Origin of the sequence: Serratia sp. JSRIV004, from assembly GCF_019968705.1 — a bacterium.
In the GTDB taxonomy this organism is placed as follows: Bacteria; Pseudomonadota; Gammaproteobacteria; order Enterobacterales; family Enterobacteriaceae; genus Chania; species Chania fonticola_B.
Window position 1 is genome coordinate 2,358,906 of the sequence record NZ_CP074140.1, and the last position, 227,151, is coordinate 2,586,056.

Annotated in this window: 225 protein-coding genes, 5 tRNA genes, 2 pseudogenes and 1 riboswitch (1 of these 233 cut by a window edge); of the genes and pseudogenes, 145 read left to right on the top strand and 87 right to left on the bottom strand. The window is 54.3% G+C overall.

Going from position 1 to position 227,151, the window contains the following annotated elements; all coding sequences use genetic code 11:
• Positions 1–1,112: the 5' portion of a GGDEF domain-containing protein gene (locus KGP21_RS11215; protein ID WP_021804895.1), read on the bottom strand. 589 nt of this gene lie to the left of the window's left edge; the window shows 1,112 of its 1,701 coding nt (coding positions 1–1,112); it begins with the start codon at positions 1,110–1,112; its stop codon lies off the left edge, out of view.
• 344 nt (positions 1,113–1,456) lie between these two features.
• Between KGP21_RS11215 and pepN the strand changes: the two genes are divergently transcribed.
• A complete protein-coding gene (pepN, locus tag KGP21_RS11220; protein WP_179247838.1) occupies positions 1,457–4,072 on the top strand; it encodes an aminopeptidase N in 2,616 nt (871 codons plus the stop codon).
• Between the two features lie 31 nt (positions 4,073–4,103).
• Here the strand turns inward: pepN and ssuB are convergent, their stop codons facing one another.
• From ssuB to ssuE, 5 genes are read right to left on the bottom strand one after another with little or no spacing between them, the layout of a single operon-like run.
• On the bottom strand, positions 4,104–4,877 hold the full coding sequence (gene ssuB, locus KGP21_RS11225; RefSeq protein WP_223538182.1) for an aliphatic sulfonates ABC transporter ATP-binding protein: 774 nt from the start codon (positions 4,875–4,877) through the stop codon (positions 4,104–4,106).
• The gene (ssuC, locus tag KGP21_RS11230; RefSeq protein ID WP_046808141.1) at positions 4,877–5,668 is read right to left on the bottom strand and encodes an aliphatic sulfonate ABC transporter permease SsuC; all 792 of its coding nucleotides are present in this window, start codon (positions 5,666–5,668) and stop codon (positions 4,877–4,879) included. The genes ssuB and ssuC overlap by 1 nt, the downstream gene beginning before the upstream one ends.
• An 11-nt stretch (positions 5,669–5,679) precedes the next feature.
• Positions 5,680–6,828, bottom strand: a complete 1,149-nt coding sequence (gene ssuD / locus KGP21_RS11235) for an FMNH2-dependent alkanesulfonate monooxygenase (protein ID WP_179247839.1) — start codon at positions 6,826–6,828, stop codon at positions 5,680–5,682.
• A gap of 15 nt (positions 6,829–6,843) precedes the next feature.
• Complete coding sequence (locus tag KGP21_RS11240) at positions 6,844–7,809, bottom strand: sulfonate ABC transporter substrate-binding protein (RefSeq protein ID WP_115159653.1); 966 nt, start codon at positions 7,807–7,809, stop codon at positions 6,844–6,846.
• An 18-nt stretch (positions 7,810–7,827) separates the two neighbouring features.
• Positions 7,828–8,406: an NADPH-dependent FMN reductase gene (ssuE, locus tag KGP21_RS11245; RefSeq protein WP_223538184.1), complete on the bottom strand. Its 579-nt coding sequence runs from the start codon at positions 8,404–8,406 to the stop codon at positions 7,828–7,830.
• A gap of 476 nt (positions 8,407–8,882) precedes the next feature.
• Here ssuE and pyrD point away from each other — a divergent pair, with 476 nt between their 5' ends.
• Positions 8,883–9,893: a quinone-dependent dihydroorotate dehydrogenase gene (pyrD, locus tag KGP21_RS11250; RefSeq protein WP_218519518.1), complete on the top strand. Its 1,011-nt coding sequence runs from the start codon at positions 8,883–8,885 to the stop codon at positions 9,891–9,893.
• A gap of 156 nt (positions 9,894–10,049) precedes the next feature.
• Complete coding sequence (locus KGP21_RS11255) at positions 10,050–10,598, top strand: cell division protein ZapC (RefSeq protein ID WP_021804887.1); 549 nt, start codon at positions 10,050–10,052, stop codon at positions 10,596–10,598.
• 6 nt (positions 10,599–10,604) lie between these two features.
• Here KGP21_RS11255 and KGP21_RS11260 read toward each other — a convergent pair whose 3' ends face one another.
• A complete protein-coding gene (locus KGP21_RS11260) occupies positions 10,605–11,708 on the bottom strand; it encodes a YcbX family protein (RefSeq protein ID WP_223501257.1) in 1,104 nt (367 codons plus the stop codon).
• Between the two features lie 104 nt (positions 11,709–11,812).
• Between KGP21_RS11260 and rlmKL the strand changes: the two genes are divergently transcribed.
• From rlmKL to rmf, 6 genes are all read left to right on the top strand, one after another.
• Complete coding sequence (gene rlmKL / locus KGP21_RS11265) at positions 11,813–13,933, top strand: bifunctional 23S rRNA (guanine(2069)-N(7))-methyltransferase RlmK/23S rRNA (guanine(2445)-N(2))-methyltransferase RlmL (protein WP_024486046.1); 2,121 nt, start codon at positions 11,813–11,815, stop codon at positions 13,931–13,933.
• Between the two features lie 5 nt (positions 13,934–13,938).
• The gene (locus KGP21_RS11270; RefSeq protein ID WP_223538185.1) at positions 13,939–15,843 is read left to right on the top strand and encodes an ABC transporter ATP-binding protein; all 1,905 of its coding nucleotides are present in this window, start codon (positions 13,939–13,941) and stop codon (positions 15,841–15,843) included.
• 119 nt (positions 15,844–15,962) lie between these two features.
• The gene (gene pqiA / locus KGP21_RS11275; RefSeq protein ID WP_223501514.1) at positions 15,963–17,237 is read left to right on the top strand and encodes a membrane integrity-associated transporter subunit PqiA; all 1,275 of its coding nucleotides are present in this window, start codon (positions 15,963–15,965) and stop codon (positions 17,235–17,237) included.
• Positions 17,224–18,870, top strand: a complete 1,647-nt coding sequence (pqiB, locus tag KGP21_RS11280) for an intermembrane transport protein PqiB (protein ID WP_059200412.1) — start codon at positions 17,224–17,226, stop codon at positions 18,868–18,870. The genes pqiA and pqiB overlap by 14 nt, the downstream gene beginning before the upstream one ends.
• On the top strand, positions 18,867–19,424 hold the full coding sequence (gene pqiC / locus KGP21_RS11285; RefSeq protein ID WP_021804881.1) for a membrane integrity-associated transporter subunit PqiC: 558 nt from the start codon (positions 18,867–18,869) through the stop codon (positions 19,422–19,424). Before pqiB ends, pqiC begins: the two co-directional genes overlap by 4 nt.
• A 269-nt stretch (positions 19,425–19,693) precedes the next feature.
• Positions 19,694–19,861, top strand: a complete 168-nt coding sequence (gene rmf, locus KGP21_RS11290) for a ribosome modulation factor (RefSeq protein ID WP_071680718.1) — start codon at positions 19,694–19,696, stop codon at positions 19,859–19,861.
• A 70-nt stretch (positions 19,862–19,931) separates the two neighbouring features.
• Here rmf and fabF read toward each other — a convergent pair whose 3' ends face one another.
• From fabF to KGP21_RS11310, 4 genes are all read right to left on the bottom strand, one after another.
• Entirely contained in the window at positions 19,932–21,206 is a 1,275-nt protein-coding gene (gene fabF / locus KGP21_RS11295; protein WP_209522265.1) for a beta-ketoacyl-ACP synthase II, read from the bottom strand.
• Positions 21,203–21,727, bottom strand: a complete 525-nt coding sequence (locus KGP21_RS11300) for a helix-turn-helix domain-containing protein (RefSeq protein WP_223538188.1) — start codon at positions 21,725–21,727, stop codon at positions 21,203–21,205. Before KGP21_RS11300 ends, fabF begins: the two co-directional genes overlap by 4 nt.
• A gap of 117 nt (positions 21,728–21,844) precedes the next feature.
• Entirely contained in the window at positions 21,845–22,363 is a 519-nt protein-coding gene (gene fabA / locus KGP21_RS11305; RefSeq protein WP_059200416.1) for a bifunctional 3-hydroxydecanoyl-ACP dehydratase/trans-2-decenoyl-ACP isomerase, read from the bottom strand.
• A gap of 68 nt (positions 22,364–22,431) precedes the next feature.
• A complete protein-coding gene (locus KGP21_RS11310; RefSeq protein ID WP_172413961.1) occupies positions 22,432–24,180 on the bottom strand; it encodes a Lon protease family protein in 1,749 nt (582 codons plus the stop codon).
• Between the two features lie 208 nt (positions 24,181–24,388).
• Between KGP21_RS11310 and matP the strand changes: the two genes are divergently transcribed.
• Positions 24,389–24,847 carry a macrodomain Ter protein MatP gene (matP, locus tag KGP21_RS11315; RefSeq protein WP_037375184.1) on the top strand — a complete coding sequence of 153 codons (459 nt, stop codon included), beginning with the start codon at positions 24,389–24,391 and terminating at the stop codon, positions 24,845–24,847.
• A 65-nt stretch (positions 24,848–24,912) separates the two neighbouring features.
• On the opposite strand, the gene ompA is transcribed toward matP, so the two are convergent.
• Complete coding sequence (gene ompA / locus KGP21_RS11320; RefSeq protein ID WP_021182055.1) at positions 24,913–25,995, bottom strand: porin OmpA; 1,083 nt, start codon at positions 25,993–25,995, stop codon at positions 24,913–24,915.
• Between the two features lie 359 nt (positions 25,996–26,354).
• The gene (gene sulA / locus KGP21_RS11325) at positions 26,355–26,816 is read right to left on the bottom strand and encodes an SOS-induced cell division inhibitor SulA (protein ID WP_235050763.1); all 462 of its coding nucleotides are present in this window, start codon (positions 26,814–26,816) and stop codon (positions 26,355–26,357) included.
• A gap of 277 nt (positions 26,817–27,093) precedes the next feature.
• Between sulA and KGP21_RS11330 the strand changes: the two genes are divergently transcribed.
• Entirely contained in the window at positions 27,094–27,750 is a 657-nt protein-coding gene (locus tag KGP21_RS11330) for a TfoX/Sxy family DNA transformation protein (protein ID WP_223538191.1), read from the top strand.
• 4 nt (positions 27,751–27,754) lie between these two features.
• Here KGP21_RS11330 and yccS read toward each other — a convergent pair whose 3' ends face one another.
• The gene (gene yccS / locus KGP21_RS11335; protein ID WP_223538194.1) at positions 27,755–29,890 is read right to left on the bottom strand and encodes a YccS family putative transporter; all 2,136 of its coding nucleotides are present in this window, start codon (positions 29,888–29,890) and stop codon (positions 27,755–27,757) included.
• 34 nt (positions 29,891–29,924) lie between these two features.
• Positions 29,925–30,368, bottom strand: a complete 444-nt coding sequence (locus tag KGP21_RS11340) for a YccF domain-containing protein (protein ID WP_223538197.1) — start codon at positions 30,366–30,368, stop codon at positions 29,925–29,927.
• Positions 30,369–30,523: 155 nt separating this feature from the next.
• Here KGP21_RS11340 and helD point away from each other — a divergent pair, with 155 nt between their 5' ends.
• Positions 30,524–32,578, top strand: a complete 2,055-nt coding sequence (helD, locus tag KGP21_RS11345; RefSeq protein ID WP_223538200.1) for a DNA helicase IV — start codon at positions 30,524–30,526, stop codon at positions 32,576–32,578.
• 33 nt (positions 32,579–32,611) lie between these two features.
• On the opposite strand, the gene KGP21_RS11350 is transcribed toward helD, so the two are convergent.
• Positions 32,612–33,070: a methylglyoxal synthase gene (locus KGP21_RS11350; protein ID WP_021804871.1), complete on the bottom strand. Its 459-nt coding sequence runs from the start codon at positions 33,068–33,070 to the stop codon at positions 32,612–32,614.
• 127 nt (positions 33,071–33,197) lie between these two features.
• Positions 33,198–33,857, bottom strand: coding sequence for a DUF2057 family protein (locus tag KGP21_RS11355; protein WP_223538204.1), 660 nt, complete (start codon positions 33,855–33,857; stop codon positions 33,198–33,200).
• Between the two features lie 238 nt (positions 33,858–34,095).
• On the opposite strand from KGP21_RS11355, the gene KGP21_RS11360 reads away from it, so the two are divergent.
• On the top strand, positions 34,096–34,509 hold the full coding sequence (locus KGP21_RS11360) for a CoA-binding protein (RefSeq protein WP_021182047.1): 414 nt from the start codon (positions 34,096–34,098) through the stop codon (positions 34,507–34,509).
• A gap of 98 nt (positions 34,510–34,607) precedes the next feature.
• Here KGP21_RS11360 and hspQ read toward each other — a convergent pair whose 3' ends face one another.
• From hspQ to KGP21_RS11380, 4 genes are all read right to left on the bottom strand, one after another.
• Entirely contained in the window at positions 34,608–34,925 is a 318-nt protein-coding gene (gene hspQ, locus KGP21_RS11365) for a heat shock protein HspQ (RefSeq protein ID WP_021182046.1), read from the bottom strand.
• A 61-nt stretch (positions 34,926–34,986) separates the two neighbouring features.
• Positions 34,987–36,171, bottom strand: a complete 1,185-nt coding sequence (gene rlmI, locus KGP21_RS11370; protein ID WP_223538207.1) for a 23S rRNA (cytosine(1962)-C(5))-methyltransferase RlmI — start codon at positions 36,169–36,171, stop codon at positions 34,987–34,989.
• 67 nt (positions 36,172–36,238) lie between these two features.
• Positions 36,239–37,294, bottom strand: a complete 1,056-nt coding sequence (locus KGP21_RS11375; protein ID WP_223538211.1) for a tyrosine-type recombinase/integrase — start codon at positions 37,292–37,294, stop codon at positions 36,239–36,241.
• Entirely contained in the window at positions 37,236–37,487 is a 252-nt protein-coding gene (locus KGP21_RS11380; RefSeq protein ID WP_071680705.1) for an excisionase, read from the bottom strand. Before KGP21_RS11380 ends, KGP21_RS11375 begins: the two co-directional genes overlap by 59 nt.
• 105 nt (positions 37,488–37,592) lie before the next feature.
• Between KGP21_RS11380 and KGP21_RS11385 the strand changes: the two genes are divergently transcribed.
• Complete coding sequence (locus KGP21_RS11385; RefSeq protein ID WP_223538216.1) at positions 37,593–37,820, top strand: hypothetical protein; 228 nt, start codon at positions 37,593–37,595, stop codon at positions 37,818–37,820.
• A 497-nt stretch (positions 37,821–38,317) separates the two neighbouring features.
• On the opposite strand, the gene KGP21_RS11390 is transcribed toward KGP21_RS11385, so the two are convergent.
• The 19 genes from KGP21_RS11390 to KGP21_RS11480 form a co-directional block, all read right to left on the bottom strand.
• Positions 38,318–39,034 (bottom strand): hypothetical protein, encoded by a 717-nt coding sequence (locus tag KGP21_RS11390; protein WP_223538218.1) that lies wholly within the window; start codon positions 39,032–39,034, stop codon positions 38,318–38,320.
• 10 nt (positions 39,035–39,044) lie between these two features.
• Positions 39,045–39,290, bottom strand: coding sequence for a hypothetical protein (locus KGP21_RS11395; RefSeq protein ID WP_223538221.1), 246 nt, complete (start codon positions 39,288–39,290; stop codon positions 39,045–39,047).
• 1 nt (position 39,291) lies between these two features.
• The gene (locus tag KGP21_RS11400; protein WP_223538224.1) at positions 39,292–39,795 is read right to left on the bottom strand and encodes a hypothetical protein; all 504 of its coding nucleotides are present in this window, start codon (positions 39,793–39,795) and stop codon (positions 39,292–39,294) included.
• Positions 39,792–40,070 carry a hypothetical protein gene (locus KGP21_RS11405; protein ID WP_223538226.1) on the bottom strand — a complete coding sequence of 93 codons (279 nt, stop codon included), beginning with the start codon at positions 40,068–40,070 and terminating at the stop codon, positions 39,792–39,794. The genes KGP21_RS11400 and KGP21_RS11405 overlap by 4 nt, the downstream gene beginning before the upstream one ends.
• A complete protein-coding gene (locus KGP21_RS11410; protein WP_223537768.1) occupies positions 40,060–40,278 on the bottom strand; it encodes a hypothetical protein in 219 nt (72 codons plus the stop codon). The genes KGP21_RS11405 and KGP21_RS11410 overlap by 11 nt, the downstream gene beginning before the upstream one ends.
• Positions 40,275–40,427 (bottom strand): hypothetical protein, encoded by a 153-nt coding sequence (locus KGP21_RS11415; RefSeq protein WP_223537772.1) that lies wholly within the window; start codon positions 40,425–40,427, stop codon positions 40,275–40,277. Before KGP21_RS11415 ends, KGP21_RS11410 begins: the two co-directional genes overlap by 4 nt.
• Entirely contained in the window at positions 40,427–40,813 is a 387-nt protein-coding gene (locus KGP21_RS11420; protein WP_223537775.1) for a hypothetical protein, read from the bottom strand. Before KGP21_RS11420 ends, KGP21_RS11415 begins: the two co-directional genes overlap by 1 nt.
• Before the next feature lie 103 nt (positions 40,814–40,916).
• Positions 40,917–41,105, bottom strand: coding sequence for a hypothetical protein (locus KGP21_RS11425; RefSeq protein WP_223537777.1), 189 nt, complete (start codon positions 41,103–41,105; stop codon positions 40,917–40,919).
• Positions 41,105–41,812, bottom strand: coding sequence for a hypothetical protein (locus KGP21_RS11430; RefSeq protein WP_223537780.1), 708 nt, complete (start codon positions 41,810–41,812; stop codon positions 41,105–41,107). Before KGP21_RS11430 ends, KGP21_RS11425 begins: the two co-directional genes overlap by 1 nt.
• Positions 41,809–42,210: a hypothetical protein gene (locus KGP21_RS11435; RefSeq protein ID WP_223537782.1), complete on the bottom strand. Its 402-nt coding sequence runs from the start codon at positions 42,208–42,210 to the stop codon at positions 41,809–41,811. The genes KGP21_RS11430 and KGP21_RS11435 overlap by 4 nt, the downstream gene beginning before the upstream one ends.
• Complete coding sequence (locus KGP21_RS11440) at positions 42,207–42,380, bottom strand: hypothetical protein (protein ID WP_223537785.1); 174 nt, start codon at positions 42,378–42,380, stop codon at positions 42,207–42,209. The genes KGP21_RS11435 and KGP21_RS11440 overlap by 4 nt, the downstream gene beginning before the upstream one ends.
• Positions 42,380–43,063, bottom strand: a complete 684-nt coding sequence (locus tag KGP21_RS11445; RefSeq protein ID WP_223537789.1) for a lambda exonuclease family protein — start codon at positions 43,061–43,063, stop codon at positions 42,380–42,382. Before KGP21_RS11445 ends, KGP21_RS11440 begins: the two co-directional genes overlap by 1 nt.
• On the bottom strand, positions 43,060–43,992 hold the full coding sequence (locus KGP21_RS11450; protein ID WP_223537792.1) for a recombinase RecT: 933 nt from the start codon (positions 43,990–43,992) through the stop codon (positions 43,060–43,062). The genes KGP21_RS11445 and KGP21_RS11450 overlap by 4 nt, the downstream gene beginning before the upstream one ends.
• A complete protein-coding gene (gene gamL, locus KGP21_RS11455) occupies positions 43,992–44,282 on the bottom strand; it encodes a host nuclease inhibitor GamL (RefSeq protein WP_223537794.1) in 291 nt (96 codons plus the stop codon). Before gamL ends, KGP21_RS11450 begins: the two co-directional genes overlap by 1 nt.
• 103 nt (positions 44,283–44,385) lie before the next feature.
• A complete protein-coding gene (locus KGP21_RS29760) occupies positions 44,386–44,583 on the bottom strand; it encodes a protease FtsH-inhibitory lysogeny factor CIII (protein WP_371824846.1) in 198 nt (65 codons plus the stop codon).
• A 63-nt stretch (positions 44,584–44,646) separates the two neighbouring features.
• Positions 44,647–44,898: a hypothetical protein gene (locus KGP21_RS11465; protein WP_223537797.1), complete on the bottom strand. Its 252-nt coding sequence runs from the start codon at positions 44,896–44,898 to the stop codon at positions 44,647–44,649.
• 99 nt (positions 44,899–44,997) lie between these two features.
• Positions 44,998–45,177: a hypothetical protein gene (locus KGP21_RS11470; protein ID WP_223537800.1), complete on the bottom strand. Its 180-nt coding sequence runs from the start codon at positions 45,175–45,177 to the stop codon at positions 44,998–45,000.
• Positions 45,178–45,531: 354 nt separating this feature from the next.
• A complete protein-coding gene (locus KGP21_RS11475; protein ID WP_223538229.1) occupies positions 45,532–45,777 on the bottom strand; it encodes a hypothetical protein in 246 nt (81 codons plus the stop codon).
• A gap of 667 nt (positions 45,778–46,444) precedes the next feature.
• Positions 46,445–47,134: a helix-turn-helix domain-containing protein gene (locus KGP21_RS11480; RefSeq protein WP_223538232.1), complete on the bottom strand. Its 690-nt coding sequence runs from the start codon at positions 47,132–47,134 to the stop codon at positions 46,445–46,447.
• Between the two features lie 39 nt (positions 47,135–47,173).
• Between KGP21_RS11480 and KGP21_RS11485 the strand changes: the two genes are divergently transcribed.
• The 40 genes from KGP21_RS11485 to KGP21_RS11680 all read left to right on the top strand — a co-directional run bounded on the left by KGP21_RS11485 (position 47,174) and on the right by KGP21_RS11680 (position 73,052).
• Positions 47,174–47,404 (top strand): helix-turn-helix domain-containing protein, encoded by a 231-nt coding sequence (locus tag KGP21_RS11485; RefSeq protein WP_059201405.1) that lies wholly within the window; start codon positions 47,174–47,176, stop codon positions 47,402–47,404.
• A gap of 114 nt (positions 47,405–47,518) precedes the next feature.
• Entirely contained in the window at positions 47,519–47,815 is a 297-nt protein-coding gene (locus tag KGP21_RS11490; protein WP_223538235.1) for a CII family transcriptional regulator, read from the top strand.
• An 11-nt stretch (positions 47,816–47,826) separates the two neighbouring features.
• Positions 47,827–48,240 carry a hypothetical protein gene (locus KGP21_RS11495; protein ID WP_223537817.1) on the top strand — a complete coding sequence of 138 codons (414 nt, stop codon included), beginning with the start codon at positions 47,827–47,829 and terminating at the stop codon, positions 48,238–48,240.
• 59 nt (positions 48,241–48,299) lie between these two features.
• Positions 48,300–49,154, top strand: coding sequence for a replication protein (locus KGP21_RS11500; protein ID WP_223537819.1), 855 nt, complete (start codon positions 48,300–48,302; stop codon positions 49,152–49,154).
• Positions 49,151–49,849 carry a replication protein P gene (locus tag KGP21_RS11505; RefSeq protein WP_223537822.1) on the top strand — a complete coding sequence of 233 codons (699 nt, stop codon included), beginning with the start codon at positions 49,151–49,153 and terminating at the stop codon, positions 49,847–49,849. Before KGP21_RS11500 ends, KGP21_RS11505 begins: the two co-directional genes overlap by 4 nt.
• Complete coding sequence (locus KGP21_RS11510; RefSeq protein ID WP_223537825.1) at positions 49,843–50,226, top strand: hypothetical protein; 384 nt, start codon at positions 49,843–49,845, stop codon at positions 50,224–50,226. The genes KGP21_RS11505 and KGP21_RS11510 overlap by 7 nt, the downstream gene beginning before the upstream one ends.
• Positions 50,219–50,575 carry a hypothetical protein gene (locus KGP21_RS11515; RefSeq protein ID WP_223537828.1) on the top strand — a complete coding sequence of 119 codons (357 nt, stop codon included), beginning with the start codon at positions 50,219–50,221 and terminating at the stop codon, positions 50,573–50,575. Before KGP21_RS11510 ends, KGP21_RS11515 begins: the two co-directional genes overlap by 8 nt.
• 275 nt (positions 50,576–50,850) lie before the next feature.
• On the top strand, positions 50,851–51,099 hold the full coding sequence (locus KGP21_RS11520) for a DUF3850 domain-containing protein (protein ID WP_223537832.1): 249 nt from the start codon (positions 50,851–50,853) through the stop codon (positions 51,097–51,099).
• Positions 51,096–51,311, top strand: coding sequence for a hypothetical protein (locus KGP21_RS11525; protein ID WP_223537835.1), 216 nt, complete (start codon positions 51,096–51,098; stop codon positions 51,309–51,311). Before KGP21_RS11520 ends, KGP21_RS11525 begins: the two co-directional genes overlap by 4 nt.
• Positions 51,308–51,439 (top strand): hypothetical protein, encoded by a 132-nt coding sequence (locus tag KGP21_RS29625; RefSeq protein ID WP_256461408.1) that lies wholly within the window; start codon positions 51,308–51,310, stop codon positions 51,437–51,439. The genes KGP21_RS11525 and KGP21_RS29625 overlap by 4 nt, the downstream gene beginning before the upstream one ends.
• Complete coding sequence (locus KGP21_RS11530) at positions 51,436–51,771, top strand: hypothetical protein (RefSeq protein ID WP_223537838.1); 336 nt, start codon at positions 51,436–51,438, stop codon at positions 51,769–51,771. Before KGP21_RS29625 ends, KGP21_RS11530 begins: the two co-directional genes overlap by 4 nt.
• Positions 51,764–52,231 carry a recombination protein NinB gene (locus KGP21_RS11535; protein WP_223537841.1) on the top strand — a complete coding sequence of 156 codons (468 nt, stop codon included), beginning with the start codon at positions 51,764–51,766 and terminating at the stop codon, positions 52,229–52,231. Before KGP21_RS11530 ends, KGP21_RS11535 begins: the two co-directional genes overlap by 8 nt.
• Positions 52,231–52,578, top strand: coding sequence for a hypothetical protein (locus KGP21_RS11540; protein ID WP_223537843.1), 348 nt, complete (start codon positions 52,231–52,233; stop codon positions 52,576–52,578). Before KGP21_RS11535 ends, KGP21_RS11540 begins: the two co-directional genes overlap by 1 nt.
• A complete protein-coding gene (locus tag KGP21_RS11545) occupies positions 52,575–52,751 on the top strand; it encodes a NinE family protein (RefSeq protein WP_223537847.1) in 177 nt (58 codons plus the stop codon). Before KGP21_RS11540 ends, KGP21_RS11545 begins: the two co-directional genes overlap by 4 nt.
• A gap of 114 nt (positions 52,752–52,865) precedes the next feature.
• On the top strand, positions 52,866–53,546 hold the full coding sequence (locus KGP21_RS11550) for a metallophosphoesterase (RefSeq protein ID WP_223537850.1): 681 nt from the start codon (positions 52,866–52,868) through the stop codon (positions 53,544–53,546).
• Positions 53,539–54,117, top strand: coding sequence for a recombination protein NinG (locus KGP21_RS11555; protein ID WP_223537854.1), 579 nt, complete (start codon positions 53,539–53,541; stop codon positions 54,115–54,117). The genes KGP21_RS11550 and KGP21_RS11555 overlap by 8 nt, the downstream gene beginning before the upstream one ends.
• On the top strand, positions 54,117–54,311 hold the full coding sequence (locus tag KGP21_RS11560; RefSeq protein ID WP_223537857.1) for a hypothetical protein: 195 nt from the start codon (positions 54,117–54,119) through the stop codon (positions 54,309–54,311). Before KGP21_RS11555 ends, KGP21_RS11560 begins: the two co-directional genes overlap by 1 nt.
• On the top strand, positions 54,308–55,090 hold the full coding sequence (locus tag KGP21_RS11565; RefSeq protein WP_223537859.1) for an antitermination protein: 783 nt from the start codon (positions 54,308–54,310) through the stop codon (positions 55,088–55,090). The genes KGP21_RS11560 and KGP21_RS11565 overlap by 4 nt, the downstream gene beginning before the upstream one ends.
• Positions 55,091–55,351: 261 nt before the next feature.
• Positions 55,352–55,428, top strand: a tRNA-Asn gene (locus KGP21_RS11570).
• Between the two features lie 125 nt (positions 55,429–55,553).
• Positions 55,554–55,877, top strand: a complete 324-nt coding sequence (locus KGP21_RS11575; RefSeq protein WP_223537861.1) for a phage holin, lambda family — start codon at positions 55,554–55,556, stop codon at positions 55,875–55,877.
• Between the two features lie 2 nt (positions 55,878–55,879).
• Positions 55,880–56,200, top strand: coding sequence for a hypothetical protein (locus KGP21_RS11580; protein ID WP_223501042.1), 321 nt, complete (start codon positions 55,880–55,882; stop codon positions 56,198–56,200).
• A gap of 12 nt (positions 56,201–56,212) precedes the next feature.
• Positions 56,213–56,701 (top strand): glycoside hydrolase family 104 protein, encoded by a 489-nt coding sequence (locus tag KGP21_RS11585; protein ID WP_223537864.1) that lies wholly within the window; start codon positions 56,213–56,215, stop codon positions 56,699–56,701.
• A complete protein-coding gene (locus KGP21_RS29595; protein ID WP_245398484.1) occupies positions 56,698–57,153 on the top strand; it encodes a lysis protein in 456 nt (151 codons plus the stop codon). The genes KGP21_RS11585 and KGP21_RS29595 overlap by 4 nt, the downstream gene beginning before the upstream one ends.
• Before the next feature lie 78 nt (positions 57,154–57,231).
• Positions 57,232–57,450, top strand: coding sequence for a DUF2560 family protein (locus tag KGP21_RS11600; RefSeq protein ID WP_245398486.1), 219 nt, complete (start codon positions 57,232–57,234; stop codon positions 57,448–57,450).
• 20 nt (positions 57,451–57,470) lie between these two features.
• On the top strand, positions 57,471–57,752 hold the full coding sequence (locus KGP21_RS11605) for a DUF2829 domain-containing protein (protein WP_223537868.1): 282 nt from the start codon (positions 57,471–57,473) through the stop codon (positions 57,750–57,752).
• 133 nt (positions 57,753–57,885) lie between these two features.
• Positions 57,886–58,098: a DUF551 domain-containing protein gene (locus KGP21_RS11610; protein WP_223537869.1), complete on the top strand. Its 213-nt coding sequence runs from the start codon at positions 57,886–57,888 to the stop codon at positions 58,096–58,098.
• Between the two features lie 16 nt (positions 58,099–58,114).
• Positions 58,115–58,447, top strand: coding sequence for a hypothetical protein (locus KGP21_RS11615; RefSeq protein WP_223537871.1), 333 nt, complete (start codon positions 58,115–58,117; stop codon positions 58,445–58,447).
• A 55-nt stretch (positions 58,448–58,502) separates the two neighbouring features.
• On the top strand, positions 58,503–58,991 hold the full coding sequence (locus KGP21_RS11620) for a DNA-packaging protein (protein ID WP_223537872.1): 489 nt from the start codon (positions 58,503–58,505) through the stop codon (positions 58,989–58,991).
• A complete protein-coding gene (locus KGP21_RS11625) occupies positions 58,969–60,468 on the top strand; it encodes a terminase large subunit (protein ID WP_223537875.1) in 1,500 nt (499 codons plus the stop codon). Before KGP21_RS11620 ends, KGP21_RS11625 begins: the two co-directional genes overlap by 23 nt.
• Positions 60,468–62,633 (top strand): portal protein, encoded by a 2,166-nt coding sequence (locus KGP21_RS11630; RefSeq protein ID WP_223537878.1) that lies wholly within the window; start codon positions 60,468–60,470, stop codon positions 62,631–62,633. Before KGP21_RS11625 ends, KGP21_RS11630 begins: the two co-directional genes overlap by 1 nt.
• Before the next feature lie 13 nt (positions 62,634–62,646).
• Complete coding sequence (locus tag KGP21_RS11635; RefSeq protein WP_223537880.1) at positions 62,647–63,555, top strand: scaffolding protein; 909 nt, start codon at positions 62,647–62,649, stop codon at positions 63,553–63,555.
• Complete coding sequence (locus KGP21_RS11640) at positions 63,555–64,838, top strand: P22 phage major capsid protein family protein (RefSeq protein ID WP_223537883.1); 1,284 nt, start codon at positions 63,555–63,557, stop codon at positions 64,836–64,838. The genes KGP21_RS11635 and KGP21_RS11640 overlap by 1 nt, the downstream gene beginning before the upstream one ends.
• A gap of 39 nt (positions 64,839–64,877) precedes the next feature.
• Positions 64,878–65,198 carry a hypothetical protein gene (locus KGP21_RS11645; protein WP_223538238.1) on the top strand — a complete coding sequence of 107 codons (321 nt, stop codon included), beginning with the start codon at positions 64,878–64,880 and terminating at the stop codon, positions 65,196–65,198.
• On the top strand, positions 65,176–65,682 hold the full coding sequence (locus tag KGP21_RS11650; RefSeq protein WP_223537887.1) for a packaged DNA stabilization gp4 family protein: 507 nt from the start codon (positions 65,176–65,178) through the stop codon (positions 65,680–65,682). Before KGP21_RS11645 ends, KGP21_RS11650 begins: the two co-directional genes overlap by 23 nt.
• Positions 65,654–67,081, top strand: a complete 1,428-nt coding sequence (locus tag KGP21_RS11655; RefSeq protein WP_223537890.1) for a packaged DNA stabilization protein — start codon at positions 65,654–65,656, stop codon at positions 67,079–67,081. Before KGP21_RS11650 ends, KGP21_RS11655 begins: the two co-directional genes overlap by 29 nt.
• Positions 67,081–68,136: a tail needle knob protein gene (locus KGP21_RS11660; RefSeq protein ID WP_223538241.1), complete on the top strand. Its 1,056-nt coding sequence runs from the start codon at positions 67,081–67,083 to the stop codon at positions 68,134–68,136. The genes KGP21_RS11655 and KGP21_RS11660 overlap by 1 nt, the downstream gene beginning before the upstream one ends.
• 1 nt (position 68,137) lies before the next feature.
• On the top strand, positions 68,138–68,599 hold the full coding sequence (locus KGP21_RS11665) for a DUF2824 family protein (protein ID WP_223538243.1): 462 nt from the start codon (positions 68,138–68,140) through the stop codon (positions 68,597–68,599).
• A complete protein-coding gene (locus KGP21_RS11670; protein WP_223538246.1) occupies positions 68,593–69,246 on the top strand; it encodes a DNA transfer protein in 654 nt (217 codons plus the stop codon). Before KGP21_RS11665 ends, KGP21_RS11670 begins: the two co-directional genes overlap by 7 nt.
• A gap of 9 nt (positions 69,247–69,255) precedes the next feature.
• On the top strand, positions 69,256–70,716 hold the full coding sequence (locus tag KGP21_RS11675) for a phage DNA ejection protein (protein WP_223538250.1): 1,461 nt from the start codon (positions 69,256–69,258) through the stop codon (positions 70,714–70,716).
• On the top strand, positions 70,713–73,052 hold the full coding sequence (locus KGP21_RS11680) for a hypothetical protein (RefSeq protein WP_371824852.1): 2,340 nt from the start codon (positions 70,713–70,715) through the stop codon (positions 73,050–73,052). The genes KGP21_RS11675 and KGP21_RS11680 overlap by 4 nt, the downstream gene beginning before the upstream one ends.
• Positions 73,053–73,069: 17 nt before the next feature.
• On the opposite strand, the gene KGP21_RS11685 is transcribed toward KGP21_RS11680, so the two are convergent.
• The gene (locus KGP21_RS11685) at positions 73,070–73,564 is read right to left on the bottom strand and encodes a superinfection exclusion protein A (RefSeq protein WP_223538253.1); all 495 of its coding nucleotides are present in this window, start codon (positions 73,562–73,564) and stop codon (positions 73,070–73,072) included.
• A gap of 9 nt (positions 73,565–73,573) precedes the next feature.
• Positions 73,574–73,894, bottom strand: a complete 321-nt coding sequence (locus KGP21_RS11690; protein WP_223537906.1) for an Arc family DNA-binding protein — start codon at positions 73,892–73,894, stop codon at positions 73,574–73,576.
• Positions 73,895–74,010: 116 nt separating this feature from the next.
• On the opposite strand from KGP21_RS11690, the gene KGP21_RS11695 reads away from it, so the two are divergent.
• From KGP21_RS11695 to KGP21_RS11705, 3 genes are all read left to right on the top strand, one after another.
• Entirely contained in the window at positions 74,011–74,184 is a 174-nt protein-coding gene (locus KGP21_RS11695) for an Arc family DNA-binding protein (RefSeq protein ID WP_223537908.1), read from the top strand.
• Positions 74,174–74,884: a P22AR C-terminal domain-containing protein gene (locus KGP21_RS11700; protein ID WP_223537911.1), complete on the top strand. Its 711-nt coding sequence runs from the start codon at positions 74,174–74,176 to the stop codon at positions 74,882–74,884. Before KGP21_RS11695 ends, KGP21_RS11700 begins: the two co-directional genes overlap by 11 nt.
• Before the next feature lie 123 nt (positions 74,885–75,007).
• A complete protein-coding gene (locus tag KGP21_RS11705) occupies positions 75,008–75,667 on the top strand; it encodes a Rha family transcriptional regulator (protein ID WP_371824848.1) in 660 nt (219 codons plus the stop codon).
• Between the two features lie 44 nt (positions 75,668–75,711).
• On the opposite strand, the gene KGP21_RS11710 is transcribed toward KGP21_RS11705, so the two are convergent.
• The gene (locus KGP21_RS11710) at positions 75,712–75,963 is read right to left on the bottom strand and encodes an Arc family DNA-binding protein (protein WP_223537916.1); all 252 of its coding nucleotides are present in this window, start codon (positions 75,961–75,963) and stop codon (positions 75,712–75,714) included.
• Between the two features lie 144 nt (positions 75,964–76,107).
• On the opposite strand from KGP21_RS11710, the gene KGP21_RS11715 reads away from it, so the two are divergent.
• Positions 76,108–78,075: a phage tailspike protein gene (locus KGP21_RS11715; RefSeq protein WP_223538256.1), complete on the top strand. Its 1,968-nt coding sequence runs from the start codon at positions 76,108–76,110 to the stop codon at positions 78,073–78,075.
• A gap of 354 nt (positions 78,076–78,429) precedes the next feature.
• The gene (gene yccX, locus KGP21_RS11720; RefSeq protein WP_021181988.1) at positions 78,430–78,708 is read left to right on the top strand and encodes an acylphosphatase; all 279 of its coding nucleotides are present in this window, start codon (positions 78,430–78,432) and stop codon (positions 78,706–78,708) included.
• A 7-nt stretch (positions 78,709–78,715) separates the two neighbouring features.
• Here the strand turns inward: yccX and tusE are convergent, their stop codons facing one another.
• A complete protein-coding gene (tusE, locus tag KGP21_RS11725; protein ID WP_024485653.1) occupies positions 78,716–79,045 on the bottom strand; it encodes a sulfurtransferase TusE in 330 nt (109 codons plus the stop codon).
• A gap of 108 nt (positions 79,046–79,153) precedes the next feature.
• Positions 79,154–79,813 carry an FtsH protease modulator YccA gene (gene yccA, locus KGP21_RS11730; RefSeq protein WP_071680629.1) on the bottom strand — a complete coding sequence of 220 codons (660 nt, stop codon included), beginning with the start codon at positions 79,811–79,813 and terminating at the stop codon, positions 79,154–79,156.
• A 228-nt stretch (positions 79,814–80,041) separates the two neighbouring features.
• Here yccA and KGP21_RS11735 point away from each other — a divergent pair.
• From KGP21_RS11735 to KGP21_RS11780, 10 genes are all read left to right on the top strand, one after another.
• Positions 80,042–80,129 (top strand) — tRNA-Ser (locus KGP21_RS11735).
• A gap of 375 nt (positions 80,130–80,504) precedes the next feature.
• Positions 80,505–81,380 carry a polyphosphate kinase 2 gene (gene ppk2, locus KGP21_RS11740; RefSeq protein WP_209554654.1) on the top strand — a complete coding sequence of 292 codons (876 nt, stop codon included), beginning with the start codon at positions 80,505–80,507 and terminating at the stop codon, positions 81,378–81,380.
• A 549-nt stretch (positions 81,381–81,929) separates the two neighbouring features.
• Positions 81,930–83,174: an amino acid permease gene (locus tag KGP21_RS11745; protein WP_209522259.1), complete on the top strand. Its 1,245-nt coding sequence runs from the start codon at positions 81,930–81,932 to the stop codon at positions 83,172–83,174.
• Positions 83,171–83,449, top strand: a complete 279-nt coding sequence (locus tag KGP21_RS11750; RefSeq protein ID WP_223501268.1) for an ATP-dependent Clp protease proteolytic subunit — start codon at positions 83,171–83,173, stop codon at positions 83,447–83,449. Before KGP21_RS11745 ends, KGP21_RS11750 begins: the two co-directional genes overlap by 4 nt.
• Positions 83,450–83,611: 162 nt before the next feature.
• A complete protein-coding gene (locus KGP21_RS11755) occupies positions 83,612–84,574 on the top strand; it encodes an ABC transporter substrate-binding protein (RefSeq protein WP_223538260.1) in 963 nt (320 codons plus the stop codon).
• 80 nt (positions 84,575–84,654) lie between these two features.
• Positions 84,655–85,557 carry an ABC transporter permease gene (locus KGP21_RS11760; protein WP_021804858.1) on the top strand — a complete coding sequence of 301 codons (903 nt, stop codon included), beginning with the start codon at positions 84,655–84,657 and terminating at the stop codon, positions 85,555–85,557.
• Positions 85,554–86,348 (top strand): ABC transporter ATP-binding protein, encoded by a 795-nt coding sequence (locus tag KGP21_RS11765; RefSeq protein ID WP_021178434.1) that lies wholly within the window; start codon positions 85,554–85,556, stop codon positions 86,346–86,348. The genes KGP21_RS11760 and KGP21_RS11765 overlap by 4 nt, the downstream gene beginning before the upstream one ends.
• A gap of 162 nt (positions 86,349–86,510) precedes the next feature.
• Entirely contained in the window at positions 86,511–88,109 is a 1,599-nt protein-coding gene (locus KGP21_RS11770) for an ABC transporter substrate-binding protein (protein ID WP_223538263.1), read from the top strand.
• A gap of 523 nt (positions 88,110–88,632) precedes the next feature.
• Entirely contained in the window at positions 88,633–89,799 is a 1,167-nt protein-coding gene (locus KGP21_RS11775) for an MFS transporter (RefSeq protein WP_059200428.1), read from the top strand.
• Between the two features lie 68 nt (positions 89,800–89,867).
• On the top strand, positions 89,868–90,446 hold the full coding sequence (locus KGP21_RS11780; RefSeq protein WP_059200429.1) for an ATP-dependent Clp protease proteolytic subunit: 579 nt from the start codon (positions 89,868–89,870) through the stop codon (positions 90,444–90,446).
• A gap of 61 nt (positions 90,447–90,507) precedes the next feature.
• Here KGP21_RS11780 and KGP21_RS11785 read toward each other — a convergent pair whose 3' ends face one another.
• The 15 genes from KGP21_RS11785 to hydN form a co-directional block, all read right to left on the bottom strand.
• Entirely contained in the window at positions 90,508–91,737 is a 1,230-nt protein-coding gene (locus KGP21_RS11785; protein WP_223538266.1) for an O-antigen ligase, read from the bottom strand.
• A gap of 19 nt (positions 91,738–91,756) precedes the next feature.
• Complete coding sequence (rfaQ, locus tag KGP21_RS11790; protein ID WP_223499626.1) at positions 91,757–92,914, bottom strand: putative lipopolysaccharide heptosyltransferase III; 1,158 nt, start codon at positions 92,912–92,914, stop codon at positions 91,757–91,759.
• A 292-nt stretch (positions 92,915–93,206) separates the two neighbouring features.
• Positions 93,207–95,351 (bottom strand): formate dehydrogenase subunit alpha, encoded by a 2,145-nt coding sequence (gene fdhF / locus KGP21_RS11795; RefSeq protein ID WP_081050626.1) that lies wholly within the window; start codon positions 95,349–95,351, stop codon positions 93,207–93,209.
• Positions 95,352–95,523: 172 nt separating this feature from the next.
• Complete coding sequence (hycI, locus tag KGP21_RS11800) at positions 95,524–95,976, bottom strand: hydrogenase maturation peptidase HycI (protein ID WP_223538268.1); 453 nt, start codon at positions 95,974–95,976, stop codon at positions 95,524–95,526.
• The gene (locus tag KGP21_RS11805; RefSeq protein WP_021804853.1) at positions 95,973–96,389 is read right to left on the bottom strand and encodes a formate hydrogenlyase maturation HycH family protein; all 417 of its coding nucleotides are present in this window, start codon (positions 96,387–96,389) and stop codon (positions 95,973–95,975) included. Before KGP21_RS11805 ends, hycI begins: the two co-directional genes overlap by 4 nt.
• Entirely contained in the window at positions 96,379–97,164 is a 786-nt protein-coding gene (locus KGP21_RS11810; RefSeq protein ID WP_223501273.1) for an NADH-quinone oxidoreductase subunit B family protein, read from the bottom strand. The genes KGP21_RS11805 and KGP21_RS11810 overlap by 11 nt, the downstream gene beginning before the upstream one ends.
• Position 97,165: 1 nt before the next feature.
• Positions 97,166–97,711 carry a hydrogenase 4 subunit H gene (gene hyfH / locus KGP21_RS11815; protein WP_059200435.1) on the bottom strand — a complete coding sequence of 182 codons (546 nt, stop codon included), beginning with the start codon at positions 97,709–97,711 and terminating at the stop codon, positions 97,166–97,168.
• 10 nt (positions 97,712–97,721) lie between these two features.
• On the bottom strand, positions 97,722–99,512 hold the full coding sequence (locus KGP21_RS11820) for an NADH-quinone oxidoreductase subunit C (RefSeq protein ID WP_172413960.1): 1,791 nt from the start codon (positions 99,510–99,512) through the stop codon (positions 97,722–97,724).
• Positions 99,455–101,038 (bottom strand): hydrogenase 4 subunit F, encoded by a 1,584-nt coding sequence (locus KGP21_RS11825; RefSeq protein ID WP_223499627.1) that lies wholly within the window; start codon positions 101,036–101,038, stop codon positions 99,455–99,457. Before KGP21_RS11825 ends, KGP21_RS11820 begins: the two co-directional genes overlap by 58 nt.
• A gap of 4 nt (positions 101,039–101,042) precedes the next feature.
• A complete protein-coding gene (hyfE, locus tag KGP21_RS11830; RefSeq protein ID WP_024529686.1) occupies positions 101,043–101,693 on the bottom strand; it encodes a hydrogenase 4 membrane subunit in 651 nt (216 codons plus the stop codon).
• A gap of 11 nt (positions 101,694–101,704) precedes the next feature.
• Positions 101,705–103,162, bottom strand: coding sequence for a hydrogenase 4 subunit D (locus KGP21_RS11835; RefSeq protein WP_305801149.1), 1,458 nt, complete (start codon positions 103,160–103,162; stop codon positions 101,705–101,707).
• A gap of 17 nt (positions 103,163–103,179) precedes the next feature.
• Complete coding sequence (locus KGP21_RS11840; RefSeq protein ID WP_021804846.1) at positions 103,180–104,130, bottom strand: respiratory chain complex I subunit 1 family protein; 951 nt, start codon at positions 104,128–104,130, stop codon at positions 103,180–103,182.
• 12 nt (positions 104,131–104,142) lie between these two features.
• Entirely contained in the window at positions 104,143–106,158 is a 2,016-nt protein-coding gene (gene hyfB / locus KGP21_RS11845; protein ID WP_223538271.1) for a hydrogenase 4 subunit B, read from the bottom strand.
• A gap of 2 nt (positions 106,159–106,160) precedes the next feature.
• A complete protein-coding gene (locus KGP21_RS11850) occupies positions 106,161–106,781 on the bottom strand; it encodes a 4Fe-4S dicluster domain-containing protein (RefSeq protein WP_021804844.1) in 621 nt (206 codons plus the stop codon).
• A 31-nt stretch (positions 106,782–106,812) separates the two neighbouring features.
• Complete coding sequence (gene hydN, locus KGP21_RS11855) at positions 106,813–107,355, bottom strand: electron transport protein HydN (RefSeq protein ID WP_179253201.1); 543 nt, start codon at positions 107,353–107,355, stop codon at positions 106,813–106,815.
• A gap of 671 nt (positions 107,356–108,026) precedes the next feature.
• On the opposite strand from hydN, the gene hypA (KGP21_RS11860) reads away from it, so the two are divergent.
• The 3 genes from hypA (KGP21_RS11860) (at position 108,027) to flhA (ending at position 110,886) form a co-directional block, all read left to right on the top strand.
• Positions 108,027–108,371, top strand: coding sequence for a hydrogenase maturation nickel metallochaperone HypA (hypA, locus tag KGP21_RS11860; protein ID WP_021804842.1), 345 nt, complete (start codon positions 108,027–108,029; stop codon positions 108,369–108,371).
• A gap of 15 nt (positions 108,372–108,386) precedes the next feature.
• Positions 108,387–108,680, top strand: a complete 294-nt coding sequence (locus tag KGP21_RS11865; protein ID WP_059200441.1) for a HypC/HybG/HupF family hydrogenase formation chaperone — start codon at positions 108,387–108,389, stop codon at positions 108,678–108,680.
• 139 nt (positions 108,681–108,819) lie between these two features.
• Positions 108,820–110,886, top strand: coding sequence for a formate hydrogenlyase transcriptional activator FlhA (gene flhA / locus KGP21_RS11870; RefSeq protein ID WP_037374980.1), 2,067 nt, complete (start codon positions 108,820–108,822; stop codon positions 110,884–110,886).
• Positions 110,887–110,968: 82 nt separating this feature from the next.
• Here the strand turns inward: flhA and KGP21_RS11875 are convergent, their stop codons facing one another.
• Genes KGP21_RS11875 through KGP21_RS11895 form a run of 5 tightly spaced genes read right to left on the bottom strand, consistent with a single transcriptional unit; the run spans position 110,969 to position 117,144 of the window.
• Positions 110,969–111,961 carry a substrate-binding domain-containing protein gene (locus KGP21_RS11875; protein ID WP_370592698.1) on the bottom strand — a complete coding sequence of 331 codons (993 nt, stop codon included), beginning with the start codon at positions 111,959–111,961 and terminating at the stop codon, positions 110,969–110,971.
• A 50-nt stretch (positions 111,962–112,011) separates the two neighbouring features.
• Complete coding sequence (locus KGP21_RS11880) at positions 112,012–113,049, bottom strand: ABC transporter permease (RefSeq protein ID WP_021178412.1); 1,038 nt, start codon at positions 113,047–113,049, stop codon at positions 112,012–112,014.
• A 37-nt stretch (positions 113,050–113,086) separates the two neighbouring features.
• Complete coding sequence (locus KGP21_RS11885; RefSeq protein WP_223538274.1) at positions 113,087–114,592, bottom strand: sugar ABC transporter ATP-binding protein; 1,506 nt, start codon at positions 114,590–114,592, stop codon at positions 113,087–113,089.
• Positions 114,589–116,106: a xylulokinase gene (gene xylB, locus KGP21_RS11890; protein WP_218519506.1), complete on the bottom strand. Its 1,518-nt coding sequence runs from the start codon at positions 116,104–116,106 to the stop codon at positions 114,589–114,591. The genes KGP21_RS11885 and xylB overlap by 4 nt, the downstream gene beginning before the upstream one ends.
• A 3-nt stretch (positions 116,107–116,109) precedes the next feature.
• Positions 116,110–117,144 carry an NAD(P)-dependent alcohol dehydrogenase gene (locus KGP21_RS11895; protein ID WP_094982347.1) on the bottom strand — a complete coding sequence of 345 codons (1,035 nt, stop codon included), beginning with the start codon at positions 117,142–117,144 and terminating at the stop codon, positions 116,110–116,112.
• Between the two features lie 221 nt (positions 117,145–117,365).
• On the opposite strand from KGP21_RS11895, the gene KGP21_RS11900 reads away from it, so the two are divergent.
• Both KGP21_RS11900 and KGP21_RS11905 read left to right on the top strand, forming a co-directional pair.
• The gene (locus KGP21_RS11900) at positions 117,366–117,908 is read left to right on the top strand and encodes a D-lyxose/D-mannose family sugar isomerase (RefSeq protein ID WP_021178408.1); all 543 of its coding nucleotides are present in this window, start codon (positions 117,366–117,368) and stop codon (positions 117,906–117,908) included.
• A gap of 92 nt (positions 117,909–118,000) precedes the next feature.
• Positions 118,001–119,005, top strand: a complete 1,005-nt coding sequence (locus KGP21_RS11905; RefSeq protein WP_223499242.1) for a LacI family DNA-binding transcriptional regulator — start codon at positions 118,001–118,003, stop codon at positions 119,003–119,005.
• Positions 119,006–119,089: 84 nt separating this feature from the next.
• Here KGP21_RS11905 and KGP21_RS11910 read toward each other — a convergent pair whose 3' ends face one another.
• Positions 119,090–119,608: an Hcp family type VI secretion system effector gene (locus tag KGP21_RS11910; RefSeq protein WP_021178406.1), complete on the bottom strand. Its 519-nt coding sequence runs from the start codon at positions 119,606–119,608 to the stop codon at positions 119,090–119,092.
• 760 nt (positions 119,609–120,368) lie between these two features.
• Between KGP21_RS11910 and tssB the strand changes: the two genes are divergently transcribed.
• From tssB to KGP21_RS12015, 22 genes and pseudogenes are all read left to right on the top strand, one after another.
• Positions 120,369–120,866, top strand: coding sequence for a type VI secretion system contractile sheath small subunit (gene tssB / locus KGP21_RS11915; protein ID WP_021178405.1), 498 nt, complete (start codon positions 120,369–120,371; stop codon positions 120,864–120,866).
• A gap of 27 nt (positions 120,867–120,893) precedes the next feature.
• Positions 120,894–122,375 carry a type VI secretion system contractile sheath large subunit gene (gene tssC / locus KGP21_RS11920; protein ID WP_021804827.1) on the top strand — a complete coding sequence of 494 codons (1,482 nt, stop codon included), beginning with the start codon at positions 120,894–120,896 and terminating at the stop codon, positions 122,373–122,375.
• 6 nt (positions 122,376–122,381) lie between these two features.
• A complete protein-coding gene (gene tssE / locus KGP21_RS11925) occupies positions 122,382–122,822 on the top strand; it encodes a type VI secretion system baseplate subunit TssE (RefSeq protein ID WP_021178403.1) in 441 nt (146 codons plus the stop codon).
• Positions 122,822–124,636: a type VI secretion system baseplate subunit TssF gene (tssF, locus tag KGP21_RS11930; protein ID WP_021804825.1), complete on the top strand. Its 1,815-nt coding sequence runs from the start codon at positions 122,822–122,824 to the stop codon at positions 124,634–124,636. Before tssE ends, tssF begins: the two co-directional genes overlap by 1 nt.
• A complete protein-coding gene (tssG, locus tag KGP21_RS11935; protein ID WP_021804824.1) occupies positions 124,600–125,652 on the top strand; it encodes a type VI secretion system baseplate subunit TssG in 1,053 nt (350 codons plus the stop codon). The genes tssF and tssG overlap by 37 nt, the downstream gene beginning before the upstream one ends.
• 25 nt (positions 125,653–125,677) lie before the next feature.
• Positions 125,678–126,982, top strand: a complete 1,305-nt coding sequence (tagH, locus tag KGP21_RS11940) for a type VI secretion system-associated FHA domain protein TagH (protein WP_223538278.1) — start codon at positions 125,678–125,680, stop codon at positions 126,980–126,982.
• On the top strand, positions 126,979–127,485 hold the full coding sequence (gene tssJ / locus KGP21_RS11945) for a type VI secretion system lipoprotein TssJ (RefSeq protein ID WP_021178399.1): 507 nt from the start codon (positions 126,979–126,981) through the stop codon (positions 127,483–127,485). Before tagH ends, tssJ begins: the two co-directional genes overlap by 4 nt.
• Positions 127,486–127,487: 2 nt before the next feature.
• Positions 127,488–128,834: a type VI secretion system baseplate subunit TssK gene (gene tssK / locus KGP21_RS11950; protein WP_021804821.1), complete on the top strand. Its 1,347-nt coding sequence runs from the start codon at positions 127,488–127,490 to the stop codon at positions 128,832–128,834.
• Positions 128,834–129,601, top strand: a complete 768-nt coding sequence (icmH, locus tag KGP21_RS11955; RefSeq protein WP_021178397.1) for a type IVB secretion system protein IcmH/DotU — start codon at positions 128,834–128,836, stop codon at positions 129,599–129,601. Before tssK ends, icmH begins: the two co-directional genes overlap by 1 nt.
• 9 nt (positions 129,602–129,610) lie before the next feature.
• Positions 129,611–132,214, top strand: a complete 2,604-nt coding sequence (gene tssH / locus KGP21_RS11960; RefSeq protein WP_021178396.1) for a type VI secretion system ATPase TssH — start codon at positions 129,611–129,613, stop codon at positions 132,212–132,214.
• The gene (locus KGP21_RS11965; RefSeq protein WP_021178395.1) at positions 132,211–132,993 is read left to right on the top strand and encodes a helix-turn-helix domain-containing protein; all 783 of its coding nucleotides are present in this window, start codon (positions 132,211–132,213) and stop codon (positions 132,991–132,993) included. The genes tssH and KGP21_RS11965 overlap by 4 nt, the downstream gene beginning before the upstream one ends.
• Positions 132,994–132,995: 2 nt before the next feature.
• Positions 132,996–133,661, top strand: coding sequence for a type VI secretion system-associated protein VasI (gene vasI, locus KGP21_RS11970; protein ID WP_223538281.1), 666 nt, complete (start codon positions 132,996–132,998; stop codon positions 133,659–133,661).
• A gap of 5 nt (positions 133,662–133,666) precedes the next feature.
• A complete protein-coding gene (gene tssA, locus KGP21_RS11975) occupies positions 133,667–135,067 on the top strand; it encodes a type VI secretion system protein TssA (protein ID WP_179249860.1) in 1,401 nt (466 codons plus the stop codon).
• 31 nt (positions 135,068–135,098) lie between these two features.
• On the top strand, positions 135,099–138,632 hold the full coding sequence (tssM, locus tag KGP21_RS11980) for a type VI secretion system membrane subunit TssM (RefSeq protein WP_223538284.1): 3,534 nt from the start codon (positions 135,099–135,101) through the stop codon (positions 138,630–138,632).
• 60 nt (positions 138,633–138,692) lie between these two features.
• Complete coding sequence (locus KGP21_RS11985; protein ID WP_223538287.1) at positions 138,693–140,081, top strand: VasL domain-containing protein; 1,389 nt, start codon at positions 138,693–138,695, stop codon at positions 140,079–140,081.
• Positions 140,082–140,409: 328 nt separating this feature from the next.
• Complete coding sequence (tssI, locus tag KGP21_RS11990) at positions 140,410–142,413, top strand: type VI secretion system tip protein TssI/VgrG (RefSeq protein ID WP_371824864.1); 2,004 nt, start codon at positions 140,410–140,412, stop codon at positions 142,411–142,413.
• Between the two features lie 19 nt (positions 142,414–142,432).
• Complete coding sequence (locus tag KGP21_RS11995; protein ID WP_223538294.1) at positions 142,433–142,840, top strand: DUF1795 domain-containing protein; 408 nt, start codon at positions 142,433–142,435, stop codon at positions 142,838–142,840.
• Between the two features lie 15 nt (positions 142,841–142,855).
• Positions 142,856–147,481 (top strand): RHS repeat-associated core domain-containing protein, encoded by a 4,626-nt coding sequence (locus KGP21_RS12000; RefSeq protein ID WP_223538297.1) that lies wholly within the window; start codon positions 142,856–142,858, stop codon positions 147,479–147,481.
• A 3-nt stretch (positions 147,482–147,484) separates the two neighbouring features.
• Positions 147,485–147,883 (top strand): immunity 22 family protein, encoded by a 399-nt coding sequence (locus KGP21_RS12005; protein ID WP_071680592.1) that lies wholly within the window; start codon positions 147,485–147,487, stop codon positions 147,881–147,883.
• Positions 147,884–148,225: 342 nt separating this feature from the next.
• Positions 148,226–148,314: pseudogene (locus KGP21_RS29765) on the top strand (RHS repeat-associated core domain-containing protein); the annotation flags it as partial.
• 145 nt (positions 148,315–148,459) lie between these two features.
• A pseudogene (locus KGP21_RS29770) lies at positions 148,460–148,747 on the top strand (hypothetical protein).
• A 34-nt stretch (positions 148,748–148,781) separates the two neighbouring features.
• Positions 148,782–149,144: an SMI1/KNR4 family protein gene (locus KGP21_RS12015; RefSeq protein WP_223538302.1), complete on the top strand. Its 363-nt coding sequence runs from the start codon at positions 148,782–148,784 to the stop codon at positions 149,142–149,144.
• A 73-nt stretch (positions 149,145–149,217) separates the two neighbouring features.
• On the opposite strand, the gene KGP21_RS12020 is transcribed toward KGP21_RS12015, so the two are convergent.
• From KGP21_RS12020 to KGP21_RS12035, 4 genes are all read right to left on the bottom strand, one after another.
• Entirely contained in the window at positions 149,218–149,571 is a 354-nt protein-coding gene (locus KGP21_RS12020) for a SymE family type I addiction module toxin (protein ID WP_223538305.1), read from the bottom strand.
• Positions 149,568–149,792, bottom strand: coding sequence for a SymE family type I addiction module toxin (locus KGP21_RS12025; RefSeq protein ID WP_223538308.1), 225 nt, complete (start codon positions 149,790–149,792; stop codon positions 149,568–149,570). The genes KGP21_RS12020 and KGP21_RS12025 overlap by 4 nt, the downstream gene beginning before the upstream one ends.
• Before the next feature lie 76 nt (positions 149,793–149,868).
• Complete coding sequence (locus KGP21_RS12030) at positions 149,869–150,234, bottom strand: helix-turn-helix domain-containing protein (protein WP_218519494.1); 366 nt, start codon at positions 150,232–150,234, stop codon at positions 149,869–149,871.
• Between the two features lie 272 nt (positions 150,235–150,506).
• Positions 150,507–152,285: a sigma-54-dependent Fis family transcriptional regulator gene (locus tag KGP21_RS12035; protein WP_223538518.1), complete on the bottom strand. Its 1,779-nt coding sequence runs from the start codon at positions 152,283–152,285 to the stop codon at positions 150,507–150,509.
• Between the two features lie 452 nt (positions 152,286–152,737).
• Between KGP21_RS12035 and ygeW the strand changes: the two genes are divergently transcribed.
• The 5 genes from ygeW to arcC all read left to right on the top strand — a co-directional run bounded on the left by ygeW (position 152,738) and on the right by arcC (position 159,312).
• Positions 152,738–153,925 (top strand): knotted carbamoyltransferase YgeW, encoded by a 1,188-nt coding sequence (ygeW, locus tag KGP21_RS12040; protein ID WP_021804807.1) that lies wholly within the window; start codon positions 152,738–152,740, stop codon positions 153,923–153,925.
• A 73-nt stretch (positions 153,926–153,998) separates the two neighbouring features.
• Positions 153,999–155,192 (top strand): diaminopropionate ammonia-lyase, encoded by a 1,194-nt coding sequence (gene dpaL / locus KGP21_RS12045; RefSeq protein WP_223538311.1) that lies wholly within the window; start codon positions 153,999–154,001, stop codon positions 155,190–155,192.
• 68 nt (positions 155,193–155,260) lie between these two features.
• The gene (locus KGP21_RS12050) at positions 155,261–156,478 is read left to right on the top strand and encodes a YgeY family selenium metabolism-linked hydrolase (protein WP_223538314.1); all 1,218 of its coding nucleotides are present in this window, start codon (positions 155,261–155,263) and stop codon (positions 156,476–156,478) included.
• Between the two features lie 474 nt (positions 156,479–156,952).
• Positions 156,953–158,353, top strand: coding sequence for a dihydropyrimidinase (hydA, locus tag KGP21_RS12055; protein ID WP_223538316.1), 1,401 nt, complete (start codon positions 156,953–156,955; stop codon positions 158,351–158,353).
• 26 nt (positions 158,354–158,379) lie between these two features.
• Positions 158,380–159,312 (top strand): carbamate kinase, encoded by a 933-nt coding sequence (gene arcC, locus KGP21_RS12060; RefSeq protein WP_115158325.1) that lies wholly within the window; start codon positions 158,380–158,382, stop codon positions 159,310–159,312.
• Between the two features lie 60 nt (positions 159,313–159,372).
• On the opposite strand, the gene yqeB is transcribed toward arcC, so the two are convergent.
• Positions 159,373–160,962, bottom strand: a complete 1,590-nt coding sequence (gene yqeB, locus KGP21_RS12065) for a selenium-dependent molybdenum cofactor biosynthesis protein YqeB (protein ID WP_223538319.1) — start codon at positions 160,960–160,962, stop codon at positions 159,373–159,375.
• A gap of 28 nt (positions 160,963–160,990) precedes the next feature.
• Positions 160,991–161,767 (bottom strand): selenium cofactor biosynthesis protein YqeC, encoded by a 777-nt coding sequence (gene yqeC / locus KGP21_RS12070; RefSeq protein ID WP_223538321.1) that lies wholly within the window; start codon positions 161,765–161,767, stop codon positions 160,991–160,993.
• A gap of 468 nt (positions 161,768–162,235) precedes the next feature.
• Here yqeC and ygfK point away from each other — a divergent pair, with 468 nt between their 5' ends.
• The 8 genes from ygfK (at position 162,236) to KGP21_RS12110 (ending at position 176,017) form a co-directional block, all read left to right on the top strand.
• Positions 162,236–165,343 (top strand): putative selenate reductase subunit YgfK, encoded by a 3,108-nt coding sequence (gene ygfK / locus KGP21_RS12075; protein WP_209552238.1) that lies wholly within the window; start codon positions 162,236–162,238, stop codon positions 165,341–165,343.
• A gap of 2 nt (positions 165,344–165,345) precedes the next feature.
• Entirely contained in the window at positions 165,346–166,674 is a 1,329-nt protein-coding gene (gene ssnA / locus KGP21_RS12080) for a putative aminohydrolase SsnA (protein ID WP_209527637.1), read from the top strand.
• Positions 166,675–166,727: 53 nt separating this feature from the next.
• A complete protein-coding gene (ygfM, locus tag KGP21_RS12085; RefSeq protein WP_115158330.1) occupies positions 166,728–167,501 on the top strand; it encodes a molybdopterin-dependent oxidoreductase FAD-binding subunit in 774 nt (257 codons plus the stop codon).
• Positions 167,501–170,380: a molybdopterin-dependent oxidoreductase Mo/Fe-S-binding subunit gene (locus tag KGP21_RS12090; RefSeq protein ID WP_223538519.1), complete on the top strand. Its 2,880-nt coding sequence runs from the start codon at positions 167,501–167,503 to the stop codon at positions 170,378–170,380. The genes ygfM and KGP21_RS12090 overlap by 1 nt, the downstream gene beginning before the upstream one ends.
• Before the next feature lie 237 nt (positions 170,381–170,617).
• Entirely contained in the window at positions 170,618–172,033 is a 1,416-nt protein-coding gene (locus tag KGP21_RS12095) for a nucleobase:cation symporter-2 family protein (RefSeq protein WP_021804795.1), read from the top strand.
• An 83-nt stretch (positions 172,034–172,116) separates the two neighbouring features.
• Positions 172,117–173,433: a guanine deaminase gene (guaD, locus tag KGP21_RS12100; protein WP_223538324.1), complete on the top strand. Its 1,317-nt coding sequence runs from the start codon at positions 172,117–172,119 to the stop codon at positions 173,431–173,433.
• A 101-nt stretch (positions 173,434–173,534) separates the two neighbouring features.
• A complete protein-coding gene (locus KGP21_RS12105) occupies positions 173,535–174,899 on the top strand; it encodes an NCS2 family permease (RefSeq protein WP_223538327.1) in 1,365 nt (454 codons plus the stop codon).
• A gap of 176 nt (positions 174,900–175,075) precedes the next feature.
• Positions 175,076–176,017: an Rpn family recombination-promoting nuclease/putative transposase gene (locus KGP21_RS12110; RefSeq protein ID WP_371824853.1), complete on the top strand. Its 942-nt coding sequence runs from the start codon at positions 175,076–175,078 to the stop codon at positions 176,015–176,017.
• Between the two features lie 16 nt (positions 176,018–176,033).
• Here KGP21_RS12110 and xdhC read toward each other — a convergent pair whose 3' ends face one another.
• The 5 genes from xdhC to ynfF form a co-directional block, all read right to left on the bottom strand.
• Positions 176,034–176,510, bottom strand: coding sequence for a xanthine dehydrogenase iron sulfur-binding subunit XdhC (gene xdhC, locus KGP21_RS12115; RefSeq protein ID WP_223538333.1), 477 nt, complete (start codon positions 176,508–176,510; stop codon positions 176,034–176,036).
• Positions 176,504–177,385, bottom strand: a complete 882-nt coding sequence (gene xdhB / locus KGP21_RS12120) for a xanthine dehydrogenase FAD-binding subunit XdhB (protein WP_223538336.1) — start codon at positions 177,383–177,385, stop codon at positions 176,504–176,506. The genes xdhC and xdhB overlap by 7 nt, the downstream gene beginning before the upstream one ends.
• A gap of 12 nt (positions 177,386–177,397) precedes the next feature.
• On the bottom strand, positions 177,398–179,683 hold the full coding sequence (gene xdhA, locus KGP21_RS12125) for a xanthine dehydrogenase molybdenum-binding subunit XdhA (RefSeq protein ID WP_223538338.1): 2,286 nt from the start codon (positions 179,681–179,683) through the stop codon (positions 177,398–177,400).
• Positions 179,684–180,112: 429 nt separating this feature from the next.
• Complete coding sequence (locus KGP21_RS29630) at positions 180,113–180,238, bottom strand: hypothetical protein (RefSeq protein ID WP_256461419.1); 126 nt, start codon at positions 180,236–180,238, stop codon at positions 180,113–180,115.
• A 53-nt stretch (positions 180,239–180,291) separates the two neighbouring features.
• Positions 180,292–182,730, bottom strand: coding sequence for a selenate/tellurate reductase subunit YnfF (ynfF, locus tag KGP21_RS12130; protein ID WP_223501303.1), 2,439 nt, complete (start codon positions 182,728–182,730; stop codon positions 180,292–180,294).
• A 1,057-nt stretch (positions 182,731–183,787) separates the two neighbouring features.
• Between ynfF and hybO the strand changes: the two genes are divergently transcribed.
• From hybO to KGP21_RS12210, 16 genes are all read left to right on the top strand, one after another.
• Positions 183,788–184,921, top strand: a complete 1,134-nt coding sequence (gene hybO, locus KGP21_RS12135; protein ID WP_223501304.1) for a hydrogenase 2 small subunit — start codon at positions 183,788–183,790, stop codon at positions 184,919–184,921.
• A 3-nt stretch (positions 184,922–184,924) separates the two neighbouring features.
• Entirely contained in the window at positions 184,925–185,935 is a 1,011-nt protein-coding gene (gene hybA / locus KGP21_RS12140; protein WP_094982313.1) for a hydrogenase 2 operon protein HybA, read from the top strand.
• On the top strand, positions 185,922–187,121 hold the full coding sequence (gene hybB, locus KGP21_RS12145) for a Ni/Fe-hydrogenase cytochrome b subunit (protein ID WP_021804782.1): 1,200 nt from the start codon (positions 185,922–185,924) through the stop codon (positions 187,119–187,121). Before hybA ends, hybB begins: the two co-directional genes overlap by 14 nt.
• Positions 187,099–188,793, top strand: a complete 1,695-nt coding sequence (gene hybC, locus KGP21_RS12150) for a hydrogenase 2 large subunit (RefSeq protein WP_223538341.1) — start codon at positions 187,099–187,101, stop codon at positions 188,791–188,793. The genes hybB and hybC overlap by 23 nt, the downstream gene beginning before the upstream one ends.
• Positions 188,793–189,293 carry a HyaD/HybD family hydrogenase maturation endopeptidase gene (locus tag KGP21_RS12155; protein ID WP_024528474.1) on the top strand — a complete coding sequence of 167 codons (501 nt, stop codon included), beginning with the start codon at positions 188,793–188,795 and terminating at the stop codon, positions 189,291–189,293. Before hybC ends, KGP21_RS12155 begins: the two co-directional genes overlap by 1 nt.
• Positions 189,277–189,762, top strand: a complete 486-nt coding sequence (hybE, locus tag KGP21_RS12160; protein WP_223538345.1) for a hydrogenase-2 assembly chaperone — start codon at positions 189,277–189,279, stop codon at positions 189,760–189,762. The genes KGP21_RS12155 and hybE overlap by 17 nt, the downstream gene beginning before the upstream one ends.
• Positions 189,763–190,104: a hydrogenase maturation nickel metallochaperone HypA gene (gene hypA / locus KGP21_RS12165; protein ID WP_021804778.1), complete on the top strand. Its 342-nt coding sequence runs from the start codon at positions 189,763–189,765 to the stop codon at positions 190,102–190,104.
• A gap of 19 nt (positions 190,105–190,123) precedes the next feature.
• Positions 190,124–191,089, top strand: coding sequence for a hydrogenase nickel incorporation protein HypB (gene hypB / locus KGP21_RS12170; protein WP_223538348.1), 966 nt, complete (start codon positions 190,124–190,126; stop codon positions 191,087–191,089).
• Entirely contained in the window at positions 191,089–191,364 is a 276-nt protein-coding gene (gene hybG / locus KGP21_RS12175; protein WP_021804776.1) for a hydrogenase maturation factor HybG, read from the top strand. The genes hypB and hybG overlap by 1 nt, the downstream gene beginning before the upstream one ends.
• Positions 191,351–192,466 carry a hydrogenase formation protein HypD gene (hypD, locus tag KGP21_RS12180; protein WP_223538350.1) on the top strand — a complete coding sequence of 372 codons (1,116 nt, stop codon included), beginning with the start codon at positions 191,351–191,353 and terminating at the stop codon, positions 192,464–192,466. Before hybG ends, hypD begins: the two co-directional genes overlap by 14 nt.
• A 59-nt stretch (positions 192,467–192,525) precedes the next feature.
• On the top strand, positions 192,526–193,494 hold the full coding sequence (gene hypE, locus KGP21_RS12185) for a hydrogenase expression/formation protein HypE (RefSeq protein WP_305801882.1): 969 nt from the start codon (positions 192,526–192,528) through the stop codon (positions 193,492–193,494).
• A gap of 219 nt (positions 193,495–193,713) precedes the next feature.
• Positions 193,714–196,029, top strand: coding sequence for a carbamoyltransferase HypF (gene hypF / locus KGP21_RS12190; protein WP_223538354.1), 2,316 nt, complete (start codon positions 193,714–193,716; stop codon positions 196,027–196,029).
• Positions 196,030–196,108: 79 nt separating this feature from the next.
• Complete coding sequence (locus KGP21_RS12195) at positions 196,109–196,699, top strand: HupE/UreJ family protein (RefSeq protein WP_021178371.1); 591 nt, start codon at positions 196,109–196,111, stop codon at positions 196,697–196,699.
• A 207-nt stretch (positions 196,700–196,906) separates the two neighbouring features.
• On the top strand, positions 196,907–197,656 hold the full coding sequence (locus KGP21_RS12200; protein WP_059200486.1) for a hypothetical protein: 750 nt from the start codon (positions 196,907–196,909) through the stop codon (positions 197,654–197,656).
• Positions 197,657–197,679: 23 nt separating this feature from the next.
• Positions 197,680–198,939 (top strand): hypothetical protein, encoded by a 1,260-nt coding sequence (locus KGP21_RS12205; RefSeq protein ID WP_218519471.1) that lies wholly within the window; start codon positions 197,680–197,682, stop codon positions 198,937–198,939.
• Complete coding sequence (locus KGP21_RS12210; protein WP_209527609.1) at positions 198,939–200,267, top strand: hypothetical protein; 1,329 nt, start codon at positions 198,939–198,941, stop codon at positions 200,265–200,267. Before KGP21_RS12205 ends, KGP21_RS12210 begins: the two co-directional genes overlap by 1 nt.
• A 64-nt stretch (positions 200,268–200,331) precedes the next feature.
• Here the strand turns inward: KGP21_RS12210 and cobD are convergent, their stop codons facing one another.
• On the bottom strand, positions 200,332–201,405 hold the full coding sequence (gene cobD / locus KGP21_RS12215) for a threonine-phosphate decarboxylase CobD (protein ID WP_223538355.1): 1,074 nt from the start codon (positions 201,403–201,405) through the stop codon (positions 200,332–200,334).
• A 222-nt stretch (positions 201,406–201,627) separates the two neighbouring features.
• A riboswitch (cobalamin riboswitch) is annotated at positions 201,628–201,821 on the top strand.
• Positions 201,822–201,981: 160 nt separating this feature from the next.
• Here cobD and cbiB point away from each other — a divergent pair.
• From cbiB to cobT, 6 genes are read left to right on the top strand one after another with little or no spacing between them, the layout of a single operon-like run.
• Positions 201,982–202,938 (top strand): adenosylcobinamide-phosphate synthase CbiB, encoded by a 957-nt coding sequence (gene cbiB / locus KGP21_RS12220; RefSeq protein WP_059200489.1) that lies wholly within the window; start codon positions 201,982–201,984, stop codon positions 202,936–202,938.
• Between the two features lie 49 nt (positions 202,939–202,987).
• A complete protein-coding gene (locus KGP21_RS12225; RefSeq protein WP_223538520.1) occupies positions 202,988–204,529 on the top strand; it encodes a cobyric acid synthase in 1,542 nt (513 codons plus the stop codon).
• Positions 204,526–205,071 (top strand): bifunctional adenosylcobinamide kinase/adenosylcobinamide-phosphate guanylyltransferase, encoded by a 546-nt coding sequence (gene cobU / locus KGP21_RS12230; RefSeq protein WP_021804766.1) that lies wholly within the window; start codon positions 204,526–204,528, stop codon positions 205,069–205,071. The genes KGP21_RS12225 and cobU overlap by 4 nt, the downstream gene beginning before the upstream one ends.
• Entirely contained in the window at positions 205,068–205,814 is a 747-nt protein-coding gene (gene cobS, locus KGP21_RS12235; RefSeq protein ID WP_223538357.1) for an adenosylcobinamide-GDP ribazoletransferase, read from the top strand. Before cobU ends, cobS begins: the two co-directional genes overlap by 4 nt.
• A gap of 9 nt (positions 205,815–205,823) precedes the next feature.
• Positions 205,824–206,441 (top strand): adenosylcobalamin/alpha-ribazole phosphatase, encoded by a 618-nt coding sequence (locus tag KGP21_RS12240; protein WP_223538359.1) that lies wholly within the window; start codon positions 205,824–205,826, stop codon positions 206,439–206,441.
• A 3-nt stretch (positions 206,442–206,444) separates the two neighbouring features.
• Positions 206,445–207,503, top strand: coding sequence for a nicotinate-nucleotide--dimethylbenzimidazole phosphoribosyltransferase (gene cobT / locus KGP21_RS12245; RefSeq protein ID WP_223538361.1), 1,059 nt, complete (start codon positions 206,445–206,447; stop codon positions 207,501–207,503).
• Positions 207,504–207,604: 101 nt separating this feature from the next.
• Here the strand turns inward: cobT and KGP21_RS12250 are convergent, their stop codons facing one another.
• The 3 genes from KGP21_RS12250 to KGP21_RS12260 are packed head-to-tail and all read right to left on the bottom strand — an operon-like array spanning position 207,605 to position 210,039.
• Positions 207,605–208,894: a cytosine permease gene (locus KGP21_RS12250; protein WP_094982300.1), complete on the bottom strand. Its 1,290-nt coding sequence runs from the start codon at positions 208,892–208,894 to the stop codon at positions 207,605–207,607.
• A 19-nt stretch (positions 208,895–208,913) separates the two neighbouring features.
• The gene (locus tag KGP21_RS12255; RefSeq protein WP_059200494.1) at positions 208,914–209,603 is read right to left on the bottom strand and encodes a PAS and helix-turn-helix domain-containing protein; all 690 of its coding nucleotides are present in this window, start codon (positions 209,601–209,603) and stop codon (positions 208,914–208,916) included.
• Between the two features lie 25 nt (positions 209,604–209,628).
• Entirely contained in the window at positions 209,629–210,039 is a 411-nt protein-coding gene (locus tag KGP21_RS12260) for a GNAT family N-acetyltransferase (RefSeq protein WP_021804760.1), read from the bottom strand.
• 502 nt (positions 210,040–210,541) lie between these two features.
• Between KGP21_RS12260 and KGP21_RS12265 the strand changes: the two genes are divergently transcribed.
• Positions 210,542–210,775, top strand: coding sequence for a hypothetical protein (locus tag KGP21_RS12265; protein ID WP_024486733.1), 234 nt, complete (start codon positions 210,542–210,544; stop codon positions 210,773–210,775).
• A 114-nt stretch (positions 210,776–210,889) separates the two neighbouring features.
• On the opposite strand, the gene KGP21_RS12270 is transcribed toward KGP21_RS12265, so the two are convergent.
• Complete coding sequence (locus KGP21_RS12270) at positions 210,890–211,204, bottom strand: hypothetical protein (protein WP_081050627.1); 315 nt, start codon at positions 211,202–211,204, stop codon at positions 210,890–210,892.
• Between the two features lie 389 nt (positions 211,205–211,593).
• Between KGP21_RS12270 and KGP21_RS12275 the strand changes: the two genes are divergently transcribed.
• Both KGP21_RS12275 and KGP21_RS12280 read left to right on the top strand, forming a co-directional pair.
• Positions 211,594–211,767 carry a hypothetical protein gene (locus KGP21_RS12275; RefSeq protein WP_021804758.1) on the top strand — a complete coding sequence of 58 codons (174 nt, stop codon included), beginning with the start codon at positions 211,594–211,596 and terminating at the stop codon, positions 211,765–211,767.
• A 146-nt stretch (positions 211,768–211,913) separates the two neighbouring features.
• Positions 211,914–212,828 (top strand): DMT family transporter, encoded by a 915-nt coding sequence (locus tag KGP21_RS12280; protein ID WP_223538363.1) that lies wholly within the window; start codon positions 211,914–211,916, stop codon positions 212,826–212,828.
• A 66-nt stretch (positions 212,829–212,894) separates the two neighbouring features.
• On the opposite strand, the gene cycA is transcribed toward KGP21_RS12280, so the two are convergent.
• Positions 212,895–214,295 (bottom strand): D-serine/D-alanine/glycine transporter, encoded by a 1,401-nt coding sequence (gene cycA, locus KGP21_RS12285; protein WP_223538365.1) that lies wholly within the window; start codon positions 214,293–214,295, stop codon positions 212,895–212,897.
• Between the two features lie 630 nt (positions 214,296–214,925).
• On the opposite strand from cycA, the gene KGP21_RS12290 reads away from it, so the two are divergent.
• Positions 214,926–215,354 carry a universal stress protein gene (locus tag KGP21_RS12290; RefSeq protein WP_021804757.1) on the top strand — a complete coding sequence of 143 codons (429 nt, stop codon included), beginning with the start codon at positions 214,926–214,928 and terminating at the stop codon, positions 215,352–215,354.
• Between the two features lie 374 nt (positions 215,355–215,728).
• Here KGP21_RS12290 and KGP21_RS12295 read toward each other — a convergent pair whose 3' ends face one another.
• Positions 215,729–215,953, bottom strand: a complete 225-nt coding sequence (locus tag KGP21_RS12295) for a DUF2594 family protein (protein WP_021178352.1) — start codon at positions 215,951–215,953, stop codon at positions 215,729–215,731.
• A gap of 792 nt (positions 215,954–216,745) precedes the next feature.
• On the opposite strand from KGP21_RS12295, the gene uvrY reads away from it, so the two are divergent.
• The 8 genes from uvrY to KGP21_RS12335 all read left to right on the top strand — a co-directional run bounded on the left by uvrY (position 216,746) and on the right by KGP21_RS12335 (position 222,433).
• Positions 216,746–217,402: a UvrY/SirA/GacA family response regulator transcription factor gene (uvrY, locus tag KGP21_RS12300; protein WP_021178351.1), complete on the top strand. Its 657-nt coding sequence runs from the start codon at positions 216,746–216,748 to the stop codon at positions 217,400–217,402.
• Entirely contained in the window at positions 217,395–219,227 is a 1,833-nt protein-coding gene (gene uvrC / locus KGP21_RS12305; protein ID WP_071680541.1) for an excinuclease ABC subunit UvrC, read from the top strand. The genes uvrY and uvrC overlap by 8 nt, the downstream gene beginning before the upstream one ends.
• A 56-nt stretch (positions 219,228–219,283) precedes the next feature.
• Positions 219,284–219,832, top strand: coding sequence for a CDP-diacylglycerol--glycerol-3-phosphate 3-phosphatidyltransferase (pgsA, locus tag KGP21_RS12310; protein WP_021804755.1), 549 nt, complete (start codon positions 219,284–219,286; stop codon positions 219,830–219,832).
• A gap of 144 nt (positions 219,833–219,976) precedes the next feature.
• Positions 219,977–220,052 (top strand) — tRNA-Gly (locus KGP21_RS12315).
• A 55-nt stretch (positions 220,053–220,107) separates the two neighbouring features.
• Positions 220,108–220,181: transfer RNA gene (locus tag KGP21_RS12320), tRNA-Cys, on the top strand.
• 10 nt (positions 220,182–220,191) lie between these two features.
• Positions 220,192–220,277 (top strand) — tRNA-Leu (locus KGP21_RS12325).
• A 243-nt stretch (positions 220,278–220,520) separates the two neighbouring features.
• Entirely contained in the window at positions 220,521–221,849 is a 1,329-nt protein-coding gene (locus tag KGP21_RS12330; protein ID WP_223538366.1) for a PD-(D/E)XK nuclease family protein, read from the top strand.
• Positions 221,850–222,028: 179 nt separating this feature from the next.
• Positions 222,029–222,433, top strand: coding sequence for a hypothetical protein (locus KGP21_RS12335; protein ID WP_059200536.1), 405 nt, complete (start codon positions 222,029–222,031; stop codon positions 222,431–222,433).
• Between the two features lie 55 nt (positions 222,434–222,488).
• Here KGP21_RS12335 and KGP21_RS12340 read toward each other — a convergent pair whose 3' ends face one another.
• Positions 222,489–222,941: a hypothetical protein gene (locus KGP21_RS12340; RefSeq protein WP_094982295.1), complete on the bottom strand. Its 453-nt coding sequence runs from the start codon at positions 222,939–222,941 to the stop codon at positions 222,489–222,491.
• A gap of 266 nt (positions 222,942–223,207) precedes the next feature.
• On the opposite strand from KGP21_RS12340, the gene KGP21_RS12345 reads away from it, so the two are divergent.
• Complete coding sequence (locus KGP21_RS12345) at positions 223,208–223,627, top strand: hypothetical protein (protein WP_115158355.1); 420 nt, start codon at positions 223,208–223,210, stop codon at positions 223,625–223,627.
• A gap of 86 nt (positions 223,628–223,713) precedes the next feature.
• On the opposite strand, the gene KGP21_RS12350 is transcribed toward KGP21_RS12345, so the two are convergent.
• Positions 223,714–224,208: an Lrp/AsnC family transcriptional regulator gene (locus tag KGP21_RS12350; protein ID WP_024485698.1), complete on the bottom strand. Its 495-nt coding sequence runs from the start codon at positions 224,206–224,208 to the stop codon at positions 223,714–223,716.
• A gap of 139 nt (positions 224,209–224,347) precedes the next feature.
• On the opposite strand from KGP21_RS12350, the gene KGP21_RS12355 reads away from it, so the two are divergent.
• Entirely contained in the window at positions 224,348–225,304 is a 957-nt protein-coding gene (locus KGP21_RS12355; protein ID WP_223501319.1) for a DMT family transporter, read from the top strand.
• Between the two features lie 148 nt (positions 225,305–225,452).
• On the opposite strand, the gene proP is transcribed toward KGP21_RS12355, so the two are convergent.
• Positions 225,453–226,955 (bottom strand): glycine betaine/L-proline transporter ProP, encoded by a 1,503-nt coding sequence (gene proP, locus KGP21_RS12360; RefSeq protein WP_021178344.1) that lies wholly within the window; start codon positions 226,953–226,955, stop codon positions 225,453–225,455.
• Between the last annotated feature and the right edge of the window lie 196 nt (positions 226,956–227,151).

Genomic DNA, 227,151 nt, shown 5'->3' on the forward strand with positions numbered 1-227,151 from the left:
ATGGCGATCAGCTCTTTGCTGTAAAAAGCGTCGTTGTCATCAATATTCATATCGCCTTGTGACAGGCGCAGAATATTTTTATGCGTTTTGGTCAGCCAGCGGGTGATGTTGGAACAGAAGATCATGGAAGGCAGCAGGATGAACAGGGCAATCAGCCCACTCAGAGAAATCATGCCGTAGATGGCTGTCTGGCTATCATACATTTTGGCTTCGGAAGCGGCCATCTCCAGCTCAAAGCTACGCTCATAGAGCCTTTGGGAAAGTCTGTCCATCTCCTCGATATAGCTGGCGATCAGGTTGATGTCATAGACGGTATTATGGGTAATGGCTTGATATAACCCGTCTGAAATGTTGCTGATCCGATGACTGGAGATATTTCGGAGTATCTCATCCACCAGCTCAGCAATCTGCGGATCGTTATAGGCTAGCTTTAAGAACGCCAAACGAGTACCGAGCGGGGTGAACACCCCGGTCAACTGGATGGCCTTCAGATAAGCATTCTTGCGTTCCTGGCTGCTGAGATTGACGTCGATAATCTGATCGATCAGTTCGGTCAGCGACATATTCAGCCGGTTATTAAGGCGAACGGCCTCCAAAAATAGAAATGAGTCCGCATTGATCAGCCGAGTGTCGTAGGTATAACGGTAGAAGGCTTTGGTGGTCTGGACGATATAATAGGCGCTGTTGATATTGAACAGATTGCTGTTGGCAGTATCGACTTGCGTGACCTGACGCGAATCGTTATCCAGCAGCCTTTCCATCCAATCGAGCATGGAAAGTATGGCAATCTTTTGCCGAATGCCCAAGCGCAGAGCGAGGTCGGCGTCGACATTGGATTTAACAATCGCGATTTTTTCACGTGCCTGTTGATCGGCCTGTTGCCATTCAGCTTGGGTGACGGATTTATCCGCCAGACCTAATCGTTTTAACCGGTGTGCCAGCAGTGTAGCCTGAAAGGCCTCGGCCACCTCTTTGGTCCTGCTGATTTTGTACAGATTTTCCAAGCTTTGCTCATGGCTGGCACGGGCCTTTATCAGCCCATTGGCGATAAAAACCGCAAAGGACAGCATGATGGCAAAGGTGAAGAAATAGATCAGGTATTTTACTTTCATGCCAATCTGTTTCTCCTACTGGCTCTTGAATGATTATATCATTGCTACCGCTGGTTTTCCTCCGCAATTCGGTTGCCAACGGGGACGGAACTGCGCCTGCTTAAGCATAAAATGCTGAGTTTGACGTTAAGCGAAGCGCCAGGGTAGCTGGAGCATAGCAAACCACAGCGAATGTCTGCGTGAGTCGTGTGATTTCTTGGTGCGATTTGCTGCCATTTCTGGGTTTTTTTTATAGCTGTGATACAGTTTATTCACAATCGGGCCATTGAGGTACCGCGTCGTCCTGCACAGCGGTGCGCTTCGAGTCCGGGATCTGTAACTCACTGAGACGTCAAAGGGTTTTTATGACACAACAGCCACAGGCGAAGTATCGCCACGATTATCGCGCCCCAGATTATACCATCACCGATATCGACCTGGATTTTGAACTGGATGCAGACACCACGCGCGTTACCGCCGTCAGCCAGATCAAACGGCAGGGTGCCGCCGGTGCCCCATTAACGTTGAATGGCGAAGACCTGACTCTGGTGAGTATTCAAGTTGATGGACAGCCGTGGAGCGCCTATCGCCAGCAGGAAAACCAACTGGTGATTGAACAACTACCGGCTCAGTTTACCCTGACGATCGTCAACGACATCCATCCGGCGAAAAATAGCGCGTTGGAAGGGCTATACCTGTCTGGTGAAGCGCTGTGCACCCAATGCGAGGCCGAAGGCTTCCGCCATATCACCTTCTATCTGGATCGCCCAGACGTGCTGGCCCGTTTTACTACCCGCATCGTCGCCGATAAAGCACGTTATCCGTTCCTGCTGTCGAACGGCAACCGGGTGGCTGAAGGTGACCTGGCAGACGGCCGTCACTGGGTGCAATGGCAGGATCCGTTCCCGAAACCTAGCTATCTGTTTGCGCTGGTGGCGGGGGATTTCGACGTGTTGCGCGATAGCTTCACCACCCGTTCTGGTCGTAAGGTGGCCTTGGAGCTGTTTGTCGATCGTGGCAACCTGGATCGTGCCGATTGGGCCATGACCTCGCTGAAAAATTCGATGAAGTGGGATGAAACCCGTTTTGGCCTGGAATACGATCTGGATATCTACATGATCGTCGCCGTGGATTTCTTCAACATGGGGGCGATGGAGAACAAAGGGTTAAATATCTTTAACTCGAAGTATGTGTTGGCCAAGGCAGAAACCGCCACCGACAAGGATTACCTGAATATTGAAGCGGTGATCGGCCACGAATATTTCCATAACTGGACCGGCAACCGCGTGACCTGCCGCGACTGGTTCCAGCTTAGTCTGAAAGAAGGGCTGACCGTGTTCCGCGATCAGGAGTTCAGCTCCGACCTGGGTTCCCGTTCAGTCAACCGCATCGATAACGTGCGGGTTATGCGTGGGGCGCAGTTTGCCGAAGACGCCAGCCCGATGGCGCACGCGATCCGGCCGGATAAAGTGATCGAGATGAACAACTTCTACACCTTGACGGTGTATGAGAAAGGATCCGAAGTGATCCGCATGCTGCACACGCTGCTGGGGGAACAACAGTTCCAGGCGGGGATGCAGCTCTATTTCGAACGCCACGACGGCAGTGCGGCCACCTGCGATGATTTTGTGCAGGCAATGGAAGACGCTTCCAACGTCGATCTGTCGCTGTTCCGCCGCTGGTACAGCCAGTCTGGCACGCCGCTGCTGACGGTGCGTGATGACTATAGCGCCGAGGATCAGCAATACCGCTTGCACGTCAGCCAGAAAACCGCGCCGACGGCCGATCAGCCAGAAAAACTGCCGTTGCATATTCCGCTGGATATTGAGCTTTACGACAGCGAAGGCAACGTTATTGCCTTGCAGAAAGACGGCTCTCCGGTCAATAACGTGTTGAACGTCACCGCCGCCGAACAGACTTTTGTGTTTGATGGCGTCGCGCATAAGCCGGTTCCTTCGCTGCTGCGTGAGTTCTCGGCACCGGTCAAGCTGGATTATCCGTACAGCGATCAGCAACTGACGTTCCTGATGCAGCATGCGCGTAATGAGTTTTCCCGCTGGGATGCCGCCCAGAGCCTGCTGGCCATTTACATCAAGCTGAACGTGGCCAAATATCAGCAGAAACAGCCGTTGTCGCTGCCGCTGCACGTGGCAGATGCCTTCCGGGCGGTGCTGCTGGATGAGAAGCTGGATCCGGCCCTGGCCGCGCAGATCCTCACGCTGCCATCGGAAAACGAAATTGCCGAGCTGTTCGCCATCATCGATCCGCAAGCCATCTCTGCGGTGCATGAAGCGATCACCCGTTGCCTGGCTAAAGAGCTGGCCGATGAGTGGCTGGCGGTGTATCACGCTAACAAAACTGAAGGGTACAGGGTTGAGCACGGCGATATTGCCAAGCGTTCGCTGCGTAACATTTGTCTGCACTATCTGGCTTTCGGCGATGTAGAGCAGGCTGACAAGCTGGTGGTGCAACAGTTCCAGCAGGCTGACAACATGACCGATTCGCTGGCGGCACTGGCTGCGGCGATGGGGGCACAGTTGCCTTGCCGTGATGCCTTGATGGCCGAGTTTGATGAGCGCTGGCATCACGATGGTCTGGTGATGGACAAGTGGTTCATCCTGCAGGCCACCAGCCCGGCGGCAGACGTACTCGGTAAGGTACGTTCGCTGTTGCAACACCGTTCATTCAGCCTGAGTAATCCAAACCGCACCCGCTCGTTGATTGGTGGGTTCGCTTCGGCTAACCCGGCGGCGTTCCATGCGGCAGACGGCAGCGGCTATCAGTTCCTGGTGGAGATCCTCAGCGATCTGAACAAGCGTAACCCACAGGTTGCTGCGCGGCTGATTGAACCACTGATCCGCCTGAAGCGTTACGATGCCTCTCGTCAGGCGTTGATGCGTCAGGCGCTGGAGCAGTTGAAAGGGCTGGAGAACCTGTCTGGCGATCTGTTTGAGAAGATCACCAAGGCGTTAGACGCGTAAAAGCAAGGGGGCGGCATTTGCCGTCCCCTGATTAATTTGCCACCCGGCGGGAAGTCCCAACGGTTTGCGGTGGCGCCAACACTCTTGCCAACACTTCTGCTTCCAACTCTGCCAGCTTTACCGAACCTTTTCGGCGCGGCCGTGGCAAATCAACAGTCAGATCCAGCCCGATACTTCCTTCTTCGATTAACAGCACCCGATCGGCCAGTGCGATCGCCTCGCTAACGTCATGCGTGACCAGCAGTACGGTGAAGCCATGCTGTTGCCAAAGCGTTTCGATCAGCCCCTGCATTTCAATACGCGTTAACGCATCCAGTGCCCCCAAGGGTTCATCCAACAGCAACAAACGTGGGCGATGGATCAACGCACGGGCCAGGGCGACACGCTGTTTCTGCCCGCCAGACAGCGCGGCTGGCCATTCATTGGCACGGTCGGCCAGCCCAACGGTGGTTAACGCCTGCAATGCAGCATCACGCCAGTTGCCGCTCAGGCCAAGCCCCACGTTGTCGATCACCTTTTTCCATGGCAGCAGGCGAGCATCCTGAAACATCAGACGCGTATCGTCTTTGGCGTGGCTGAGTGGGGCATTACCGCTTACCAGGGTCCCACTGTTGGCCGTTTCCAGCCCTGCGAGCAGGCGTAATAAGGTGCTTTTACCACAGCCGCTGCGGCCAACCACGGCCACAAACTGGCCCGCGGTGATGCGGAGTTGCAAATCGTCCAACACGGTGCGGTTGCCATAACGCTTGGCGATGCCTTCCAGCGTAATGGGGGTGCCTTGCGGAATACGAGTCGGGGCCGTCATTATGCTTCTCCTGATTTCAGTTGATAGGCCGGGTGCCAGCGTAACCAGACACGTTCGAGCAGTTGTGCGCAGGCATCGGCCAGTTTGCCGAGCAGGGCATACAGAATAATGGCGACCACCACTACATCGGTCTGTAGAAATTCACGGGCGTTCATTGCCAGATAGCCGATGCCAGAGTTGGCGGAGATGGTTTCGGCGACGATCAGCGTTAACCACATAAACCCGAGCGCAAAACGCACGCCGACCATGATCGAAGGCAACGCGCCGGGTAACACCACCTGCGTAAACAGGCTAAAGCCGCTCAGGCCGTAGCTGCGCGCCATTTCCAGCAGGCCACGGTCGATATTCTTGATGCCGTGATAGGTGTTCAGATAGATCGGGAATAGCGTACCCAGCGCCACCAGAAAGATTTTGGCGGACTCGTCGATGCCGAACCACAGGATCACCAGCGGGATTAGCGCCAGATGCGGCACGTTACGGATCATCTGTACCGAGCTGTCGAGCAAACGCTCTCCCCAACGGGACAGGCCGGTAATGAACCCTAGTACCAAGCCAATGCTGCCACCGATACTGAAGCCAATCAGCGCACGCCAACTGCTGATGGTCAGGTGTTGCCATAGCTCGCCACTCTTGGTTAAGGCCCAAAAGGCTGCCACCACGGCACTCGGCGCGGGCAAGATACGGTTAGACAACCAACCCGCCTCAACGGCGGTCTGCCAGCCAATCACCAGCGCTACCGGCAAAGCCCAGGGGGCCAGCCGGTGCAGAATTTGTTGTGCACCGATCGCCATCACTGTTCTCCTCAGCTTTGTGACACTTTTTGTGGGATATAGATATTGGCGACCGCTTCGCCCTGTGGCTTGATCGCACGCAACTGGGTCGGTTGTTCGCTGGTCGCCAGATCGAGATGTGGGAACAGCAGTTCACCTACGCGATAGGCCTCTTCCAGATGCGGGTAACCGGAAAGAATAAAGGTGTCGATGCCCAGATCGGCATATTCCTGAATGCGCTCAGCGACCGTCGGACCATCGCCCACCAACGCAGTGCCCGCACCGCCACGCACCAATCCGACACCGGCCCACAGGTTAGGGCTGATTTCCAGATTGTCTTTCTTGCCACCGTGTAAGGCCGCCATACGCTGTTGGCCAACGGAGTCGAAGCGGGCAAAAGCTTTCTGTGCATCCGCAATGGTTTGATCATCGAGGTTGGCGATCAAACGGTCGGCCGCCTGCCAGGCTTCTGCGGTGGTTTCGCGCACGATAACGTGCAGGCGAATACCGAAGCGGACTTTGCGCCCCAGGGCCGCTGCTTTGGCTCGTACTTCCTCTATTTTTTCTTTCACCTGGGCAGGGGGTTCTCCCCAGGTCAGATACAGCTCGACCTGCTCGGCTGCCAGATCCTGTGCCGCCTCAGAGGAGCCGCCAAAATACAGCGGTGGGCGAGGTTGCTGCACCGGCGGGAACAACAGCTTGGCACCTTTTACCTGAATATGCTTACCGGCGAAATCGACAGTTTCACCTTCCAGCACTTTGCGCCATACGTGGGTAAACTCGGCGGAGGCTTCATAGCGTTCGGTGTGGTTAAGGTGCAAACCTTCCGCTGCCAGCTCTTCCGGATCGCCACCGGTCACCAGATTGAATAGGGCGCGGCCGTTGGAAAGCCGATCCAGCGTGGCGGCCTGCCTGGCTGCCAAGGTCGGGGAGATGATGCCGGGGCGCAGGGCCACCAGGAATTTCAGCCGCTGCGTGACCGGAATTAATGAAGCGGCAACCAGCCAAGAGTCTTCGCAAGAGCGCCCCGTTGGGATCAGCACGCCGCCGAAACCAAGCCGGTCAGCGGCCTGGGCGATCTGCTGAAGATAACCGTAATCGACCGCCCGTGCCCCTTCTGAACTCCCGAGATAGTGGCCATCGCCGTGAGTCGGTAAAAACCAGAATACGTTAATGCTCATAGGGTTCTCTCCTGATTATTGTGCGGCTGGATGCCAGACGCGTTGAGAAATATCGACCTGCACCGGAACCAACCGGTTGGCGAAAAAGAGATCGGCGGTTTTTTGCTGGGCAGCAATGGTGGCGTCCCCTAGGGGTTTGATGGCCGTCGGTGGGCGATGATCCAGATAGCTGGCAATTACCGCTTCCGGTAAGCCCATCGCCTTGGCCAGCAAGGTAATGCTCTGCGCCCGATCGCTATGCGTCAGCGCATCGGCCTGGGTCAGCACCGCCAGCACCTGCTGGATGAACGGACCGTTGGCTTCGGTATAAGGGCGAGCGGCCAGGTAGAAAGAACCGGTCTGGTTCAGTTCGCTGCCATCGGTCAATACCCGCACTCCGCCTTGCAGCAACGCGGCAGAATAGTAGGGATCCCAGATCACCCAGGCATCGACGTTGCCCTGTTGGAAGGCCGCTCTGGCATCGGCGGGCGTCAGATAAACCGGTTGGATATCGGTAAACCTCAGGCCGTCCCTTTGCAGTGCCCGCAGTAGCAGGTTGTGTGAACTGGAGCCTTTCTGGAAGGCCACTTTATGGCCTTTCAACTCGGCGACGCTGTGGATCGGGCTATTTTCCGGCACCAGGATCACTTCCGCCTTGGGTTTTGGCGGCTCTACGCCGACGTACAGCAGGTCGGCCCCGGCGGCTTGGGCAAAGATAGGCGGGATATCGCCGGTGCTGCCCAGATCGATGCTGCCGACGTTCAGCGCCTCGAGCATCTGCGGGCCCGCCGGGAATTCGATCCAACTGATGTTGGTGGCAGGAAAGCGTTGTTCCAGCAACTGGTGGGTTTTGGCCAACACCAGACTCACCGAGCCTTTTTGATAGCCAATACGAAACTGAGCAGGCGCGTTATCTTGTGCGACGGCGGTATTGTTCAGCGCCAGCGCCATAATGGCGGCCAGCGCACCGGTGTTAAGCCAACGGCGGAAAGAGAGGGGCATGATGATTTCCTTAGGCGGTTAGGCAGTTTGCCGGGTTAACAGAGAGGCGGCGGTGTTTGGCACCGGCGGTTTACGGCGGTTGAGCGCCAGATAAAAACTGTCCAACGCTTCGTTCAGGCGTGCGGCCACCCCATCGGATAGCTGGGCCTGTTCACCGTTAAGTACTATCTGGCCGTCATCGGCAAACACGCCGTGCAGCACTTCCTGGGCTTTCAGCGCCGTCAACACTGGCTTCAACGCATAGTCCACCGCCAGCATGTGGCCAATGGAGCCGCCGGTGGCCAGCGGCAAAACCACTTTGTGTTCCAGCGCGCGTTCAGGAAGCAGATCGAGTAAGGTTTTCAGCGCGCCAGAAAACGATGCCTTATAAACCGGCGTGGCGATCAAGAGGCCATCCGCAGCGGCAAGTTGCGCGGCGAAGGCTTTAATATCAGGGCTGTTAAAATTGGCGCGCAGCAGGTCTTCCGCCTGAAAATCGTGCAGGGTATAGGGGATCACTTCCACCTGCTGCTGTTGTAGCCAGCGTTGGCTCAGTTGTAACAGCGCCGCCGAGCGTGAGGGGAGCCTTGGGCTGCCAGCTAGGGATAAAACGCGCATCGCCACTCCTTATATCAAAAAGTTATCAATGTTAAATTAATGTTCGTAAAGTGTTTTAAAGCTAACAGCAAAAGGGGGTGATTTTTAAATCTCATTTTTTGATTTTGATATGCGTAAAGGGGGAAAAGCGGGGAAGTAGTGCCATACAAGGGAAACGATTGCGCTAAACGCGCTTTTTTTGCCTTTAATCAATTCCAATTGGCGAGGGGATACCGGATAATACGCCCCCGGTCGACAGGCCTATCCTGCTGACTTGAGGTTGTCGCTAAATAACCGCAACACCGAAAGCCTGAAGCAGGTGGGGATCATGCAGGTTAGCCGACCGTTGAGCGCAAGGATGCGCGATTGCGAGCCCCCAGGGATGGGTTTACGGCGTGTCGGCGTTCTGCATGATCCCCACCTGTATCCCCATCAGGCACAGCGATTGACTTGCGACTTCAAGTCAGCAGGATATCACCGGGAAATCAGGAGAGTACATGTACTACCCCATCGTCAGGAAAGCCTTGTTCCAGCTCGATCCCGAGCGCGCTCACGAATTGACCTTCAGTCAACTGCGCCGTATTACCGGCACCCCACTAGAGTTTCTTATCCGTCAGTCGGTGCCGAGCAAGCCGGTGAGCTGCATGGGGCTCTCTTTTAGCAACCCATTAGGTTTGGCCGCCGGTCTGGATAAAGACGGCGAGTGCATTGATGCCTTTGGCGCGATGGGCTTTGGCTTTGTTGAGGTCGGTACCGTTACGCCGCGTCCGCAAGCGGGCAATGATAAACCGCGTCTGTTCCGCCTGGTCCCGGCCGAAGGGCTGATCAACCGCATGGGGTTCAATAACCATGGCGTAGACAATCTGGTTGAAAACGTTAAGAAATCCCATTTTGGTGGCGTGCTTGGGATCAATATCGGCAAGAATAAAGACACGCCGGTCGAGCAGGGCAAAGACGATTATCTGATCTGTATGGATAAGGTTTATCCGTATGCCGGCTATATCGCGATTAATATCTCATCACCCAATACCCCGGGATTACGATCCTTACAGTATGGTGAAGCGCTGGACGATCTGCTAGCGGCGATAAAAAATAAGCAGGCCCAATTGCAGGCTCGCCATCACAAATATGTGCCGGTTGCGGTAAAGATCGCGCCGGATCTTTCAGAAGAAGAACTGATCCAAATAGCGGACAGTTTAGTGCGTCATAATATAGATGGGGTCATTGCCACCAATACCACTCTCGATCGTAAACTGGTTCAGGGGTTGAATTACTGCGATCAGGCAGGGGGATTAAGTGGCCGTCCGGTACAGTTACGCAGCACTGAAGTGATCCGCCGTTTGTCGCAAGAGTTGCGAGGGCGCTTGCCGATTATCGGCGTTGGTGGAATTGATTCCCTGACGGCGGCGCGGGAAAAAATGGAGGCCGGGGCAACGTTGGTACAAATTTATTCCGGTTTTATCTTCCACGGACCGCGTTTGATTAAAGATATCGTTACCCATATCTAATATTTTACCTTTCATTTTCGACCGGGGGTTTATTTCTGCCCCCGGCTCGTCTATATTTTGTTCGGTAGCGGAATTATCCGATGTTTAAGCAACCTTTCTGGTGATAAAATCGCCTTTTGCGTAATACGCGTTGGCATGTGGTGAGAAGGATAAGCAATGAAGATAAAACCTGACGACAATTGGCGTTGGTATTTTGACGCTGAGCACGATCGACTGATGCTCGATTTAGCCAATGGTATGATCTTCCGTTCACGCTTTCCGGCAAAAATGCTAACCCCGGACGCCTTCGCTGAATGTGCATTCTGCGTCGATGATGCAGCGCTTTATTTTGATTATGAAGAACAGTGCAAACAGATAAAGCTCAGCCATGAACAACGTGCCGAGTTGGTATTAAATGCGCTGGTGGCCTTCCGTTTTCTCAAACCCCTGATGCCCAAGAGCTGGCATTTTGCTCAGCAACACTATCCGCTACGCCCAAAAAATGGCGAGTTGGCGGCGGTGAAGGTGATGGATAGCGGTGTCGAGGCGCGTCTGCTGGTGGTGGAAGCCGGGGATAATGCCAGCCTGTGCTTGCTGGCACAAAATCAGCTGGCGTTGGCTGGGCGCACCATGGTGTTGGGGGATGCGATAAAAGTGATGCACGATCGCTTGAAACCTTGCATCCCGGATGAACAGTCTGCCCCGGCTTACGACAGGGCAGTGTAATAAGCGTTACGCCAGCTTCACATCGCTTTTAGGAATACAGCTGCAACAGAGGATGGTGCCGTTGGCGGCCACTGCGCTTTTCTTTAGCGGCGCAACCTCGCCCTCCACCAGCGTTATCTTGCAACTGCCGCACAGGCCAGCCCGGCAGGAGTAAGGGATGCGAATGCCTTGCTGTTCCAACTGCTCTAACAAGATCTGCTGGTTATTACCGGCAAACACCTTTCCTTGATACTCAATGCTCACGCTGGTGGTGCTGTCCTGCGGTGCTTGTAGGCTTTCGACGACCCTGCCTGCCCCATAAGGCCGCGGCGGTTTGGTTGACAACACTTCAACGCTATCGCCGACGCGGATAATACCGCTGTTACGGGCAATCATGTTTTGGCCAAAGTCGACGTCGCCATTATCGGCAGTGCGGAACTGTTGTAGCGTACTCAACGGCTCGCCGCTCGGGTGTTTGCGGCCACGTTCGACGCTGACCGTGGTCAATACGCAGCGGCTGCAAGGTTTTACCAGATCGAACATCACGTCGCCGACGCGGATCACCTGCCAACCATCTTCTGCCCAGGCCGGGCTGCCGGTCACCACCAGGTTCGGGCGGAACTGCTCCAGCCTGATGCTGCTAGGGCAACGTTGCTGCAGATCCTGGAACGAAGCTTCATTAATCAGCAGATAAGGGTAACCGTCGGCAAAGGAGAGTGGGATTTCCGGGTGCTTCTTTACCCTGCGGGTTAATTCAGGCCCAACCCAGCGCAGCTGGACCTCGCGCTGAAAATAACCGCTTAGCCAACTGTTGATGGCCACCGGCGCGATCAACGCGGTGAAATGATTGCCCCACACCTCGGTCGGCTGCGCATCGGGAGCGAAGTCAATGAAGCGGATCGCCGCGCTTTCACCGTCCGGTGCGGTCAGAAACAGACCATCCGCCAACAACGCCGGGGTAAACAGCACCATCTGCGGGTATTGGCGGGCGGTGATGAAGGTACCGTCTGGCTCGGTGATCATGAAAGAGCGATCAAAAGCCAGGCCGTTGCTGGCTACCTGAGCGTGAGAAAGCTGCAAACCCCGTAGTGATTTGACCGGATGAACGTAAAGTCGGGAGAGCGTGATCACCCCTGCCTCCGTGCGATAAATGAAATAGAAGGGAGCAACTTTATGACAAGCGGTCTGGATTAGCTATAATGCGCAACAATTTTCTTTTTGGTGATAAGCACGATATGAACACTCTGTTTGCCAGCACGGCGCGTGGACTGGAAGAACTGTTAAAAAGCGAACTGGAGCGGCTTGGCGCTCACTCCTGCAAAGTGGTGCAGGGGGGAGTACATTTTCAGGGTGACGATCGTCTTCTGTACCAAAGCCTGCTCTGGAGCCGCCTGGCTTCGCGTATTCTGTTGCCGCTGAATGAATTTCGCGTGCACAGCGATTTGGATCTGTACCTCGGTGTGCAGGCCATTGACTGGCCATCGATATTTGGCCTGGATAAAACCTTTGCCGTGCACTTCAGCGGCCTCAATGAAGAGATCCGCAATAGCCAATATGGTGCGCTGAAGGTCAAAGACGCCATTGTGGACAGCTTTACCCGCAAGCTCAACGATCGGCCAATGGTAGAGAAACAGCAGCCGGACATTCGGGTGAACGTTTTCCTGCAGCGTGATATGGCCAGCGTAGCGCTCGATCTGAGCGGAGAAGGTTTGCACCAGCGCGGCTATCGCGATCTTACCGGCCAGGCTCCATTGAAGGAAAACCTGGCGGCAGCGATTGTCCAACGTTCCGGTTGGCAACCAGGGGCGCCGATGCTGGACCCGATGTGCGGCTCTGGCACGCTGTTGATCGAAGCGGCGATGATCGCCTCCGATCGCGCGCCTGGCCTGCATCGTCAACATTGGGGCTTTACCGCCTGGAACGGCCACAATGCCGAACTGTGGCGTGAAGTGATCACCGAAGCGCAGGTGCGTGCGAAACGTGGCCTGCAAGAAACCCCGTCACGCTTCTTCGGTTCCGATATCGATCGTCGTGTCATCGAAATGGCGAAGGGTAATGCCCGCCGCGCGGGCGTGGCCGAATTGATCACCTTTAACGTTAATGACGTCAGCAAACTGACCAACCCACTGCCGGAAGGCCCGGTAGGCACGGTGGTCAGCAACCCGCCATACGGTGAACGCCTTGAGAGCGAACCAGCCCTGATTGCGCTGCACAATATGTTAGGGCGCATCATGAAGAGCCACTTTGGTGGCTGGCAGCTTTCGTTGTTCAGCGCCTCACCGGAACTGCTCAGTTGCCTGCAGCTGCGCGCAGAGCGCCAGTTCAAAGCGAAAAACGGCCCGTTGGACTGCGTACAGAAAAACTACCAGCTGGCAGAAAACCCGCAGGGTGCTGGTGGTGTGCAGGTGGCAGAAGACTTTGCCAACCGTCTGCGCAAGAATCTGAAGAAATTGGATAAATGGGCAAAGCAGCAGGGGATCGAGTGCTATCGCCTGTATGATGCCGATCTGCCTGACTATAACGTGGCGGTGGATCGCTATGGCAGTAAGGTGGTGGTGCAGGAGTACGCGCCGCCGAAAACCATCGACGCGCAGAAAGCCCGCCAGCGCCTGTTTGACGTGATTAACGCCACGTTAGCGGTACTGGAGCTGCCTTCGAATCAGCTGATCCTGAAAACCCGCGAACGTCAGAAGGGCAAAAATCAGTATGAGAAGCTGGCGCAGAAGGGGGAGTTCCTGCTGGTAGAAGAGTTCAATGCCAAGCTGTGGGTCAACCTGACGGATTATCTCGATACCGGGTTATTCCTCGATCACCGCATCGCTCGCCGTATGCTGGGTGAGATGAGCAAAGGCAAAGACTTCCTCAACCTGTTTGCCTACACCGGCACCGCAAGCGTACATGCCGGGTTGGGGGGCGCACGTAGCACCACCACGGTGGATATGTCGCGTACCTATCTGGAATGGGCGGAGAAGAACCTGCGGGTTAACGGCCTGACCGGTAGACAGCACCGCCTGATCCAGGCAGATTGCCTGTCCTGGCTGCACAATGCCGACGAACAGTTCGATGTGATCTTTATCGATCCGCCGACGTTCTCCAACTCCAAGCGGATGGAGAACACCTTTGACGTACAGCGCGACCATCTGGCGCTGATGAAAGATTTACAACGGATACTGCGCCGTAACGGGACCATCATGTTCTCCAACAACAAACGCGGTTTCCAGATGGATCTGGCAGGTCTGAACGCACTGGGTCTGGAGGCGAAAGAAATTACCGCCAAGACACAGTCAGAAGACTTTGCCCGTAACCGTCAGATCCACAACTGCTGGCTGGTCACCCACGCCGGCGAAGGAAAATAATTACTATGTCGTTAATCAGCATGTCCGGTGCCTGGCTCTCTTTCAGCGATGCACCTTTGTTAGACAACACCGAAATTCATATTGAAGACAATGAACGCGTCTGCCTGGTTGGGCGCAACGGGGCCGGTAAATCGACCCTGCTGAAGATCCTGGGTAAAGAGATCCCCTTGGACGATGGGCGCATCATTTACGAGCAGGATCTGATTGTGGCGCGTTTGCAGCAGGATCCTCCGCGCAATATCGGCGGCACGGTGTTCGACTTTGTGGCCGAAGGCGTGGCCGAGCAAGCGGAACACCTGAAGGCGTATCATGCTATCTCACATCAGGTGGAGCTGGATCCGAGCGAAAAGAACCTGACGCGTATGGCGCAGGTTATGGAGATCCTCGATCATCAGGGCTTATGGCAGCTAGACAGCCGTATCAGTGAAGTCCTGTTGCAACTGGGGCTGAACGGCGATGCGGAGCTGTCCTCCCTGTCCGGTGGTTGGCTGCGCAAAGCGGCACTGGGCCGGGCGTTGGTCAGTTCACCGCGCGTGTTGCTGCTTGATGAACCTACCAACCACCTGGATATCACCACCATCGACTGGCTGGAAGGGTTCCTGAAAGAGTTTCAGGGCAGCATCGTCTTCATCTCGCACGACCGTTCGTTTATCCGCAATATGGCCACGCGCATTGTCGATCTCGATCGCGGCAAGCTGGTGTCATGGCCGGGCAACTACGAGCTGTACCTGGAAAGCAAAGAAGAAGCGCTGCGGGTGGAAGAGCTGCAGAACGCAGAATTTGACCGCAAACTGGCGCAGGAAGAAGTTTGGATCCGCCAGGGCATCAAGGCACGCCGCACGCGTAACGAAGGCCGGGTGCGCGCTCTGAAAGCGTTACGTAACGAGCGTTCACAACGTCGTGAAGTGATGGGCACCGCCAAGATGCAGGTGGAAGAGGCCGTGCGTTCGGGCAAGATTGTGTTCGAAATGGAAGACGTCAATTATCAGGTCGCCGACAAAGTGCTGGTCCGGGGCTTCAGTGCTCAGGTGCAGCGCGGTGACAAAATCGCATTGGTGGGGCCAAACGGCTGTGGTAAAACCACCTTGCTGAAATTGATGCTCGGTCAACTGAAAGCCGACAGCGGGCGAGTGCACTGTGGCACCAAGCTGGAAGTGGCTTACTTTGACCAGCACCGCGCCGAGCTGGATCCAGAACGTACCGTAATGGATAACCTGGCGGAAGGTAAGCAGGAAGTGATGGTCAATGGTCGTTCGCGCCATGTGCTGGGCTATCTGCAGGACTTCCTGTTCCACCCTAAACGGGCAATGACGCCGGTCAAAGCGTTGTCGGGCGGGGAGCGTAACCGCCTACTGCTGGCAAAATTATTCCTTAAGCCGAGTAATTTACTGATCCTCGATGAACCAACCAACGATCTGGACGTCGAAACGCTGGAACTGTTGGAAGAGATGATCGATAGCTACCAGGGCACCGTATTGCTGGTGAGCCACGATCGTCAGTTTGTTGATAACTCCGTGACCGAGTGCTGGATTTTCGAAGGCAATGGCGTGATCGACACTTACGTCGGGGGCTACTACGATGCACACCATCAGCGTGCCACCGCCAAGCCGATCCGCACGGTAGCCACCAGCCAAACCAAGGCTACGGTGGAGAAAAAAACCGAGCAGCCCAAGAAATCAGCAGCCAAACTGAGTTATAACCTGCTGCGCGAACTGGAGCAGTTGCCACAGCGTCTTGAACAACTGGAAATGGATATTGAAGCCTTGCAGGCACAGGTGAGTGATGCGGGATTCTTCTCACGCCCGCACAGCGAAACCCAGCAGGTGCTGGCCGATCTTGCCACTGCGGAGCAGGCACTGGAACAAGCCTTTGCCCGTTGGGAAGAGCTGGAAGCAATGAAAAACGGCTGATCGGAAACGGGTTGCCCGCACGCTGCTGCTGTGGGCAACCCAGGCTGTACCGATGAGCGACACGGTTAAGGAGGATAATGGTGTGTTCCCACGAAAGTCATAAGCAGCAGAGTCATGCGATGCATGGCGAGCCTCAACAGGATAACCTGATACTGTGCCCACAATGCGATATGCTGGTGGCGTTGCCGCCTTTGCAATCAGGCTCCAAGGCCGTTTGTCCCCGTTGTAAAACGACACTCAGCGCCCGCTGGGCAGAACCGCGCAAACAACCGATTGGTTTTGCCCTCAGCGCGTTATTCATGCTGGTGTTAGCCAATATCTTCCCGTTTATCAATATGCGCGTTGCCGGTCTGGGCAATGAAATCAAACTGATCCAAATTCCTCAGGTGATGGTGGCAGAAGACTATGCCAGCATGGCCACCCTGTTTATGGTGTTTGTGCAACTGATCCCGGCGTTTTGCATGTTGGCGATTATTCTGCTGTGTGCCAGGGTGCGGCTACCACGACAATGGAAGATCTGGATGGCCAAAGTGCTGTTCCAGTTGAAGACCTGGTGTATGGTCGAGATCTTCCTGGCTGGCGTGCTGGTTAGCTTTGTCAAACTGATGGCTTATGGTGATATCGGCATTGGTTCCAGTTTCGTCCCTTACTGTCTGTTTTGCCTGCTGCAGGTGCGAGCCTTCCAATGCGTCGATCGCCGCTGGCTGTGGCAGGATATTGAACCCGCCCCGTTGATTGATCGCCCGTTGCAGGTTGGGCGTACCGGTCTGCGTCAGGGAGTTCGTTCCTGCTCCTGCTGTACGGCCATCCTGCCCGCCCAGCAGTCCAAATGCCCGCGTTGTCACACGGTGGGCTATGTACGCCGCCGCCACAGCCTGCAATGGACGATGGCGTTATTGGTCACCTCGATCATATTGTATATTCCGGCGATGCTGATGCCGATTATGATCACCGAGGCGTTGGGCAATAAAATGCCATCAACGGTCATGGCCGGGGTGGTGCTGCTATGGGGAGAAGGGTCCTATCCGGTGGCGATGGTGATTTTCATTGCCAGTATTATGGTGCCCTCGCTCAAGATGTTGGCGATTGGCTGGCTATGCCTGGATGCCAATGGCAAAGGCAAGGCCAATGCCGATAGCGAGCGTATGCATCTGATTTATGAAGTGGTGGAGTTTGTTGGCCGTTGGTCAATGATCGACGTGTTTGTGATCGCCGTGCTTTCGGCGTTGGTACGTATGGGACAGTTGATGAGTATTTATCCAGACATTGGGGCACTACTGTTCGCCATGGTGGTCATTCTCACCATGTTTGCTGCTATGGCGTTTGATCCCCGTTTAACCTGGGATCGCGCAAATGAAACAATAAAAAAGGAGCCGCAAGGTGACGGAAAGTAATCATGGCGTCGCGGATGTTGAGAAGATCAAGCGCTGGTCGCCGGTGTGGATCATTCCCATTGTCACCGCGTTGATCGGTGCGTGGATCCTGTTTTATCACTTCAGCCATCAAGGGCCGCAAGTGACGTTGGTCACGACCTCCGCCGAAGGTTTGGAAGCGGGAAAAACCAAGATCAAAAGCCGCAGTGTGGATGTCGGTACGGTGGAAAGCGTCACCCTGAGCGAAGATTTGAGTAAAGTGCTGGTGCAGGCTCGCCTGAACTCCGGCATGGAAAAGCTACTGCGTGACGATTCGGCCTTCTGGGTGGTGAAACCGCAGATTGGCCGTGAAGGCGTCTCCGGGCTGGGGACCTTGTTCTCCGGTGCCTACATTGAATTGCAACCGGGCAACAAGGGCAAGGTTGGAAAAGCGGATTATCAGCTGCTGGATGCTCCGCCGCTGGCCTCTCCCGATGCCAAAGGGTTGCGCGTGATACTGGACAGTGACAAATCCGGCCAGTTGAACGCTGGCGATCCGGTACTGTTCCGTGGCTACCGCGTTGGCTCGGTGGAAACCAGCTATTTCGATCCCAAGCTGCGCTCCATGCGCTATCAGCTGTTTATTACCGCGCCTTACGATCAGTTGATCACTACCAACGTCCGGTTCTGGAAAGACAGCGGCGTTGCCTTCGATATGTCCGCACAAGGCATGCGTGTGGAAATGGGATCCTTGGCGACGCTGTTTAGCGGTGGCGTCAGCTTTGACGTGCCAGAAGGTTGGGAGCGTGGCCCAGCGGTGAAAGAAAAGGCCGAGTTTGCTCTGTTCGATAGCCAGCGCAATATTCAGGATTCGCTGTATACCGAGCATACCGATTATCTGGTGTTCTTCTCCGAATCAATCCGTGGGCTGCAACCGGGGGCTCCGGTTGAGTTCCGGGGTATTCGCTTGGGTACCGTGGGGCAAGTGCCATTCTACAAAGAGGGTATGCGCCAGCGGTTGGATAACGACTACCGTATTCCGGTGCTGATCCGTATTGAGCCTGAGCGTTTTAATCAACAGTTGGGCAAGAACTTCGATATCGCGCAGCATTTGAAAGATGCAGAGTCGCGTGGCCTGCGTGCCGCGCTGAAGTCAGCCAACTTGCTGACTGGCGCGTTGTATATCGATCTGGACTTCTATCCACAGGAGAAAGCGTGGAAGGGGCCGCGTGAGTTGTTCGGCTATCCGCTGTTGCCAACCACCAGCGGTGGCCTGGCGCAGATCCAGCAGAAGTTGATGCAGACGCTGGACAAGATCAATTCGATGCCGATCAATCCAATGATCAACGAAGCGACCAAAACGCTGGCCGAAAGCCAGAAGACCATGAAAGAAACGCAGAAAACCCTGCAGTCGCTCAATGACATCATCAGCAGTAAAGAGATGAAGGCATTGCCTGAAGATATGCAGAAAACCCTGCAAGAACTCAATCGCAGCATGAAGGGGTTCCAGCCAGGCTCACCAGCCTACAACAAAATGGTTGGCGATATGCAACGTCTCGATCAGGTGCTGCGTGAGCTGCAACCGGTTCTGCGTACCTTGAATGATAAGAGCAACGCCCTGGTATTTGAAGCCGCGGGCAGTAATGACCCTCAGCCGAAGAAGGCCAAAAAATGAAAAAATGGATCCCGGTAGTTCTGGCGCTGTTGCTGAGCGCCTGTAGCAGTACGCCCAACAAGACTTACTATCAGTTACCGGCGTTGGGAACCCCGACTCAGGTGAGTGGCACCCAGGCGTCGCGCCAGCTGTGGTTGGAGCACGTCAGCGTGGCGGATTTCCTGGCGCAGAGTGGGGTGGTCTACCAGACCAACGACGTGCAGTTTGTGATTGGGCAAAACAACCTGTGGGCCAGCCCGTTGGATCAGCAACTGCAACAGACATTGGTGACCAACCTGGGCAGCGCTTTGCCGGGTTGGGTGGTGTCATCACAGCCGATGAGCAGCGATCAGGATGTGCTTAACGTCACCATCAGCGGCTTCCATGGCCGCTACGACGGTAAAGCGATCGTCCGTGGTGAATGGGTGTTGAGCCATCAGGGCAGGCTGATCAAACGGCCATTCAACCTGGAATTGAAACAGAGTGAAGATGGCTATGACGCTTTGGTCCGCACCTTGGCCCAGGGTTGGTTGCAGGAAGCGCAGGAGATTGCCGCACAGGCAGCTCGCCTTTAATCATAGCTTGTAATAATTCGTTCTAAAGCCATCCCGGTAAGGCAAAGTAAAAGCCTTGCCGGGATTTTTTTCTTTTATTATCATGAAATTAAATCCAGTTCAGCAATATCAGCCACTTAGCTTATGCGCCGTGCATAGCTCACAAATATGACAACGGTATGAAATTTGAACGTTGATCTTCTCGCCATTTAGGGCTATTCCTTAAATGTGGCTGTATTACGTGCGGCCATTGTTTTCTTTCCACAGAGTAACAACGAGGGAAACGAGGCATGAAGAGACAGAAAAGAGATCGTCTGGAGCGGGCTGAATCACGCGGTTACCAAGCAGGTATTGCAGGGCGTTCGAGGGAACTTTGTCCCTACCAATCTTTAGATGCCCGGGCTAACTGGCTGGGAGGGTGGCGAAAAGCCATGGAGGACAGGGCTGTGACCGCTTAAGCGGCTCTCTGTCATGAATTAAGGAACGACCTCCGCCAAACAAGCGGAGGTTTTCGTTTTAAGCGTAAAATTATTCCTGCCAGCGTTTCAGCAAAATACTCGCGTTGACTCCCCCAAAACCAAATCCGTTCGACAGGGCATAGGTCATTGCCATCGGTTCCGCCTTATTGGCCACCAGATGCAGACCGGCGGCGGCAGGGTCTGGATTTTCCAGATTCAGGGTGGCCGGAGCGATTTGATCGCGCAGCGCCAGAGCGGTGAAAATGGTTTCCAGTCCGCCTGCGGCTCCCAGCAGATGGCCAGTGGCCGATTTGGTGGAGGTGATGGCGATATGCCCATCGGTGCCGAACAGGTGTTTGATGGCGTTGATTTCACCCAGATCGCCAACCGGGGTTGAGGTGGCGTGCGCATTCAGATGCTGAACCTGATCGGGCGTGACGCCAGCCTGTTTCAGCGCAATCTTCATCGCCCGATAGGCGCCGTCGCCATCTTCGGCCCCGGAGGTCATATGGTAGGCATCCGCACTGGTGCCGTAACCGACAATCTCTGCTAACGGCTTGGCACCACGTGCCAACGCATGTTCCAACGTCTCGATCACCAACATCCCGGCACCTTCACCCATCACAAAGCCGTCGCGGGCGCTGTCAAACGGGCGTGACGCTTTGCTAGCGGCATCCGCTGGCGTGGTTGACATGGCTCGGGCAGCGGCAAAGCCCCCCAGGCTGACGGTATCGATAGCGGCTTCCGTTCCGCCGCATAAGGCGATATCGGCTTCATCGTTGCGGATCATCCGCACTGCATCGCCAATGGCCTGCACGCCTGCCGCACAGGCGGTGACCGGTGCGCCAATCGGCCCTTTGAATTGATGCTTGATGGAGACATGGCCCGCGGCCAGGTTAACCAAAAAGGAGGGAATGGTGAAAGGAGAGAGGCGCTTCGGCCCGCGGCTATCTGTGGTGCGCACCGCGTGGGCGATAGCTGGGAAACCACCAATACCAGAGGCGATCACGGTGGCCGTCCGTTCCTGTTTCTCCTCACTATCGGCGCTCCAGCCAGCCTGCTTAATGGCTTCGTCAGCGGCGGCCATCGCCAGCAGTATAAAGCGGTCCATTTTCTTTTGGTCTTTCGGTGCCACGCTCAGGTCGGGATCAAAACCGGCAGCGGCATCCTGCTCCAGCGTGGGCACTTGGCCGCCGATCTTGACCTGCAAATCTGCCACCATCTCTTCGGGTAGCGGGCTGATCCCGGACTGACCAGCCAACAGGCGTTGCCAGATCGGCTCTACGCCGCAACCCAAAGGAGAGACGGCCCCCATACCGGTGATAACTATACGACGACTGCTCATAGTGACTCCTTGGATGATTCATTAAGTAAGGTGTAGTGATGCTGCATCAGAGAAGCACGGCGTGACATGGCCTCTCCGGCCGCAGGGCCTGCCGCCAACGTGATGTGCTGTAGGGCGATAGGCTGCTGGGTTAGCGCATCGATTAATAGAGGCTGTATTTGTTGACCGCTGCGCCGATCGACCAGTTCCGCGCTGTGTGCCCCTTCAGTCAGATGAGTATTGCCCCACTGGAACAACGTCACCAACACCGGGAAGAAATCCTTGCCGCGCTCGGTGAGCAGATACTGGTAGCGTACCGGGCGAGTCTGGTAGCGTTGCTTATACAGAATGCCGCTTTCCACCAGAAATTTAAGCCTGCGGGTCAGCAGCGTGGGGGAGAGCCCCAGGCTTTGCTGAAACTCGTCAAATTTGCTCAGGCCATGAAAGGCATCGCGCAGGATCAGGATGCTCCACCATTCCCCCACGCGCCCCAACGAACGGGCGATTGGGCAGGGGGTCGTTGCAAAACTGGTTTTTTTCATGCTGCCCTCTTGGTGGATACATTTATTGTAGTCACTGTGTGGCGATAAAACGACCAGAACAGTAATAACAAAGGAGGGGAGAAATAAACGGCGACCGAGAGAGGCCGCCGTAAGGCGTTAGAACGCTGCAGCGTCCTTGAACAGGCCCACTTTCAGATCGCTGGCGGTATAGATCACTTTGCCATCGCACAGCACTTCGCCATCAGCCACGCCCATAATCAGCTTGCGGATGATCACGCGTTTGAAGTTGATGCGGTAGGTGACTTTTTTGGCGGTTGGCAGCACCTGTCCGGTGAATTTCACTTCGCCGACGCCCAGAGCACGGCCTTTGCCTTCACCGCCCATCCAGCCTAGGTAGAACCCTACCAACTGCCACATGGCATCCAGACCCAGACAGCCTGGCATAACCGGATCGCCAATGAAGTGGCAATCGAAGAACCACAGATCCGGATTGATATCGAGCTCAGCTTCTACGTAGCCTTTATTGAAGCTACCACCGTCTTCGGTCATCTTGACCACGCGGTCCATCATTAACATGTTGCCTGATGGCAACGGTGGGCCACCGGCGCCAAACAGTTCGCCACGGCCCGATGCTTCGAGATCTTGTTTCGTATAGGATTCGCGTTTATCTACCATGTTCTCAGTAAACCTTTTTTTGATGAAGGACGCAGCTTAACTTACACGTGTACGCTGAACAAGTCCGATCAGCCACGGCTAAACCAGTTAAGCCAGCGCAATGGCCACGGCAACGGACGCCGTTCTGGCAACATGGCCTGTGCAATTCGCTCCTGGATAGCGGCCAGCAAGCTAGGCTGCTGCTCCTCGGCGAACGGATAGCCGGTCAATAACGGCAAGGCTTCTGCAACGCTATCTACCGCCCACAGATGGAATTGCCCAACACGCACCGCTTCGACGACGTCTGGGCGCAGGCAAAGGTGCCGTACGTTGCTGGCTGGCAGGATCACCCCCTGTTTGCCCGTCAGGCCACGGCGTTGACAAACCTCGAAGAAACCTTCGATTTTTTCGTTTGCGCCACCGATCGGTTGCACATTACCAAACTGGTCAACGGAACCGGTCACGGCGATTTGCTGGGTGATCGGCTGCTGTGACAATGCACTGATCAGGGCGCAGAGTTCGGCCAGTGAGGCGCTGTCCCCGTCAACTTCGCCGTAGGATTGCTCAAAGACGATCGAGGCGGAGAAGGGGAGCTGCTGATCGAGATCCAATTCGGAGATCAGGAACGCTTGCATGATCATCATACCTTTGGCGTGCAGATTGCCGCCCAGCTCAGCCTTGCGCTCCACATCGGTGAACTCGCCATCGCCCAGGTGGACCACACAGCTGATGCGTGAAGGTTCGCCAAAGCTGCGTGGATGCCCTGGATAATCCAGCACCGACAGGCCGTTAATCTGACCAATCACCTCACCTTCGGTTTCGATCATGATCTGGCCCAGCTCAATCTCGTCCTGCATGCGTTCTGACAGATAGCTTTCACGCCATTCGCGAGCATTCAGCGCCGCTTCTAACGCTTTAGCGGTGATCTGATCATCTTCGGCATACAGAGCGGCCTCAGAAAGCTGCTGACTGACCCACAGTGGTGATAGCGGTAGGTTACCCTGGTCACCGGTATGGCGCACCGCCTGGACCATCAGAGGCTGCCAGGCGTCCGCTGCCAGCGGTGGTAATTGCTGCTCGGCGACCACGCTATTGATATAGCCACACCATTGCACCATATCGTCTGGCTCGGTGAGCTGCAGATCGTCTTCATATTCACCGTAGACGGCCTGCCCGCAGACTTCAGGCTCCATATCATGGAAATCAGCCAGGCCATGGCGATCGCCCACCACAATCAGGCGTAACTCCAACGGCATCGGCGGGATGGAAATCGGCAGTGGCCGGGTTTCATCTGGCGTCAGCCACTGGAACTGGCGCTGGGTAATCATCTGCTTGAGACGCAGCCACAATAGCGGCTGTGCCAATAGGGCACGCGCCGACAGGATCAGCACGCCGCCGTTAGCCTGATGGACCAGGCCCGGCTGCAAGGTGATCGCACCATTATGCATTCTGACGCAGCCAAATAACTGTTCTGGCTCAACCCATTCCTGGTATACGCAAGCACCGCCTGCGGCAAAAGGCTCATCGCCGCGCATGGCATTCTTAATGCTGACGGTGTCGCCTTCAATCACGTAGTGACTGCCTTTAACGGTATTCTGCGGTTGCAACTCTTCTGCCGCTCGGGCGATCAACGCCAGATACTCACGTGTTTCCTGTGCTTTCAACAGCATAAAACGTGGCAGAGACAGCGGATGCAAAAACAGCGTCAGCGCATTCTCCAAACGGGGCTGGATTGCAGAAAAGGCCACGGGTGCCAATTGAGCAGCGGAATCGAAAATCGCCTGATAAGGCGTAGCAGCAGGCAACAGAGATTGCCATTCAAGTCGGTTATTGGTCAAAGTGTTAGATGCAATCGTCAAAAAGGGAAAGCGCGATTATACAAGAATAACGCCAGCTTGATACCTCCAGAGTCATTGTTGAGCATCGGAGTTTGACATTGCTCGATGACAGTGCAAAAAACAGTCAAAAACGGCGGGTAATTGCCGAGGAAAAATTGGCTAAAGCTGTTATGCTTATTAAAGTTACACGGTCACAGCAGAGTTCATGATGAAATATCAGCAACTGGAAAATCTGGAGAGCGGTTGGAAATGGAAGTACCTGGTGAAAAAGCACCGGGAAGGTGAAGCGATCACCCGCTACATTGAAAACAGCCTTGCTCAGGAGGTCATTGACCAACTGCTGAAGCTGGAAAATGAACCGGTCAAAGTGCTGGCGTGGATCGATGAGCACATGAATCCGACGTTGGATAACCGGATGAAGCAAACCATCCGCGCCCGGCGTAAGCGTCATTTTAACTCAGAACATCAGCATACGCGCAAGAAATCGATCGATCTGGAGTTCCTGGTCTGGCAACGTTTGGCTGCGCTGGCGCATCGCCGTGGCGTGACGCTATCGGAAACCATCGTACAGCTGATCGAAGATGCCGAGCGCAAAGAGAAGTATGCCACCCAGATGTCATCGCTGAAACAGGATCTACAGGCGATCCTGGGTAAGGATGATAAATAGCATTACCCAATGTTAAAGCCAAAAAAAACCCCGCAATGCGGGGTTTTTTACTAAGAAGCGCTTACTTAGCCCTGAGGCTGAGAAACAACTTCTTTGATGCCTTTAACTTCGATCTCTACGCGACGATCTGGAGCCAGACATGCGATCTGAGCTGCAGTTGCGCGGCCTGAACGGTAGCCACAAGAGTCACCGGTAACTGGGTTAGCTTTACCCATGCCACGTGCAGAGATCTTGTCTGAAGGGATACCTTTAGACACGAGGTAATCCACAACGCTTTGTGCACGTTGCTCAGACAGGCGCAGGTTGTATTCTGCTGAACCTACTGCATCAGTGAAGCCCAGAACGACAACAGAACCGTCTTTCGGATCCAGTGAGCTCAGTTGGGTGTACAGCTGATCCAGAGCTTGTTGGCCTTCTGGCTTCAGGGTCGCTTTGTTGAACGCGAACAGAACGTCAGAAGTCAGAGTGAACTTCTTGGTCTCAACAACTGGAGCTGGGGCTGGAGCTGGAGCTACTACTGGAGCAGCAACTTCCTGGCCAAAGCGGTAGGAAACACCTACGCTCAGCATGCCGTTGTCTGGACGTGCACCAACGGTACCTGCGTCACCGATGTTGTTAACCCACTGGTAGTCCAGGCGGGTAGCCCAGTCACGAGTCAGTGCGTATTCAACACCCACTGCTGCCAGTGGAGAAACGCCAGTGTCATGGTTGCTCAGGCGCTGATCGGTTGCACCGTAGTGAGCGTTCGAGTCTGCACGCCAAACCATACCACCCAGACGGGTGTAGATGTCCAGATCGTCCATGATTGGGTAGCTCAGTTTAGCTGCCAATTGAACGCCTTGAGCTTTAAAAGCACCGTTGTTCACGCTGCCTTTGTAAGGCATACGGCCAAGCCAGTCGTAGCCCATTTCGAAGCCCAGGTATTGGTTCGCTTGGTAACCCAAGAACGCGCCTGCACCCAGTTGGCTTTTATGAGTAGGACCGTTGCCGATACCATTCTCATAGCCGTTACCGTAGAAACCGGTGTCATGATACTGGGACCAACCCAGTTTGGCACCAGTGTACCAAGTGTCGTCTTTTGGTGCGGCTTGCGCTACTGTAGCGAAACCTGCCAGTGCCACTGCTAATGCGATAGCTGTCTTTTTCATTTTGCGCCTCGTTATCATCCAAATAGGCAATGAGCTTTAAAGCTGCTTTAAGCCCTTGGTTTAAATTCCTTCGCCAAGGTTTGAGCCCTCGTTTGTTACTCTGCCAGTTTTTCTGGCGTTATAGAGCAACCTTGGCGATGTAAAGTCTACAACGTGGCGCGAAAGTTACAAGTGTGATGTGATAAAGCTCTAAAAAAAAACATGGAATTAGACATATCCTCTAACATATCGGGGGGCTAAACGAGTCTTTTTTTAACATGGAAGGTGGCGCCGAACCGCAGCCAACCTCGCTTTTCGCCCGATCTGCCTGCGATTGCCAGACCAAGCGATAAAAGTGATGGGAAAAGTCCTAAATTTACTTAATGATACAAAGAAGAGTGAATTTTTAAGGTTGAACAGTGTCTGTCGGCAGCAACGATGTCACGTTGGGGTCGCATAATGAACCCATAGGCATTGCCCAATTCTGCCGCTCGACTCAGCCTTAGACGATCCTCTTGTGTCAATTCTGGTAACCAGCCTAGCACCACACTGTAATTTCCTGTCAGTAAAGCCTTCTCCATGGCATCTACGGTAGCCAGTGGATTGATCTGATTAAGCTGTACGACCTTATCAACCGGCAGGCTGGCCTGCTGCAGCCAGGTTTTGCTCAGTTTCTGCTGCGGGGTCAACCACAGTAACCAGCGTGATTGCTTGCCCAACTGCTGCAACAAAGGCACCAATAACTGAGCTACGGCGGGTTGCCGCTCATTGTAAACAAGCTCACTGATTAGGCCATTTTCGTTGCCCTCTTGCGCAGGGATCACCGCTTGCTTTGCCGGCATTGGGGATTGGCTAAAATGAGGTTGATAAAGTGATTGAGTACGCATGTCGTCTCCCGCCCGTAGTGTTACTGTATGTATATACAGTATAGCCATCGAAACAGAAGATCAACCCAAATTTTCGTAACGCTTCGCATAATTGAGATTATTTATTGTACGTCTTGAATTTATGATTGGCACGACTAGGGATAATGCGTATTTTTTTTAATTAGTTGTTCCCGTTACGTTTATTCCAACCAAAACATGCCTAATGGCTGTGGCTTCATATAAGGAGAGTTAAATGAATGGAGGATCGTTAAGGAGGATCGAACAGGCAAAGTCCTGCTTTGCCGCCCTGGGAAATATTGCCCTACGCTCGCAGTTTGGCGGCTATGGCCTGCTGGCGGACGGCACAATGTTTGCGGTCATTACCGAAGGTGAGCTGTATTTGCGTGCAACGGAAAGTCTGGAAACCGCTTTTCGTGAGCGTGGCATGGTGAATATGACCTATTTAAAGCGAGGGGTCCCCATGGTCATGCGCTATTACTGGGTGAATGAAGAGTTGTGGCGGCAGCGTCGCGAACTGTGTGCGCTTGCTTGGCAGGCTATCTGTGAGACGCGTAAAGAGATAAAGGTAAAAAAACGCTGCAATGGCAGATTGAAAGATTTACCGAATATTGATGCCTCATTAGAGCGCCAGCTGTGGCGAGCAGGCATATGCAATATTTATGATTTTCGCCTGTTGGGGGCCAGAGATAGCTATCTGAAGTTGCTGCAACAGCAAAAAAATCTGGGCATGAAAGTGCTGATGTCACTGGCGGGGGCCATGGCGGGCTACCACCATGCCGCCTTGCCTAATCTACAAAGGGAGTCGTTGACCGAATGGTTCGAAAACAACGCGCTCTTTCCCACCTTTGAGGCGCGGTCAGAAGACCGCGCCTGCGGCCCACATCCTTGAACTATCAACCGGCTTGAGTAATTTGTGTATTGAGTGCCGTCAGCTCTGGTAGCAATTCGAGCACCAGGCCAATTTGCTGCAACACCAGCTGTTCTTTGCTTTCCGGCTCCGGAACCAGCGCAGTAATACGCTCGGAGAGGGCTTCCAGTGCCTGCGTGATACGCTGACGATCATGAGCGTCGTGGTGTAATGCACCATCAACATAGCAAACCGCATCGTTGAGCAAGTCCAGCACGGCGGCACTTTCCAGGCGCTCACGGTGAGCGCCCAGGGCGGAAATATAGCTCAGCAAGGTATGGTTCAGGCACAGCAGGCGGAATGCCGCTTCCTGAATGGTTTTATCGGCTTTAGGGTCAGCAGACATGTTAGAGATCACCGACGCCAATTCTGCATCGCTATTATGGGCATCGCGGCGGGCAATACGATAAGGCAGGCCGTTATCCTTGCCCTGATGGTACTGCACCAGAATGGCATCCAGATAACGGCAGTCGGCATTCAGTGTCTTGCGCACCATGGCCGGTAACTGACGGAACTTCCAGTCTGGCCAGATAAAACTCACCGCTGCCCAAGCGATGGCACAACCCAGCAGGGTATCGTAGACGCGCGGGGCAGCCACTTCGAACCCTTCGCCCAGCAGGTTAAAGCATAGCAAGACCAACAGGGTGATAAACATCGTGGCGTGGGCATATTGCACGGTTCGGAAGGCGAAGAACAATACTCCGGAGATCACGATCAGGATCAATTGCCCTTCCAGTGAGGGCACAAAATACAGGATCGGCAGCCCGATCAAAATGCCCGCCAGAGTGCCGATGATCCTTAACGCCAAGCGCCTGCGTGTGGCGTTGTAGTTAGGCTGGCAGACAAACAGGCTGGTCAGCAGGATCCAATAACCGTGCTGCATCCCGGTCAGTTGAATAAACGCATAGCCCACGCACAACACCACCGACATACGGATGGCGTGGCGGAATAGGGCGGATTGTGGTGTCAGGTGGCGGCTGATACGCAGGCGAATATCGCTCCAACCGGTGAGCCGGTCGTCTGACAGGTTGTTTTCCTCGGTCTGGCCACTCGCCAAGGACTGCTCAGACTCGATATTGGCCAACTGAGCGTCAATTGCCCGTAAATTCTTCAGCAGATGGGATAGCGCTCTGGTCAGTTCGCGATTTTCTGGGGTAATGGTAATCCGGGTTAGCGCCTCTTCCAGGCGTGAAAAAGCGGGCTCAAAACGCGGGCTATGCAGATATTTCTGCCGTAGCAGTATCGACTGCGCCAGTTGCTGGCAGGCACGGGCCTGCTTGGCCAGCAGCCGCTGAAACCGGAACAGAATATCGCTGTGGCGGAACTGTTGGCTTAGCGCCTGATACTGTACGTGAGAAGAACTGGCGCGTTCATGGATATCCTGAGCGACAAAATAGTAGTGCAGCGTTCTGCGGGTGCCGCGCTGGCCACGGTCGCCTTTCAAGCGGGTCAGCAGTGAAGCCTTGGTCAGGTTCAGCGTGCTGACCAAGGTGCTGTTGGCCATCGCCACGTCAACCCATGGCAGGTCGGCGTCCGATTCGGCATCTGGATCGAACAGATTGGCCTTGGCATCCAGGTAGTTGGCCAACTGTTCATAGCAGCGGGCCAGGTTTTCCTGCAGGGGCTTGATAGGAAATAGCACATGGCCGATCAGCGTCAGCAAGTTGTACCAAATGGCACCGATAATCAACAGAACCGGTTGCTGGTACCAGGCGTCGTACATGGAGGTGCCAAGCATGGTGTAGACGGCGATCAGCAAGGCACCGAAGGCGATAGTGGCGTAACGCTGCCCTAATGCCCCCAGCAGGATAAAGCCGCAGGTTGAGGTCGTCAGCCCGAGGGCAAACAGCCAGGGGTAAGGAAACAGCAGTTCAATCGATGTCGAGGCCACAAAAAAGCAAACTAGCGTAATGAGCAGATTTCGCAATCTTCCTGCCAGCCGGTCGTCCAGATCTGCTAGCGCGGCGGCAACAACACCCAGCGTTAACGGAATGGTCAGTTTAGGGACGCCCAACCACCACGGCACCGCAGAGGCTCCAGCCAGAGCGATAAAAATACGCAGGTTATAAAGCAGGTTGCTGTTATAGGTATAACGCCGAATTTTGGGTGCTAAAGAGAGCACGACAAGCTCCTAAATGGGAGAAAAGTTAACGCGATTAAAAGCGGCGGCGGGCGTTCTCGATCCGCGCCTGTTGGGCCACCTCAACCGGCACGACGCGGCGGCCGACTGGCCACAGGGCGATAGCGGCTATCTTGAAATTGGCGATGCCTACCGGAATACCGATAATGGTGATGCACTGGGCGATACCCGCAATAATGTGTGACAGGCACAGCCACCAGCCGAACAGGACCAGCCAGATGATATTCAGCAAAGAACCGCCAGCAGCCAGTAGGGCATTGCTTTTCTCTGGGTATAATTCATCGACATGAATCGCTTCGTTGCCAAATGGCAGCAAGGAGATTTTGGTAATTTCCCAGCAGGAGCGGGTCAATGGTAGGGTGAAAATCAGCACGACGCTGAAGAAGGTGGCAATCAGCCAGCCAAGTGTGGTGAAAAAACCACCCAATACGAAATTAAGAACGTTCAATACAGTACGCATAGTCGTCATTCTGCTCTAATGATGGCCAAACGGCACGGGGAAAGTATTCATCAGCATAACGCAAAAACTATTCTACCCTTTTTTTAACGCTAGAGTGCCATTGCTTAACGCGGGTAAACTGGCGGCAACTCTGAACATGATTATGGCGTGGGCATATGGAACTTAAAGCGACATCGCTGGGCAAGCACCTGGCACAGCATCCCTACAACCGCGTACGGTTGTTGCATGCCGGGGTTGAGGTGAGCGGTGAGAAGCATGAATACCTGATCCCTTTCAACCAGTTGATTCAGATGCGTTGTAAACGCGGGATCGTCTGGGGGGAGCTTGAGTTCGAACTGCCGGATGAAAAGGTTGTGCGCCTGCACGGTACCGAGTGGCAGGAAACCCAGCGCTTTTACCACTATCTGCAGCAGTCTTGGCAGCAGTGGAGCAGCGAGATGAGTGAAGTGAGCGCCGAGGTATTGCAACAGCAGGTCGATCATATCCGCCAAATTGAGCAACAGGACAAGTGGTTCAAACGTACCGAATTGAGCAGCTTGCAGCAGCAGATCCACCAGTCGTTTGGCGCATTGCCCATGCCGGTGGCGCGGCTGGAAGAGTTTGAAAACTGCCGTGAAAGCTATCATTTGTGCCTGCAGTGGCTCAAATCTGGTATGCGCAGCGTGGCGCAACGCAATCAGCGGTGGTGCGACCGGATGCTGGAAACCCACCAGGATTTCTTCCAGACCGTTGAAACGTCACCGTTGAATGAATCGCAAAGCCGGGCCGTGGTGAACGGCGAGGATGCCGTGCTGGTTCTCGCAGGAGCCGGTAGTGGCAAGACCTCGGTGCTGGTGGCGCGGGCGGGGTGGCTGCTACTGCGTCAAGAGGCCGAGCCTGAGCAGATCCTGTTGTTGGCATTTGGGCGCAAAGCCGCCGAAGAGATGAACGAACGCATCCAGGAACGTTTGGGCAGCGTGGCGATCCAGGCGAAAACGTTCCATGCGCTGGCGCTACAGATTATCCAGCAGGGTAGCCGGAAAGCGCCGGTGATCAGCAAGCTGGAAAGCGACAGTAAAGCGCGCAGGACGTTGCTAATTACCCACTGGCAACAGCAGTGCAGCGAGAAGAAAGCACAGGCCAAAGGCTGGCGACAATGGTTAACGGAAGAGCTGGAGTGGGAATTGCCTGAGGGCGATTTCTGGCATGACCGGCGTCTGGCAGAGCGTTTGAGTGGGCGCCTGGAGCGCTGGCTTGGCTTGATGCGCACCCACGGAGGTAGCCAGGCCGAAATGATAGAGCAGGCCGATGAAGAGATCCGCGACCTGTTCAGCAAACGCATTCGCCTGATGGCACCGTTGCTGAAAGCGTGGAAAACCGCGCTGAAGGATGAGGGAGCGGTCGATTTTGCCGGGCTGATCCATCAAGCCGTTAATCTGCTGGAAAAGGGGCGCTTTATCAGCCCGTGGAAGCATATTCTGGTGGACGAGTTCCAGGATATCTCACCACAGCGTGCGCAACTGCTGGCGGCATTGCGTAAGCAAAACAAGCAGACCAGCCTGTTTGCCGTCGGCGATGATTGGCAGGCAATTTACCGTTTCAGCGGGGCAGAGCTGTCGCTGACCACCGCCTTTGCCGAGAACTTTGGCGTAGGCGAGCAGTGTGCGCTGGATACCACCTACCGCTTTAACGATCGGATCGGTGAGGTGGCCAACGGCTTTATACAACAGAACCCGCACCAGTTGAAAAAACCGCTTAATAGCCTGACCAAGGGCAACAAGAAGTCGGTGGTTATCCTGCCGCAGGAGCAGTTGGAAGCGTTGCTGGACAAGCTAAGTGGCTATGCGAAGCCGCAAGAACGGATCTTGGTGCTGGCGCGCTACCACCATCTCAAGCCTGAGGTGTTGCAAAAGGCGGCAACGCGTTGGCCGAAGTTGAATATCGAGTTTATGACCATTCATGCCAGCAAAGGCCAGCAGGCTGACTACGTGATCATTGCCGGGCTGTATGAAGGCAAGGATGGATTCCCGGCGGAGGTCCGTGAATCCGTGCTTGAAGAGGTTTTATTGCCTCAGCCTGAGGATTTCCCGGATGCGGAGGAGCGGCGTTTGCTCTATGTCGCCCTCACGCGGGCCAGGCATCAGGTTTGGTTATTACAAGATCGCGAACGCCCGTCGGTATTTATCGAGCAGTTGCAAGAGATTGGCGTGCCGTCGCAAAGAAAGCCGTAAACCACAGGCCTGGCACTACACCAGGCCTTGGTATTATTTCAGGCGTTCGGCGAGGTACTTTTCGTAATCAGGAATGGCGATCACTACTTCGCTCTTGAACAGCGAGGAGTCGATCAGGAAATCGGCGGTGGAGCGGTTGGTCGCCACCGGGATGTTCCAGACCGTGGCCAGGCGCAGCAAGGCTTTGACATCGGGGTCGTGAGGGACGGCGTTTAGCGGATCCCAGAAGAAGATCAGCATATCGATCTTGCCTTCGGAGATCAGTGCACCGACTTGCTGATCGCCGCCCATCGGGCCACTCAGCATGCTCTGCACCGGGATACCGCTGGCTCGCTGGATCAAATTGCCGGTGGTGCCCGTGGCATACAGCTGATGCTGGGCAAGTACTTCCTTATTGTCTTCAACCCATTTCAGCAAGGCCTGCTTGCGATGGTCGTGAGCAACGAGCGCAATATGCTTGCGTGCTGCGATGGTGCGGGTGGTTTGTTCCATGTCGCTGTCCTTGGAAAATCGAATGATTCGCCACAGATTACTGAAACTGTATTTCACTGCCTAGTGCTAACGCGGGAAATTGCGACCAAACCGCGCCTTTGCGGCATAAAGGCGTGGTTGGCAGCATTTAACGGTTGCGAGATTGGCCGGCCCAGGCGATAAACCGTTTTTGCGTCTCGGGATCGGCGCGCAGGAACCAGTATTGCAGCATTTCCTCGGCAACGTTGTCGCCGTTCAGGGCGATAACCGCTGGGCTACCCTGTGTCGCCGAGAGCACGCTGGCACGCAGATGGGCTAACGCCGGAACGGAGGCCGGGCGATTTTGAGCGTTATAATCGGCAACGATCTTCTCCAGGTCATTCCCATTGGGTGGGGTTGTTAGTGGTAATACATCGTGTTTGATTGCCAACGGCTTGCCGTGGTTACCTAGAATTTTATAATTCGGCGCTTTATCAAACCGCTGGGCATCCTGCTCATTCTCGATACGCGGTAGCTCAATGGTGACGGCGCTGACGTTTTGACTATTGAACACCACAATCTGCGCGGATGAAGTGTAAAACATCTGAGACCGTGGTTCTTTACGTACGGATTTGGTGACTTTGAACAACAGCTGATGCTGCCCGTCATTTAATTCCAGACTATCGGCTCCTTTTAACAACGAGCCCGTCATTTGCTTGCCGTCGACCACCATCAGCTCGATGTCCGGGGAAAGCTTCAGGGTCGTAGCTGCGGCCGAAACGCTTAGCGATATTCCAAGCAGCCCCGCAACCACCAGACCAAATTTCATTGTTACTTCCTTTTCGTGAAACAGTATGACTAGTGTTGGATACGCCACTAGTTATGTCAAATCTTTTCAGAATGCCGTTTAATTTACATTTACACACATTTTGATGATATTTGAAATATGATTTGGCTCAAACCAGCCTGCAGGCAGTATAGATGCAGACTGATAACAAATTTTAACCGATGTTGGCGTTTCGGTTACACTGATGAAAATGCTTTTCGGAAAACATCAGGAGCGAAACATGCAAGACCTAGCAATTGCAGAGGTACTCAAGCAGGTCAAAACCATTGCGCTAGTGGGGGCCAGTGATAAATCGGCGCGGCCCAGCTATGGCGTAATGGCTTATTTGCTGGCGCAAGGCTATCAGGTCATTCCGGTGAGCCCGAAGCTGGCCGGGCAGACGCTGCTTGGGCAGGTGGTTTATGCCTCATTGGAGGATATTCCTCATCCTGTCGATATGGTGGACGTGTTTCGTAACTCGGAGGCGGCGTATGGGGTGGCACAAGAGGCCATTGCGATAGGCGCCAAGGTGTTGTGGTTACAAATCGGGGTGATCAACGAACAGGCGGAAGCATTGGCCAAACAGGCCGGGTTAACGGTGATTATGGATCGTTGCCCGAAGATTGAGATCCCGCGACTGGGGCTGGCACGCTGATTGAATGAAAACGCCAGGATTGGCCCTGGCGTTTGAGACTGCTGATAGACTTCAACCCGTTACTCTACGTAGAGGCGCTGGTTTCTCAGGCTTGACGCTTAGTTACGCAGCCGGGGGGCCTGTAACTGGCTGCGAATGGATTCCGCCAGTTCATCCAGAGAAGGCTGTTCAGGGTGTGCATCCTGTGCTTCCCCCGCCAACTGCGCTTCTGCCAGATAAGTGTGAACCGGTTGGCCTTCGTCGTCTTCCATCACTACGTGATACCACGGGGCGAGGCGCAACTCGTCATTGGCTGCAATCTCGTCTGCTTTTGGGTGCTCCAGAGAGTATTCTGGATCGACATCAATCACTACCCCCAAATACCCCAGCAGCCGGTGACGAACCTGCTGACCGATACCGAATTTGCTGGCTATCATATGACCTCCTGAGAAACAGTGCATTGAACTCTATATGAGGACAAAAACAGCGCATTTCAAGTTAAATCACCCGGCAGGCAAACCCTTTCAGATACAAGCCTTCAGGATAAGTCGCAATCACCGGGTGGTCGGCAGCCTGTCGGAACTGCTCTACAAATTGTACATCACGCCCGGCATCTACGGCAGCATCGGCCAAAATTTTCTGGAACAGATCGGTCGGCATCAGGCCAGAGCAGGAGAAGCTGAGCAGAATGCCACCCGGGTTCAGCAACTGGAAGGCTAACATATTGATGTCTTTATAACCGCGACAGGCGCTGGCCAACTGATTTTTGTTTTCGACAAACTTCGGTGGATCCATGATGATCAGGTCGAATTTCTCACCCTGCGTGCGGTAGTTGCGCAGCAGTTGGAATACGTCATCACGTACAAACTCGGCCTTGCTCAAATCCAACTGGTTCAGTTCAACGTTCTGCTTGGCGATATCCAGCGCGGCCTGTGACGTATCTACGCTAATGACCTGCTCACACCCGCCCATCAAGGCAGACACCGCGAAAGCGCCGGTGTACGAGAAGCAGTTGAGCACGCGTCGGCCTGCGGAATAGTTACGCGCAGCCAGGCGGCTATCACGCTGATCGAGATAAAAACCGGTCTTGTGGCCTTGTTGAATATCCACCAGCAGTTTCATACCGTGCTCGGTGATCGGTAGCAGGGCCGGGGGAAGATCGCCCAGCACCGGGCCTTGGGTAAGCGGCAAGCCCTCTTTCTTACGTACGGCAACGTCTGAACGATCGTAGATCGCGCATTCTGGGTAGCAGTGCTGGAGAGCAGAAAGCAGCGGGGCGCGCTGATATTCGGCACCGGCGGACAGTAACTGTAAAACCAGGAAGTTCTGGAAGCGATCGATGGTGATCCCCGGCATACCGTCAGATTCACCGGCGATCAGGCGATAACCGTTCAGCCCGTCACGCTTTGCGACCCAATCACGCCAGCTCTGTGCCTGCTGCAAGCGGCTGATAAAGAAAGCGATATCAATTTCTTCGTCCTGCTTGAAGGTCCAGACGCGTGCGCGAATCTGCGATTCTGGTGAATAGGCACCGCGTGCCAGCCATTTGCCCTGGCTGTCATGGATATCGATGGTTTCGCCGGACTGGGCTTTACCTTCGACACGGAGAACAGCGCCAGAGAAAATCCACGGATGGCGACGGAGTAAGGACTTTTCACGTCCTTTGGCAAGAAACAGGCGCATAATTTTTACTCTTTAATTACAACAGATTACAACTGACAGGTCACTATCAGTCAAAATAAAGTCACAATCATAAAGGAAGCTCCATCCATTCAGAGCCTCGAGAGTCCTGATAGCGAGCTGTCATTTCGGCTGATTTGTGACCCAAAAGGCGCTGGGCGAATTCACTTCCTCGCGCCTCTGTATGAAGACGGGCGGAAAGGCTTCTGATTTCGTGGAAAGAGGGCGGATCTCCTTCCCACGATAAGCCGGATAGTTTACGCGATTTCGTGAAATAATCCGACATTGTTCTTTCAGCTACCTTGCCACCTGTGCGAGGTGAAATGATGTAGTCGCTGGTTTTATTGATATCGCCGATAAGTTGCTCAAGGCTAACGTCAGCTATGCTCAGCCTCATCGGTATGGCGACCATTGATCCGGTTTTCCCTTGCTTGACCAGAAGCCTGTCGTTAGAGATATCATCCCATTTCATATTGCACACGTCACCCATGCGCTGCCCGGTTACAAGCGCCATATCAAGTGCAGGCACAAACCAAGATGGTAGGGCGCTAGCGCATCGCCTTATGGAGTTGAAATCCGCCAAAGACAGACGTGATCGCTTGACGTCTGTCTTTGGGTTCCTGGTGGCTTCAACGGGATTGTGCTGTATGGCTCCGTCTGCAATAGCCTCCCTGAATATATCTAGCAGCGTTCCGCGCATGATTTTTGCGCTTGAGCTTTTCCCCTGTTCAACGTAGTGGTTAACGAATCCGGCGATATCCTTCGTTGTGAACTCAGCGATAGGCTTGTCTGGGAAGTAATCACGGTATATCCCAAGCTTGCTACGGTGATTTACCATCGTTGACTCCTTCAAGCCTCGGCGCTCAACAATGGCATCGTACCGGTCGAGCCACGCATGAAATGTAACCACGCCGTCTTCCTGGATGCGCTGTGCCAAAGTTCGCTCACCATCACCCGCCATAAACTCCAGATTTGCTGAGATTGCTTCAGTTATTGCCAGTCGCTTATCCCTTCCTAATCCGTACTCCTTACCCGTCCTTGGGTCGCGGTAGCAGTAGTAACCCCCATTACGAACATAGAGGTTTGGCGGAAGGTCGCGCCGCCTTGAGTTCCTGACTCTTGCCATTCCTGATCCTCGATAAAAGACCGCCAGGCTTTTTGCTTTGCCCGTCGATTCTCTTTGCGTTTTCGGACAGCAGCCACTCCTTGCCATCCTTCTCTGGTGCGGGCCAGATTTTGCCTTCACGAATCAACCGCCTTATGGTTTCTTCGTTTCGCTTAATTGGCTGCCGCTCGTTCCATTGTCTGATTGTCAGCATGCAAACTCCCGCAAATAAGACGTGATGATCCCCACCCATGCAGTGGGCATTGGTTGGTAAATTAATAACTTGATAAGTTACTAGTTATTTCTCTGCATATACCTCATGACACACACAATTCAACTGCAGCCAGGCTGGTGGCCTTGTTGGCAGCAAGTGTGCAACCTTCAGAGCGTGTTTATCGAGGATTTGCCGGTAGGTGAGTGTATTGCCTGGTTGGCTGAATTCTTTGATGGCTTCTTTGGCCTGGCTACGGATAACGTTGTTTGTGAGTATGTCCACGCCTTACCCCTCCATACCCATCCCCAATATCGCCGCCGCAGCGCACAATAGCGCGATGACTATCACCACCTCCCAATCAACTCTAATCTTCATGCAACCCTCCGATTCTTCAGGCTCCACTGATGGCGCTCGTTATCTTCCCGGCACTCTTTGCAGCAGAAGTTGGTTCCTGGCACTGATGGCTCACCGCAATCTCCATTTAGGCAGATTGGTGAGGGTGCAGGCTCGTGCTGCCGAGAATTCAGTGCTACTTGAATGTTGAATTGCTCAAGCTCAGAAGCTTGGTCTAATTGGTCTGCGTACATGGTTTGTCTCCTAAGCCTAAGATTTCCAGAACATCACCAGCCTCGCAGCCCGACGTTAGCGTGGCCTTCTTGTCATGCAGAGAAACAACAACCGGTGCTGGCATTACACCGGTTTTTTCCACAATCCCTGATGGATAACGCTGCTTAATTCGTCCGTAGAAACGCGGCCAGCAGTAAAGAATGCGCTGGGTAACTGCACACTGATGATGTTCATAGGGGGATACTCCGAAGAGTGAAGGGGGATTACTTGTTAGGGGTAGGTGCTGCTGCCAATGCGGCGCGGCAGGCGGAAATAGCGGCCTTTGCTCGATCCCATGCTTCATGGTCACGATCGGAAATGCGGATGACCTCGGCCATTGCATCGAGCAGTTCGCTAGGCACCGCAGGCGCTGGCGGGGCGGTGTATGCAATATCTGGGTGCGCCATCCTTGCATCTATAGCAGCGTCAAATTCATTACCCTCTAATTCAATTAACTCATTCCACCCAGCCAGGCCGGGTTCATTTTCTGCCCCAAATGCGTCTTTATCTCGTAGATACTGATACCGCATTGAGTTACGTAGGGCATGCGCATTGATTTTTCCGTTGTAATTGGCTCCCCGCCGGAATGCTTCTATCGCACTTAAATTTTGCGCATCTTCAGCAGTAAGTAGTGACATAGCCTCAAGATATGTCATTTCTTCGCCACTCATGTTGCGCTCAGCATCTGCGCGACGAGTGCGCTCGAAAACAGCGGCGTCCCTCCATGTTTCGAACCCATCTGGACCTTTATTTTCTATGCGCAAACGATAGAGTTCGGCGTAGATTTCATCTGTCACCGGCACACTCCGCGCCTCCCTTACAGCCAGCAGCTCGGCGGCTAGGGCTTTCAATATCGCCACGTCAGCGTGACCGAGCGTGTAACCGGCCTTTAAGTCAGCTACGCCGTTGATGGTTTCAGTTGTTACCGTTGGTATGGTCATGCATCACCTCTTAAGCCGATACGCTTTCTACTGGCGCAGGGAAGTTTAGGTGCAGCTCAAACCCCGCACCTGCATTCTCTACGGCGGGGCTAAAATCCCCTTTATGCCCAAAGACATTTTTTTTCTTGTCCATATCCCATAGGTACACTTGCGGGTCGCCAATCGTATAAAACCCGATACGCTTCGATGGGCATTTATTAAGTACAGCCTGAACCTCGGCAATCCAGGCTTTCTCCGCTTTCGTTAGCTCTGACATATCACTCCCCCTCGACCTCAACCTTAAATCCTGCCGTTGCAGCTTCTACCATCACTGCCGCAAGGCTCACCACTACGTGTTCGCTAATAAACTCACAGGCTATGCCGATATCGCATTTCCGCAACTTGATAGGCTGCTGTAGTCGCTGCTCAAGCTCTGCTATTCGTTTTCCCATCACCGCAGCGTCAGCTTTAAGATGTTCCTCGCGTTGCTCTGTTGAATCTGCGCGGCGTTCTGCTTGACTTAAAAGCGCCTGCATTTTTGTGTGTTCGGCATCAAGGCAGCGATCCCATTTAGTACGCTGGTTTTTCTCAAGCTCTGCTATGCGCTGGTTTTTCTCTTCCAACGCGACTTTTGCCTCGCCAAGAATTACAAGCAGTTCGTCATGATTGTTGAGCAACGCTTTTACTGCTGGAGAGTAACGCCAGTTTTGGCTATCCGGTCCGGTGGCAGCGTCACGAAGTGTTGCTTTCGCGTCTTCAACGGTGATTTTTAACTTTTTCATAAGTCTGCTCCGCATCTTCCACAACGTTCACGCCCACTCATATCGTGATAAGTGGCCCCGTCATGCTTACAGTCTTCCCACTCGGAAAGACTGGCTTTCAACTCTGCATTTTCATTAAGCAGTGCGGTTACGTACTCTTGCGAATACAGCGCAATCTCATCCGGTTGCTTCATGGGCGAAAGAAACATCCAGCCCACGCCACCGTTTGCTTCGTTTAATTCTTCTTGCGTTGTCCAACCAACCGGCTGGCTAAGTGCTTCTAATTTATCTGTCATGCTGTTGCTCCTGCATCATCGTTGCCGTGTCGTAATACCCGATGAGCATTGAAAGTAACCCTGGGTTCTTGGCGACAAACCGGCATAGGTCGGCCATATCTTCAGGAACTGCTACTGTCACCAATGCCGATTGCTTGCCAGGGAAAACGCTAGGTTTGTTCAGAAGCTCTCTTAACGGCTGAATGCGTGATGAAATGTATTTACTCATAGCTTTGCTTCCTCCTGGGCGTACACTGGCAAGACATTGCGAACAGCAAACATTTCTTCATCTGGCTTGTGTGGCGTCTGTTCCTCAACCCACTGGCCGCCAACGTTGCAAATCTCATAACGCCAAGCAATTATTTTTCCGTTTTCCATTAGCCTCTCTCCCCCTGTGTGTGCTGCCCGCCCAGCACTTCACGGTCGTAGTTTTCATGCCGCGCTTGGCATTCAATGCTGCAATAGGCTTGGCCTTTCTCATCATCGAAAACGAACCCTTCTGAATCTGCATAAACAATGCGATTGCAGTAGCCGCATTCCTGACTCCAACCGTGCTCGGTGATAAGGACTTTCCAAGGCACGTTACCGGTGGCCGCGTAGCTATCAAGCTCAGGAACGCGACGACAAGAGACAATATCGCCAAATTCAACTTCCAGCTCGTTGGCACCTTCACGCCGCGCCGTAACATGGTTTTTGGCAAAGCGGATGCAACCAAACTCATCCGCCTGGACGCTAAACGCTTTCAGTTCGCTATCACTCTTCATGATGGGCCTCGCTGTCACACGTGCAACGACCGAACATGGCTAAACTGATCGGCGACGGATCATCCGGGTGTGAAATGCTGTTTGTGCTGTAGAGGGTTTTGCGTTAGATGACCGAATATTCACCCGGGCCAAACACCTGCAACAACTTGCCAACCCGGACAGATAATCGGGTGCTGCGACCGTTGCGGGTTTCAACAACAAACTCGCACTTGTCACCGATTTTTAGCTTTCTCGGTTCGCCTGCGTACCCGTTGCAAGTATCGCAGCGCTTCAGTTCGCTATTAGTTGCCATCACCGGGCCTCCACGCGCTTAAATTCGATCACCCACACCCATGGGTTAGCCTGCCAGCTTTCAGCTCCATAGATGGACTCCCAGAGCGTGGCAAACCGGTTGATATGGCTCGGCTGCAATGCCTCATGCTCGCCAAGGCTTTCCCACTTATCTTCTGGCACCCCATTGGCTGCAAACCATGTTGCAGAACCGACACCCTCTGCCTTGGCATCCTCTTCGCTGATATCGTTCAGGCGCTCAACGCGAACGGCGGTGATTTCCAGCACCAGGCGACAGGCTTTACGTGGCATGTGAAGTGATGGCGTCCACTTGAGCTTGTACTCCTTGCGGACTTCATCACCATAGGGAGTGGTATCAGCGCGGTATGTATACCCCTCAAACTGGCCGGTAATGGCTTCAATACCGGTGCCGGTCAAATCCATGAATGTTTCACGCACCCAAAGCCGATCCCCAATGTCACCAAATGGACAGGCATCGCCAACCAAGCCAACCCAGTCACCTTTTCCGTTCTGCAATTCCTCTTCGACATGCAGCATCGTTTGAAAGATATTGCTAGGCCACGAATGACCACCACGAGGCTTCCCATGCTCATCGACGTAATCGCATGGCTCCGGTTGTGGCTTCATCACTCGCCGCGTCTGCGTCTTGCGTCCATCGAGGATTGCGCGAACCATGTCGCCGTTGAAAAGCATTGGACGCTCTTTCATACCCGGCCCTCCCGCAGCTCGACAACGTACGCTTGCAGCTCGTTAATCTGCGACCGAATAGACATAGCTGTGGCGCCGAATGCGTGAGTATCCGGGTGCATGGCTTCGAGTTGCTTAAGCTTCTTCGCGATAAACTTCTCAATCGCTTTAGCCTCTACTTCTGCCAGTGCTGCGCCGGTGGCGGGGGTTTCGCTGTCGGATAGTTCCGGTAGAACTTCATCCCATGAAGCAACGTCACCGTTGAGATGCCAGCCGATAACACCTTCGCTATCGCGGGCTAAATCTTTAACTGCAGTGATGATGAAGTCTTGAATGCAATTCTCCGCCGCTAGCGCATCGCGCTCAGCAACAACAGCATCCAGCCGCTGCTTGAGTTGCTCGTAAGTCAGTACGTTCATGGTTGTTCCTTTTGTTCAAGCTTCAAGCGCAAACTGACGCCAATCTTCCGGGCCATTCGTTGAATGCCTCGTTGGGTGCGCTCAAGCTTTTCTGCGATGAGGGAGGCAGGCATAATTCCAGCCACCTCCCTGATGAATTGAAGTTCGTAGGATTCCCACTTTTCAGCCATCAGCGCCTCCATTGTTCGCCAAATACAAAGCCGATTTCTTCCAGCGCCTCGTCCATCTTTTCGATAAACTCAGGCACCATTTCGTCAAACTCAGCCATGTACTTTTCATCGCGCTCAACGACAACGTGGTGAATCCCTTCACGCTTCATTCGCGGGTCATAGTTAGCAAAGAACCAGGCATCCTTTCCGGTTACCCACATGCTGAATTGCACCTGAGCCATGTAAGCCACCTTGATAGCATCGAAGCCGCCAAGGCGGAATTTCATAAAGTCGCGGGAGGTGAAAGGGCATTTAAGCTCTAGGCCGTAGTCGTTACTGCATAGACCGTCAGGGGAGCAGGCCGTGCGTAGCGTGTCGTCCTTGAACAGAATCGGGGCCTGCGCCACATTCACACCGGTGGTGAACTCAAACAGCATCCGTGCTGATTCCTCGTGCTCCTTGCCCCATGCCAGCGCCTTGGCGTTAACCTCCGGGGCCACGCCGGTGCATACCTCGCCAAGCAGCGTGTGGAAGTAGGACATCTTCATATCCGACCACTTCTTTCCGCTGCGGGGCTTTGATATGACGTTCGAAACTTCAGAGGCGGTGATTACGCCAAGCCTTAACCGCAGCCAGCTTTCATCACCTTGCTCGACTTTGAGCACATCCACGCCGGTGCGCTCCAGAATAATTTCTGGTGTCATGCTGCCACCTTGGCCTTTTTGGATAGAAAATCATGGGCCTTGATAGCTTCTGTCTCTGTCAGTTCTTCAGCCTTGGCAATAGGGCGGCGGAATATCTGTGAGCACAGTGGAAGCATGTCCTCTTCCCATGTTTTATCCATGTGAGTGAGAAGGTCGGTGATGGTTTGCAGGGTTTCCAGCGTAGCGGGGGATACGTCGCGTTCCTGGCTCCGTTCTTGGTTGAAGTTGATACCTTCACCGCTTTCGGTATTTACGTAGTCAATGGCAGCATCCAGGCGTTCACGACGAGGCCAATACTTTGCCGCCTGCTTAACAACAGTTTTCAATATCATCTGTTCTTCGTCGGTAACCCATGGGCAGGCCTTGCCTTTCGATTTAAACGCCTTCCAAGCCTCTGAGCGGTCGCGAATCGAATAGATATCCTCAGCCCTCATTGTGTGGGTCAGGTAGTCGCCTTCGTCCGTTTTGACTACCGTATAAGCACCAACAACATCGCCACGCTGCTCTATGGTGTCGAACTCGTTAAACTCATGCCGTGGGGCCTTATCGATGCCCACTCGCATAAACTTGTCGTTCTTGCGCACGATTGCCGACTGGCACCACTTAATCGCGCCTGATTGCTGCGCGATGTGCATCAGGCCCATGTAGCTAATATCGAGGCAGATAGCGCCTTTACGTGGCACCATGTAGGCCAGCTTTTGCGCTGGGTTAAGCGTTATCCCGATCGCTGCGATGTTCTTGATGGCGCTGCAGGTTGATACTGGGTTTTGAACAGCAACACCGGCCAGATAGTCGTTATTGGCGAAAATCTGCATTGCAAACTCCGCCTCACGCTTGAACGTTATGCTCGGCTCTGAGCACATCTGTTCAAACTCAGCTTTCAGCGGGTTAATCAGGCTGTGTACCTGAGTTACTAACTGCTGATTCATCACGCCACCTCCCTGAATGTTCCGTTCAAAAACTCGTTCTCGCTGGCCTGCCTGGTTGCCTCAGCAAGGCAAATGCGCTCAACCATGTCAGCGTATGCATCCTGTGCGCCATCGCCGTAGAGGCCCAATCCAGAGCGCAGGAACGGGTTAGCAAAATCGCTGAGTAACTCAGGCCACTTTTTAGAAAGCTCATCGGCCTTATCGCGAATCCACTCGCTCTTGGATTGCTCGTATTCACTTTTGCTTTCTCGAACCTCTTCGGCCCGGTCGTAGTTCGCATACGGATTCATTTCAACCCCCGATAAAATAGGCAGCGTGATACTTGGAATAAGTTGTCGTCTTTGCGCTCAATGGCTAGCATCGCCATTAGCTGCAATGCGCGGGATACGTTCATTAGGGCTCACCTCTCTGGTTCAGAGTGTCTTTAAGCCAGCGCCCTATAACGCGCATCCGGCGAGTGATTCTTTCGAGTAGTGATTCGTACTGAGCGCCCATGCTTGGGCACCCAGCAAATGCGAGCTCTTGCATGGGTGACTCCTGAATTTGAGATAAAAAAATGCCGCCCAGACTTGAGCGGCTAATTGATGACATTGAGGGTAATGCACTGGTCTGGAGCCAGTATCAAGCCCACTCGAAAATGAGCTTTGTACTGAGCTACTTGCCGAGAGCTTTGTTGATTGCTGCCTGCGCCTTTCGCTCTGCCGGGCCATCAAAGCCAAGTTCTGTAAGTGCCGCCATTACCTCCTGCAGTGATTCCAGTAATTCAGGCGCGGCTGCAAATAGCCGTGCGATATCAAAGTCGCCATTGAATCCAGCTCTTGAATAGACATGGCAGGCCTGCTCATTACCAGCATCAAAAACATATGTATCTCTTGCCGTGAAAGGCGCTCCCTTAAACTTACTCATCCCCAAATCCCCCACATAACAATCCAAAACACAGTGCAGCCGCTTATCATGGCTGCCCATACCTTCCCGCGATAAGACATGCTGCACCCCGCATCTAAGTCAGAACCAGCCCAGCACCGCACCCAGCGGAGCAACAAACACGCCGATAACACGCGCCACTTGCATACCGCCCCATTCGGCCAGAACAAAGCCAGAGTCGATGATTTTCCAAATGTTCATAATCCAGCCGATAATCCCGGCGATAACAACCAAGAAACCAGCTATAGAAATCGAGTTCATATTTTCTCCAGACATAAAAAAAGCCGCATGGCGACTTGTGATAGATGCCCCGGCGGGCGTTAGTAGCCGCGCTTTGCTTTTCTGGCGTAGAACAGCGCTGCTATGGCGGCAAATCCATCGGCGCGCAACTCCCGGTATAAATCCACGTCGTAACTTTTCATCGTCTAACCCTCACTTAATGATGTGAACTGCGTCATGCCACCGGGCATTTGTGCTTCTTGCCAAACACCCGCTGAGCCTGAATTATTTTTGAACCGCTGCGTGTCTCGTAAAAAGTTGCTCTGCAGTTGCTGCAAAACAGAACCTTCTTTCCTTGACCATCAACACCCCAGCCTACAAAGTCGTTTATCTCTTTCATCGTGCTGTTACCGTTCCGGTCTTACGATGCCCTGCGTTGAACATCGCTACTTGAGGTAAGCACATAGCCCCACAATCCTCCTGTGGCTGCCGTGGTGACGCTGGGCCATCTATCAGGGTTAGCGCCTTGGCTACCCTGTCGCAGCGCTTTGTTGCCGCTGCCACTGGCTGTAATCCTGCCCGGCGAGCCTTGCGACGGCTCCGCGCATTCTCTGTTGCTGCGTAGGTGTATACGACTGTCATAAATACCTCCGGTTATCTGCTTTGGTGATTGGATGACCGGTACTGATCTCCGGCTTAGGGCTTCCACCTTTTCATAACGAGTTTGAGACCGTGGAGCGTCTTCCTCAGTGCGGTTGCCCGCCACCGGAAAATCCGGCGTTCTGTGGTCCATCGTCTTTACGGATTACTGTCTTAACCAGACCGGGATACGGGCAGTTAATCCGCGCGCATCAGCCTGCGCATTCATCCAATCCCAAAGCAGACTTCACTTTGGTCCGCATTTCTGCGGCTTATTCCCATCAATGTTAAAGAGCGTGACACTGGCTAACTGCTGGCTTCGTGTCAGTGTTTCGTGTTGATGGAATGACTATACCCAAGGTTATAATGCATAGCAATACCCAGGGATATAAAATTAATACTCATAGGTATAATTCTATGATAACAATGAGAAAAAAGTTTTTTTAATGTGGCGTTTAGCGGTTTGCTAAAAATATTCTGATGTGAGTCTTGATCTTTGGTCTGATGAAAGTCAGTATTATACTGTATATAAAAACAGTTAATTTGAAATTAACCATAAATATCAAGATAGTGAGAGGTTTTTTATGCGTACAGCTTTTGTTCGCACTGGGGTCGGCAGGTATGAAGAGAGCGGGCCCACACCTCTAATGAGGTGTAGGATTTATGGATTTTATCGCTTGAATGAGCGTGATAGATACACGACGACACCGATAATCTTTGCGTCATCTCCTACGGGTATTAGGGGGACGCGAGGTTCACTTGAAATCAGGAAGCCGTTTTCTCCGCCAGTTGTAAACTTGTAGACGGACGCCTGATCCTTCACCTTGGCATATACGAAATCGTTGTGCCCAGGCGTTTCTAGGGTATCTACTACAATGATCGCACCATCTGGAGCTTCAGGGTAACCACTGTCATACCTAAGCTTGTATGCTCGACAGTTAGGTGACTTTATAGTGTCTGGTACAGCAACAACATCCTTCGTTTCGCCGTTATCATCCCATAAGTTCACAATGAACAAGCCAGGGATGGCTTCTTTGTCATAAGTGGTGATTGCATTGCCGTTATCACTGTCACCGTCACGCATTGGGCCAATGCCTTTGGCTAGCCACTCTGGGCGAACGCCTAGCACCGTAGAAATCTCAACGATTTTGGCTGAACTCTGCGTCTTACCAGTAACGATCTTCCAGATAGTCGGTTGAGCAATCCCAGCCTTCTCGGCAAGTGATGTCTGAGAGATATCACCAGCTTCCATCGCTATTTTTAGCCTTTCGGCAAGAGTTGAAGTATTCATACCGCCGAACATATAACCAGAGGTATCGACAGTCAAATATCCTGGGGTATTGCTATTTACTAAACCCACGGGTATTATTCCTTTAAATTAAACCGAAGGGAATTAATTATGGTCAATAAAGTTATACAAAAGGCCATCCTGGTGGTTGGTAGCCAGAAGAAACTGGCAAACGCAGTTGGAGTAAGTCAGCCAAACGTCTGGTGCTGGCTGCATAACAAGAAGCGAGTTTCTCCTGAAAACGTATCAGCCATCGTGGATGCAACTGATGGGAAAGTAAAAGCCTACGAAATCCGCCCGGATTTGCCAAAGCTTTTCCCTCACCCAGAACGCGCCGCATAGAACCACCGCTCTTTAACACAACAGGCTCCCCCTACCGCAATGTAGGGAACAACAGTGGTCACCCACGGGCTGATCACATCTACATCATTACTTTTGATAGGGAAATTATCACGTATGGAAGTTGCAAAGACACGCAAAGCCGCTCGTCAGATTGAGAGTGCGCTATTGAACAAGATTGCTGTTAAAGGGGTTAGCTCTATCGCTGATGCGGTTGGGGTAGCTCCGTCACAGGTAACCAGGTGGAAGGATTCACTCGTACCAAGAATGGCAATGCTGCTGGCGGTGCTGGAGTGGGGCGTCGTTGACGATGACCTTGCAAGGCTGGCTAAGCAGGTGGCGATGTTGCTGACGCCAAAAGAAAAACCCCGGATGGCAGTCCGAGGTTCAGAGCAGATAACACTAAATTTCTGAGGTAATTATACATGCAAAACACTGGATCAGTAAACAGTGATACGGGCCAGCTAAAGGCTGGCGATAAGTTTGATACCCCATACCCGTTCAAGGAGTACGAATACACCTACCAGAATTATGATGGTGATATCGAATCCGTAACTCAGTGGGTTGGAGGGTGCCACAAGAAGCAAGAGCCAGCTGATTGTGGCTATGGCGAACAGACCTACTACGTTGCTGATGCTGAAGGCCGCCGCATTCTGGAAGTTCTGGCCGTTGTGGACATGCCGGGGAAGTGGCAACGCCGCATTCTCTACTCATGCACCATGATCCCACCAAACGAAAGACCAAGGCTAGGCCGGAAAGCCTTCACTGTCACCGAGTCTCGCTTCAAAAAAATGATTGGTGGCTACTTTGCTGATTACGAAGTCGAGGCGACCGAATGAATACAGCCAGAATATTAACCTTCCCCGATCAACGCGAGGGGCAAGCCAGGAGCAACAGGATGGAAAACCAGAAGCTTGGTTATGTCCCGTTGTACCGAAGCATCAAGAAGAAACCATGGGCGAAGGATGTTTATCTGCGAACCCTTTGGGAAAACCTGCTACTGGAAGCGCAGCGCCAGCCCCGTACAGTGAATTTCAAAGGTAACCAATGGAATCTTCAAGCCGGTCAACTGGTCGTGACTGCGGCTGATTTGGGCCTCTCTCTGTGCGACAGAAACGGAGTGCCAACAAGCCGCGACACTGTAGAAAGGATGCTGGCTTTTTTCGTCAAGGACGGAATGATTTCTATCTACGGTGAGAAGCGGAAAGGCAGGGTGATCACCATCCTGAACTACTCCGAATATGCCGAAAAAATAGACAATTTACCCGCACATAAGGCCGCACAATTCCCCGCACATAGCGAAGCCAGCAATGGCGCGGGTTTGAAGGGTGATGCCGCACATAAGGCCGCACAATTCCCCGCACATCATGAACAAGAAGGTAATAACAAGAATATAAATAATAAACACACATCCCCTAGCGGGGACGTGAGTGTCAGGACTGTTTTTGATTTCTGGCGGGAAGCCATGAATCACCCCGGTGCAAAGCTGGACGCAAAACGCAGAGGGAGAATCCAAGCGCGCCTGAAAGACGGTTTTTCAACGGATGACCTTTGCAAGGCGATCGAGGGAGCGAAGTGTGACTCGTGGCTAATGGGGGGCAACCCATCGAAAAAGGTATACGACGGGATTGAAACGGTGCTGAGGGATGCGGCACAGGTGGAGAGGCTGAAAGCCCTTGCTGGGCAGCCAGTGATTTCCAATCAATCAGCTGACTGGAACAACCGAGAGGCATGGGAGAGAGATTTCATATGAGCAATCTAACTCGCATTATCGAAAATCGTGACGGTTCAGCGCTGGCCCGCATGGCTGGCTCGGCACCTGAAGCGGTCAAGATGGTTAACCCTGAAGCTGAGAAGCTGGTCGATGCTCTGTTTCGGAACCTGAAGCAAGTGTTCCCGGCAGCGGTCAACACGACGTTCCGCGACCCAAACGACGAAGTGGCAGCAAAGCGCCAGTGGATCGCCGCCTTTGCTGAGAACGGTATCCGCAGTCGTGAGCAGATATCTGCCGGTATGCAGCACGCCCGCGCCAGTGAGTCGCCATTCTGGCCGTCGCCTGGTAAATTTATAGCATGGTGCAAGCAGGGTGCTATTCGCGCCTCTGGACTTCCTGATACCGCTGAGCTGTACGACATGGTGATGGACTACGCCAAGCGCCGAGGACTCTACGCCGGCCCGGAAGCCTTCCCCTGGTCGAGCAACGCGGCCTACTGGATGGTGACCAAGCTCTACTCAGAAATGCGCGGCCTGAACCTGAGCGAATCGGAACTGCTGAAGCACTGCGGCAAGGAACTGGCGGCGATGGCGAAGCGAGTCGAGGCTAACGAGCCGATCCCCGCGCCAGTCGTGCAAATCCCCAAGCTGCATATCCCGGTCAGCAACGAGAAGGGGCTGGATAAAATAGCCGAACTGCGGGCCAAACTGAACATGCCGAGGAAGCCATGCTAGGCCACTTCATCAAACACCAGATCCTCATGCAAGAACGCCAAGAATCAGACCTCCGCTTAAGCACTCTCTGCAAACTACCCGCCAACACTTTCGCAGCTATCTACGCTGAGTGCGATCCGGTGTGGGCTGGAGCCAGATACAACGGTGTTTACTACAGCGAGCTGGAGATTTACGCGGCGTCACAGAAGCGTGATGAGGGATACGAGGATTTTCTATGGGCAGGGGAGATAACCATGGATAGCGACGATTACCAGCTAACCGATGAAGACTTCGAAAGTATTAAGGCGAGTATCGAGAGTGGTTTTGTAGAGATGCCAGCCTGGGTAAAAACTGCTGACGATTTTGATAGATGGCTTGAAGAGGTTAACCATGGATAAGCAAGACATACAGCACTGGACCGGTGAAGGTCTGCCGCCAGTGGGGACGGTTTGTGAGTTTTACGACCGTGAGGAATGGAGTGAGGTTCTGGTTAAATTTATTGGTGATAAATACGCCGTTCTTCAGGATGAGAGATATAGCGTTGAGAGGGTATATTGCGTGGCCGATAAACCACAAAAATTCCGCCCCATCCGCACCCCTGAGCAGATAGAGGCGGAAAGGCGGGAGCGCATTAGCGAGCAAATTACCGTGCAATATGTCATTGGAAACGGAAACTCGACTGTGGGTCAGCGCATCTACGACGCCATCCGCGCCGGTAAAATTGAAGGAGTGAAGATTGATGGATAAGCAAACAGAGAGCCTAGCAAGACAGGAATTCGAAAAGTGGGTGGCTGAAAAAGCTGCATAGCTTGATCCAGTCACCGATCAAGATGGCTTATACCTCAACGAAAGTATGAGGTTCATAATTGCCATATGGAGCGCGGCCTGGATATCGAGCCGGGAAAACCTCGTTGCTGAACTGCCGGATGAAGATGATTACGTGATGGATGAGGCTCTCGATTGCTTGCGCGATTGCAAGCAGTCGCTCCGGGCTATCGGCATCAGAATCAAAGGGGAAGGGGATGGAGCATCATCTTAAAATTCAGCCAGTTCATTTTGAGGCTGTATCCAACGGCCTAAAGCTGGCCGAGCTGCGCAAGAACGACCGAAATTTCAAGGCTGGCGACATACTGCATCTACACGAGTGGGATGGTAAGTACACCGATCGCCATGTATCACGTATTGCCATGCACGTAGCGGATGTCAGTGATTATCTGCCCGGTTTCGTGCTGATAAGCATGTGCGGAAACTTCAAAGGGGAAGGGGTATGAGTGACTACGCAGATGAGCAATTCGAAAAGCTTGCCATAGACGGCGAATGTGACGTTGTAGCCAGAATGCGAAAGCTAAAACTCATGCAGGACTGGCGACTAGAAGTTATCGAAGCTGCCCGCGAGTTCGTCAACTGCAAAGGCCGCTATCACTCAGAACAGAACATGACAGCTCTTATCGAGCTATTCAGACAGGAGCCAGAGAAGCCATGAACGAAAAGCATCTGAAGTATCAGGAAAGCGTGAACGAAAATATCAGCGAGGGAATGCGCAACTGGTCATCCCGCAACTACCGCCGCCTGGTCAAGAAGGCCCAGAAGAAACGCAAGGTGAAGCCATGAGTAATGCCAAAAACGAGTTTCTAGAGCACACCAAAAGCAATCCGAGGGTTTCTTGTGCGGAAATCATCAAAGGTGATTGCTGGCGTGGTAATGCAGAAACACTCACGCTGAGAAAGGATTATTCAGAGCAAGAGTTTAATGACTTTCTTGAACAGTTGAATTTTGAATATAACTCTGGATTCGGCAGCCAAGAGCTTTTTGGGACTATCTGGCACGAAGACGGCACATGGTCTGAGCGTGGCGAATATGACGGTTCCGAGTGGTGGGAGTTTAAAAAAGTGCCTGAAATTCCAGATGGTCTTATATCGAAAAAGGAACAAGCTGATGGATAAACAGGTTTTCTACTTGAGAACCCCACAGATACGCCAGAACCTGAAAGCCTACATCGACAACCTTCCGCTAGACCAATCCAAGCCAATCGAAATCGAAGTATCCCCACCAAAACGAACACTTTCGCAGAACAAAAAGATGTGGCCGCTGCTGCATGATTTGTCTGTGCAGGTCGTTTGGTTCGGCGAGAAGTACGACGAGGACGACTGGAAGGACATGATTACCGCCCTGGTAGCCAAGACCAAAAAGCAAGAGCAGCGAACCGCGCCGGGTATCGGTGGCGGCGTTGTGATGTTCGGCCAGCGCACTAGCAAGATGCGGGTAGGCGAGATGGTGGACGTTATCGAGGCTATCTACTGGTTCGGCACTGAGCAGGGCGTCAAGTTCAGCGAAGAGTCCCGGCAGCGCATCGAATGGGCGCAACGTTGGGGTGAGGCAAACAAACAGAAACAGGTGGCGTAATGGGAAAGCCAAATTGGACTGAAAGTGAAATGGCGTACTTAGTGCAGCATTACGAAAAGACCGACAACAAAACTATCGGGATAGCACTCGGTCGCTCGCAAGCTTCGATAAGCGCCAAAGGCATTTCAATGGGGCTCGTCAAATGCATGCTGACCGTTAACAAAAACCGCAGCGAGTCCGGTAAAGCGGCTGCTAAATCCCGCATATATCACACGGACAACACAGACAAGTGGTGCGATATGGGCCTCATGTTTGTTCCGTCGCTTGCCGGGCATCCATCGTTCGAAGCGTACCGCAGCACAAGCAGGCTGTATCAGTTCGATTCGTTGCTGAGAGGTGCCGCATGAGCAGGCGAAGAAAATCAGCATGGGACAGACTAGAAGAGAGATTGATATTCAAGAAGACCAGCAGATCACCCCGCAAGCCGAAGTTAACCGCAGCAGAAATCCCAACTTTCAACTACACCGCGACACTGGTCGACAGCATGTGGCTACGCCGCCGCGCAAGGGGTATGCGATGAAATGCTGCAACTGTCCCAAAGAGCTATCAGATAGCGAGTGTTACATCTGCGAATCCTGCAACCGGGAAATTGACCGGCGAGTAGACGAAACCATGGGCAACCAGGAGGAAGAGGATGAGTGAGCGCAACGGAATTTATGAGCGCATAGACGGCAGCCGATACCGAAATATCTACATCGTTGGCGACCTGCACGGCTGCTACAACCGGTTGATGTCTCAGCTTGATGAGTTGGCCTTTGACCGTGACCAGGATTTGCTGATATCCGTTGGTGACCTGATAGACCGAGGGCCGCAAAACGTTGAATGCCTGGATCTGATTACTCAGCCTTGGTTTAAGGCGGTGCGCGGCAACCACGAACAAATGGCAATCGAAGCAGTGAGCGGGCGCGGTGATGTGAATATGTGGTGCTACAACGGAGGTATGTGGTTCTTCCAACTCGACTATGACCAGGAGATTCTGGCCCGAGCGCTGCTATCGAAAGCCGAGTCTCTGCCGCTGATCATCGAAGTGACCACGCCATCCGGAACCGTAGTGGTATCCCATGCTGATTACCCATCGAATGAGTATGAGTTTGGCAAGCCAGTATCGGAGACGAAAACCATCTGGAGCCGTGACCGGTTCAACTCGATTGCTGATGGTGTGACGGGGGAGATTACGGGCGCAGACCATTTCTACTTTGGTCACACACCAACACGCCAGCCAGCTCGCTCGGCAAACCAGAACTATATCGACACCGGCGCAGTGTTCGGACATCTGCTTACCATCGTTCAGATTCAGGGAGGGGAGAATGGCTAAAGGCAAAGCGCCGAAGCCCAAGACCTGCCGCATATGCAAAACCCAATACACCCCTCGCAACACCCTTCAAAAAGTATGTAGTCCATCTTGTGCAATAATACTCGTAAAGCGCAATTCAGAGCTTCAACAAAAGCAATCTGAGGCCAAGGCTCGCGCAGAGTGGAACGAACGCAAGAAAAAGGTAAAGCCGTTAAGCCACTGGATGAATATGACCCAGCGGGCATTTAACGACTATATCCGGGCTAGGGACGAGGGTTGCGGCTGCATAAGCTGTGGCACGACAACGGCAACGGAATATCACGCGGGACATTACCGCACCACGGCGGCAGCGAGCCAGCTCCGCTTCAATGAGGACGGGTGCCATTTGCAGTGCGCCTCCTGCAACGTCCATCACTCCGGCGCTATCACCGCCTACCGCATCAACCTAATAGCGAAAATCGGCCTTGAGCGCGTTCTGGCGCTTGAAAACAACAACACTCCTCACCGATACACCCGAGAAGAACTCGACACGCTCAGGGTGTCGTACAGAGCCAAAACCCGAGCACTTAAAAAACTATCGGAGGCAGCCTGATGGCAACCGTATTTACCGAACTCGAACCAGCAATCGAAGAGGCTCGCTTTATGCGCAAGAAATATCACCGGGACTACGGCGTATTTCAATGCACTGACGTGATGAAAGTAAAGCCAGCTTACAGCGGGATAATGCCGATGTTCACGACCAGGCATGACAAGCAAGGCACGGTTAACACTGAGGTGAGGGTATGAACTTAGACAGCGTTGTTAAATATCACTTCGCCAAATCGACCCAGATAAACGACTCCCCACGCGCCACATCATCCGATACTTTGACCGGCACGGATGTCATGGCAGCAATGGGGATGTGTCAGAGTCGCGCCCCTCTCGGTTATTCAGCATTCCTCGGCAAGATGGAAATCAGTGACAACGAGAAAAGGCGCGCAGTACAGCTATTAACTCAGTACGGAATGAAGCATTGCGACAAGGTTGCAGCCTTACGCAAGCTCAGTAGCAATACTAAGGTGAAGGTTGTGCAAACGCTCGCAAAGTTTGCTTTCAAGGACTATTGCAGATCGGCGGCTGGGGTTGAGCAGTGTGAATGCTGCAAGGGCGCAGGCGTTATCAAGGCAAGGGCCATGGTCATTAAGCACCCAGGGTGCGGCAAGAAAACACCACCCAAGCTTGCTGAAGAGGAAACCCACACGTTATGCCAGAAGTGCAACGGGAAGGGCGAGGTATCGGTGGCCTGCTGCAAGTGCAAGGGGAGAGGCGAAGCCGTTCACAGGGAAGAGAGTGAATTGCAGGGTGTTCCAGTTAAGCGAACATGCAAGCAGTGCCTGGGGCGTGGATACGAGAGGGTGCCCGCGGCTGACGCATTCAGGGCTATTTCTGGCTATGCACCAGGGCTGACTTCTACAGTTTGGGATAAGGCTGTAAAACCATTCTACGAGAAGTTGATTACAGAGTTGCTTGCATCAGAGGAAGAAGCTAATCGCCAACTTGGGAAAGTTACCGGCAATTTTACGTAAAATTGATATCCGGTAACGATTGCTGCTTGCAAAATGCAGAAAGCTAGAATATCATTCTCTAACAGTAGAAATCCGTCTGAGTGTTACGGTGGATTTAAAAAGAGCCTCGCCACCGCGGGGCTTTTTACGTTTTAGCTCCGAAACTGAGCCGTAGCCCCTGGTAATCCAGCTTTCACCTGTGATTGTTATGCTTCAGCCTTCTACAGCCGGGATAGACCGGCAACCATTCAAGCCCGGCCTAATCGCTGGGCTTTTCTATTTGGTGAGGAAGCACATGCGGCATGTGCGCTCGGCTGTTAACCGAAAGGCATAGGGTTCGAATCCCTAACTCACCGCCAAACATAGCCCCACGCCAACGCCAGTCATCAACTGCAAACACCCTTACTGTCTCCGAGTGACTACGGCGTGGCGGCTATCTCCCTATCACACATCAATCACACCCCGCTCATGGGAGGTGAGGACCATGAAAATGAAAGATAACCCTGACCTCTGGCCTGGCATTGTGAATGCCTTAAAGGCGCTATGGCCTGCACTTGGAGGCTCTGCTATTGCCTGCGCTGTTTGTTATGCGCGAATTATTCACGACGGTGAGCGAAGAAAGAACAAGTGGGTAGAGGGGATTCTCTGCGGCCTGCTGGCTTTCAGTGTGTCGAATGGCCTGGTTTATCTCGGAATGCCGGATGGCTCTGATGTTTTCGCCGGTGCCATGATTGGCTTTATCGGAGTTGAGAAGCTCCGTGAATATGCCCTCCGCTTTATCAGCAAGAAAACAGGCAATGGAGAATAGAAGTGATTAAGCAAAAGATTATCGGCGCTTGCAGCTCCAGCGCTCCGTATTTAATGGCAATCCTCATTGCTGGGTGGCTGATCGCTCAAATCAATCAGCGCGCAGATGACGCTGCTTACGCATACCCAACCGCAGTAGTTCAGTACGGTCTCATCAATGCAAAGACTGATGACGAAGTGCTTGCCCTTGTCGAGCGTTGGAAGCGTGATGAGTGGGGTGCTCAAATCGGAGCCTTGCGCGTTCTGTGCAGCAAGTCGGTCGATCGCGTTGAAGCTATCGGCGGCCAAGTGCTTGCAACGAAGATGTGCCGCATTGTTCGCTAATAGGTGATGAAAATGGCTATCAGTAAAAATCTCCAGGCATTTCTCGACATGCTGGCCTGGTCAGAGGGCACATCAACAAGCCCAGCGACAAAGAACAATGGCTATGACGTCATTGTCACCGGCATTGACAAAAAGCCGGAAATTTTCACCGATTACTCCGATCACCCATTCAACAAGGGCCGTCAGTCGAAGGTAATCAACAGCAAAGGGCTGACATCAAACGCCTCTGGTCGGTATCAGTTCATGTTGAAGGATTGGGCGCATTACCGGGCGTTGCTCAACCTTTCGGATTTCGGCCCGGCGTCACAGGATAAGTGGGCTATTCAGCTTATCAAGGAACGCAGGGCGTTAGCAGACATAGAGGCCGGTAAGATTGCCCAGGCTATCAATAATTGCCGGAACATTTGGGCGTCTCTTCCTGGCGCAGGCTATGGGCAGCCGGAGCATAAAGTGGATCTCCTGCTGGCTCAGTACAAAGCAGCGGGAGGAAAGCTTGCATGAAGTGGCCGCTACCGCACTGGCAGATGGCTATCGTGTCGTTGGTGCTCGGCCTGCTGGCTTACTTCGCATATGCCAACCAGGGCTTACGCCATGAACGCGATGGCCTCCAGAAAACAAACGGAGAACTATCCCAAAGCCTCCGCATTCAATCCGACTTACAAATCCGCGCCAGCGCTATCGACACTCATCGCACAAGGGAATTAGCAGATGCCAAAAGTAAGATTGCTGATTTGCAGCGTGATGTTGCCAATGGCGTTAAGCGGCTGCAACTCAACGCCAGTTGTAAATCGGCCTCAGCCACCACCGCCGGCAGCGTGGCTGATGGAACCAGCGCCCGACTTACTGACTCCGCTGAACGGGATTATTTCACCCTCAGAGAGCGAATCGAAACCGCTCGTAGCCAAATAGACGGTCTGCAGGACTACATCAACGATGTATGCCTAGCCAAGTAATCTATCCAATCACTCACGGAGCCAACTGACAGGGATAAGTCGTACTTCAGGAGACTCCCCACAATGGGAATTATTCAAATGACAGAATTACAAGCCATGAACCTGGAGATCTTCCGTTTGGTCATGAGCGATACAGCTGCTGGTGAGAAGGCTATCTCCTTCATCGGTGGCGATCAGTTCAAATATGAGCTGTTCAAGGATGCCTACGCAAAAGCACAGGTAGAAGGCCAGCCGGTGTCACGAGTCGATAAGGCTATCAAGCTGACCGAAGAAGCATTAACAATTTTCCAGCAATAACCATAACATAAGGGAATAAAATGAATTTTGGTGATGCATTAGAAGCCGCTAAAAGTGGCGCAAAAATTTACCGCGAAGGCTGGAATGGTAAAGGCCAGTTTGTTATCGCAATCCCTGGCACTAGTAACGTGCTGCCACGAGAGGGAACCCCATATGCCGATCTTGATATTTCGCCTCTGGGTGTAGTGGATATTGCGCCACACCTTGATTTGAAAAATGCGCAAGGAAATATGCAGCCTGGCTGGGTTCCATCGCAGGGCGATTTGTTCGCCAATGACTGGCTTGCTGAACCTGCTGCATAACCAATTACACAGCCTATTCACCGAGTGGGCTGGATAATGAGTTATCATAATGAATGGCTAGGGTAGCTCCCGAAAAGCGGCATCGTCACCGTCTGCCACTCATCCTTTGACGAGCAACTAAGACGAGGTTGTTATGGGTGATGATAAAAGCCAGTGGATAAGCGTTGAAGAAAGGCTGCCAGAAAGCAAAAAAGATAGATGGTCCGCTGAAGTAATAGCGCTTAGCGATACCGGAGATGTGTTCAAATTAACCTGCATGGGTACATACTGGCAAAGAACACAGGCATTCGTTGATTCTGGATCTGAAAAGATAACCCACTGGATGCCGCTGGTATACCCAGACTAAAAGAGAGGTCGCTAAAATGAAAATTGTAGATAGGAAGACCTTTCTTTCCCTGCCAAAAAACACATTGTTCAGTGTGTTTGAATCCTACTCGTTTGGGCCGCTAAACATCAAAGGTGACAGCCTGAGTAATGATTATTTCTACCAAGAAATACACGACTCAATTGATGTAAAAAATTCAGACGAATTCATCAGCACTCTTTCCTCAGCGAAAGAGAAAGGCACTTCAGTACGCATGGATTTCAACTGCGAAGGTCGTGATGGTTGCTATGAGGATGATGCGTTCTATGCCGTATGGGAAAGGCAGGATGTAGAGGAGCTAATAACGAGGCTTCAGAAATGCATTGAATAGGTCGCTAAGGCGGCCTTTTTTAATGCCTGCGATTTGAGTTAACGAGGATAGAGAGATGGCAGCACCAAAGGGCAACCGATTCTGGGAGGCCCGCAGTAGTCATGGGCGAAACCCGAAATTCGAATCGCCTGAGGCGCTGTGGGATGCATGCTGTGAGTATTTCGAATGGGTGGAGGCTAACCCACTAAAAGAAACTAAAGCATTCGCGTTTCAAGGCGTAGTGACAAAAGAAGAATTACCTAAGATGCGAGCAATGACCATCGTCGGGCTATGCATTTTCCTCGATATAGCCCGATCTGCCTGGTACACATTCAAGGCGATGGAAGGTTTTTCGGACATCACTACGCGAGCAGAAGAAATCATCTACAACCAGAAGTTCTCCGGCGCAGCAGCCGACCTACTGAACGCAAACATCATCGCCCGTGACCTGGGCCTCAAAGAGCAGTCGCAAGTTGAAGACGTGACACCTGATAAGGGAGATCGCGATAAGCGCCGCTCTCGGATTAAGGAGTTACTCAGCCGTGGTGGAAGAAGCGATCCTTGATGAGCTGACAGAAGACGAGCAGATAGAGTTGCTTGAACTCCTGGAGGCCGAAGCAGATTACAGGGCCACTCATCAGCTTTACGAGTTTGCTCCGTATGGCAAGCAGAGGGAGTTTATAGAAGCTGGTGCAGATTACCCTGAACGATGCTTTATGGCAGGTAACCAGCTTGGTAAATCATTCACCGGTGGCGCAGAGGTAGCATTCCATCTCACAGGGCGCTACCCAGGCACCGCTGGCTATCCAAACGATGGTGCATGGCAGGGTGATTGGGGCGGTAAGCGTTTCTATGAACCAGTGGTGTTCTGGATCGGCGGGGAGACCAACGAAACAGTAACTAAGACCACTCAGCGCATTCTCTGTGGACGTATCGAAGAGAACGACGAGCCTGGCTATGGTTCAATCCCCAAAGAGGACATCATCAGTTGGAAGAAGTCGCCTTTCTTCCCGAACCTTGTCGATCATCTCCTGATTAAGCACCACAATGCCGATGGCGTTGAGGATGGCATTTCCATCTGCTACTTCAAGCCGTACTCACAAGGCCGAGCTCGTTGGCAGGGTGACACCATTCATGGCGTATGGTTTGACGAAGAACCGCCTTACCCCATCTACAGCGAAGGGCTGACACGTACAAACAAATACGGCCAGTTCTCAATGCTGACATTTACCCCCCTCATGGGTATGTCGCAGGTCGTAGAGAAGTTTATCAAGAACCCCAGCAAGGCGCAGAAGGTTGTCAACATGACAATCTACGACGCCGATCACTACAGCGACGAGCAGAAAGAACAAATCGTTGCCTCATACCCAGAGCATGAGCGCGAGGCTCGTGCCAAAGGCATACCGACGATGGGTAGCGGTCGAATCTTCCAGATACCGGAAGAGACGATCAAGTGCCAGCCGTTCGAATGCCCTGATCACTTCTACGTTATCGACGGTCAAGACTTCGGATGGGGTCACCCGCAGGCTCACATTCAGCTCTGGTGGGATAAAGACGAGGACGTTTTCTATCTCGCAAGGGTGTGGAAGAAGTCAGAGAACACAGCCGTGCAAGCTTGGGGTGCTGTTAAGTCGTGGGCCAGCAAGATACCAGTAGCCTGGCCGCATGACGGACATCAGCACGAGAAGGGCGGCGGTGAGCAGCTAAAGGTTCAGTACGCAGACGCCGGTTTCCAAATGCTGCCAGAACACGCTACGTGGCCTGATGGCGGTAACGCCGTAGAGCCAGGGCTTGCTGAGCTGCGTGACCTCATGCTCGATAGCCGGTTCCGGGCATTCAACACTTGCGAGCCATTCTTCGAAGAGTTCCGCCTCTATCACAGAGATGCGAACGGAAAGATTTCCAAGACAAACGACGACGTCATTGATGCCGTTCGATATGCCTACATGATGCGACGTTTCGCCAAGATGATGCGCGACATCAGAAAGCCAAAAGAAAAGAAAATGCCCGCCCCAATTAAGCCGATTCCACGAGGTAGATAATGGCTGATGATGACAAGCTGCAAGCAATCCTGACGCTGTTTGATCGGGATTGGATGTCTAGCGATGAAGCCAGAACCGAAGCGACCAACGATCTGTTCTTTAGTCGTGTGTCGCAGTGGGATGACTGGCTGAACCAATACACAACGCTGCAATACCGTGGCCAGTTCGATGTAGTCCGTCCGGTAGTGCGCAAACTCGTCGCAGAGATGCGGCAGAACCCGATTGATGTCCTGTATCGACCGAAAGATGGCGCAGCGCCTGATTCCGCTGACACGCTTATGGGCATGTATCGCACTGACATGCGGCACAACTCGGCGAAGATTGCCGTTAACATCGCAGTGCGTGAGCAGATAGAGGCCGGTTTCGGTGCCTGGCGCATTGTTACCGAGTACGAAGACCAAGACCCGACCAGCAATAACCAGGTGATCCGCCGCATCCCAATTCACGAAGCGGCATCACACGTCATCTGGGACAGCAACAGTAAGCTGATGGACAAGTCTGACGCCAAGCATGTAACGGTGATTCAGCCGCTCAGCATTGCCGGGTGGGAATCGTTCGCCGCTGATTATGGCTTTGACGCTGACAACATCCCAGATTTCCAGATCCCGGATAGCAACTGGTTATTCCCATGGCTGAACAAAGATGTCGTTTACGTCGGTGAGTTCTACGAGGTCGAAGAGAAGAAAGAGACTGTATTCATCTATCAAGATCCGCTTGGTGGTGAGCCGGTCAGCTACTTCAAGCGCGACATTGCCGATGTAATTGATGAGCTGGCAGAGTCCGGCATGGTGAAAGTCGGTGAGCGCAAAGTTAAGCGTTGCCGTGTCTACAAGACGATCCTCACCAGTTCGGCAATCCTCAAGTCACGCGAGTTAATAGCCGGTGAGCACCTGCCAATCGTGCCAGTCTATGGAGAATGGGGCTTTGCTGGTGACAAAGAGGTGTACGAGGGCGTTGTCAGGCTGACGAAAGACGGCCAGCGCCTGCGCAACATGATCATGAGCTTTAACGCCGATACGGTAGCTAGAACGCCGAAGAAGAAACCTTTCTTCTGGCCGGAGCAAATCGCCGGTTACGAGCACATGTATAGCGGCACGGACGATTACCCGTATTACCTGGTAAACCGCACTGACGAAAACAGCGGCGACCTGCCGGCGCAACCTATCGCCTACATGGAGAACCCGGAAGTATCGCAGGCCAGCGCATACATGTTGGAAGCAGCCACCAATGCAGTGAAAGAAGTGTCGCAGCTTGGCGTTGATTCTGACGCAGCCAACGGGCAAGTGGCATTCGACACGGTCAACCAACTGAACATGCGGGCCGACCTGTCAACGTATGTGTTCCAGGACAACCTGGCCACAGCCATGCGCCGTGACGGGCAAATCTACGCATCCATGGTTAACGACATCTACGACGTTCCCCGCACCGTTATGACCACGCTACCTGATGGCAGCGAGAAAGACGTGCAGCTGATGTCTGAGGTTATCGACTACCAGACCGGGCGGTCGATTGTGCTTAACGATGTCCGTGGCCGGTATGAAACCTATACCGATGTTGGCCCGTCATTCCAGAGTATGAAGAGCCAGAACCGAGCGGAGATCCTTGAACTGCTGGCCAAGGTTCCACAGGGTACGCCTGAGTTCCAAATGCTCATGCTGCAATACTTCACGCTGCTTGATGGCAAGGGTGTGGAAATCATGCGCGAGTACGCCAACAAGCAACTCGTCACGATGGGCCTCAAGAAACCTGAAACACCTGAAGAAATTGAGATGGTGCAGCAGGCGCAGCAGAAGCCGCAAGAACCAAGTGCTGAGATGGTTCAGGCGCAGGGCGTATTGCTTACCGGTCAAGCCGATTTGCAGAAAGCCCAGAACGACCAGGCTCGCATTCAGGTTGATGCATTCAAAGCACAATCTGATGCACAAGTGGCAGCGGCGAGAGTTGTTGAAATCCTCGCATCTGCTGACAGCACCAAGAAACAAGACGTCATCAACGCACTCAAGTTGCTTGGCGACTTCCAGAATAAGCAGGGCGACGCAGCCCGCGCTGACGCTGAGCTTGTCCTCAAAGGGCAAGAGCAACTCCACTCAAAACGCATGGACTTAGCCGGTCTCATGCAGCAAGCAATGCAACCTTCCGGCAGAGCAGCCGAGATTCCTCAATAAGAGAGAGCTAGACATGGACACAACCACCGAAATTCAGGCAACTGAAGAACAATCCCTGCCCGTTACCCAACAGGCGGCACCTGTAGTTAATCAGCCAGACGTTAATGCCAACTCTGGCGAAGGGCAGGAACAGGGCTTCGAGATTGTCCTGAGTGGCGATGAGAAACAGAAACAAGACCCGGCAACCAACGCGCAATTTGCAGCGAAACGTCTGGAGCGCAAGCGTCAACGTGAGCTTGAGCAACAGATGGAATCTGTGAAGCGTGGCGAGGTGCCGGAGAACCTACGGGTTACCCCTGAATTGCCAAAGCAGCCAGACGTAAACGACTTCCTTTCGGATGAGGCGCTGGCTAAGTACGACTATGACCAATCTCGCGCCCTGGCGGCATTCAGCGCCGCTAATAGCGATTGGCAGGTCAAGGCTATGGATGCTCGCAGCAATGGCGTAGCAGAGCAAGGCCGCAAGATTCAGGAGTTCACCCAGCAGTCAGCGCATTACGCCGATGCAGCCCGCAAGCACTATGACGCGGCGGAAAAGCTCAACATCCCTGACTTCCAGGATAAAGAGGACGCATTCATGCAGTTGGTGCCGCCGCAAGTTGGTGCCGACATCATGGCGCTTTTCCCTGAGAAATCCGCCGCGCTCATTTACCACCTGGGCTCAAACCCAGAGAAAGTTCGTGGCCTCCTGGCTATGAACGGGCAGCAAGCGCTGATTGAACTCACTCGGATATCAGAACGTTTAACTCTCAAGCCTCGCGGTAAGCAAGTATCCGGCGCACCTGCGGTTGATGAGCCTATCAATGGCTCAGTCACTGCGGCAAACGTGGCCTCTCTCCAGAAGAAGATGGAAGAGGCCGCAAGTAAGGGAGACACGGAGACCTACCGCAAGATTAAAAATCAGATTAAAGGAATCAAATAATGGCTCTTAACGAAGGTCAAGTAATCACCTACATGGTCGATGAGATTATCGAGACCGTGGAAAACCTCACGCCAATGGCTCAGCGCGTTGGCAAATACACACCGCCAGCTGGTGACATGCAGCGTTCACAGAACACCGTGTGGATGCCGCTGGAGCAAGAAGCACCAACACAACAGGGCTGGGATTTGACCGGGCAGGCTACCGGCATCCTGGAGCTGTCTGTTAAGTGTAACATGGGCGTACCGGATAACGACTTCTTCACACTGCGCGCCGATGACCTGCGTGACGAGCGTTCACTGCGTCGCCGCATCCAGGCATCCGGCCAGAAACTGGCTAACAACGTGGAAACCTCGATCGCCAAGCAAGCGGTTGAAATGGGCTCCCTGGTTGTTACCAGTGCTGACCCTATCGGCTCAGCAACTACTGGCTGGGATTTCATTTCCGAAGCGGAAGCACTCATCTTCTCTCGTGAACTGAATCGCAGCTCTGGCTTGTCTTACTTCTTCAACCCAACCGACTACCGTGGTGCAGGGCAGGATTTGACCGGCAAAGACTTTTTTGGCCGCATTCCTGAAGAAGCATACAAGTCAGGCACCATCCAGCGCCAGGTGGCAGGCTTTAACGACGTGCTCCGCTCTCCGAAAATGCCAACTCTGCCAGCTTCAACGGCGACCGGCATCACTGTGGCTGGTGCGCAGAAGTTCAAGCCTCAAGCGTGGGTTGCTGATACCGATGGCAACCGTGAGAACGTGGACAACCGCACCGCAGTGGTTACGCTGAGCTCCGGCACTGGCCTGAAGCGTGGCGACAAGATCTCCTTCACCGGCGTCAAGTTCCTGGCTCAGATGGCGAAGAACGTGCTGACTCAGGACGCGACTTTCTCAGTCGTTGCCGTGAACGGTGCGCAGGTAACCATCACGCCTAAGCCGGTAGCTCTGGATGACACAACCCTGCTGCCGGAAGAGAAAGCTTACGCCAACGTTAATACCTCCCTGGCTGACACAATGACGGTGAACATCCTGAACACCACGACCGCACAGTCAAACGTGTTCTGGGCTGATGATTCTATCCGCCTGGTGTCTCAGCCGATCCCAATCAACCACGAATTGTTCTCTGGCATGAAAACCCAGAGCTTCGCAATTCCAAACGTTGGGATTAACGGCGTCGTGGCCTATCAGGGCGATATCAGCACCCTGACCGGCAAGTGCCGTATTGCGCTGTGGTATGCGCCGACAGCGGTTCGGCCGGAAGCAATCGGCGTGGGCTTGGCAAATCAGGCATAACCAAAGGGGCTTCGGCCCCTTTCTTATTTGGAGCAGAACATGACACAGATGGTATTTCGCCATGGCGACACAAAGAAATGGAAAGGCGTCGGTTATGACTGGGCGATCATTCCAAAGGATGAGGTGCAGGAATATCTCGATGCAGGCTGGTTTGCACATCCGGATGAATTGTTGAAATCATCTGCTGAGCCTGAGCCTGAGCCTGAGCCTGAGCCTGAGCCTGAGCCTGAGCCTGAGCCTGAGCCTGAGCCTGAGCCTGAGCCTGAGCCTGAGCCTGAGCCTGAGCCTGAGCCTGAGCCAAAGAAGAAACCCGGCCGCCAAAAGAAGGTGAGCACTGATGAACCTGACAACGAAGGGTGATCTGGTTAATGCGGCCCTGAGAAAAATCGGCATCGCATCAAATGCCACGCTGACCGACGTCGAGCCGCAATCAGTCGAGGACGCTGTGAATGACCTCGAAATGATGATGGCAGAATGGTACGAGGACGGGAATGGGATCGACGTTGGCTATCTGTTCTCTGCTGATGATGTTGCGCCAGACCCTGGTGATGACCACGGCTTGAAAATCGGACACCTCAGCGCCGTTTATCACAACCTCGCTGTGCGCATCGCCCCCGATTACGTGATGGAAGCGATGGGGAAAGTTGTCGCCACCGCCCGTTACGGCAAAGAGCTTCTCGTTAAATCATCAGCGGCCAGCAAGGCCAAGAAAGCCAAAGCCCAGGCAGGTTATCCGAATCGCATGCCAATCGGCTCTGGTAACCGGCTATTAACGCTGAACGGCCATAACTATTTCCACAATAGGGATGAAGATAATGCCGACGACTCAACTCCCCCTGGCTAAAGGACTCGGAAAAGACTACCGCAACGCTGACTATGTTGATCTGCTGCCGGTGAATATGTTGGCGACACCGAAAGAAGTCCTGAATGCGTCCGGCTATCTAAGGTCGTTTCCTGGCATAGCCAAGCGGTCGGATGTCGCTGGCACATCGAGAGGGGCTGAGTTCAACACAGTTCAGAGCGTGGTTTATCGGGTGCTTGGCGGGAAGATTTATAACGCCAGCACCGAGCGCGGTGATGTAGCCGGGAGTGGTCGCGTTAGCATGGCACACAGCGCCACCAGTCAGGCTGTAGGCGCTAACGGTTCAATGACGCTATATCGCTATGACGGAACAAATAAAACACTACAGAACTGGCCTGAGAGCATCGGTGATGTGACATACGCCCAGTACGACATTGGCTACGTTCGTGACATATGCCGGGCAAGGGGGCGATATGTGTGGGTGAAGAATGACACTCAACTGTTCGGCGTCACAGATTTAGAGGACGAGTCTCATCCTGACCGCTTCCGTCCGTTCTATAGTGCTGAGTCTCAGCCTGACGGGATTATCGGCTGCGGCGTGTGGCGTGACTTTGTGGTGATGTTTGGCAGCAGCACCATTGAATACTTCTCTCTGACCGGCGCAACAGATGCGACGTCCGCAATTTACGTTTCCCAGCCATCACTGATGGTGCAGAAGGGAATTGCAGGAACCTATTGCAAAACTGAGTTTATGGACTCATTTGCATTCATCAGCAACCAGGCTACCGGTGCGCCTTCGATTTATGTCATCAACTCCGGCCAAACTCAGGTTATTGCCTCTGCAACGGTAGAGAAGATTTTACGGGAATACAGCGCGGATGAAATTGGGGCCGGAGTTATGGAAACGGTGCGCTTTGATTCACACGAGCTATTGCTAGTTCACTTACCACGCCATGTGCTTTGTTATGATGCATCTGCTGGTCAAAACGGTGCGCAGTGGTGCATTTTGCGCACAGGGCTTTTTGATACTGCACATCGCGCTATCGATTATATGTATGAAGGCAATCAGATCAGCGTTGGAGATAAAAACGAGCCTCAAACAGGTGCGTTAAAGTTTGATTCTTCAGCTCAATATGACAAGCAGACCGAGCACCTGCTGTTTACCCCGATGTTCAAGGCCAATAACGCCAGGGTGTTCGACTTCGAACTGGAAGCGGCTACCGGGGTATCGCAATTCGCTGAGCGGTTATTCATCTCTGCAACCGCAGATGGCTCTAACTATGGCCGAGAGCAGATGATTGACGCCAACGCACCGTTTATATACGACAAGCGCGTCCTGTGGCGTCGTATAGGCCGAGCTCGCAAGAATATCGGGTTCAAGGTTAGGGTAATTACTCGCTCTCCTGTGACGCTCTCAGACTGCTCTATACGGGTGGAATAATGGCTGATGACAACTTAAACGTGCCTGTCATCGTGCAGGCCACGCGCATTGACGCAACGCTACTCCCTAAAATCTTCTCGCAGCCTTACTTTCTCTACGTTGTTCAGCAGGGAACAGACCTGGGTAATGTAGCGGGAAAGGCAAACGAAGCCGGGCAGGGGGCCTGGGATGCTCAGGTGAAAAACGACGAGCAGGATTTGGTACTTGCTGACCATGAAGTACGCCTGGATGCTGCAGAAGCAACTCTGATTAACCATGAGGCGCGAATTACCGCAGCAGAAGCGACGCTGGTAAATCATGAAGCTCGCATCACGGCAGCCGAGGCTGAGCTGGCCGACCACGAAACACGCATCACCCAGAACACGACCGACATCGCAGCCCTCACCGTGAGGATGGTGACTGCCGAAAGCGCCATCACTGGCTTGCAGACCAACGTTGCCACGCTGACAACGCGAGTTACCACGGCAGAGGGCAATATTGTCACCCTGCAAACGAACCTTACCGCACTGACAGTGCGTGTAACGACTGCCGAAACCAATATCACCAACTTGCAAGCCAGCGTGACGTCGCTACAAACGCAAGTGACAGCACACGGTACACGCTTAACCGCGCTGGAATACAAAACCACGCGCAAGAAGTCAGAACTTACATTTACCGGTATATCACTCAACATCCCGACTACAGCTACGAACCTGGTCACGCTACTGAAGGCGTTAACGCCAACATCAGGCACCTTCACGCCGTTCTTCGACACTACCGCCGACAAGATGGTCGTTTTTAACGAAAACAAAACGGTCAACTTTAAGCTGTCGATTATAGGTACATGGACCGGCGGGACGACAAACCGGTCTATGCAACTGACATTCTCTGGCGCGGTTCCCGACACTCTCGTTGTCAGCCGAAATGCTGCTACAACGAATGACAATGTGTTGATGGCGACATTCTTCAGCGTTGACCAGGGCGGCTTCCTAGCGACTAACGGCAGCACGATGACCATCCAATCCAACGGCTCAGCCTTCACGGCCACCACCATCAAGATGATCGCGGAGCAGTAGCATGGAAATCAAGCTAATCGACAACCCAGTTAAGTTGCAGGCGTTCCTAAACGACCAGGCTAACACGGGCAATATAGTGGACAACGGCGATCACTACTTCATTAAACCAGATGCTGTTTACCTCGGCATCTATGAAGGCTTGATGCTCGTCGGAGTGCATGAGGTGCGAAACTTCTGGCACAGCGTTGTTGAGTGTCACGCCATCTACAATCCCGGCTTCCGTGGTCAGTATGCGCTTGAGGGTCACCGGCTTTTTTGTCGCTGGCTACTGGCGAACTCCCCATTCACAAACAGCATCACGATGGTGCCTGACACCACGAAATACGGTCGAGCGATTATCCGACTGCTCGGTGCTACGCGAATCGGCCATCTTGATGACGCCTATCTCAGCAACGGCCATCCGGTTGGCGTAACGCTTTACCAGCTCAAGCGCTCCCAGTATGAGGACATGCAAAAATGCTAATTTTCCAACTAATGAATAAGGTGCGTGATCGCGCTGTGCTCTGCAAGGGTGGTGGCGACAATGGCGCTGGAGCTCAAGCGGATGCGACTCGCGAAGCAACGGCGCTTCAGCGTGAGATGTGGCAAACCAACATGCAGAACCTTGCGCCATTCACACCACTGGCGCAGCAGTATGTCAGTCAGTTGCAGGGACTATCATCACTGCAAGGACAACAGTCAGCGCTGAGTGATTATTACAACTCGGGACAGTTCAAGGACATGTCTAATCAGTCGCGTTATCAGCAGCTTGCATCTGCAGAAGCAACTGGCGGGCTTGGCTCCACTGCTACCGCCAACGGCCTGGCTGCGATAGCTCCCATGCTTGGGCAGAACTGGTTAAGCGGACAGATGAACAACTACCAGAACCTGGCCAACATTGGCTTGGGTGCCCTTCAGGGTCAAGCAAGTGCGGGTCAGAACTACGCAAATAACACCGGGCAGCTTCTCCAGCAGCAAGCATCATTATCAGCGGCCAATGCTAATCAGCCGTCAAAGTTTGGCGGAGCATTGCAAGGAGCGGCAGCCGGTGCAGCGGCAGGTACAGCGATAATGCCCGGTTGGGGGACGGCCATTGGGGCGGGTGTTGGTGCTCTTGGCTCATTGTTTTAAGGTGGGATTATGGCTACTTGGCAGCAGGGTAATTCAGGCAGTTTCCTAGCAGGGATTGGGTCAAACAATACCAACGCCCCACAGGCTAGTGATATTAATGCCACGCTTGGCATGATCCGTGACAATAACGACCGCGCACGGGCAGGGGAGAATAACCTCGGTATGCAGCTGGCAAACGCAACGGGGTCAATCTTCAACTCCTGGAAGCAGGGCCAGCAACAACAGCGGCAAGGTGAATTCCAAAAGGCCTATGCGGGTGCCTATGCTTCAGGCGATAGAGGGGCCATGCGCCAACTGGCTGCCCAATACCCAGAGCAATTCGAAGCCGTACAGAAGGGCATGGGATTTATCGATGATGACCAGCGTAACACCGTAGGCAGCTTGGCGGCATCAGCGCGGCTGGCGGCACAGTCTCCTGAAACAATGGGGAAGTGGCTACAGTCTAACGCTGGTGAGCTAGCCAGAGCAGGCGTAAACCCTGCTGACGTGGCGACAATGTACCAACAAAATCCCCAGGGCTTTGGGGAGTTTGCAGATCATCTTGGCATGGCAGCCATCGGCCCGGAGAAATACTTCGAATTTCAAGATAAGGCTGTTGGCCGCGACATTGATCGCGGAAAGCTAGCCGAGCAGGTGCGCAGCAACAAAGCCGGTGAAGGGCTACAGGCTCGCGGCCAAGATATTCAGATTCGCGGGCAGAACATTAGTGCTCAAAACGCAGCGCGATCAGCAGGCGGCTCAACTCCTGCGTCGGTTCGCGAGTATCAATATTTCAATAGCCTTTCCCCTGAGCAGCAGAAAACCTATCTTCGCGTAAGAGGTCGGCCAGACGCTGGCGGTGACAATACTGTTCAGTTAGCTGATGGCAGAACTGTTAGCGTATCTGGAAAGCTGCATGGCTCAGGGGCTAATGCCTTCTATGAGGGCATAGATGACTCTGGGAATATGGTTCGAGTGCCAGCCAGTGCAATAGCCGCACCAGCGACATCGGCAGCAAACGCGCAGAACTATGCAATGAAAAAGGATATCGACACGATCGCCAACGCCGACTCAAACCAGCTTGACTTCATGACTGGTATGACAGGCGGCACGGGGAGCCCAGCGCTCGGCGCTGATGTGCGAAGTCGTATCACCGGCAACAAAGAGCAGAGGCAGCTTTATAATGCTACCCGGCGCATCCAGGGGCGGATGCAGAACCAAGGCGTTGCGGCTGCAAAAGACATGGGGGCGAGCGGCATAAACACTATCGCCGAAGCAAAGTTGTACTTCCAAAGTATGCCGCAGCTTGATTACTCCAGCCCTGAAGCCATGCAACAATCTCTGCGAGATATTCAGGAGTACACAGACATAAAAAATAAAGAATACGAGCTAAAAATCAGCGGTAAGAAGAGCCAGTTACCCACTGAGCAATCTCAGCAAGCACCGGCCCCTCAGCAACAAGCGGGCTTCTCCAGTCTATGGGGTGAATGATGGCCAAAGCATGGAAGGATGTAATCGCATCCCCTCAATTTCAACAGTTACCACCGGATCAGCAGGCGGCGGCGCAAGATCAGTATTTCAATGAAGTTGTCGCCCCACAAGCTGGCGACCAGGCTGAAGCCGCCCGTCAGCAGTTCTTTGCCGCATATCCGCCCGCAGCTGCAGCGCAGTCACCGCAAGAGCAAACACAAGCGCAGAAAATCGGGGCTGGATTCGCAGAAACTGGGAAGGCATTGCTTCAGGCTGGTGTGAATGTAGCCAACATTCCTGCTGAGATTGCCGATGCTTTCACCAGCGCGGGCTCGTGGGCGGCCAACCAGCTCGGAATCGGTGACGGCACATACTCGCCATCACCGAGACTTACCACCCAGGGCATTGCCTCTGGCGTAGGCTTGCCACAGGATGCTCTGACGCCACAGTCGACCGAAGGGAAGATCTTCGCTGAAGCATTGCCTTATCTGACTCCTGTATCGGCATCACGCTTTGGTGCTGCAGCCCCGACGCTGGCGGGAAGGGTTACCCAGGGGGCATCACGCCTACTCGCAGAGAACGCCACCGGAGCCCTGGCGGCAAACAGCGGTGAAAATGGCTCTATGGGTGGGGTGCTCCAAGACCTGGGTATTGGTGTCGCTGCTGGCGGAGCAGTTAATCTTGCGGCGAAAGGAATTGGCGCAGCCGCGAAAGCCTTCGGGAATCGCGGGGTAGAGGCCGCAGGGGAAAACCTGCGAAACGTAGTGACTCAAGGGGCGCAATCTTCCGACCTGGGAGCTACCGCCAGAACCATAGCGGAATCCCCAGAATCTTCCCTATTGTCTCGCAATGTGAGCGTACAAGGTGCAGGTGGCGAATCGGCAAGTGTAACTCCACAGGCATTTCGTGCCGCCGAAGAGGTAAGGCCAAATCAAAGCACCATTGATGCAGCTAAGCGCCTGGGGTTGGAAGAGCAGTTACTTCCTTCCCACTTCTCTAAAAACCCAACATACCGGGCCATAGAGCAAGGGTTGAAGTCAGTGCCAGCAAGTCAACTCGCTGCGCAGGAACATGTAGCGATAAACGCCCTGGCTCAAAAGGCTGATGACCTGATTGAGGTTGCTGGCGGAACGTCAAACAAGGTAGGACTCTCCGATAAGTTTAAAACGGAGTCCATAAAAGCTATTGACGATCTTACCAAGAAATCAGATGCCATCTACGGTGAAATCAGCAGCAAAATACCTGCCAGAGCGCCATCTGTAGCAACGAACACCATTTCAATGCTGAAGAGTAAGGCAAAAGATCTGGGTGGCATAGAGAACCTATCACCGGCTGAGAAGATGATTTTCTCCAAGCTTGGTAAAAAAGGCAGCACTCCAACCTATGCCCTGCTCGATAACACCCGTAAACAGATCGGCGCGGCAATTAGTAAAAACGAGGGGCCGTTCAAAGACCAGACATCAGCCGAACTGAAGCAGCTGTATGGTGCGATAACTGATGATCAGAAGGTTGTTGCGGCGGCTCATGGCATGGGGGACAAGTGGGATGTGGCTAAAGGGCTGGTTTCACAGCGCAAGCAGCTTGAAGACCACATGGTCACTGCTCTGGGTAAGGATCTCGGCGGCACGTTTACATCTCGACTCTCCCCAGCCATTCAGGGGCTGAGAAAAGGTAACGTTCAGCAGTTCAACACACTGATTGCAGCAACGCCGCCACACATGCGGCAGGAGGTTGTAGCGTCTGCGCTGAATGACGCCTTTACGCTGGGTTCAAGAAAAGAGCAGCAACTCAACATCCCTGGTTTTGTAGACTGGTACTCTGGGGCTAAGCGCAGCGGGGCACTTCCTGCTGTGACAAAGCATCTTCCGGCAGATGCCGCTAAGCGCCTAGACGACATTTATGCAGTTGCTAATGGCATTCGTGTGGCTAAGTCAAGCGAGATATCGACCGGTAGAATTCAGTCGCTTCTCGACCAGTTCGACAAGGATGGCGGGATGATCTCGAAGGTGTACAACATCGGAAAAAAAGCGGCAGCAGCTGAAGGGGTGACATCTTCATTGGGTGCTCCTGGTATTGGCACCGCATCTGTCATCGCCTCAACGCTCGCCGGAAAGAAAACGGCGCGAACTGTAGCTGCAGATCAGTTGATTGCTTCCAGTAAGTTCAGAAATGCAGCTCGCCTGATGGCTTCAGGAGACTCAATCCGATTGGCCTCTGCGCGAGAAGGAGTTCAGAAGGCGCTGACCAGAAGCAGAGAGTATCAGCGCTGGGCTGCCACTCTCGATAATCCGACGCGGCAGGCCATCGCCAAGGTTGGGCTGTTGAATTGGCTCGGAGGTACGGCAGAAGAAAAATAGTAATCAGCCACGGATGGCTATTCCAATGTTTTTGCATACGACTTATTGAATGATGATGCCTCTGTTGGATACCTTCCAAATAGTATTTTTACAATTACAGATAACACCAACAGAAATATATTGATAGTCAATTGTAAAATCATCGGCATCCACAGAAGAACTGGTTCGACATTCCAAAAGTCAAAAATACGCCCGAAAATCATGGATAAGTATAGGATTGTAATTGCAGCACTAAGAAAATAGATTGTTACTTTGAAAGCAAACCCGATTGCATCAGTTATTCTGTTTTCAAATTTTGAAGGTGAAAATTTATTCTTAAGATAATCAATAACAAGCCCGGAATTTTCTGGGCGTTGTGAGTTCTTACCTATAGCTATCGATATTTCTGAGAATCGTGCATCAAGCCTTCTCCTTTCAAGGTAATTAGAGAAGAAAATCCATGCGATTTGCATTGCAATACCTATCACCATGGTAGCCGCAACAAGTAGTGCAAAATACATCGAATCACTCATCCCAACCTCCTATGACTTTGCCTTTGGCACAAACTCGAACTTCTCAGATAGAGATTTTACAGCAGATTTCAGCGCTTCTTCAGTAGCAATGTTAACAATTTTACTCAACTGTTTCTCTGACATGATCACCGTGTCAGCCTCTTTCTCGGGCAAAAAGTCATCATCCCACGCTATGACCTTGGCTTTGAGAGCATCCTCTAGGATTTGCACGATCTCCGAGTTCATCGACCGCCCGTTAGCCTTGGCTCGCTCGGCTATGGCATCACGCATTCCGTCAGGCATTCTTACCGTAAATCGCTCGATAAAATTCTGGTCTTCTTTTTCAGTCATTTTCATGGGCCGTAATTATTTATGCAAAACAAGGTAGCATCATATTGACATCACCCACAATGACATCATAATGATGTCAGGCATCAAAATGATGCTATCAGAAAAGGAGGCAGCAAATGCAAGATGTACTTTATACCGGGCGCAAGAACGATAGCTTTCAGCTTCGCTTGCCTGAGCGCATGAAAGAGGATATCCGCCGCATGGCAGAGATGGATGGCATTTCGATTAACTCTGCGATTGTGCAGTGTTTGGCGCGTTGCTTGCGTGAGGAAAGGGCGAATGGTCAGTAAAAACAGCGAAGCCCAGAAGTGCGCTAACACTCTGGGCCTCTCATCGAACAAATCCGACAAAGGAAATATCGACATGCACATTGTAGCAAAATCAGACTTCAACTTCCAAGGTAAAGCATTGGTTCCTGTTTCTAACATCACTGGCACATGGCTTACCTCATCGGATCTTGCGAAAGCGCTGGAGTACTCAAACAGCCGCGCTGTAACGATGATCTACAACAAGTACGCCGATGAGTTTTCCAGCGGGATGACTCAGGTACTCGAAGTGAGTACCTCAGGAAACTACCGCAAAAAGGTTCGCGTTTTCTCCTTGCGCGGCGCACACCTGATCGCCATGTTCTCCCGCACCGATGTAGCCAAAGAGTTCCGCCGCTGGGTGCTGGATATTCTGGACCGAGAAGTTGCGCATTCACCGATAGCAAAACAGTTCACAGATGAAGAGCTGATTAACCTGTCCTATATGTGGATCTGGATGGATAAAAGCCAGCGCGTGAGCAAGGCGATTTACCCGGCAATGAAGCAGATCGGCTCTACCTTCTCTGGGTACTTTTACGACATGGGCCATGAGACACGCTATATGACAGAAAAAGCACGTGAAGCGCTGATCCGTGAGACGGCAAATATCGACAAGAACGGCATTCACGCATGTCACGCAGCACCAATGCTGGACAAGCTGAACGGTAAAAAGGAGTTGCACTGATAGGCGTATGGGATGACGCAAATAAAAACCGCCAGTGTGGAGCTGGCGGCCGTGTCAAAACTGAAATAGGAAATCAATATGACTTCATTAACTGTAGCAAAAGCAAGATCTGTTGTCACTAAAATGTCAAGCCGTGAGATTGCGGCGCTGACCGGCAAGCGTCACGATAACGTCATGGCAGACTGTCGGAAAATGCTGGATGCGCTCAATCTTCAATCTCCTGAGTTCTTAGGAGATTACCAAGACGCTAAAGGGCGTACCTACCAAGAGTTCTGGTTAGACCAAGACCTGACACTCACACTGATGACCGGCTACAGCATCCCCTTGCGTCATAAGGTGGCAAAGCGCTGGCGTCAACTGGAAACCGGAGAAACTCTGCCGACCAAAAGCAATAGCGGCCTGCCTGAGTATCGTCGTGCTCGCACACTGAAGATGTCGGTTGAGGCGGTAACTAGTCTGTTTGACCTGATGCCACACCTTAGCCCAGAAGCCAAGCAGTGCGCAGCGGCGAACATCATCAATCCCGTTGCTGGCTTTGATGCCATCCCGCTGCCGGTTATCGAAGAGCACTATCATACAGCTGGCGAAGTTGGCGAAATGCTGGATGTGTCAGCCAACAAAATCGGTCGCCTCGCAAATGCGAACAACCTCAAAACTGAACAGTACGGCAAATTCTTCTTGGACAAGTCGGCGCACTCAAGCAAGCAGGTCGAGGCGTTCCGCTACAACGCCAACGGGGTAGAGGCGCTACGTCATCTCATTCACGGTGCTGATGTGGCATAGTATTTACAGAAGGCAAGACCATAACCTAACCCGCCGCGAGCGGGTTATTTTTTATCAGCATACATCTGCACGAGCGTTTCGAAAACCATCTTCTTGACGGTTTCAGCCTGCTGATCGGCTAACTTTTCCGTGTCGCTCCGGTAGCCTGCAACGGGTGACGGCTGCGCAAGGGCATCACGTACGATCTGCACAAGTTCGGCATTGAGAGAGCGGCCGTTCAGTGACGCACGTTGCTTAACCTTATCTTTCAGTTCTTTTGGTAGGCGCAAATTGAATTGCGGGTCATCTCTGGCCATAAGTTGATACCTCACACAAGGTGGATCGGCATCATATGATCTACTGTTTTTATTCACAATAAGACCACTGTGGTCTGAAAACCATTAACAAAAACCACTGCAAGCCGCGCCTTGTGTGGCTTCCACACGCCTGGAGAAAACTAAATGGCCGATCCTATCGTCCCCAATGTTGTTGTATCAATGCCGTCACAACTCTTTACGCAGGCAAGAGCATTTAAAGGAAATGCTAAGGGCAAGGTTTATATAGGCCTAATCGATACCGACCCGACAATCCCAGAAAATCAGATCCAGGTATATCTGCAAAACGAAGATGGAAGTGTTGTGCCAGTCTCGCAACCGGTTGTCATTAACGCCGGTGGTTATCCGGTTTATAACGGGCAAATCTCAAAATTTGTGACCGTAGAAGGCCACAGCATGGCTGTATACGACGCTAACAATGTGCAGCAGTTCTACTTCCCTAACATCCTAAAGTACGATCCTGACATGCTCAGGCAAGCGCTGATAGCGCCAAATGGTACAATTAACGTTGGGTTTGGGGACTCGCTGCTAACCTCTTCAATCCCGTTAACTCTCGAATACTTTGGCGCGGTCGGCAATGGAACCGCAGATGATACTGAAGCTGTTAGCCGAGCGATGCAGTGGGTTACCGGTGGAAGCAACCGGCACTTAACAAGCGGGAAAGGCACCGGATATCGGCTAACGTCAACTGTCGTTGCAGATTTTGCGGGGCGTGTTGAGTGTTCAGTTATTATCAAAAGCCCATTCTTGCCAGCTAATGGCATCGGGACTGCGCTCAAGTTCGTCAATACTCGCGACAGCGTATTCTTCTTCTCCGTGCATGGCGGCGGCGGGGCCTCATCTTCTCCAGATTACTCACAGGCAGATCCAGTTTCTGTGCAGCAGGCCTTTGTTTTCCAGGGGGTGCGCAGCTGTGACATCAACGTGAGAGGTTACAACTATAAAGGGAGATTGCTTAGAACTATGCTTGAGCAATCAGGCCAGCATAAAACATCAGCAAACAGCATCGTGATCTACACGGGAGAGAATGGTGAATCCTGCGGCCAAGCTTTATATGCAGAAGGTTCTAGTAACTGGGGGGCAATCCGCGAATGGTATAGCAACTGGGATGATTTCGGATCCGTTCTTCATGAGGTTGAGGATGTTTCTATCTTGCACCTGGAGGCGGGTTGGGCAAAAAATAATGGTTTAATCCTCGAAGGGGTGGGTAGCTTGCACGGCGTTGTACTGAATATCGGCAACGAAGACGCATCATCAAACATTAAATCCGTGTGGGTGAAGAAGTCAGCATCAGGCAAGCAGTGTCGCCGCCTTGTCATGCTTGATTTGCTTATTGCGGGGCCATATGACGGGCTGTACATCGAAAATGATGGCATGGCATCTTCAGATATCGCCAGTTACATGAAGATCACAACATCGAATTCACGCCGATACGGGGTTTACGCCAACAACAGTCGTGACACTAAATTTATCCATGGATCAACAGGCGATTACATCCCGGTGCGTTACAGTGGTAACAGCTACGGAACCACATATGAGCTGAACTCTGCTACAAGCCGTCTGCAAGCTATCCAAGTGGACTCAGATGCGCTAAACGCAACGTTTAGCGGTCATATTTTCTCTTCTGGATTTGCGCTTACTGGGTCGCCTTGCATTGCGTGTGATTCTGTCAGCAATAATATCCGCTTTGATAATATGCATGTTCAAACACTGACGTCTGTGAACAACGCGGGGGCTTATAAGCTAGTTACCAACAATGGCGTACGCATCACCGGCGGGAAGATTGAGCGTGATAATCCAGCGGTAACGCCTATTTTTGTTAGCAACATCATGCCATTTAGGGCTTTTGATGTTATTGGTTTCGTTAATAGAGGTAGCGGTGCGACATTTATCCCTGCTGGGGCTCTGTTTGTGGATGTTTTCCACGGCATGAGTGTTAGGCCAACAACTGTTTCGCTGACGCGCTCCGCAAACTTTACAGCGCCGATCCGTGTAGATCTCATAACGAATGACACATCATTCAAAGTGACTGTAGATGCAGCAATGGGGGCGGATGCTTACTTCTACTGGTCTGCTGATGCACTTCATTCTTAATGTAAGTTTGATGACTTGGTTGTGTGAGGGGTAAAAAATTACCGCAAAGCAACTCTCAGGAGTCGGGAGCCAGTTTGCGGTAATGCTTTACTTTTTCAGGTCACTATCAGGTACTAACTTACTGATTCATAGTGACTGCAATTGATGTAAACCAATGCAAAAAATAGCACAAAGTTTAATCTAGATTGCTTTCAACCAATTGAATTAAATGATGATTTATGATTTCGTCACGTCCTTTGGCAAGGATCAAGCGTGCGGTCATAATTAAGTATGCTGCCAGATAGAGAAAAAGAGTGACACACTCTGGGCATCAGCGCAGAGAATGCCTGTAATGAAATCGATCAGGAGCCGATTATGACACAAGTTTGTATTGCCGCGTATGTCTATGGTGTGGTGCAGGGGGTAGGATTTCGCTATAACACTCAACACCAGGCTACGGCTTTGGGGTTAACTGGCTATGCGCGTAATCTGGATGATGGTAGCGTGGAAGTGCTGGCCTGTGGCGAACAACAGGCCGTTGACCAACTGATGGCGTGGCTGAAAAGCGGCGGCCCACGTAGCGCTCGCGTTGACCGCGTGCTGGTGGAACCGCGTGGGGTTGCCGAATATAAGGGCTTCAGTATTCGCTATTAACCCGTAGCTAGATACACTTCACCGGTTTTGGCAACCCGGCGATCTTGGTCGCCTGTTTGGCCGGGCCTTTCGGGAACAGGCGATACAGGTAGCGGCTGCTGCCTTTCTCTTCGCCGTATTTTTGCGCCATCGCCTTGACCAGCATGCGAATGGCCGGAGAGGTATTAAATTCCTGATAGAAGCTACGCACAAAGCGTACGACTTCCCAATGCGCTTCGCTCAGTTCAATCTCTTCCTGTGCCGCTAACAGTGGGGCCAGCCCTTCGTGCCAGTCGGCGCTGTTTTTCAGGTAGCCCTGGGCGTCAGTTTCAATCGTCTGACCTTCAAACTCCAACATACAGCCTCGGTGATCGGTAATTCATTGCGGGCCACAGTCTAGCAAACTTTTGCTCCGGCAAAAATAAAGCCCCGCATTGCGGGGCTCAGGTCAAAACAAAGTGCTGTATCAGTTGCTGCGGGCGAAGCCCAGAATGCTCAGCAGGCTGATAAACATGTTGTACAGCGAAACATACAGGCTGACGGTGGCACGGATATAGTTGGTTTCACCGCCATGAATGATGTTGCTGGTTTCCCACAACATGGCACCGGCAGAGAACAGAATAAACAGTGCGCTAATGGCCAGGTGCAGGGCAGGGATCTGCAAGAACAGGTTGGCGATAACCGCCACCAGCAGCACTACGAAGCCCGCCATCATCATGCCAGACAGGAACGACATGTCTTTACGGGTGGTCAGCACATAGGCCGAGCAGCAGAAGAACACCACTGCGGTACCGCCCAGCGCCAACATGATCAGGTCACCCGCGCCAGCGTTCAGGAACGAGCTCAGGATCGGGCCAAGGGCGTAGCCCATAAAGCCAGTGAAGGCGAAGGCTGCCAGAATACCGGCAGGGCTATTGGCCAGCTTATGGGTCAGGAACATCAAACCATAAAAGCCGACCAGCATTAACAGCAGCCCAGGAGCCGGTAAGCCCAGCATGGTGCTGGCGGTTGCGGTCAGTGCGGAAAAGGCCAGCGTTAACGACAGCAGAAAATAGGTGTTACGCAGGACTTTATGCGTGCTTAGCAAAGAGTCGTGCGAGGAGGATGAGACGACAATGCGGTCCATATGATCTCTCTTATCAGGTCATCACAAAATTGATCATGATGATAGTGCAGTGCAAGCCATTGATTAAAGTTTGTTTACCATTCTTTACCCTACGTGACTACTAGGGTATTGCTGCCCCCGGATTGTTGATTTCTTCATCGGTCAGCTTGCAGATGCCGTTTTTTCGTTCGGTTGAACGGTTTCAGGCTTTACAACGGGATCGGCTGTGTTTATAGTTCGCTGCATTACGGAGGGGTGGCCGAGTGGCTGAAGGCAACGGTCTTGAAAACCGTCGACGGGAAACCGTTCCAGAGTTCGAATCTCTGCTCCTCCGCCATATTATGAATGACCCCAAGCTCAAAAGGCTTGGGGTTTTTCGTTTTATGCTATCCAGTAAATATACCATCCGCTCCAGATCGGCCAAAGGTAGGGATAGGACGGTATGCAAGTTATTTAGCTATTTGTTTCTCCATCAACAGCTTGTTTCTCTCCGTGACCAATGCAACTTTTCCAACAACAGTAGACATAATGAAGCGGCCTTCCGTTCGCAGCATGAAGAAATAACAACTACGATATGGTATGAGATGAGACCACGTGGTTGCTCATCGGCTCCTGACTCCTTATCCGTCCTGCATACGCAGCCCTCCAAGCGCTGTGAGGGGACGCTCAACGTCTGGCTAGCGTCATATTGATGATATTGTGGGGTAACTTCATGACTAACGGAAAGAAAAACAAAATCGTACCCGATGCCAGTCTTGCAAAAGAAAAGAACCCCAAGCGCATATCAGGCAAACGTGTGCCACAAGGAAAAGGCACGGTAAAAATCCCGGAAAAAAAATATCAGCAAGAGCTCAGGTTGTTACACGAAGAACTTGTCCATTTACAAAGCTGGGTGATTGCCAAGGGGCTGAAAGTTTGCATCGTGTTTGAGGGACGCGATGGGGCTGGCAAGGGCGGTACGATAAAAGCACTGACCGAAAGAGTCAGTCCACGAGTGTTCCGTGTTGTTGCCCTTCCTGCCCCAACCGAACGTGAAAAAACCCAAATGTACCTGCAACGCTACATGCCTTACATGCCAGCAGCAGGAGAGGTCGTTATCTTCGATCGTAGTTGGTATAACCGAGCTGGCGTCGAGCGAGTTATGGGTTTTTGTACGCCAGAGCAGACGCATCAATTTTTGGAGACGGTTCCGATGGTGGAACGATTAATGGTGGAGTCTGGCATAATTCTCATCAAATACTGGCTGGATGTAAGCCCAAAGGAACAAGAGCGTCGACTGCGTGCACGTATTGATGATGGCCGCAAGACATGGAAGCTTTCAGAGATAGATATCCGTTCTTTCGAACTCTGGGACGACTATTCCCGAGCCAGGGACGACATGTTTGCTGCCACAGACAGCCTTTGGGCTCCCTGGTTTGTTGCTAATTCAGAAGACAAAAAACGGGTTCGACTAAATGTTATCCACCATTTTTTGCAGCATATTCCCTACAAGCGGTTGCCAAAAACGAAGATTAAACTGCCTAAACGCAAAATCGGAAAATATCAGTCACCAGACTATCCTTTGAAACATATTCCTGAGATTTATTGAACAAAGAAGCCATGCTAATTCATGGCGATTTGCTGTTAAAAAACTCATGGCGTTTTTATCCATTGAGCACAAAAGCTGACGGCAAAAACGATGAGCCTGTAAAATCAGAGGGCTGACGGGTAGTGACGGAATAGGGCTGATATAATGGGATTGTTATGAAATGATGTTGGTTATCCTAACCTCAGCAGGCGAACCATTTGACGACTTTCCCACACTTTTTTATGCCCTCTGATCACGTCCTGCAAAAATCCTCGTACACACCAGCCAGACAATAATCGCCCGAAGCACAAAGATCGCTGGTGCGGCTCGCCTCATAAAGCCGCGATGCCGCTTGCCATCATGCTGTTCGCTGAATCGCTGCAATAATAATTCCCCCTTAAAGAACACAATTGGATCCCTCAAGTAATCGTGATTGGCACTCGTTTATAGGGCCGTACACTGTATAACCAAGTGAGGTTGTTTCATTTTTGTGAATGAAAAGTAACAGCCAACCCTCTAGACGCTAACTTTTCCTGGTCATTAACGCTACCGGGTATCAAAGGATGATTTATGTCTTGCGAAAACATCGGCATTTCCCCGGCATTAGCCGCAGGGGAACGGACTCTTGCACCCGTCAAATCACTGACTTTCCTTGAAGGGGTCGCAATGATCGTCGGCACTAATATCGGTGCAGGCGTGCTTTCTATCGCGTACGCTTCCAGTAAAGCAGGTTATTTACCTTTGCTATTCTGGTTGGTACTGGTTGGCTGTGTAACCACCATCTCTATGCTGTATGTCGCTGAATCCACCCTTCGTACCCGAGAACATCTGCAGCTAAGCGGCTTGGCCCAGCGCTATGTCGGCGGTTTTGCTTCATGGGTCATGTTCGCTTCAGTATGTGTCAATAGTATCGGCGCGCTTACCGCTTACATGTCTGGTAGCGGCAAATTATTGCAATCCCTGCTCGGCATTTCGCCTGCGCTCGGCAGCCTGCTGTTTTTTATCCCAGCGGCGTTGGTTCTGTATCTCGGCTTGAAGGCCATTGGTCGTGGCGAAAAGTTTATCAGTATCGGCATGGTTGTCATGTTGAGCGCTCTGGTTATCGCGACGCTATTGAAAGAGACCACCCAGATGCGCAACCTGCTTGACGGTGATTGGCTCTTTATGGTGCCCGTGTTCAGTGTGGTGGTGTTCTGTTTTTCTGCCCAATATATTGTGCCTGAGATGGCGCGTGGTTTTGCGAATAAGCCAGAACAACTTCCCAAGGCCATTATTGTCGGGATGGTAACGACTTTTGTGCTGTTGGCAGTGGTGCCGATGTCGGTGATCGCGCTCAGTGGGTTGGGTAATATTTCTGACGTGGCGACGATCTCGTGGGGGCAGGCGCTCGGCCAATGGGCTTTCTTCTCTGCCAATATCTTTGCGCTATGTGCCATGCTGACATCCTACTGGGGGTTGGGCGGCAGCTTCGTGAGTAATATTTTCGATAAGTTCAGGTTGGGGGACGACGAACGGCCGTTGCGCCGCTTCGGCGTGTTGATGGTAGTCGTTTTGCCACCGTTCGCGCTGGCCTACAGTGGTCTGGTTTCTTTCGTCAATGCGTTGTATTTCGCCGGTGTCTTCAGTGGCGTGATCTTGTCGATCATGCCGATACTGATTTTGCGGGGCGCCCGCAAAAATGGCGACCGGGTACCGCTCTGGCAATGTAACTGGATCACGCATCCGCTGTTGCAGGTGAGTATTGTACTGCTGTATCTGGGAAGTGCGGTCTATGCAATTGCGTCACTGTTTGGTTATTTGCCGGCTGGCTGGTGACTTTTGCAAGGCTGCTGGGGTTGTCTGACGAGTCCTCCGCGCCGATTAATTTCCTGATTTGTTCACCTGGCGGCCATGTAGAATCGGGTGATGTGATCCACGATGTCATCCGATTTATTAGCGCTCCGGTGAATATGATCGGCAGCGGTTGGGTAGGGAGCGCCGCGGTTAATGTGTTCTTATCGGTGCCCATTACCCGCTCGCTACGCGGGTTGTGGGCGCTGTTTAATGGCCTACGCATCGAACAACGAGAGGCCAACAGTGGCGGATTGTGACCCGAATCACTGCCCCATGTAACCGGCCCGAGTGTTTTCTTCTCATTCTGTATGTTAACCACATGATAACAAAACGTTATCCGATAGATGGCGATAAAACACTGTGCTAGGATGATTAATCACCCCCTCTGGCACCCACGCCAACTTGAAAAGGATATGACCATGCCTTTGAATAATAAAAATATTTTTGTAGCTCTCGCCGCCGCTTTATTTGCTGTCAGCAGTTACGCGGTTGCGCCGAAATCCGTGGCGATCCTCTCTATCGTTGACCATCCGGCATTGGATGCCACCCGTGATGGGGTGATTGATGAGCTAAAGGCTGCGGGGTATGACAAGGATAAGGTCAAGGTCCAGTTCCAAAGCGCGCAGGGAAATACGGCCACCGCTGGGCAGATTGCGCGTAAATTTATCGGTGACAAGCCCGATGCGATAGTGGCGATTTCAACGCCTGCGGCGCAGTCCGTGGTGGCGGCTACCAAGACCATTCCGGTGGTGTTTACCACGGTAACCGACCCGGTGGCGGCCAAGCTGGTCAGTAACTGGCAGCCGAGTGGCACCAACGTTACCGGCGTTTCAGACAGCGTAGCCATTGGCCCGCAGGTCGATCTGATCTTGCAGGTTAAACCCGATGCCAAGCGGGTCGGTATGGTCTACAGCCCAGGGGAAGTCAACTCGACGGTGGTGGTCAAAGAGCTGAAAGATGAATTAACCAAACGCGGGATGACGCTGGTTGAGGTTCCTGCCGCACGTACCATCGACGTAGCCCCAGCGGCCAAAAGCCTGGTAGGCAAAGTCGACGTGATCTACACCAATACCGATAACAACGTTATCTCCACCTACGAGTCGCTGGTCGGCATTGCCAATCAGGCTAAAATCCCGTTGATCGCCGGTGACAATAGCGTTGCCAAACGTGGTGCAGCTGCGGCGTTGGGGATGAGCTATTACGATCTGGGCCGTCAGACCGGTAAAATTGTCGTCCGTCTGTTAGAGGGCGAGAAGCCAGGTGCAATAGCTCCTGAGGTAGGCAATAAGCTCAGCCTGAGCGTGAACCCTGCCGCCGCCCAGAAGCAGGGTGTCACTCTGCCAGCGGAACTGGTGCAATCAGCACAAGAAGTCATCAAATAACGATCTGCGTTGAATGATGGTTTACATCGGGTGTAAATGGCCTGCCGCAGGTGGCGGGCCAAGCTGTTTATGAGGTACGCATGTCGTTAATTTCCCTGATGGGCGCTTTGGAGATCGGCCTGATCTTTGCGCTGGTCGCGTTGGGCGTATTGATCTCCTTTCGCTTGCTCAATTTTCCCGATTTGACGGCCGATGGCAGCTTCCCTTTAGGGGGCGCGGTTGCCGCGGTGATGATTGTCAGCGGTTATAATCCCTGGCTGGCGTGTTTGCTGGCGGCTATCGCGGGTGCCGGTGCCGGCTGTTTGACGGCCTGGCTGCACGTGCGGCTCGGTATTTTGCAACTGCTGGCCAGCATTTTGGTGATGATTGCCCTGTATTCCATCAACCTGCGCATTATGGGCGCGCCAAACCTGGCCCTGATCGGCTTACCCAGCGTTTTCACTCCTTTCATCAGTCAGGTTGAGGACAACGCCTGGCTGATCCAGCCGTTATTGCTGTTGTTGGTGGTGGTGGTCGTCAAACTGGCGCTCGACGCGTTCCTGACCTCAGAAGTCGGCCTTGCGCTGCGGGCTACCGGAGCGAATCCGCGGATGGCGCGCGCTCAGGGGATTGCGACCAGTCGGCTGACGGTGATCGGCATGGCGGTGTCCAATGCGCTGATAGCGCTGGCGGGGGCGCTGTACGTACAGACTCAGGGGGGCGCGGATATCTCCATGGGGATCGGCACCATCGTCGTCGGGCTGGCGGCGGTGATCATTGGTGAGACACTGTTGCCTGCCCGTAGCCTGTTCCTGATCACTATGGCAACCCTGTTAGGGGCGTTGCTGTACCGCCTGATGATCGCACTGGCCCTGAATGCAGACTTTATCGGCTTGCAGGCGCAGGATCTGAATCTGATCACCGCGCTACTGGTTACGTTGGCGCTGGTCCTGCCGAAGTTGAAACAAAAATTGAAAAGCAAGCGGGGGAGGCAGCCATCATGATGCGTGCCGAGCAGTTGTTTAAAACCTTTAACCCTGGAACCCCGCTGGAGAACCCGGTATTACGTGGCCTGTCTTTGAACATTGAGGCAGGGCAGTTTGTGACGGTCATTGGCAGTAACGGGGCAGGGAAGTCTACGCTGCTCAATGCGGTCAGCGGTGATATTACCCCCGATCGCGGCCAAGTGTTTATTGATGAACAGGACGTTACCCTGATGCCCGCCTGGCGTCGTGCCGGTATGGTTGCCCGTGTATTCCAGGATCCACTGGCGGGAACCTGTGAGGGGCTGAGCATTGAGGAGAATCTGGCACTGGCTCTGCAGCGCGGTCAAACGCGAGGATTTCAGCGAGCGGTCAAGAGCAAACAGCGGCAGCTGTTCCGAGACAAGTTGGCCACGTTGGAACTGGGGCTGGAGAATCGTTTAGGGGATCACATGGGCCTGCTGTCTGGCGGGCAGCGTCAGGCGGTCAGTTTGTTGATGGCGTCGCTACAGCCTTCTCGTTTGCTCTTGCTGGATGAGCATACCGCCGCGCTCGATCCTAAAACGGCGGCTTTTGTGCTGGCGCTGACCGACCGCATTGTTGCCGAGCAGCAATTGACGGTACTGATGGTGACGCACTCCATGCGCCAGGCTTTGGATCATGGCCATCGAACCGTGATGTTGCACCAGGGGCGGGTGGTGCTGGATGTTGTCGGTGAGCAACGGGCGAACATGCAGGTTACCGATCTGTTGGCGATGTTTGAGAAAACTCGTGGCGAAAAGCTGGATGATGATGGGCTACTGCTGAGCTAAGGGTGTTCACTTTGTTGGGGCGTGGCATTGCTGCGCCCGTTTAGCTGAATAAAACAGCAAAAACAACGGTTTTGGCATAACCTGAGAGCAATTGGTTATTTGCCTGGGTTCCCCGTCCGTGCTGAGATTGTCGCCTGAAAAAAGTCAAACAAGGCGATGACCATGTCTACAGGGAAAACGCTGCTCGCGCTGGCGCTGAGCACACTCTTACCGGCAAGTGCTGCCATGGCTGCGGCCAACGATACGCTGATTTATTGCTCCGAGGCGTCACCGGAGTCGTTCAACCCGCAGATTGCCAGCTCTGGCCCAACGTTCGTTGCCAGCTCGCAGGTGCTGTATAACCGTTTAATCAATTTCGATCCGGTTAACAACACGCCAACGCCGTCATTGGCAACCGAATGGAAAATTTCCCCAGACGGCAAAACCTACACCTTTACCCTGCGCCAAGGGGTGAAATTCAACAGCAACAAAAACTTCAAGCCGACCCGCGATTTTAATGCTGACGACGTAGTGTTTTCGGTGTTACGCCAGAAAGACGCCAATCACCCATACCACAAGGTATCGCAGGGCAATTACGAATATTTCCACGACGTAGGTCTGGATACGCTGATTAAGGAAGTGAAAAAGCTGGACGATTATCACGTTCAGTTTGTTCTGAGCGAGCCGAACGCCGCGTTTCTGGCCGACTGGGGGATGGACTTTGCGTCGATCCTTTCTGCCGAATACGCCGATGCGATGCTGAAAAAAGGCACGCCAGAATACGTGGATACCTGGCCAATCGGCACCGGCCCTTACGTTTTGCAGCAGTATAAAGTCGATTCACTGATCCGCTATGCTGCCAACCCTAATTACTGGGATGGAGAGGTGCCGACCAAGCATCTGATCTTCTCCATAACGCCGAACGTACAGACGCGCCTGGCGAAACTCCAGACCAACGAGTGCCAGATTATCCCCGCGCCGGCTCCGGTACAGTTTGATGAAATCAATAAAAACAAAGACCTGACCCTACATAAGGTGGATGCACTGAACGTCGGTTACTTGGCATTTAACACCGAGAAAAAACCGCTAGATAACGTGTTGGTACGCCAAGCCCTAAACTACGCGACTGACAAAAAGGCGATAGTTAACGCGGTGTTTTTAGGTTCTGCCACGGTGGCGAAATCGCCGTTGCCGCCAAATATGCTGGGCTTTGATAAAGACCTGCAGGATTACGGCTACGATCCGCAAAAAGCCAAGGCGTTGCTGAAACAGGCCGGGCTGGAAAAAGGCTTTGAGATCACGCTGTGGTCAATGCCGGTGCAGCGCCCGTATAACCCGAACTCCAAGCGTATTGCGGAAATGCTGCAAAGCGACTGGGAAAAGGTTGGCGTGAAGGCGAAAATCGTCTCTTACGAGTGGGGAGAGTATCTCGCCGGTATGCGTAAGGGCGAGCATGACACCGCACTGTTTGGCTGGATGTCTGATAATGGCGATCCGGATAACTTTGCCGAGGTGCTGCTGGGTTGCAACAGCATCAAAACCGGCTCGAATGCCGCGCGCTGGTGCGATAAAACCTATGATGATCTGGTACAGCAGGCCAGGTTGACTAGCGTCCCTGCCGAACGAGCAAAACTCTACGGTCAGGCGCAGGAAATCTTCTACCAGCAGGCTCCGTGGATTGCCCTGGCGAATGGCAAAACCTTCTATGCCACGCGCAGCAACGTCAGTAGCTATAGCGTCAGCTTGATGGGCAGTGATTTTTCCAAAGCCAAACTGAATTAACTCAAGACAAGCCGTATCTTCTTCCGGGATTTAAGAGGGCATTTTACATCTTCCTCTTAAATCTTTGGAGAAGAAGGGGGCACCACATCATCGGCGTTTTTCCGGCATTGGATTAGGCCTCGTACAGCGGCTATCAACCTTACACATTTGCTTATTGAGGGCTCCATTCGCCAGCTCTCGCAAACCTGCAAAAGAAATTCCTGGCTATATAGGGCGGATCAAGCCTGGAAAAGAAATATAAAAATAATGAATATTATTCTGAATTATATTTTCTCGTTCAATTAATTAAGTGACTTTTGAACCAGCCGATCAAGCGTACAGCGGATTATCACTTAATTTGACAGGGGGAATATTCAGGCGTATAGGTTGTTAATGTTTTGTTGTGAATTAATTTCGTTATTAATTGGTAAGATAACAATGACAAGGAAGTCCTTATGACCTATGTAACCAGTATTGGCATCCTCTTATGCATGGCGATATCTCTCATTTTTTCCATCACTGAATTACGGGAGGGTTAATTACCATGTCTTTTATAGTTTATCTGCTCGGTGCTGGCATTTTCGCGCTCACGACCAGCGAATATATGGTTTCAGGATTAATGCCTGAATTATCGGCGGAGTTTAACGTGTCATTTCCGGCCATTGGCTATCTGGTGACGATCTATGCTGGCACGATGGCTATTGGTGGACCACTGCTGACGGTGGGTCTACTCAAAGTCTCCCGGAAAAATGCGTTGCTCGGGTTAATTGCCTTGTTCATCGTTGGCCAAGTCATTGGTTCTATGGCACAAGGTTATAACATCATGGTTGTTGCACGGGTCATCACCGGTATTGCCGCTGCGGCGTTCTTCGGTGTGGCGCTGACAACCTGCGCTGAACTTGTTGACCAGAAGCTGTTTGCCCGGGCGGCGTCAGTAGTCCTCGGCGGTTTAATGGTGGGGACCGTGTTCGGTCTGCCAGGCGCGACTTTGCTGGGGGAATGGTTCGGCTGGCGCGTGAGCTTCATGGCCGTGGCCGTCATTGCCTTACTGGTTGGGCTGCTGGTCATTAAGGTGATGCCAGCGATGCCAGCGCCATCAGGTACGTCATCGCTGAGATCGGAATTGGCCGCGTTCAAAAGCGGTAAACTGTGGGGGATCTACGCAACCAGCCTGCTGCTTATTGGCGCGACTTTCGCTGGCTTCACCTACTTCGTACCGATCCTGACCGATATCAGCGGCTTCTCACCGGCAACGGTGCCACTCCTGCTCGTCATCTACGGCCTTGCAACGCTGGTAGGGAACACTATCGTGGGCCGGCTGGCTGATGCGCATACCATCGCGGTGATTGTTGTCGGCCTGGTGGCAACGATTGCTGCTATGGTTATCTTTGCCATGTTCGGCCAAATCAAAGCGGTTGCCGTGGCGGCGCTGGTGGTGATTGGCCTGACGGGGGTGTCGATGAATCCAGCTTTGGTGACGCGTGGCGCGCGGGTTGGCCGGAACAACATGTTGGTTAATTCGGTACATACGGCCTGCATTATGCTGGGTGTTATGGTTGGTTCCTGGATTGGCGGAGTAGGTATCAGCGCAGGACTGGGCTTACCGGGAGCATTATGGATTGGTGCCGGCTTGGCGATATTGGCCCTGGCGACTCTGGCGCCAGAATTCAGGGCTACTCGCTCACCAGTCATTAGTCATCCGGTTGAGTAAAGTGCTGCACTAACCACGGACCCCGAGCTTGATGGCGGGGACGATCCATAAAACAGACGAGGTATAAGATGGCAGAAAAAACGGCAATAAGTCCCCCTCAGCGCGATGGCTTTTTGGACGAGAGAACCTTCAAGTCGCGAACTATCTTGTTGTTTGGGGAAATCAACGACACGGTGGCCTACAATGTCGTCAAGCAACTGGTGGCGCTGTCCGACGAGGCTTGCGAGCCGATTAATTTCCTGATTTGTTCACCAGGCGGCCATGTAGAGTCGGGTGATGTGATCCACGATGTCGTCCGCTTTATTAGTGCCCCTGTCAATATGATCGGCAGCGGTTGGGTAGGGAGCGCCGCAGTTAATGTGTTCTTGGCGGTCCCCAAGGAACGCCGCTTCTGTTTGACCAATACCCGTTTTCTGATCCACCAGCCTAGCGGCGGTATTGGCGGTCAGGCTACCGATGTGGCACTTCAGGCCAGAGAAATTATCCGCATCAGGGAAAGGATCGCGGCCTTGATCGCCAGCCAAACCGGGCAGAAGCTGGAAAAGGTTTTGCACGATATTGAGCGCGATTTTTGGATGCCAGCGGCAGAAGCGATCGACTATGGCCTGGTGTCAAAAGTCATTGTCAGCGAAAAGGAAATAACCTAAGCATCGCTGACCGGTCCTGCATTGCAGTACCGGTCAGCCAGTGACGGCATTTCCACAGACCTTAACGTCGAGCAGGATCTGGCTGGGACGAAGCAACTCGGTAGCCTGCCAGCACGGCAGCCAACACCATAAACAGATGCCCCTCGGCGGAATCGAGCAGGAACGAGTTGAACAGGTGGCAGGCCAGATAACTACCGAGCACGGCAACCAGCAGGTTGCGGCAGGCTGTTGGTTGCCGCCAGGCTGCTCGGAAGCAGCACCACATCCACCCCAGAAACAGCGCCAGCCCCAGCAAGCCATTTTGTACCGTTTCCAGCAGGTATTCATTGTGCGGGTTATGCACGCCGTAACCGGTCTGCGCATTACCATACCAGAAACTCCCGGCCCCGTTACCCAGCAGTGGGGCCTGTTTTATCAGGCGCAGCGATTCGCGGGCAAAGGCGGTGCGCTGTCCCATCGAGTTGTCGCAAGCCTGATAGGCCTGCTCTGCCGGGGCCAACACGCAATTGCGTACCTCAGCAAGGCCGAGCGTCAGGCGCTCCGTCGCTCTATTGGGGATAAAAATCAGCATAATGGCCAGCAGCAAACCACAGGCTAGTACCCCCAGCCGCTGCCAGCGGGGTAGCGTCAGCAGTAACCAAAGCCCCACGCCGACCAATAGCGCCACATAGCCGGTACGCCCCTGTACCATCAGCAGTACGTTCGCCGTTGCCAGTAGAACCAATGCCCCATAGCACCAACGCAGCACACCTGATTGCGCAAAAGCACGGGTTAGCCATATCAATGCAGCAAACGCCATAAACACGTTCTGGGTTATCTGCAGTTTAAACACCGTTGGATTCTGTGGATCGAGGCCACCCAGCGTTACATGCCCGACCCCCGAAATCAGGCTGATCGCCAGTATCACGGCATTGGCGATCAGAAAACCGCTGATAAAGCGGGTGATAAGCCTGGAGTCGGTGATAAAGAACAGTGCCAAGGGCAACACAAACAGTAGCTTTTGATACTTGCCGACCATCTTCGGGCCGTATTCGTGGTGCTGGGTCAATAACGAGGCGGCCAGCAGTGCAAACATCAATGCGGGCAGCCATACCAGCGGTTGTTTGAGCAAAGGCATCAGGTGGCGAAAGTCACGCTGCCACAGCAGACATAGCGCCGCTAACACCAGCGAAGCATTCATCAGCGCATTGGAGGTCGGCAGGGATACGCCGAGCAAAAATGCCGTGAAGCCAAATAGCCGAAGGCGGGCAGGGGAGAGTAACGATACGGAATAGGGTTCGGTGGATGGCATGGAGTGGCTCAAATCAGGGTTAATTAAACACGGTGTCATTCACTGTGCGGGAAGTTGGGATTTCCAAGCAGGTGAGCTGGCGGTTTATGGCCCGGATAACCTCACTGGCGGGAATGGCGTCCAGATAACGTTCCGGGGTAGCGGTGTTCACCTCGTCGGGGTGGGGTAATGAGCGGTAGTTGCCTGCCCATAACAGGATGTGCGGAGCCTGCCAGGGCGACCACTGTTGCAGATTGCTGGGGCCGAACAGCACGACGGAAGGCGTCTGCAGGGCGGCGGCCATATGCATCGCTACCGAATCCACCCCGATAAACAGCTTCGCCCGATCGATCAAGACGGCAAGCTCCGGCAGGTCCAGGCGACCGGCCAGATTGACCACCCGTTGTGGCATGGCGCAGTGGGCCAGAATAGTGGCTATCAGGGCGATCTCATCGGCAGAACGCCCGCAGGTCAGCACCACGGTTTCTCCGCTGGCGGTGAGATGGTCGATAACCCGTGTGAATCCCGCCACCGACCAGGTTTTGAACGCCCAGCGCGCAGTAGGCTGGATCAGCACGAAATCCGTCAGGTGATGATGTTGGCTGAGGCGGTCAATCTCATCGACATCGCGCTGCCGGTAAGCCTGGGTCACCTTGGTTTCCAAGGTGGGTAAGGCCAATGGGGACAGAATCGAGAGGTTATTGAGCACGGTGTGCCGTTGGTTATGTCCGTCCACCGGCACCAACAACGAATGACAAGCCCGCCACAGCCGGTTATTACGCTTGGGGTAAGCAAACCCCAGGCTGAACGTCGGTTTGAGAAAGCGACAATACAACGCCGCCCGCCACTGGTCGGACAGATTAATCACCAGGTCGTAGTGGCCAGTGTTGAGACTGTTCCACAGGGCTTGCTCACCGCGATACTGTGCCTTGCAGCTCTGCCGTTTTAGGCTGCGATCGACGGTATAGGTCAGATAGACATCCCGATTGCCCGCCAGCATCGCCTCGGTACCGTCATACACCAGCACGTCAATCAGGGCGTTGGGGTAATTGGCGCGCAGCGTACTGAGCAACGGGGTAGTTAGCAGGACATCACCAAAGTGACGCAGCTTGATCACCAGGATGCGCTGTACCCGATCGCGGTGCAGTAGTCCGTTGGGCAAGCGACGGTCAGGTAACACGGCCTTGCCAGCACTCATCGCGAACGTCATATTTTGCTGATATATCCCAGAGAACGATAAAAGGCGATCTTATAGGTGGCGGAAAGACAAAGATAATTGGTTGTACAGATCAATAAGATCAGACCGATCGTTGAAAACGATCAATCCTTTATAAAGTAAGGGGGTATTGTGCGGGGGTGTGAGCCACGGGATAAATCGTCTATTGGGAATTTTAGTATGGCAGCCACTGGCAGAAGTGTGAGGATGAATAGCGGGTGGTGAGAGATGCGTGGAAAGCCGAACCTCGTCCTTGAGGTTCGGCTTTTACAGATTAGCCCGCAGCGGCCTCGCGGAGGCGCTGTTTGATCTTGCTGTACTCCTGCTGAACATAGTGTTCTGCCTGCCCTTGATCCTTAATGGGCTCAATCTGCACGGCACAGTATTTGTATTCCGGCGTTTTGGTTATCGGGCTGAGGTTTTCCGCCACCAGCTCGTTACAGGCACCGATCCACCATTGGTAGGTCATGTAGATCGCACCCCGGTTAGGACGTTCGCTGACATTGGCACGGGTAATGACTTTGCCCTGACGTGAACGTACCCACACCAAGGCCTGATCCTCAATCCCTAGCCGTGCGGCGTCTTCCGAGTTGACCTGTACATAGCCTGGTTCATCGGCCAACGCGACCAGTGCCTTGCAGTTGCCGGTCATCGAACGGCAGGAGTAATGGCCCACTTCGCGTACTGTCGACAGCACGAACGGGAACTCATCGCTGAGCTGATCGATCGGCGGAGCCCATTCACAGGTAAAGAACTCTGCTTTGCCACCGGGCCGAGAGAATTCCCCGCCTTCGTACAGATAAGGGGTACCTGGGTGATCCAACGTTGGGCATGGCCACTGAATGTAGGCCAGATCCGCCATCTTCTCGTAGGTAGCGCCATAGTAGAGTGGGCACAGCTCGCGCAGTTCGTCCCAGATTTCCTGCGTGTTGTTGTAGTGCATCGGGTAACCCATGGCCGTCGACATCAGGCTGATGATCTGCCAGTCCGTCTTCACATCGCCCACCGGCTCCACCGCCTTATAGAAGCGTTGGAAGCCGCGGTCTGCCGCGGTATACACCCCTTCATGCTCGCCCCAGGAGGTTGCCGGGAAAACAACGTCGGCAATTGCGGCGGTTTTGGTCATGAAGATATCCTGCACAATCAGCAAATCCAGCTTCTCAAAGGTTCTACGGATGGTGGCTAAATCCGGCTCCGTTTGCAGCGGATCTTCCCCCATGATGTAGTGCGCTTTGAGTTTGCCATGGTCGATATTGTGCGGCACTTCGCTCAACGCATAGCCGATCTCGGCTGGCATCGCGTCGATCCCCCATGCGTTGGCAAACCTTTCCCGTGCCTCGGCATCCGTGACCTGGAAATAGCCGGGCAGGGTGTTTGGCAACGCGCCCATATCACAGGCACCCTGAACGTTATTCTGCCCGCGCACCGGGTTAACCCCGACGTTCGGCTTGCCCAGGTTACCGGTCAGCATCGCCAGGCTGGTCAGCGCTCGCACGGTTTCCACGCCCTGATAGAACTGGGTGACGCCCATGCCCCACAGGATGGTGGCCGTCGGCGCGCTGGCATACATGCGTGCCGTTTCACGGATTTGCTGGGCGGTGAGGCCCGTGGTTTTTTCAACCGACTCCGGTGGGTAGTCCGCCACGATGGCGCGATACTCATCGAACTGCTCGGTATGCTGCTCAACAAACGCCTGATCGTACAGGTTCTCCTCAATCATCACATGAGCGAGCGCGTTGATCAGGGCGATGTTGGAACCGTTTTTCAACGGTAAATGGATATCCGCAATACGCGCCGTTTCGATATAGCGCGGATCGCAAACAATGACTTTGGCTCCTTTCTCCTTCGCCTTGAGAATGCGGCGGGCGACAATAGGATGTGAGTCCGCGGCGTTATAGCCGAAGACAAAAATACACTGGGTATCCTCAATCTCGCAGATTGAGTTACTCATGGCGCCGTTACCGACCGATCGCTGCAGACCTGCAACCGAGGGGCCGTGTCAGACGCGTGCGCAACAGTCGATATTGTTGGTACCGACGGTGGCGCGAGCAAATTTCTGCATCACATAGTTGGCTTCGTTACCGGGCCCACGTGAGGAACCGGTCGTCATAATCGCATTCGGGCCGTATTTCTCTTTAACGGCCAGCAGGCGTGAACTGGCGAACTCAATGGCCTCTTCCCAGGACACCGACTCCAGTTTGCCACCTCGTTCCCGCCTGATCATCGGCGTTTTCAGCCGTGGCGTCAGGATCTTGGTATCGTGAACGAAATCCCAGCCGTAATACCCTTTCAGGCATAGCTCGCCCTGATTGGTCACGCCGTTAGCGCCTTCGGCCTTAACGATCCTGCCGTTGTCGACTATCAGGTTGATTTTGCAACCTGAAGCGCAATAGGGGCAGACCGTGATGACTGTTTTCATCTCCAGCACTCCTTGTTTAAACCTGTTCGACATTGCTCAACACGCCACTGGGCCTGAAAATCTCCCCGGTGACGAAAAATGTGTCTCACTTATTTGAAGCATAAATTGTGCCACGCTGACTTGATGTGGATTAATGGCACGCCTGTATTACTCGATAATCATTGGCAGAGGTTTACAACTGCTCAAAACCTTCTCCCGTATCCCATATTGATAACCGCTGATAAATCACCCGTACCGCCTGCATCACTTTCTCCGTCATCGGGAAATAAAACATCACCACGTCCGGCTGAACGCCGAGAAATATCACTTCCTCAATATCCTCACGTAGCTGGTCGATCAGGAAATTGAGCGGCATATTGTGGGTGCTCATAAAGAACATCTCGGCAATATCGTCAGGATTGACGATACGGATTTCGCCAGGAGCCAGCTCCATATCGGTGGTATCGACAATCACCAACCGGCTGGGCTTAAGATCGCGGATCTGATGCGTGACGTTTTCGGGGGTGGAACCGCCGTTGACGGCGATCCAACCCTCGATTGGCGCGTCAGCCATCATTTCGGCCAGCAATGGCCCGGCACCGTCGTCACCCATCATGCTATTGCCTACGGTAAGGATGACATTCATGGGGTCGTCACCTTTTTCACAATCAGATAGATAGCAGGCTCGCGCTCAATCTCGGCGAGCAGGCCGAGCAGCTTGGTACTCCATTCGCTAAAGGGCGCCGGTTGGCTATCAATCAACGGGGCCAGAGCATTGGCCAGCAGGCTGGTGTGGGTGGAGTCGATGGTGATTTCGCCAAAGGTCAGCAGGCCACGCATCTTGCGTTGGGCCTCACCTTCCGGGAACAGCTCAACCCAGGCTTGATATTGCGGCAATGGGCAGCTCAACTCGGTGTTCAGGCAGTCAATCACCCCCACGTGATGGCCAATCGCCAGCGAGTAATACATCACCTGCTGCGCCTGGGCAGGCATGTCGTCATCGCTATCAAGAAACTTCTGGCGTAACGACCAGAACACCGCCTTACCTTCATTTTGCATGGGTCAGCTCCTGTTGCAGGCAATCAATCAGGCAAGCGACAATCTCGCGCAGACGAGGGTCGTTTTCCTGTTTCAACCATTCTTCCAGGCGCAACGTGGCCGCATCCATGCTGGCTCCGGCCAACAGGGAGAGGAAACGGTCACTGATGATGCGGCCTTGGTAGTAGCCCGCCAGACGGCGTGCCTCGCGTTCAATCAGTACGCGGGTATGCAGTGGGATGCCCGGCAGCAGCAATGCTGCCTTTTCGCCTACCTGCTCAAGGTGGTTTTCGCCCTTCAGCTTTTGCTCCAGCAGGCCCAGGGCCACGGCAAAGCCGTAGAGAGTAGCGGCGGGCGTCGGTGGGCAACCAGGGATCCACACGTCAATCGGTACGATAGACTCACTGCCGCCCCAGACGCAGTACAGATCGTGGAAAATCCCGCCGCCACAGCCGCAGGCCCCGTAAGAGATACAGATTTTTGGATCGGGTGCCGATTCGTAAGCTCTGAGCGCGGGCACGCGCATGGCCCGGGTGACCGCGCCGGTAAACAGCAGAATATCGGCATGGCGCGGTGAGGGGACCACCTTGATGCCAAAACGCTCGGCATCAAATACCGGCGTGATGGCGGAGAAGATCTCGATCTCACAGCCGTTGCAGCCGCCGCAGTCCACGCGATAAACGTAGGCCGAGCGTTTGATATCCTTCAGCAGCTTGCTTTTGAGTTTGGCGGTCTGTTCATCAACGGTGATCGGCGTGCTGCGGTGATGATTAACCTTGATATCGGGCATCGTCATATTATTTCGCTCCCGCCAGCTGGCTCAGTTTCATTGGCCGATGTTGGCTCAGAGCCTGTTTACGCTTGCAAGCGGGGCAGGTCTCGAACTGGGGCCGTAAGGCCTCAATGCCGTCGGTGCCCATACCCGCGTGGGCCAGTAACGCCAGGGCGTAATCCACCGATTTGGTTGGCGTAAAGGGCTGCTGGCAACTGCGGCAGTTGAGCAGGGTAAAGGTGGCGCGGATATACAGATCGGGTTTGTGCATCACCGCCATTTCAAACTCTTCCGACAGCCGGATCGCCCGCGTCGGGCAAACTTCTTCACAGCGTGCGCAAAAGATGCAACGGCCAATGAACAACTGCCAGACGCGCTCGCCGCTGGCCTCATGGGTTTCCATGGTTAATGCATTGGCCGGGCAGGCCACGGTGCAGGCACCACAGGCGATACACTGCTCAGGATCGTACTCTGGCTTGCCACGAAACCCCGGGCACACTTCCAGCGGCTTAAACGGGTATTTCACCGTGACTTCACCGGCCTTCAGGATGGTTTTAAACAGTTTCAGCATGCTGTCTCCCTCACTTGCACGGTGAATGGGTGCGTTCGATCCCGTAGCGTTCAATCTCCTTGTACGGTACGGTCTTCGCTTTGCGCTTGTTGATATCGATCAGCGTGACGCGGTCGGTACAGGAGTAGCAGGGATCGAGGCTGCCGATAATCAGCGGGGCATCGGAAACCGTATTACCGCGCAGCATATAACGCAGCACCGGCCAGTTGGCGTAGGTGGCCGCCCGGCAGCGCCAGCGGAACAGTTTCTGGTTATCCCCCAGCATGCTCCAGTGGATATCTTCACCGCGCGGGGCTTCGGCATAGCCCAAGGCAAACTTGTGCGGCTGGTAGCGGAAACCTTCGGTGAGCAGCGGGCCGCCCGGCAGGTTATCCAGGCCGTATTCGATCATCGCCAGCGAATCCAGCACTTCCTGCACGCGTACCATCACTCGTGAATACACGTCGCAGCCGTCGAAGGTGAACAGCGTTTTCGGCAACGAACCGTAGTTGGCATAAGGATGGTCAAAGCGCATATCGCGTTTGAAGCCGCTGGCGCGGATCATCGGCCCCACCGGGCTGTAGTCGCGAGCGATCTGCCGATCCAACAGGCCAATGCCTTTGGTGCGCTGCTCGATATTCGGCGTGGCGAGCAGCATCTCAACCAGTTGCGTCACGTCTGCGCGCATCTCATGGATCAGCTTGATGGTTTTAACTCGCTGTTCTTTGAGGATATCGCGGCGCACGCCGCCGATCAGGTTGAGCCCATAGGTTTTACGCGATCCGGTCAATAGCTCCGCCATGGTCATCGACTTTTCACGCACGCGGAAGAACTGCATAAAGCCGGTATCGAAACCGACAAAGTGGCTGGATAGCCCGATGTTCAGCAGGTGGCTGTGCAGCCGTTCGACCTCCAGCAGAATGCTGCGGATGGCATGGGCGCGGGGTGGTACATAGATCCCCAACGCATTTTCCACCGAGGTGGTGTAGGCCACGCTGTGGGTAAAGCCGCAGATCCCGCAGACCCGGTCGGAAAGGAAGGTGACCTCCTGATAGCCCATACGGGTTTCGGCCAGCTTCTCCATGCCTCGGTGCACGTAGAACAGCCGATAGTCGGCATCGACAATGCGCTCGCCGTCAACAAACAGGCGAAAATGCCCTGGCTCGTCGGAGGTAATGTGCATTGGCCCGATCGGCACCACGCGCGACTCGCCGGTGGCCGCATTTTCAAACGGGTAGGTTTCCACATCGGTGGTTGGCTCAGGGCGCTGGCGGTAATCCATGGTGTCTTTACGCAGCGGGTACAGATCGTCTGGCCAGTCGTCCGGCAGCACCAGACGGCGCTCGTCCGGCAACCCTACTGGGATCAAACCGTACATATCGCGGATTTCACGCTCGCCCCACACGGCGGCGGGAACGCGTGGGGTAACCGACGGAAACTCCAGCGTGATGGCGCTAACCTGAGCCTTGACGGTGATAAAACACTTTTCTCCTTCCTCCATCGACAGCACGTAGTAGACGGCGAAGTCCCCGGTCAAGGTACGTTCGTCATTGCCAAACAGCACCGGCAACCAACCGCCTAGCTGATAATAGAGGTATTCCACAATCTCGGGTAATGAGTTCAGCTTGACCGTGATGGTGACCTGGTTGGCGGTTTGCCACTCGGCATCCAGCAGGGCGGAGGGGAACTTCTCGCGCACTTTGGCCAGGTAGCCTTTGCCGAGTTTCTCGTCGTTGTTGAGGGTCAATACGTGGGTTTCGTAGCTCACTTTACTTCTCCTGCCTGAGGTTCGGCCGCAGAGGAATGATTCTGAACGGCCCATGGCCAGCTCAGTGGCTGGGCATGAGTGCCAGGCTTGTTGTTCATCACGATGTGGACCGCGTTTTCCAGCAGTCGGCTGACCGGTTGCGGGATATGGGTGCCCATTACCAGCATCAATACCAGCAGGATCAGCATCGGTAAGGTCGTCAGTATCCCCAGTTCGCCTTTGTTGACCTCTTCTGGCTTGTCGCCGAACAGCACGCTGGCCACCATGCGGACCAAACCGGCCAACACCACCGTCAGCAGCAGCAACAAGACGATGGTCAACGTAATATGGCCAGCCGCCAGCCCGGCGGTGACCGTCATAAACTCACTGAGGAAAATGTTGAACGGCGGCATACCGCCCAGCGCCAAGGCCCCCCCGGCCAGCAGCACGGCACTGAACGGCATGCATTTCAGCATCCCTTTCACCACGGTAATATCGCGGGTGCCGTACTTCAGCAGTACGTTGCCGGAGCCGCAGAACAGCAGGGTTTTTGCCAGGCTGTGGTTCAGGGTATGCAGCAGCGCCGCCAGAATACCCAGCGGACCACCGATGCCGATCGCCACGGCGATCAGCCCCATGTTCTCTACGCTGGAGTAGGCTAGCAGCCGTTTGATATCGCGCTGCACCAGAATAAAGAAGGCCGCCACCGCGACGGAGAGGAAGCCAAACACCATCAACAGCGTGCCGGTAAAGTCATGGCCCAGCGTGGTGCTGATAATGATGTAGTAACGGATAATGATCAGCAGCGCGCAGTTGAGCAGCACGGCAGAGAGCAGGGCGCTGGTGGGGCTTGGTGCCTCACTGTGGGCGTCCGGTAGCCAGGCATGCATCGGGAACAGCCCGGTTTTGGTGCCAAAGCCAATCAGGATGAACACAAACGCCAGATGCATCAGCATCGGATCCAACTGCGTGGCGTGCTTGAGCACTTCCGTCCAGAAGATGGCGTCGTTGGGATCGGGCATAAAGCTGGCCGCGTTGGCGTATACCAGAATGGTACCGAACAGTCCGAAGGCCACCCCGACGGTACAGATAATGATGTACTTCCAGGCCGCCTCCAGCGAGGAACTCTGCCCGTACAACCCCACCAGAAACGCCGAGCTGAGCGTGGTGGCTTCGATGGCCGCCCACATCAGGATCAGGTTATTGCTGGTGATCACCAGCAGCATGGTGAACAGGAACAGATGGAAGAAGCCGTAGTAGTGGCACAGCGTCGCTACCGATATCTCGCCTTCATCGACCTCATGGCGCATATAGCCAATAGAGTAAAGCCCGGTAAGGCAGCCGATGATGCCGAGGATCGCCAGGAACAGGGCGCTGAGGCTATCCAGGTGCAGCCAGCGCCCGGCAGCCAGAATATCGCCTTGCTGGTACACTTGCATCACCACCCACAGGGAAATCGCCAGCAGCAGCATGATACCGACAAAGTGCAGCAGCGTAACGCAGGCCCGTGCCGCATTGCCCAGCAACCGACAAGCAAAGGTCAACAGCGAGAAGGCCAGCGGCGTCAGCAGTAATAGAAACAGCATGGTGGAATTATTCATCATCTCACCCCTTCAACGCCGTCAGTTGTTCAACATTCAGCGTGTTGAGCGTGCGGTAGATTTTGCGCGCCAGCACGGCCATCACGATCACCGCAAAAATGGCATCGGTGGCGATGCCAATCTCCACCAGCTCCGGCGCGCGATTCGCCAGCAGCGCCAGCGTCAGGTGCGATCCGTTTTCCATCAGGCAGTAGCCAAACACCTGTTTGAGGATGTTGCGTTGGGTGACGATACACAGCAGGCCGAGCATAAAATGCCCCAGCGATACCGCCAGCGCCGGTTTCAGCGAGGCCAACAATGGCACCTGCACCGGCTCCACCACAAACCAGCACAGCAGCACGATCACCGCCGCAGCCAGCATCAGCATCACCGGGCCGATCAGGCTGCCGTTCGCCGAGGGATCGTCCATTTTGCGAAAGGCATAGGCCATGATCACCGGCACCAGCACCACCTTGGTGATAAAGGCGCTGATCGCCCACAGCGTGAGCTGGTGGGCGCCCAGGGTTTGCCCTAGCGTAAAGAAGATCAGCACCAGTAGCAGCGACTGCAAGGCATAGAGCCAGCACGAGGCCACGGGCCGTTTGGCGCCAATCACCAGCAGCGAGGTGACCATCATCAGCCCCGCGAGGTTATTGACGATCAGTGAACCAGTCATAATCAACTCCCTTATCCAAGCCAGGCGACGGCAATCACGCTGGAACCTACCGACATCGCGATCAGAATCACTAGCACCACGCTCATCACCAGCGGCAGCGGAGCGGCCTGTGCCACCTCATCACTGGGTTTGCCGGGAATAACGCGCCCAAACCAATAGATGAACCAGGCAAAGCTGGCGACCGACTCGATCAGCACCAGTACCATCAGCGGCGTCATCAGCCAGAACTCGCGCGACAGTGCAAAACCGGCGGCAAAAATCGGGAACTTGCTGAAGAAGCCGTTAAACGGCGGCACCCCGGTGATCGCCAGCGCGGCCACGCAGAATCCTACGCCCAGCAGCGGCATCTTGTTCATCACGCCCTGCAAGCGGGGCAGCATCCGGGTGCCGCAGCTGTAGCTCAGTGCTCCGGCCACCAGGAAGAACAGGCTCTTGGCAAACGCGTGGTTAAAGATGTAGGCCACGCCGCCAAGAAAGGCGGTTTTAGAGCCAAAGATGGAAATGGATAACGCCAGGAAGATATAGGAGAGCTGGGTGATGGTGGACCAGGCCAGCAGGCGCTTCATATCCTTTTGCGGCAGGTACATCAGGAAACCGTAAATCAGGGTGATAGTCGCCATGACGATGCCGACCCAGCCGATAATATGCGGCACAGAGTCCGCAGAAAGGATGGCGCGGGCATAGATGTAGACGCCCACTTTCACCATAGAGGCGGCGTGCAGATAGGCGCTCACCGGGGTAGGGGCTTCCATGGCATCGGGTAGCCAGGCCTGCAACGGAAGCTGGGCCGATTTCCCCCAGGCCGCGAACAGGATGCCACCAAATACGACCAGGCTGGCCGTACCGTTGAGCTGCGCAATGGCGCTCAGAGCGAAGGTGCCGGTATTGAGGAACAGCGTCGCTGCCGCCAGGTATAAGCCGATTGAGGCAATATGGGTGATTAGCAGGGCCTTCATGGCCGAGCGCTGTGCTTTCGGCGTCTGGTAGTAGCTAATCAGCCCCCAGGAACAGCCGCCGGTGATCTCGAAGAACAGCAACTGCCCCAGAATGGTGGAGGACATTACCAGCCCGGCCATCGCGCCGATAAAGATCAGCAGAAAAGCGTAATAGCGGTTGCTGCCCTCATGGGGATGTTCGCGGTTGGCCGTGGTGAGGTAACCGGTGGAATACAGGCTGACCAGCAGGCCAAGAAACACCACCGCGAAGACAATCAGCGTGCTGATGCGGTCGATGATAAAACCGAACAGCGCCACGTTGCCGTATTGCAGCAGCGTGATGGTCGTATCCGCCTTGCCATGGGCCAGGAATAACCAACCGATAATTACCGTCCCCAGCGTGGCCAGCAGCGCAAACAGGGTACAGATCCACTTGGCCATCCGTTGCGGCACACAGGCCGTCAGCAGCGCGCCGATAAACGGCAGCAACAGCGTGGCGAGGGCGGTATATTGCAAACAGAGCGTATTTTCCATAATGGGTTTCCTGGCGGCTACAGACCGGTTAGATAAAAGACAAAGGCCAGCGCCGCTACGCCAAAACCGAGCCAGGTAACGTGATGCGTCAACAAGAACCGCCCACGCGCCAAGGTATTTTCAACAATGGAGGCGATGACAAACACCGCCAGCAGTTTGGCCAGCATGATGACTGCCGCCAGCGCCAGCGCGGGCACCGTCAGTTCCACCGCCTTGCCAAAGGGAATAAACACCGCCAGGAACAGCTCGGCCACTACCACCTGCTTGAGACCTATCCCCCATTTCACCAGCGCCAGGCCGGAGCCGGAGTATTCGGTCAGCGGCCCTTCCTGAAGTTCCTGTTCCGCCTCTGCCACGTCGAAGGGGATTTTGCCCATTTCGATAAACGCGGCGAAACCGCAGGCCAGCATGGCCAGCAGGGTGGCCGTTGGAGAACTCCATCCTTCGGTCAGGGTGACGCTGATGGTGCCGATATTGGTGGAACCGGCAATCAACGCCACCACCAATAACGCCAGGATCAGCGTAGGTTCTACCAATACGCCCAGCGTCAGTTCGCGGCTGGCCCCGATCCCGGCAAACGGGCTACCGGTATCCAGACCAGACAGCGAGAAGAAGAAGCGAAACAGTGCGAACAGATAGAGCAGGGTGATCAAGTCTCCCGCACCGGCAAACGGCGACGTCCGCGTGACGATGGGCAGCGTCATCGCCACCAGCAACATGCTGCTCAGCAGTACATAAGGCATCACGCGGAAGATGGCGCCCGACTGCGCCGGAGCCACCTCCTGGCGCTTGAACAGCTTGCCCATATCGCGGTAGTCCTGCCAAATGCCGGGGCCACGGCGCGAGTGCATCCGGGCGCGGATTTGGCGGGAGATCCCGGTGAACAGCGGCGCGAGCGCCAGCATTATCAGCGCCTGCATCAGCGCGAAGAGTCCCATCATTAACGACGGTGTTTCCTGCATCGACATGCTATTTCTCCCTTAAACCGCGACAAGCAACAGCAGGATCACCAAGGCGATCACCACATACAGGCAATAGAAGCGGAAGTCACCGCTCTGCATGCCCTGCAACCGCACCCCCAGGCGTTGAGAGGCCTTGACCAGCGGATGGATGATCCAGTCATCCCAGAACGGCTCGGCGCGGGTTGCCCCTGCGGTTGTCTGTTCCAGTGCTCGCGCTAATGCCGGAGTTGGATCGAGCTGCTTGCGCAGACGGTATAGCGAGGCAAACATGGCGCGCAGTGGCTGGGTAAAGCCCCCGGCGGATACCGCCATCGCCTGCTCCCAGTTGTAGCCGCAGGCCCAAGGGTCGCCACGGCGGCGGAAGTTAGACTGATTGCTTTTCAGCAGGAGATACACCGCCAATGGGATCAGCGGCAGAGCGAGCAGCAGGATAAAGGTCAATGCTGGTGACAGCATGGCTTGGCTGGCCAGTTGCGGCACCAGCATGGAACCTTGCACGACGGTGACGTCATGAGTGCCAACCTGCGTCATGGCAACCTGCGCCAACACAGGTGCGACCACGCTGGCTCCCACGCCGAGCAGTACGCACAGCAGGGCCAACAACAGCATGGAGACCGTCATCTGCCATGGCACTTCGCGAGCCTGCACCGCTTTTTCACTGCGCGGGCCGCCGCAGAAGCTGACGCCGTAGACCTTGACGAAACACATCGCCGCCAGCGCCCCGGTGATCGCCAGCATCACCATGGCAATCGGGCCGCTGAGACGCATCACAAAGTTGCCGTCGTGGCTCATGGAAAACAGCGATTGGTAGGTGTACCACTCGCTGATAAAACCGTTCAGTGGCGGCAGGGCGGAGATCGACATACAGCCGATCAGGAATGCCAGCCCAGTGAGCGGCATCAGCTTCGCCAGGCCGCCCATTTGTTCCATATCGCGGGTATGTACACGCCAAATCACGGCACCAGCACCCAGGAACAGCAAACCTTTAAACACCGCATGGTTGAGCAGGTGATACAGCGCGCCGAGTAGGCCCAACGCCGCCATCACCGGGTGTCCGCTAGCCATACCGACCATCGCCACGCCCACGCCCATTAAAATGATGCCGATGTTCTCCACCGTGTGCCAGGCCAGCAGGCGTTTGATATCGTGCTCGGCCAACGCATACAGCACTCCCAACACCGCAGACACCGCGCCGAAGGCTAGTACCACGATGCCCCACCACATTTCGGTGGCCCCCAGCAGATCGATCCCGACCTTGATGATGCCGAAGATGCCGATCTTCACCATCACGCCGGACATCAGCGCTGAAGCATGGGAAGGGGCAGCCGGGTGGGCGCGTGGTAACCAACTGTGTAGCGGCAGCATCCCCGCTTTGGCCCCAAAGCCAAAGAAGGCCAGCAGGAACACCACCGACGCCATCCAAGGGGAAAGCGACAGCGAACGGAAGGAATCAAAGTCCAGGCTGCCGCTCTGCCGCCACATCAGGAAGAAGGCGATCATGATCAGCACCGAACCGGCGTGGGCGATAAAGAAGTACAGCAAACCGGCGCTGATGGATTCGTCATCCTGATCGGCGATCACCAGGAACCAGGAGGCCAGCGACATCATTTCGAACAGGATAATGAAGTAGAACGCATTATCCATCACCACCAGCCCGACCATCGAGGCGATAAACAGGTTCATAAAGAACCCCATGCTCGCGGCGCCTTTGCCGCGATACTCCTGCACATAGGCGATGGAATACAACGCGCAAACGGTGACCAGCAGCGAAATCACTACCAGCATAAAGGCCGCCAGCGAGTCCATGCGCACCACAAAGGCGGCAAACGAGAACAGGCCAGGGGTAGAGAAGGTGAGGGTTTGCCCGCTTAACAGGACCGGGACGGCGCTGCACAACCCTAACAGGCCACCCATTATCGCGCTGATGCCCGCCAGCAAAATGGCGAGGCGCTCCCGGCGAAACAGCAGCAGTGATAACACGCCACCGGCGACATACATCACCAAGGCCCAAAACAGTAGAGTGAGAGAGTCCATGATTATTTCTGCCCCCTGACGAGAGAAGGAGAGGATGGCCAGCCGATCGCGACCTGGCCGGCTCGCGCCAAACGCCGGGCCTGCGCTTCCTGCTCAAGCTGCTGCTCATCGATGATATGCAGGGCATTGGTTGGGCAGATGCGCACGCATTCTGGCCCATCGGCGAGGAAGGCGCAGAGATCGCACTTCACCGCTACCGTTTTGATCCCGGCATTCCAGGACAGATAGGGCGATTGGTTTGCGGGGCTGGTTGGCACGTCGGGCAGCAGTTCTGCCGGGACGTACTGCTCAAACATCGACGGGATATTGACTGGCCCGCTGCCCGCCGGCGTAATTGCACCGAACGGGCAGGCCAGGCCACATAGCTTGCAGCCAATGCACAGGGTCTCATTCAGCTCTATGGCATGCTCGCCGTGCGTGATGGCATTGACCGGGCAAACGCGCGCACAAGGGGCGTCTTCACATTGGCGGCAAAGTATCGGCGCCGTTTGTTCTCCGACCCGGGTCACCGTCAGCCTGGGATGCGACTGTAGTCCTTCGGCCTTATGCACCTCGGTACAGGCAGCCATGCAGGTATTGCATCCGATACAGTGTTGAGGCTCCGCAATAACAAAGCGGTTCATGGCCGTTCCTCCGACAGAAAGCGGTTCATGCTTATATCGCCAACGACAGTGGATTGAGGGCGGCGCGGCGGCGTTTCTCTGCGTTCATTTTTTGCAGTAGCTGTTGGTCCACACAGAGCAACGCATCGGTGGGGCAAAACTCCATACAGGCCGGGCCATTGGCACGTCCGGTGCAGAGATCGCACTTGTGCGCTTCCGCCTTCTCGGCGGTGGGGAACATCAAGGCATTACCCTGATGGGCCACCGGGCGGGTGACCACTTCCATCACTCCGTATGGGCAAGCCATGACGCAGGCTTTACAGCCGATGCAACGCTCCTGCGTGACCTTGACCATGCCGTCGCTCTGGCTGATGGCCCCGTTGGGACAAACGCTGGCGCAGGGGGCATCATCACACTGACGACACAGCACCACGGTGCTGACATTGCCGCCTTTCAGCAGATGCAGGCGAGGCGTGAAGTTGGCGGCATCCAGCGCCGAGACATCCTGGTTTTGGCTATGGGCCACTACGCAGGCGATCTCACAAGTACGGCAGCCGATGCATTTTTGCGGATCGGCCATGATAAACCTGTTCATCAGTCACTCCTGATTACCTTCCATCGTTAAACCCCAGGCGGCGAGCCTGTAGGTCTGTGCTGCCGTTAGCTATACACAAAACGTGCCAAGCCTAATAAATTGATATAAAACAGTTGGTTGTGATTTTATGTGTCGCGCATGAACGGCGGATGGGCATAAACGACGAAGCGGGAGGGGATATTCGTCACGTTCCGCCAGGGTTGGCGTCGTCACTTCGTCATTTTTGTCGAAATCGGTAGCAAAAATGACGGTTTGCCCCTCACCCCAACCCTCTCCCACGGGGAGAGGGAGCCGATCGGCGTTGTCGATAAGTGCGGGAATAAAGTTGCGGCTTGTTAAGTCAATTTTCCTGTGGAGGGGGAGTTAAATTGGCGCTGTGGTCGATCACGGGACTTAATTTGCGTCTCGGACTGTCCCCTCTCTTAGGGGAGAGAGAGCTGATAACCCCTACTCTGTTGGGAGAAGGGCTGTCATATCAGCAACCTCGGTCGCCCCCTTTAGCGAAGGTGAGTCAGCCGGTGCTTATGAAGGATCACTATACTTTCAGCCCAACTCGATCGGTTCCCTCTCCCTGTGGGAGAGGGTTAGGGTGAGGGGCCATGGGATCACCTTGGCACCGTAATTGCACTAGCTGAAGCATCGGTGATTAATCGCCGAACAACGGAGCCCAGATGCATGAAATAACCCTGTGCCATCATGCGATGGAAATGATGCAGCAACATGCCCGGCAACATCAGGCCCGGCGCATTACCGCCGTCTGGTTTGAGATCGGCGCATTCTCCTGCGTGGAGGCGGAGTCGCTGAGGTTCTGCTTCGACATGGTTTGTCGCGGCACCTTGGCCGAAGGCTGCGAGTTATATCTGCTCGAACAACAGGCACAGTGCTGGTGTCACGACTGCCGGGCGGATGTCCAGTTGCTGGTTCCCCAGGTCCTGGTCTGCCCGCAATGCGGCGGGCGCAACCTGCGGGTGCAGGCGGATGACGGCTTGCAACTCAAGCGCCTGGAAATTGAATAACCAAGAGGAAAAGGCATGTGTATAGGCATTCCCGGTAAGGTTGTGGCGCTGGACGCAAACCAACCCCAGCACGCCTGGGTTGACGTCTGCGGTGTGCAACGAGAAGTGAATATTGCCCTGGTGTGTCAGGACGATGAACCGCCAGAAGCGCTTATCGGTAGCTGGGTGTTGATCCATGTTGGCTTTGCCATGAGCCGCCTGGATGAGCACGAAGCACAGGAAACCTTGTCGGCACTGCAGGCTATGGGGGAAGTGGAGCAGGATGTTGCGTTGTTCCTGGCAGGTGAGACCGAGCAGGAACGGAGATAAATTGTGCTATCCCCGGCAAATGATATTCCTGTTGCGGTGTTTTGTTGATCCGGTCGGGAGAAATTACCATTAACAAACCTTACTCTTTGTGGGGATGTTCGCTGGCAATAATCTTCGTGACTCAGACAAGTGATAAACCATGTCGACTGTACGCTTAGAACAACAAGACCTGCTCGAAATTACGCGCATGCTGCTCGGGCAGCATAATTTCATCGATCTGTTACTGCAATTGCGTCAGGTATTGCAGCGCATGCAATTGGCCGACAGCGTCGCGTTGGTGCTATTTGATCCGCACAGTGAACGGGTGAGTTTTCACGGGCTGGATCAAGCGCTGCAGTCGGTAAACTATCAGGACGAAACGTTGCTGGCGAATGGCCCGGTGAGCCGCTTTCAACACAGCTCGTTACCCCAACGCTGGCAGGCTGATGAGCTGCACGATCGCTATCCGCAAATCCGCGCCCTGAAGTTGCATCCTCCCTTCAACCAATACTGTTTGATGCCGCTACATGCGGGCGGGCGGCCGCTCGGTGGCTGTGAATTACTGCGTAGCGGAAGCGAGCCGTTCAGCGATGCCAGCCTGGTGCAGTTGCAAACGCTGATGGAAGTGGTGGCGCTGGCCACGCAGCAGATCGTTTTGTTGGAAAACGCGCAACGGCAACAGCACCAGCTGCGTCATGAGCTGGATGACTATCGTATCTTGGTGGATGTCACCAATGCGGTGCTGTCAAAGCTGGATCTGGATGATGTCATGGGGGAGATCTCGGAGAAAATTCACCACTTTTTCAACAGTGACGCCATCAGTATCGTATTACGCAGTAACCACGCCGATCAGCTCACCATCTACTCCACCCACTATCTGAACAACAATACTGCCGAACGCCAACAGTACAACGTGGCATTGGCTGGCACCTTAACCGAACGGGTGATGCGCAGCGGCGAAATGCTGCTGTTGAACCTGAAAAATGCCGAGCAGCTTTCTGGCTATGAACGTCGGCTATTTGATATATCACAGGGTAGGATCGAGGCATTGTGCGTATTGCCACTGATATTCGGCCAAAAGAAGCTGGGGGTGCTGAAGCTGGCGCAATGCCAGGCAGATGGTTTTAACGCGGCCAACTTACGGGTGCTACAACAGATTGCCGAGCGTATTGCCATCGCGGTGGATAATGCGCTGGCCTGCCAGGAGATCAACCGGCTTAAAGAGAGCCTGGTGCATGAAAACCTGTATCTGACCGAGCAGATCAACGTCAATCATCCCGATCTGAGCGAGATTGTCGGGCGCAGCGCGGGGATGTCTGCGGTGCTCAAACAGGTCGAAATCGTGGCTAAAAGCGACTGTTCGGTGCTGATCCTCGGGGAAACGGGCACCGGCAAGGAGCTGATTGCGCGAGCGATCCATAACCTGAGCGAACGACGTGACCAGCGCATGGTGAAAATGAACTGTGCGGTGATGCCTGCGGGCCTGTTGGAGAGCGACCTGTTTGGCCATGAAAAAGGCTCGTTTACCGGGGCCTCGACCCAACGTATGGGCCGCTTTGAACTGGCGGAGAAGGGGACGCTATTCCTCGATGAAGTGGGGGAGATCCCCATTGAGTTGCAACCCAAGCTGCTGCGGGTGTTACAGGAACGGGAGTTTGAACGGGTCGGTGGCAATAAACCGATCTCCGTCGATATCCGTCTGATTGCCGCCACCAACCGGGATTTGCAGCAGATGGTGGCCGATCGTGAATTTCGCAGCGATCTGTTCTATCGTCTGAACGTGTTTCCGATCGTTATTCCACCGCTGCGCGAACGGCCTGAAGATATCCCCCAACTGGTGAAGTTCCTGACCCATAAAATTGCTCGTCGCATGAAGCGCACCATCGACAGTATCCCGGCGCAAACGCTGCGGTTATTAAGCCAGATGCCGTGGCCGGGCAACGTGCGTGAACTGGAGAACGTGATTGAGCGGGCGGTATTGTTGACGCGCGGCTCGGTGCTTGAGCTGCCGCTACCCGAATTGCAGTATTCGCAATCCTCAGGGGGGCCGCCTGTCGCTGCCATGGAAAAGGTATCGCCGGAGGAGGATGAGCGCCAACGGGTGCTCCGCGTGCTGAAAGAAACCAACGGCGTGGTTGCTGGGCCACGCGGGGCTGCACAGCGTCTTGGGCTGAAACGCACTACGCTGCTATCGCGGATGAAGAAGTGGGGCATTTCGGTGAATTGATGGTGAAGGGGGCGCCGCATGCTGCGCCCGTTTTAATCCTATTAACCCCAGGCTCAAAACCCTGGGGTGGGTTGACGAATGATTACTTACGCGCATCCAGCAGTTGAGCGGCGTTCTCGGTGGTCACCACGGTCCATGGCACCGAATAGCGTTTAGCCGTGCCGTTATCCCACTGCATCTGGCCTGCATACTGCTTCCAGATATCCGACTGTGGTTGATAGCTGTCGCCTTTTACCGCGCGCAGCGCTACATCGATAGAACCCTGCATCTGGGCATGAGCATCTTGCAGAATCGACACCATCTCACCAGCCTGTACGGCCCGAATGGCATCAGAGACGCCGTCGACCCCGGCAATCGCAAAGTCTTTCACGTTCAGATTGGCACCCTTGATAGCTTCAATTGCCCCCAAGGCCATTTCGTCATTTTGTGCGATGACGCCGTTAATCTGGCCACGGTGTTTCTGCAACCAGTTTTCCATCAGCGGCAGCGCCTCGGCGCGTGACCAGTTGGCCGTCTTGCGCTCCAGCACCTTGATTTTGCCTGGGCCACATTCGGCAATGGCCTTGTCGTTGCCTTGCCCGCGCTGGATCTCACCGCTGCCGCCTTTTGGCCCTTCGATAATCACCACGTTGCCCTGGCAGTTCATTTTCTGCAGTACCGCTTTGGCTTCCAGATACCCGCCCAGCACGTCGTCAGAGACCACTTCAGAGGTCATCTGATCGGTATTCAAACGGGCGTTGGTGACCACCACCGGGATCTTGGCCTTGTTGGCCATGGTCACCACGTCGATGTTGGCCTCGTAGTCCATCGGGTTAATGATGATGGCGTCGGTCTTGGTCTGAATGGCGGTTTCTGCCTGATTGTTCTGCACCATCGGGTCGTAGCGGCCGTCGTAAACGGTGAGCTGTACGTTGCCATTTTTAACCTCAGGATGCTCTTTCGCCGCCTTCTCCATCAGTTGGACAAATTCGGCCTTCATGCCGTACATCAACACGGCGATTTTCACCGGGGCGGCCTGGGCCAGCGTTGAGGTCCCCAGCAGCAGGCCGGAGGTGAGCAACGCAATTTTGGTCATCTTGTTCATGGTGACTCCTGGTTATAGGGGTTTTGTTGTTATGAGGTAAGTTAGTCACGCTGTTGTTTGCGTGACGGGTCGAGCAACACGGCGACAACAATCAATGCGCCCTTGATGATCTGCTGGTAATAGGACTGCACACCGAGCAAATCGAGGCCGTTATTCATCACGCCGATAATCAATACGCCGAACAGGGTGCCAACCAAGGTGCCGACGCCGCCAGCCATACTGGTGCCGCCAATGACCACGGCGGCAATGGCGTCCAACTCGTAGGCGCTACCAGCGTTGGTTTGTGCCGAACCGGTACGTGCCGTAAGGATCAAACCGGCGATCCCCGCCAGGGCAGCACACAGGGTGTAGACCAACACCTTGATTTGTATCACGCTGATGCCCGAGGTGCGGGCGCTCTTCTGGTTGCCCCCCACGGCATACACATGGCGGCCGAAGATGGTTTTATTGAGCAGGATCCAGGCGAGCACAAACAGGGCGGTAAAAATAATCACCGGCACCGGGATGCCCAGCACATAGCCATTACCTAACCAGCGGAAATCGCTGTTGAGTTGCGAAACCGGGTTACCGTCGGTGGTCAGCAGCGCCAGGCCACGGGCGGCGGAAAGCATCCCCATGGTGACGATGAAAGGCTGCAAGCGGTAGCGGGCCAGAATGGTGCCGTTGATCAGCCCGCAGACGATGCCGATGCCCAGGGCGACAATCAGCGGCACCATCACGGCATGCGCGGTATCGCCGATCGACAGCCCGCTGTTGGTGGTGGCAAAGCGGGCGGCGACGATGCCGCTCAGCGCCAAGACCGAGCCTACGGAAAGATCGACCCCGGCGGTAATAATCACAAAGGTCATGCCGATGGCCAGAATGCCGTTAATCGAGATCTGGCGCAGAACGATCAGCATGTTCTCATCGCTCAAGAAGTAATTGCTGCTCCAGGCACCTTGCGCCACCTGAACTTCGCCAATCACCGTGACGATCAGACACAACACGAAGAAGGCGATAATAATGCCGTATTTGTGCAGATGCCGTTTATTTTGCGTAAAAAAAGCCAACCCGGGCGTTAATGAGTGGGTGCCATTCATAGTAAGTTCTCTTTAAAATAATGAGTTGATTGCCTGGCTATACGGCCAGTTTCATTAGTTCCGCCTGCGTGGCGTTTTTAGTCGATAATTCACCGGCGAGCATGCCGTTACGAAACACCAGAATGCGGTCACTCATACCGATAATTTCTGACAGCTCGGAAGACACCATGATGATCGCTTTATCCTTCAGCGCGAATTCGGACATAAAGCGGTAGATCTCTTTTTTGGCCCCCACGTCAATGCCGCGTGTCGGCTCATCGAGCAGCATGATTTGCGGATCGAGCAAGGCCCAACGCCCCAATACCACCTTCTGCTGGTTGCCGCCGCTCAGGTTGCCGACGATATGGTCGGCATCGGGGGTTTTGATGTTGAAGCGCTGGATCATGTCGTTGGCGCGCTGCTGTTCCTGGCTCGGGTTAATCATACCCAGTTGGCTGATGGCACCCAGCGAAGCCACGTTGATATTTTCTTTAACCGAGCGGCACAGCACCAGGCCGGTATCCTTGCGGTCTTCCGTCACATAGGCCAGACCGCTGTTGATTGATTCTTGTGGTGAATGCTTGGCGAGCTGACGATCGCCGATCTGGATGGTGCCGCTGTCCGCGTGCTGAATGCCAAAGATCAGATCGAGGAACTCACTGCGCCCGGACCCCACCAGCCCGTAAATCCCCAGGATCTCGCCGCGTTTTAACGTCAGGCTGATGTCGCGGATCTTGTTGCCCCAGCACAGGTTCTGCACCTCCATCATCACTTCATCACCGGGCTGATTGAATTTGGCAAACTCGCTTTCGAACTCGCCGCCAATGATGTGCTCAATCAGCTGCTCGCGGGTGATATCTTGCAACAAACCTTCATGGATATAGCTGCCGTCACGGAAAATGGTGTAGCTGTCGGCAATCTGGAAAATCTCGGACAGACGGTGCGAGACGTAAATGATGCCTTTGCCCTTGGTGGCCAGCCGGGTGATCGCCTGGAAGATTTTCTGCACGTCCTCCTCGCCGATGGCCGACGTAGGCTCATCCATGATGATGATGTCGGCATCGGAGTGGGAGAGGGCCTTGGCGATCTCCACCAACTGCTGTTCCGCCACGCTGAGGTTGCGCATTTTTTCCGTCGGCGACAGGGCAAAATGCAGGTCCTGCAACAGCGCAGCGGTCTGCTGGTTCATGGTTTTGAAATCGACAAAGCCCAGGCGGCGGGGTTCGCGCCCCAGCCAGATGTTTTCGGCAACCGTCAGATCGGGGATGGCGCTCAGCTCTTGTTGCACGATAGCGATGCCAGCCGCCAGCGCCTCTTTCGGATGAGCAAATTCACAGCGTTGGCCATTGACGAAAATATCGCCGCTGTCGGGCTGGATAAAGCCCATCAGGATGCTGAGAAAGGTGGACTTCCCCGCACCATTGCCGCCGCACAGCGCATGGATCGATCCTTTGCGCAGGCAGAATTCGGCATTTTTCAGCGCGACGACGGAGCCAAACGACTTCCTCACGCCGGTGACCTCCAGCAAGTAGGCCGGGGCTTTGGTCTGGGGATCGCGTGTCATAGCTTCACCTCGGGATACTCTTTTTGCAGTAGGTTCAGGTAACCGGCATACAGATCGGCATATTGCCGCTGGCGCTGCGGATCCGGCATCACGCGGGTCTCTTCATCCAGCCGGACAAAGCGCTGGCATAGCCTGGTTAACTCTTCTGAGGCCAACAGCTCGGGTTGGGTCGCCAGACTGTCACACCACATGGCCTGAATGGCAGCACCCAGCGCAGCGGTTTCCTTTTCTGCCAGACACACCACCGGGCAGTTCATCACGTCGGCGACGATCTGCCGCCAGCAAGCGCTGCGAGCGCCGCCGCCGGTGAGGCGAATTTCGCTGGTGGAAATACCCTGCTGCTGGAACAGGTCGAGGCCGTAGCGTAGGCCATAGGTAGCGCTTTCTACCACGGCCCGGCACAGGTTGGCCCCGGTAAAGTTGTCACTGTCCAGGTTATGCAGGCTGGCCTTGGCTGCGGGCAGTTGCGGAACGCGTTCGCCGTTGAAAAACGGCAGCATCATCACGCCTGCCGCTCCGGGTTCGGTGGCGGCAAGGGCCTGATTAAATCCGGCTATGTCCTGGTGCAACAGACGCTGTACCGAGGTGCTGGCAGAGGTGACGTTCATAGTGCAAATCAGCGGCAGCCAGCCGTTGCTGCTGGAGCAGAAACCGGCAATCGCTTCAGAATGGCTGACCACCGGCCGATCGGCATAGGCAAACAGCGTTCCGGAGGTGCCGAGGCTCATCGTCACGATGCCGGAGCGAATATTACCGGTGCCGATTGCCGCCATCATGTTGTCGCCGCCGCCGCTGGCCACCCGGACATTAGGTTGCAGACCCAGCAGCGCCGCCACTTCCGGGCGCAGATAGCCAACGCTTTGCTCGGCGTTGATCAGGCGAGGCAGGGCATTCCACAGCAGGCCGCTATCGTCGATCAGCGCTACGGCATCGCGATCCCAGCAGCGCTGACGAATGTCAAACAGCCCGCTGCCGGAGGCATCGCCAAATTCCGCCACCCGTTCCCCGGTCAGCCAGAAGTTGAGATAGTCATGCGGTAACAGCACCGTTTTCAACCGTGCCCACAGCTGTGGATGTTGCTGCTTGAACCACAGGATCTTGGACGCGGTATAGCCCGCCGCTACCATCAGCCCCAGCTTCTGCAGGGAACCTTTGATGCCACCCAGGCCTGCCAGCAGAACGTCGTTTTCCCGCTTGGTAGCGGTGTCACACCATAGTTTTACCGCGTGCAGCACTTCGCCTTGCTCATCCAGAGCAACGAAGCCGTGCTGCTGGCCGGAAACCGACAGGGCGACAATCGCCGCTGGATCAATGCTGGCGCTGTCGATCGCCTGACGAAACGCCAGCAGCAATGCCTCAATCCACCACTCGGCCAACTGCTCACGGCGCCCGGAAGAGTCGCTGATCATCTCATGCGGCGCACTGCCTTCGCCCACGATGGTGCCGGATGTGCCATCGACAATCACCACCTTGGTGCCTTGTGTGCCACAGTCGATGCCTGCATAGAGCGCCATGAGTTACTCCATTTCCAACATGATTTTGATGTCAGTTGGATGACCCGCCGCCGCGCGTTCAAAGGCCGCCACGCTGTCCTTGAACTTGAAGCTTTGCGAGATCAGCGGCTGTACCCGCAACTTGCCGGAGCTGAGCAAACGCAGGGTGCGCGGATACATGTTGGCATAGCGGAAAATGGTCTTGAAGGTGACCTCTTTGGCCTGGGCGGCCACGATGTCCATTGGTGCGGCGTCAATTGGCATGCCGACCAGTACCGCAGTGCCGCCGGGAGCAATATGCTCGCTGACGCCGCCGATGGCCGGTTTGGCTCCGCTGCATTCGAACACGATGTCGACGCCGTTGCCGCTGGTCAACTCGGCGACCTTTTGCGCCAGGTTGCCGGTTTTGATATTGACCGCGTGCAGCCCCTCATAATTGGCGGCCACCTGCAACTTCTCTGCAAACAGATCGCAGATGATCACATCTGAGCAGCCACCGGCCAACGCCGCCAGAGCGGTCACCACGCCGATGGGGCCAGCACCAATCACCAGCGCGATATCACCCGGCTTGATCGCAGCCTTGGTGGCGGCGTGCATCCCGATGGCCAGGGGTTCCACCATGGCACCTTCGGCAAAGCTGACGTTGTCCGGCAGTTTGAAGGTGAAGGCGGCAGGGTGGATGACGCTCTCTCTCAGGCAGCCGTGGATCGGCGGCGTGGCCCAGAAGCGAACGGCTGGATCCAGATTGTATATCCCTGCACGGGATTGCTGTGATTGCAGATCGGGAATGCCAGGCTCCATGCAAACCCGATCGCCAACCTGTAGATGGCGAACGTTTTTGCCAATCGCCATGACGACGCCGGCAGCCTCATGGCCGAGCACCATCGGGGCGTTAACCACGAACGGCCCGATACGGCCATGCTGATAGTAATGCACATCGCTGCCGCAAATACCGACGGAATGGATCTTGACCTGTACATCGTTTTCGCCAAGGACTTCATCAAACTGACAATCCTGGATGCTGATTTTACCGGGTTTTTCTAGCACTAATGCTTGCATGGTTATCATCCTTTCGTATCATTTTTATGGTATCGATATCATTTTCAATGAGCAGGATAGTAAGCGCGGACGGGCTAAAAATGTGTGATGTTGGTTGTGTTTTTTGCTTTTGTGTTAAAAGTTGTTGGTTTAATGATGTCAAATAGTCGTGAAGATCACATTTATTGGCGTGCGATGTTAACTATGATGGTATCGATATCATTAACGTTAACGAGGACATCATGCAGCGACCTATCGATGCGCTAGAAAGAACCCAAACCTTGCTTGCAGGCTGTGGCATACGGTTGACCGACGTGGAAAAACGGGAGATCGAGCTGACGGATTTCGGCCTGGCCGATTACCCGCGCTCGGGGTTACAGCTACTGACTTACATTAACACCCCGCGCTACTGCGCCAAGGAGTTGGTGCTATTCCCACACCAAACCTGCCCGGAGCATCTCCATCCGCCGTTTGATGATACTCCGGGCAAACAGGAAACGTTCCGCTGCCGCTGGGGTGAGGTTTATCTGTTTGTGGATGATGATGCCCTGACCTTGAACACCGAGCGGGGGAGCCCAGTCTGTCAACCTCCAGCCGGGTTCGAACAGTGGTATACCTGCCAGCGTTATATTTTGTTGCGCGCGGGAGAACAATATACAATCAAGCCTAATACCAGACACTGGTTCCAGGCAGGTAAGCTTGGTGCGGTGGTTTCTGAGTTTTCATCGCAAAGCCGTGATGATCTAGATGTTTTTACCGATCCCAACGTCCGGCGCGTCGGTTGATGCTGCAGTGATGAGAGTATTTACATAAGAGGTGATAATCCTTGATCACCTTGCCATGGTACAAAATGAGATGTTCCAACCAGGAGTCACACTTGGCGGCCGATCGACCACTGAAAGCGACGCTAGAGAGCGTCGCAGCGCTTGCAAATGTCAGCAAAATTACCGTATCCCGCGCGTTCTCTCAGCCGGACAAAGTCCACCCCGATACGCTCGATCGCATCCTCAAGACGGCGGAGAGTCTGGGGTATGTGATGAACACCGCCGCACGCAATCTGCGGGCTAAAGCAAGCAAAACGATCGGCATCGTCAACCCTGATATGGCCAACCCGTTTTTTGGCGCGCTCACCCGGCTGATGACGCTGGAGGCGCAGAAAGCGGGCTACGATACGCTGGTGTTTGACTCTTATGAGTCGCAGGAAAATGAAAACCGCATTATCGACAAGCTGATTGGCTACAACGTGGATGCCATCATTTTATCGGTGATCTCATCGGACCGAAACTATACGCCCGGCTACCTGAAAAACCTGGAAAGGCTCGGCATCCCGGTGGTGCTGGTCGATCGGGAACTGGATGGGGCGTTTTGCAGCGGCGTGTATATCGACAATCTGGACTGCGGTTTACAGGCGGGGCGTTATCTGCTGGAGCAGAACAGCCAAAAGGTGGTGGTGGTTTCCGGGCCAGAGGATTCCAACGTGGCCAAAGAGCGGGTTACCGGGCTGATTGCTGCGCTGCAAGGCAAGGTGGCGAGCCTGGAGATTATCCATGCGGATTTCTATATGGATGCCGCCTTGCGCGTGACCAACGAGTATCTCGATCGCCAGCCGCCGCCGGACTATTTTGTCGGCTGCAATAACCAGATCTCGCTAGGTATCATCAAATCCTGTGTCGATCACCGTTTGGCGCTGATGAAAGACGTCTCGCTGTTCGGTATTGATGAAGTCTCTAATGCGGCAATTTACGGTTTTAATTTCCCCTGTATTTCCCACGATCTGCATGAAATCGCCTGGCAGGCGTTGGGGTTGGCTATCCGCCGGGCCGTCGATCACCATATTAAACCGGGTAAAGTCATTGTCAGAGGCAAGCTGATTGGCGGCTAGCCGCTGGCCATCGAGCTTGGTGGTAGGCGGAAATAAAAACAGCCAATCTTTCGATTGGCTGCTTGGGTGAAGCTAAGGCTGGCCTTAGGCTTCGATTGGGGCACGCCAGTCGTCAGAACCCGAAGTCCCGGCGGTGGTGTGTTCCCAAGTGATTTTACGGTATGCCAGTGAAACGCGAACCAGTTGAGTGAACTCAGCCTTGGTTGGATCCTGGCAGTGTGGCATTTTGCAGTCGATATCGATGATGGTGGCATCTTCCAGTTTGGTGGTAAAGAAGTGCTCTTGTTTACCTTCGATCGAGGTGCGGTACCATTTCAATTCAACCGTTGGCAGCATTTCGCCAGAGGCCAATGCGTTATACAGCAATGGAACAGCTTTGTTATAAGCCACAGTGAAGCGGAATGGCTTATGTGCACGCTGCCCTGATGGCTGGCCAGACTGCGGATCGGTTGGTACGGTAACGATATGTTCAAATTCCTGAACCAGCATCTGGTCTTCGTGGCCTTGAACAAAGATGTTACCGACAGATTCAGCGGTAAATGCGCTGGCGGTAATATTACCTTGGGTTTTCCCTGTGATAGAGATATAAGCTGGAGTTGGCATCTTAAAGATCCTTGTCAGTTAGCTTGGTATTAACTCAATGCTAGTCACACCGACTAGCCGATATTAATCGACCTCGAATGTCACTTGCCCCACTTCTCACTTCGGCCATCACTATAATCGGGACTTTCCCTAGTGCCAAGCCACTCACAAATTTGCAATGTTTATTGGTATCGTTAATGGGATAAAAAATTATAATATTTGCATTATTGGTGTTTTATGCTGGTTTAAATATTGATGATAGTTATGGTTTGTGTCGTTACCATAATTAAAATAATTACATTGTTTTTTAAGTTGTTGTTTTAAATGAATTTATAAATTTTTGTGAAATTATTTTTTATGATCATAAGCCGAAAGTTGCTCTTGCCAGGTGATAAATTATTAGGAAGCTTAGTAAAGAAAAATTTATGGACTTTTACCTGTCAGATCGAGGACGATACATTCAGTGAAGCTATGCTAATGCAGGAAATGTCCAGCTTCGTCGGAAGCCGTAAACTGATTTTTCGGGCTTTTTGATATTATTTAGGATAATTCGCAGGCTTTTGCGGAATATGGGAAAATTCCCATATTTACGTGCGAAATAGGATTACTCCTGGACCTCAGTGCGACATAAACGAAGGTATTTAGTTTTACGGTGATAGATTTGCTATCTGAATGGATGGTGCTAACTCTATTAGCATGGATGATATCTGAATGTCATTTTCCGGTGCTCATTCAACAAACATTAGCTGGTATTCCCTTATTGTGACTAAAAGGACGAGTGATGAGTAAGAATAATCAAAGCAGTGTTGCCCCCAAGGAAAGGATCAACATTAAGTACGTTCCTAATACGGGCGATCAAACCTCTGAAATTGAACTGCCACTGAACCTGATGGTGGTTGGCGATCTCAAGGGGGTTCGTGAAGACACCCCGATTGAAGAACGTCAGGTCGTTTCCGTCAGCAAGAACAACTTCAACGCGGTGATGAACGAAGCCAATATCAACCTTTCGTTCACTGTACCCAATCACCTGGAAGGTGAGGGGAAAGAAGAGATGCCGGTCACATTGGCGATCAATTCCCTCGACGATTTCTCACCGGACAACGTGGCGAAAAACGTCCCCGAACTGAAAAAAATTCTGGAACTGCGGGAAGCGCTGGTCGCCCTGAAAGGGCCTCTGGGTAACATTCCTGCCTTCCGTTCTCGTCTGCAAGATCTCCTAGGCAATGAAGAAATGCGTGAGCAGTTGCTAAAGGAATTGGACATTCTTAATCAGAAATAATTGAGACGGAAAGAGGGAATTTAACGTATGTCTTTACATGAAGAAAATGCGGTTTTAGCTGCCGAGCCTACCAGTACCACTTTCCTGCTAGACGAGATCATGTCTCAGACCCGCATGATGCCGGGTAATGATGGCTATGACGTCGCCAAACAGGGCGTTGCTGCATTTATCAGCAGCATTTTGGACACCGGCACCAACGAAGAGCCGATCAACAAGCTGTTGGTCGACAGAATGATCATCGAGCTGGATAAAAAGCTCAGTGCTCAGATGGACGAAATTCTGCATGCCAAAGAATTCCGCGAAATCGAATCCTCCTGGCGTTCACTGAAGCTGCTGGTGGATCGCACCGATTTCCGTGAAAACATCAAAATCAACATCATGCACGCGACCAAAGAAGAGCTGCTGGAAGATTTTGAGTTCTCGCCGGAAATTATCCAGTCTGGTTTCTACAAGCACGTGTACTCATCCGGTTACGGCCAGTTTGGCGGCGAACCTACCGCAGCCATCATCGGTAACTATGCGTTCAGCAACAGCACCCCGGATATGAAGCTGCTGCAATATGTCAGCGCCGTTGGGGCCATGGCACATGCGCCGTTCCTTTCCAGCGTTGCGCCGGACTTCTTTGGTATCAACAGCTTTACCGAGCTGCCAGCCATCAAAGACATGAAGTCGGTGTTCGAAGGGCCAGCACACACCAAATGGCGTGCGCTGCGCGAGTCGGAAGACTCCCGCTATCTGGGCCTGACCACGCCACGTTTCCTGCTGCGTTTGCCGTATTCCACCGTTGAAAATCCGATCAAGAATTTCAACTACTACGAAGACGTCAGCAAGGATCACGAACACTTCCTGTGGGGCAACACCGCATTCCTGCTGGCCGCCTGCCTTACAGACAGCTTCGCCAAGTATCGTTGGTGTCCGAACATCATCGGGCCACAAAGCGGTGGTGCGGTGCACAACCTGCCGGTTCACCTCTATGAGGCGATGGGCCAGGTACAGGCGAAGATCCCGACCGAAGTGCTGATCACCGATCGTCGTGAATTTGAGCTGGCGGAAGAGGGCTTTATTACCCTGACCATGCGCAAAGGCACCGACAACGCGGCGTTCTTCTCGGCCAACTCGGTGCAAAAGCCGAAGGTATTCCCGAATACCCACGAAGGCCGGATGGCGGAAACCAACTACAAGTTGGGTACCCAACTGCCGTACATGTTCATCATCAACCGTCTGGCTCACTACATCAAAGTGCTGCAGCGTGAGCAGATTGGTTCGTGGAAAGAGCGTCAGGATCTGGAGCGCGAGCTGAACATCTGGCTCAAGCAATACATTGCCGATCAGGAAAACCCACCGACCGATGTTCGCAGCCGCCGCCCTCTGCGTTCTGCTCAGATCCAGGTGCTGGATGTCGAGGGGGATCCGGGCTGGTACCAGGTGGCGATGCAGGTGCGTCCACACTTCAAATACATGGGAGCGAGTTTCGAGCTCTCGCTGGTTGGTCGTTTGGATAAGGAATAACAGGCCATGGCTGCGCTTCTTAATTGGGAGCGAGGAAGTTCTGCCAGCTTGTTTGAGCGTATCCAGGGGAAGGGCTTAGGCCCTTCCTCACATAGCCGTGTTCAAGAGCTATTAATCTCAATCAAGCAGCATTTGAACGAAGTCCTCAATTCGCGCCCCGGAGCCTGCCAAAGTGCTGCAGGCCTGGGGGTTATTGATCTCAATGATGCCACGGCAACCACGTCTGATTTCCGTAAGAGTATTGAGCAGGCCATCAAGGAGTGTATTGAACGCTACGAGCCAAGAATTTCCGAGGTTGCCGTTCAATCCCTGGTGGATCAGGGGGACCCACTGTTATTGAGTTTCCATATCAGTGCTCAAGTTGATTTCGACAATATCGGCGATGTGGTTGAGTTCAATATCCAATTGGACAGCAACCGCCGTTACTGCCTAAACCAGGAAGCATAATGTCGTTCGAAAAGTACTTCAGGGATGAGCTGGATTACCTCCGGCAATTAGGGCGGGATGCCGCAATCGAACGGCCGCATCTTGCTGCCTTTTTATCCGAACAGGGTTCCGATCCGGACGTTGAGCGCCTGTTGGAAGGCTTCGCCTTTCTGACCGGCAACCTGCGCGAAAAGATCGATGACCAGTTTCCGGAGTTGACACACGGCCTGCTGAATATGCTGTGGCCGAACTATTTGCGGCCAGTGCCCAGCATGACCATCGTCGAATACACGCCGAACAGCAGTGCACTCACTGAAGCGACGTTGATCGAGCGCGGTAGCCAGATCGAGAGCGTCCCGATTGCGCAAAGGGCGGAACGTGGCGCGTTGCAAAACGACAGCGAAACACACGGCCCCCAGTGCAGCTTCACGCTGTGCCGGGATGTCTGGCTGTTCCCGATGGGTATCCAGGATATCGCCGTCAACAACAGCAACGAACAGGGGATATTGAGCATTCACTTCGGCGCCAAGGCGGAGTTGAACGTACAGGAAATGCGGCTCGATAAACTGCGTTTCTATCTGGGTGAGGACGGTTACACCAGTACCCAGCTCTATTTCTGGATCAGTCACTATTTCGAACGGGCCGACCTGGTGGTCAACGGCATTACTATCCCGATGCCGGACTTTGATTTCAACCCGGTGGGCTTTGAGCGCGAAGATGCGCTATTGCCTTACCCGAAAAACGCCTATGTCGGCTACCGTATCCTGCAGGAGTATTTCTGTTTCCCGGAAGGCTTCCTGTTCTTTGACGTGGCTGGGGTGGTGGATTTCCCCGCGCATCTGAAAGCCAGCGAGTTCACCCTCAATCTGCATTTCTCCCAGCCATTGCCTCCTGAGGTCAAGATACGGCCAACCACCCTGCGCCTGAACTGCACCCCTGCGGTGAACCTGTTCAAACGCGATAGCGAGGCGATAGCCCTGGATGGCACACAAACCGAATATCCGCTGTGCGCCAGTTACCATCATCCTGAACGCTACGAGATTTTCTCGATCGATCGCGTAGAGAGCTGGTTAAGTAAAGATCCCAAAGGCAGCGGGCGGGGGCAGGCCAGAAGCTATCCGGCGTTCGAAAGTTTCCATCATCAGGTGGAACCTGCGCAGGAACGCAACATGCTCTATTACCGCCTGCGGGTGAAAAACTCGCTGTTCCGTAAGGGCTTTGAGCATTACATCTCCTTTGTGCGCAGTGATGAGACGGAGGTAGCGCTGTCGCAAGAAAACGTGTCGGTCAGCATGACCTGTACCAACCGCGAATTACCGCTGGCGCTACGCGTGGGTGATATCTGCCAACGGACGCAAGCAGGCCCGTCCTTTGCCACCTTCCGTAATATTACCCGGCCTTCGGTACCGTTGTATCCGGTGTTGGATGGCAGCCTGCAATGGTCTTTATTGTCCAATATGTCATTGAACTACATGTCATTATTGGACAAGGATTCGTTAAAACAGATCCTGCAAACCTATGATTTCCCCAGCGTACACAACCGGCAATCCGCTCGGTCGTCGCAAAAAAAACTGGACGCGATTTCGCGTATCGAAACCCAGCCGATCGACAGGTTGTTCCGGGGTTTACCGGTCAGAGGTCTGCAAACCACCCTCTGGCTGGAGCAAAGCGCTTTTGGTTCTGAAGGTGAGCTCTACCTGTTTGGTACGGTGTTGGCACGCTTCTTCTCCCTGTATGCCAGCGTCAACTCGTTCCACCTTTTGAAAGTCATCAATCTTGATAATCAGGAATGTTACCAATGGCCGGTACAGACGGGTCAACATGCATTGATGTAAGCGCGGGTGAAGGCGTACCGCCTGAGCCAGTGCTGGATGTGTCACGCTATAACTTTTACCAATTGGTCGAGCTGCTCAACCAAATGGCGGTAGCGTGGCAAAAATCCCCGGGTTCATCCAGGCCAGCCGATGAGGCAATCCGCTTTAAATCGACCGCCAGCCTGGCTTTTCCAACCCGTGACGTGATCGCGTTGGAGACTTCCGCTCGCGGCCAGTTTGAGCTGGAAGTTTCTTTCCTTGGGTTGCATGGCAGCCAGTCGCCGTTGCCCGGTTATTACCTGGACTCGTTGGCCTGGGAAGATGCCCAGAACGAAAACCGCCTGACGGATTTTCTCAACGTGTTCAACCACCGGCTGTTAACGCTGCTGCATCAGATTTGGCGCAAATACCGCTACTACATCTGCTTTGACGAGGGCGGTAACGATGATGTCTCGCAGCGCATGTTTGCGCTAGTGGGATTAAGTAACGAGGCGATCCGCAAAAAACTGCGTATCCACCACGGCAAAATGCTGGCCTATGCCGGCTTGCTGGCCAGCCCTGGGCGGGCACCGGAAGTGATTTGCAGCCTGGTGGCACACTGTTTCAACCTGGCGGATGTGACGCTGCAAAGTTGGCAGCTGCGCAAGGTCAAAATCGCCCCGGAGCAGCAGAACCGCCTGGGCGGCAGGGTGAAGGTCAGCGGCCAGAAATACCAGGGGAAATCGGTGCTGGGCGTCAATTTCTCGCTGGGATCGCAGGTGGCGGATCGCAGCGGCAAATATCAGTTGTGCCTTAACCAACTGACGCGTGAACAGTTCTTGTCATTTTTACCTAACGGGGAGAATTACGAGCCGTTAGAGATGTTTGTGGCTTTCATTATGCGTGACCAGTTTTCGTGGGATTTACGCCTGGGTCTGGCAGAGCAGCAGGTGGGCGGCATGATCCTGGGGACAGAACAAAACAACCTGCTGGGCTGGACCAGCTTCCTCGGGGAACCCGAGCAACAGCCCCACGTAACCATTAGCGTTATGGAATGACAATCAAGATTCAGGAAGAGAGATCATGGATAAACAGCAACCGACGCTATCATTGCGAGTCGTCAATAGCGACAGATTGGAAAGTGGCAAACCGGCCAGCAGCCTGTTTAATGCACAGGGTGGGGTGGTGGGCAGTGACGGCAGCCATCATTGGTCTATTCAAGATCAGGGCGGTAATATCAGCCCTTCACAGTTTGCCATTGAATGGCGGGATGGGTCCTTTTGCCTGCGGGTGCTCAACGGTGCGGTGAGTATTAACCAGTCGATGCTGACGGCAAACTCCGGTTTGGTGCGCATTCAGCAAGGTGACGAGATCAGCGTGGGCAATCTGGCCATCAAGAGCCATATCAGTCGTTCGAACGCCGATATGATCGACCCGCTGATGGTTTCACCGGAATCGCTGGTCTCCAGCTACAGCAACCCGCTGGAAGCGATGATGGAAGGAGGCAATGCGCAGCCTTCCCACCATGAGCAGGACAACCGCCTGGCCGCCACGGTCGCCAACGGTTTCAGCCACGACCCGCTGCGGGTATTGGAAACCGAAAGCCTGACGATGCACGAACCTCTGAGCCCCCTCACCGGTGCCGATCAATCATTACAACAGGATCGCTACCGCGATCCGCTGTTCTCTTCTCCACTTTCTGATATCACCAAGGACAGTGCCATGGATCAGGAGTTTATCGATCTGCCGCAAATCAGCAGTTTTCTTTCCGGCCAGCAGGCACCGTCAGACAGCAAGATGGAACAGCAGCACGTGGCGATCACGCCGCTGATGCGGGGTTTTGGCGCGCAACTGCCAATCCGCAACAGCCAGGAGGCCAATGACTTCCTCGAAGAAGCCGGTAAAACGCTCAGGGCTGCCATTGAAGGGTTATTGGCTTTGCAGCGCAGCCAACACGGCCTGCGGGACAAACATCTGCGCCCAATCGAAGATAACCCGCTGCGTCTGAATATGGACTACGACACCACGCTCAGCCTGCTGTTTGCCGATCAAAAAAGCCCGGTCCACCTTTCCGCCCCGGCGGCGGTGGCCGAGAGCCTGCATAACCTGCGCCTGCACCATCAGGCCAACCAACAGGCGATTGCCCAGGCGTTGAGCACCATGCTGGAAGCCTTCTCCCCAGAGCGACTGCTGACGCGCTTTAGCCATTACATGCGCAGCAACGAGCGCCAGGAACAAGACTCCGCCTGGGCCTGGGAAATGTACAAAAACTACTACCAGGAATTGGCCTCCAGCCGCCAGCAGGGCTTCGAAAAGCTGTTTGGCGAAGTGTATGAACAGGCTTACGACCAGGCGCTGCGCCAGGGGATGAAGGACAGCGAACGATGAAAGGTGGCAGAGGATACTTTCTGACGACTGCGCTATGCCTGGTGCTGATGCTGTCAGGCTGCACGATATGGAAAAACAAGAAGCCGGAGCGCGCTACCGAGCAGCCTTCTACGCTGCGGTTGACGCTGCTGGCGGACGCGAATATCAACCCCAATGAGAAAGGCGAGGCCGCGCCGACCGAGATTGCGGTGGTGTACCTGAGCGATGATTCCAAACTGCTGGCCGCCGACTACGACCAGCTCGACACGGAAATACTGAAGAAAACGCTCAGTAAGAACTACATCGACCATCAGGAATACACCCTGCTGCCGAGCCAATATAAACCGTTACCCGCTATTGAGCTGGAAGAGAAGACCCACTATCTGGGGGTGATTGCCTACTATGCCGACGTTGATCGCGCTGAATGGAAAAAAATCATCAAGATCAAAGATGTTGGTCATAACTACGGCGTGCTGATCCACGTTAAAGCGGATGAAATCGACTTAAGGAAAGAGGAAGAATAACCATGCCGACCAAGAATCGGGTGATCTGGCGCGAAGGCCTGTTCATTAAGCCACAACACTTTCAACAGCAACAAAGACATAACGATTACCAGCTGCAGCGCCGTATCACCGCGCTGACCAATTACACCTATGGCTTCCACTCGCTGCAGATCAATCAGGAACTGCTCAAGCTGGGGCGTATCGGCTTGACCAACGCCAGCGGCAGCATGGCCGATGGCACGGTGTTTGATATTCCTTATCAGGATTGCGCGCCCAAGCCGCTGGACGTACTGAACTGCAACGATGCCGCCAGCCGCGATATCTATCTGGCGTTGCCGATGCTCAACGACACCATCAATGAGGTTGCCAGCCCGCACAGCCCACTGCCTGGGGCGATCCGCTACGCCGAACATACCGATGACGTGCGCGATTTGCATACCGACGGCGGCGATGTCAGCCAGCTGCTGCTGGCCCAGTTGGCACCGCGTTTGATGCAGGGCTCCGAAGATCTCAGCGCCTATTCCGTGCTGCCGGTCTGCCGCATTAAAGAGAAGCACCCGGACGGCTCGCTGATCCTGGATGAAGAATTTATTCCTACCTGCACCACTCTGCACGCCTCCGTACAGTTGAAAGACTTTATGGATGAAGTGGAGGGTACCTTGGTGGAGCGCGCCCGGCTGTTGGCCAAACGTATCGGTTCGCCGGGCCAGCAGGGGATTGCCGACGTGGCCGAATTCATGATGCTGCAGGTGTTTAACCGCATGCAGCCTTTGTTCACCCATCTGTCTCATCAGGCGGTGCTGCACCCACAGGATTTTTATAGCCACCTGGTGCAAACCTGCGGCGAATTGCGCACCTTTACCGACGAATCACGTCTGGCAGGCAGCTTCATCGTTTATAACCATGACAACCTGACCGATTGCTTCCAGCCGCTGTTCCTGGCGATGCGCCAAACGCTCAGCACGGTGCTGACACCGCGTGCTATCTCGGTACAGCTGCATCCACAGCCTAACGGCATTCGTGTGGGGACGATCAACGATAGCGATCTGTTGCGCAGCGCTGACTTTGTGCTGGCCGTTCGGGCGCAGATCCCGCAGGAACAGCTGCGTCGACAATTCGTGCAGCAAACCAAGATCACCTCGCTGGAGAAAATCCGTGAGCTGGTTAGCCTGCAACTGCCTGGTGTACCGCTGGTGGCGCTCTCTGCCGCCCCGCGTCAACTGCCTTACCATTCCGGCTATACCTACTTCATGTTGGATCGGCAAAGCCCGACCTGGAAAGAGGTCCTGCAAAGCAATGCGATTGCCTTCCACGTTTCGGGTGACTTCCCTGAACTGGATATGCAGTTCTGGGCGATTAGGAGCAGCTAATGAAAATGCATGCCGTCACGGATAACCCCGCGCTGCCCGAAACGGAAACCGTCACTTCGTATCGGCAATATCAGCTCCCGCTGCGCGGCGAGAGCCTGAATGCGATGGTGGACGCCGCCACGCCGTTACTCGGCATGGTGCTGCGCTTGAAAGATATGGAAAACCAGCCGCTGCCAGACCAGCTTTATCAGCAGGTGGTAACGGATATCCGCGCCATTGAGCAGTTCCTGCAAACCAAAGGCTACGAGCCAGGGGCGATCGTTTCGTTCCGCTACGTGCTTTGTACCTTTATCGATGAGACGGCGTTGGGGCACGGTTGGAATACGCAAAACGGCTGGTTGCAGCAGTCCTTGCTGGTGCATTTCCATAACGAAACCTGGGGCGGCGAGAAGGTGTACGTCCTGCTGGAACGCCTGATGGGCGAACCCAAACGTTATCAGGATCTGCTGGAGTTCATTTACCTGTGTTTCTGCCTGGGTTATCGCGGCCGTTACAAGGTGACATTGCAAAACAGCGATGACTTTGAACGGCTGTTCCGTCGGCTGCATCACCAACTGCAACAGCTGCGCGGTGAAGCGCCTGCGACCGTCTTGCACCAGAAACAAAGCCGCACCGGCGGGCGTTATTACCTGAGTAAACGGTTGACCATCAAGCACCTGCTATGGGGTGGCTTAGGCCTGTTGACGGTGATTTACCTGTTCTATGCCATCCAGTTACATGGACAGACTCAGGATATTTTGCAGCAGCTAAACAATTTATTGAGCTAGGAAGCACAGATGATTCAAATTGACTTGCCCACGCTGGTAAACCGCCTTAATCCCATCGCCCGCCATGCCCTGGAGGCCGCGGCGGCGCACTGCGTCAGCCTGCAGGAAGCGGAAGTGACGGTCTCGCAGGTATTAATGCAGATGGTCGCCAGCCCCTTAAGCGACGTCAGGGTGATCCTTAATCATGCTGGCGTGGACACTGACGCATTGCGTGAGTCACTCGATCAACGTATTTCCGGCTATCAGTCGGTCACTCAGGCTTATCCCAGCTTCTCCCCTTTGCTGGTGGAGTGGTTGCAGGACAGTTGGCTATTGGCGTCGGCCGAAATGGATCACAGCCAGCTGCGCGGCGGGGTGATGTTACTGACCTTACTGCTGAGCCCTATGCGTTATTTAACACCGGCGGCCAGCCGGTTGTTATCCCCGGTGAATCGCGAACTGTTGCGCCAGAACTTTGCTGACTGGACCGCCGATTCCGCAGAAGCTCCTCGGGTAGCGAAAGCGGGCGATAAAACCGCAACTGCCGCCGCCAATGGCGAAAGCCTACTGGCGCGCTATGCCAGCAACATGACCGAGCAGGCCCGTAAAGGCACGCTAGATCCTGTGCTGTGCCGCGACGAGGAAATCGACCTGATGATCGATATCCTGTGCCGCCGCCGCAAGAACAACCCGATCGTGGTGGGTGAGGCAGGCGTGGGTAAAAGCGCTCTGATCGAAGGCCTGGCGCTGCGTATCGTGGACGGCCAGGTGCCGGAAAAGCTGCGCAACAGCGAACTGATGACGCTGGATCTCGGCGCGTTGCAGGCCGGTGCGGCGGTAAAAGGCGAGTTCGAAAAGCGCTTCAAAGGGATCATGGCGGAAGTTGCCCAGTCGGCCACGCCGATCATCCTGTTTATTGATGAAGCCCATACGCTGATCGGCGCGGGTAATCAGCAGGGTGGCCTGGATATCTCTAACCTGCTGAAACCGGCGTTGGCGCGCGGTGAGCTGAAAACCATCGCCGCCACCACCTGGAGCGAATACAAAAAGTATTTTGAGAAGGATGCCGCGCTGTCGCGCCGTTTCCAACTGGTGAAGGTTTCTGAGCCGAGTGCCGAAGAGGCCACGGTGATCATGCGCGGCCTGCGCACCATCTATGAGAAGGCGCATGGCGTACTGATCGACGACGAGGCGCTACAGGCGTCGGCGGTGCTCAGCGATCGCTATCTCTCTGGCCGCCAACTGCCGGACAAGGCTATCGACGTGCTTGATACCGCCGCCGCGCGGGTGGCGATCAACCTGACTTCGGCACCGCGTCAGGTATCGGCACTGAAAACGCAGCTGCACCAGCAGGCGATGGAAATCCAGATGTTGGAGCGTGAACAGCGCCTCAACCTGAGCCAGCCGGATGAGCGTTTATCGGTGTTGCAGCAACAGCGCGCTGAGATCGAACAGCAACTGGCGGATCTGAATGCCAGCTGGCAAACCCAGCAGCAGTTGGTGCAGCAGATCATCGCCCTGCGGGCAGAGCTGCTGACGCAGGAAGAAAACGCGACGGAAGAACAGGTTATTAATCTGGCTGCGCTGGGTGCCGAGCTGGAACAACTGCAACAGCATCAGACCCTGGTTTCTCCACACGTGGATAAACATCAGATCGCGGCAGTGATCGCCGAGTGGACCGGCGTGCCGTTAAACCGCCTGTCGCAGAGTGAACTGTCGGTGGTCACCGAGCTGCCAACGTATCTTGGCGAACAGATCAAAGGCCAGGAAACCGCGATCCACTGCCTGCATCAGCATCTGCTGACCGCCAGGGCCGATTTGCGCCGTCCGGGTCGCCCAATGGGTGCTTTCCTGCTGGTGGGGCCAAGCGGCGTGGGTAAAACCGAGACCGTATTGCAGATCTCCGAGCTGTTGTACGGCGGGCGCCACTATCTCACCACCATCAACATGTCCGAGTTCCAGGAGAAACACACCGTTTCGCGCCTGATCGGTTCACCGCCGGGCTATGTGGGCTATGGCGAAGGCGGCGTGTTGACTGAAGCCATCCGCCAGAAACCCTATTCGGTGGTGCTGCTCGATGAAGTCGAAAAAGCCCACCCCGACGTGCTCAACCTGTTCTACCAGGCGTTCGACAAGGGTGAACTGGCCGACGGCGAAGGCCGCATCATCGACTGCAAGAACGTGGTGTTCTTCCTGACCTCCAACCTGGGCTATCAGACCATTGTCGATCACGCCGAACAGCCGGAACTGCTGGGTGAACTGCTGTACCCCGAGCTGGCGGCCTTCTTCAAACCGGCCCTGTTGGCGCGTATGGAAGTGGTGCCTTACCTGCCGCTGGGCAAGGACACGCTGCAAACCATCATCCACGGCAAGCTCAAACGCCTGGATAACCTGCTGCGCCAGCGCTTTAACGCCGAAGTGGTGATTGAGCCTGAGGTGATCGAAGAGATCCTGCTGCGCGCCACCCGTGCCGAGAACGGGGCGCGCATGCTGGAGTCGATTATCGACGGGGCGTTGCTGCCGCCGGTTTCCCTACTGCTATTGCAAAAAATGGCGGCAGGTACGGCAATCAGCCATATCCGCATTGCCACGGAGGGAAATGCGTTTACCGCACAGGTCGAGGAGGCGCTATGAGGCAACGGCTGAAATGCTTACTGGCGCTGCTGGAAAACGATTCGGTCGAGCATTTGGTCCATGGCTTTTTGACGCTGGATCACCACCGTCACGGGTTCGACGGCTTGATGGTGGCGATGTTCAACGCCAGCGAGGGGCAGTTGGAATGCCTCCGCCTCTCTGATGCCAACCGGCGCGCTACGGTGAAGCTGGAAGCCGATATCGAAGACACCAACCACCCCTTGGTGCGGGTGCTGCGTAATGGCGCACCCGAAGTCTGGTACGCGCTCAATCGCGGGGTGCGCATCGAAGATGACGGCTTTCGTGGCTTTATTGAGGCGTTGCCCAACGGTTGCAGCATGTATGGCGTACCGCTGTTTGATTTTCAGGGGCGGGCCTGCGGGGTGATTGCGGTGTTTGCCGAGGATATCGATCGATTTGTGGACAGCCGGGGCATGTTCTCTATCTATTGCCAGATTTTTCAGCACCGCCTCAACAAGCTGCAAGAGGTAGAGCATCTGCGATCGCAACTGGTCCAGCTGCGATCGATGTTCAAGGTGCGTGAAAAACAGTTGGATGAGCTGATGGTCTCGCTGAGCACCTCCGACGTTTCCACCTCGCCAGAGCTATCACGCGATTACAGCAAGATAGATGACCTGTCTAGCGCGGTGGAGGCGTTTGAAGCCGCGGTACTGACGCAGCGCCAGCGTCTGTACGGCAATGACAAAAACCGCATCGCCGACAGCCTGGGGATCACGCCGCGCACCCTGGGTTACAAGTTGGCGAAATACAGGTGTTAGCTATGAATACGTGGTTATTGATCGGTTCGTTACTGCTTTCCGGCAGCCATTCAGCCACCGAGTGGCTAAGTGGCCTGTCGCTGTCGCAGCCTGAAGGGGATGCGCATCAGTTGGCGCTGCTGATGAACTGCCGCAGTGAAAGCTCGCCGCTGGTGCGTCTGGACTGTTACGACAACGCGTTGTCAGCGGCCAGCGGCGACAATCCTGGTCAGGTACAGGCCGGGCCAGCCTGGCAGCGAGCCATGGCGCAGGAAAAAGGCCGCCGCGATCACTCGACGGCATTCCTGATAAGCGAAGGGCAGGGCAACAACCCGCAGGTGGTGCTGACCACGCCAGCGATTGGTGTGCCACCACCGCGGCCAGTGCTGATGCTGAGCTGCATCGACAACATTACCCGTTTGCAGATCGCCTTGGTCGGTCCGCAAAAAGACGGTGCGGTGACGCTAACGGCGGATAGCGACCGGTTTAACGTGCAGTGGTTCCTGCGTGAAAACGGCTATCTGCTGGAATCCAGCCGGGGCCTGGCCGGTATTGATGAGATCAAGCGGTTGATGTCGGCGCAGACGCTGACGATCGACGGTACCAACGGCGGGTTACCCCGTCTGACATTTAATATTTCGCAGTTAACGCCAGCGCTGAAACCGCTGCGTAACGCCTGCCACTGGTGAGGACTATGGATAGCACGTCACAACATCCCTGGCATGCATTATTGCTGACACCGCTGACGCCCGAGCAGACCGCCAAGGCGTTGGCCGATGACGATCCGCAATGGGAGCATATCGACAGCCAGATGGTCAAAGTGGGTTCGCTGACCCACAGCTCGCTGAATATTGATGACCTTCAGCAGCAGGCGATGGCTCTGCTGTCGCAAAAAAGCAAAGACTTCCGTTTGGTGGTGCACCTGCTGCGTACCTTGCAGCACGGCGGCGAACCGAGCGACCTGATGCTGGCGATCTCCTTGCTGACCGCCTACGTGCAGAACTTCTGGACCAGCGCCTGGCCGTTGAACCCGCTGCATAAGCGCCGCTTTGCCCAGCAGATCCTCAAGCGTTTTGACAGCGCCAGCGGCAGCTTTAGCCAACGGGCGACGGATGCCCAACGCCAGGATGTGCAAGGTTTGCTGGCACATCTGGCCCAGGTCTGGCACAGCGACGAACCGGCCCTGGCGAAAGAGGTGGATAGCCTGCGAACCAGCTATGCGCGGTTGCCTACTCGCACCGTTGAACCGGTGGTTGAGGAGGAAGAACGCCCTCAGTCTGGTGCGGCATCGACATCAGCATCAGCCTCTGCCAGTAGAACGATCAGCCCCAGCCTGAGCATTGATAGCTCCAGCGATAAAGCCTGGCGGCAAACGCTGCTGAAAATGGCGGATTTGCTGTGTGAACTACACCCCGAGGCTGCCATTGGTTTCCGCCTGCGTCGCCATGCCCTGTGGGGCAGTTTGACCGCGCCACCGATAGCGCAGGCCGATGGACGCACGCCGCTGGCAGCCGTTTCTGTCGATCGCATGGCCGATTATCTGGGGCGCGTGGCCACTGCGGATCTGGCCCTGTGGCAACAGGTAGAACAGAGCCTGGCGCTGGCACCTTACTGGCTGGATGGCCACGCGCTTTCGGCGCAGATCGCTATTCGGCTGGGATACGCAGGGGTTGCGCAGGCCATACGCGACGAACTGAGCGCCTTTATCGAGCGCATGCCGGCGTTAACCACCCTTTATTTTACCGATATGACGCCATTCCTCTCCCCTGAATCTGCCAGCTGGTTACAGCAGGATACGGGTGCCAAAGGGGGAGGTCACACTATTGAACAGGATGAAATTTGGCAATGCTATCAACAGCAAGGACTGGAAGCCGCGTTACAGATGATCGATCGGCAATCGCAGCAAGCCGAACCCAGGGACCGTTTTTACCTGCAATTGCTCAGCGCCCAGTTACTGGAAAAAGCGGGGATGACGGCGCTGGCACAGCAGCACTACCACAACCTGTTGCAGGTGGGGCAGCAAGTGCAGCTAAGCGAATGGGAACCGGCGTTGATCGCCTTGCTCACAGACAAGCAGCGGCAGCTCAAGCCGTGATGGCCAGGGAAGGGAACAGGAGCGTTAACGCATGAAATTGCCCTCATTTATTCATTTTGCCAGACCGGCCGTTCCGCGCATCAAAGCCTCGGTGCCGGTGGTGCTGGCGCTGTTGGCCTGTATCGGCTTGATTTGGGTCTGGATTTACGGGCCGGAATGGAAGCTGAAGGATTACCAACCGTTCGAACCTTTGCTGAGCCGCTGGTTAGTGACTGCATTGGTGGTGCTGCTGGCGGTGTGCTGGCTCACCTTCAAAATGGTGCGGCGTTTACAGCAGTTGGAAAAGCTGCAGCTGCAGGCCAAAACGCAGGTCGACGATCCGATCCTGGCCGATATCGAACAGCAGGACCAGTATCTGGGCGTCTGGAAGCAGCAGTTGCAACGGCGGCTGAATACCCCGGCTTATCTCTATCGCCTGCCTTGGTACATGGTGATTGGCACCCGCAACAGCGGCAAAAGCACCCTGATCAAAGAAGGCTACAAGCTGACCGAAATCGCCAGCCCGGAACTGACCAGCGTGGAAGACGCCGGTGAGCTGCGCGTGCGCTGCTGGCTGGGTGAACAGGCCGTACTGATCGATCCGGCAGGTGAACTGATCGAGCAGCCAACGCTGTCCATAGTGGGCAAAGCGGCGCTCAATAGCCGCCTATGGCAAAGCCTGCTGAACTGGCTGGTTGAACACCGTAAACGCCAGCCGCTGAACGGCCTGATCCTCACCGTCGATCTGCATCAACTGCTGACGGCGAACAAAGCTCAGCGCGAAAACATGGTTGCCAGCCTCCATCAGCGTTTGCAGGATGTGCGCCAGGCGCTGCATAGCCAACTGCCGCTGTACGTGGTGTTTACCAAACTGGACCTGCTGTACGGGTTTGAAGCGATGTACCAGACGCTGGATAAGGCGCAACGCGAAGCGGTGCTGGGGGTGACATTTAGCCTGAACGCCGCCGAGCCGGAGGTGTGGCGCAAAGAGTTGCAGCAGTTCTGGCAACAATGGATCGCCCAGTTGAACGGCGCGATGCCAGACATGATGCTCAACGGCGTTGATGCCGGGCAGCGTAGCCAGCTGTTCAGCTTTACCCGCCAGATGCAGGGCCTGCAAGAGTATGTGGTGCAACTGCTGGAGGGGATCCTCTACAGCGGCGATCATCAACAGCCGCTGCTGCGCGGTATCTACCTGACTTCTGCCCAACAGCGCGGACAGATGGATGACGTGTTTACCCAGTCTGCCGCCGTGCAGTATCACCTGTCGCCGCAGGCCTTCCCAACCTGGCCGGTCGCCGAAACGACCCCATACTTCACCAAAGAGCTGTTTAATCAGGTGTTGCTGGCGGAACCGAATTTGGCGGGGGAAAACGGCCTGTGGCTGCGTAATTCCAGAAAACGCCTGATGGTGTTCTCCTGCGTGGGCGCCGTGGTGGCGATGACGCTGTGGGGTTGCTGGCAATACTACTATCAGAGCAACTACCGTGCCGGACAAGAGGTTCTTGCCCAGGCCAAAACCTTCCTCTCCATCCCGACGCCAAAGGGTGACGATCGCTATGGCAACCTGCAGCTGCCGTTGCTGAACCCGATCCGTGACGCCACGCTGGCTTATGGCAACTACCATGAGCGCAACAGCCTGTTGGCGGACATGGGCCTGTATCAAGGCAACAACATCGGCCCTTATGTGGAAAGCACCTATCTGCAGCTGTTGCAGCAGCGCTTTGTTCCGGCGTTGATGAGTGGCCTGTTGGAGCAGTTGAATGCTGCGCCTCCAGGCAGCGAAGAGAAACTCGAGATCCTGCGTGTGATGCGCATGCTGGAAGACGGCAGTGGCCGCAACGTGGCGCTGGTGGAACAATTTATGGGCGACCGCTGGAGCCAGCAGTTTAACGGCCAGCGCGAAGTGCAACAGCAGTTGATGGGCCATCTGGACTATGCGCTCAAGCACACCGATTGGCGTGCCGCGCGGGAAAGTGGCGATCAGGTTGCCATCAAGAACTTTATCCCTTATCGCCAGCCGATCCAGCTGGCACAGCGCGAGTTGAGCAAGCTGTCGATTTATCAGCGGGTGTACCAGAACCTGCGCATCAAGGCACAGGAAGCACTGCCTCCGGCCCTGAACCTGCGCGATCAGATAGGTGCCAGCTTTGATGACATCTTTATCTCCAACAACGATCGCCTACTGGTGGTGCCGCAGTTCCTGACGCGCAACGGTTTGCAGAACTACTTCACCAAGCAGAATGACCAACTGGTGGATCTGACGGTGATGGACAGCTGGGTGCTGGATCTCAGCAAAAACGTCGAGTATAGCGAGGCGGATCGCAAAGAGATCCAGCGGCAGGTGACCGAGCAGTATATCGGTGACTATACCGCCACCTGGCGTGCGGCGATGAATAACCTGTCGGTCGGTGAGTTTGAAGATCTGCCGCAGGCGATCAGCGCCATCGAACAGGTGATCAGCGGTGAGCAGCCTTTCCGCCGTGCCTTGCAGACGCTGAGTGATAACACTCGGCTGCCTGCGGTGCCTGACGCGTTGCAGGGTAAAGAACGCCAGGAGCTGATGCAAAAATCCGATTATCAACTGCTGGGCCGCATCAATCGCGAGTTCGCGCCGGAAACCGCCGTGCTGGTTGAGAACGGTGACAAAGGCAGCGTGCTGCAAAGCGTCTACCAAAAGCTGACCGAACTGCACCGTTACCTGCTGGCGATCCAAAACTCACCGGCACCGGGTAAAGCGGCCATGAAGGCGGTACAGCTGCGCCTGGATCAAAACAGCAGCGACCCGATCTTCGAAGTTCAGCAGTTGGCGAAAAACCTGCCGGAACCGCTGAACCGTTGGGTCGGGGATTTGGCCGAGCAAGCCTGGCGCGTCGTGATGATGGAAGCCATCCAATCGTTGGAGGTCGAGTGGAACGAGACGGTGGTGAAGCAGTATCACACCTACCTGGCTGGCCGTTATCCGTTCGATCCTAAGTCGCAGCAGGACGTGCCGCTGAGCGAGTTTGAACGCTTCTTCGGCCCGAAAGGCACCCTGGACAGCTTCTACCAGCAGAACCTGAAGCCGTTCGTGGATAACAACCTGAGCAGCGGCAGCGACGGGCAACTGTTAATCCGCCCAGACGTGCTGCAACAGCTGGCTCAGGCGCAGAAGATCCGCGAAACCTTCTTCTCGGCACAAAACGGCCTGGGTACCCAGTTCGCCATCGAACCGGTGGTGCTGAGCGGCAACAAACGCCGCAGCGTGCTGAACCTGGATGGGCAACTGCTGGATTACGCCCATGGCCGCAGCAATATGGTGCATCTGGTTTGGCCTAACTCCATGCGGGCCGGGGTAGAAAGCAAGGTAACGCTGGTTCCGGATGAAAACGGCAAGTCTCCACGCAGCATCACCTTCAGCGGCCCTTGGGCACAGCTGCGGCTGATCAACGCCGGTGAGTTGACCAACGTCGGCACCAACTCGTTCGATGTCCGCTTCAAGGTGGACGGCGGCGAGATGACCTACCGCATCCATGTGGATGAGTCCGACAACCCGTTCGCTGGCGGTCTGTTCAGCAAGTTCACTCTGCCAGACACGCTGTATTAATCGTTGTTATCCCGTCTCTCTGCCGCGCTTGGCAGAGAGACGCTTTAAGGATGAGTCCGCATGAGCGAAGCCTCAGAAAATATCATCATTCAAACCGGCGGCGATCCGCGCCATTGGCCGGAATTCAGCGCCATTCGTGAAGAGATCAACAAGATCAACCACCCGGCGCGGCCAGAGGTTAACTGGCGCCTGATTGAGTCGCTGGCGTTGACGCTGTTCCGTACCAACGGAGTCGATCTGCAAACCACGGTGTACTACGCCCTGGCGCGTACCCAAAGGCATGGGCTGGCCGGGTTTACCGAAAGCTGCGAGCTGTTGGCGGGCATGGTGGTCAGCCAATGGGAACGACTGTGGCCAGAGCAGCCGCAGGCCCGCTCGGAAATACTGGAGTGGTTCAACGCCCGCGTCGGTAGCCAACTGCGCCAGCACGAGTTCGGCATTGACGACCTGCGCCTGGTGTACCGCGCCGAGCGGGCGCTGCAACTGCTGTGCGACAAACTGCAGCAGGTTGAGCTCAAACGCGTGCCACGCATTGAAAACCTGTTGTACCTGATGCAGAACACCGCCAAACGGCTGGAAGCCGCCCATGAAGCGGCCAAACAGCCGCCAGCGCAACCGCTGAAGATGCCCTCGATGGTGTATCTCTCGGTGCCCGAGGCGGAGCCGATCCGCACCCTGTTCTCGGGGGCAAAAACGGCAGCGAATGAACCCCCTCCGGCCTACGAAGAACCCGCGCCACAGCCAATAGAACAACCGTTGCCCAATGTGGAAGTGCGTTTTGCACCGCCACCACCGGTCATCCCTAAAGCGGCCAAACGTGCTGCAACGGCTTGGGGCTTTGGCGGCGGTGTGCTGTGCAGCCTGGTGGTTGCCGGTGCGGCTTATCTGATGCAGGTCAAACCAATGCAGGAGCGGCTGGCGGGGCTGGCCGCCACCCCAGAAGGTTCGGTGCAGCTGTGGCTGGCGCAACCGAACCTGGACGGCTACGGCCAGCAACTGAACACGCTGGAGAACCTTTCTCCGTTGGCCGGGTTGCGTACCGCCGATGCCTCGGTGGCGCTGGCCAACCAGCTGTGGCCGACCGATCCGGAGCAGATTGCCCAAAGCCAGCGTTGGCAACGGCTGCTACAGGCGCGGCTCGGCAGCGAGCGGGCCGACAGCAGCTATTTCCAGGTGCAGCAGCGCTTGCAGGCGCTGTCGGACAAGCTGCTTGAACAGGAACAAACGCGCGGCAGCCTGACGCTTTCCTATCTGAAAACGCAGGTTTATCAGATGCAAAATGAACTGAACCGTGAAACGCCGCTGGAAGAGTTGCTGCGGCAGTTGGCGGTTTCGGTGGAACAACAACAACCGGCTTCACCGGTGCTGCTCAAGCAGATAGACGAGCGCTGGAATGCACTGCTCAGTCGCTATCACCAACTCACGCAGCAGGCAGCATCTGCCCGCTAACCTCCAGGAAGGAAAAGATATGTTTGCTGATGACAAGAAAAACGCCCCCAAGGGGGGCGTGCAGCCGAAGAACATTGTGGCCACGGAGACGCCGTCAGTCAGTGGCGATCAGGTGGTGGATATGGTGGGAGCTGCGGCTGGCGCTGTAGGCGGCAAGGCGGGCAAGGTGGTATCGCAGGCGGCAGATATTGCCAAAAAGGCAGGATCGATAGCCTCATCCGTAGGCATCAATCCGAAGAACATTGTCAGCGGGGGGAGCGCAGCGGGCATAGCCTCATCTGCGGGCGTCAAGCCGATGAGCTTTGCCAGCGGCGGCAGCGCCACGGCGATGGCGTCCTCGGCTGCCAGTGCCTTGATGGGCGGCGCGGAACCGAGTGGGTTGCAGTTCACGCTCTCCACGGCGAACCTGCCTCCGCAGACCTTTGTGGTGGTGGATTTCAGCCTGACCGAGATGCTTTCCTCACCGTTCGTGCTGAACGTGGGCCTGGCCAGTGCCGATCCGGCCATCGACTTTGCCGCGGTGCTGGATGAAGATGCGACGCTGGTGATCAAGCGTGAAGGGGTAGTGCAACGCAGCATCACCGGCATGGTGGCGAGTTTTGAACAGGGCGATACCGGCCTGCATCAGACTCGTTATAGCATGGTGATCCGCCCGGCACTGTGGCGCACCACGCTGCGGCGCAACTCGCGCATCTTCCAGCAGCAGAGCATCGAAAGCATCATTACCACCTTGCTGAAAGAGAACGGCATCACCGATTTTGCCTTTGGCTTGCGCAATCCCCACCCGGCCCGTGAGTTCTGCGTGCAGTATCAGGAATCTGATTTTGACTTCATCCAGCGGCTGGCCGCCGAAGAGGGGATGTTCTACTACTTCGAATACCCCGAAGGCAAAAACATCGTGGTGTATACCGATGACGTGGGCACCCTGCCGCAGGGCGCTGTGCTGCCGTATAACCCAGGCGTAGCCTCTCAGGCGCTGGAGCTGTGTGTCACCACCTTCACCCGTAGCGCACAGGTGCGTACCGCCGTGGTGGAACTGAAGGATTACACCTTTAAAAACCCGCAGTGGTCGGCGGCCTTTAATGAGCAGGCCAGCGAGCTGCAAAACCAACGGCCAGACTACGAACACTTCGACTTCCCTGGGCGTTTCAAAGATGAACAGCACGGCAAGGCCTTTACCCATTACCGCCTGGAAGCCCTGCGCAACGATGCCAACCTGGGGAATGGGCAGAGTAACGACTTTACCCTGCAACCGGGGCTGCTGTTTACGTTGACCAGCCACCCGCGTAGCGATTTGAACCACCAGTGGCAACTGCTGAGCATTCAGCACAGCGGCAGCCAGCCTCAAGCGCTAGAGCAGGAGTCTGGTGGGCAAGGCACCACGCTGAGCAACCAGTTCGTCTTCCTGCCGCACACCCAGACCTGGCGGCCGACGCCGATGCCGAAACCGAGCATGGACGGCCCACAGATCGCGATGGTGGTGGGTCCAGCCGGGGAAGAAATCTACTGTGATGAGTTCGGCCGTATCCGCCTGCAATTCCTGTGGGACCGCTACGGTAAAAGCAACGACAACAGCTCATGCTGGATCCGCGTGACCCAACCGTGGGCCGGACAGGGTTGGGGGATGTTGGCCATTCCACGTATCGGCCAGGAAGTGGTGGTGGATTTCCTGCATGGCGATCCGGACCAACCGATCGTCACCGGGCGTACCTATCACGCCAACAATATCCCACCGGGATCGCTGCCTGCCAGCAAGACCCAGATGGCGTTCCGCTCCAAGACCCATAAGGGCGAGGGTTTCAATGAGTTGCGGTTCGAGGATGCCAAGGGGGGCGAGGGGCTGTTTCTGCATGCCCAGAAGGATATGAGTACGATTGTGTTGAATGACCGCAGTACCACGGTTATCGCCAATCACGATGAAAAGGTGGGTCAGAATCAGTCTGTCGCCGTGACACAGAATCAAACCGTCGCTGTGGGAGCAAATCAGGAAATCTCCGTCGACGGCGCGCAGAATAAAGTGATCAAAGGCGAAAAAAATCTGGTCGTTAACGGGGGCCGCTATACGGAAATCAAACCAGGAGGTTCAGATGGTGACACGCCTGTAGGTGGGTTCGCGGCGGCCGCCGCCGCTATCGCCAAAGCGCTTGCACCTAAAGTCAACGACACGTTGGTAGTTCAAGACAATATTACGCTGGAGTCGTTAGAAGGTGGGGTGGTCCTCAATACGAAAGGGGGATCTATCACTATTGATGCCGCAGGCAATATCGCGATCGTGGGCACCAGTATTACCGTGAATGGCGCCTATATTGGCCTGAATGCCTCACCAAAATAATTTAAAAAGGATTTTAAAAATGTATCAGATGAATGAAGGCACATTTGTTGCTCCTGAAGGGTGGCGAGATGAAAGCGTTAATGTGTTTATTTGCCCGGATGAAAGCGGCATTAATCTCACGATAACTCGGGCTGCCATCAGTAAAGGCATTCCCCCAGAGGAAACGTATGAAGATACGTTGAAAGAGTTTGAGGCACATTTACCGGGGTATAAGGAAGTCGAACGCAAACCGATCGTGCTTGATGATGAACCCGCCTACCAGTTGGAATACCACTGGAAAAGCCCAGAAGGACCAATGCACCAATTGGTAGTGATGTACGCCAAAGGAAGCCAGTTGGTGAATTTCACGTTTACCTCCCCTGGGGTCATGAGTCATAGCCAGAAGGCCTCATTGTTGCCAACGATAATGGGCTTCAAACCGCGTTAATAGCAGGGAGGCGTGATGCTACAACAATCTATAGGAACCCGCATTGCCCGAATGGGCGCGATGCATGGCTATAAGCCGTCCGGTGAAATTCCCAAACCTACGGAAGGTCAACCTGCGGCAACGATCGGCCATGCGATTAAGCATGCCAGTTTTTGGGCAAAATTGGCTGGCGTGGTGGCGGGAGCCATCATTGCGGCGGCCGTCATTGCCGTGACAACCGCATTGATAGGCGGTCCGGCGGTTTTGGTTCTGGGTATTGCTGCTGTGGGCTGTATGGGGGCAGCCTACGCCGCCTCCGAACTGGGATCTCCGGGAGTAGCCAGTGCGGCGGCCAAAGTTGGTTCCGCTATTGGTGACGGCTTGATGCTGGGCATGACCGATATGATCACCGGTGCCAGTAATGCGGTAACAAATTTCTTTGAAGACATGGGCAGTATGGATGGAACTATCGTCACGGGTGCGTTCGGTGTGGTGATAGAAGGTGCGCTCGCTGCAAGGGCTGGCGTCAAAATCAAAGAGCCGGGAGCCCCCGCATCGGCAGCGGACAGTTCATTGGCTGAAGGGGTATCAGAGGGGTTCTCTGCGGGGGTGACGGATACCGTCGCGTGTTCCAAACATACTTCAGCACCGCCACCAAAAATTGCAGAAGGCAGTGATACGGTCTTTATTAATGGTCAGCCAGCGGCCCGTAAGGGCGATAAAATCGAATGTGGCGCGACCATTAAACAAGGGGCTAAGACCGTCTTTATTGGTGTGGAGGGAGCGACCTACCTCAATGTGGCCGAGGAGTTTTCCTGGTGGCAGAAAGCCATATTCATTGCCGTCGAGTTCTTAATCCCCCCAAGCAGGGGAATGGTCAAGGGTTTTGGTAAACTGTTTACGCGTGCAGGGCGAAAGGCTTTGGTTAAAGGGGCGAAGATTGGCGCACTGAAAACGGCCCGTAATGTACGGAGAAACTCCGGCTGTGCGCGACATGCTTTTAAAAATAATACCGGGTTCAAGCGTTTTTCTGAGTCGACCAAAAAGTTCTTTAAAGGTGACCCGATTGATGTGGTGACCGGTAGGGTCATGGAGCAGCGAACCGACTTCGAATTGGGGCAGACTATCCCCTTATTCTTTACTCGAACGTTCGTCGCTGACTATGTAGGTAAGGGTATTGTTGCCAAAAACTGGGCTGACAACTTTAGCGAATGTCTGTTGCTTAATGACTCCCAGGATCTTATCGAAGTCCAATTATTTGACGGGCAATCGCTGTACTTCTCATTGCCAGCTGGCTTTGATGAGGCGTGTAACCCTGAACATCCAGATTATATTCTGGCGCGTAGCGATGAAGGGTTCTGGTTAACGGACAGACGCAATCGCATCTCGCGTCAATTTATCGTTTCAACCACCAATCCAACCTTGTGTTTATTACATGCCCATCGCGATCTTCACGGTAACTCGATTGTGTTTCACAGGGATGAACAGCAACGATTAACCAAAGTTCATCACAGTGATGGGATCGTTCTGACATTTAGCTGGCATGTTAATGGCTATCTTCACCAGATTATTCGGATTGACTCCGGTCTTAATGATGTGTTGGTGAGTTATCAGCAAAATACGCAGGGCTACTTGGTTGAGGCAGATAGTCTGACGTATTACCACCTGTTTTATGATTACACCTCTCAGGGCTGGATATCACGTTGGTTTGATAATGATAAAACCTGGACGCGTTATGAGTATGACGGTGTAGGCCGGTGTACCTTCAGTGAAGCCGCTGAGGGGTATTATACCGTTACGTTCAACTACAGCCCAGGCTGTACCGAGGTTACTGACGGGAAAGGCCATACTACACACTACTATTATGATGAGCAACAACGGGTCACCGCCGTACAGCAACCTGATGGCAGCACCACCCGTTATGTTTATGATGAATTTGATCACTTGCTCAGCCAGATATCGCCGCAAGGGAGAACGATAGCGTTTGAGTACCTGGGAACCACCGGGTTGGTATCACGCTATATTAACGAGGCGGGTGAGTGTTGGCAGTATACGTACAATTCGGCACAGCAGTTAACCTCAGTAAAAGATCCGTTTGAACGTGTCTGGCTGCAACAATATGACGACAAAGGGGAGCCAAACCATTTCCTCGCGCCTGATGGCTCGGCAACCACGCTAAATTATAATGCGGCAGGCCTGGTCGTTACCGTGGAAAGCAGTAATGGCATGCGTCAGTTTTTAAATTATGACGGCCAGCATCATCTGCTCACCCTGTTTAATGAAGAGCGTGGTGCTTTGCAACTGCGCTATGACAAACAGGGCCGCGTGCGCTCTCTATCGCAGAATGGTAAAAACGAATGGGGCTATCAATACGATCGTCGCGGAAGACTGATCAAAAATACCCGCCCGAACGAAAGCCATGAAGATTTTACTCACGATCGGCATGGCAACCTGACGGCCTACTCCGACGCGAATGGTGTGGTGTGGCGCATGGAGTACGGCGCCTTTGACCTGCCGATGGCGCGGACGGATGGTGAAGGGAACCGTTGGCAATATCATTATGATAAGGACACGTTGGCGTTATGCCGAGTGACTAACCCTGCGGGAGAATCGTATCAGTATGAATTGAATGAGGTTGGCCGTGTCATCACCGAGCGGGATTATGCCGGTACCGAATGGCATTACTCCTATGATGAGGATGGCAACTGCATTGAGAAGCGGGATGCGTTAGGCCAGGTTACACGCTATGAATATGATGCCTGCTGCCAATTGCTGGTAGTAACCACGCCTGAAGGGGAAACGCGCAACATCTATGATCGGATCGGGCGTTTGCTCAGCGTTGTTACAGAAGGTGATGAGTTGGCCTTCACCTATGATGAAAACGATCGCATCGTACGTGAAGTGAACCAGGAACGTGAAATTACCCGGGAATACCCGGATGAGTTCACGGTGATCCGCCATCTGTCTTCTGCGAACTCATCACCCGTTTTAACAACGGTTTTCCACTATAACCGCGTTGGTGAGCTAACAGGGGTTGATTTACCCGATGCCCAACACTTGAAGTTCATTAGCGACAAGGAAGGGCATGAACGTGAACGTGTGAGCCCGGCAGGGTTTATGTTCTGCCAGGACTACGATGAGATGGGGATGTTGACCCGGCAACGGGCCGGACGTCAAACGCAGATCTTCAGTCCTGAAGAGGTCCATGATATTCCAAGACCGACGCTGGCGAGTCTGGACAGGACTTATCAATACGACGCGGCGCTGAATCTGGTGGGGGCCAACGATGACAATGAACGCCTGAGTTATGTGGTGAATGGTAATCAGCAGGTGGTATCGGTCAGCAACGGGCGTTCATTAAAAGAGCACTATCGCTATGATGCCAGTGGTTACGTGGCCCAAAGGCAAACCGGTGAACAACAGCTTGTTGCTCATGATGAAATCTATCAACGGGGCCATAGGCTAAAGCAACTGGGTCAAAACTGGTATGAATATGATGTCGCGGGGCGTATGACCGTTAAGCGTATTCAGCGAGAGGGTTATCGGCCGGAATATACGCGTTTTATCTGGAATTCGAAGGACCAGTTGGTTGCGTTGAAGGATGCTCAGGGCCGACGTTGGCAGTATCGCTATGATCCTTTTGGTCGCCGCACGGAAAAATGCTGCGAAGAACAAGGGCTACGTGTCAGTTATCTGTGGGATGGGGACAGCATAGCGGAAATCAGGGAGTATCGGCATGGGCACTTGCAAAAGGTCCGGCACTGGGTATTTAATGGCTGGGAGCTGATTGCCCAGCAAGAGTGTACTTATGCAACTGAGCCTTCAGAGGAAGGTGTACGCTGGGTGTTTGAAACACAGTTTGCCGTTTGTGCTCCTTCGGGACAACCGTTAGCGCTCTTTAACACCGCAGGAAAACGCGTCTGGCGTAGACCCCAGGAATCGTTGTGGGGGATTGCCTTAGGCAAAGCAGATCAGAACCCACAGTTAGATCCGGGGCTGAAGTTTGCAGGCCAACTATGGGATGCCGAGTCAGGGCTGCATTACAATCGGTTCAGATATTATGATCCGCAGGCAGGATGTTATCTGACGTCGGACCCGATAGGGCTGGCGGGGGGCGAAACTCCTTACTCATATGTTCATAATCCGTTGGATTCTATGGATCCTTTGGGATTAGCGGCGGCTGATTATCCTTGGAATCAAAGTAGCATTAGTTTCGGTGAATGGTTTGACTCTGCTAGTGTTCAAGATGTAAAAGAGGCAATGGCTAATAAAGCCATAAAGACTGGTGTAACGGATGCGTTACGTAATGGTGGCGGGGCTCATGAGTGGTTCCCTGTTTCGATGGCTGAAAAAGCCAAGTCATTAGGGTTTACTTATAATGAACTTATTGAACTATCAACGCCACGTTCGAGTGTCTGGTTCCAAAATGTGCCAGACCCTAGAAATATAGGTGCTTATTTAGAAGGGCCACATTCTACGGGAGCTAAATTGCCACTTGGCCAATCAGGTCGTGCAAGCTCTATCGCACATACAATTCTCTCTGAGAGGTTAAGTCAAGTCACATCAAAATCTGAAGCAATAAAAACAATCAAGTCATTTGCAAATCAATATGTGAAAAATGGTGCGGAATTTGTTAGGGCATTCAAATGTGGAAAGGGATGATTTATGGAAAACAATAGAAAAAGTTATCCAGTAAGTATATGGATTGGTATAGCTGATGAAAATTTTGATGAATATATAGATCAAGATAGCTATGGTGAGGCATGTGGTTTTTGCAAAGACATCGGACAAACATATGATGTGGATACATTCTCTGTATACGTTTCAGAGGGTGTGGTGGACTTAATGGATTTGATTGTTGAGATACCATTTAGTGAGTCATATGAGGATGCCTTAATTGCTAAATGTAATGAAATAGGATTAGTGAAGGTTAACTCTTATATATCGATATTAAATGAGGAATTTGATTTCCCTGATGATAAAAAAGATTTTTCAGGGTTAAAATTTATAGGTACCTTCCAATACTATTTGCCAGATGCATGGTCTAAGGGGGGTATCATTTAGGTTTTATTTATGGAAGCTCCGTATTGGAGCTTCTCTATCACCGTTGCCTTTTATTTCATCAGTATTGCTGGCTCAACTCGAATCATCACCTTACCAGGCATCACGCTGGTCGACAGCGGTTGTCCGGTAAGGCCACTCCCAGCTAAATCCAACTCGTAGCTCCGAATATCTAGTGTTACGCTGATATCGATTGTGTCCCTGCTTCCCAATTAGTCTGTATTTACATTACTATTTTATTTGCAATAATTTTGTGCAGATAAAATCATCAAAATAGGGCGGTAGCATACGGACTACGATGCAAAGCCTTTGGTTAAATGTAGGTACGATCAACCAGTGGGTTGATACCTGACGCCAGACCCGATAGGGCTGGCGGGGGGCTGAACCCTTATAGTTACGTGCATAACCCGCTGGGATGGATCGATCCGCTGGGTTGAGTACATGTAATGCACCGAATGGTTATAGAGCCGGTGATGTAGATCCCCATGGTAATTTATCTCCAGGAGTAAATCGTGCTTCGGGACATGCGAATAGCAAAACTGATGGTTTTGTCCAAGGTCATCACCCTATTCAGGATGCATGGACCAAGAAAAAACTAGTGTATTTCACCGAGACTCTGCACCAGCAACATTATTGAAATCAGCATCTGGTAGCCCTCACGCTAAAATTAGTGTGGCTCAACGAGTTCGACGTGCTTTACCTGGTGGTTAGGATACAACGTTGAAGCAGGAGTTCAATACTAGTTATAGCGAAATGTTAAAAGCTGGAGTTCCGGTAAAACAAGCAAGACGAGCCCTTAATAATGCCTATAAATATTTTGATGGACTCAGGGAAAGTAACAAATTCAATCCGTTCTTTGATATTTAATGCATTGTCATTTTAATAATAAAGGTGGTTGTATATGGATAAAGATAAAGTTTTAGAAGAGTTAGAACGCATAGAGTTGAGTCAAGGTGTTAAATTACCAAATGCGTATAAGAAATTTTTATCTGAGGAAGTTCAAGATAAAGAAGTCTATGAGATAGAAAATAAGCAAGGAGGCTCTGTTTATATATTTAATTATCTAGATGTCATTGAGAGAAATGAAACGTATACAATACAAGAGGTTGGGCCGGACTATTTTTTAATAGGACAAGATGGTGATCTTGGATATTTTATTTGCTCAAAAGATAATGGTGATAAAATTTATAGTTTAGATCTTGGTGCTCTTGGTAGTCTAGATATGGATGAGGAAGCAAAAGATCTATATGATTTACGAGCATGATTTTTATATAGATATATCTATAGTTGGACCGGGATGATCTCCCCTAGATCTTCCCGGCTATTTTTATCTGTTACTACGCCAATATATTACCCTGCTGTACCTGAATCACCAACTGGCCGGGAATCACGCTGATCGCCAGTGGTTGCCCGGTAAGGCCGCACTGCGTCAACCAGTCTCCCGCCAGATACAGCTCACCGTTATCCCGTATCCAGTCCGCACCGATATGAGGGTGAGCATCCACCTCCAATAATAACCGCTCAATCTCTCCCGTATTAGATACCAACGTTATTAACAATCCATCCTGATACGGTTCTATCTTAAATACCGCACCCGCCACAAACCCCGCCTTGGTAATATCCACGCCATCGATAATCAGCTCAGGAATAATCCCGCCCGCGGTTGTCTGTATAATAGCGCATCCGTTCATACATTGCCCTCCGCCTGAATAATCAATCTTCCCTGTTCAATATTTACCGTGACCGACTGGCCCGTTAAGAAGCCGTGCTGTTCCAGCCAATAGCCCTTGATAATCAGCTGTGGCGCGGGCTTCTTGATACCTCGGTTGGGCGAATAGCCCACGGTGTAATGGCGTGTTGCCTTGGGGGCTTTATTTACAGTGGTGCCTGACTTAGAATCGCTCTTAGCCATAATCAACTCCTGCTTAGTTGCTTGTGGTGAGCGGCGATAGTGGGCTGCAACCCGTTATCGCCGCGTTACTTATCAGTTAGTTACGCGCCTGTGCAATCATGGCGCTTAACATCTCAGAAATTATCTGCTGTTTTTCCTGCGGCAAATTAGCAATCGCTTCTATCTGCTGCTGCCACTTCGGAGTCGGGACACTCTCGCGGAGGGAAGACTCCGTCGTTGCTCCAAACAATTCCTCTAGTGAAACCGAAAAAATGTTTGCTATGGCAGGGAGTGAAGACACCTTGATGCGACGGCGGCCAGCCTCCCATGCTTGCACTGTCTGTTGGGAAACGCCCAACTGCTCAGCCAATTCGGTCTGAGTAATGGTACGTTCTTTGCGCAGGCTGGTAATGCGTTTGCCCAACGCAATGAAAAAATCACGTTCTTCGCTACTGATCGCCATAGTTGCCTTGGTTCCTGAATGTCACAAGACAACCATAACATACCGTACATTTTACTACGATATGATGTGAATACTACAATATGTGGTTTTATTGGGTCCAGTTGTTTTCATATGTAAATTGAGGTTCTTTGAAGCAAGAATAATGCGATGCATTTCGCAGATTGAGATAAGAGCGCTATACGCCTTGAAAAGAGATATTGATAGCAGGAACAAGGACAGTCTTGGGCTAGCCAGCTAAACGCGCCAGCCCGGCACACAATTAATCTTCCCCCTCAATGAGAACACAGCTCATACTTCTTTATCTTGCGATACAGCGTCGCGATACCAATCCCCAGCTTCTCCGCCACCACCTTCTTGTTCGCATGTTGGCTCAGCGCCTCCTCAATCATCAGTTTCTCCATACTCTCCAAACCCGCCATATCGTGGTTTTCACAACTCTCTGTGGTTTTATACGTAGATACGCTGGCGCGAGCCTCCAGATGTTGCCCACGGGTCAGATTGGGCGGCAGCAGATAGGTATCAATGATCTCACCGCTCGGCACCACGTTAACCAGATACTCCATCAAATTACTCAGTTCGCGCACGTTGCCTGGCCAGCGGTGTCGGCGTAGCAGCTCGAGTACCTCTGCCGAGATGCCGGGGTAGATAATGCCGATCCGCTTGGTGTGCAAACTGAGGAAGTAGTGCACCAGCAGTTCGATATCGCCTTCGCGCTCACGCAGCGGTGGCAGGGTGATGGGGATAACGTTCAGGCGGTAATAGAGGTCTTCACGGAACTTGCCTTCGGCAATGTACTGTGCCAGGTTCTGGTTGGTGGCGGAGATAATGCGGATATCGACCGGGATCGGCTTGCTGGAGCCGATCGGCAACACCTCACGGGATTCCACCGTGCGCAGCAACTTGGCCTGCAACATTAGCGGCATATCACCGATCTCATCCAGGAATAACGTCCCCTGATTGGCCGCCTGGATCAGCCCCACCTTGCCATTGGCCGAAGCGCCGGTAAATGCCCCCTTCAGGTAACCGAACAGTTCACTCTCCAACAGTTGATCCGGAATGGCGGCGCAGTTAATGGCGATAAAGGGTTTATCGCTGCGGTTACTCAGCCGGTGGATCGCCCGCGCCACCACCTCTTTGCCGGTGCCGCTTTCGCCAACCACCAATACGCTGGAGGGGCTGGGGGCAATACGGGTGATTAAGCTCTTCAGCAGACGCATCGGTTTGCTTTCCCCCGCCAGTTGCTCAATACGCGGGTCTTGCAGGCTCAGCGTTTCGTCAAATGAGGAGTGTGACTGATGAAAAGCCATTAAAAATAATTGATGATCTTGAACCTGATGCAACTGGCCAATCATAATCTCCTGGTTATCGTCGAAGGAGAGAATATGTTGCAGATGTCCGCTGGTGTAATTTTGCTGGAAAGTGAGGGCGCGAATAGTAAAGGTTTTGCCGATAATATTTTCCTGCGGCATATTGAGCTGTTTTAAGGCCATCATATTGGCAAACTTAACCTGGCTCTTTTCATTGAGTATTAACACCCCCTGATCCATATTTTCAATCAGGCTGAAAAGCACTTTATTTAAACCACCGCTGCCGCCTTGCGTCTCCAATAAGTTGGAAACGAAAACGTTGGAAATATTGCGCACGTAGCCCGAGAACTCTTGCAGGTTATCCCGTAACCTTTGCTGCTGTTCCAGGGTGAAGGCCACCAGGCTGATCACGCCGATGCAGGCATCTTGGAACAGGATAGGAATGCCGAGGAAGGCCTTTTCCTGGCACTCATCTTTGCTGGTGCAGCCTTCGCACACCGGGTCGTAACGGGAGTGGGTGACTATTTTTTCGTTTTTGGTATCAAGCACATATTTCAACAACCAGGAATTGCTGCCGAGCTTGATGCCAAATTGTTTGCCATACGGGCCAGTGCCTGCCACGCGTACCAGGTTGGCATCGACAATCTCTACCTCCAGCAGCAACACGCTGGAGAGCATCTTGGTAAAGCGCAAAATTGTCGGTTGGATCTGCATAAGAGCCGACTGGGCAGTGGCCGGTGCTATCATCACGCGTCTCCCGTTATCGTCATTGAAAAAGAAACGATAATACACTACGGCTAGCTATAATTTGATAGTCATCAAGCTAATCCCACAGAGAATAGAGATTCTGCTGTTAGCATCACATTTTATTATCAAAATGATACTGCGCGCTAATTGCTATCATTTTGGGTTGCGAGAAAGGCTGATAATTATAAATGGCAGATTTACGCCGTAGGGAATTATCCCTTGCCAGCAACACCCTGACTGTAAATTTCACATTAACCGCCCCGAAAGTCCCGTTTTATGTGATCGCCATCATAATACTCCGCAGTTTTATGTTACGCAGCTTAACTTTCCCCTTGTTGGCACGCTTATTGATTGTCCTGTAGCCAGACGCTGAAAAAGCGTATTGGTTATTCCGAGGTTAGGCACTTGTTTTAACGGATCACCACCACACTCTCTATTTAGGGGCAAAGATGAGAACAGTTAACCAGTTAATTAAGGAAATAAGCGCGTTAAAGTCCAATTTACATCAAAAGGACTTTTTACTGACGTGGGAACAGAGCCGTGACGAGCTGGAACTGGTGCTCAAGCTGGCGGAATCGCTGAAAACCATGCGCTCAGAAAACATTGCCACCAAGATTTTCAACAGTGGCTTAGGCATCTCCATCTTCCGTGATAACTCCACGCGTACCCGTTTTTCTTATGCCTCGGCGCTCAACCTGCTGGGGTTGGCGCAGCAAGATCTGGATGAAGGTAAATCGCAGATCGCCCACGGGGAAACGGTGCGTGAAACGGCCAATATGATCTCCTTCTGCGCGGATGCCATCGGTATCCGTGACGACATGTATCTGGGGGCAGGCAACGCCTACATGCGTGAGGTGGGGGCCGCGCTGGATGAAGGATTTGAGAAGGGCGTGCTGCCACAGCGCCCGGCACTGGTCAACTTGCAGTGCGATATCGATCACCCAACCCAGGCCATGGCGGATCTGGCCTGGTTGCAGGAGCACTTCGGCAGCCTGGAAAACCTGAAAGGCAAGAAGATCGCCATGACCTGGGCCTATTCACCCAGCTATGGCAAACCGCTGTCGGTGCCGCAGGGCATCATTGGGCTGATGACCCGCTTTGGCATGAAGGTGACGCTGGCCCATCCGGAAGGTTACGACTTGATCCCGGACGTGATCGAAGTGGCGAAGAACAACGCTGCTGCTTCCGGTGGTAGCTTCCAACAGGTGACCTCGATGGCCGAAGCCTTCCAGGGCGCGGACATCGTTTATCCGAAATCCTGGGCGCCATACAAGGTCATGGAGCAGCGTACCGATCTGTTGCGTGCCAACGATCACGCGGGCCTCAAGGCGCTGGAGCAACAGTGCCTGGCGCAAAACGCCTACTACAAAAACTGGCACTGCACCGAAGAGATGATGAAGCTGACCAAAGGCGGCGAAGCGCTCTATATGCACTGTCTGCCAGCGGACATCACCGACGTCTCCTGCAGTGAAGGGGAAGTCTGTGCCAGCGTATTCGAGAAGTACCGTATTGCCACCTATAAGGAAGCCAGCTGGAAGCCTTATATCATCGCGGCGATGATCATGGCGCGCAAATTCTCCAACCCGGGTCTGGTGTTGGATCAATTACTGAAAGAAGCAGAAAAACGCATTAAATAAATTTACCTGGTCAGGGATACCGGGCGGTGTCCCTGCACGGTGAAAGTTAATGCGACCAGAAGAGGTAGCGGTTATGTCGGTTTTTTCATTGAAAGTGGCGATAGAGGATAACCGTTATTTTAACGGCGAAACCTCCTCTCTGTTCTCTAAGGCGCAAGCGCAGAAAGCGCGCGAGTTTCATAAGAAGATCGCGGGTTATCAGCCAACGCCGTTATGCGCGTTGGACGATCTCGCGCAGCTGTTTGGCGTGCGGAAAATCCTGGTCAAAGACGAGTCCAAACGCTTTGGTTTAAACGCCTTCAAGATGCTCGGCGGTGCGTACGCCATTGCCCAGCTTTTGTGTGAAAAGTACCAGATTGATATCAATGCGTTTTCTTTCGAAAAGTTTAAAGCCACGGCGACCGAGAAGATGACCTTCGCCACCACCACCGACGGCAACCATGGCAGGGGGGTTGCCTGGGCGGCGCAACAGCTAGGCCAGCATGCGGTGGTGTATATGCCTAAAGGCTCGGCGCAGGAGAGGGTGGATCACATTCTCAACCTGGGTGCCGAGTGCATCGTCACCGATATGAACTACGACGATACCGTGCGACTGACCATGAAAACGGCCCAGGAACGCGGCTGGCAAGTGGTACAGGACACCGCCTGGGAAGGCTACACCAAGATCCCAACCTGGATCATGCAGGGTTACGCCACGCTGGCAGACGAAGCGGCCGAACAGATGCGGCAGATGCAGATCGAGCGGCCAACCCATGTGCTGTTACAGGCCGGTGTCGGGGCGATGGCCGCGGGCGTGCTGGGCTATCTGGTAGACGTGTTAGGCGCGGATAAGCTGCATTCGGTGATTGTCGAACCCGAGCTGGCCGACTGTGTTTATCGCTCCGGGGTAAAAGGAGAAATCGTCAACGTGGGCGGCGATATGGCCACCATCATGGCCGGTCTGGCCTGTGGTGAGCCTAACCCCTTGGGCTGGCCGCTGCTGCGTAACTGCGCCACGCAGTTTATTTCCTGCCAGGACAGCGTGGCGGCGCTAGGGATGCGGGTGTTGGGTAATCCGCTGGGTAACGATCCGCGCATTATCTCCGGCGAGTCCGGTGCCGTGGGGTTGGGCGTGCTGGCTGCGGTACATCACAGCCCGCAACGTGCGCAGCTGATGCAAAAACTCGGGCTGAATAGCCAGTCGGTAGTGCTGTTAATCAGCTCCGAAGGCGATACCGACGTGAAGCACTATCGCGAAGTGGTGTGGGAAGGGAAGCTTCCGGTTTAACCACCGCCGTCAGATTACTCAACCTCTCGCAGCAGCGAGGGGTTATAAAAAATTGGAGAAAGAACACAATGGCAAAGCAAATTCCTTTCGAATTGGTATTAGAGAAAGCCTACCAATACAAAGATGAGATGACGCGCTTCCTGCGGGACATGATCGCCATCCCGAGTGAAAGCTGTGACGAAAAACGGGTGGTGATGTGTATCAAGAAAGAGATGGAGAAGGTCGGGTTCGACAAGGTCGAGATTGACCCGATGGGCAACATCCTGGGCTATATCGGCCACGGCCCACACCTGATTGCGATGGACGCGCATATCGATACCGTCGGCATCGGCAACATCAAGAACTGGACCTTTGACCCGTATCAGGGCATGGAAAACGACGAGATCATCGGTGGCCGTGGCGCATCGGATCAGGAAGGTGGCATGGCTTCCATGGTCTACGCGGGCAAAATCATCAAGGATCTGGGGCTGGAAGATCAGTATACGCTGCTGGTGACCGGCACCGTGCAGGAAGAAGACTGCGATGGCCTGTGCTGGCAGTACATTATTGAGCAATCCAACATCCGCCCAGAGTTTGTGATCAGCACCGAACCGACCGACTGCCAGATCTACCGCGGCCAGCGTGGCCGTATGGAAATCCGCGTGGATGTGCAAGGCATCAGCTGCCACGGCTCGGCACCGGAACGTGGTGACAACGCCATTTTCAAAATGGGCCCAATCCTCAACGAATTGCAACAGCTGTCCGGCAACTTGGGCAATGACGATTTCCTGGGCAAAGGCACACTCACCGTTTCAGAGATTTTCTTTACCTCACCTAGCCGCTGCGCGGTAGCAGACAGCTGTGCGGTATCTATCGACCGCCGCCTGACCTGGGGCGAAACCTGGGAAGGGGCGTTGGACGAGATCCGTGCGTTACCAGCGGTGCAGGCGGCCAAGGCAGTCGTGTCGATGTATGACTATAGCCGTCCGTCCTACACCGGTCTGGTGTACCCAACCGAATGCTACTTCCCAACCTGGAAGGTCGAAGAAGATCACATCACGGTGAAAACCCTGAGCAAGGCCTATCAGGGCCTGTTCAAGAAGCAGCCGGTGGTGGATAAGTGGACCTTCTCAACCAACGGGGTTTCCATCATGGGGCGCCACGGTATTCCGGTGATCGGTTTCGGTCCGGGCAAGGAGCCTGAAGCCCACGCGCCGAACGAGAAAACCTGGAAAGACCATCTGGTGACCTGCGCGGCTATGTATGCCGCCGTGCCTTTGGCTTATCTGGAAGAGTTGCAGAAATAAGCGTCCCCTCACCCCAACCCTCTCCCACAGGGAGAGGGAGCTGTCCGGAGCGTGTGGTTGGTCCGTGCAGCTTCGGAAAGTGGGGTACAAGAGGAAAGATATTACACATAGAAATCAGCGGTCTCTACAGGGAGAGGGAGCTGTCCGGAGCGTGCGGCTGGCCCGTACAGCTTCGGACAGTCGGGTGCAAAAGGAAAGGTATTACGCAAAGAAATCAGCGAACTCGATCGGCCCCCACAGGGAGAGGGGGCTGGTGCAGAGTGATTTCAAATGTGCATATTTCATCTGTAACGAGGGTGATCTAGTAGGCGAGCCTCTGCTTCTTCAGGAAGAACGCTAAAACATCCGCGAATTCGATCGGTTCCCTCTCCCTGTGGGAGAGGGTTAGGGTGAGGGGCCTATCCAGCACCCAGCAAGCATCACACGGTTAAATACCCGGCCCCCTCCGCCGGATTTTTTTATGGAGTGCCAGCAATGAAGCAGTTGATTAAGAACGGCATTCTGGTTGATAGCGACGGGCAGTATCCTCAGGATTTGTTGATTGAAAACGGGGTGATCTGCCAGCGCGACACGGCGATCGAAGCCGATAACCATTGTGAAGTTATCGATGCTTGCGGCTGTTATGTCATGCCCGGCGGCATTGATGTCCATACCCATTTCAATATCGATGTCGGCATCGCCCGTAGCTGTGACGATTTTTTCAGCGGCACTCGCGCGGCGGCCTGTGGCGGCACTACCACCATTATCGATCATATGGGATTTGGCCCGGCGGGCTGCAATCTCCATCATCAGCTCAACGTCTACCACCAGTATGCGGCCGGCAATGCGGCGATCGATTACGGCTTTCACGGCGTGATCCAACATATTGACGACGGCATTCTCGAAGAGATGGCCAGCATGGTGCATGACGAAGGGATCAGCAGTTTTAAGCTGTATCTGACCTACCTCTACAAGATCAATGATACCGACGTGCTGCGAGCCTTGGGGCAGTTGCGGCAGGCTGGGGCATTGACTACCGTCCACCCAGAAAACGATGCCGCGATTGCTCTGCGCCGTGCTGCGCTGGTGGCCGCCGGTAAAACAGCGCCGATCCATCACGCATTAAGCCGCCCGTTGGAATGTGAGGCTGAAGCAATTAGCCGGATGATCAATCTGGCCCATCTGGCAGACAACGCGCCGCTGTACATCGTCCATTTATCCAATGGGCTGGGGCTGGATTATTTACGTCTGGCACGCCAACAGCGCCAACCGGTGTGGGTAGAAACCTGCCCGCAGTATCTGCTGCTCAACGAACAATGTTACCTGCGTGAAGATGGGGCGAAATACATCCTCAGCCCGCCTCTGCGTGACCAACGGGAATTGGATCGCCTATGGGTGGGCATTGCCGACGGTTCGATCGATACCGTCGCTACCGATCACTGTACTTTCCCTTACCACCAACGGCAGGCAATGGCGGCAGGGGACTTTACCCGCTGCCCGAACGGCCTGCCTGGGGTCGAGAATCGCATGATGCTGCTGTTCTCTCACGGAGTGATGAGCGGACGGATTTCCCCTTCACGCTTTGTGGCGCTCACCAGCAGCAACCCGGCGCGGTTGTTCGGCCTGTGGCCGCGTAAAGGCAATCTAAACCCCGGTGCAGATGCTGACGTGGTGATCTTTGATCCGCGCCAATCCACGGCTATCAGCCATGATCGGCTTCATGACAAGGCGGATTATTCCCCTTATGAAGGTTTTCAGTGCCAGGGCGTGCCGGTGCTGACGATGTGCCGGGGCGAGGTCGTAGCGCGTAATGGCGAATTTACCGGGCGGCAAGGGTACGGGCAGTTCTTGCGTCGTCGGCCTTTCAATGCCCAGATCGCGGCAAAAATGGGGTAACACCTCACTAAACAACAAGGATCAACATGAACAAGAAAATAGTGCTGGCATTGGGCGGTAACGCATTGGGTGAGGGCCTGGCGGAACAGATGCAGGCGGTCAAAACCACCGCGCGGGCGATTGTCGATTTAATCGAGCACGGTCACCAGGTAGTGGTCACCCACGGCAATGGCCCGCAGGTGGGCATGATCAACCTGGCGTTTGAGGCGGCGGCAAAAAGTGAAGCCCATACGCCGATGCTGCCGATGTCGGTGTGCGTCGCGTTGAGCCAGGGGTATATAGGTTACGATCTGCAAAACGCCCTGCGTGAAGAGTTGCTCGATCGCAATATCGTTAAACCGGTTGCCACTTTGATCACCCAGGTGATCGTTAACGGCAGCGATCCGGCGTTTCTCAATCCCACCAAGCCGATTGGTTCGTTCTTTACCAAGGCCGAAGCCAACCAGCTGACCAAGAACGGTTACAACATGGTAGAAGATGCGGGCCGTGGCTACCGCCGGGTCGTTGCCTCGCCCAAGCCGATCGACATCGTCGAGAAAGAAACGGTACGCGCCATGATGGAGGCCGGGCAGGTGGTGATCACCGTGGGTGGCGGGGGTATTCCGGTGATCCGCGAAGGTAACCATCTGCGGGGAGCCAGCGCGGTGATCGACAAAGACTGGGCCAGTGCCAAACTGGCAGAGATGATCGATGCCGATATGCTGATCATCCTCACCGCAGTGGAAAAGGTAGCGATCAACTTTGGCAAACCGAATGAGCAATGGCTGGAGCAGTTGAGCATTGCCGATGCCCAGCGCTTTATCGAAGAAGGGCACTTTGCCAAAGGCTCAATGCTGCCGAAGGTAGAAGCGGCGGTGGCGTTTGCCGAATCCAAGCCAGGGCGTCAGGCGTTGATCACGGTCTTGAGCAAGGCTCAGCAGGGCATTGAAGGCAAAACCGGTACGGTGATTAGCCATTAATCACAGACACCAGACTCACAAGAGGCGCTGCATACTGCACCCCTTGTGAGTCAACAATCGTTATCTGCGGCCAAGTTTCATCATGGCTTCAAGCACCGCCCCGGCGACGGCCCGCGCCTTATCTGACACCGTGGTGTAATCTGCCAGCGTACCGCGCGGATCGATATCACCGATTTTAGTGCCGGTTTTGACCTCTAGCCCATCATGCAGCAAACCGCGTACCATACCGGAAAGCGGCGCAATCACCGGCACCTCGCCGCAGTGGGCCACCACATCCCCCTCCTGCACCAAATCCCCCAAAGCGACGCGACATTGCATAATGCCATCGGCGGGTGCACGGATCACCCGACGGGTGGTGTGGCCAGCGATATTACCGGGAATGCCGGTATTGGGATGGGTGTAGCCTTGATAAATCACCCGCCCCAGCGCATGGCCGCGATTGGTTTCGATCACCGCATCGCAATCCTGTCCGGCGTTGAAGCCAGGGCCAAGAGCCACGGTAATCGGGGCCATATTGCGATGGGTCCCCAGGTTTTGCTTGGCCAGGATGGCATCCACCAGAAAACGGGGTTTGAGCTGCTCCAGGCTGCGGGTCTCTGGGTCAACCAGCAGCGGGATCTCGCCACGGTTGATGATGTCGAAAGCTTCGTTGACGTCGTTGGCCAGGCAGGCGGTGACGCCCTCTACGCAGGTTTTGCCGTCAAACATCGCCTGAGCAAATGCCACCGTCCGGCGAATGGCGGTCGGTTGGGCAATATCCAGCATGATGACCTGAAAGCCGGCATGATACAGCCGCAGCGCCACGCCGGTGGCGATATCACCTGCGCCACGGATCACCACCAGTTTGTCGCGCGTTAAGCGGATGTCATTTTTCATCAGCCCGCCAGCAGATTGGTTGCGCACTTGCAGCAGTTCTGCCAGCACGCTAATGGCGATTTCTTCCGGCGTTTCTGCGCCGATGTTGTAGCCGACCGGGGCATGGAGTTTGGCAAGCTTCTCATCATCTACGCCGCGCTGGCGCAATTGTTGGGTAAAGGTTTGCACCTTGCGGCGGCTGGCCAGCAATCCCAGATAGCGCAGCGGCTGCTCGATCAGCACGTTGAGTGCCTCGCAATCCTGATTGTTGGTGGCGATGATCACAAAGTTGGCCGGATCAATATTAATCTTGTCGATGGCCTCTGAGAAGGTCTCGCCATGAACCAGGGTAGTGCCCACCGGAAATAGCGCCGGGTCGAGGCTGGTCGGGTAGATATCGGCAACGTGAATATCAAAGCCCAACGGCTTGGCGGCGCTGGCGATGGCGCGGTTGACGTGCCCGGCCCCGATCAATATCAGGCGCGGGCGTAGACCATGCACGTCGATATATACCGACATCGCGCCTCCACAGTCCGAGCCTACTGCATCCTGCCCGGTGCGTGCCATGCGGCCATGAAACACCCTGGCCTTGCGCTCCGTAATGGCGGCAATTGCCTGTTCAATCACCAGGCGTTCGATCATGCCGCCACCGATGGTGCCAATACAGCCACCGTCGGCCATCACCAGCATCTGTCCCGAATGGCGCGGTGTAGATCCACGGCTTTCGATAATCTGGGCGAGCGCAAAGGGCTGGTTTTGCTCTTCTAAACGTGCAGCTTCGGCGAAGATATTCATGATGACCTCGTCAATAACCTCAGAAATATTATCGTGTTAAGCGCCGTATCAGGTGGCGGATCGCCGGGGTCTCCTGCACTGCGCCAAACCAGATGGCGCTGAGCGTCAGCTCTGGCCGCAGCAGGGTTTGCCACCTGGCTGCCAGTTGATTATCACAATGAGAAACCTGATTGATCAGCCAGACCCGCCGCGCCTGAGAGGGTGTACCTTTGAACATCCCTTCAGGGTGCGAGATCAGGGTGTCGAATACCCGGTGATCCAGTATTTCACCGGCCGTGACCCCCGTCAGCGCGGAGAAAATCGCCCAACGGTGAATTTGCTGTGGGTCTGCGGGACGATCGATCACCTGGCCTCCGGTTAGCGCGATAACACAATCACTGCGGGAGGGGATGCAAGGTTCATGCCTTGCCGGGGCTTTCAGGGGTAACCCTCGGGAGCCGTCCGCCTCGGCCAGGATCACATCGAAGGCACCATGCTGTTTGATTGCGTCGATTTGCTCGGGGGTTAACCCGATAACCTTGTTATCCTGCGGCTGATAATGACTGAAGCAGGCGGTAATGGCCGGGGTGCTGCTGGTGGTGGGCGGTTGGCCTATCAACAGGTGGTGGTAGTCGGCAGCGGTGGGCAAGTACATCTTGGTGGTGGTAGTGAACAGCACGCGTTTGCCCTGGTGATAAAAGGCCTGCGCCAGCCAGTGCAGGGTACTGGTTTTCCCCCCGGCGCCAATCAGGGCGATCAGCAGCGGCTGGCCCCGATCGAGGCGGTGATATTCCTCACTGAATAATTCTCTGAAGCTGGGCGTCATAAATAGCCTGTTTTGTGAGCCAGAAAACGGGGTAAATAACGGTGATTTAACCGATAACCAATATGCAGTTTTTTCAGGATAGAGTGCCGATTTAATCGCAAACAACCTTGATGTAATCGCTATTTGGCAAACATTCATACTTTATCGATTGCGGTCTCGTTTTTAACCGAAGTGCTATTTGGCCGTATCAAAGTGATAGCTGGCGATGTTTTTTTGATAATTGATTCTATTAGCGTAGCCGTGATGATTAAGCGACTACCTGCACTGATTGTTATTCTCAGTTGCGATAGTGAGCCCGTTCACAAATAAAATTAACAATTAGAACTACCTCACGAATTTAACCGCTGGCCAACCACGTTGGGAGATTTGGCCTGATTGTTGCTGCGTTATGCCTATCCGCTGTGGAAAACCGCCCTCAGGTTTTTACAGACTCATCATTCAGGCATTTCGCCGCAAGGAGATAAAGCTATGGGAGATTTAATGCGTCCCGTTCCGTTCAAGGCGCTGTTAACCCGGATTTTCGATGAATATCATGAGAGCCGGTCTATTTTTGGTATTCCAGAAAAGCAGTTTTATCGCAAACATGACGATCGGCGGATTAACGTCTTCAATGAAAGTTGTGAAACGCCACTTGGCCCGGCCGCAGGCCCGCATACTCAGTTGGCGCAGAATATCATCGTTTCCTGGTTGACCGGCGGACGCTTTATCGAATTGAAAACCGTGCAGATCCTCGATCGGTTGGAGCTGGAAAAGCCCTGTATCGATGCCGAAGACGAATGCTTCAACACCGAATGGTCAACAGAGTTCACGCTGCTCAAAGCCTATGATGAATATTTAAAAGCCTGGTTTGCCCTGCACCTGCTGGAGGAGATGTTTGATCCACGGGCCAAAGGGGAAAGTAAATCCTTCATTTTCAATATGAGCGTGGGTTATAACCTCGATGGGATTAAACAGCCGCCGATGCAGGACTTTATCCATAACATGATGGACTCTGCACAGCACCCGAAATATGCCGAGTATCAACATATTCTTGCCGCATGGGTTAAGGACGAGGGTTTTATTAGCCAGTTCGCCTTATCCGCCCAACGCGGGGCATTGGCACAGTTGCCAGAGCATATTCCAGCGCAACTGGTCAGCGGTATTACCCTTTCGACCATGCATGGTTGTCCGCCAGATGAAATTGAAGCCATCTGCCGCTATATGCTGGCAGAGAAACGGCTCAATACCTTTGTCAAATTAAACCCGACGCTGCTGGGTTATCCGCGCGTGCGTGCCATTCTGGATAGCTGCGGGTTTGATTATGTCGGGCTGAAAGAAGAATCTTTCGAGCACGATCTCAAACTGGAGCAGGCGATCGCGATGTTGCACCGCCTGACCGCCCTGGGGAAACAGCAGAAGTTGGGTTTCGGGGTCAAACTGACCAATACCCTGGGGGCGATCAACCATAAAGGCGCCTTGCCGGGTGAAGAGATGTATATGTCCGGGCGCGCGCTGTTCCCGCTTTCCATCAACGTAGCGGCGGTTCTCTCCCGCGAGTTCAACGGGGAACTGCCGATTTCCTATTCCGGCGGGGCAAGCAAGTTTAACGTCCGCGAGATTTTTGACACCGGCATCCGGCCAATCACCATGGCCACCGACCTGCTCAAGCCCGGTGGCTATTTACGCCTGACGGAGTGCATGCAAGAGCTGGACGCTTCCGATAGCTGGCAGATGACGCGCATCGATGTCGATAAGCTGCAAGTGCTGGCAGACAAGGCCGTCAGCATGGAATACACCCAGAAACACTGGAAATCAACGGATCGCATCGACGCGGGTGGCCCATTACCGATGATTGACTGCTATGTGGCTCCTTGCGTCACCGCCTGCGCCATCAAACAGGATATCCCGGAATATATCCGGCTGCTGGGTGAGCAACGCTATGCCGATGCGCTGGAGCTGATTTATCAACGCAACGCCTTGCCAGCTATTACCGGGCATATTTGCGATCACCAGTGCCAGTACAACTGCACCCGTCTTGATTACGACAGCGCGCTGAACATCCGCGAACTGAAAAAGGTGGCGTTGGAGAAGGGCTGGGATGAGTATCAGCGCCGCTGGCATAAACCGGCTGGCTCTGGCAGCAAACGCCCAGTTGCCATTTTGGGAGCTGGCCCGGCGGGTCTGTCAGCCGGGTACTTCCTGGCGCGGGCCGGGTATCAGGTTACGCTGTTTGAGCGTGAGGCGAATGCGGGTGGGGTGGTGAAAAACATCATTCCACAGTTCCGCATCCCGGCGGAGCTTATCGAGCACGATATCGACTTTGTGGCCGCCCACGGCGTGAAGATGGTTTATGGCTGCGATCCCGATCTGACCGTCGACAAACTGCAACAGCAGGGCTTTGACTACGTGTTTATCGGTATCGGCACCGATAAAAACAGCGGCGTGAAGCTGGCGGGCAATAACCGCAACGTCCACAAATCCTTGCCGTTCCTGCGCGATTTCAACCTCGGTAAGCCGATGAACCTGGGCAAACACGTGGCCGTGGTCGGTGCCGGTAACACGGCAATGGACTGTGCCAGGGCCGCGTTGAAGGTGCCTGGCGTGCAGGACGTCACCGTGCTGTATCGCCGCACGCTCAATGAGATGCCAGCCTACCGTGAAGAGTATCAGGAGGCGGTAGAGGACAACGTGCAGTTTATGTTCCTCACCAATCCGGAACACTTTGATGCCAACGGTACCTTGACGGCCAGAGTGATGGCGCTGGGAGAGCCGGACGAGAAGGGGCGCCGCCGCCCGGTCGCCACCGAACAGACCCTGACGCTGCAAATGGATACCTTGATCACCGCCATTGGCGAGCAGGCTGACGAGGAAGTGCTGCATAAGCTGGGCGTACCGCTGGATGACGCAGGCTATCCGCAGGTCAACACCGCCACCGGCGAAACTACCCGGCCGAACGTCTTCTTGATCGGCGACGTGCAGCGTGGCCCGTCATCCATTGTTGCTGCCATCGGTAGCGCCCGCAACGCCGCTGAAACGGTGCTGGCGCGGGAGAACGTCAAAACCCATCACGCCGACAAATACTGGTCGAACGTCGATCCGGCGGAAATCTATCGCCGCAAAGGCGCTATTTCGGTAGCGCTGGTGGATAAAACCGAGCGCGAGGCCTTCGTGGCCCAAGAGGCCCAGCGCTGCCTGGAATGTAACTACGTGTGCAGCAAATGCGTCGACGTTTGCCCGAACCGCGCCAACGTGTCGATTGCCATACCGGGCTTCCAGGATCGTTTCCAGACCCTGCATCTGGACGCCTACTGCAATGAATGCGGCAACTGCGCCCAGTTCTGCCCGTGGCAGGGTAAGCCATACCAAGACAAAGTAACGATCTACAGCCTGCCGCAGGACTTTGCCAACAGCACCAATCCAGGGTTCCTGGTGGATGGGGCGCAGGTCAGCGTACGGCAGGACGGCAAGCTTTACCAACTGCAGATCGATAGCGACGGCCAGCTTGAGCAAGTGCCGCCGGAACTGGAGGAGATGTGCCGCATTATCAGCCATGTGCACACTCATCATCATTATCTCCTTGGCCAGGTGGAGGTGTAGTCATGCTGATATTAACCAATGCAACCGGCGTGCAGCTCGACCCCGCCAGCGTACAGCACGGTATCGATATCGCCATTGAAGGGGCGTTGATCAAAGAGGTGGGGCAAGGGTTGGCGGCCAAATATCCCCAGGCGGAAGTGCGCAATATGCACGGCAAATGGGTGATGCCAGGGATTGTGTGCGCCCACAACCATTTCTACTCCGGGTTATCACGCGGGATTATGGCCAACATCGCGCCCAGCCCGGACTTTATCTCCACGCTGAAGAACCTGTGGTGGCGGTTGGATCGGGCGCTGGATGAGGAATCGCTGTATTACAGCGGTCTGATCTGCTCGTTGGAAGCCATCAAGAGCGGCTGTACGGCGGTGATCGATCACCACGCCTCGCCCAACTTTATCGCCGGTTCGCTGAAAACCCTGCGCGCAGGCTTTATCGAGACCGGGCTGCGCGGCATGACCTGTTTTGAAACCACCGATCGCAACGGCGGGGAGCGCGAACTGCGGGCTGGCGTGGAGGAGAATATTGCTTTTGCCCAGTTGATCGACGTCGCCAAAAAAGCCGGTAAGGAGCCTTACCTGGTGGAGGCGCATATTGGCGCTCACGCACCGTTCACGGTTTCTGATGCCGGGTTGGAGATGCTGCAAGCGGCGGTTAAAAGTACCGGCCGTGGTCTGCATATCCACGCCGCCGAGGACAGCTATGACGTATCCCATAGCCACGACAAATATGGCAAGGATCTGATCGAGCGCCTGGCGCAATACGACCTGATCGGGTCAAAAACGTTGGTCGCCCACGGTCTGTATCTGTCTGCAGCGGACATCGAACTGATCAACCAGCAGGATGCCTTCCTGGTGCACAACGCCCGCTCCAATATGAACAACCACGTGGGCTATAACCATCAGCTGGCGCAGTACCGCAACCTGGCGCTCGGCACCGACGGCATCGGCTCAGACATGTTTGAAGAGCTGAAGTTTGCCTTCTTTAAACACCGTGATGCGGGCGGGCCGTTGTGGCCGGATAGCTTTGCCCGCTTCCTGGCCAAAGGGAATCAACTGCTGGCGCGCAACTTTGGCGCCAACTTCGGCTGCCTGGCCGCCGGTTACAAAGCGGATCTGACCATCTGCGACTACCCGTCACCCACGCCGCTGGCGGCGCAGAATATCGGCGGGCATCTGGCCTTCGGCATGGGGGCTGGCAGCGTCAACAGCGTGATGGTGGAAGGCCGCATGGTCTATCAGGATCGCCAGTTCCCGTTCGATGTGGAACCGATCTACGCCGAGGCGCGCAAGGTAGCGGCCAAGCTGTGGCAGCGTATGGATACCTTGAAGTAAACCGGTCGCCGCCCTGCGAACACCGGGGCGGCTGACATTGATGAGGGTGCAACATGATTGAGCAATTCTATCGGCCAGGATCGGTACAGCAGGCGCTAGAGCTAAAACGCCAGTACCAGCAGGATGCCGTCTATTTCGCTGGCGGCAGCAAACTAAACGCCACACCCACTAAAACACGGCAAAAGATTGCCATCGGGCTGTCGCAGCTGGGGCTGGATCAGGTGAGCTGGCAGCAGGGGGCATTGCATATCGGTGCCACCATTACCTTACAGCGTTTAATGGATACCCAGCTTATCCCGCAGGCCCTGCGTGAGGCGCTGGGTTTTGTCTATTCCCGCCATATTCGCAATCAGGCCACGCTGGGTGGTGAAGTCGTTTCGGCAACGAAAGATTCGGTGCTGCTGCCGGTGCTGCTGGCATTGAGTGCCCAGGTGGTGGTGGGCAGCGGCAAGACGATGGCGCTGGAAGACTATCCGCTGTGCGGCGGCAGTGAATTACTGCTGGAGGTGGTACTGCCGGATCCTTACCGTACCTGCGCTACCCGTAAAATTGCCCGTTCAGCGGCGGGGTTGCCGGTGGTGACTGCGGCCGTATCCCGCGATGCGCAGGCGAAAATTCGTATCGCCCTGAGCGGTGTGATGGCTCCTGGCCGCCTGCGTGATGCAGAGAACAGTGGTCTGAGTGGCCCGGCATTGGAGCAGGCAGTGGCGCAGATGATATCTCCGCCAGACGACATCTGTGGCAGCCGCGCCTATAAGCGCTATATCACCGGTGTGGTGGTGGCAGACCTGTTGGCGGCTTGCCAGGCATCAGGGGAGAAAGCATGATGAATATTCGCTTTACGCTTAACGACATCCCGCAGGAGATGCAGTGCCAACCCGGCGAAAACGTCCAGCAACTGCTGTTTACGTTGGGAATGCATTCGGTCCGCAATAGCGATGACGGCTTCGGCTTTGCCGGTTCGGACGCGATCCTGCTTAACGGTGTGGTGGTCAACGCCTCGTTGCTGATCGCCGCCCAGTTGGATAATGGCGCGGTGACCACGGCCGAAGCGCTGGGGAGCTGGAACCAGCTCAGCCTGGTGCAACAGGCAATGGTGGACGTGGGGATCGTCCAGTCCGGCTATAACGATGCGGCGGCGGCGCTGATCCTGACGGATCTGTTGGCCCGCATTGAGGAACCAACGCGCGCGCAAATAGACGATGCGCTGTCAGGCTTGTTCAGCCGTGATGCCGGTTATCAGCAGTTCTATCAGGTCGTAGCGCTGGCGGTGGCTCGCCGTAACGATCCTGAATTCCAGTCGCTCGCGGCTCCCGAATTCCGCAGCGATCTGAACGTGGTCGGTAAGCTGTGTCCTAAGGTGGACGCGGCGAAAATGGTACAGGCCAAGCCTTGTTATGTGGAAGACCGCGTGGCCCGCAATGCCTGCATCATCAAGATGCTGCGCAGCCCGCATCCTCATGCCTTGATCACACATCTGGACGTCAGCAAAGCCGAGGCGTTGCCTGGGGTGGTGCATGTGATCACCCATCGCAACTGCCCGGATATCTATTACACCCCCGGTGGGCAGAGCGCGCCAGAACCTTCACCTCTAGATCGTCGGATGTTTGGCCAAAAGCTGCGCCACGTGGGTGACCGGGTGGCGGCGGTTGTGGCCGAGAGCGAAGAGATTGCGTTGGCCGCGCTGGCGTTGATCGATGTCGAATATCAAGTGCTTAAACCGGTGATGTCGATCGATGAGGCGATGGCGGAAGGGGCACCGCTGGTACACGACGAGCCGATTGTTTACGTCCACGGCGCACCGGAGGACCTGGCCGAGCAGAACCAGGGTAGCGCAGAGCGTGGCACCGAGCATGTGACGATCAATTTCCCGATTGGTGCCAAACCCCACAGCAATATTGCCGCCGCGGTACATGGACGCATTGGCAACGTGGATCAAGGTTTTGCCGAGGCGGACGTGGTGCTGGAGCGCACCTACGAATCCAAACAGGTGCAGCAGTGCCCGGCGGAAATGCACGTCTGTTACACCTACATGGACGGCGATCGGCTGGTGATCCACGCGTCAACCCAGGTGCCTTGGCACCTGCGCCGCCAGGTCGCCAGGATCGTCGGGCTCAAGCAGCATAAAGTGCACGTGATCAAAGAGCGGGTCGGCGGCGGTTTTGGCTCCAAGCAGGATATCCTGTTGGAAGAAGTGTGTGCCTGGGCAACCTGCGTGACCGGCCGTGCGGTCTATTTCCACTATACCCGCGAAGAAGAGTTCATCAGCAACACCTCACGCCACGTGGCCAAGGTGCGGGTGAAGATTGGGGCGAAAAAAGATGGCCGCCTGACGGCAATCGATATGAACTTCCTGGCCAATACCGGCCCTTATGGCAACCATGCGCTGACGGTGCCCAGCAATGGCCCGGCGCTGTCGTTGCCGCTCTATCCCTGCGATAACGTCAATTTCCAGGTAACCACCTATTACAGCAACATCTGCCCGAACGGCGCTTATCAGGGGTACGGCGCACCAAAAGGCAACTTCGCCCTGACCATGATCCTGGCGGAGATGGCGGAACAACTGCAGATGGATCCGCTGGATATCATCGAGCGTAATCGGGTAGTTGAAGGGCAAGAGTTGAAAATCCTCGGGGCGATTGGTGAAGGCAAAATGCCGACTTCGGTGCCAAGTGCCGCCAGCTGTGCGCTGGAGCCGATTTTGCGCAAAGGGCGTGAGTTGATCCAGTGGAGCTCACCGAAAGTCAGTCAGGGAGACTGGCAGATTGGCCGTGGCGTGGCGATTATCATGCAAAAATCCGGTATTCCGGATATCGATCAGGCCAACTGCATGATCAAGCTGGAATCGGACGGTACCTTTATCGTTCATTCCGGCGGGGCGGATATCGGCACCGGGCTGGATACGGTCGTGGGCAAACTGGCAGCGGAAGTGCTGTGCTGCCCGTTCTCCGAGGTACATGTGATCTCCGGTGATACCGATCATGCCCTGTTTGATAAAGGGGCCTACGCCTCTTCCGGCACCTGCTTTTCCGGCAATGCGGCGAAGAATGCGGCGGAAAATCTCAGGAAGAAAATCCTGTTCCACGGCGCGCAGATGCTGGGTGAGCCAGAAAGCGACGTCACGCTGGTGGTTCCAGGCGTGGTGCGCGGTAAACAGGGCGAAGTGACGTTCGCCCAGATTGCCCATAAGGCAGAAACGGGCACCGGCTTTGGCACCCTGGTGGCCACCGCCAGCTATATCTCCTCTGACTTTGCCTTCCCGTTTGGCGCCAACTTTGCCGAAGTGGCGGTCAACGTGCGCAGCGGGGAGATCCGGTTGGATAAGTTTTATGCCTTGCTCGATTGCGGCACCCCGGTTAACCCGGAGCTGGCGCTGGGGCAAATCTACGGGGCTTCAATGCGCGCCATCGGCCACAGCATGACGGAAGAGATTATCTATGACAGCCAAGGCTCGCCGATCACTCGTGATTTGCAAAGCTATGGCGCACCGAAGATTGGTGATATCCCGTTGGATTTCCAGGCGTTCCTGGTGCCCAGCGACGATCGGGTGGGGCCATATGGGGCCAAGTCGATCTCCGAGATTGGCGTCAACGGAGCGGCCCCGGCCATCGCTATGGCGATCCACGATGCCTGTGGCGTTTGGCTGCGCGAATGGCATTTCACCCCAGAGAAGATCTTGAGGGGGTTAAATAAGCTGTCAGCGTAGACTCTGTAATAAGTCGTACCGGGATAGTGGCCAATTACGGTCATTATCCCGCTATACCTGCCGAGTTAAACCGGCGGCGGGTATAAACGATTCAATATATTAGCCAAAGGCTAATCTGTTATTGCCGCCATATATGAGCTCATCGCTCAGGCTAGCCCGTGGGATCAACATGGCGAAAGTGCAGGGCGTGGAGCTTATTGAATCAGATGATCAAATTTACTGGAATGGAGTAAAGAGATGTCTGATATGCCTACTTCAAATAACGACCTTATTTATCGGGTGGAAGATAAACCACCTTTCGACCAATGCATCGTGGGGGCAATCACCCATTTACTGGCTATTTTTGTGCCGATGGTGGCACCTGCACTGATCGTCGGCACCGCGCTGGGGTTGCCGCCGGACGTCACGGCCTATCTGGTATCGATGGCAATGATAGCCTCAGGGATTGGCACCTGGTTGCAGGTGAATCGCTATGGCCGCGTAGGCTCTGGCTTATTGTCCATTCAATCGGTCAACTTTTCCTTTGTGACGGTGATGATCGCCTTGGGTAGCACGATGAAAGCCGATGGCCTGCATGTGGAAGCGATCATGTCCACGCTGCTGGGCATCTCTTTTGTTGGTGCATTCCTGGTGGTGGGCTCCTCGTTTATTTTGCCCTATCTGAAACGGGTGATCACGCCCACCGTGAGCGGCATTGTGGTGCTGATGATTGGCCTGAGCCTGATCAAGGTGGGCATTATCGATTTTGGCGGCGGTTATTCAGCGAAAAGCAGCGGCACCTTTGGCAACTACGAAAATATCGGTATCGGCCTGTTGGTGTTGCTGGTGGTGATCGGGTTTAACTGTTGCCAGAACGCATTATTACGCATGGGGGGCATCGCCATCGGCTTGATTGTCGGGTATGTCGTGGCCTTGTGCCTGGGCATGGTGGATTTCTCGGTGATGCAAAACCTGCCGGTAATGACCGTTCCCGTTCCCTTTAAATACGGTTTCTCTTTCGATCTGCATGCCTTCCTGGTGGCTGGCATCATCTATCTGCTCAGCGTGTTGGAGGCGGTCGGCAGTATCACCGCTACCGCAATAGTGTCCGAGCAGCCCATCAAGGGGGATGAATATACCGCACGCCTGAGCGGTGGAGTGCTGGCCGATGGGCTGGTCTCGGTGATTGCCGCCATGCTGGGCTCGTTGCCGCTGACAACATTTTCCCAGAATAACGGCGTGATCCAGATGACCGGCGTCGCCTCGCGCCATATCGGCAAATATATCGCCGTGATCCTGGTGGTGCTGGGGCTGTTTCCCGTTATTGGCCGCTTCTTTACCACTATCCCCGCACCAGTGCTGGGCGGCGCCATGACACTGATGTTCTCGATGATCGCCATCGCTGGGATACGCATCATTATCTCCGACGGTTTAAACCGTCGCGAAACCATCATCGTTGCCACCTCGCTGGGGCTGGGCCTTGGCGTCTCTTACGATCCGGAAGTGTTTCGTATTTTGCCCGAGTCGATTTATGTGCTGGTGGAAAACCCGATCTGCGCCGGTGGGCTCACGGCCATTTTTCTCAATTTGCTGATACCGCAAAACCCGCGTGAGAAACCTGACGCCGAGGAGGCCGAATTCGAGGTGGTTACAGCGGAAAAAAACACCGATTGAGATTGCTGACAAAGGTTACTTAGGGGCGCTGTATGCGGCGCCCGCCTGGCAACATCCGTTTTATGGCGACAAGGAATTTCAGTATGGAGCGTGAACAATCAATCAAGGCCGTGCGGGGCAGTTTTCTCGATATCACCCGCACCGTACAGCATCCGGAAGAAATCGAGGGCCATCTGCGCTTTATTAAAGACGGACTACTGATCATTCGTGATGGGCGAGTGGAGTGGTTTGGCGACTGGGAAGAGGGGCACCACCAGATCCCCGACAGCATCCGGGTACGCGACTACAGCGGTAAAATGATCGTGCCAGGGTTTGTCGACACCCATATTCACTATCCGCAGTGTGAAATGGTAGGAGCCTATGGCGAACAACTGCTGGACTGGCTGAACAAGCACACCTTCCCGGCGGAGAAGCGCTATAACGATCTGGAATACGCCCGCGAGATGTCGGCGTTTTTCATCAAGCAGCTGCTGCGTAATGGCACCACCACTGCGCTGGTGTTCGGCACCGTGCATCCCGAATCGGTAGAGGCGCTGTTTGAGTCGGCGCGCCATATCAATATGCGGATGATCGCCGGTAAGGTGATGATGGATCGCAACGCGCCCGATTACCTGCTGGATACCCCAGAAAGCAGCTATAGCCAAACCAAGGCGCTGATTGAGCGCTGGCATAACAATGGCCGCCTGTTATACGCCATCACCCCGCGTTTTGCGCCAACCTCCTCACCGGCACAACTGGAGATGGTGCAACGCCTGCGCCAGGAATACCCGGATGTTTACCTGCATACCCACCTGTCGGAAAACAAGGATGAAGTGGCTTGGGTGAAAGCCTTGTTCCCAGAGCGCAAAAGTTATCTCGATGTTTACCATCACTACGGCATGACCGGCAGAAAAAGCGTATTTGCCCACTGTGTGCATCTGGAAGACGCCGAGTGGGATTGTCTGCACCAAACCCAATCATCCATCGCCTTTTGCCCGACCTCCAACCTGTATCTCGGCAGCGGCCTGTTTAATTTGCCCAACGCCTGGCGGAAAAAGGTGCGGGTGGGAATGGGCACCGACATCGGCGCGGGCACCACCTTCAACATGCTGCAAACGTTGAATGAGGCTTACAAAATCATGCAGCTGCAGGGCTACCGGCTCTCGGCGTATGAGGCGTTCTATCTGGCGACGTTGGGCGGGGCCGATGCTCTGGGGCTGGCGGACACCATTGGTAACTTCAACCTGGGGAAAGAGGCGGACTTTGTGGTGCTGGAGCCGACGGCCACGCCGCTGCAACAGTTGCGCTACGACAACTCAAAAACCTTGGTGGATAAGCTGTTTGTCATGATGACGCTAGGGGATGACCGGTCGATCTATCGCACCTATGTCGATGGCCGGCTGGTGTATGAACGTACTTAAAACCACCGCACTGCAATTTGCCAGGATTGGTGTTACCCCAGCGAGTGCCGTAACGTCAAGCCCGTGGGGTAGGTGAGTGTAAACTTTCAGAGGGCATTGATATGTCTAATAATTTATCGCAGGCGACGTCAGAAAAAGCGGCCAGCTCGCTAGACAGCTATTTCAAGATTAGCGAGCGGGGCAGCAGCGTACGGCAGGAAGTGTTGGCAGGGTTGACCACCTTTTTGGCAATGGTCTATTCGGTGATCGTGGTGCCCGGCATGTTGGGCAAGGCGGGTTTCCCTCCTGCTGCGGTATTTGTCGCCACTTGCCTGGTTGCCGGTGTGGGGTCACTGGTGATGGGCCTGTGGGCTAACTTGCCGATGGCTATTGGCTGCGCCATCTCATTGACGGCGTTTACCGCTTTCAGCCTGGTGCTTGGCCAGCATATCAGCATCCCCGTTGCCCTGGGGGCGATCTTCCTGATGGGGCTGATATTCACCGCCATTTCCGTAACCGGGGTGCGCTCATGGATCCTGCGTAACCTACCGATGGGCATCGCGCATGGCACCGGGATTGGTATCGGCCTGTTCCTGCTGCTGATCGCTGCCAACGGTGTCGGTATGGTGATCAAAAACCCGCTGGACGGCTTGCCAGTGGCGCTGGGGTCGTTTGTGTCTTTCCCGGTGATGATGTCGCTGCTCGGCCTGGCGATGATCCTCGGGCTGGAGAAATTACGTGTGCCGGGCGGGATCTTATTGGTGATCATCGGTATTTCCGTTATCGGTCTAATTTTTGACCCTAATGTGAAATATCAGGGGCTGTTTGCGTTGCCCAGCCTCTCCGGGCCGGACGGTAGCTCGCTGATTTTCAGCCTGGATATCAAAGGGGCGTTGAATCCGGCGATACTGCCCAGCGTATTGGCATTAGTAATGACTGCTGTTTTTGACGCCACGGGCACCATCCGGGCGGTCGCCGGGCAGGCTAACCTGCTGGACAAGGATGGGCAGATTATCAACGGTGGCCGGGCGTTCACCGCCGACTCCATGAGCAGCATGTTCTCTGCGTTGGTTGGGGCCTCACCGGCTGCGGTGTATATCGAGTCTGCTGCGGGAACGGCTGCTGGCGGTAAAACCGGCATGACGGCGGCGGTGGTGGGCGTACTGTTCTTGCTGATCCTGTTCTTGTCACCGCTGTCTTATCTGGTCCCCGGCTATGCGACGGCACCGGCGCTGATGTATGTGGGCCTGCTGATGCTGAGCAACGTGGCCAAGCTGGACTTTGACGACTTTGTCGATGCCATGTCTGGCCTGGTGTGCGCGGTATTTATCGTGCTGACCTGTAACATTGTCACCGGCATTATGCTAGGCTTCAGCACGCTGGTGATTGGCCGCGTGTTCTCTAACGAGTGGCGCAAGCTGAATATTGGTACGGTGATAATCGCAGTGGCGCTAGTGGCATTCTATGCTGGCGGCTGGGCGATTTGATGGGGTAACCGAGCAGATTGCTGACCAACTTGCACTCGATGCTAAAGGTAGGGGCGCTGCATGCTGCGCCCACTATCAGCGTTCAACCTCGTTTTGCGAGTTGACTCCAGAGGTTGCACGTAGGTAATTTTAACCACGTTCAGCTTGTAGTAGGTTTTGCTCATGTTTTGTCCAGGATGACCGACATGAAAAAGCCTACCCCCACTCCACATGATGCGGTTTTTAAGCAGTTCCTCACCCATCCCGCCACCGCCCGCGACTTTCTGGACATGCATTTGCCGCCAGATTTGCGGCAAAGTTGCGATCTGAATACGTTAAAGCTAGAGCCAGGTAGTTTTATCGAGCGCGACCTGCGTGCTTATTACTCCGATGTGCTTTACTCGCTGAAAACCGGTAAGGATGACGGCTATGTCTATGCTCTGATTGAGCACCAAAGTTCGCCCGACAAGCATATGGCATTCCGTTTGGTACGTTATGCCATTGCCGCAATGCAACGCCATCTTCAGGCGGGTCACGATCGGCTACCATTAGTTATTCCGATGCTCTTTTACCACGGGCAGATCACACCTTACCCGTATTCGATGTGTTGGCTTGAGGAGTTCAGTGACCCAGAATTGGCTAGGCAACTTTACGCGGGACATTTTCCTTTAGTTGACGTTACCGTCATTCCCGACGATGAGATCATGCAACACCGCCGTATGGCCATTCTGGAGCTGTTACAAAAACATGTGCGCCATCGCGATCTGTTCGAACTACAGGAACGACTGGTCACATTATTGTTGGCCGGATACACTACTAAAGAACAACTGATATCGTTGATTAACTATATGCTGCAGATGGGGAGTACGACCAAACCGGAGAGACTGCTCCGTGAATTGGCCAGACGCGCGCCGCAGCATGAGGAGGAATTGATGACTATTGCAGAATATCTCGAGCAGAAAGGTTTCGATAAAGGTATAGAGAAAGGTATTGAGGAAGGGCGAAAGGAAGGGCGAAAGGAAGGGCGAGAAGCCATCTTGAAGATAGCGCTCTCCATGCTGGCTAAGGGCTTCGATCACGCTATGGTCATACAGCTGACCGGTCTTTCAGAAGAAGAGCTGGCGCAAATCCGCCACTAGCGTTTACCAGCGTTTCTCAACGCGGTATCTCATCATCCAGCTGCTGCGCCTGCTCCACTGCCTTGACGATCGAGGTATAGCCGGTGCAGCGGCATAAATTCCCAGCCAGGCCGCGGCGGATCTCCTGCTCGGTAAGGCGGTGGCCGCGAAAACGTTCCACCATCGAGGTACTGGTCATCACCAGTCCCGGCGTACAAAAACCACACTGCACCGCCCCCACATTCACATAAGCCTGCTGTACGGCAGACAGTTTGCCCTGTTTCACCTCGCCCTCGGTGGTGCGGATGGTTTTGCCATCGGCCCAGAGCGCCAGATAAATACAGGTGTCCGTAGCGACATCGTCGATCAGTACGGTACAGGCACCACACTCGCCCACGCTGCACCCTTGTTTGACGCTGTTAAGCCCTTGCTGGCGCAGTAACTCCATCAGCGACAGGCGGGGATCGACCTCGAACTGATAGGGGCGGCCATTGATGGTGCAATTGATCAACATGATAACTCTCCTCCAGCACGTTGGGCCGCCTGGGCCAGCACGCGCTCTGCCAGCGTACGGATGATTTGCATACGGAACTCTTTACTGGCACGCCAGGATGAACGTGGCAGCACGTCACGTATGACCGCCTCACGCACGGCGGCGAGCGTTTGCGCATTGAATGGCTGACCCAGAGCTGCGGCCTCGGCATTTGGGGCACGGATCGGCGTTGGGGCCGCTACGCCAAAGGCGATTTTCACCGTGCTAAAGTGGTCATTTTCAATTTTGCAGGCCGCCGCGCAGCCGATGGTGGCAATATCCATCGCACCACGCATGGCGTATTTGTAATAGCTGGCACCAAAGTGCTGATAGTGCTGTGGCCTAAACAGCAACGCTACTGCGACCTCATTTTGCCCTAACGCGACTTTGCCTGGACCGGTGTGGAAACCTTGGATCGGCGTGCGGCGTAGCCCTGTGGGGGTAGCGATTTCCAGCTCGGCTTCCATCACCACACAGGGTGAGGCGGAATCGGCACTGGTGGCACCGTTGCAGATATTCCCGCCCAGCGTGGCCATATTCCGCACCTGGGGCCCGGCGATCGTCGCGGCTGCCTCTGCCAGGATCGGGATATGGCGTTGCACCAACGGTGAATCGATAATCTGGCTAAAGGTGGTGCCACTGCCGATGCGCAGCGTGTCATCCGGCAGCAGCTCGATACCGTTCAGCTCGTTCAGGCCATGGATATCCACCAGATGGCGATATTTACCGTTCATATGATGGAGCTGGATCAGCACGTCGGTACCGCCAGCAATCAACCGGGCCTGCGGATCGGCGGCTAATTGCCGCACGGCATCGTCTATGCAGGTCGCCCGATAATAGTGCGCAATATCGTACATAATTTTCTCCAGTTACTCGATCAGGCCCGCTTGCGAAAAATAGCGATAGAGCGTTTTGGGCGTTAGTGGTAACTCATCTATCTTCACGCCGGTTGCCATCCAGATGGCGTTGCGGATCGCCGGGGCGGGAGAGATCAGCGGCGGCTCACCCAGCGCCTTGTGCCCATAGGCAGATTGCGGCTCATAGGTTTCGACAAACGCACAGTCCAACTCTGGCAGATCGAGAATGGTAGGGAACTTGTAATCCAGCAGATTGTTATTGCGCACGATGCCGCTTTGCTCGTCGATGATCATCTCTTCGAACAGCGTCCAGCCGATGCCCATCCCCATGCCGCCATGCACCTGGCCCTCGGCCAGCAGTGGGTTAAGGATCTGGCCGGAATCGTGCAGGTTAATGATCTTGTTGATGGTGACCTTACACAGCTCAATATCGACGGTGAGGTCAACAAAGGTACAGCCAAAGGCGGGCGGATTGCTGCGGGTTTTGCAGGACACCTCGGCCATAATCTGCCCACCGACCTCCTGATCGTAATGGGCGCTCATGGAAACTTCTTGCACCGAGCACAACACTTTTTCCGGCATCTCCTTCAGCACCACTTCGCCGTTGATCACATCCAACGCCCATTCGGGTTGGCTGCACATAAAGGCTGCATGGGTCAGGATCTTGGCGCGCAACTCTGTAGCGGCCTGGCGGATGGCAGGGGCTGCAACATAGCTTTGCCGCGAGGCGAAGGCACCGGGATCGTAGGCGGTAATATCGGTGTCTTGGGTGGAGATAACGTAGAGGGAAGAGAAGGGCACGCCGATGGTTTGCGCCGCCATTTGTGCAAACACGGTATCCGATCCCTGGCCAATTTCCGTCGCGCCGACTTGCAGATGGACGGTGCCATCCTGGTTCAGTAACAGCCGGGCGCTGGCAATCTCGACGCCAACTGGATAGGTATTGGACGCATAGCTCAGGCAAGCCACGCCAACGCCGCGGCGGATGGGGCCACTTTGGTTCAGGCAGGCGGCACGACGGGCATCCCACTCAAACAGTTCCCGGCCTTTTTGCAGGCACTCGATAATCCCGGCGCTCTTGATCTCCTTGTGATTGAGCGGATTGACATCCCCCTGGCGGGCGACGTTTTTGAGCCGCAGTTCCAGCGGATCCATCCCCAGTTGGGCGGCGGCTTCGTCAATCATGCATTCCAGGGCAAAGGTCACCTGAGGTGCACCGTAGCCGCGCATGGCACCGGCGTTCGGCAGGTTGGAATAAAAGGTGGTGGCTTGGTAGCCGAAGGCGATACGCGGATACAAATAGGCGATTTTATTGGCCCCGGCGGAGGCAATGGAGTGGCCGTGAGATGCATACCCTCCGGTATTGGAGAGCACATCCAGGCTATAGGTTTGCAGGATACCGTCGCGGTTAATGCCCATCTTACCGCTGATGGAGAACGAGTGACGGGTACGAGATGCCAAAAAGCACTCTTCGCGGCTCAGTTCAACCTTGACCGGCACGCCGCCGAGTTTCCAGGTCAGGAATGCGGCCATCGGCTCTTCCAAGACGTCCTGCTTATTGCCGAACCCACCCCCGATATAGGGCTTGATCACCCGGATGGACGACCATGGCCGATCTAGCGCCTGGCCTACCACACGGCGTACCAGATGGGGAATTTGGGTGCTGGAGACGATCACTATGCGATCCATCTCGTCCATGTAAGCGTAGGAAATCACCCCTTCCAGATGACAATGTTGCACTACCTGTGTGCTGTAGTTGCCTTCGATCACGACCTCTGACGCAGCCAATGCCGCCACGGGATCGCCGCCGCTGAGCTGGTGCTGTTTCAGCAGATTGCTTTTGCCACCGTGTAACAGCGGCGCATCGGCTGCCAGCGCGGTTTTTGCTGTGGTCATCGCTGGCAGTTCCTGATATTCCACTTCAACCAGCATGGCGGCTTTCTCTGCCGTTAACGCGTCGCAGGCGACAACGATCGCCACGCCATCGCCGTGATGGCGTACATGCTGGGTCAGCAACTGTTTATCCGCTACGTCACGCTTATTGGCATCCAATGACCAGGCATGGCCCGCCGTCGGAAAACCGTGCTGCGGCACATCCTGATAAGTAAATATGGCCTCAACCCCCGGCAGTTGCAGGGCTTTGCTGGTGTCGATACGCGTAACCAGACCATGGGCAATCGGGCTACGAACATATTTGGCATGACGCATACCCGGCATGGTCATATCGTCGGTATAACGTGCCCGGCCGGTGACTTTGGCTTGCGCATCGACGCGTTCGGGCGAGGTTCCTACAGGCATCCTGCTCTCCTCGGTGAGAGAAAAAGTCGCGATAGCCAACAGCAGCAACTTACAGGCCATAATGGCTTGAGAAATCAGCCGGATGTGGGATTTGTGAAGTGAATCTGGTTTATGGCGTAAGGGGAGAGTATTTGGTGGTCTAAGAGGGGGAGGCCGCACCAAGGTCGGTATGGCAAAGACGCTGTGCGACGATAATTTATCATATTGATAAGCATAAGATTATCAAGTTGATACTAGCTATATCAGTTTGGGGCCAATCTTGTCGTGGTTTTGATGGTTAAATCGCAGTCATACCGCACCTTGCGTTGTATGCCAGTACGGTAGCGAGTCGCTACCGTCGCTCACCTCCACCGTCAGCATTAATTCTCCGCGCCGCAGTTGAATACGCAGACCACCGTTGTCCCGGCAGACATGCATATCGGTTATTGGTTACCGATCGTCAAAATCCCCTACGTCAATAAGCGCCGCCTGTGCCTGATGGCTGCGCAATGTCAGATAACTTAGATGGGGCGCTGCCGGGTTGACCGATGCATAGCCTTGCCACAGCATCGCCATGTAGTCACAACGGTATTGAAGGGGGTGGCCGAGTTCAGCCAGCCCCAAACCACCTACAGCTTCACAATCTGCACCAGATTGGTGTGTTGCGGATTGCCCTTGGCCAGCGGGGAAGGGCGATGGTGGGTCAGAATATTCACGCTGCCGCCGTGATCGACCTTATCACCAAACATATCCGCCGCCAGCCAGGCACCTTGGCCCATTGCCGTGACGCCGGGCATAATGCGTGGCGTTACCTTCGCCTGGATCTGCGTCTCGCCCCGGCCGTTAAAGACCTTCACCCGATCGCCGTTCTTGATGCCGCGCGCCTGCGCATCCAGCGTGTTGATCCACACCTCCTGCGGGCAAGCCTGCTGCAACACGTCAATGTTACCGTAGCTGGAATGGGTTCTGGCCTTGTAGTGATAACCAAACAGCTGTAGCGGATATTGGCTGCTCAGCGGATCTTCCCAACCTTCAAAGCCGGCGGCATAGACCGGTAACGGGTGGATCACATCTTCTGGCGCCAACTCCCAGGTAGCAGCGATTTCCGCCAGACGTTCGGAATAAATTTCAATCTTGCCCGATGGCGTTTTCAGCGGGTTGGCCTGCGGATCTTCTCTGAACTCCTTGAAGGCCACCACGTGCTCCTCCGGGCATTTGCGCTTATAAATACCGGCGGTTTTCATCTCTTGATAGCTTGGCATCTCCGGGTTGCGCTCGCGGGTTTTCTCGCACAGGTATTCAATCCACTGCTGTTGGTTGCGTCCCTCGGTGAAGGTCGCTTCGGCCTGTGGCCCAACCCGTTTGGCCACCTCGGAAAGGATCTCGTAAATCGGGCGGCGTTCAAACTTGCGCGTGGTGGCGGGCTGGCCCAGGATCACGTAGCCCATATTGCCTGCGGACTCATGAGAGATCAGGTCTTCCTGCTCGGTTGGCATCAGATCGGGCAGCAGGATGTCGCAGTATTTGGCCGACGAGGTCATAAAGTGTTCGATGCCGACGATCATTTCACACTTGCTGTCGTCTTGCAGGATCTGGTGGGTACGGCTGATATCGCCATGCTGGTTGATCAACGTATTACTGGCGTAGCACCAGATAAACTTGATCGGCACGTCCAGCTTGTCTTTGCCACGGATGCCGTCGCGCTTGGCGGTCATTTCCGGGCCGCGCAGGATGGCGTCGGTCCAGGTAAACACTGAAATCTTGGTTTGTACCGGGTTGGTCAGCATGTCGAACCATTCCACGCCCAGATCGAAGCTGCCTTCGCGGCAGCCGGTATTACCGCCGTTGATACCGACGTTACCGGTCAGGATCGGTAACATGGCAATGGCCCTGGCGGTTTGTTCACCGTTGGCGTGACGCTGTGGCCCCCAGCCCTGGCAGATATAGGCCGGTTTGGTCATGCCGATTTCGCGCGCCAGTTGGATAATGGTGTTGGCCGGTATCCCGGTGATACGAGCCGCCCACTCTGGCGTTTTGGCGATACCATCGTCACCCTGGCCGAGGATATAGGCTTTGTAATGGCCGTTTTTTGGCGCGCTGCTGGGTAGGGTGGTTTCATCATACCCTACGCAGTATTTATCCAGGAACGGCTGGTCCACCAGGTTTTCGCTGATCAACACGTGTGCGATGCCCGCAACCAACGCAGCATCGGTGCCTGGGCGGATCGGCACCCATTGATCTTCACGGCCACCGGCGGTATCGGTATAGCGCGGATCGATGACAATCATCTTGGCGTTAGAGATTGCTCTGGCTTGCTCCAGATAGTAGGTCACACCGCCACCGCTCATGCGGGTTTCCGCCGGGTTATTGCCAAACAGCACCACCAGCTTGCTGTTGGCGATATCATCCGGGCTGTTGCCCTGCTGTGCACCGTACAGATAGGGCATGGCGGCGGTGATCTGCGCGGTGCTGTAGCTGCCATAGCGGCTGAGGAAGCCGCCACAGGAGTTCATCAGGCGATAAGGCACGTTGGAGTTGGTGATATTGCCGCCGTCGACCCCGGTACCGTACAGCACGTGCACCGCTTCATTACCGTATTGCGCCAGGGTGTGCTTCAACTGGCCGCTGATGGTATCCAGCGCTTCTTCCCAACTGATGCGTTTGAACTTGCCTTCACCGCGTTTACCGACGCGTTTCATTGGGTATTTCAGCCGGTCCGGATGGTTCATACGGCGGCGGATAGAGCGCCCGCGCAGGCAGGCCCGTACCTGATGGTTGCCATATTGGTCGTTGCCGGTGTTGTCGGTTTCCACCCAGTAAACTTCGTCATCCCGCACGTGCAGGCGCAGCGCACAGCGGCTGCCGCAGTTTACGGTGCAAGAACTCCAGACCACCTTGTCTTCCGGCTGTTGGGCATTTGGCAACGGCTCGGCGGCAGCGGTTTTACGGAAGGGCAGCACCAGCCCCGAAGTGGCGGCCAGTAAACAGCCGGTAGCCGAGCCGGTTTTGATTAGCTTACGACGGCTGAACGGGTGATGAAGCAGGTCCGGGTTGTGGTTATCGTTCATGATAGTGCTCCCTGTGCTGGCCTATTTCGCTGCCGATAACGCCTGATGTCTGGTTTGCTATTAACCCATGATGTCTCTTGGCAAGACGTTTTAAGCCAGGCAACCGTGGTGTGATATATTAAAAGTGCTAACCTGTAGCGAATAAAGCCGTCTATATTAATGAAGTTGCATTGGTAATATTAGCTATGCAAAGTTATCTCTCAGCTTGATAATTAGATTACCTCTTAATAAGTATACTCGTGCGCGGGGCAGATGAAGTTTGCTTGAGGTCAAGTTTTAGCTTTTCGCAAGAGAATAAAGCGGGTTGGTTGCTTTTTTTTTCAAAACAGCAAGCGCTATGTTCAGTCCAAGGACTCAATCTATAGCATATTTGGTTGGCAGGATTAGGGGAGGTTGGTGATTTAAATCCAGCGTCGATACAATATTGTTATGGCCTCGTGCAACATAAGCCCCCCTGTACGCGCGAGTCAGAGGGATTAGCAAAGTCATTCATTGACTAATTCACGATGGATTGCATGATGACCAATCCCCGCCAGCCGTCGCAGTGGTAGGAAAAACCCGGTAAAAGGTCGACATCCCGCAACACCGTTACCAAGCAAGGCCCCGCTGATGACTCTGCAATAAAATTATAAACTAAAACGGCATATTACGTGTTTTCCTGCCCCGGGCTTTCCTATACTCATCACGCTTGATTGTGTCGTAAAGCTTATGCTGAGGCAGGGGGGATATTAATTGTTACAAAACGATGCATGTGAATACATTATTATTCTTGTTGTTTGCTTGGCGACTTATTTAACGGGGTTAGGATTTTTAATTTAAAAGGTAATGAGAGTTATTGTTATTTAAATACGTGCGCGAATAAATCCAGCCAGATAAATATGCAAGAAAAATATTTTTTGCTGAAGCGATTTTTCTCATGTTACGCAAATATTAACTGTTACCTCAGCAAAGGTTGATAAAGATCAACTCGGGATAGCCAGAAAATAACAATATATTAACCACCCGCATACTGTGTTTACGGGCTTGCATGTCGGTCATCAACAGGGGATAGATAATAATGATAAGGGAAAATCAAGCATTTTTCCGGGATGGCGTGAATCGCCGCGATTTTATGAAGTTATGTGCGGCACTGGCCGCCACCATGGGGCTCAGTACCAAAGCCGCCGCCGAAATAGCCGACTCGGTAGGTTCGCCACAGCGGCCACCGGTTATCTGGATCGGGGCTCAGGAATGTACCGGCTGTACGGAGTCCTTGTTGCGGGCCACTCACCCAACGATCGAGAACCTGTTGCTTGACGTGGTTTCCATGGAATACCACGAAGTCCTCTCTGCTGCGTTCGGTGAACAGGCGGAAGAAAACAAGCACCGCGCGATTGAGCAATACAAAGGGAAATACGTGCTGGTGGTCGACGGCTCCATTCCGATGAAGGATGGCGGCGTCTACTGCATGGTGGCCGGTAAGCCAATTGTTGAGCATATCCGTAATGCGGCAGAACATGCCGCTGCGGTGATCGCCATCGGCTCCTGTGCTGCCTGGGGCGGCGTCGCGGCCAGCGGGCCTAACCCGACCGGCGCAGTCAGCCTGCAGGAGATTTTACCCGGCAAAACCGTGATCAACATCCCCGGCTGCCCGCCCAACCCGCACAACTTCCTGGCGACGGTGGCCCATATCATCACCTACCAACGGCCACCGGCGCTGGATGCGAAAAATCGCCCCGAGTTCGCCTATGCCCGCCTGATCCATGAAAACTGCGAGCGTCGTCCGCACTTTGACGCCGGGCGTTTTGCCAAACAGTTTGGTGATGATGGCCATCGGCAGGGCTGGTGCCTGTATCACCTCGGTTGCAAGGGGCCAGAAACCTACGGCAACTGCTCAACGCTGGAGTTCTGCGACGTGGGCGGTGGCATCTGGCCGGTTGGGATCGGTCACCCCTGTTACGGCTGCAACGAACAGGGTATCGGCTTTACCAAAGGGATCGCCCAGTTGGCCAGCGTTGAAAATCCTACCCCCCGCAACGCCAAACCCGAAGTGGGTAGCATCGAAGGCGGGCATGTCAGCCCAACGGCGATGGGATTGCTTGGCGGCGTGGTTGGCCTGGTTGCCGGTGTCAGCCTGATGGCGGTGAAAGAGCTGGGGCGGCAGCAGAAAACGCAGCGTAAAGACGACGAGCAGCCGCCAAGCAAGGAGTAAGCCGTGAATCGACGTAATTTTCTAAAACTGACCTGCGGTGGCGCGATGTTGGCAGGGGTTGCCCCTGCGGCGCAGGCCGGGCCGGAGAACAAGCCGCCCATCCCCAACTCGCTGGGCATGCTGTATGACTCGACCTTGTGTGTGGGTTGCCAGGCCTGTGTCAGCAAATGCCAACGTATCAACCATACCGATGAACCGCATGGCGAAACCTATGCCTACGCGGGTACCGAAGCGACCTGGTCGAACAACGACAAGCTCAGCCCTTACACCAATAACATTATTCAGGTGTGGACCAGCGGAGACGGCAAGCACAAAGATCAGGTGGACAACGGCTACGCCTATATCAAAAAGCAGTGCATGCACTGTGTCGATCCCAACTGCGTTTCTGTCTGCCCGGTTCAGGCGCTGCATAAAGATGCCAAAACCGGCATCGTGCATTACAACCCGGATGTCTGTACCGGCTGCCGCTACTGCATGGTGGGCTGCCCGTTCAACGTGCCGAAATACGACTACGACAACCCGTTCGGCAAGATCCATAAATGCGAACTCTGTAACCAGAAAGGCGTGGCCCGGCTGGATCAGGGCGGGCTGCCAGGCTGTGTCGAGGTTTGCCCAACCGGGGCGGTGATCTTTGGCACCCGCGAGCAGTTAATGGCCGAAGCCAAGCAGCGTCTGGCCAGCAAGCCCGGTGAGAATTACCGTTACCCGCGCCAAACCCTACAGGGCAACGACCATTACGAACATCCGCTGCCGCATTACCAACCGCATCTGTATGGCGAGCATGAGGGCGGCGGAACGCAGGTGCTAGTGCTGACCGGTGTGCCTTTCGAGGATCTCGGTTTGCCAGCGCTAGAGGAGTTGTCAACCGGTGCGCGTTCCGAGCATATCCAGCACACGCTGTACAAAGGCATGGTGTTGCCGTTTGCCGCTCTGGCCGGGATCACCTTCCTGGTGCAGCGCAACCAGCGAAACGAGCGTCAGGACAAGAAGGACGATAAACATGACGACGCATAAAACGCAGCCACTCGGCGGGCGGCTGGTGAGCTGGCCGGTGATGATGCTGGCACCTTTTGTGGTGCTGTGCCTGTTGCTGATCCTCAAACGTCTGGTGTTGGGGTTGGGCGATGTTTCCGATCTGAACGGCGGCTACCCCTGGGGGATCTGGATCGCGTTCGATCTGCTGGTGGGCACCGGTTTGGCCTGCGGCGGCTGGGCGTTGGCCTGGGCGGTGTATGTGTTCAACCGGGGGGAATATCACCCGCTGGTGCGGCCTGCGCTGTTGGCCAGCCTGTTCGGCTATTCGCTGGGCGGGCTGTCGATCACCATCGATGTCGGCCGTTACTGGAACCTGCCTTACTTTTATATTCCCGGTCATTTCAACACCTCGTCGGTGCTGTTTGAAACCGCGGTCTGTATGACGATCTACGTGGGTATTGTGGCGCTGGAGTTCGCCCCTGCGCTGCTGGAGCGGTTGGGCTGGAAGGTGTCGCTCAAACGGCTCAACAAGGTGATGTTCCTGGTGATCGCCCTTGGCGCATTACTGCCAACCATGCACCAGTCCTCCATGGGATCGCTGATGATTGCAGCGGGGATCAAAATCCACCCGCTGTGGCAAAGCTACGAAATGCTGCCGCTGTTCTCGCTGTTGACGGCGGGGATCCTGGGCTTCTCGATAGTGATATTTGAAGGCTCGCTGGTGCAGGCCGGGCTGCGGGGGAAAGGGCCGGAGGAAACGCCGCTGTTTGCCCGCATGACCTACATCATCGATGGGTTCTTACTGCTGTTTATTGTGCTGCGCTTTGGGGAACTGATCTGGCGCGGCAAAACGGACTATCTGTGGCATCTCGATCGCTTTGCCATCTCGTTCTGGGTGGAAACGCTGTTGATGCTGGTGCCACTGGTGATGTTCCGCTGGAAACGTAACCGCCGCAACTCACGCCTGCTGTTTCTCGGCGCGCTGAGCATGGTCTGCGGGGCGTCGTTCTGGCGACTGAATTACGCGTTGCTGGCCTACGACCCTGGCAATGGCTACCACTATTTCCCGACGGCCAGCGAACTGCTGATCTCCATCGGCTTTGTGGCAATTGAAGTTTGTGCGTACATCCTGTTGATCCGGTTGTTACCGGTGCTGCCTGCGCATCAACACAAGAATGAAAACAACCAGTTAGAGGTAGAGCATGAGCCAACGCATCACCATTGATCCCGTCACCCGTATTGAGGGCCACCTGCGCATCGACTGTGAAATCGAAGACGGCAAGGTGGTTAAAGCATGGTCCTCAGGCACCATGTGGCGCGGAATGGAAGAGATCCTGCAAGGTAACGACCCGCGTGACGCGTGGATGATCGTCCAACGGATCTGCGGCGTGTGCACCACCATTCACGCGTTAGCCTCCGTGCGGACGGTGGAAAATGCGCTGGGGATGGAGATCCCGGTCAATGCCCAATACATCCGCAATATCATTGCGGCCGCCCACAGCATTCACGACCATATCGTGCATTTCTACCAGCTCTCGGCGCTGGACTGGGTGGACGTCACCTCGGCGCTGAAGGCCGACCCGCAGAAGGCTGCCGATTTGCTCAGTGGCCTGTCTAGCTGGCCGTTGAACAGCGCTGCAGAGTTCATCCGGGTGCAGCAGAAGATCAAGGATCTGGTCGCCAGCGGCCAGCTCGGCATCTTTGCCAATGGCTACTGGGGGCACCCGGCCATGGCGTTACCGCCGGAGATTAACCTGATCGCCGTTGCCCACTATTTGCAGGCGCTGGAATGCCAGCGTGATGCCAACCGCGTGGTAGCAATACTGGGCGGTAAAACGCCGCACATTCAGAACCTGGCGGTGGGCGGGGTGGCGAACCCGATCAACCTCGATGCCCCTAGCGTGCTGAACCTCGAGCGCCTGATGTACCTGAAAACCTTTATCGATCGCCTGGGCGACTTTATCGAGCAGGTTTATCTGGTGGACAGCGCGGTGATCGCGGCGCATTACCCTGAGTGGCTAACCCTCGGCAAAGGCTCAGACTGCTATCTCTGCGTGCCGGAGCTGCCGATCGATCGTAAAGGCGACCAGTTCCTGATGCCGGGTGGTTATCTGGAGAACGGCAAGTTCCGTCCGATCGCCAACCAGCGCGATGAGTATCTGATCAAGGGCATTCAGGAGAGCGGTAAACACGCCTGGTATCAGGACGATGAACCGCTGGCACCGTGGGAAGGGCTGACCCGGCCTAACTACACCGGCTGGCAGGAAGATGGCAAATACTCCTGGGTAAAAGCGCCAACCTTCTACGGCAAAGCGGTAGAGATGGGGCCGTTGGCGTGGCTGATGTGTACCCTGCAAGCCGAGCATCCACCAACCCAGAAATATTTTGCCAAGGTCAACAGTCACTACCAGGCCCTGACCGGCAAAGCGCTAACCGCCGATCAACTGCCGTCGACCCTGGGCCGCATTGTAGGGCGTACGGTGCATGCCTGCGTGCTGCATGAAACCCTGGGCCAGCAGTGGCAGGCGTTGGTGAGCAATATCGGCAGCGGCGACCATGAAACCTTTATCCCACCGAATATTCCATTGACCGGTGAGATCCGGGGCGTGGGCTTTATCGAAGCTCCGCGCGGTGCATTGTCGCACTGGGTGGTGATCAAGGACGGCAAGATCGCCAACTATCAGGCGGTAGTGCCCTCAACCTGGAACGCCGGACCCCGCAACTTTAACGATGAGCCCGGTCCTTACGAACGTTCGCTGGTTGGCACGCCGGTGGCCGATCCGAGCAAACCGCTGGAGGTGGTGCGAACTATCCACTCGTTCGACCCGTGCATGTCCTGTGCGGTACATATTGTAGACACCACCGGCAATGAAGTGACCAGGGTCAAGGTGTTGTAATGAGAATCTTGGTATTAGGCATAGGTAATTTGTTGTTGGGTGATGAAGCGGTGGGCGTGCGCATCGTCGAAGCGCTTGAGCAGCGCTATCGCTTACCTGCCCATGTTGAGGTGCTGGACGGCGGCACCTCGGGGATGGAACTGATGGAAATGATGGCCGATCGCGATCATCTGATTGTGGCGGATGCGGTGTTGACCGGTGCTGCACCGGGCAGCGTCGCGGTGCTGTATGACGAAGAGATCCCGGCGCTGTTTACCCGTAAGGTTTCGCCCCATCAACTGGGGCTTTCCGATGTGCTGATGGCGCTGCGGCTGACGGATGAGTTTCCGCGTCGGCTCACCCTGGTGGGCGTGGTGCCAGAGTCGCTGGAGCCCGGAATTGGTCTGAGCGCCGTGGTCAGCCAGGCGATTGAGCCAGCGTTGGCCCAGGTGTTGCTGGCGCTGCAAGAGAGCGGCGTGGTGGCGGAGCCAAAAGAGGTGGCGAATGCAGACTGTGACTAACGGTTTTCAGCTCAACCCCAGCGCGCTGTTGGAAACCGCCTTTCAGGCGATCGCCGACGGTGAGATGCAGGACTTGCCGTTTTTCCAACCGCAAATCCCGGTGCGTGCCTGTGGCTTTCAGCTGTTTGAACGGCAGTGGGTCGGCACCATTCTCACACCGTGGATGCTTAGCCTGCTGGTGTTGCCCGGCCCTGAGCAGGTTTGGCATCCCTATGCAGTAGGGGACAAGCTGGCGCTGAACCTGCCTTGTGGCAGCGTACGATTTATCGTCGGTGAGATTGCGGGTTGCGGACAATACCTGGCTTGTTCACTGATGTCACCGTTGGATCGCCATCTGGGGGCCGACCAGGCGCTGGCGTTGGCACAACAGAGCGCGCGGATGGCGCTTTCGCTACCGGTGGCGGATGGCAACATCCCCAGTAATCCTGGGCGCAGGGCGCTTTTTGGTCTGTCACAGAGAACGGCGTAGATGCATGAAATCAGCCTGTGCCTGAGCACGATGGAATTGATAGAGCAGCAGGCTCGGCAGCACGGAGCTAAACGGGTGACGGCGGTGTGGCTGGAAATTGGGGCGCTCTCCTGTATTGAAGAGCACGCGCTGCGTTTCAGTTTCGCCTCGGCATCCCGCCATACGCTGGCAGAGGGGTGCCAGCTATTGCTGGACTACCAACCGGCCCGCGCCTGGTGCTGGAGTTGCAGCATGAGCGTGCAGATTGAACAACATGATGAAGGTTGCCCTCAGTGCGGCGGCCACCAACTGCGCGTTGAGAGCGGTGACAGCCTGCGGTTAAAGCAGCTGGAAGTGGAATAATTTTGAGGAGTGAATAACGATGTGTACGACTTGCGGTTGCGCCAGTGGCGAAAAAACCATCGAAGGTGATGAACATCATCACCATGACGACCACCATCATCACGACCATCATGATGCTCACCACCATCATCCTGATCATCATCACCACCATGACGGGGAACATCAAGCACCGGCAGGCGTGGTGATCCATCATCACCATCACTATTACCACCAGGGCGATGTGCATCACCATTACGCAGATGTCGCTGCGGCGGAACGCTTTATGCCAGAGGTGCAACCGCATTCGCAAGACCTGCACTATGGGCACGGCGAGGCGGGGAGCCATGCGCCGGGTATCGGGCAGCGCCGTCTGGTGCAGATTGAACAGGACGTACTGAGCAAGAACAACCATCTGGCGGCCCACAACCGCGAACACTTTTCCGCGCAGCATATTCTGGTGCTGAACCTGGTTTCCAGCCCCGGTTCGGGCAAAACGACCTTGCTGACGGCCACGCTGGAACGTTTGGCGGGCAAATTGCCCTGCGCGGTGATTGAGGGCGACCAACAAACCAGTAACGATGCCGAGCGTATTCGCGCCACGGGCGTACCGGCCATTCAGGTTAATACCGGCAAGGGCTGTCATCTGGACGCGCAGATGGTACACGACGCGGCACACCGCCTGGATTTGCAGGATCACAGCCTGCTGTTTATCGAGAACGTCGGCAACCTGGTCTGCCCAGCCAGCTTCGATCTGGGCGAACGGCATAAGGTCGCAGTGCTGTCGGTGACGGAAGGGGAAGACAAACCGCTGAAATACCCCCACATGTTTGCCGCCGCTACGCTGATGATCATCAACAAGATTGATCTGCTGCCCTATGTGAACTTCTCGGTGGAAAACTGCATCGCCTTTGCCCGCCAGGTTAATCCGTCAATCCAGGTGATCGCACTGTCGGCGACCAGCGGCGAGGGGATGGATCTCTGGCTGAACTGGCTGGGGGAACAATAATGTGCCTCGGTGTGCCCGGCAAGGTGACCGCAGTGGGGGAGGATATCCACCAACTGGCCTGGGCCGACGTGTGCGGCGTGGCGGTCAGGATCAATATTGCGCTGGTCTGTGAAGGCTCACCGCAGGATCTGATCGGCCAGTGGGTGCTGGTGCACGTCGGCTTTGCCATGAGCCTGCTCGACGAACAGGAAGCGCTGGAAACGCTGGCAGCATTGCAGCATATGCGCGCCGTCGGGCTGGCACGGGATGACGAGGATGCCAATGCGCTACGTTGATGAATTCCGCGATCCGGCGTTATGCCAGGCGCTGTTACGGCGCATCGAAACGCTGATGTTAGCCATCCCCCAGTCGCAGCGCCTGCCGCTACAGGTGATGGAAGTCTGCGGCGGTCACACCCACGCGATCTTCAAGTTTGGTCTTGACCAACTGTTGCCGGACAGCCTGGAATTTGTCCACGGCCCCGGCTGCCCAGTTTGCGTATTACCGATGGGGCGCATTGATAGCTGCCTGGAGATTGCCGCCCATCCGGAGGTGATTTTTTGCACCTACGGTGATGCGATGCGGGTTCCTGGCCGCAATGGGTCGTTGCTGGATGCCCGCCGCCGTGGTGCCGATATCCGGGTGGTGTACTCGCCGCTGGATGCGCTACAGCTGGCGGCGGATAACCCACAGCGCGAAGTGGTGTTTTTTGGCCTGGGCTTTGAAACCACCATGCCCGCCAGCGCCTTGACCTTGCAGCAAGCCAGCCAGCGTCAGCTGCGCAATTTCACCCTGTTTTGCCAACATATCACTCTGATCCCCACCTTACGCAGCCTGTTGCAGCAGCCCGATGTGCGCATCGATGGCTTCCTGGCACCGGGCCACGTCAGCATGGTGATCGGCAACACGCCCTATCAGTTCATTGCTGCGGATTATCAGAAGCCGCTGGTGGTGACCGGCTTTGAGCCGTTAGACATTCTGCAGGGTTTGGTGATGTTGCTGGAACAGTTGCGTGATGGCCGCCGTGCGGTAGAAAACCAATACCGGCGCATCGTACCGGAACAGGGCAATCTTCTGGCCCAGCGGGCAATGGCAGAGGTGTTTGGCCTGAAAGACAGTAGCGAATGGCGCGGGCTGGGTGAGATTGCCCACTCTGGCGTGCAAATCAAACCTGAGTATGCGGATTTTGATGCAGAGCTGCGGTTTAAACCGCAGGCGCAGCGGGTAGCGGACGATCCGCGTTCACGTTGTGGCGAAGTGTTGACTGGGCGCTGCAAACCGGATGCCTGCCCGCTGTTTGGCAAGCAATGTACGCCAGAGAACGCCTTTGGTGCCTTGATGGTGTCCTCGGAAGGGGCCTGCTCGGCTTACTATCAGTATCGCAGGGAGACCTCATAATGCGTGAAGAGAACAACGGGCGGGAAATTACTCTGGCCCATGGTAGCGGTGGCCGCGCCATGCAATCCCTGATTGAAGAACTCATGCTGCCCGCCTTTGCCAATCCGGCATTAAATGCTCGGGAAGATCAGGCACGAATTTCACTGGATGAGCTTGCTACCTCGGGCGATCGTCTGGCCGTATCGACCGACAGTTATGTTATCGACCCCATTTTCTTCCCCGGTGGTGATATCGGCAAACTGGCGGTCTGCGGCACCGCTAACGACGTGGCCGTCAGTGGTGCCCAGCCGCGTTATCTGAGCTGCGCCATGATCCTGGAGGAAGGGTTGCCGTATGCCACGCTGGAACGCATCGTCCAGTCGATGGCCAGCACGGCGCAGCAGGCCGGGATCCAGATTGTGACCGGCGATACCAAAGTGGTGCCCCGTAGCGCGGCAGACAAAATCTTTATTAATACTACCGGTTTGGGAACCATCCCGGCTGGCGTCAATTGGGGGGCTGCGAACATCCGCCTTGGGGACAGCATTATTGTCAGCGGCACCTTGGGCGATCATGGCGCAACCATCCTGAACCTGCGTGAAGGGCTGGGCCTGGAGAGTGAATTAAGCAGCGATTGCGCGCTGCTGGCTCCGCTGATTGCTCCTTTGTTACCGATTGCCGGGGTGCGTGCTTTACGTGACGCGACTCGTGGCGGCGTAACGGCGGTGCTGCATGAGTTTGCCGCCGCTAGCGGTTGTGGCATGGCGATTTCCGAGGCGGCACTGCCGTTGAAACCGGCGGTGCGGGGAATTTGCGAACTGCTGGGGCTGGATGCGCTCAACTTTGCCAACGAAGGCAAGCTGGTGTTGGTGGTGGCACCCGAGGCTGAGGCGGAAGTGTTGGCTGCGTTACATCGGCATCCTCTGGGGCGCGATGCGGCGGTGATTGGCCATACCACCGAGCGCCAGCAGGTGAGCCTCACCGGGCTGTTCGGGGTTTCCCGCCGGCTGGATCTGCCGCTGGATGAGCCTTTGCCACGGATCTGCTAGGTGTTTGGCCGTGGAGATTGACCCCTCACCCTAACCCTCTCCCACAGGGAGAGGGGACCGACCGAGTTTGCTTCAGTTGCAGAGAGTCACCTGATCGTGGCTGAGGACAACAGGTCGGTCGCGGTACTCAACCACGGCATCGAATCAGCTCTCTCTCCTTGGGGAGAGGGTTGGGGAGATACAGATTGATCGCTGGACTAACAGGAGAGTCGAGACAACATGGCAGATTTTGAGCCGGAGAATATCGCCAGCAGCAACGGCCTTCGCCTGCGGATTAAGGGCAAGGTGCAAGGGGTCGGATTTCGTCCCTACGTTTGGCTGCTGGCGCGGCGCTTTAACCTGTGCGGCGAGGTCAGCAATGATGGCGCCGGGGTGATCGTCCAGCTATGGCAATCGCCCGCCATAACGGAGTTTTTGCGGGTACTGCCGCAAGAGTGCCCGCCCCTGGCACGGATCGATAGCGTCTTTTCTTCACCTTTTAACTGGCCGCAACGGCCAGCGAGTTTCACCATTGCCACTAGCGGTGCAGGGCAAGTGGATACCCATATCGTGGCGGATGCGGCCACCTGCGACGCCTGCCTGGCAGAGCTGAACTCGCAGCATAACCGGCGCTATCACTATCCGTTTATCAACTGCACCCACTGTGGCCCACGTTTCACCATCATCCGCCGGATGCCCTACGATCGGCCCAATACCTCGATGCAGCCTTTCCCGCTGTGCCCGCAGTGCCTGGCGGAGTATCAGGATCCTGCCGACCGTCGTTTTCATGCACAACCTACCGCCTGCCCGGAGTGTGGCCCGCAGCTATGGCTCAGCGATGCCGCAGGCAAAACTACTGCCAGCGCCGACGATGCGCTGCAACTGGCCGCTGAGGCGCTGATTGCCGGGCAGATCGTCGCGGTGAAGGGGATCGGCGGTTTTCATCTTGCCTGTGATGCTACCAATTCTGCTGCGGTACAGCGCCTGCGCGCGCGCAAACATCGCCCTGCCAAGCCCCTGGCGGTGATGATGCCGGATACTCACTGGCTGCAACAATGTGCTCAGGTCGCGGAGCCGACGGCACTGTTAAAGCTGTTGCGTAGCCCACCAGCCCCGATAGTGCTGGTAATAGCTCACCCGCAAAGTCCCTTGTGCGGGGAGATTGCGCCGGGGCTCAATGAGGTAGGGGTGATGTTACCGGCAAATCCGCTGCAACATCTGCTGTTGCAACAGGTCGCGCGGCCACTGGTGATGACCTCCGGCAATCCGGCAGGCAAACCTCCCGCACTGAGCAACCAACAGGCACTGGATGAACTCGCTGGGGTGGCTGACGTCTGGCTGCTGCATAACCGCGAGATCGTCCAGCGAGCCGATGACTCTTTAGTACGCTTGACCGGGCAGGGTAGCGAGATGTTGCGCCGGGCACGTGGCTATGTCCCCGATGCGATGCCCTTACCCCCTGGCTTTACCACCCAACCGGCCATTCTGGCACTGGGAGCCGACAGCAAGAATACCTTCTGCCTGCTGTGGGATGACCGGGCGGTGGTCAGCCAGCATCTAGGCTCGCTAGGAGATGAAACCACCCGACAACAGCAACAACGATTGCTGACGCTTTTTGGCGAAATCTACGGTGTGGTGCCGCAGGCGATCGCCATCGATGCTCACCCCGGCTATCTCAGCCACCAGCAGGGCCAGGCGTTGGCCAATGAGCGGGCGATCCCTTGTGTCACCACGCTGCATCATCATGCCCATCTGGTTGCCTGCCTGGCGGAACATGGCTGGCCGCGCGACGGCGGTAAGGTGATTGGTCTGGCGTTGGATGGGCTGGGATATGGTCTTGGCGGGCAACTGTGGGGCGGTGAATGCCTGCTGGTGGATTATCAGCATTGTGAGTATTTAGGCGGGTTGCCCGCAGTGGCATTGCCGGGGGGCGATGTGGCCGCTCGCCAGCCGTGGCGCAACCTGTTGGCCCAGTTACAGCGTTTTGTCCCCGATTGGCAGACGTTGCCAGAGGCCGCCGCAATCCCTCAACCGCAGGCGACGATCTTACTGCGGGCGGTAGAACGGCAAATCAACTCGCCGTTGGCCTCTTCCGCCGGGCGCTTGTTTGATGCGGTGGCAGCAGCATTGCAGATCGTGCCGCCACAAATTTCCTGGGAGGGAGAGGCTGCCTGCCAGTTGGAGGCCTTGGCATGGCAAAGCCCGCCTCATCAGCCGCCGGTTTCGCTGCCGCTGCTTGGCAATCAGCTGGAACTGGCCACCTTCTGGCAGCAATGGCTGGCCTATAAAGCTCCCCCGGCGCAGCGTGCTTATGCGTTCCATGTTGCCTTGGCCCAGGGTTTTGCCGCACTGGCTCGCCACGCGACAAAGCAATACGGCATCAATACTGTCGTGCTGTCCGGTGGAGTGATGCATAACGCGCTGCTGCGGCAACTATTGATCCAGCAGTTAGACGGATTACAAGTCTTGCTGCCATCCCGTTTACCAGCTGGCGATGGCGGTCTGGCTTTGGGGCAGGCGCTGATTGCCGCCAACCGACTTTCAAGGCAGGTATAAGGATGAATTTATAACGTAATTAACTGTTTTTATGAGTAAAACCACCACCTTCATTCACTGGAAAATTTAGGTATTCATTATGCGTATTAATGTCAAAGCTGTGGCTGTATCCCTACTGGCGCTGTTCCCCATGCTGGCCTTTGCTCATGTGGGCCATGACGGCGGCGCGCATCACGTATTAAGCTTTACCGAAGGCTTTATCCATCCGCTGACCGGGATGGATCATCTGGTCGCCATGGTTCTGGTGGGTATCTGGAGCGCCATGAATACCAAGCAGTGGTGGCTGGCGCCGCTGGCATTTGCTGGTTTGCTGCTGACCGGCGCGTTGGTTGGCATGGCGGGCGTCACCGTACCTGGCACTGAATTTATCGTTGCCGCCTCGCTGCTGGGCATAGGTGTGATGGTTGCCTTACAGCTGAAACTGTCGGCGATAACGGGCGCGTTGATTATTGGCGCTTTTGCCATTTTCCACGGCCTGGCCCACGGTGCGGAGCTTTCCCATTCGGTGGCGGCGCTTTCCGGTATGGTGATGGCAACGGCGCTGCTGCACGTGGCGGGGTTGGGTATCGGCTATCTGATGGCATCTTCGTCTACGCACAGTGGCTGGGCGCGGGTGATTGGCGGCGGCTCATCGCTGCTGGGGCTCGGCCTGCTCAGCGGTGTGATCTGAGTCTATCAATCTATTAACCCTAGTTTGCTGGCAGTGACTTTGCGATAGCTGCCAGCAGTCTCCCCTGTTGATCTCAAAAAATAACAAGCGGCTGGATTTGTGCCAATTTTATCGTTAGATTCCCTGCTAGCTATGTGCGCTTGATACTGTGCTGTCGCACAACTTTTAACCACATGAGTTAATTAAAAAATTACAGGGAATATTGCTATGAACAGGGTGATAGGTGTACTGGCGTTATGCCTGGTTTCTTTTTCTTCTCTGGCCGATTGCCAGCCCCTCCTAGCCGATCTGGCTAAACCCTTCGCCGCCAAAGTGAGCATGAATACCGAGCTGTCCACCTGTAAGGTGTGGCCCTATGCCCCGGATAAAACCATTGCGGTACTGATGCTGGAACCCAAGGAAGAGGCCCAACCCGATTTTACCGACTTTGACGTCGCCGTTTTGGTGGTTGATAGCCAGACCGGCAAGGTGCTGGCTAGCAAATATCATCCCAAGGCGATTATGGATGATGCCATCTACACCAGTAGCGTGACCATCGACACCGCGCGCTATCAATTATCTCCGGCGATACGCGCCTTCGGGGTGCGTTTTATCCACCGGGGCTCCTCCTCGGTCAATCCCCTTAGCATCGAACGCCTTAACCTCTATACCCTGCAGGATCGGCAAGTCAATCTGGTGCTCAACAATCTCACCATGAATGAATATAGCGGTGAGTGGGATGGCCAGTGTGCCGGGGATTTTGCCACGACCCATCGCGCATTGGCGCTTGGCAAGAACGCACACAACGGCTTCCAGGATCTGCAACTACAGACGATGGCGACGCATAAGGAAGCCAGCAAAAAAGGGGAGGACTGCGTGGAAAGCAACAGCATCGTTGCCAAGACTCGCGTCGAGCTCAAGTTCGATGGTAAAGCCTATCCCGTAGAGCAGGATAAGTTGCTCGAACATCGTTTTTAATCCGTGCCTGGTCGTTAGCAACCATGAAAAAAATCTGCTTCTATGAGCTGTCCTTTATCCGCCACAATCTCAACGCGCCCAGCGAAAGTAAGCTACGGCGCATTTTGGCCGGGGACAAGGTGTTCTATACCTACAGCAAACAGTTTGTTGATGCCAAAGTGTTATACCGTTTGGTATCGGGGGATCGTGTGTATATCGGTGCCCATCAGTTGGCTGATGGCAGCTACTGGCTGCATTGGCTGGTTTCGCCTGAAAAGGGGGAGCTACAACCGAAGCTGGCCGACCTTAGCAAACCGGCTGCGTTGATGAAGCTGGTGGGCGCGATCATAGTGATGACGCTCTCAGCAGTGGGTTATTTCCAGTTGCTGAATATCTGGGTGATGGTGCTACTGCTTTTTGTTTTCATCTTTGGTTGCTGGTGGTTCGTGGCTTCGTTTCATACGCTGATGGTGGGAACCAGCCGTCACACGCGTAGGTTGTTAAAAGGGCTGGAGAGCGTCAAACAAGGCGACACTTCCCTTTGCATTACCACCACCGAATCATTAACCGAGCCGGGAGGCGGTGCGCCTTCACTACAGGCCAGCAAAGAATTGGCTAACGATCTGGATGCGCTGCTGCCGAATGATTTGCTATTGGCCGATAAAGTCACCTTGACCAGCGTGAGCGGAGAGGCTGCCGATGTTAGCGCGCGCCGCGATTTTACCGGCGGAGGCAAAAGCCGCCGGGATTTTATCGAGTACCAATTTAGCTGCAATGGAGAGCGGTTCTCATTTCGTAGCGGAATTAACTCGCTGATGGAAGACCTTAATCCGCTGTTCTATCGGCAACATCCGTTCTTCCTGGCGGCCGAAGATCCGCTGATGTTGGTGGTCAATCAGCAAGATAATGCGGTGCTGGGCCTGTGTAATGAAAGGGATGGCAGCGCCTATCTCAAGCTCGGCGGGATTGCCGTTTCTTTTCACCAGCTCAAGCTGATGTATAAAGTGATGTTTGGCTGCTGCTGTTTTTTACTGGTGATGCTGGTGTTTTTCACCCTGCATGATTGGTGGGAGCAGGGCAGTGTGCCGGATAAGTGGGACTGGCTGGACGCCGCAGTCATGTTTTATGACTTTGCTCTGATGAGCATCATGATTTTCTGCGTGTTCATGCTGTTGGTGGAGGTCTGCACTTGGATAACGCGCAGGAACTCGCTCAGTGCGGCGCGCTTTGTCTTTGCCCGCCAACTGTTGGTGTTGTTTAAAAAACGCAACGGTGGCAAAGCCTATATTCAGGAAGTCCCCTGATGTTCAGCAATAGCCTAACGCGCATCATCCTGCTGGCACTGGGGCTTATCATTTCCTGGATGCTGTTTTATATCGACAGCTTTGCCGGGTTTGCCCCCGACTGGCAATGGCAGCGAAATTATCAGGCAGAACGTCCTGCGGTAGTTATGAGTGGGGAACGCCTGAGCAGTTTTCAACAAGGGATGCTGTTGACGGGTATCAGCGATGTAATAAATACACGGATCACGAATATTGAGCGTGACCAGAATACGCTGATCTATCACTATGAAAATTCGGTGCAGATCGATGTGCTGGCAGACATTGGTCCCCCTTTGTTAAACCTGCAGATATCCCCTGATACCACCATGTTACGTTTGATGCTGGAGGCTAAGGTTGGCCGTGGAACAATCCGGCACCGGAGCTATGATGACAGCGCCACGATCCCGGTCAGCCAACTCATCATCGAAGAGAATGGCAAGCTGCGCGTCAGCGCCCGTTTTTTGGGCTACGTGGCTGAGCAACAGTGTGATGCTCAGGGGCATTGCCTGGTGGTGTTCGGCGCCCGTTCTTATAGTAAAGATGCCGTATTTTATTCTGCCGATGGTGGGCGTAACTGGTGTTGGTTACCCCAGTGGCAAGCCCCCGGTGGTAACCAGACTTATCAGCTTTTGGGGCTCTCTGGAGCGCAGAGCGTGCTGCTGGTTCAACAGGGTAAACTCTACCGGTCGGACGATCTCGGCCAGCATTGGCAACAGGTATTCGATCTGGTCAGGTTGTTAACGGAACGCGGGATCGACCCTGCTCTCTATGCGGCCAGTTGGTACTATAACGGCGGCGATCGGGTGATAGTCAGTAATCAGCCCCATAATACCGGGGAACAGGATCGGTTAACTGCTTCATTGCTGCTTGATTTCAATCTGAAATCAGCTCAAATCCAGTCCAGCCAGTGGGTGGGCGGAGATATCGTTGCGGCCGACATCAGCCCGCAAGGGGATTTTGATTTTGTCTTACGCCAGCGGCCACGGTGGCTTTATAGCCTGAACCGGTTGCGGGAGAATGGCGCGCTGCAACCGCTGCTGGAAACCGGTAAAAAAGCCTTAGGCACGCTTTATGCGGGTAATGATCTGCTGATGATGGAGAAAGCGTTCAACGACCCGCTGCATATGACAGTCTCTACCGATGGCGGCCAGCACTGGTTCAGAATGAAAAAACTGCCTGATAGCTATAACTATCGCGTGCAGTTTGATCGCTGGCGTAACCGCCTGTTCCGCTTTCCAGCCCATGATTTCGATTACCCTAAGTTGGGCAATAGCGACGGCCTGGTGTATGAGACAACCACTCCGCCGTAATTGCCATACTGCATCCGTTCCGATAATCAAAGATTAACGTTTGATGCCTAAAAACTCCTGCGCCTTAGCCTTCCTCCAGTATCTGTTGCAGCGCGGCTATCAGCCTGCGGTTGGCCGCTTCGCTCTTGATCGCCACCCGATAATAGTCGGCGGAAAGGCCAGGGTAGTTGGCACAGTGGCGGATCAGGATGCGGTGCTGCAACAACGCCTGCTGCAGATCGTAGCCGGGGCGCAGGCAGCGTAGGAATATATAGTTCGCTGCCCCTGGCCAGATACGCAAGTGCGGCAAGGCTGTCAGCGCGTCAAACAACCAAGCACGCTGCTCTGTCAGCCATTGGTGGGTTTGCTGGATGTAATCGAGATCGTCCAGGATCACTTCGCCGGCCAGTGCCGCATAGGCATTGATGGTCCAGGGTTCGCGTTGCTGTTTCATCTGTTGCAGGCCAGCGCGATCGCTGCTGACCAGATAGCCGAGCCGCAGCCCGGGAATGGCGAAGAATTTGGTTAATGAACGCAGAATGTAGAGGCGTGAATAGTCCGCCATTTGTGGGATCAGCCCCGGCGCATCTGGCAGAAAGTCGATAAAGGCTTCATCAACGATCAACGCAATATTGTGCTGGCGACAACAGGCGACAATGGCCTGCAATAGCGCGGGGTCTGGCATCAGCCCGGTCGGATTGTTGGGGGTAGCCAGGAACAGGCAGTCCGGTTGGCGCTCGGCCAGCACCTGTAGCAACCGCTCATCGGGCTGAAATCCACCGGCTTCATCCAGCGGGTAGTCCTCGATCTGGCAGTCAATCCGCTGCAATGCCCGGCGGTATTCGGCAAACCCAGGCGTTAGGAGCAGCGCCGTGCGGGGGCGTAGCCGGTTCACGATGGCGTAAATCAGCTCGGTGGCCCCGTTGCCTGCCATGATATTTTCCGCCGGGCAGTGATGAACCCCTGCCAATGCTGCATGCAGACGCCGGTATTCAACGTCGGGATAGCATTCGGCGCTGGTCAGATGCTCGATAATCGCCGCCTTCAGGCTGGCGGGCATGCCCAATGGATTGATATTGGCGCTGAAATCAATAATCTCGGCCGGATCCAGGCCGCTTTTCAACGCCATTTCCAGTACGTTACCACCATGTTCACTCACGGTTTTGCTATTCCCCCTGTCAAGTTTGCGTGCAGGATAACACAGGGTAATCGCCGTTGATCCGGCGTAAACCAAACCTGTCGCTCTGGTGAATGCCAGATCTTGGCGTGTATTCGCGATATCAACAGGTTATTATGGCATGGCGATTGTCGAGGCTATCGAGATGATAACTAAGCGATAAATTGAAGCGTTGCGTTTATTGAAGCGAAAACGTGGTAATTAAACGAATTATTGCCAACTGGATAACCCACATCCTGAACGATAACAGGTTGTGGTTGGGAAGGGGGTGTAACTCCCCCGCAGCCCCCGCTGCTGTGATGCCGACGAGTCCACTGCGCCACTGATCTGAGGATTGGGAAGGGAGTGGATAAGGATGACGCTAAGCCAGAAGACCGACCAGTTGGTCACACATTCAACACCTTCGGTGGGAAGGGGGTTGTCATGAGATACGTGCAGCTATGTTGCACCGCTTGGTCGTATCCTGTTGACACCTAAATCCCGCCCGAGAGGTCGGGATTTTTTTATGTCATTAACCCACCATCAAGTTTTCTCGATCGTGGCTATAAGGTGCGTGCCATGACGCTGCTAGCCTGGTTCGTGGCCTTTCTGCTCGACAGCCTGTTAGGCGACCCGCCGCACTGGCCGCATCCGGTGCGCTGGATCGGCAACCTGATCACGGTGCTGCAACGCGCGATCCGCCGGATTTGCCATAGCGAGAGGGCGCTAAAACTTGGTGGCGGGCTGTTGTGGCTGGGCGTCGTAGGGTTGGTCTGGCTGGTCAGTTGGGGCTTTTTAACGCTGATGCAGCATATTCACCCGTGGTTGGGCTGGCTGGCGGAAGTCTGGCTGATCTATACCCTGCTCGCCGGACGCTGCCTGGAACAGGCGGCCATGGAGGTTCACCGGGCCCTGCAGAGTGCCGATCTTGAGGAGAGCCGCCGCAAGCTGTCGTGGATTGTCGGGCGGGATACCTCACAACTGGAAGAGCCGCAAATCACCCGGGCGGTGGTGGAAACGGTGGCGGAAAACAGCGTGGATGGCGTAATTGCGCCGCTGTTCTTTTTACTGATCGGTGGGGCACCGTTGGCAATGGCGTATAAAGCGGTTAACACTCTCGATTCAATGGTGGGCTATAAAACGCCGAAATACCGCGCCATCGGCTATGTGTCGGCGCGGATGGATGACTTCGCCAACTGGTTACCCGCCCGGCTTAGCTGGCTACTGCTGAGCTGCGCGGCCCGGCTGCACGGATTGAACTATCGCCAGGCGTTACGTATCGGCTGGCGCGATCGCTATCAGCATACCAGCCCCAACTGCGCCTGGTCGGAAGCGACCGTGGCTGGAGCGCTGGGAGTACGGCTTGGCGGTCCTAACAACTACTTTGGTCAGCGGGTCGAAAAGCCGTGGATCGGTGAGGCTCGGCGGGAGATCGAGCTGGCAGATATTCCCCGCAGCACGCGTCTGATGATGACGGCCTCGCTGTTGGCTCTGCTGCTGTTTGCCGCGTTGCGCCTGCTATGGCTTGGCGCTTGAAATAATAATGGTTTGCGCGGCTCAGCCAGCGCTACGTGGAGAATAAGTGATGAAACGGTGTGTGATGGTGCAGGGAACCGCATCCGATGTGGGTAAAAGCGTGCTGGTGGCCGGGCTGTGCCGGATCTTCATGCAGGATGGCTATCGCTGTGCGCCGTTCAAATCGCAGAATATGGCGCTCAACTCTGGCATTACCGCCCGTGGCGAAGAGATGGGTCGTGCGCAGATCTTTCAGGCCGAGGCCGCCGGTATCGCACCCGATGTGCGAATGAACCCGGTCCTGCTGAAACCGACCAGCGATTGTCAGGCGCAGGTGGTGCTGATGGGTAAAGTGGCCTGCAATATGGACGCAGTCAGCTATCACGAGTACAAGCCGCAGTTACAGCAACAAATCAGCGAGGTGTATCACAGCCTGGCCAGCGGCTACGACATCATGGTGCTGGAGGGGGCGGGTAGCCCGGCGGAAATCAACCTGCGCGACCGTGACATCGTCAATATGGGCATGGCGGCGATCGCCGATGCGCCAGTGCTGTTGGTGGCCGATATCGATCGCGGCGGGGTATTTGCCGCCATTTATGGCACGTTGGCACTGCTAGAACCGGATGAAAAAGCTCGGGTGAAAGGGGTGATCATAAATAAATTCCGTGGTGATATTGCCTTGCTCTATTCGGGCTTGGAGCAGATTGAGGCGCTGACCGGTGTGCCGGTGCTGGGCGTGATGCCCTGGTTGAATATCGATCTGGAAGATGAGGATGGTGTGGCGTTGCAAAATGGCAAATATGCCCCGACAGGCAGTAGCTATGAGCTGGACATCGCGGTGGTACAACTGCCCTATATGTCCAACTTTACCGATTTTAATGCCTTGGCGGCCCAGCCGGACGTAGGGCTGCGCTATGTTTCGCACCCGGCGGCGCTGGCCGGTGCCGATCTGATTATCCTGCCGGGTAGCAAAAATACCCTGGGGGATCTGCAGTGGCTACAGCACAGCGGGTTGGCGGCGGCGTTACAGGATCAGCACCGGGCCGGAGTGCAGATCGTGGGTATTTGCGGCGGCTACCAGATGCTCGGTAAGCACATTATTGATGGCGTGGAGTCCGGTGTGGAACAGATGGCGGGTTTGGGCTTGCTGGATGTCACCACCCGCTTCGCACCGCAAAAAGTCACTACGCAGGTGACAGCACAATGTGAGCCTGGGTTGCCCGGCCTCTGGTCTGGCTGTGGCGAGCAGGATGTCGTTGGTTATGAAATCCATATGGGCACCACCCAGCTTGGCTCAGAGGCTACGCCTTTCTCCCGCCTTTCCCTACGCAATGGGCAGCCGGATAGCGCCTTCGACGGTGCAGTGAACCCCACCGGTAACGTGCTGGGCAGCTATATCCATGGCTTATTCGACAGCGCGCCTTTTTGCCGTGCGCTACTAAACCAATTGCGCCAGCGTAAAGGGCTAGCGGTTTACGACGGCCCGGCTTTCGATTATGCCGATTACAAGCAGCAACAGTTTGATCTGTTGGCCGATAAGATGCGGGAACATATTGATATGGATAAAATTTACCGCTTGATGACCGAGCACCAGCAAACGGAGGCACAATGATCCTGATCACCGGCGGAGCACGCAGCGGCAAAAGTTCGCTGGCCGAAAGGTTAGCGAGCGGTGTCAGTGACCGGGTGTTGTATATCGCCACCTCGGTGGTCACCGATGAGGAAATGGCCGAACGGATCAAGCTGCATCGCCAAGCCCGGCCCGCTCATTGGCGTACCTGGGAGGGGAGCCAGCAACTGGCCAGTGTGATCGACCAACAGGCGGGGGCGGGAGATGCGGTGATCCTGGAGTGTATTACCACGCTGATCGCCAACCAGATGTTTGACCTGACCGGGGAGACGCCGGTGGAAAGCATCGATTTTGCCGTGGTTGAAACGGCAATCCAACGGCAGATCGATGATCTGCTGGCCGCCTGCGCCCGCAGCCCGGCGGCGATTTATCTGGTCACCAATGAACTGGGGATGGGCATCGTGCCGGAAAACCGTTTGGCACGACACTTCCGTGATATTGCCGGGCGTGTTAACCAGCGTTTGGCCGCCGCCGCCGAGTCGGTGCTATTGGTGATTTCTGGTATTGAGGTCAAGATCAAATGAGTCTGCGACTATTTTGGGCCACCCTGCAACTGATGACGCGTATCCCGCTGCCCGCGAGTTGGACACAGGGATTGGCGATGGATAATTACCAGCGCGGCATTGTCGGTTTCCCTTTGATTGGCCTGATCGTGGGTGCAATCAGTGGGGCCGTCTTTACCCTGTTGGCCCCCTGGTGTGGGGTGCCGCTGGCGGCGTTGAGCTACGTGCTGGCATTGGCTCTGGTTACCGGCGCCTTTCACCTCGACGGATTGGCCGATACCTGTGATGGCGTGTTCTCGGCCCGCACCCGGGAAAAAATGCTGGAGATCATGCGTGACAGCCGCCTTGGTACCAATGGGGGTTTGGCGCTGATCTTTATCGTCGTGGCCAAAGTGTTGGTGATCAGCGAACTGGCATTGCGTGGGGTACCGATGTTGGTCACGTTAGCGGCAGCGGGAGTGGCCTGCCGGAGCCTGGTGGTATTGATGATGTATCGCCAGCCTTATGCCCGTGAAGGTAACGGGCTGGGGAACCTTTACATTGGCAAGATCAGCGGGGGGCAAACGCTGTTCACTCTGGCGCTAGGGGCCGCTTTGGTCGCCTTGTTAGGGCATGGGCAGGGGCTGTTTGCGCTTGGCTGTGCGCTGATCGCCGTGCTGTTGCTGCGAGCCTATCTGCGCCGCCGTCTGGGCGGGCAAACGGGTGACACTCTGGGGGCGGCGATAGAAATTGCCGAATTGATCTTCTTACTGGCACTGCTGTGAGTGGGCGTTATGCGGCTATTTTTGGTACGACACGGGCAAACGGCGGCGAATCGACAGGGCGTATTTTGTGGCATGACCGATTTACCGTTGACCGAGCAAGGTGAACAGCAGGCCAGGCAGATCGCACAATGGCTGGCCGAGGTGCCTTTTACCCAGGCGATCAGCAGTGAGTTACTACGTGCCCGGCATACCGCCGAGATTGTGATTGGGCAGCGGGAACTGGCGATCCAACCTGACGGAGGCTTTAACGAAATGAATTTTGGTGACTGGGAAATGTGCCATCACCAGGATTTGCAGCAGCAGGATAGTGCAGCCTGGGCCGACTGGGTGGCGGATTGGCAGCGAGCCTGCCCGCCAGCGGGGGAGTCCTTTCCACTGTTTTCAAAGAGAATTAGCCAGCAGGCCCAACGTCTGCTGGACGAACAGGGCGATGGCGATCGTCTGCTGGTGGCGCACCAAGGCTCCCTGAGCCTGTTGCTGGCAGGGTTACTAAAGCTGCCTGCCGCCGGGATGTGGCACTTCCCGTTTACCCAGGGAGCCTACAGCGTGGTGGAACTCAACCAGGGGTTTGTCACGCTAAAGGTATTTAACAGCCAGGCTCATTGGCAGCCTGCAAGTAGAGAATAAAGTATGCAAACATTGTCATCGTTAATCGACCTGATTAAGCCGTTGGACGCGGCCGCCATGCAACAGGCAGCGGCAAAGATTGATGGCCTGCTTAAGCCACCAGGCAGCCTTGGCCGCCTGGAACAGTTGGCAACCCAACTGGCCGGGATGCGCGGTTTTAGCGGGATGGCCGCCAGCCGCAAGCAAATCATCGTCATGATGGCCGATCACGGCGTTTATGCCGAAGGAGTAGCGGTGTCACCGCGTGAAGTAACGGTGATCCAGGCGCTGAATATGGTGAAAGGCAATACCGGCGTCTGCGTATTGGCGGCCAATGCCGGTGCCGAGGTGAAGCTGGTGGATGTTGGCATCGACAGCGAACCCTTGCCGGGCCTGATCGACATGAAAGTTGGGCGCGGCAGCGGCAACATTGCGCGTGGTGCGGCAATGACGCGCCAGCAGGCGGAGGAGTTGCTGTTGGCCACGGCTCAATTGACGCTGGAACAGGCGGCGCTTGGGGTGAAGCTGTTTGGCGTTGGTGAGTTGGGGATGGCGAATACTACGCCAGCCGCTGCGTTAGTTAGCGTCTTTACCGGCCGCGATCCGCAGGAAGTAGTCGGCATTGGGGCCAATTTCCCCAGCGATCGTTTGCACCACAAGGTGGACGTGGTGCGTCGGGCGATTGAGGTAAATCAGCCGGATACCCAAGACGCGTTGGACGTGTTGGCGAAGCTGGGTGGATACGATCTGGTGGGAATGGCTGGCGTGATGCTGGGGGCTGCGGCCGCCGGTTTGCCGGTGATCCTCGATGGTTTTCTCTCATATTCTTCCGCGCTGGCGGTTTGCGGCATTGCGCCTCAGGCTCGGGATTACCTGTTGCCATCCCATTTTTCCGCGGAGAAGGGCGCGGCTGCGGCGCTTGAGCACCTGCAATTGGCACCTTACCTGCATCTGGATATGCGACTGGGGGAGGGGAGTGGTGCCGCAATCGCCATGCATATCGTGGATGCGGCCTGCGTGATGTTCAATCAGATGGGGTCGCTGGCGGACAGTAATATCGTTATTCCCGGTAGCGCGACCTGACCGGCTGATACCACCACCAAGGTTTCATCTTGTAGAGGCGCCGTAGGCTGCGCCCGCTTAGCCAGGGTCGAACATATGCTCGACCCTGTTAATGCGACAAATTAAGCAGTTTGCAGGCTGGTTGCCCGGCCAAACAGGCGTTTAAACAACCAGTAAATCACGCTGGCTGCCAGCAGTGAGTTAATGGTTGGCACGCCCCATTCCGTCACCAGGCCGATCACGCTACCGACAATGCTGGCGATAATCGCTGCCCAGCCGATGAGTGGCGTTTCTTGCGGCAGTTGGCCGAGCTGGCGGCTGGCGTCCAGCGCATCGCGGTGGCTGCGCAGCACGAAATAATCCACCAGCATGACGCCGAGGATCGGTGGGAATACCACGCCCAGCACGGTCAGGAAATCCACAAACCGATCCAGGATCCCCAGAACCGAAAGCAGCGTGCCCAACAGACCGATAATCACCGTGGTCGCGGTATATTTGAGCTTTTTACCGGTGATCCCTTCAACCGCATTCACCACGCCCAAGGACGACGAATAGAGGTTCAGATCGTTGACGCGCAGGGTAGAGAACACCACCACCAGCAAACCGATACCGCCCGCACTCTGGGCCATGATCGTCACCACGTCTGCGGTGCCGAGCGTTTTGGCAATAAAAATCGCCAGACCGTTAACCACGAATTCACCGGCAATAATGGTCAGCAGCGTAATGCCAAACACGTGGCGTTTGTTTTTGGAGTAACGGGTCAGGTCAGGGGTCATCAGGCTGGCAACAATGGCACCGCCAACGACGATGGTGATGCCCGCGCTGATGGTTAACGCGTCCCCCATCGGTGCAAGCAGAATGGCCTCATGCAGTTTCTGCCCGGAGAGGACGTTATAGGAAATAAAGAACACCAGCAGGATAAACAGCGGCACAGCAATACGAGCTGTAATGCGCAGCGCTTTAAAACCAAAAGCGACCAGCACCGTCAAAAACAGGCCGGAGAGTGAGGCTGACAGCGGGAAGCCCAGGCGATCGCCCAAGGCGAAGTTAAGCGATTTGGCAAAGATGGCGTTCTGAATGCCAAACCAGCCCAACAGGCTGACGGCCACTACCAGGCCGATAAGCACCGAGCCTATGCGGCCAAAGCCACACCAGCGAGCCAGCAGGCTGCCGGAGATACCTTCTCTCATCCCGGCCAAGCCCAGCCCGAACGTCACGACCCCAAAGATCAGGCTGCCAATCGAGATGGCGATAAAGGCATCGGTCAGGGTCATTGAGTTACCCAGCACGGCACCCAGCATAAACTGGTCCAAGGCCGTTAGCATACCCATATGCACGATGGCGACGCTGAGGAAGGAGACCCTCTTATCCTGCGGTACCCGGCTCAGTGGGTAGTCTTCAATTTTAATCACGATAATCTCTCGTTAACGTTTAAATAAATTGGATGCCTTTTTCAATCAGGCGTACTGGAATGTAGCTGTCCAAGTTCACCTGTTTGCAATACTCTTCGAACTGCTGGAGCGTATGCACATCGGCTTTTTGGTAGATGTTGTAGATTCTATTTTCTATGGTTTTATTGCTGACGTCATATAACCTGGCAATCTCTTTGTTGGTGTAGCGCTGCAGCATTAAAAATATGATATCCAGCTCAGACTGGGTAAAAATCTGGATGCTGACTTCGGTGGTTAATATGCTGGGCTTTTGTTGGTTGATATATTTTAGCGGTGAAAAACTGTCCAACGGACGGGCGTTCCACATGGTGCCAACCAGCTCTTCCTTGTCATTATAAATAGGCAGTTTTTCGCTGACAAAGGGGACCAGGCTGTCGCTGCCGTACCAGAAGTGCGTCTCGATAACGGCTACGCGATCGCGCGTTCCTTCGGTTTTCCTGTCGTGTTCTTGCAAGTCGGGGGCAAACTCTGCCCAATCGGCGGGGAACTCGGCATCAAGCTTGCCCGCAATATCGAAATTGAGAGGTGTGTTGGTATAAAGATAGGCCGCCTTATTCATATAAATATGGCGTGAAGATAAATCTTTAATGCCCCAAGGCTCATTTAAATGTTCCATCATGGTGATGAGACCTTTTAAATATAATTCATTGCTCTGCCAAAATGAATCCATTTGAACCCCTCATACTTCAGCGCTATCAGATGTTTTTCGCTAAATAGATGCGAGTATGGCGGTGCGCATAACCCGCTAAGTTGCCATACGGCTGGTACCCCAGTTTTTCGTAAAACGCCTGCGCCTGAAAACTGAAGGTATCGACATAGGCCATATGGCAACCGCGCTTGACGGCTTCCTGTTCTGCCCGCAGCATCAGATCACGGCCGTAGCCTTTTTTGCGATACTCGTCACCTACCCACAGGTACTGGACTTCTAATCCCCCCCACCAGGTTCTGGCAACCAGCCCGGCCACAATCTGCCCGCGATCGTCGGTGACGGTCAGGAATAACGGATGAATATCTACCTCATCATACTGATGGTTGTGCGCCCAGAGGCTGTCAATCACGAACTCTTCGTCCTGCGGATTTGGAGTGTCCGTTACGTTAATCTTCATGGCCAATCTTTCCTTTTCATGCTAATAATTCAAACGTTCATTAAGGTCTCTGTATTGATTAGCTTTTGTTAACATTTATTGTCAATGATTACAAGGGTGTTTTTCACCTGTTTTCCTGATGGCAAAAAATGGGTATGTTGTTGGTAAGAGAAGGGAATAATTGACCTTTCTCAAGAGTATACCGAATAGAGAATATTGTGCTTCACCAGGGATACGCCCTTTAGGGCAGAGGATAGTGACAAGAGCAAGCTAACTTGCCAACCGCACTATGCCTCACTGAACATGTAGTAAGATTTACCATCACTTCGCAGTAATGCATTGCGCAAAGTAGCGGATTAAACTCCGCTACTTTGCCGCAAAATCCGTGCCTTTATCGTATAATTACCTGTTAAGCACCCCGTTTCGTGGTGCTCCTCGCTTCAAGTGGCCCCACTGAGGTATTATGACTGAGCGACCGATTTCGCGGCCAGCTCGCAACAGGTGAGAAAGTATTGATGGCATTATGAAAACACTTAAGCCGCGCCGCCCTCATGGGCGGTGGATCTATTACATTCTGCACGAAGATATTCTGTGGCCATGCCCAGTCAAATGGGAGTGGGAAGAGAATTTCGAGGCATGGTTGCCTTTTTACTACTCGCCCACCTTGGAGTTTGTGGCAGGCGATCCGGCGAAAGCCGTCAAGGTGACGAAACCCCAAACGCCCGGCTTGCAGCCGAAACGCCTGGAGTACGCTTGATTCGGGTATGCCCGATGATTATTCAACCCATCCCTGAATGCCGATACTCGCCAAGCCTTGCTATCCGGCCTGAAGTAATCCATCCCTGACGCATCGCCGTTTTTCTGGCGGAACTCAATTGAGTAAATCGTGAACGGTGCGGCGCACGTAGTGGGTCATCTGCGCCAGGTCTTCGGGCGCAACCGGGCCACCGCCAGCCAAGACGACCTGTTGCTCGATCTGGGCGATCTCTTGCTCAACCCGGTTGGCGATTTGCACCTTGACGATCTTGTCTACCGATGACAGCAGAACCTTCAGTACCACTTTCAGCGCAATGTTTTCGCAGAATGAATCGTAGGAGTGGGCTGTTGGCGGCGCTTCTACCGCCGGTGGCGGCATGCGTGGGGCCATAGCCTTGAAACTGTCTACATTTTCAATAATAAGATCCATGTCTCTTATTAGTTCATCAAAATCTTTAGACACTGACTTATTTCCCTTTGCAGTACGCAAAAAATAGAACGCCTGGCTTTGGTTGGCTGACAGGCGGACACAGCTTGAATCGACCGGACGTTCAACGGGTGAGCGGTAGGCTGGTCGGCATTTTAACCCTGCTCGGGTTCCGCAAACAAGATAGGGATGATTGATGGTTTGCCTTCTATGTATAACTGCTAGTGATGGTTTTTCGCTGTCTATACAAAGTGTATTGCCGCCTGGAGCTCTGATAACCGGTGCCCTATGATAAAAAATGCGAAGGGTATTCAGATAAACGCTTAGACCGCAACCCGACAAGCGCTGCACAGGCTAAACTTGAGGGGCAGATATTCACACAGGGAGGAGATATGGAACCCGAACGTGGCATTAAGCGAGTGATACTTTCTGATGGCGCTATCAAACATGTGGTGGTGGAAGACGCTATGGGTAACGAGCGCACCCTGGCTGCCGTAGATTACATCTCTGAGGGGATACAGCCGCCGTTGGAAACGCTGCCGGAAGTCCCGGCCCAGGAAGAGTAAAAAGACCCAGGAGGATGGGTTGTCAACCCTCGGCACCGGGCGGCGATTGCTGCTGCCAATCCGGCACGATATTGCCCATTGCTAGCCTTTTCCCCATACTGGCAGAAATTGTGTATTTTATTGCACCCAGCAGGAAGGGCAAGTCAGTGTCAACGGTCAAGAAAAACTCTACTCCCTCGCTGTTTCTGAAGATCAAACCCCAGGAAGCCGTGCTGGTCCTTATCACCATGCTCTGGGGCGGCACCTTTTTGGCCGTGCATCAGGCGATGCTGGTCAGCGGGCCATTCTTTTTTGTCGGGCTACGTTTTGGCACCGCGACGTTGGCGCTGGTGCTGTTTTCTCTGCGTTCGCTGCGGGGGATGACCTGGTACGAAATCAAGGCCGGGGTGTTTATCGGCACCTCGATCATGTTCGGCTATGGCCTGCAAACCATGGGGCTGCAAACCATCACCAGCAGCCAGTCGGCATTTATTACCGCCATGTACGTGCCGATTGTGCCGTTATTGCAGTGGTTAGTCCTTGGCCGTATGCCGGGGATTATGTCCTGGATTGGCATTCTGCTGGCCTTCGTCGGGCTGATGCTGTTGAGTGGGCCAAGCAGTTCCAGCCTGGCATTCAGCGGCGGTGAATTCCTGACGTTGGTCAGTGCGCTGGCGATCGCTATCGAGGTGATTTTAATCGGTGCTTTTGCGGGCAAGGTCAATGTGCGGCGGGTGACCATTGTACAGTTGGCTACTGCGTCGTTGTTATCGTTTTTGATGATGGCTCCTACCGGGGAGTCGGTTCCGGCGTTTTCCAACTATCTGCTTTACAGCGCGGTAGGGCTGGGGATCGCCAGTGCGGTGATCCAACTGACGATGAACTGGGCACAACGCAGCGTTTCACCTACCCGTGCCACGGTTATTTATGCCGGTGAACCGGTATGGGCTGGGATAGTTGGCCGTATCGCCGGTGAGCGTTTGCCTGGGTTGGCGCTGATTGGCGCAGGGTTGATTGTGCTGGGGGTGATTGCCAGTGAGTTGCGTATTCGGCGTAAACCAAAGCCAGTAGAGTTGACATAGGGGCGGGCGCTGCATGCCGCAACTGTAAAAACGCCGCGTGAGAGCGCGGCGTTGTAATAACTAGGGTTAGGCCGACTTCTTACGGCGCACAAACTGATAACCGATCCCCAGAATGATAAACCACAGCGGCGTGACGACCAGCGCCTGGCGTGTGTCCTCGCGCAGCGTCAGCAGCACCAGCACGAATGCGAAGAACGCCATGCATACCCAGCACATCAACTTACCGGCAGGCATCTTGTAGATCGATTTCTGGTGCAGTGCCGGGCGTTGCTTACGGTAGACCAGATACGAGCACAGGATGATGGTCCAGACGAACATGAACAAAATGGCCGACACGGTGGTGACCAGCGTGAATACGGTCATGACGTTCGGGATCAGATAGATCAGCACCACGCCGCCAAGCAGACAGATACAAGAGAAGGTCAGGCCGTTTGCCGGTACCGCACGCTTGGACAGGTTGGCAAAGGATTTAGGCGCATCGCCTTCCTGCGCCAGGCCGAACAGCATACGGCTGGTGGAGAACACGCCACTGTTGGCGGAAGAGGCGGCAGAGGTCAACACCACGAAGTTGATCACGCTGGCTGCGGCTGGCAAACCAATCAGTACGAACAGCTCGACGAACGGGCTCTTATCGGCCACCACCGAGTTCCAAGGCGTTACCGACATGATCACGATCAGCGCGAAGACGTAGAACATGATAATGCGGATCGGGATGGAGTTGATGGCGCGTGGCAGCACTTTTTCCGGATCTTTGGTTTCGGCCGCGGTGGTTCCCACCAGCTCGATACCCACAAAGGCAAACACCGCAATCTGGAAGCCTGCAAAGAAGCCGCTAATGCCTTTCGGGAACATTCCGCCGTCATTCCATAAGTGGGAGAAGGAGGCTACGCTGCCGGTTGGGGATTCGAAGTGCATCGCCACCATCACCAGACCGGCGATGATCAGGCCCACTATCGCGACGATTTTGATCATCGCAAACCAGAACTCCATCTCACCGAACATTTTCACCGTTGCCAGGTTCAGGCTGAGCAGCAGCAACACGCACAGTAAAGAGGCGACCCATTGGGAGAGGTCGGGGAACCAGAACTGCGCGTAGGCGGTAATGGCCACCACGTCGGCAATACCGGTCACCACCCAACAGAACCAGTAAGTCCAACCGGTGAAGAACCCTGCCCAGGGGCCGAGCAGATCGGCGGCAAAGTCGCTGAAAGATTTGTACTGCAGATTGGAGAGCAGCAGCTCGCCCATCGCGCGCATCACGAAGAACAGCATAAAGCCGATGATCATGTACACGAAGATGATGGAAGGCCCGGCCAGGCTGATGGTCTTACCGGAACCCATAAACAAACCTGTACCAATGGCACCGCCGATAGCGATCAGCTGGATATGTCGGTTTGAGAGGTTTCGCCTTAGGTGATCTTCTGATCCGGGCGTGGCGTCCACTGCTATTTTAGAATGATCTACCATCGTATGCTGTCCTGTTTTTACCTGTCATGAGTGGAATGGCGAGCTCTGAAGTGGCTCTTTTTTATCTGTATTAGCCGGTTTTTCCGACAAAAGTAAGGTAACTCAATATCACCACCTTTGTGCAACATTTTTACAACATAATGAGGTGGGATCAAAGCCGATTATTCTTTACTCAGGGGGAGGCAAATCGGACGTCTAGGGGGCGGAAGATTACTCTTTACCGCGGCAAATGAACAGTACCAGTAGTGGTTATCTCATTGATTAAACAGGGGCTTATAAAACTCGCATGAGAAAAACTAATGCTAAAAGGCGATTAAACTCATGCTGATGTCTGTCTGTGCTTGAGGGGCGTTAATAGCGGGCTTTGCGCGGGGAGCAGTTGAGTTCTAATCAGTTTATTGCTGCAGCTGGCGCGGCTTGGCAGTGGATCGCCGGGCGTGCAGCGTACATTTGGTTGGTTTTGCGGTTTAAATCACAAAAGTATAAATCATTGGTTGAGTCATGGTGGTCAAAAGGTCGAGAAGCCACCAGCTACACCTGTTGATCACAAAAGCATCATAAATAGGTACAAGCTCCCATTGGCCAGCGGTAAGCTGTGTTCATCACGGTAATACAGAGAGGGGATTGAATATGTACAAGACCATTTTAGTACCGGTAGATCTTGCAGAAGACGTATTGACTGAACATGCGCTCGAACACGTGGAGTATCTGGCCAAGATGTCTGGGGCCAAGGTGCATTTCTTCCATGCCTTGCCGGATGCTTCGGCGTTTGTGACCGCCTATTCGTTTGGCATCAAAGAGTTTGAAAATCAGGCTGAAGTGAAGGCGGTGGAGGGGTTGAAGAAACTCATGGCGAAGATCGACCTGCCGTTGGAGCGTCTTTCTTATACCATCAGCTTCGGTTCGCCACGTGACGAGGTGTTACAACTTGCCGAGGAAATCTCAGCCGATCTGATCGTGATTGGCTCTCGCCGTCCTAGTGTCAAAACCTACCTGCTCGGCTCGAATGCGGCCGCCATTGTCCGCCACGCCAAGATCTCGGTGATGGTAGTCCGATAATCAGTAGTGAGTCTTCATCAAACCCGGCCCGCACCTTGCGGGCCAATCACCCCCCCAAAGAAAACGGTGCTGGCCAGCATGCCCGTGCAGATACTGCGCGAAAAGGTAAGTTAATTCCTAATCTATAGGGCTATTTATTCGCGTCACGAACAATAATGGGGTAATAAAAATCCCACAACATTATTAATGATTAAATGGGACTAATCCTATTGTTGTTTTTTCAACTAATGATTAATGCGCTAGAGTGAATGTAGGTTAAGTTAATGATAGAAAATATTCTGTTACGAAACTTATCATTCGACCGTTCAGGAGGGGCGTTAATTACATCGCCAAGCCGTTATCAGACCCCAAACGGGGGCCTGATAGCGCACGGATTATTGGCGGTAGGCGTGCTTGATCTGCTGAATACTGTTCTTGAAGATTTCAGCCTGATCCGGGTCATCTACCTGAGCGGCAAAACGTTCCAGATTGATGATCACTTTACCGGCATCAGCCTGGCCAATTGCCTTTAATATCAACGTCAAAGTAGCTTTGAGGCAGGCCACTTCGGTGGCCAGCGCTTGCGGGTTTGCAGACGTAGTGAAGTCAACGTTGCTCATTTTATCTCCTGAATTTTAAGGCGTAAGCCTGAAGTGAAATATGAAATGTGGTTTGATGCACAACAACCCGCTGCCGACCCACCCAGGCAGACCCCGTGCCTCATTTAGGGCGCGGAGTATATCACAGCATCGGCAGTTCGTATCGCTGAGGCCGCGTGGCGAGGGCACGATGCCCGTTAGGGCTGGTCGGCAGGGCATTTTTTTGCGCTAGAGGTGTAATTCCTCTGTATACTCATTTATAGTTAGCGACGGGATGTGCGCTTTCAGATAACGTGGATTTTATAAAGTAATACTGGCTTAATTCGACGTGATGAATAACTATTTCATCTGCAAGCTATTGACATTTAGGACGGTTATTTTCTCTTGAAATGTCACCTTTTTCCCCATCTACAACGGTTATGTATTCTGAATAAGGGTTTACCTACAGCGGTTTGTACGTGATTAAAAATGGCGTAATTTTGTTATTTTTTTGTAATTCATATAGTTACGGGTGATAATTGGCAGGGTGGTTATTATCTGGTTTTGTGAAAACAGCGATTAATTTTCCCGCCAGAAGGCGTAAAATGGCGTATCATGGTGGTAATGTATTGAGCCTAATAGGCTTGATGGTTTTTTATCCGTTAACCAGTGCTTTAATCGTAACAAAGGTGGTACAGGGGTCGACAAACCTGGCCATAGTTAACCGAGAGTAAGTATTAATCTGTATTCATTCTTTGCTGAAAACCAAGTAATATCTGTTTAGATGACAGAGGCTGATTGATTGCGTTACTCCCTTATTTTGGAGAATTTTCCTTGATTAGCGTTCTTCTTGTTGATGACCACGAACTGGTGCGCGCAGGGATACGACGCATTCTTGAAGATATCAAAGGCATTAAAGTTGTTGGCGAAGCACAATGCGGTGAAGATGCCGTAAAATGGTGCCGCGGCAACACTGTCGATATCGTTTTGATGGATATGAATATGCCGGGTATTGGGGGGCTGGAAGCCACCCGTAAGATTGTGCGTTACACGCCCGATATCAAAGTCATCATGTTGACTATTCATACTGAGAATCCGTTGCCTGCCAAGGTGATGCAGGCGGGCGCAGCTGGCTATCTGAGCAAAGGCGCAGCACCGCAAGAGGTGATTAATGCGATCCGTTCGGTACATGCTGGCCAGCGCTACATCGCTTCGGACATCGCCCAGCAAATGGCATTAAGCCAGTTGGAGCCGCAGGCGGAAAACCCGTTCAGTACCTTGTCTGAGCGTGAATTACAAATTATGTTGATGATCACTAAAGGGAAGAAAGTGAATGAGATTTCAGAACAGCTGAATCTCAGCCCTAAAACAGTGAATAGTTATCGTTATCGTATGTTCACCAAGCTGAATATCAGCGGGGATGTTGAATTGACCCATCTGGCGATCAGACACGGGCTGTTCAACGCGGAGACATTGTTAAGCAGTGAATGATCGTTTTGATGCACCGGCATTTCTTAAAACCGTAACCAGTCAGCCTGGCGTATATCGCATGTATGATCTGACGGGGACGGTGATCTATGTGGGTAAGGCCAAGGACCTGAAAAAACGTCTCGCGAGCTATTTTCGCACTCAGGTCAGTAGCCGCAAGACGGAAACGCTGGTCAAAAATATCGCGCAAATTGACGTTACCGTTACCCATACGGAAACCGAGGCGCTACTGTTGGAACATAATTATATCAAGCTGTATCAGCCCCGATATAACGTTCTGTTGCGTGACGATAAATCCTATCCGCTGATTTTTTTGAGTGCCGATAGCCACCCACGGCTGACGGTACACCGTGGTGCCAAGCATGCCAAAGGTGAATACTTTGGCCCGTTCCCCAATTCTTACGCCGTGCGTGAAACGCTGGCGCTGTTGCAAAAACTGTTCCCCGTGCGTCAATGCGATAACAGCGTCTACCGCAATCGCTCACGTCCTTGCCTGCAGTATCAGATTGGCCGTTGTCTGGGGCCATGCGTCGCCGGTTTGGTGAGTGAGGAAGATTACCGTCAGCAAGTAGACTATGTGCGCCTGTTTTTGTCCGGTAAGGATCAGCAGGTCTTGCACCAGTTGATTGCGCGGATGGAAAACGCCAGCAAACTGCTCAATTTTGAAGAAGCTGCGCGCATCCGCGATCAGATCCAGGCGGTACGGCGAGTAACGGAAAAGCAGTTTGTCTCAGGAGACAGCGACGATCTGGACGTGATCGGCGTGGCTTTCGATGCGGGTATGGCCTGCGTACACGTGCTGTTTATTCGCCAGGGTAAAGTGTTAGGCAGCCGCAGCTACTTCCCGAAAGTGCCGGGTGGTACAGAATTGAGTGAAGTGGTGCAGACCTTTGTGGGCCAGTTCTATTTACAAGGCAGCCAGGCGCGCACTTTGCCAGCCGAGATCCTGCTGGACTTTACGTTACCGGAAAAAGATCTGCTGGCTAGCTCGCTAAGCGAACTGGCTGGCCGCAAGATCCAGATCCAGAGCAAGCCGCGTGGCGACCGTGCCCGCTACTTGAAGCTGGCACGTACCAATGCCTCGACGGCGCTGGTCACCAAGCTTTCTCAGCAATCGACTATCCATCAGCGGCTGGCGGAACTGGCGAAAACGCTGAACCTGACCGAAATAAACCGGATGGAGTGTTTCGATATCAGCCACACCATGGGCGAGCAGACCGTGGCTTCCTGCGTGGTGTTCGATAGCAATGGTCCACTGCGCTCGGAGTATCGGCGCTACAATATTACCGGCATCACGCCGGGTGATGACTATGCCGCGATGGCGCAAGTGCTGAAACGGCGCTATGGTAAAGCTCTGGAAGAGAGCAAGATCCCGGACGTCATCTTTATTGATGGCGGGAAAGGGCAACTGGGTATGGCGATTGACGTGTTCAATTCGCTGAACGTGACCTGGGACAAGAACAAACCATTGTTGATCGGTATTGCCAAAGGCAGCGATCGCAAAGCCGGGCTGGAGACGTTGTTCTTCGTCCCTGAGGGGGAGGGGATTTCGCTACCTTCGGACTCGCCGGCACTGCACGTGATCCAGCATATTCGTGATGACTCACACAACCATGCGATCACCGGCCATCGCCAGAAACGGGCGAAAGTCAAAAACACCAGCGCCCTTGAACTGATTGACGGCGTTGGGCCAAAACGGCGTCAGGTGCTGTTGAAGTATATGGGTGGACTTCAACCATTATTGAACGCCAGCGTTGAGGAAATTGCAAAAGTGCCGGGTATTTCACAAGCATTGGCAGAAAAGATCTACAATGCATTGAAACACTGAGGGCAATGTAGCAACATACTCTTAATTTCCACTCCAGCCAGATAGTTACCAGCATTATGCAATTGAATATACCGACTTGGCTTACCCTGTTCCGCGTAGTTTTGATCCCATTCTTCGTCCTGGCGTTTTACCTGCCGTTCGTCTGGGCTCCCATGCTCTGTGCGGTCATTTTCGTGTTTGCTGCTGTAACCGACTGGTTTGACGGCTTTTTAGCCCGTCGCTGGAAGCAGACAACCCGCTTTGGTGCGTTCCTCGATCCGGTTGCCGATAAGGTGATGGTGGCGGTGGCCCTGGTGCTGGTAGCGGAGCATTATCACACCTGGTGGATCACTCTGCCTGCGGCAACCATGATTGCCCGCGAGATCATTATCTCGTCGTTGCGCGAATGGATGGCGGAAATCGGCAAGCGCAGCAGCGTGGCGGTTTCGTGGATTGGCAAGGTGAAAACCATGGCGCAGATGATGTCATTGGTTGGCCTGTTGTGGCGGCCGGAGCCTACGGTGGAGTATCTGTCGTTCGGCTTGCTGTACATCGCGGCCGTGCTGACCTTCTGGTCAATGTTCCAATATTTGAACGCGGCACGCCGCGATTTGCTGGAACCTTGATCGAAGCGATGTAAAAATCGGCAAACGAACCCGGTGAGATAACAATTTTATTGACTCACCACGCCAGATAAGTAGAATGCATCGCATCAGACGGCAGCGGTGAGTTGCCAAAAGATTTAAAAAAATCAGCAAGTTCTGATTAATGCGGGAATAGCTCAGTTGGTAGAGCACGACCTTGCCAAGGTCGGGGTCGCGAGTTCGAGTCTCGTTTCCCGCTCCAAATTTAGTAAAGCTGGTGATTGCGAGCTTTAGCCTGCAAAGGCAAACAGAATTAAGGCGCGTTAACAAAGCGGTTATGTAGCGGATTGCAAATCCGTCTAGTCCGGTTCGACTCCGGAACGCGCCTCCAATTTTCCCGAGCCCGGGTGGTGAAATCGGTAGACACAAGGGATTTAAAATCCCTCGGCTTATGGCTGTGCGGGTTCAAGTCCCGCCCCGGGTACCAGGAAAATACACTAAGAATAATCAAAGCAATATGTAGTAATGTCGTACCGCCGAGAGGCGGTTTTTTTGTGCCTGAAATCTGCTTTGGAACCTTTTCGGAAGAGGCTCTCGGAAGATAGAAGTCGCAGTCGGCATACTATTCAACCCCACTAGCGGCACCCCCTGCAACTTTTTCTCGTTATTCCTACTACGGAAATCTCCCAAAGAGTTTCCAGCAATCCCAACTATTAATGGACAATTAGCTATGGAATCGCAGGACCTGTATTCATTTCTCTCTGATAATCGATTGGTCGACTTGGTCGAGTGTGTAAAGGTTTCGGACGACTTTCTGGACGTTATCTCGCTGTCTGAAACACAACACTCCGATATGCTCGCCTGGTGTCTCCATCCTAACGAAGGCCATGGGCAAGGTGATGCCGTGGTTAAGGACTTGTTGGTGGCTGCCTATAATGCAGGCGCACAGACGAATAAGTTCTCAAATAAGGCCTTCTTTGAGAAATGGACACCAGGTCGTGTACGCACATCAAGCTTCGGTTCTACGTTCATCGCCAGGGAATTCAGTTTGTCAATCAGCGAGGCCAATAAAAGGGGGCGTCTTGACCTATTTTTGATTGATCCGAACAATCGTATCGTCGTGACCATAGAAAATAAGGCTGGAGCCGCCTTAACGGAAGGTCAACTGAGTTCTTATTACACCGCTGTGAATGCTCAAATCAGCAGTCGCAAGGTGTTTAAAGATTACGACTTTGCCTATTTGGTGGTAGATCGCGATTTGTCGCAGTACACCGAAGAACATTTAAAGTCGTTAGGCAATAAGTGGACTTTGCTCGACTATAGCTGGTTGGAAGCGTCTGCAAATCGGGCTCGCCATCACATAGAGCGTAATAACCAAGCTGCCCAACTGCTGATGGCATACTGCCAAAAGCAGACGGGATGGCAAGGCCCGAACGAAAAACGCGTTTCAGAGCTGGCGGCAGAGTTAGCTTCACAGCATGAGACTGTGGTGGAAGCGATCAAAAAAACCAGAAGGATAGGTCCAACAGAGTGGAAACCTCTGCACTTTAGTGGGCCAGAAAGCGAACTATTGCTGTTCATTCAACAAAACCGTCAGTTATGCGATCTCTTGGTGCAAGCCCGAGGGATCGGCTCTGTTTTGGTCAGCTTGCGCAAGCAATTACCAGACCTTGATCATGAAAACATTGAGCATGGACGCTTATGGCTTAGATTTTCCACGGCAGAGATGCAATCGCTGATGCAGAGCTCTGATGGATATTGGCCAATTTATCTGAATATCTTTCGTGAGACCAAAAATGATGATGAAAAATCGAAATTCACGTTAAGGCTTATCTGGGTGAAGGACGAGTTCAATGACGATGAATGTGATAGTCAAGCGCTGAGAGAACTCATGGCGAAAAGTTTCCCTGGGTTAGAAAAATTTTGCGACAGCGTAGAGAGGCGATTAGTCGTAGGTTCCAAATTAAACGCAGGCGAGGTAGTAAAAAAAGCGGTTGAGATCGCCGCTAAAGTAGGGGCGCAAATCGACGCGGCTCGGCAAAGCGAGATACTTCGATAGCTGTGCAGATACCTGGAACATTTGATTTGCCTTGGGCGTTATCCTCGAAGGTGTAATGCAGAACAATGAGCTAGTATAATCAAGTACATAGCACGTCCTTTTATGCTGGTCCTTGTCACTATCCCATCTTCATGGTAATAACACTGAAAGGTTCGCACCATAAAAACAGGGGAGTAAGCATGAGTCAGTGGGATATTATTGTTGTGTTTTCATTGGTCATCACATATATACCCTGCTTTTGGTTTTCGGGTATGCTTGCCACCGCCCGGAGCATTGTGGAAGAGTTTGGAAATGACAAGATCTATGCGCAGCTGTTTGTACCTGGCTGGGCCAAAAAATGCGCGGGTATAGCTTTCGCAGCCCATTACTGCTTTGTTCTACTGATCGTTACTCTAATGGACTGGGTGTTTGGTTTGGCAGCGTTTGGTGCGGGCATGATCCCTTTTGTGCTCATACCTCTCCCGCTCATGGCCAAAACGTATCGTGGGATATACCGAAATAAAGCATTGAGTATTTACAAAAGTGCCCCTGACTCAGGGAAAATCATGCTGAAAATGCTAAAGGAAACCCAAAAAATCCTTTAGCGTACTGAGCTGCTGGTGCCGCTAGTTCTGCGATCTACTATTTTCCTCGTTTTCTCTATTTGGCATTAATCACTCCTTTGCTGCCTGCATCATTATCCACCCAGACATCTTGCCCCTTGAGGCGACGATCTCCTTGAATGGTATAAGTGATGGTGCCACTTCTGAACACCAGCGCGCCATCAGATTTTTTTGCCTTGACCTGCTTGCCGTTCACCAATACACGATCCTTACCATCGATACTGATTGTCGCTACCGTGGCACCTGTCTCTGGAAAGGTGGCAACCCACTCACCGGCATATGGGCTGGCACTGGTGTCAGCAGTGGGGGCGGCTCCAAAGCCGGCCTTGGCATTCTCGGCCTTGGTTTTGTGAATGTCACAGCCTTGAGCCTCGGTCACTTGGGTACAGCCAGAACGCTCCAACTGCTGGGCAAATTTTGCGTTGATGGCGTGGGCCGGGGCGATGCCAAGTAGCGTCAGTGTCAGCATAACAGCTGCATTTTTTGACATTGTAGTTCCTCCAAAATGAGCCGATCTATTGCCACGGAAACGGACCGGATATTTCGGTGGCTGAGGGGTATATCTAAATCTAGCACTCAATAGCCCTTAACGCGATTCAACAAGCAACGAAGCATTTTCTCATTCGGTGGTCGAATACAAACGGAGCGCTATGGCTTCTCTATCGTCGATTTATAAATTGAATGGATTCAGCCCGATTTTGTTGCCAGCGGCAACTGGTATGCTACAAGACTCGGCTATTCACTCAGGAGATGACGATGGAATTTGAAATTGAGATTATTAACCCGGCGAAACATCCAGAGCTAGCGGCCCAGCAGGTGGTTATCGAGTTGATCCGCGCAGGGAAAATTGACAACGCCTTTAATGGTGCCAAAGCGTTAAACACTTACCAAAACCTGGTGGAAAAGTATAAGGCATTAGCTGCAGAGCCCGGTGCTGTTCAGGCTAAGGACAACCCTACAGCGCTCCCTGCCTCGGAGGTTAAGATGGCTACATTGCCAAGTAAACCTGCAGTGGTTGCAGCCAAAGCAAAAAACAATGTCGACAAGGCCCCCGTAGCGGCAAAATCGAGGGCCAAGACATCGGCTCCAGCGGTTAAAGAGTCAACCGTTGCTGCAGAAGTCGTTGCCAAGCCAAAGAAAGCCAAACCAAACCCGACTACAGCCAAGAAAAAATAATCCTTCTATGCGCGGAGGCGCCCGTTTCCGCGCAGTTTATTTCAGGTTGAAGTTTGTCAGCTCAGGCGTGACTCGTGATCAAACGGCTATTTCGTCGAGACTATGCTGATGCCTTCGGCCGGTAGCGGCAGCGCCGTTTTATAGCGCACCTGCTTGAGGGCAAAGCTGGAGCGGATGTTGGCTACGCCCGGTATCTTGGTCAGATGATCCAGAATGAAACGCTCAAGCGCGCGGATATCGGGCACCAATACCCGCAGCAGATAATCGGCATCGCCCGTCATCAGGTAACACTCCATCACTTCTGGGCGCTGATCAATGGCCTGTTCAAAGTTACTGAGTGCACCTTCAACCTGCTTTTCCAAACTCACCTGAATAAATACGTTCACATGGAGCCCTAGCACCGCCGGTTCCAGCAAGGTGACTTGCCCCCTGATGATGCCCAACTCCTCCATGGCTTTTACACGGTTGAAGCAGGGAGTTGGGGATAGATTGACCGAACGGGCAAGCTCAGCATTGGTGATCCTCGAGTTAGTTTGCATCGAGTTCAGAATGGCAACGTCTGTGCGATCAAGCTTCTTCATATGAGAGAATTTACCCTTAAAATGTGATTTATGAGGTTAAAATGACTCATAAAAACCGATTTGAAAAACATAATAAGAGAAAGTTTCCCCGGTTATCCAGATAAAATTAGCATATTGCATGAATGGATGAGAAACCGCTGTGGATACTGAGGGTAAATACTTAACCAGCTCGCCAAGCGTGCCGAGCTATACGCCTGATAGCGTGAAAATCAAAGGCGTCCTGCTGCTGGTTGGGGCCATTGTGATTTGGGGGGCTAACTGGCCGGTGATGAAGGCAGGGCTTTCACATATGACGCCGATTTGGCTTTCTTCCACCCGATTTGTCAGTGGTGCGCTGTGCCTGTTTGCTCTACAGATATTGACCAAAAAGTTGCGATTCCCGCCCCGCAAGGATTGGCCGTTAGTGGTGAGCGTCGGGCTGCTGCAAATGCTGACATTTACCGTGCTCGGTGCTTTTGCCATGACCGAAGTGCCTGCTGGCCGATCCGCTATCCTGGCTTACACCACGCCACTCTGGGTCACGCCAATCGCAGTGGTATTTTTCCGGCAGCCGCTTTCGCGTCGGCAACTGATGGGATCGTTGCTGGGTGGTGTAGGGGTCATTGTACTGTTCAACCCGTTCACGTTTAACTGGGGCGATAAGGTTATGATTGTGGCTAACCTGATGTTGCTGACGGCCTCCTTTGCCTGGGCGATGTGCATTTTGCACTTGCGTTATCATAAAGGAGTGTGCAGCGCGTATGAGCTTGCTCCCTGGCAGATGTTGCTGGCAAGCGTACCGTTGGCGTTGATGGCTCGGGTATGCGAAGGGCCATATACCGGCGATGGTTCTACATCGTTAATCGAAATACTGCTGTTTATGGGCCCGCTGGCGACCGCGTTCTGCTTTGTTGCGGTGAATGCCGCCAGCATGTGGCTGTCGAGCACCAGCATGTCAACGGCGATGCTCGGGGTGCCGGTGATAGGCTTACTGATGTCCGTTGTCTTTCTGGGGGAGCAATTGACTCTCACGCTGGGTATTGGCCTGCTGGTCATTATGGCGGGTATTTTTATCGTGACGGTAAAACCATCGACAAATGGCATTAAGACTTCCTAGCGAATCTGCTACGGGTTCATAACCTGGCTAAGTTGAACGAGGCCGCTGACAACATCTTGACCGGCTTCATGCAGCGCCCATTGAGACTAATAAAAAGGCCAGAGTCGTTACGCTAACGAGCTCTGGCCTGTTTGTTCACCGAGGAGAATTAATCCAGTTTTGGATGCTGGTCGATCAGCGTTTGCTTTTTCTTCTCCAAATCGGCGATTTGCTGGCTGATATCTTCCACTTTCTGCTCGATATTATCGTAAGTTTCCTGCAGCAGCTCTTTGGCTTCTGAGCGGTCAGAGGCGGCAGGAGCAGCACCGCGCAGCGGCTTGTTGGCCGTTTCTTTCATATACAGGCCGGTAACCAGACCAATCGCGGCTACCACCATCAGATAATAGGCTGGCATATACAGGTTACCGGTGGTTTCGACCAGCCAGGCGGCCAGCGTTGGTGTGACACCCGCAACCAGTACCGAGATATTGAATGAAATCGCCAGCGCGCTGTAACGGATGTGGGTAGGGAACATCGCAGGCAGAATGGAGGCCATTACCCCGATAAAGGAGTTGAGCAACACGGCCAGTATCAACAGGCCAACAAAAATCAGGCCAATAACGTTACTGTTGATCAAGATAAAGCTAGGGATGGCCAGCACCAGCAGACCGAGGCTACCGCCAATGATGAAGGGTTTACGGCCAATGCGGTCGCTGGTCATGCCGACCAGTGGCTGGACGAACAACATACCTAGCATGATGGCAATGATAATCAGCACGCCGTGGTCTTCGGAATAGTGCAGGTTATGCGACAGGTAGCTTGGCATGTAGGTCAGCAGCATGTAGTAGGTCACGTTGGTTGAGATCACGATACCTACGCACACCAGCAGGCTTCTCCAGTGCTTGGTAGCGATCTCTTTGAACGAGGTTTTCGGCGGGTTCTCAATGGCCGCACGATCGTTCTGTTCCATTTTGTCCATATGCTGCTGGAACGCTGGCGTTTCTTCCAAGGCGTGGCGCAAATACAGGCCAATTATCCCCAGCGGTGCTGCCAGGAAGAACGGAATACGCCAGCCCCAGTCGAGGAAGTTGGCCTCACCCACGATGCTGGAGATAAGTACCACCACACCTGCCCCTAATACGAAGCCGGCGATGGAGCCAAAGTCGAGCCAACTGCCCATAAATCCGCGTTTACGGTCCGGTGAATACTCGGCCACAAAGATGGCTGCGCCAGAATACTCCCCACCGACGGAGAAGCCCTGTGCCAGTTTGGCCAGCAACAGCAGGATAGGGGCCCAGATGCCAATCGAGGCGTGGGACGGGATCAGGCCGATACAGAAGGTACTGATCGCCATAATAATGATGGTAACGGATAACACTTTCTGGCGGCCGAATTTATCGCCCATGGCACCGAAGAAGACACCGCCCAAAGGACGTACCAGGAAAGGAACCGAGAAGGTGGCCAGAGCGGCAATCATTTGCACGCCAGGCGAGGCGCCAGGGAAGAACACCTGGCCAAGTGCGTAGGCGACAAAGCCGTAAACACCGAAGTCAAACCATTCCATGGCGTTGCCTAACGCGGCGGCGGTAATGGCTTTTTTTAACTTGCTGTCATCAATAATAGTGATGTCATTAATCTGTAGTGGTTTATGCTTTTTTTTTCTTAGCTTCATAAATCATCCCATGCAAAATTGATCGTCGGCGAGTTCGTCGGCCCGCTCATTTTTATTGGTCAAGATATCAGTCAGGCTAATGTTACCTCTGTTTTGCAGATCGTCCTCGTGGTTTTTTTCTGAGAGTCTCATCACAATAATTAGGGTTTTAAACAAAAAAAGTCATCCTTAGGATTAGTTTTTCTTGTCATATAGC

Bases quoted from the DNA above. Each gene is read 5' to 3' on its own strand.
- pepN (WP_179247838.1), top strand. From the start codon at position 1,457: ATGACACAACAGCCACAGGCGAAGTATCGCCACGATTATCGCGCCCCA.
- ssuB (WP_223538182.1), bottom strand. From the start codon at position 4,877: ATGACGGCCCCGACTCGTATTCCGCAAGGCACCCCCATTACGCTGGAA.
- ssuC (WP_046808141.1), bottom strand. From the start codon at position 5,668: ATGGCGATCGGTGCACAACAAATTCTGCACCGGCTGGCCCCCTGGGCT.
- ssuD (WP_179247839.1), bottom strand. From the start codon at position 6,828: ATGAGCATTAACGTATTCTGGTTTTTACCGACTCACGGCGATGGCCAC.
- KGP21_RS11240 (WP_115159653.1), bottom strand. From the start codon at position 7,809: ATGCCCCTCTCTTTCCGCCGTTGGCTTAACACCGGTGCGCTGGCCGCC.
- ssuE (WP_223538184.1), bottom strand. From the start codon at position 8,406: ATGCGCGTTTTATCCCTAGCTGGCAGCCCAAGGCTCCCCTCACGCTCG.
- pyrD (WP_218519518.1), top strand. From the start codon at position 8,883: ATGTACTACCCCATCGTCAGGAAAGCCTTGTTCCAGCTCGATCCCGAG.
- KGP21_RS11255 (WP_021804887.1), top strand. From the start codon at position 10,050: ATGAAGATAAAACCTGACGACAATTGGCGTTGGTATTTTGACGCTGAG.
- rlmKL (WP_024486046.1), top strand. From the start codon at position 11,813: ATGAACACTCTGTTTGCCAGCACGGCGCGTGGACTGGAAGAACTGTTA.
- KGP21_RS11270 (WP_223538185.1), top strand. From the start codon at position 13,939: ATGTCGTTAATCAGCATGTCCGGTGCCTGGCTCTCTTTCAGCGATGCA.
- pqiA (WP_223501514.1), top strand. From the start codon at position 15,963: ATGCATGGCGAGCCTCAACAGGATAACCTGATACTGTGCCCACAATGC.
- pqiC (WP_021804881.1), top strand. From the start codon at position 18,867: ATGAAAAAATGGATCCCGGTAGTTCTGGCGCTGTTGCTGAGCGCCTGT.
- rmf (WP_071680718.1), top strand. From the start codon at position 19,694: ATGAAGAGACAGAAAAGAGATCGTCTGGAGCGGGCTGAATCACGCGGT.
- fabF (WP_209522265.1), bottom strand. From the start codon at position 21,206: ATGAGCAGTCGTCGTATAGTTATCACCGGTATGGGGGCCGTCTCTCCT.
- KGP21_RS11300 (WP_223538188.1), bottom strand. From the start codon at position 21,727: ATGAAAAAAACCAGTTTTGCAACGACCCCCTGCCCAATCGCCCGTTCG.
- fabA (WP_059200416.1), bottom strand. From the start codon at position 22,363: ATGGTAGATAAACGCGAATCCTATACGAAACAAGATCTCGAAGCATCG.
- matP (WP_037375184.1), top strand. From the start codon at position 24,389: ATGAAATATCAGCAACTGGAAAATCTGGAGAGCGGTTGGAAATGGAAG.
- ompA (WP_021182055.1), bottom strand. From the start codon at position 25,995: ATGAAAAAGACAGCTATCGCATTAGCAGTGGCACTGGCAGGTTTCGCT.
- sulA (WP_235050763.1), bottom strand. From the start codon at position 26,816: ATGCCGGCAAAGCAAGCGGTGATCCCTGCGCAAGAGGGCAACGAAAAT.
- KGP21_RS11330 (WP_223538191.1), top strand. From the start codon at position 27,094: ATGAATGGAGGATCGTTAAGGAGGATCGAACAGGCAAAGTCCTGCTTT.
- KGP21_RS11340 (WP_223538197.1), bottom strand. From the start codon at position 30,368: ATGCGTACTGTATTGAACGTTCTTAATTTCGTATTGGGTGGTTTTTTC.
- helD (WP_223538200.1), top strand. From the start codon at position 30,524: ATGGAACTTAAAGCGACATCGCTGGGCAAGCACCTGGCACAGCATCCC.
- KGP21_RS11350 (WP_021804871.1), bottom strand. From the start codon at position 33,070: ATGGAACAAACCACCCGCACCATCGCAGCACGCAAGCATATTGCGCTC.
- KGP21_RS11355 (WP_223538204.1), bottom strand. From the start codon at position 33,857: ATGAAATTTGGTCTGGTGGTTGCGGGGCTGCTTGGAATATCGCTAAGC.
- KGP21_RS11360 (WP_021182047.1), top strand. From the start codon at position 34,096: ATGCAAGACCTAGCAATTGCAGAGGTACTCAAGCAGGTCAAAACCATT.
- hspQ (WP_021182046.1), bottom strand. From the start codon at position 34,925: ATGATAGCCAGCAAATTCGGTATCGGTCAGCAGGTTCGTCACCGGCTG.
- rlmI (WP_223538207.1), bottom strand. From the start codon at position 36,171: ATGCGCCTGTTTCTTGCCAAAGGACGTGAAAAGTCCTTACTCCGTCGC.
- KGP21_RS11375 (WP_223538211.1), bottom strand. From the start codon at position 37,294: ATGGCAAGAGTCAGGAACTCAAGGCGGCGCGACCTTCCGCCAAACCTC.
- KGP21_RS11380 (WP_071680705.1), bottom strand. From the start codon at position 37,487: ATGCTGACAATCAGACAATGGAACGAGCGGCAGCCAATTAAGCGAAAC.
- KGP21_RS11385 (WP_223538216.1), top strand. From the start codon at position 37,593: ATGACACACACAATTCAACTGCAGCCAGGCTGGTGGCCTTGTTGGCAG.
- KGP21_RS11390 (WP_223538218.1), bottom strand. From the start codon at position 39,034: ATGACCATACCAACGGTAACAACTGAAACCATCAACGGCGTAGCTGAC.
- KGP21_RS11395 (WP_223538221.1), bottom strand. From the start codon at position 39,290: ATGTCAGAGCTAACGAAAGCGGAGAAAGCCTGGATTGCCGAGGTTCAG.
- KGP21_RS11400 (WP_223538224.1), bottom strand. From the start codon at position 39,795: ATGAAAAAGTTAAAAATCACCGTTGAAGACGCGAAAGCAACACTTCGT.
- KGP21_RS11405 (WP_223538226.1), bottom strand. From the start codon at position 40,070: ATGACAGATAAATTAGAAGCACTTAGCCAGCCGGTTGGTTGGACAACG.
- KGP21_RS11410 (WP_223537768.1), bottom strand. From the start codon at position 40,278: ATGAGTAAATACATTTCATCACGCATTCAGCCGTTAAGAGAGCTTCTG.
- KGP21_RS11415 (WP_223537772.1), bottom strand. From the start codon at position 40,427: ATGGAAAACGGAAAAATAATTGCTTGGCGTTATGAGATTTGCAACGTT.
- KGP21_RS11420 (WP_223537775.1), bottom strand. From the start codon at position 40,813: ATGAAGAGTGATAGCGAACTGAAAGCGTTTAGCGTCCAGGCGGATGAG.
- KGP21_RS11425 (WP_223537777.1), bottom strand. From the start codon at position 41,105: ATGGCAACTAATAGCGAACTGAAGCGCTGCGATACTTGCAACGGGTAC.
- KGP21_RS11430 (WP_223537780.1), bottom strand. From the start codon at position 41,812: ATGAAAGAGCGTCCAATGCTTTTCAACGGCGACATGGTTCGCGCAATC.
- KGP21_RS11435 (WP_223537782.1), bottom strand. From the start codon at position 42,210: ATGAACGTACTGACTTACGAGCAACTCAAGCAGCGGCTGGATGCTGTT.
- KGP21_RS11440 (WP_223537785.1), bottom strand. From the start codon at position 42,380: ATGGCTGAAAAGTGGGAATCCTACGAACTTCAATTCATCAGGGAGGTG.
- KGP21_RS11445 (WP_223537789.1), bottom strand. From the start codon at position 43,063: ATGACACCAGAAATTATTCTGGAGCGCACCGGCGTGGATGTGCTCAAA.
- KGP21_RS11450 (WP_223537792.1), bottom strand. From the start codon at position 43,992: ATGAATCAGCAGTTAGTAACTCAGGTACACAGCCTGATTAACCCGCTG.
- gamL (WP_223537794.1), bottom strand. From the start codon at position 44,282: ATGAATCCGTATGCGAACTACGACCGGGCCGAAGAGGTTCGAGAAAGC.
- KGP21_RS29760 (WP_371824846.1), bottom strand. From the start codon at position 44,583: ATGTCATCAATTAGCCGCTCAAGTCTGGGCGGCATTTTTTTATCTCAA.
- KGP21_RS11465 (WP_223537797.1), bottom strand. From the start codon at position 44,898: ATGAGTAAGTTTAAGGGAGCGCCTTTCACGGCAAGAGATACATATGTT.
- KGP21_RS11470 (WP_223537800.1), bottom strand. From the start codon at position 45,177: ATGAACTCGATTTCTATAGCTGGTTTCTTGGTTGTTATCGCCGGGATT.
- KGP21_RS11475 (WP_223538229.1), bottom strand. From the start codon at position 45,777: ATGACAGTCGTATACACCTACGCAGCAACAGAGAATGCGCGGAGCCGT.
- KGP21_RS11485 (WP_059201405.1), top strand. From the start codon at position 47,174: ATGGTCAATAAAGTTATACAAAAGGCCATCCTGGTGGTTGGTAGCCAG.
- KGP21_RS11490 (WP_223538235.1), top strand. From the start codon at position 47,519: ATGGAAGTTGCAAAGACACGCAAAGCCGCTCGTCAGATTGAGAGTGCG.
- KGP21_RS11495 (WP_223537817.1), top strand. From the start codon at position 47,827: ATGCAAAACACTGGATCAGTAAACAGTGATACGGGCCAGCTAAAGGCT.
- KGP21_RS11500 (WP_223537819.1), top strand. From the start codon at position 48,300: ATGGAAAACCAGAAGCTTGGTTATGTCCCGTTGTACCGAAGCATCAAG.
- KGP21_RS11505 (WP_223537822.1), top strand. From the start codon at position 49,151: ATGAGCAATCTAACTCGCATTATCGAAAATCGTGACGGTTCAGCGCTG.
- KGP21_RS11510 (WP_223537825.1), top strand. From the start codon at position 49,843: ATGCTAGGCCACTTCATCAAACACCAGATCCTCATGCAAGAACGCCAA.
- KGP21_RS11515 (WP_223537828.1), top strand. From the start codon at position 50,219: ATGGATAAGCAAGACATACAGCACTGGACCGGTGAAGGTCTGCCGCCA.
- KGP21_RS11520 (WP_223537832.1), top strand. From the start codon at position 50,851: ATGGAGCATCATCTTAAAATTCAGCCAGTTCATTTTGAGGCTGTATCC.
- KGP21_RS11525 (WP_223537835.1), top strand. From the start codon at position 51,096: ATGAGTGACTACGCAGATGAGCAATTCGAAAAGCTTGCCATAGACGGC.
- KGP21_RS29625 (WP_256461408.1), top strand. From the start codon at position 51,308: ATGAACGAAAAGCATCTGAAGTATCAGGAAAGCGTGAACGAAAATATC.
- KGP21_RS11530 (WP_223537838.1), top strand. From the start codon at position 51,436: ATGAGTAATGCCAAAAACGAGTTTCTAGAGCACACCAAAAGCAATCCG.
- KGP21_RS11535 (WP_223537841.1), top strand. From the start codon at position 51,764: ATGGATAAACAGGTTTTCTACTTGAGAACCCCACAGATACGCCAGAAC.
- KGP21_RS11540 (WP_223537843.1), top strand. From the start codon at position 52,231: ATGGGAAAGCCAAATTGGACTGAAAGTGAAATGGCGTACTTAGTGCAG.
- KGP21_RS11545 (WP_223537847.1), top strand. From the start codon at position 52,575: ATGAGCAGGCGAAGAAAATCAGCATGGGACAGACTAGAAGAGAGATTG.
- KGP21_RS11550 (WP_223537850.1), top strand. From the start codon at position 52,866: ATGAGTGAGCGCAACGGAATTTATGAGCGCATAGACGGCAGCCGATAC.
- KGP21_RS11555 (WP_223537854.1), top strand. From the start codon at position 53,539: ATGGCTAAAGGCAAAGCGCCGAAGCCCAAGACCTGCCGCATATGCAAA.
- KGP21_RS11560 (WP_223537857.1), top strand. From the start codon at position 54,117: ATGGCAACCGTATTTACCGAACTCGAACCAGCAATCGAAGAGGCTCGC.
- KGP21_RS11565 (WP_223537859.1), top strand. From the start codon at position 54,308: ATGAACTTAGACAGCGTTGTTAAATATCACTTCGCCAAATCGACCCAG.
- KGP21_RS11575 (WP_223537861.1), top strand. From the start codon at position 55,554: ATGAAAATGAAAGATAACCCTGACCTCTGGCCTGGCATTGTGAATGCC.
- KGP21_RS11585 (WP_223537864.1), top strand. From the start codon at position 56,213: ATGGCTATCAGTAAAAATCTCCAGGCATTTCTCGACATGCTGGCCTGG.
- KGP21_RS29595 (WP_245398484.1), top strand. From the start codon at position 56,698: ATGAAGTGGCCGCTACCGCACTGGCAGATGGCTATCGTGTCGTTGGTG.
- KGP21_RS11600 (WP_245398486.1), top strand. From the start codon at position 57,232: ATGACAGAATTACAAGCCATGAACCTGGAGATCTTCCGTTTGGTCATG.
- KGP21_RS11605 (WP_223537868.1), top strand. From the start codon at position 57,471: ATGAATTTTGGTGATGCATTAGAAGCCGCTAAAAGTGGCGCAAAAATT.
- KGP21_RS11610 (WP_223537869.1), top strand. From the start codon at position 57,886: ATGGGTGATGATAAAAGCCAGTGGATAAGCGTTGAAGAAAGGCTGCCA.
- KGP21_RS11615 (WP_223537871.1), top strand. From the start codon at position 58,115: ATGAAAATTGTAGATAGGAAGACCTTTCTTTCCCTGCCAAAAAACACA.
- KGP21_RS11620 (WP_223537872.1), top strand. From the start codon at position 58,503: ATGGCAGCACCAAAGGGCAACCGATTCTGGGAGGCCCGCAGTAGTCAT.
- KGP21_RS11630 (WP_223537878.1), top strand. From the start codon at position 60,468: ATGGCTGATGATGACAAGCTGCAAGCAATCCTGACGCTGTTTGATCGG.
- KGP21_RS11635 (WP_223537880.1), top strand. From the start codon at position 62,647: ATGGACACAACCACCGAAATTCAGGCAACTGAAGAACAATCCCTGCCC.
- KGP21_RS11640 (WP_223537883.1), top strand. From the start codon at position 63,555: ATGGCTCTTAACGAAGGTCAAGTAATCACCTACATGGTCGATGAGATT.
- KGP21_RS11645 (WP_223538238.1), top strand. From the start codon at position 64,878: ATGACACAGATGGTATTTCGCCATGGCGACACAAAGAAATGGAAAGGC.
- KGP21_RS11650 (WP_223537887.1), top strand. From the start codon at position 65,176: ATGAACCTGACAACGAAGGGTGATCTGGTTAATGCGGCCCTGAGAAAA.
- KGP21_RS11655 (WP_223537890.1), top strand. From the start codon at position 65,654: ATGCCGACGACTCAACTCCCCCTGGCTAAAGGACTCGGAAAAGACTAC.
- KGP21_RS11660 (WP_223538241.1), top strand. From the start codon at position 67,081: ATGGCTGATGACAACTTAAACGTGCCTGTCATCGTGCAGGCCACGCGC.
- KGP21_RS11665 (WP_223538243.1), top strand. From the start codon at position 68,138: ATGGAAATCAAGCTAATCGACAACCCAGTTAAGTTGCAGGCGTTCCTA.
- KGP21_RS11670 (WP_223538246.1), top strand. From the start codon at position 68,593: ATGCTAATTTTCCAACTAATGAATAAGGTGCGTGATCGCGCTGTGCTC.
- KGP21_RS11675 (WP_223538250.1), top strand. From the start codon at position 69,256: ATGGCTACTTGGCAGCAGGGTAATTCAGGCAGTTTCCTAGCAGGGATT.
- KGP21_RS11680 (WP_371824852.1), top strand. From the start codon at position 70,713: ATGATGGCCAAAGCATGGAAGGATGTAATCGCATCCCCTCAATTTCAA.
- KGP21_RS11685 (WP_223538253.1), bottom strand. From the start codon at position 73,564: ATGAGTGATTCGATGTATTTTGCACTACTTGTTGCGGCTACCATGGTG.
- KGP21_RS11690 (WP_223537906.1), bottom strand. From the start codon at position 73,894: ATGACTGAAAAAGAAGACCAGAATTTTATCGAGCGATTTACGGTAAGA.
- KGP21_RS11695 (WP_223537908.1), top strand. From the start codon at position 74,011: ATGCAAGATGTACTTTATACCGGGCGCAAGAACGATAGCTTTCAGCTT.
- KGP21_RS11700 (WP_223537911.1), top strand. From the start codon at position 74,174: ATGGTCAGTAAAAACAGCGAAGCCCAGAAGTGCGCTAACACTCTGGGC.
- KGP21_RS11705 (WP_371824848.1), top strand. From the start codon at position 75,008: ATGTCAAGCCGTGAGATTGCGGCGCTGACCGGCAAGCGTCACGATAAC.
- KGP21_RS11710 (WP_223537916.1), bottom strand. From the start codon at position 75,963: ATGGCCAGAGATGACCCGCAATTCAATTTGCGCCTACCAAAAGAACTG.
- KGP21_RS11715 (WP_223538256.1), top strand. From the start codon at position 76,108: ATGGCCGATCCTATCGTCCCCAATGTTGTTGTATCAATGCCGTCACAA.
- yccX (WP_021181988.1), top strand. From the start codon at position 78,430: ATGACACAAGTTTGTATTGCCGCGTATGTCTATGGTGTGGTGCAGGGG.
- tusE (WP_024485653.1), bottom strand. From the start codon at position 79,045: ATGTTGGAGTTTGAAGGTCAGACGATTGAAACTGACGCCCAGGGCTAC.
- yccA (WP_071680629.1), bottom strand. From the start codon at position 79,813: ATGGACCGCATTGTCGTCTCATCCTCCTCGCACGACTCTTTGCTAAGC.
- ppk2 (WP_209554654.1), top strand. From the start codon at position 80,505: ATGACTAACGGAAAGAAAAACAAAATCGTACCCGATGCCAGTCTTGCA.
- KGP21_RS11745 (WP_209522259.1), top strand. From the start codon at position 81,930: ATGTCTTGCGAAAACATCGGCATTTCCCCGGCATTAGCCGCAGGGGAA.
- KGP21_RS11755 (WP_223538260.1), top strand. From the start codon at position 83,612: ATGCCTTTGAATAATAAAAATATTTTTGTAGCTCTCGCCGCCGCTTTA.
- KGP21_RS11760 (WP_021804858.1), top strand. From the start codon at position 84,655: ATGTCGTTAATTTCCCTGATGGGCGCTTTGGAGATCGGCCTGATCTTT.
- KGP21_RS11765 (WP_021178434.1), top strand. From the start codon at position 85,554: ATGATGCGTGCCGAGCAGTTGTTTAAAACCTTTAACCCTGGAACCCCG.
- KGP21_RS11770 (WP_223538263.1), top strand. From the start codon at position 86,511: ATGTCTACAGGGAAAACGCTGCTCGCGCTGGCGCTGAGCACACTCTTA.
- KGP21_RS11775 (WP_059200428.1), top strand. From the start codon at position 88,633: ATGTCTTTTATAGTTTATCTGCTCGGTGCTGGCATTTTCGCGCTCACG.
- KGP21_RS11780 (WP_059200429.1), top strand. From the start codon at position 89,868: ATGGCAGAAAAAACGGCAATAAGTCCCCCTCAGCGCGATGGCTTTTTG.
- KGP21_RS11785 (WP_223538266.1), bottom strand. From the start codon at position 91,737: ATGCCATCCACCGAACCCTATTCCGTATCGTTACTCTCCCCTGCCCGC.
- rfaQ (WP_223499626.1), bottom strand. From the start codon at position 92,914: ATGAGTGCTGGCAAGGCCGTGTTACCTGACCGTCGCTTGCCCAACGGA.
- hycI (WP_223538268.1), bottom strand. From the start codon at position 95,976: ATGAATGTCATCCTTACCGTAGGCAATAGCATGATGGGTGACGACGGT.
- KGP21_RS11805 (WP_021804853.1), bottom strand. From the start codon at position 96,389: ATGCAAAATGAAGGTAAGGCGGTGTTCTGGTCGTTACGCCAGAAGTTT.
- KGP21_RS11810 (WP_223501273.1), bottom strand. From the start codon at position 97,164: ATGACGATGCCCGATATCAAGGTTAATCATCACCGCAGCACGCCGATC.
- hyfH (WP_059200435.1), bottom strand. From the start codon at position 97,711: ATGCTGAAACTGTTTAAAACCATCCTGAAGGCCGGTGAAGTCACGGTG.
- KGP21_RS11820 (WP_172413960.1), bottom strand. From the start codon at position 99,512: ATGGGCCGTTCAGAATCATTCCTCTGCGGCCGAACCTCAGGCAGGAGA.
- KGP21_RS11825 (WP_223499627.1), bottom strand. From the start codon at position 101,038: ATGAATAATTCCACCATGCTGTTTCTATTACTGCTGACGCCGCTGGCC.
- hyfE (WP_024529686.1), bottom strand. From the start codon at position 101,693: ATGACTGGTTCACTGATCGTCAATAACCTCGCGGGGCTGATGATGGTC.
- KGP21_RS11835 (WP_305801149.1), bottom strand. From the start codon at position 103,162: ATGGAAAATACGCTCTGTTTGCAATATACCGCCCTCGCCACGCTGTTG.
- KGP21_RS11840 (WP_021804846.1), bottom strand. From the start codon at position 104,130: ATGTCGATGCAGGAAACACCGTCGTTAATGATGGGACTCTTCGCGCTG.
- hyfB (WP_223538271.1), bottom strand. From the start codon at position 106,158: ATGGACTCTCTCACTCTACTGTTTTGGGCCTTGGTGATGTATGTCGCC.
- KGP21_RS11850 (WP_021804844.1), bottom strand. From the start codon at position 106,781: ATGAACCGCTTTGTTATTGCGGAGCCTCAACACTGTATCGGATGCAAT.
- hydN (WP_179253201.1), bottom strand. From the start codon at position 107,355: ATGAACAGGTTTATCATGGCCGATCCGCAAAAATGCATCGGCTGCCGT.
- hypA (WP_021804842.1), top strand. From the start codon at position 108,027: ATGCATGAAATAACCCTGTGCCATCATGCGATGGAAATGATGCAGCAA.
- KGP21_RS11865 (WP_059200441.1), top strand. From the start codon at position 108,387: ATGTGTATAGGCATTCCCGGTAAGGTTGTGGCGCTGGACGCAAACCAA.
- flhA (WP_037374980.1), top strand. From the start codon at position 108,820: ATGTCGACTGTACGCTTAGAACAACAAGACCTGCTCGAAATTACGCGC.
- KGP21_RS11875 (WP_370592698.1), bottom strand. From the start codon at position 111,961: ATGACCAAAATTGCGTTGCTCACCTCCGGCCTGCTGCTGGGGACCTCA.
- KGP21_RS11880 (WP_021178412.1), bottom strand. From the start codon at position 113,049: ATGAATGGCACCCACTCATTAACGCCCGGGTTGGCTTTTTTTACGCAA.
- KGP21_RS11885 (WP_223538274.1), bottom strand. From the start codon at position 114,592: ATGACACGCGATCCCCAGACCAAAGCCCCGGCCTACTTGCTGGAGGTC.
- xylB (WP_218519506.1), bottom strand. From the start codon at position 116,106: ATGGCGCTCTATGCAGGCATCGACTGTGGCACACAAGGCACCAAGGTG.
- KGP21_RS11895 (WP_094982347.1), bottom strand. From the start codon at position 117,144: ATGCAAGCATTAGTGCTAGAAAAACCCGGTAAAATCAGCATCCAGGAT.
- KGP21_RS11900 (WP_021178408.1), top strand. From the start codon at position 117,366: ATGCAGCGACCTATCGATGCGCTAGAAAGAACCCAAACCTTGCTTGCA.
- KGP21_RS11910 (WP_021178406.1), bottom strand. From the start codon at position 119,608: ATGCCAACTCCAGCTTATATCTCTATCACAGGGAAAACCCAAGGTAAT.
- tssB (WP_021178405.1), top strand. From the start codon at position 120,369: ATGAGTAAGAATAATCAAAGCAGTGTTGCCCCCAAGGAAAGGATCAAC.
- tssC (WP_021804827.1), top strand. From the start codon at position 120,894: ATGTCTTTACATGAAGAAAATGCGGTTTTAGCTGCCGAGCCTACCAGT.
- tssE (WP_021178403.1), top strand. From the start codon at position 122,382: ATGGCTGCGCTTCTTAATTGGGAGCGAGGAAGTTCTGCCAGCTTGTTT.
- tssF (WP_021804825.1), top strand. From the start codon at position 122,822: ATGTCGTTCGAAAAGTACTTCAGGGATGAGCTGGATTACCTCCGGCAA.
- tssG (WP_021804824.1), top strand. From the start codon at position 124,600: ATGGCCGGTACAGACGGGTCAACATGCATTGATGTAAGCGCGGGTGAA.
- tagH (WP_223538278.1), top strand. From the start codon at position 125,678: ATGGATAAACAGCAACCGACGCTATCATTGCGAGTCGTCAATAGCGAC.
- tssJ (WP_021178399.1), top strand. From the start codon at position 126,979: ATGAAAGGTGGCAGAGGATACTTTCTGACGACTGCGCTATGCCTGGTG.
- tssK (WP_021804821.1), top strand. From the start codon at position 127,488: ATGCCGACCAAGAATCGGGTGATCTGGCGCGAAGGCCTGTTCATTAAG.
- icmH (WP_021178397.1), top strand. From the start codon at position 128,834: ATGAAAATGCATGCCGTCACGGATAACCCCGCGCTGCCCGAAACGGAA.
- tssH (WP_021178396.1), top strand. From the start codon at position 129,611: ATGATTCAAATTGACTTGCCCACGCTGGTAAACCGCCTTAATCCCATC.
- KGP21_RS11965 (WP_021178395.1), top strand. From the start codon at position 132,211: ATGAGGCAACGGCTGAAATGCTTACTGGCGCTGCTGGAAAACGATTCG.
- vasI (WP_223538281.1), top strand. From the start codon at position 132,996: ATGAATACGTGGTTATTGATCGGTTCGTTACTGCTTTCCGGCAGCCAT.
- tssA (WP_179249860.1), top strand. From the start codon at position 133,667: ATGGATAGCACGTCACAACATCCCTGGCATGCATTATTGCTGACACCG.
- tssM (WP_223538284.1), top strand. From the start codon at position 135,099: ATGAAATTGCCCTCATTTATTCATTTTGCCAGACCGGCCGTTCCGCGC.
- KGP21_RS11985 (WP_223538287.1), top strand. From the start codon at position 138,693: ATGAGCGAAGCCTCAGAAAATATCATCATTCAAACCGGCGGCGATCCG.
- tssI (WP_371824864.1), top strand. From the start codon at position 140,410: ATGGCGTCCTCGGCTGCCAGTGCCTTGATGGGCGGCGCGGAACCGAGT.
- KGP21_RS11995 (WP_223538294.1), top strand. From the start codon at position 142,433: ATGTATCAGATGAATGAAGGCACATTTGTTGCTCCTGAAGGGTGGCGA.
- KGP21_RS12000 (WP_223538297.1), top strand. From the start codon at position 142,856: ATGCTACAACAATCTATAGGAACCCGCATTGCCCGAATGGGCGCGATG.
- KGP21_RS12005 (WP_071680592.1), top strand. From the start codon at position 147,485: ATGGAAAACAATAGAAAAAGTTATCCAGTAAGTATATGGATTGGTATA.
- KGP21_RS12015 (WP_223538302.1), top strand. From the start codon at position 148,782: ATGGATAAAGATAAAGTTTTAGAAGAGTTAGAACGCATAGAGTTGAGT.
- KGP21_RS12020 (WP_223538305.1), bottom strand. From the start codon at position 149,571: ATGAACGGATGCGCTATTATACAGACAACCGCGGGCGGGATTATTCCT.
- KGP21_RS12025 (WP_223538308.1), bottom strand. From the start codon at position 149,792: ATGGCTAAGAGCGATTCTAAGTCAGGCACCACTGTAAATAAAGCCCCC.
- KGP21_RS12030 (WP_218519494.1), bottom strand. From the start codon at position 150,234: ATGGCGATCAGTAGCGAAGAACGTGATTTTTTCATTGCGTTGGGCAAA.
- ygeW (WP_021804807.1), top strand. From the start codon at position 152,738: ATGAGAACAGTTAACCAGTTAATTAAGGAAATAAGCGCGTTAAAGTCC.
- dpaL (WP_223538311.1), top strand. From the start codon at position 153,999: ATGTCGGTTTTTTCATTGAAAGTGGCGATAGAGGATAACCGTTATTTT.
- KGP21_RS12050 (WP_223538314.1), top strand. From the start codon at position 155,261: ATGGCAAAGCAAATTCCTTTCGAATTGGTATTAGAGAAAGCCTACCAA.
- hydA (WP_223538316.1), top strand. From the start codon at position 156,953: ATGAAGCAGTTGATTAAGAACGGCATTCTGGTTGATAGCGACGGGCAG.
- arcC (WP_115158325.1), top strand. From the start codon at position 158,380: ATGAACAAGAAAATAGTGCTGGCATTGGGCGGTAACGCATTGGGTGAG.
- yqeB (WP_223538319.1), bottom strand. From the start codon at position 160,962: ATGAATATCTTCGCCGAAGCTGCACGTTTAGAAGAGCAAAACCAGCCC.
- yqeC (WP_223538321.1), bottom strand. From the start codon at position 161,767: ATGACGCCCAGCTTCAGAGAATTATTCAGTGAGGAATATCACCGCCTC.
- ygfK (WP_209552238.1), top strand. From the start codon at position 162,236: ATGGGAGATTTAATGCGTCCCGTTCCGTTCAAGGCGCTGTTAACCCGG.
- ssnA (WP_209527637.1), top strand. From the start codon at position 165,346: ATGCTGATATTAACCAATGCAACCGGCGTGCAGCTCGACCCCGCCAGC.
- ygfM (WP_115158330.1), top strand. From the start codon at position 166,728: ATGATTGAGCAATTCTATCGGCCAGGATCGGTACAGCAGGCGCTAGAG.
- KGP21_RS12090 (WP_223538519.1), top strand. From the start codon at position 167,501: ATGAATATTCGCTTTACGCTTAACGACATCCCGCAGGAGATGCAGTGC.
- KGP21_RS12095 (WP_021804795.1), top strand. From the start codon at position 170,618: ATGTCTGATATGCCTACTTCAAATAACGACCTTATTTATCGGGTGGAA.
- guaD (WP_223538324.1), top strand. From the start codon at position 172,117: ATGGAGCGTGAACAATCAATCAAGGCCGTGCGGGGCAGTTTTCTCGAT.
- KGP21_RS12105 (WP_223538327.1), top strand. From the start codon at position 173,535: ATGTCTAATAATTTATCGCAGGCGACGTCAGAAAAAGCGGCCAGCTCG.
- KGP21_RS12110 (WP_371824853.1), top strand. From the start codon at position 175,076: ATGACCGACATGAAAAAGCCTACCCCCACTCCACATGATGCGGTTTTT.
- xdhC (WP_223538333.1), bottom strand. From the start codon at position 176,510: ATGTTGATCAATTGCACCATCAATGGCCGCCCCTATCAGTTCGAGGTC.
- xdhB (WP_223538336.1), bottom strand. From the start codon at position 177,385: ATGTACGATATTGCGCACTATTATCGGGCGACCTGCATAGACGATGCC.
- xdhA (WP_223538338.1), bottom strand. From the start codon at position 179,683: ATGCCTGTAGGAACCTCGCCCGAACGCGTCGATGCGCAAGCCAAAGTC.
- KGP21_RS29630 (WP_256461419.1), bottom strand. From the start codon at position 180,238: ATGGCGATGCTGTGGCAAGGCTATGCATCGGTCAACCCGGCAGCGCCC.
- ynfF (WP_223501303.1), bottom strand. From the start codon at position 182,730: ATGAACGATAACCACAACCCGGACCTGCTTCATCACCCGTTCAGCCGT.
- hybO (WP_223501304.1), top strand. From the start codon at position 183,788: ATGATAAGGGAAAATCAAGCATTTTTCCGGGATGGCGTGAATCGCCGC.
- hybB (WP_021804782.1), top strand. From the start codon at position 185,922: ATGACGACGCATAAAACGCAGCCACTCGGCGGGCGGCTGGTGAGCTGG.
- hybC (WP_223538341.1), top strand. From the start codon at position 187,099: ATGAGCCAACGCATCACCATTGATCCCGTCACCCGTATTGAGGGCCAC.
- KGP21_RS12155 (WP_024528474.1), top strand. From the start codon at position 188,793: ATGAGAATCTTGGTATTAGGCATAGGTAATTTGTTGTTGGGTGATGAA.
- hybE (WP_223538345.1), top strand. From the start codon at position 189,277: ATGCAGACTGTGACTAACGGTTTTCAGCTCAACCCCAGCGCGCTGTTG.
- hypA (WP_021804778.1), top strand. From the start codon at position 189,763: ATGCATGAAATCAGCCTGTGCCTGAGCACGATGGAATTGATAGAGCAG.
- hypB (WP_223538348.1), top strand. From the start codon at position 190,124: ATGTGTACGACTTGCGGTTGCGCCAGTGGCGAAAAAACCATCGAAGGT.
- hybG (WP_021804776.1), top strand. From the start codon at position 191,089: ATGTGCCTCGGTGTGCCCGGCAAGGTGACCGCAGTGGGGGAGGATATC.
- hypD (WP_223538350.1), top strand. From the start codon at position 191,351: ATGCGCTACGTTGATGAATTCCGCGATCCGGCGTTATGCCAGGCGCTG.
- hypE (WP_305801882.1), top strand. From the start codon at position 192,526: ATGCAATCCCTGATTGAAGAACTCATGCTGCCCGCCTTTGCCAATCCG.
- hypF (WP_223538354.1), top strand. From the start codon at position 193,714: ATGGCAGATTTTGAGCCGGAGAATATCGCCAGCAGCAACGGCCTTCGC.
- KGP21_RS12195 (WP_021178371.1), top strand. From the start codon at position 196,109: ATGCGTATTAATGTCAAAGCTGTGGCTGTATCCCTACTGGCGCTGTTC.
- KGP21_RS12200 (WP_059200486.1), top strand. From the start codon at position 196,907: ATGAACAGGGTGATAGGTGTACTGGCGTTATGCCTGGTTTCTTTTTCT.
- KGP21_RS12205 (WP_218519471.1), top strand. From the start codon at position 197,680: ATGAAAAAAATCTGCTTCTATGAGCTGTCCTTTATCCGCCACAATCTC.
- KGP21_RS12210 (WP_209527609.1), top strand. From the start codon at position 198,939: ATGTTCAGCAATAGCCTAACGCGCATCATCCTGCTGGCACTGGGGCTT.
- cbiB (WP_059200489.1), top strand. From the start codon at position 201,982: ATGACGCTGCTAGCCTGGTTCGTGGCCTTTCTGCTCGACAGCCTGTTA.
- KGP21_RS12225 (WP_223538520.1), top strand. From the start codon at position 202,988: ATGAAACGGTGTGTGATGGTGCAGGGAACCGCATCCGATGTGGGTAAA.
- cobU (WP_021804766.1), top strand. From the start codon at position 204,526: ATGATCCTGATCACCGGCGGAGCACGCAGCGGCAAAAGTTCGCTGGCC.
- cobS (WP_223538357.1), top strand. From the start codon at position 205,068: ATGAGTCTGCGACTATTTTGGGCCACCCTGCAACTGATGACGCGTATC.
- KGP21_RS12240 (WP_223538359.1), top strand. From the start codon at position 205,824: ATGCGGCTATTTTTGGTACGACACGGGCAAACGGCGGCGAATCGACAG.
- cobT (WP_223538361.1), top strand. From the start codon at position 206,445: ATGCAAACATTGTCATCGTTAATCGACCTGATTAAGCCGTTGGACGCG.
- KGP21_RS12255 (WP_059200494.1), bottom strand. From the start codon at position 209,603: ATGGATTCATTTTGGCAGAGCAATGAATTATATTTAAAAGGTCTCATC.
- KGP21_RS12260 (WP_021804760.1), bottom strand. From the start codon at position 210,039: ATGAAGATTAACGTAACGGACACTCCAAATCCGCAGGACGAAGAGTTC.
- KGP21_RS12265 (WP_024486733.1), top strand. From the start codon at position 210,542: ATGAAAACACTTAAGCCGCGCCGCCCTCATGGGCGGTGGATCTATTAC.
- KGP21_RS12270 (WP_081050627.1), bottom strand. From the start codon at position 211,204: ATGGATCTTATTATTGAAAATGTAGACAGTTTCAAGGCTATGGCCCCA.
- KGP21_RS12275 (WP_021804758.1), top strand. From the start codon at position 211,594: ATGGAACCCGAACGTGGCATTAAGCGAGTGATACTTTCTGATGGCGCT.
- cycA (WP_223538365.1), bottom strand. From the start codon at position 214,295: ATGGTAGATCATTCTAAAATAGCAGTGGACGCCACGCCCGGATCAGAA.
- KGP21_RS12290 (WP_021804757.1), top strand. From the start codon at position 214,926: ATGTACAAGACCATTTTAGTACCGGTAGATCTTGCAGAAGACGTATTG.
- KGP21_RS12295 (WP_021178352.1), bottom strand. From the start codon at position 215,953: ATGAGCAACGTTGACTTCACTACGTCTGCAAACCCGCAAGCGCTGGCC.
- pgsA (WP_021804755.1), top strand. From the start codon at position 219,284: ATGCAATTGAATATACCGACTTGGCTTACCCTGTTCCGCGTAGTTTTG.
- KGP21_RS12330 (WP_223538366.1), top strand. From the start codon at position 220,521: ATGGAATCGCAGGACCTGTATTCATTTCTCTCTGATAATCGATTGGTC.
- KGP21_RS12335 (WP_059200536.1), top strand. From the start codon at position 222,029: ATGAGTCAGTGGGATATTATTGTTGTGTTTTCATTGGTCATCACATAT.
- KGP21_RS12340 (WP_094982295.1), bottom strand. From the start codon at position 222,941: ATGTCAAAAAATGCAGCTGTTATGCTGACACTGACGCTACTTGGCATC.
- KGP21_RS12345 (WP_115158355.1), top strand. From the start codon at position 223,208: ATGGAATTTGAAATTGAGATTATTAACCCGGCGAAACATCCAGAGCTA.
- KGP21_RS12350 (WP_024485698.1), bottom strand. From the start codon at position 224,208: ATGAAGAAGCTTGATCGCACAGACGTTGCCATTCTGAACTCGATGCAA.
- proP (WP_021178344.1), bottom strand. From the start codon at position 226,955: ATGAAGCTAAGAAAAAAAAAGCATAAACCACTACAGATTAATGACATC.